The organism is Variovorax sp. GW823-FHT04F07, from assembly GCF_058795995.1.
Map to the genome: position 1 here is coordinate 946965 of NZ_JBXAIG010000002.1, position 221150 is coordinate 1168114.

Consider the following 221150-nt stretch of genomic DNA (forward strand, 5'->3'; position numbering starts at 1 on the left):
GAATGCAAACACCACCACCGCCGTCAACACCGTCACCCCGGCCAACACGCACAACAGCGTCCCGAACGCGGCGCCATACGCGTGCAGCAGCGCGGCGCGGTCCATGCCCGGCAGCAAGGCCAGCGCCTGCGCCAGGTCGCCCGTCGCCACGCGCTGCGCCGCCTGCGACACCGCCACGGACGAAGGCGACGACGACGCCTTCAGCTGCAGCGCGACGAGTGCCGTGAGCCCCGCCCCCACCAGCGCCAGCGCAATGCCCTCCCCCGCGACGCGCACGGTGTTGAAGATGCCCGACGCCATGCCCGCCCGCTCGCGCGGCACCACGCTCACGGCCAGGCCGTCCATCAGCCCCCACGGCAAGCCGATGCCCGCACCGATCAGCAGCAGCGGGCCCACGAGGCCGTGCAAGGGCGTGCCCGGCGCGCAGCGGGCGAGCCACACGAGCCCCGCCGCGCACACCAGCAGACCCACCGCCGAGATCATGCCCGCCGAGAAGCGGTGCGCGAGCCATGCCGCCAGCGTCGGCACGATGAGGATCGGCCCCGACAGCGCGAACATGAAGCCGCCCGCCTCCAGCGCGCTGCGACCTTCGAGCCCGATGAAGCGGATCGGCAGCAGCACCAGCAGCACGACAAAGCCGTAGGCCGGCGCCGCAGCCAGCAGCTGCACGCCGACGAAGCGCGGAAAGCGGAACAGCGACAGGTCGAGCATCGGATGCGCCACGCGTCGCTCGATGGCGATGAAGGCCGTGCCCATGGCCAGCGCGCCGGCCAGCGCCGCCAGCACCCACGGGCTGGCCCAGCCGCTGTCGGGCGCCTGCAGCACGCCCAGCGTGAGCAGGCTCAGCGCGGCCGTGAAGCTGAGCGTGCCCGGCACGTCCAGCCCCATCGCCTGCGGGTTGCGCGACTCGCGCATGCGCGGCGCGGCCAGGCACAGCGCGACGAGGCTCACGGCGCCGGGGCTGAGCATCACGGCGTGCCAGCCGACGGTGTCGGCCAGCCAGCCCGAGAGGATCGATCCGCACGACAGCCCCACGCCGAACGAGGTGCCGATGAGGCTGAACGCCCGCAGCCGCGCCGGCCCGTCGAACACCTGCGCCAGCGCCGCCGTGCCCGCCGCGAAGGCCGCCGCCGAACCCAGCCCCTGCACGGCGCGCGCGAGGTCGAAGGCGACGATGCCCGGCGCCAGCGTCAGCAGCGCGCTGCTCAGCGCCACCACCGCCAGCCCCAGCAGGAAGACGCGCTTGCGCCCGTACGCATCGGCCAGCGCGCCGGCCGCCATCAGCGTGGCGCCGAAGCTCAGCATGAAGGCGTTGGTGACCCAGTTGAGCTGCACCGGCGTGCCGCCCAGCGCGTCGCGGATCGCGGGCAGCACCACGGCCGGGCCGGTGAAGCTCAGCGGCATGCCGAGCGCGGCCAGGCAGACGGCGGCGAGCAGCCAGGCCTTGTTGGAATCGGAGGAGGACATCGGGAGGGCTTTCACGCGGGAGAAGGAAAAGGGAAATGCGTGAAGCGAAGATAAAAAGGATTCAATGAAACGAAAATGGGCCCTCAGCTCCTCACACTGCCAACCCCAGGTTGCCAATCAAGCCCATGGACAGCTTCAGCGGACTCGAATCCTTCGTGCGGGCGGCCGACCTGCAGAGCTTCGCGCGGGCGGGCCGCGACCTGGGCATCTCGGCCTCGGCCGTGGGCAAGAACGTCGCGCGGCTCGAGGCGCAGATGGGCGTGCGGCTGTTCCACCGCACCACGCGGCAGGTGCGGCTCACGGCCGAGGGCGCGATGTTCCATGAGCGCTGCCGCCGCATCCTCGACGAGCTCGGCGATGCGCGCGCCATGCTGCAGGACGCCGTCGCCACGCCGCGTGGCCGCCTGCGCGTGAGCCTGCCGACCATCGGCTACCGCTTTCTGCTGCCGATCCTGCCGGCGTTCAAGGCGCGCTTTCCCGAGATCGAGCTCGACCTCGACTTCAACGACCGGCTGGTCGACGTGGTGGCCGAGGGTGTCGACGTGGCCATCCGCAGCGGCGAGCTGGTCGATTCGCAGCTCGTGGCGCGCCGCCTCGGCCCGTTCAGCTTCGTGCTCGCGGCCTCGCCGGCCTACCTGGCACGGCACGGCGTGCCGCAGGTGCCGGCCGACCTCGCCCACCACAGCTGCCTGCGCTACAAGTTCGTGACCGGCGGAAAGATCGAGGACTGGGACCTGCCCGGCCTGCCGCCCCAGCTGCCGCCGGGCCTGGTCTGCAACAACATGGAAGCCATGCTGGGCGCCGCCGTCGCGGGCCTGGGCATTGCGTACATGCCCGACTTCCTGGCGCGCGACGCGCTGCGCCGCGGCGAGCTGCAGCGCGTGCTCGCCGCGCACCTCGTGCGGCAGGGGCAGTTCTCGGCGCTGTGGCCGTCGAGCCGGCAGCTGTCGCCGAAGGTGCGGGCGTTCGTCGATTTTGCGGGTGAGCACATGTTCAGGGACGATGGCTCAGACGCACACACGAGCTAGAACCGATTCGGACCACAATCCGTCTGATCCACGGCACCGACGGGACGCGCAATGAGTTCTTCCATGCAGGTCAAATCCACCGATGATCCCGAGAGTCATGCCGCAGAGGTCGTGCAGCCGCTTTCAGCCCGCTCCTGCGAAGAACACGAAGAAACACCCGCGCTCTTGAAAGCCTTGGAGCACGGCAGTTCCGAAATCGAACAGAACCAGTTCCGGCCTTCGGATGAGGTGTTCGCTGAACTGGACCAGGAAGACAGGCGCAGTACTTCAGCATGAAGCGCTCGACGGACCGGCGCGACATCATGTTCGCGCCCATCCTCTCGCTTCACGATGTCAGCACGATGGGGCAGGAATTCCCGCAAGGCACCGCGCGCTGACGCGGGTGCCGGGCCGGATCAAGCAGCAGCTTCAGCGACGACGCGTGGCTCGGCGGGCAACGCCTCGGCCTGCGGGGCACTCTCCTTGGGCGGCGTCTTCACAGGCTCGCGCTCCATCCGGCTCAGCGCCAGCGCCACCTGCAACGGATACAGCGTGCGCACATCGCCCTCGGCCTTGTTGCTCACCGTCGTGCCGGCGGCCTCGCTCATGCGGGCCGTGCGCACCGCGTCGAGCCGGTGGGTCGGTACCATGAACGGCGAGTGCGTCGTGTAGAGGATCTGGTTGGCGAAGTCGTGCTCCAGATGCGCCAGCAGATCGGCCTGCGAATGCGCGTGCAGGTGCAGGCCGGGCTCGTCCAGCAGCAGGATCGCATCGGCCGCGCCCTTCGTGTCCGCGAAGAACGCGACGTAGAACGAGAAGAACCACTGGAAGCCGCGGCTGCGTTCGTCGAGGTTCACTTCCACCTCGTAGGCGGCGTTGGGGTCGGACACCAGCGTCTCCAGGTGCTGCCCGTCGAGGTTGAAGCGGACCTTGAGTTCGCGGTCTTTCCACACGCGGCGGATTTCCGACGTGACGACCGAGCCCGCCCGGTTCACCAACTGATTGCGCGTCGCCAGGTCGTTCTTCGCCAGCAGGTCCTGCAGCTGCTGCGGGTCGAGCCCCGCCACCTGGCACAGCTTCTCGAAATTGCGCTCGCCCGCCGTGCGCTCGCCCCAGCCCTTGCGCGTGAGGTATTCGGCGATGTTCTGGCGGCCGGGCAGCGAGGCGTAGTCCTCGACGTAGATGAAGCGCGGCAGTTTCTCCAGCACCCAGGCGCGGGCGCGGGCCAGCGCGGGCTGGTCGTTGTCGATCGTGCGCGCCAGCTCCTCGAGCTCGGTCAGCATCTGCGCCTGCTTGTCGGCGATCTCGGCGCCGGCCGTGGCCAGTGCCTGGCGCAGCGCCTGCAGCGCCAGCAGCGCGCCGGCCGACCACTTGACGAAGTCGGGGCTCGGGATCATGGCGGCGTCGAAGGCGTCGGCCTCCTGTTCGAGCGCGGCCTTCAACTCGTCGGCGACCTTCTCGGCCGCGGCCTTCACGGCGGGCACGATCTTGCGCACCTTGGCCTTGATGTCGCTCACGTCGATCGACAGCGGGCCCAGGCCCTCGAAGCCGGTCGTGCGCGTGGCGCCGTAGCCGCGGCCGGCCGTGACCTGGCGCACGCCCGCTGCGCGCGGCAGGATGGCAGCGAGCGCCAGCTGTTCGGAAGAGTCGAGGTCCCAGCGCGTGTGCACGACGGGGGTGTCGTCGGTGCATTCGTCCAGGCGGCGGTGCCGGGGGAAGTCCTTGATGGGGCTGAGTGCCGTGAGCCCGTCGGTCGGGTTCAGGCTGTGCAACGCGCGCAGCAGGTTCGACTTGCCGCTGTCATTTCGGCCGAGGATCGCTGTGATCTGGGAGGAATCGATGGAGCCGCTGTCGTGGATCGAGCGATAGTTGGTGATCTGGAATGACGCCAAGCGCATGCAGGAATTTCTCTTCTGAATTGAATACGGGGCCGGGGAATGTATTGCATCCCCGGCCCCGTCCTGCCGATCGCGGAAGAAAAAAACTGTACGGGCCTGCGCGGCCCTACTCGGCCGCGCGGCGCAGCGTGTCGACCACCGGCCGGCGCAGCACATCGCGCAGGCCCCACCACCCCGCCGCCAGCGCGAGCACCGCACCGGCCAGCGCGCCGGCCACCGGCACGAGCGGCGACGCGGTCCAGGTGAACTCGAACACGTAGCGCGCCAGCCCCCAGCCGATCACCGAAGCCACGATGCTCGCCAGGAAGCCCGCGAGCAGGCCGACGCCCACGAGCTCGGCGCGCTGCACCTGCCGCAGCAGGCTGGCGCGCGCGCCCACGGCGCGCATCACGGCGAACTCGCGCGCACGTTCCTCGCGCGTGGCGGTGACGGCGGCGAACAGCACCACCAGCCCGGCCGCCAGCGTGAAGCCGAACAAAAACTCGACCGCGCGCACCACCTGGTCGAGCACGCGCTGCACCTGGTTGATGGTGGCGCTCATGTCGACGTTGGTCACGTTGGGAAAGCTGCGCACCAGCGCGTTGTCGAAGCCGCGCGTCTCGGGCGCGCGGAAGGCGCCCATGTAGGTCACGGGCACGTCGGCCAGCGAGGCCACGGTGTACATCACGAAGAAGTTGGCGTGCAGCGAGCCCCAGTCGACCTTGCGCAGCGAGGTGATGCGCGCGTCGTTCTGCATGCCGCCGATGTCGAAGCGCAAGGTGTCGCCCAGCTTCAGGCCCAGCGTCTCGGCCAGGCCTTCTTCCACGCTCACCTCGTTCTTCGCCTCGGGCGTCCAGGCGCCGGCGGTGACGCTGTTGTGCGCGGGCGCCTCAGTGCTGTTGCTCAGGTTGAACTCGCGGTCCACCAGGCGCTTGGCGCGGTCCTCGGTGTAGTCGTCGGGCGTCACGGGCTTGTCGTTGATCGCCACCAGCCGGCCGCGGATCATCGGGTACCAGTCGAACTTGCCAACGCCCGCGTCGCGCAGCGACTTCTGGAACGCCTCGCTCTGCTCGGGCATCACGTTGATGACGAAGCGGTTGGGCGCATCGGGCGGCGTGGCCTTGCGCCAGCTCGCCACGAGGTCGGTGCGCAGCAGCACGAGCAGCACCAGCGCCAGCAGGCCCACGGCCAGCGCGCTGACCTGCACCACGGCGTAGGCCGGGCGCGCCGAGATCTGCCGCGTGGCCAGCACCAGCCAGCGCGGCGCGGTGGTCTCGCTGACACTGCGGCGCAGCACCTTCACGGCGAGCCAGCTCAGCAGCGCGAATACGGCCACGGCGCCGGCAAAGCCGCCGACCGCAATGAGGCCCAGCTTGAGGTCGCTGCTGGCCGCCATCAGCAGCGCCGCGAAGCCCGCCACGCCGATACCGAGCACGGCGAGCGATGCAGGCTTGAGCCCGCCCACGTCGCGACGGATCACACGCAGCGGCGGCACGCGCGCCAGCTGCAGCACCGGCGGCAGGCCGAAGGCGAACAGCAGCGTGAGCCCCATGCCCAGGCCGAAGGCCACGGGCCACAGCGTGGCGGCGGGCAAGGCGGTCTCGACCAGCCCGGCCAGCAGCAGCACGAACACGTAGTGCACGGCGAAACCGATGGCCACGCCGATCGCGCTGGCCACGGTGCCGATCACGGCGAACTCGAAGGCGTAGGCCGCGGCGATGGTGCGCTGGCTCTGGCCCAGCACGCGCAGCATGGCGCAGTCGTCCAGGTGGCTGGCCGCGAAGCCGCGCGCGGCCAGCGCCACGGCCACGGCCGACAGCAGCGCCGCAAGCAGCGCGACCAGGCTCAGGAATTTCTCGGCGCGGTCCAGCGTCTGGCGCATCTCGGGTCGGCCGCCCTCGAAGGAGTCGAGCCGCACGCCGCGCAGCTCGCCCTTCTTGATGGTGGCGTCGGCCCATTCGGTGAAGCGCTTCACGGCGGCGTCGTCGCCCGCCACGGCGTAGCGGTAGCCCACGCGGCTGGCCGGCTGCACGAGACCGGTGCGCGCCACGTCGGCCTGGTTGAGCATCACGCGCGGCGAAAAACTCATGAAGCCCGCGCCCCGATCCGGCTCGAGCGTGATCACGCGGCCCACGCGCAGGCCGGTGTCGCCCAGCAGCAGCGTGTCGCCGACCTTCAGGCCCAACGAGTCGAGCAGCGAGGCATCGACCCAGACCTCGCCCGACGCCGGCACGTCGCGCGTCACCGTGCCTGCGCCCTCGGCCGTGGTGGCCGTCTGCAGGTTGCCGCGCAGCGGGTAGCCCGGCGTCACGGCCTTCAGGGCCACGAGCTTGCTGGCGCCGCCCTGGGCGTCCTCGGCCCGCGCCATGGTGGGAAAGCCGAAGGTGCCGGTGCCCGCAAGGCCCAGCGACTTCGCCTGTGCAATGAAAGTTTCGGGCGTCGGGTTGTCGCTCACGACCACCGCGTCGCCGCCCAGCAGCTGGCGCGCATCGCGCTGCAGCCCGCCCTGCAATCGGTCGGCGAAGAAGCCGACCGCCGTGAGCGCGGCCACGGCCAGCACCACGGCCACGATCAAGAGGCGCAGCTCGCCGGCGCGCAGGTCGCGCCAGAGCGTGCGCCAGCCAAGGCGAAGGGAAGCGTTCATGGCGCGAACGATAGCCGACGCCTACCGGCACCGGCGGACTCAAGGGTTATTGGAAAGGGCCGCCAGGTGTTGCCCGCTGCGCGGACCTGTCGCACGATGCGAAAAAAACGAAGGAGCGCGTGTCGATGACGACCCCACCCGCCCGGCGAGGCCCCGGCTCAGGGCAGCACGACGAGGCCCGGCGCGCCAGCTTCCACGCGGCCGATGACCGCCGCCTGCCTGAAGCCTTCGTTGCGGAAGATCTCCAGCACCGCCTCGACCGCCTCGGGCGCGCAGCTCACGAGCAGGCCGCCCGAGGTCTGCGGGTCGGTCAGGAGCGCCTGCGCGGTGGCCGGCAGGCCCTCGTGCAGTTGTACGTCGGCGCCGTAGCCCGCCCAGTTGCGGCCCGACGCGCCGGTGACCAGCCCGCCGCCGGCCATGGCGATCACGTTGTCGAGCAGCGGCACGCGCGACCATTCGACCACCGCCGCGAGCCCCGCGCCGCGCGCGAGTTCGAGCGCGTGGCCGGCCAGGCCGAAGCCGGTGACGTCGGTCAGCGCATGCACGCCGTCGAGCGCCGACAGCGCGATGCCGGGCGTGTTGAGCTTGGTCGTGTTCTCGATCAGCTGGCGGTAGCCGGCCTCGGACAGCTGCTGCTTCTTGAGCGCCGCCGACAGCACGCCCACGCCCAGCGGCTTGCCCAGCACCAGCACGTCGCCCGCCTGCGCATCGGCGTTGCGCCGCACGCGCTTGGGGTGCACCAGCCCCATCGCGACCAGCCCGTAGATCGGCTCGACCGAATCGATGGTGTGGCCGCCCGCAATGGGAATGCCGGCCGCGCGGCACACGTCCTGCCCGCCGCGCACGATCTCGGCGATGACTTCCACCGGCAGCTGGTTGATCGGCATGGCGACCAGCGCCAGCGCCATGATCGGTCGCCCGCCCATCGCGTAGACGTCGCTGATCGCGTTGGTCGCGGCGATGCGGCCGAACTCGTAGGGGTCGTCCACGATGGGCATGAAGAAATCGGTGGTGGCGATCAGCGCCTGCTCGTCGTTGAGCCGGTAGACTGCCGCGTCGTCGGCGGTCTCGATGCCGACCATGAGCTCGGGCGGAATCAGCCCGCCCGCATGGTTCTTGAGGATCTGCGACAGCACGCCCGGCGCGATCTTGCAGCCGCAGCCGCCCCCATGCGAGAAGCTGGTGAGCCGCAGCGGCGCCAACGGATTCAGGAGCTTGGAAGGTGCGGCTTCGATCATGGCAGCGGGTCGGTCGAATGGAACAAGCCGCGATTATCGAAGCCCGCACCGCCGTCTGCCCGAGTGCCCCGACACACCCTTTTCTTTTTCCACTGAACGCGTCATCACACCATGCAAACGAAACAAACCGTGTCCCGGCTCGCCCTCGCGCTGGCCCTGTCCCTCACCGCCGTGGGCGCCTTCGCCCAGGGCGTGCTGCGCGTGTCGGCCATTCCCGACGAGGCGCCCACCGAGCTGCAGCGCAAGTTCACGCCGCTGGGCGATTACCTGAAGAAGGAAACCGGCATGGACGTGCAGTTCACGCCCGTGACCGACTACGCCGCCGTGGTCGAAGGCCTGGCGACGAACAAGATCGACCTGGCCTGGCTGGGCGGCTTCACCTTCGTGCAGGCGCGCATCCGCACCAACGGCGGCGCGGTGCCGATCGTGCAGCGCGCGGAAGACGAGGTGTTCACCAGCAAGTTCATCGTGCCGATCGACAGCCCCGCCAAGACCCTGGCCGACCTGAAGGGCAAGACCTTTGCCTTCGGCGCGCCCTCGTCCACCTCGGGCAGCCTGATGCCGCGCTACTTCCTGCTGCAGGCCGGCATCAACCCCGAGAAAGACTTCAAGACCGTCGCGTTCTCGGGCGCGCACGACGCCACCGTGGCCTTCGTGGCCGCCTCGCGCGCCGAAGCCGGCGTGCTCAACGCCTCGGTGTGGGACAAGCTGGTCGAGGCCAAGAACCCCAACGCCGCCAAGGTGCGCGTGCTGGCCACCACGCCGACCTACTACGACTACAACTGGACCGTGCGCCCGGGCCTGGACGCCGCCGTGACGAAGAAGCTGACCGACGCCTTCCTGAAGCTGGACCCGGCCAACCCGGCGCACAAGGAGATCATGGCGCTGCAGCGCGCGAGCAAGTTCATTCCCACCAAGTCGTCGAACTACGACGGCATCGAGACGGCGGGCAAGTCGGCCGGCCTCATCAAGTGAGCGGAATGCGCGGATGAGTTTTTCGCTCGACAGCGCGGGCGTGGTGCACCCCAATGGCCAGCGCGCGCTGGCCGGCGTGACGCTGGCCGCGCGCGACGGCGAGCGCATCGCCGTCATCGGGCCTTCGGGCGCGGGCAAGACCACGCTGCTGCGCGTGCTCGGCGCGGCGCTGCGGCCCGGCGAAGGCCAGGTGCAGGCGCTGGGCCAGCACCCGTGGCGGCTGCCGGCGCGTGCGCTCAAGCAACTGCGCGCGCGCATCGGCACCGTGCACCAGGCACCGCCGATCGCGCCGCGCCTGCGCGTGGTCACGGCCGTGCTCGCGGGCCGGCTCGGCCAGTGGTCGACGGCGCGCGCGCTGGGTTCGCTCTTCTACCCGTCCGATATCGCGGGCGCGCACGCGGCGCTGGCCCGGCTCGCGCTCGAAGACCGGCTGTTCGACCGCTGCGACCGCCTCTCGGGCGGCCAGCTGCAGCGCGTGGGCATCGCGCGCGTGCTGTACCAGCGCCCCGCGCTGCTGCTGGCGGACGAGCCGGTGTCGGCACTCGACCCCACGCTCGCGCACGCGGCCGTGGGCCAGCTGGTGGCGCAGAGCGAATCGACCGGTGCCACGCTGGTGGCGTCGCTGCACGCGGTCGACCTGGCGCTGCGCTGGTTTCCGCGCATCGTGGGCATGCGCGACGGGCAGGTCGCCTTCGACCTGCCGGCCGCGCAGGTGACGCCGGCGCTGCTCGAGGCGCTCTACGCGAGCGAAGGCGGCGTGGCGACGCAAGGACCGCTGCCGGTCGCGCCGGTGGCCGGCACGGCCGAGCCGGCCTTCCATCGGCCGGACTGCCCGTGACGGCGACACTCGCCCGCCCCGCCCTGCGCGATCCGCACGCGGGCCGTCGCCTGGCCGGCTGGCTCGCGGCACTGGCCGTCGCCTGGCCGGTGCTCGCGCTCTCCGAATTCAAGCCCTGGGCGCTGTTCGGCAGCGGCAACCTCGCGGTCATCGGCGGCTTTCTTGCGGGCTTTTTTCCGCCCGACAGCTCGCCGGCTTTTCTCGCCTTGCTCGTCAAGGCCACGCTCGAGACCCTGGCCATGGCCACGGCCGGCACGGCCATGGCGCTGCTGATCGGCGCGCCGCTGGGCTTCGTGACCACGCGCGCGCTGTCCATCTCGCGCATCGGACCCGGCCCCGGCCGCGTGCAGGCCGGCATCGTCCGGCAAGCGGCGCGCTGGCTGCTGATGGTGCTGCGCGCCATTCCCGAGATCGTGTGGGCGCTGCTGTTCGTGCGCGCGCTCGGGCTCGGCCCCGCGGCCGGCGTGCTGGCGCTGGCCATCACCTACGGCGGCATGCTGGGCAAGGTCTACGCCGAGATCCTCGAATCGACCGACACGCGCCCCGCGCGCGCCCTGCTCGAAAGCGGCAGCGGCCGGCTCGCGGCGCTGTGCTACGGCCTGCTGCCGCACACGGCGCAGGAGCTGGCCTCGTACACCGTGTACCGCTGGGAATGCGCGGTGCGCGCCTCGGTGGTGATGGGCTTCGTGGGCGCGGGCGGCCTCGGGCAGCTGATGGACCAGTCGATGAAGATGCTCAACGGCGGCGAGGCCAGCAGCATCCTGCTGGTGTTTCTCGCGCTCGTGCTGCTGGCCGACATGCTGAGCAACGCGCTGCGAAAGCTCCTGGCATGACGACGCTGCCGCCACGCCCTCCCCTGTGCCTGCGCTGCTGGCTCGCCGTCGCGCTGATCGCCGCGGCGGTGGTCGCGAGCTTCGTCTACCTGGGCATCGACTACGGCGCGCTGGGCTCGGCCGAATCGCTCAGGCTCATGGGCAAGTTCATCGCCGAGTTCTTCCCGCCCGACGTGTCGCCCGAGTTCCTGGCCAAGGTCGGCCACGGCGCGCTGCAGACACTGGCCGTGTCGGCGCTGGGCACCGTGCTGGCCGCCGTGGCGGGCGCCGTGCTTGCGCTGCCGGCCTCGGGACGCATCGGCGGGCCGCTGCGCCATGGCGCGCGCTTCGTGCTCAACTTCTTGCGCAGCGTGCCCGAGCTGGTGTGGGCCGCGCTGATGGTGCTGGCCGCCGGCATCGGGCCGTTCGCGGGCGCGCTGGCGCTGTCGCTGCACACGACCGGCGTGCTCGGCCGGCTGTTCGCCGAAGCACTGGAGAACGCGCCGCGCGAGCCCGAGCAGGCACTGGCGCTCTCGGGCGCCGGCCCGGTCGCCGCCTTCAGCTACGCCAGCCTGCCGATCGTGCTGCCGCAGTGGGTGGCCTACACGCTCTACCGCTGGGAAATGAACATCCGCATGGCGGCCGTGCTGGGCTTCGTGGGCGGCGGCGGGCTGGGCCAGCTGCTGTACTTCCACCTGTCGATCTTCCAGCAGCAGCAGGCGATGACGGTGCTGATCGCGATGTTCGTGCTGGTCACCTTTGTCGACTTGGCGAGTGCTCGCTTGCGAAAAGGCCTAGGTCCCGCCTACGCCTGAGTGGCCGACAATGGCGGCATGAGGTCCCTTCAGCCATGAGTCATCGCCAGCCCGTCCGGGTAGCCGACCGCCACGCCTTCGATTCGATCATCGACGCCCGCTCGCCCGCCGAGTTCGCGCTCGACCACATCCCCGGCGCCATCAACTGCCCCGTGCTCAACGACGAGGAGCGCCACATCGTCGGCACGGTCTACGTGCAGACCGGCGCCTTCGAGGCGCGCCGCATCGGCGGTGCGATGGTGGCGGCCAACATCGCGACGCACCTGCGCGACACGCTGGCCGACCGGCCCGAAAAGTGGAAGCCGCTGGTCTACTGCTGGCGCGGCGGCATGCGCAGCGGCTCGATGGTCACGTGGCTGCGGCTCGTGGGCTGGGACGCGCAGCAGCTCGCGGGCGGCTACAAGAGTTTTCGCCGGCACGTGATCTCGCAGCTCGACGCGCTGACGCCGCAGCTCGACCTGCGAGTGGTCTGCGGCGCCACCGGCAGCGCCAAGACGCGCGTGCTGCACGCGCTGGCCGAACGCGGCGCGCAGGTGCTCGACCTCGAAGCCTTCGCCAACCACAAGGGCTCGCTGCTCGGCGCGCTGCCGGGCGTGCCGCAGCCGTCGCAAAAGCACTTCGAGACGCGCATCGCGACCGTGCTCGAAGCCATCGACCTCTCGCGCCCGTTGTATGTCGAGGGCGAGAGCGTGCGCATCGGGCGGCTGTCGCTGCCGCTGTCGCTCGTGGCGCAGATGCGCGCCGCGCCGTGCATCGAGGTGGAGGCCACGCCCGAGGCGCGGCTGGCCTACCTGCTGCGCGACTACGCCTACCTGGGCGACGACCGCGCGGCGCTCGCCGAGAAGATGGGCGTGCTCAAGGAACTGCAGGGCAAGGAAACAGTGACGCGCTGGCAGCAGTGGGCCCACGAGGCCGACCTGCCGCACCTGTTCGCCGAGCTGATGTCGTTGCACTACGACCCGCACTACCAGAAGTCGCAAGAGACCCACTTTCGCGCGTGGGCCAGGCGCCAGCGTGTGGCGGCGTCCGACCTGTCGGATCAGGGCATCGAGGCCGTGGCCGACGCGGTGCTGGCGCTCAGCGACCCAAGCCCGTCGGCGTAAAGCACGCCGCGCGGCGCGCGGCACAGCCCCCAGAAACGCAGGCCGCTGAGCTCGGCCATGCGCACGCCCATCGCGGTCGGTGCCGAGATGGTCGCCATCGCCGCGATGCCCAGGCGCGCGCACTTGCGCACCAGCTCGTGGCTGCCGCGGCTGGACATCAGCACGAAGCCGGGCTCCTGCAGCCGATTCGCACGCGCCAGCGCGCCGAGCAGCTTGTCGAGCGCGTTGTGGCGGCCCACGTCTTCCATCAGGTCGGTGAGTTCGCCGTCCACCGTGGCCCAGGCCGCTGCGTGGATCGCACCGGCTTCGGCGTTGAGCACCTGGCGCGGCGGCATGGCGGCGAAGGCGCGCAGCACGGTGGCCAGGTCGATGCGTTCGATCCAGTCGCGCGGCGGCACGCGCTGCGGCGACAGGTCGAGCCCCGCGAAGCTTTCGACGCCGCACACGCCGCAGCCGGTGCGGCCCGCGAGGCTGCGGCGCCGGTCCTTCAGGCGTTCGAAGCTGCGCGTGGACACTTCGAGCTGCACCTCGATGCCGGGCATGCCTTCGGGCAGGCCCGCATCGAGGGCCCCGACCGTTCGCACGTCGATGCCGCGGCAATCGGCGGCGCTGTCGAGGATGCCCTCGCTCAGCGCAAAGCCCAGCGCGAAGGCCTCGAGGTCCTGCGGCGTGGCCATCATCACGGCGTGCGAGACGCCGTTGAACACCAGCGCCACCGGCACCTCGGCAGCCAGCGTGTCGTCGCGCACCACGCCCTCGGGCGCGAGGCCGCGCTCGCCGAAGACGTGCACGGCGTGCCGCGCGAGGGGCGGCAGGGCGTCGGGTTCGGGGGTGTCTGTCATGGCCGCGGCCATTGTCCGCTCAGCCGCGGTTTTCGTCAGCCGGCAGGCTGTCGACCACCGCGCGCCCGGCGTCGGTGAGGTGCGCGACCCAGCGATCGTCCAGCTGCACCACGCGCACCCAGCCCGGTCCGCGCACGCCGCCCAGCGCGGCATCGCCCATCAATGTGAGCTGGCGCATGACCACGCTCGCGCCCTGCCCCAGCCGCTTGCCCAGGCGCGGCAGCGACATGCCGCCCTCGCCGGGCGCTTCAGCGAGCGCGCGCAGGATCGCGATGGAAAAGGCGTCGGCGTCGAACCCGGAATCGCTCATGCCGCCACGGCGTCGGCCTCCGCCGCGACCGGCGCCACATGCAGCGACAGCACCACGGGGATCGACTTGGACGTCGGCGTGCCCGCGTTCTCGGCCACCGACGACAGCGGCACCAGCGGGTTCGTCTCGGGGTAGTAGGCCGCGAGGTTGCCGCGCGGGATGTCGTAGGCCACCAGCTTGAAGCGGTCGGCGCGACGCTCCTGCCCGTCGCTCCACACGGTCTGGATGTCGACCCAGTCGCCGTCCTTCATGCCGAGCTGGCGGATGTCGTCTTTGTGGATGAACACCACGCGGCGCTGGCCGAACACGCCGCGGTAGCGGTCGTCCATGCCGTAGATGGTGGTGTTGTACTGGTCGTGCGAGCGCGTGGTGAGCAGCGTGAACACCAGCGTGTCGCGCTGCGACGCGAAGCGCGCGCGGGCCCGGTGCGCATGCGTGTCCAGCGGCACGGCGTGCGTGAAGAACACGGCCTTCTTCGACGCGGTGGCCCACACGCGCTCGCTCGCCGTGTTGCGCAGGCGGAAGCCGCCGGGGTGCGCCACGCGCGCGTTGAAGTCCTTGAAGTCGTCGAACACGGCTTCGATCTTGTCGCGGATGCGGGCGTAGTCTTCGACCAGCCAGAGCCACGGCGTCTTGCTGCGCGCGCCGATGGTGGCTGCAGCAAGGCGCGCGACGATGGCGGGCTCGGACAACAAGAGTTCCGACGCGGGCGGGTTGATGCCCACCGAGATGTGCACCATGCTCATCGAGTCTTCGACCGTCACGCCCTGCGGACCGTTAGCCTGCATGTCGATCTCGGTGCGCCCCAGGCACGGCAGGATGAGCGCCTCGCGCCCGTGGATGATGTGGCTGCGGTTGAGCTTGGTCGTCACGTGCACCGTGAGGTCGCACTGCTGCAGCGCCTTCCAGGTCTGGTAGGTGTCGGGCGTGGCGGCCGCGAAGTTGCCGCCCAGCGCGAAGAACACCTTGCCCTTGCCGTCGAGCATGAGCTGGATCGCCTCGACCGTGTCCACGCCATTTTTGCGCGGCGGCTCGAAGCCGAACACCTGCTGCAGCCGGTCGAGCAGCGCGGCCGGCGGCTTTTCCCAGATGCCCATGGTGCGGTCGCCCTGCACGTTGCTGTGCCCGCGCACCGGGCAGGCGCCCGCGCCTTCGCGGCCCATGTGGCCGCACAGCATGAGCCAGTTGCCGATCATCTGGATCGTGGCCACCGAATGCTGGTGCTGCGTGATGCCCATGCCCCAGCAGGCGATGACGCGCTTGGCGCCCAGGTACACGTCGGCCGCCGCGCGCATCTGCGCTTCGCTCAGGCCCGACTCCTGCACCAGCAGCGGCCACGATTCGGCGCGCAGGTCGTCGGCCAGCGCTTCGAAACCCAGGGTGTGCTCGGCGATGAATGCGTGGTCGAGCACCGAAGGCTCGCCGCGCGCCACCGCCGCGTCTTCGCGCTCGATGACGTGCTTCATCATCCCCTTCACGGCCGCGAAGTCGCCGCCCACGCGCAGCTGGAAGTAATGCGTGCTGATCGGCGTGGAGCCCAGCGTGGCCATCTCCAGCTTGTCCTGCGGGTCGGCAAAGCGCTCCAGCCCGCGCTCGCGCAGCGGGTTGAAGCTCACGATGCGCGCGCCGCGCTTGGAGGCCGCGCGCAGCTCGCCGAGCATGCGTGGGTGGTTGGTGCCCGGGTTCTGGCCGAAGATGAAGATCGCGTCGGCCTTCTCGAAGTCTTCCAGCGTGACCGTGCCCTTGCCCACACCCAGCTGCGGGCGCATGCCGCTGCCGCTGGGCTCGTGGCACATGTTCGAGCAGTCGGGAAAGTTGTTGGTGCCGTACTCGCGCACGAACAGCTGGTACAGGAAGGCCGCCTCGTTGCTCGCGCGGCCCGAGGTGTAGAAGATGGCCTGATTCGGGTCGGGCAGCGCGTTCAGGTGCTGCGCGATGCGCGCGAAGGCGTCGTCCCAGTCGATGGGCACGTACCTGTCGCTGGCCGCGTCGTAGGCCATGGGGTGCGTGAGGCGGCCCTGGTCTTCGAGCCAGAAATCGCTCTGCTGAGCCAGCTCGGCCACGGTGTGCTTCGCGAACAGCTCCGGGCCCGCGCGGCGCGCGGTGGCCTCGGCGGCCACGGCTTTCACGCCGTTCTCGCAGAACTCGAAGGTCGAGGCATGGTTGCGGTCGGGCCAGGCGCAGCCGGGGCAGTCGAAGCCGTCGGGCTGGTTGGCCGAGAGCAGCGTCTTCGCGCCCTTGACCGGAATGTCCTGCCGCAGCAGCGCATTCGTCACGCTGCGCAACGCACCCCAGCCACCGGCGGGGCCCTTGTAAAACTCGATCTTCTGCTCGCTCATGGCGGCAGTGTTGGCCTGTGGGGGCGTGGCGTCAAATTGAATCGCGACATGCGGCGATTCAAAATGGAAATGACGAAGGAAGAAAACGGCGCTCAGGCCTCGCGCGCACCGCCCATCAGCAAACCCCGCAGCTTGCTGCGCAGCGGCGTCTCCTCCACCTCCTGCACCCCGGCAATCTCCCGCAGCGCAAAGTCACGGCTGTCGGCGTTGTGCAGGTCGATCTCGCGCACCACCTGCCCGTCCTTGTAGACAAAGGCCACGTCGGCCAGGGCGAGCACGTCCTCGATGTCGTGCGTGATCATCAGGACCGGGATGCCCCATTGCTTGCGCACCTGCGCGAGCTCGTTGCGCAGTTCGGCGCGCAGCATGGGGTTGAGCGCGGCAAAGGGTTCGTCGAGCAGCAGCACCTGCGGCTCGCAGGCCAGCGCGCGCGCCAGGGCCACGCGCTGCTGCTGGCCGCCCGAGAGTTTCTGCGGCCGGCTGTCGGCCAGCGCGGCGAGGCCGAAGCTGGCCAGCAGCGCCTGCACGCGCTCGGCGTCGCGGGCCGGCAGCGTGCGGCGGTGCCACGCGGTGAGCCCGAAGGCCACGTTCTCGCGCACCGTGAGGTGCGGGAACAACGCGTAGTTCTGGAACAGGTAGCCGATGCGGCGCGCCGGCGCGGGCACGTCGATGCGCTGCGCGGCGTCGTACAGCGTGCGGCCGTCCAGCCGCACATGGCCCGCCGAGGGATGCAGCAGGCCGGCGATGGCCTGCAGGGTGAGCGACTTGCCGGCCCCCGAGGGGCCGTAGAGCGCGGCGAAGGGAACGTCGGTCTGGAAGCGCACGGCGAGGTCGAAGCGCCGGGCCCCGTCCTTCACCGTGAGCTGCAGATCGACATCGATCATGGCTTGCCGAAGCCGTAGCGCGCGAGCACTTCCTGGGCCGCAGGCGTCGACAGGAAGGCGATGAAGTCGCCGGCCAGCGCCTTCTGCTTGCTCTCGGCCACGACGGCGATGGGGTAGGTCACGGGCGTGTGGCCGGTGGGCGTGAAGGCGACCTTGACCTTGTCGCCGGCCACGGCCGCGTCGGTGCGGTAGACAAAGCCGGCCTCGACCTCGCCACGGCTCACGTAGTCGAGCACCTGGCGCACGCTGTCGGCCTGCACGAACTTGGGTTCGAGCGCGGTCCAGAGCTTGGCGTTGTCCAGCACCTGCTTGGTGTAGCGGCCGACCGGCACGGTGGCGGTCTTGCCGACGGCGATCTTCTTCACGTTCGCACCGCTCAGGTCCTGCAGCGACTTCAGGCCGACGGCGCCCTGCGCGGGTTCGACCAGCACGAGGCTGTTGGTGACGAAGTCCTTGCGGGTGGCGGTGTCGATGAGCTTCTGGTCGTTGCCGCGGTTCATGGTTTCCTGGTCGGCGCTGGCGAACACGTCGACCGGCGCGCCCTGCCCGATCTGCTGCAGCAGCACGCCCGAAGCGGCGAAGTTGAAGCGCACGGTGCTGCCCGCCTTGGCGGCTTCGAACTTGGGACCGATTTCCTTGAACGCGTCGGTCAGGCTCGCGGCGGCGGACACGGTGATCTGCTGCGCAGCGGCCGCAAGCGGCAGGGCCAGGGCGAGCACGACGGACAAAAGACGCAACGGACGCATGGGCACAGTCTCCTGGAAAAAGGGGGAATCAACGAAGCGAAAAGAAACGGTTCGACACGACCAGCACGGCAATCGACAGCACCGACGTGACGACCACCAGCAGCAGCGCCAGGTCGTCGTGGCCGGCCTGCACGGCGTCGTAGATGGCCATCGACAGGGTCTGGGTCTGCTTGGGAATGGAGCCGGCCACCATCAGCGAGGCGCCGAACTCGCCCATGGCGCGCGCGAACGCGAGCAGCGTGCCGGCCAGGATGCCGGGCCAGGCCAGCGGCAGCGTGACGCGCAGGAACACCGAGAACGGCGACTGGCGCAAGGTGCTGGCGGCGGCTTCGAGCGAGCGGTCGACGTTAGAAAAAGCCGCGCTGGCCGACTTGAGCACCAGCGGCAGCGCCACCACGGCCGACGCCACCACGGCGCCGTGCCAGCTGAAGATGATGGTGTAGTCGAAGTGCTCGCGCAGCCAGGCGCCGAGCGGGCTGCGGCGCCCCGCCGCCACCAGGATGGCGTAGCCGATCACCGTGGGCGGCAGCACCAGCGGCAGCATGAACACGGCCTCGAGCACGCCCGAGCCGACGAACTGCTTGCGCGCGAACACCCAGCCCAGCGCCACGCCCGCGACCAGCGCCAGCAAGGTCGCGACCGCCGCGACCTGCAGCGACAGGACCAGCGGCGACCAGTCGGTGGTGGCGATGAGCGAAGAGGTGGTCGTCGTGTTCATTGAGATACGGCGTAATTGTTACATGAGCAGCCTTCTGGTTCCCACGGGGATGCACGGATGCGCCGGTCTTCATATACTGGCGAATACAGCGTTGGAGACTTTGTCCATCCGCCCCATGCGCCTTTCCCCTCATGACACCGTTGTCCGCTCGACCTCCGGCAGGCCCGAGCTTCGCCATGTGACGCAGGTGCACGAATGGCGCATCGAGCGCACGCTGGACGCCGGCGGCTTCGTGCTGTCGATCATCGCGCCGGGCGGCGAGAGCCAGTCGTTCCTGGTGGCGCCGGGCGACGCGCAGGACATCGGCGAGGTGCTGCGCCGCAGCGCCGCATGGACCGACCGGCGCGAGCAATGACGGCGATGTGGCGCCACATGACGGGTGCGGAACGCATCCTCGAAGTCCTGCTGACGCGGCGATCGGTCTCGCCGCGGCGGCTGCAATCGCCCGGCCCCAACCCCGACGAACTCGACGCCATCATTCAGGCCGGCCTGCGCGCGCCCGACCACGGCGGGCTGCATCCGTGGCGCGTGATCGAGTTCCGCCCGCAGAACCGCGAGGCGCTGGCCTGGTGCTTCGAACAGGAAAAGCTGCGCCGCGACCCGCTCGCCAGCCCCACCGACCTGCGGCGCGCCCGCGAGCACGCCACGCGCCCGCCGCTGTTGCTGGGCTTCGTGGTGTCGCCGCGCGAGCGCAGCAAGATCCCCGCGCGCGAACAGTGGCTGGGCGCTGGCGCGGCGCTGGGCAACCTGCTGGCCGCCGCGCACCAGCTGGGCTACGGCGCCATCGTGCTCAGCGGCGAGCGCTGCTTCGACGAGACGCTGGTGCGCCAGGTCGGCGTGCAGCCGGGCGAGTACCTGGCGGGTTTCATCAGCATGGGCACGATCCGCGAGGCGCCGCCGCAGGCGCGCGAGACGCTGTCGCAGGACGTGTGGTCGTGCTGGCAGGGCGACCTGCTGCCGGGCGCGGCCGGCGAGGCGTCAGGCGACGGCGATCAGTCCATCCGGCCGTCAGAGCGCGTGCGCGGCAGCTGATCGAGCCGCGCGCCGAACCAGCCCACGCGCTCGGTCTCGCGCACGTCGAAGCGCGGCACGTAGGGCTTGATGTCGAGCACGGGCGTGCCGTCGATCATGTCGTTGCCGCTGAAATGCAGCGTCGTGCCCTCCACCGCCGTGAGCCGCACGATCGACAGGCCCAGCCGGTTGGGCCGCGCGGGCGCGCGCGTGGCGAACACGCCGTGCGTGGCGTCGTCCAGGAAGGGCACCACCTCGAGCCGCTCGTGCGCGCAGCGGTGCAGGTGCGTCACGAGGATCAGGTAGTCGAAGCCTTCGATGTCGCGCAGCCCCGGCGCGAACTCGGCGAACACCTCCAGGCGCCCCACTTCGTCGGGCGCGCCGGCCGTCTGGATGGGCATGCCCGAGGTCTCGGTGAAGCGGCTGCGCACGATGCCGACCGGGCGGCAGACGACAGGGTCGATGTCGGCGGCGTTCATGGCGCCAGCAGGCGCGTGAGCGCGCGAACGTCTGCCGCCGTCGCCAGGCGCGCGGCGTTCTCGATGGCGCGGTAGCGCTTCACGATGTCCTCGCCCACGGGCGTGAGCGCCGTGCCGCCGCCGCGCGAGCCGCCGGCGGCAGTGTTGACGGCGGGCGAGGCCAGCGTCTGGTTCATCTCGTCGATCAGCATCCACGCGCGGCGGTACGACATGCCGAGCAGGCGGGCCGCCGCCGAGATCGAGCCGGTCTCGGCCACGGCTTCGAGCACGGCGATCTTGCCGGGGCCGATGGCGATGGTGTCGTCCCGGTAGATGCGCAGGCGGAACTGGGCTTTGGATTTCATGATGGCGCGAAGGGTAAACCATCCAGGTGCCGTCGGCACCCGTGGGCCGAGGCTACGCGGCGTCGAGCGCGCCGCTGTGCTGGCGCGCCTGCGCCTGCCATTCGGGCGTCTGCAAGAAAGCCAGCGCCGCATCGAGCGCCCGCGCGGGCCGCACACCCTCCTGCGTCATGAAGCCGATGGGCGTGCGCACCTCGGGCGCCACCAGCGGCAGCGCCTCCAGTTCGCGGTGGCTGCGCACGGCCGCCACCATGGCGCCGGGCAGCACGCTGCTGACGGTGCCCGCGCTCACGGCCAGCGCGAGCGTGAGCACCGAGTTGGTCTCGATGGCGGGCGCCACCGCGGCCACGCCGGCCTCGCGCAGGGCCTGGTCGATGATGGCGCGGTTGTGCATGTCGGGCGTGAGCAGGCACAGCGGCAGCTTGCCGGCCTCGGCCCAGGCGATGGGGCGGCCGATGCGCAGCCGGTCGGCCGAGGGCTTCTTCGCGCGACGCAGCAGGAAGTAGTGTTCGATGCTCTGCGGCCAGGCCTTGAGCTTGACGCCCGGCAGGTGCATGCGCTCGGTGTAGCCCAGCGCGAGGTCGACCGAGAGGTTTTCGAGGCCCGTTTCCAGCTCCTGCGAGCTCATGGAAAGCACGGCCGGCACGATGCCCGGATGGCGCTGCTGCAGCATCGCGGCAAAGCGCGACAGCATCGGGATCGCGGTGGGCACGGCGGCCATGCGCAGGCGCCCGCGCGGGTCGCCGGCCTCGCTGCGCAGCTCCTGCAGCAGCACCTCGTTGTCGCGCAGCATGCGCTGCGCCGTGGCCAGCACGCGCTCGCCTTCGTGCGTGAGGCCCACGTACACGCGGGAGCGCTTGACGATGACGACGCCGAACTCGCCTTCCAGCGCGCGCAGCGCATTGGAAAGGGCCGGCTGCGTGATGTGGCAGGCCTGCGCGGCGCGACCGAAATGCTTGTGCTCGCTGAGTGCGACGAGGTAGCGCATCGAGGCGAGCAGGTTCATTGCGTGCGTCCTTTTTCTTCTTGCGGGCTCGCGTCCGGGGCGCCTGCGCAGGCCCTCGCCCTGCCCCGCCTGTGCCTCAGGTGTTCTTGCTGATCGAGATCGTCGGGAACTTCGCGGAAAAGTCCTTCGCCTTCTCCGCAATCCCCACCGCCACGCTGCGCGCCACGGCCTTGTAGAGCCCGGCCACCTCGCCGTCGGGGTCGGACACCACCGTGGGCGCCCCGCTGTCCGCCTGCAGCCGGATGTTGATGTCCAGCGGCAGCGCGCCCAGGTAGGCCATCTGGTACTCGGCCGCCATCTTCTTGCCGCCGTCGGCGCCGAAGATGTGCTCCGTGTGACCGCAGTTCGAGCAGATGTGCACCGCCATGTTCTCCACGATGCCCAGGATCGGCACGCCGACCTTCTCGAACATCTGGATGCCCTTGCGCGCGTCGAGCAGCGCAATGTCCTGCGGCGTGGTGACGATCACCGCGCCCGTCATCGGCACGCGCTGGCTCAGCGTGAGCTGGATGTCGCCGGTGCCCGGCGGCATGTCGACGATCAGGTAGTCGAGGTCTTTCCAGTTGGTCTGGCGCAGCAGCTGCTCGAGCGCCTGCGTGGCCATGGGGCCGCGCCAGATCATGGCCTGGTCGGCGTCGACCAGGAAGCCGATCGACATCACCTGCACGCCGTGGCGCTCCTTGGGCTCCATGTTCTTGCCGTCGATGCTCTCGGGGCGACCGTCCAGGCCCATCATCATGGGCTGGCTCGGGCCGTAGATGTCGGCGTCGAGCAAGCCCACGCTGGCGCCCTCGGCGGCCAGCGCCAGCGCCAGGTTGGCGGCCGTGGTGCTCTTGCCCACGCCGCCCTTGCCCGAGGCCACGGCCACGATGTTGCGCACGTTGGGCATCAGCTGCACGCCGCGCTGCACCGCATGGCTGATGACCTTGGTGACGATGTTGACCGACACGTTCTCCACGCCCGGCACGGCCTTGGCCGCGGCCACCAGCGACTTGCGGATGGCCGCGTGCTGGCTCTTGGCGGGGTAGCCCAGTTCGAGGTCGAACGAGACATCGCCCTCGGCGATCTGCAGGTTTTTGAGCGAGCGGGTCGCTGCGAATTCTTTGCCGGTGTTAGGGTCCGTGACGCTCTTGAGTGCGTCCATGAGCCCGTCGGGGGTGAGTGCCATTGATCAAACTCCTGAATGGCGGGTAGTCTATTCCGCCCGCCAAGCCCGTACCGGGACGCGCTCATTTCCCGTCCGAAAAACGCCGAAGAAGAAAAGACACCGACGCAATGCCCGAGACAAGCCCCGCCACCGGCCTGCTACTGACAGGCGGCGGCGCCCGCGCCGCCTACCAGGTCGGCGTGCTCGAAGCCATCGCCGAGATCCGGCGCGACGCCGTGGCGGCGGGTGCGGCCATCGGCGGCGACAACCCGTTCCAGATCATCACCGGCACCTCGGCCGGCGCCATCAACGCCGCGGCGCTGGCCTGTGGCGCCGACGACTTCGACCGGGTGGTCGCGCACATCGCGCAGGTCTGGGGCGAGTTCCGCGCCGAGCAGATCTACCGCGCCGACTCGCTCTCGGTGCTCGGCAGCGGCGCGCGCTGGCGCATGCTGCTCGGCCTGGGGCGCTTTGCGGCCAACTGGATGCGCATCAAGCCGAAGTCGCTGCTCGACAACTCCCCGCTGGCCGGCCTGCTGCAACGCCTGGTGCCGCTGGACCGCCTGCCGCAACTCATGCAGCAGGGCCACGTGCAGGCGCTGGCCGTTACGGCCTCGAGCTACAGCTCGGGCGAGCACGTCACCTTCTTCGAGGCGGCCGTGCCGATGGAGCCCTGGGTGCGCTCGCAGCGCCTGTCGGTGCGCGACCGCATCACGCACGCGCACCTGATGGCCTCGTCGGCCATTCCCTTCGTGTTCCCGGCCACGGCACTGCCGATGCCGCCGGGCCACACCGAGTACTTCGGCGACGGCTCGATGCGCCAGTCGGCGCCCATCGCGGCGGCGATCCACCTGGGTGCGCAGCGCATCGTGGTGATCGGCGCGGGCCGCATGCACGAGCCGCGCGACGAGGACGCACCCAACACCCACAGCGGCTACCCGACCATGGCGCAGATCGCGGGCCATGCGCTGTCGAGCATCTTTCTGGATGCGCTGGCGGTCGACATCGAGCGCCTGCGCCGCATCAACCACACGCTGGGCCTCATTCCCGAAGAAGCGCGCGCGGCGAGCGCGCTGCGCCCGCTCGACCTGCTGGTGATCTCACCGTCGGAGCGCATCGACATGATCGCGGCACGCCACGTCGACGCGCTGCCGGGCGCCGTGCGGCACCTGCTGGGCGGCTCGAAGGTCGCGGCCGACGTGAAGGGCGGCGCGCTCGCCAGCTACCTGTTGTTCGAGTCGGCCTACACGCGCGAACTCATGGCGCTCGGGCGCGCGGACGCGATGCGCCAGCGCGACGAGGTGCTGCGGTTCTTCGGGTGGGTGCCGAAATAAAGGCGCAGGCGGCCGGCTGAGCTCCCGCCACTCAGTCCGCTTCGTCCAGCAGCCCCAGCACCACGTCCAGCAGCACGTTCGCGCCCTGCACCAGGTCGGCGCTCGCCGTGTGCTCCTTCGGGTTGTGGCTGATGCCGCGCACGCTCGGCACGAAGACCATGGCGGCGGGCGCGATGCGCGCCATCATCTGCGCGTCGTGGCCCGCGCCCGAGGTCATGCGGCGGTGGCTCAGGCCGCGGGCGTGCGCGCTGGCCTCGACGAGGCGCACCAGCCGTTCATCGAACTGCACCGGCTCGAAGCGCGCCAGCGTGCGGGCTTCGATGGTCACGCCTTCGGTTGTTTCGAGCTGCCGCAGGTAGTCCGCCAACTCGCCTTCGGCGTCCTTCAGCGTCGCCTCGTCGGTGTTGCGCAGGTCGACCGTGAGCGTGGCGCGCGCCGCGATCACGTTGATGAGGTTGGGGTGCAGGTCGATCGCGCCGACGGTCGCGACCTGGCTGTCGCCGTAGCGGCACGCCAGCTCGCGCACGAACACCGCGATGGCGGCGGCGCAGTAGCCGGCGTCGTGGCGCAGGTGCATGGGCGTGGTGCCCGCGTGGTTCGACTGGCCGGTGACGACGATCTCCTGCCACGAGATGCCCTGCAGGTCGGCCACCGCGCCGATGGTGACGCCTTCGGCCTCCAGCACCGGGCCCTGCTCGATGTGCAGTTCGACGAACGCATGCGGCACCAGCGCGCCGCAGGCCATGTCGCCCGCGTAGCCGATGCGCGCGAGTTCGTCGCCCAGCCGCGCGCCGTCGGTGGCGACGGTGTCGAGCGCCGCCTCGAGCGCCAGCCCGCCCGCATGCACCAGCGAGCCCATCATGTCGGGCATGAAGCGCACGCCCTCCTCGTTGGTGAAAGCCGCGACCACGAAGGGGCGCAGCGTCTGGCGCTGGCGTTCGTTGAGCCAGCGCACCACCTCCAGGCCGGCCAGCACGCCGTAGTTGCCGTCGTAGCGCCCGCCCGTGGCGACGGTGTCGATGTGGGAGCCGGTCATCACGGGCTTCGCATCGGGCAGCTGGCCGGGGCGGATGCCGAAGATGTTGCCGATGCGGTCGATGCGCACGGTGAGGCCCAGGTCGCGCATCCATTGCACGAGCCGGTCGCGGCCCGCGCGGTCGGCGTCGGTGAGCGCGATGCGGCAGACGCCGCCTTGCGCCGTCGCGCCGATGGCGGCGTGCGCGTCGATGCGCGTCATCAGCGCGGCTTCGGCGATGCCTTCGCGTTGCAGCCATTGCGCCTGCGCCGCCACGACTTCTTCGCCTGTGCGGCCGGTCAGCGCGCGGTACACGCCGGGCGCGGTCGCGCCTTCGGTGCTGAACAGCAGCACGCGCGAGCTGGCGTCGAGGCCGGCGGCGCGCGCCAGTTCGGGATCGGCCGCGAGCACCTGCAGCGCCGCGAGGCCGGCCGCGCCGGATTCGCCGACCAGCACGGGCACGTCGCCCGCCTCGCCGGTGGCGAAGGTGCGCATGGCGTGTTCGGCGTCGGCATCGGTGACGGTCATGAAGAGATCGACCGAGGGTTGGAGGAAGCGCCACGCGAGCGGCGAGGTCTCGCCACAGGCCAGTCCCGCCATCACCGAATCGACGCTGCCGGTGGCGCGGTCGGGCCGGCCGCTGCGCGCGCTCTGCAGCAGGCAGTCGGCCTGCTCGGGCTCGACGACGATCAGCGTCGGCCGCGCGGCGCCGTAGCGTTCCCAGAAATGGCTCGCCACGCCGGCCGCGAGCCCGCCGACGCCGCCCTGCACGATGACGTGGGTGAAGGGGCACGGCGCGCCGGGCGCGGTGTTCTCGAGCAGCTCGTCGACGAGGATGCCGTAGCCCTGCATCACGTCGCGCGGAATCTCTTCGTAGCCTTCGTAGGAGGTGTCGGAGACGACCTCCCAGCCGTTCGCCTGGGCCAGGCGCGCGGCCTCTTCGACCGAAGCATCGTAGTTGCCCGCGATGCGCACGATCTCGGCGCCGAGCGCGGCGATGGGCGCCTCGCGCTCTTCGCTGACCTGCGCGTGCAGCACGATCACGCAGCGGCAGCCCATGCTCTGCGCGGCTGCAGCCAATGCGCGGCCATGGTTGCCATCGGTCGCGCTGATGACGACGAAGTCGCGCAGCGCCTCGGCATGCCGGCCCGCGAACAGGTCGGCGGGCGTCCAGCCCCGCTCGGGCCAACGGCGCAGCACCAGGCGCAGCAAGGCCACGGGCGCGCCCAGCACCTTGAAGCTGCCGAGCGCGGAGCGGCGCGATTCGTCCTTCACGACCACCTGCGCAACGCCCAGTTGTGCGGCGAGCCGGGGCAGCGGCCACGCCGGCGTCGGCTGCGGCGAGAGGCGGTCCCAGGTGGACAGCCACTGGCGACTCTCGCGGCCGCGTGCGATGTTCATGACGGCCTGCAGGGCCGCGTCGTAGCCGCGCCGTTGCGCGTGAGGGTTGGCGAAGAGCATGGGAAGAAAACCGGAAAGGAAGAATGGATCAGGAGGCGGCGCGCACGGGAAGCCGCTGGCGCACGATCTGCGCGAAGTAGCGCGCGCCCGTGGTCAGCACCGCGTCGTTGAAGTCGTAGCGGCCGTTGTGCAGCGGCGTGCCGCCGGGCTCGCCCTCGGCGCCGTTGCCCAGGAAGACGAAGGCGCCCGGCACGGCGCGCAGGAAGGCTCCGAAGTCTTCCGAGATCATCATCGGCGCGACGTTCGCATCGACCTTCCCGGCGCCCACCACGGCCGTGGCGGCGGCCACCGCGGTCGGCACGCATTCGGCCCAGTTCACGGTGGGCGCGAACTCGTGCGTGTAGCTGAAGGTGCACTCCGCGCCGTGCATGCGGCAGATGCCTTCGCTGATCTCGCGCATGCGCGTCTCCAGCATGCGCTGCACCGCAGGGTCGTAGCTGCGCGTGTCGCCCTTGATGACCACGTTCGACGGAATCGCGTTGCGGATGCCGTCGGTGATGAACTCGGTGCACGACACCACGGCCTGCGCGCCGGGGTCGAGCGTGCGCGAGACGATGGTCTGCAACGCCAGCACGATCTGCGCGCCGATCACGATCGGGTCGATGCCCATGTGCGGCCGCGCTGCGTGCGTGCCCCGGCCGTGGATGTGGATGACGAAGTTGTCCTCGCTCGCCATCAGGCCGCCCGCGCGCGTGGCGAAGGTGCCGGCGGGCAGGCCGGGCATGTTGTGCAGGCCGTAGATCTCGTCGACCGGAAAGCGTTCGAACAGGCCGTCGTCCATCATGGCCCGGGCGCCGCGGCCGTGTTCTTCGGCGGGCTGGAAGATGAAGCGCACGGTGCCGTCGAAATCGCGCCGCTCGCGCAGCAGCTGCGCGGCGCCGAGCACCATCGCCATGTGGCCGTCGTGGCCGCAGGCGTGCATGCGCCCGGGCGTGGCGGAGGCGTAGGGCCGCTCGGTCGCCAGTTCGGTGATGGCCAGTGCGTCCATCTCGGCGCGCAGGCCGATCACGCCCGTCCCGCTGCCGACCGTGAGGCTGGCGACCAGCCCGGTGCCGCCGATGCCGGTGTGCACTTCGAGCCCCAGCGCCCGCAGCGCGTTGGCAATGAAGGCCGAGGTCTTCGCCTCCTCGAAGCCGGTTTCGGGCATCGCGTGCAGCTGGTGCCGCCAGCCGGCCAGCTGGTCGCGCAGGGGTGCGTCTGGAAACTTCATGGCGAGATGCTATTGACAACGCAGCGGGACAGGTGCGCAAAATGAGCCGCTGCTACGCAACGTTTTTGCGTGAAGCCAGCCCTTTCTCATGACACCCCTCGACGCCCTCGACCTGCACCTGCTCGAACTGATCCAGGCCGACAGCCGCCTCTCGCAGGGCGAGCTGGGCGAGCGCATCCACCTGTCGACGGCGGCCGTGAACCGCCGGCTCAAGCGCCTGCGCGACGAGGGCGTGATCCAGCGCCACGGCGCCGTGCTGTCGCCGGCCGCGCTCGGGCACCCGCTCACCATCGTGGTCGAGGTCGAGGCCGAGAGCGAGCAGATCGAACGGCTCGACGCCATGAAGCAAAGCTTTCGCGACTGCCCGCAGGTGCAGCAGTGCTACTACGTGACGGGCGAGTGGGACTTCATCCTTGTGTGCGTGGTGCGCGACATGGCGCAGTACACCGCGCTCACCCGCCAGCTGTTTTTCCAGAGCAACAACGTCAAGCGCTTTCGCACGCTGGTGACGATGGACCCGGTGAAGGTGAGCCTGGATGTGCCCGTGTCGGCAGGGGCCTGAGCGCGCGAGCGTTCGGTGTCACGAGCCCAGGCCGAACAGCGCCAGCAGGCCCAGGACGAGCCAGCCGGCCTTCTTGGCGCTTTCGGCGCTTTCCTTCGAGATCGGCCACAGCTTGGCGCGGCGCCAGGCGCGAAAGTTGTTCGCCACCGCGAGGCCCACGCCAAGCAAGAGCAGCGGCGCCATGTCCCATGCGGCTGCTGCGATGCCCGACAGCACGACGATCAGCAGGCCCGCCACCCCGATCCCGCTCGAGGTGCTGGCCAGCACATGCGAGAGCTTGCCGCAAAGTCCGCACGCCGCGGGCGTTTCGCGGCTGGACCAGCGCTTGGCAACGGCGGCGATGCCCGGCTGGCGGCAATGGGGACAGGCGTAGGTCATGCGGCTCCCGCGAACGACGTGGAAGCCGACGATAGCCGATGCGCTCAGCGCGCCGACAACATCGACCGCAGCATCAGCAGCACCGCGCCGACGATCGGCGCCAGCGCCAGCAGCCGGCCGGGTTCGAAGGCCAGCCCTGCGACAGCGCCGACAAGGCAGCCAGCCTTGACCCACATCGGCACCGCGCCCCAGCCACGCCCATGGGTCACGGCGAGCGCAACCAGGGCGACCCAGCCGAGCGCACCGCCAAGGACCGACAGCGTCCAGCTCAGCAGGTAGAGCGCCGAGTCCGCGTCGCGGAACGCGAGGGCCGTGCCCAGGCCGCGCCAGGTGTGCCACCAGCCGTCGAACAGCAGGAAGCCGGTGGCCGAGGCGGCCCACCAGAAGAAGGCGTAGAGGCTGGCCACGCCGGCCAGGGCCGCCAGCCCGCCCAGCAGGCGGCGGGTGATGTCGTCGAAGGGCGCGGGGTCGCGCCAGGTGGCCGTTGGTCCGTGATCCATGCTCGGAGCTCCATTGGTTCGCAATGGGTCCGACGGTAGGCAGCGAATGTGCGAGCTGGATGAAGCCTGTGTGAAGCGCGGTATCAGGCTGTCGGCGCGTCGGGCGCAATGCCCAGTTCCGCGCACACGCGCCCCAGCAGCGCCTTCAGCGACGCCACCTCGGCCTCCAGCCGCGCCACGTTGGCCTTGAGCGCCGCGACCTCGCCGAGCGAATCGCCGTTCGTGGCGAAGGCGCCGTCGCCCGATGCGCCCGGCCTCGCCACCTCTTCCGCCGGTGGCCCGCTCAGCAGGTGCGCCCAGCGACTCTCGCGCGCGCCGGGCAGGCGCGCCAGCTTCACCACCAGCGCGCCGGCCGGCCGTTCGGCGAGTTCGTTGAGAAAGCCCTCGACCGACGAGATGTCGGCGAAGTTGTGCATGCGGTCGCAGGCGATGCGCAGCTCGCCGGCCGTTTGCGGGCCGCGCAGCATCAGCACGGTGAGCAGGATCACCGACTGCGACGGAATGCGCAGCACGCGGTCGATGTTGTGCTCGTAACGGAAGGCGCGCCCGCCGCTGGTCTCGGCCACGAGGCTGTAGCCCTTCAGGCTGTCGATGGCGGCCTGCACCTGCGACTCGCTGAGTTCGAGCACCGGGTTGCGGCTGGTCTTCTGGTTGCAGCCCGACACCAGCGAGTTGAGCGTGAGCGGGTAGCTGTCGGGCACGGTGCGCTGCTTTTCGGCCAGCACGCCGAGGACGCGGGTTTCGAGGAGGGACAGGACGGGCAGCGGTGTGGACATGGCGCAGGAAGAAGAGACAGGGACAGAAGTGAAAAGGCAGCCGGGCCTCAGGGCGCCACCACGGCCAGCATCGGCCCGAGGTCGCGCACGAAGTCGTTGCGCTGCAGTGTCTTCGAATAGATCGCCGACACGGTGCCGTCGAGGTACAACGCGTCGCGGCAATGCAGCACATCGCGCAAGTACAGCGCGAAGTCGTAGAAATTCACCGGCGTCTCGGCGAGGACGAAGACCGCGGTGGTGCCCGACACGCACACGCCGTTGCGGGTCTTGCGCGAATCCGAATTCGGAATGAGCGCCGGGTGCACTGCGCCGTGGCGCAGCAGCAGCGGGCCCGACTGGGTCGCCAGCTGCACGCCGCCCTTCGCGGCAATCGCCGGGTATTCCGATGCCTCGACGATGCGCGGCCCCTGGGCCGTCACCAGGAACACGCCGTTGGGCTTGCGAAAGAAATTGCCGACGCCGTCGGCCAGATTCAAAGGGGCCTCCTCGCGGCCTTCGCGCACCAGCAGGCCGACCGGTGCGAAGTCGGCGTGGTACATGCCGGCGTTCGCCGCGAACAGCAGCTGCTTGTGGCGCGCCTTCAGCCAGGCCTCGAGCCGGTCGAAGCGCTTGAAGGCGGCGCCGGTGTCGTCGTTCAGGAACAGCGTGAGCTTGTCGGTGCGCAGGTCGACCTTGACGACGGTGTAGCGCGGCGGAGCGTCCACGGCCCCGGCGGCGGACCACGCCAGGCCGGCGAGCAGGAAGACCAGCGCAGGCAGCAGCAGTTTTTTCATGCGACCTGCACTGTCTGCTTTTCTCAGCCGCCGTTGATGCGCGCGACCAGCGCCTTGGTGAAGGCCGCCGTGCCGGCGCTGCCGCCGAGGTCGCCGGTGCGCACGTTGTCCAGGTTGAGCGTCTGGTCGATGGCGGTGCGCAGGCGCGTGGCCAGTTCGGGCCGTTTGACGTGGTCGAGCATGAGCGCGGCCGCCAGCAGCAGCGCGGTCGGGTTGGCGATGCCCTTGCCGGCGATGTCGGGGGCCGAGCCGTGCACGGCCTCGAAGATCGCGGCGTTGGTGCCGATGTTGGCGCCGGGCGCCATGCCCAGGCCGCCGACCAGCCCGGCCACGAGGTCCGAGAGGATGTCGCCGAACAGGTTGGTGGTCACCAGCATGTCGAACTGCCAGGGGTTGAGCACCAGCTTCATCGCACAGGCGTCGATGATCACGGTGTCGAGCTCGAACTGGCCCTTGTACTTCTCTTCGTACAGGTCCAGGCCAGTCTCCAGGAAGATGCCGGTGAGCGCCTTCATGATGTTGGCCTTGTGCACCAGCGTGACCTTCTTGCGGCCGGTGGCCACGGCCGTGTCGAACGCGTATTCGAGGATGCGGCGGCTGCCCTTGCGGGTGTTGACGCCGGTGGCCATGGCCACGGCGTGCGGGTCGCCGTCGATGGGCACGTAGTGCTCGTGGCCGATGTACAGGCCCTCGAGGTTCTCGCGCACCACGGTCAGGTCGATGTTGTCGTAGCGCCCGCCCGGGATGATGGTGCGCGCGGGCCGCAGGTTGGCGTACAGCTGGAACTCCTCGCGCAAGCGCACGTTCGACGAGCGGTAGCCGCCGCCCGAGGGGGTTTCGAGCGGGCCCTTGAGCGCCAGGCGGGTGCTGCGGATGCTGTCCAGCGTGGCCTTGGGCAGCGGGTCGCCCGAGGCCTTGACGCCGCCCAGGCCGGCGATCTGGGTGTCCCACACGAAAGGCGCCTTCAGTGCGTCGAGCGCCGCCAGGGTCGCGTCGACGATCTCGGGGCCGATGCCGTCGCCGGGGATGAGGGTTGCGGGGATCGAGGTGGTCATCGGCGGCGGCTCACTTTCAGTAAAGAGGCTGCGAGCATACGTCGCACGGGCGACACCCCCGCGGCCTTCGGGGTCACTCCGGGTACCCCGCCGGCGGGGTGAGCAGCCCCATGGCGGCGGCCCCGGGACGGGCCGCCTAAAATGCCCGGTTCCCGGACGCGGCCCCTGGCCGCCTCCACGGGCCCCGCGCCCCTTCCGTTCGTCACTCCCGAAAGCGCCCTCCCCGATGTCCGCCCCGCGCAAGCTCTTCGTCACCACCGCCCTGCCGTATGCCAACGGCAAGTTCCACATCGGCCACATGATGGAATACATCCAGGCCGACATCTGGGTGCGGAACCAGCGAATGAATGGCGCCGACGTCAACTTCGTGTGCGCCGACGACGCGCACGGCGCGGCCATCACCATCGCGGCCGACAAGGCCGGCGTGACGCCGCAGGCCTTCGTGGCCGAGATCGCCGCGGGCCGCAAGCCCTACCTCGACGGCTACCACATCGCCTTCGACAACTGGCACTCGACCGACGCGCCCGAGAACCACCAGCTGGCGCAGGACATCTACCGCGACCTGCGCGCCAACGGCCTCATCGAGACCAAGAGCGTCGAGCAGTTCTACGACCCGGCCAAGGGCATGTTCCTGGCCGACCGCTTCATCAAGGGCGAGTGCCCCAACTGCCACTCGAAGGACCAGTACGGCGACAACTGCGAGGTGTGCGGCGCCGTGTACGCGCCCACCGAGCTGATCAACCCCTACTCGGCGCTGTCGGGCGCCAAGCCCGAGCTGCGCAGCTCGGAGCACTTCTTCTTCAAGCTGTCGGACCCGCGCTGCGAGGCCTACCTGAAGGAATGGACCGCCGCCCCCGGCCATGTGCAGCCCGAGGTGCAGAACAAGATCCGCGAGTGGCTCTACAAGGACGACGAAGGCAAGGGCGGCCTGGGCGACTGGGACATCAGCCGCGACGCGCCCTACTTCGGCATCGAGATTCCCGATGCGCCGGGCAAGTACTTCTACGTGTGGCTCGACGCGCCCGTGGGCTACCTGGCCTCGCTGAAGAACCTGCTGGACAAGCGCTGCATCGAGCTGGGCGGCGACGGCATCTCGTACACCGAGTACATGGCCGACCCCGAGCTGGAGCAGGTGCACTTCATCGGCAAGGACATCATCACCTTCCACACGCTGTTCTGGCCCGCGATGCTGCATTTCAGCGGCCGCAAGGCGCCCAACGCCGTGTACGTGCACGGCCACCTGACGGTGAGCGGCGAGAAGATGAGCAAGAGCCGCGGCACCGGCATCGACCCGCTCAAGTACCTGTCGATCGGGCTCGACCCCGAATGGCTGCGCTACTACATCGCCGCCAAGCTCAACGGCCGCAACGAGGACATTGACTTCAACCCCGACGACTTCGTGGCGCGCGTCAACAGCGACCTCGTGGGCAAGTACATCAACATCGCCAGCCGCGCGGCCGGCTTCATCGGCAAGCGCTTCGGCGGCCAGCTGGGCGCGGTGTCGGCCGACGGCGAAACGCTGCTGTCCACGCTGCGTGCCGCCGCCACGCAGGTGCAGTCGCTGTACGACGGTCGCGACTACGCCCGCGCGCTGCGCGAGGTGATGGCGCTGGCCGACAAGGTGAACGAGTACGTTGACCAGAACAAGCCCTGGGAACTGGCCAAGAAGGAAGGCGCCGAGGCGCGCCTGCACGACGTGTGCACGGTGTGCATCGAGGCCTTCCGCCTGCTCACGCTGTACCTGAAGCCGGTGCTGCCGGCGCTGGCCGTGAACGTCGAGGCCTTCCTGAAGATCGCGCCGCTGACCTGGGCCGACGCCGCGCAGGCCCTGCCGGCCGGCCACGCCATCGGCGACTACAAGCACCTGATGCAGCGCGCCGACCCCAAGCAGGTCGACAAGCTGTTCGACGTGCCCGAAGCCGCGGCTGCCGCACCCGTCGCCACCGAAGCGCAGGAGCTGCCCGGCGGCGAAGCCATCGCGCCGACCATCACCATCGACGACTTCGCGAAGATCGACCTGCGCATCGCGAAGATCGTGGCCTGCGAGAAGGTCGAGGGCTCGACCAAGCTGCTGCGCCTGACGCTCGATGCGGGCGAAGGCAAGACGCGCAACGTGTTCAGCGGCATCGCCTCGGCCTACCAGCCGGAGCAGCTCGTGGGTAAGCTCACCGTGCTGGTCGCCAACCTCGCGCCGCGCAAGATGAAGTTCGGCGTCAGCGAAGGCATGGTGCTGGCTGCGAGCCACGGCGACGAAAAGGCCCACCCGGGCATCCACGTGCTCGAGCCCTGGGCCGGCGCGACGCCGGGCATGCGCGTGCGCTGACCCGAAAACGAAAAGAAGAACTAGCCGAACTTGTTGTTCAACACGAGGTCGGCGAACACCTTGCCGCCCACCGAGATGTGGTCGCGCATCGCCTCCGCGGCGTTGTCCGCGTGGCCTTTCAGAATCCACTCGACCACCCGTTCGTGCTCCCGCTGTGAAGCGGCGAGCCGGCCGGGCTTCTCGAACATCCGCCCACGGTAGGCCGAGATGCGCAGCCGCACGGTCTGCGCCTGCTCCACGATGAAGGGGTTGCCGCTGGCGCGGTAGATCACGTCGTGCAGCGCGGCGTTGGCCTGCTGGTAGGCCTCGGCGTCGTCCGCCTGCGCCTGCGCGGCGGTGCCGGCCAGGGCGCGCAGCAGCTCCTCGCGCAGCGCCGGGCCGATGCGCAGCGCGGCCAGCCGCGCCAGCACGCCTTCGAGCTCGCCGAGCGCTTCCATCATCGCCACCAGTTCGTTCGCCCGCAGCTGGCGCACGTAGATGCCGGTGCGCGGAACGATGTCGACCAGCCCGCGCGCGCTGAGCAGCAGCAGCGCCTCGCGCACCGGCGTGCGCGAGGTGTTGAAGCTCAGGGCCAGGGCCTTTTCGTCGATGGCCATGCCGGGCGACAGCACGCCGCCCAGGATGTCTTGTTCGAGCCGGGCGCGGATGCGGTCCTGCAGGCTGTGGGTGTCGAGGGTTTTCGCGGGTTGCATGGCGATCTGGATATTAGCTAACCTTACAGATATATCAATTCATATGTTTGGTACATCAATGTCTCCCACCCTCGCGATCGACGGCCACGTGGCCTACCTGACGCTGCACCGTCCCCAGGCCGCCAACAAGCTCACGCCGGAAGATCTTCCCGTGCTGATCCAGCATGTGGACACAGTGAACCGCACGCCCGAGGTGCTGGTGCTGGTCCTGCGCGCCGAGGGCAAGTACTTCTGCAGCGGATTTGATATATCAGAGGTGGCCGCCCAGAGCCAGACCGAGGGCCGCAGCTTCGGCGAGATGGTCGATGTGTTCGAAAACTGCCGCGCCGTCACCATCGCGGCGGTGCACGGCGGCGTCTACGGCGGCGCGACCGACCTCGTGCTGGCCTGCGATTTCCGCGTGGGCGCCCGCAGCGCCGAGATGTTCATGCCGGCCGCCCGGCTCGGCCTGCACTACTACCAGAGCGGCATGGAGCGCTACGTGTCGCGGCTGGGGCTGGACACGGCCAAGCGCCTCTTTCTCACCGCCGAGAAGCTCGACGGCGCCGCCATGCGCGACTGCGGCTTTCTCACGCAGCTGGTCGACGACGCCGCCGCGCTCGACGCCGAGGTGCAGCGCCTGCGCACCGTGCTCGCCGGCATGGCGCCGCTGGCGCTGCTGGGCATGAAGAAGCACCTGAACCAGATCGCGCGCGGCACCGCCGACGCGGCCGCGATCTCGCGCGAGGTGCAGCGCACCGTCGCCTCCGAAGACCTCGCCGAGGGCGGCCGGGCCTGGCGCGAGAAGCGCACGCCGGTGTTCCAGGGCCGCTGAGCGCGCCCGCCCCTTCCCCACACAAGACCCAGGAGACAAACCCATGAAGCAAGAACTGCGAGCCCTCTCGTTCGCCGCCGCCGCGCTGCTGGCCTCGGCCGGCGCACTGGCCGACACCTACCCCTCGCGCCCGATCACGCTGCTGGTGGGCTTCCCCGCCGGCGGCGGCGCCGACACGGTGGCGCGCATCGTCGGCGACAAGCTGGGCAAGCTGCTCGGCCAGCCGATCGTCATCGACAACAAGCCGGGCGCGGGCACCACCATCGCGTCCGACCAGGTCGCGCGCGCCGCGCCCGACGGCTACACGCTGCTGCTGGGCAGCGCCAACCTCTACGGCAGCGACAAGCTGCTCTACAAGAGCGTGAAGTACGACGGTGCCAGGAGCTTCGTGCCGATCTCGCGCTGGAGCTCCGCGCCGATGCTGCTCGCCGTGAACAAGGACGTGAGCGCCAAGACCGTGCAGGCGCTGATCGCCGAGGCACGGCAGAACCCCGGCAAGCTGGCGTACTCGTCGTCGGGCGCCGGCGTGGTGACGCACCTGGCGGGCCTGTCGTTCGAGAAGGCGGCCGGCGTGCAGATGCTGCACGTGCCGTACAAGGGCGGCGCGCCGTCGATCCAGGCCGTGGCCGCGGGCGACGTGCAGCTCACCTTCGGCACGCCGCCCTCGGTGCTGCCGATGGCGCAGGGGCAGAAGCTGCGCGTGCTGGCCGTCACCTCGGGCCAGCGCTCGCCGCTCTTTCCCGACGTGCCCAGCGTGGCCGAGGCCGGCGTGAAGGGCTACGACTACACCTTCTGGTTCGGCCTCTTCGGCCCGGCCGGCCTGCCGCCGGAGGTGGCGCAGAAGCTGTTCGACGCCAGCGTGGCGGCGCTGAACGACCCCGAGGTCAAGGCGCGGATGGAAAAGTCGGGCAACGAGTCGGCGCCGTCGAAGTCGCTGGCCGAATTCCGTGCCTGGGCTTTGGCCGAAGGCGCGAAGTCGAAGGAACTCACCGAGCGCTCGGGCGCGAGCGTCGAATGAGCACGCACGCACCCAAGGCAGGCCCGCTGCAGGGCTTCACCGTCATCGACCTCACGCGCGTGCTCGCGGGCCCGTACTGCACGCTGCTGCTCGCCGACCTGGGCGCGCGCGTCATCAAGGTGGAACAACCCGGCCTGGGCGACGACGCGCGGCAGATCGGTCCCTTCGTCGAGGGCGACTCGGCCTACTTCATGTCGGTCAACCGCAACAAGGAGTCGATCGCGCTCGACCTGAAGGCGCCGGCCGACCGCGCGGTCTTCGAGCAGCTGCTGGCCACGGCCGACGTGCTGGTCGAGAACTTCCGGCCCGGCACGATGGAAAAGCTGGGCTACGACTGGCCGACGCTGCACGCGCGCTTTCCGAAACTGGTGTTCACCTCGGTCTCGGGCTTCGGCCAGACCGGGCCGTACAGCAAGCGCCCCGCCTACGACATGGTGGTGCAGGCGATGGGCGGCATCATGAGCCTCACCGGCCACCCGGGCGCGCCGCCGACGCGCGTGGGCGTGTCGATCGGCGACCTGGGCGCCGGGCTGTACGCGGCCATCGGCACGCAGGCCGCGCTGCTGCAGCGCGGGCGCACGGGCGTGGGCGACCGGGTCGACGTCGCCATGCTCGACTGCCAGGTCGCGCTGCTCGAGAACGCGATCTCGCGCATGGAGGCCGAGGGCCGCGCGCCAGGGCCGATCGGTTCGCGGCATCCGTCGATCACGCCCTTCGACGTGTTCCGCGCGGCCGACGGCTGGTTCGTGATCGCGGCGGGCAACGACGCGCTGTTCCAGCGCCTGTGCACTGCGCTCGAGCTGCCCGCGCTCGCCGGGGACGCGCGCTTTGCCACCAACCCGGCGCGCTGCCAGCACCACGAGGCGCTGAAGCAGTTGCTCGAAGAGCGCCTGTCGACCGCGCCCTGCGCGCACTGGCAGGCGTTGCTGATGCAGCACAACATCCCCACCGGCGACTACAACGACGTGGCGGCGGTGGTGAACGACCCGCAGGTGCAGGCGCGCGAGATGCTGGTGCAGGTGCGCACGCAGGGCGGTCAGCCGCTCACGGTGGCGGGCAACCCGGTGCACGTCGGCGGACTGCGCACGCAGGTGCGGCGGCAACCGCCACGGCTGGACCAGGACCGCGAGGCGATCCTGGCGTCGCTCGCCCGATCCAGCGCTGCGGGTGCAGAATCCGCCCATGCAACGCAGTGACCGCCTCCGCCCCTTCGTCCTTTCCGCGCTCGGCCTCGCGGGTGCGCTGCTGCTGAGCGGCTGCGCGGTGGTCAGCGTCGCGAGCACCGCCGTGAGCGTTGGCGCCGGCGCGGTCGGCCTCGCGGCCGATGCAGCCATCGGCACCGCGCGCATCACCGGCAAGGCCGTGGGCGCGGCGGCCGACGCGGTGATTCCCGACAGCAAGGACTGACGGGCGTTCAGCGCGGCAAGCCGAGCGCCGCGAGGTGCGCAGGCGTGTGCTGCGCTTTTTCCTTGCGCACGAAGGCCGAGCGCAGCGTCGCGTGCGGCTCGGCCGGATCGAAGAAATTGCGCCGCATGTGCGCCAACTCCTCGTCGCGGTACGCCTGCAGCGGCTTGACCGCTTCGTCGCGCACACGCGCCGCCTGCTTGTCCGCCAAGCGCGCGGCCAGGTCGGGCGATGCCGCCAGTTGCGCGGCCAGCCGGCCGACCTCGTCACCCAGTTCTTCCGGCGCGGCCTGCAGCACGCGCTGCGCCAGGCCCAGCGCCACCGCGCGCTTCGCGCTCACGGGGAGCGCCGACTGCGTGAGCCGCGCGGTCTCGTCGGCGCCCACGCGGCGCGGCAGGCTGTAGGTCCAGTACTCCGAGCCGTGCAGGCCCATGAGCTTGTAGTGCGGGTTGAGCACCACGCCATCGCGGCACCACACCTCGTCGGCCGCGAGCGCGAGCATCACGCCGCCCGCCGCGGCATTGCCGCCCAGCGCGGCCACCGTGAGGCGGTCGGTGGTCGTGAGCACGGCCTCGACCAGGTCGTTCATGGCGTGGATGTTGGCCCACGACTCCTCGGCCGGATCGGCCGCCGCCTCGATCACGTTCAGGTGGATGCCGTTGGAGAAGAAGTCGCGCAGCCCGCCCAGCACCAGCACCGAGGTCGGGCGGGTGCAGGCGAAACGGTAGGCAGTGAGCAGACGCCGGCATTGCGCGGTGCTCATGGCCCCGCCCGCGAAAGAGAAGTTCAGCACGCCGACGGGGCCGTGCTCGCGGTAGCGGATGTCGGTCCAGGTGCGGCGGCCAGCGGGCAACTCGAGCGGCGCGGCCACCTCGGGCAGGCCGGCAGGCAATCGCGCGCCCAGCACCTCGACGGCCGGCAGCTTGTAGCTCGGCAGCCCGGAACCCGGCTCGCGCCAGGGCCGCAGCTGGGTGAGCCAGACCGCGCCGTCGACGGTGGCGCGGCAGACGGCGCCGGCGCGGGTGGCGATCAGTTCGCCGGGCGTGCCGCGCAGCTCGTCCTCGACATGGCCGCCGTGCAGGTACCACGGCGCGCCCAGCAGATCGTCGAGCACGCCGGGCTGCGAATCGGCCGCGCGCAGCTGTCGCAGCACCGATTCGGTGGTCTGCGTGGCCCAGTCGATGCGGCGCTCGGCCTGCTTCATGAAGGGCCGCCAGCCGGCGGCGAGGTCGGCCGCCTTCTGCCGCTTCGGCTTGTACGTGCCCGAGGCGAAGCGCTCGACGGCCAGCAGCACGGCGTCGACGGCGGCATCGGCCACCTCGCCGCGGTACAGGTCGCTCTTGCCGGCCTGCGGCGGCACCTTCAGCGGCGACCAGGCCCAGACGTCGCCCGCGTCCATCTCGGCCACGGCCTCGAGCACGGTGACGCCCCAGCTGTCGACGCCGCCCTGCAGCGTCCGGTCGAGCGAGGACGGGCCGCGGTCGCCGGGCGGGCCCGGGTGCACGATGAGGCAGGTGTGGGCGCGCCAGACGTCCTCGGGGATCGCCGTGGTCAGCATCGGCGCGATGACGAGCGCCGGCGCGTGCTGGCGCACCGCTTCACGCAGCGCCTCGTCATCGCCGAGCGCCAGCACGATGCCTGCTGTGTGGCCCCGGTCCTGGAGCTCGGCCAGCACGCGCTGCGTGAGACTGTTGAACGCGCTCGCGACGAGCAGGATGTGCATGGCGACCTCATTGACGTTTGTTTCTAAACGTCAAAAATGTATCTTTCAGCCTCGCCGCCGATAAGCTGACTGAAAGTACTCACCGCCGGGAAATCGCCGGGCCGCCGCGACGGCCGGGCCACAATGACCGCACATGTCGTCGCCGCTGAACCTCACCCGCTTTCGCCCCCGCCTGCTGGACACGATGGCCGGCTACGACCGGGGGCGGTTCCTGGGAGACCTCGGCGCGGGCGCCACTGTGGGCATCGTGGCGCTGCCGCTGGCCATGGCCTTTGCCATCGCCTCGGGGCTCAAGCCCGAGGCCGGCATCTGGACGGCGATCATCGCGGGCTTCCTGATCTCGCTGCTGGGCGGCTCGGCCGTGCAGATCGGCGGCCCGGCGGGCGCGTTCATCGTGATCGTCTACGGCATCGTCGAGCGCTACGGCGTGGCCAACCTGCTGATCGCCACCGCCTGCGCGGGCGTGCTGCTGTTCATGGCGGGGCTGTTCGGGCTCGGGCGGCTGGTGCGCTTCGTGCCGCTGTCGATCGTGGTGGGCTTCACCAACGGCATCGCGGTGCTGATCCTGCTGTCGCAGCTGAAAGACCTCCTGGGCCTCACGGTGGAGCGCATGCCGGCCGACGTGTTCTCGCAGCTGCACGCGATGGCGCTGCGGCTGGACACCTTCAACCCGCACGCCTTCGCGCTCGGGCTGGCCTGCGTGCTCGGGCTGTTGGCGTGGTCGCGGCTGTTTCGCGGCGACTCGGCGCTGGCGCGCGCGGTGCAGCGCGTGGGCGGACGCTGGGTGCAGACGCGCCCGGTGCAGATCGTCGGGCGCATCCCGGGGCCGATCGTCGCGCTGGTGTCGCTCACGCTGGTGTCGTGGGGCTTCGCGCTGCCGGTGGAGACCATCGGCACGCGCTTCGGCGGCATTCCCGAGGGCGTGCCGGCCTTCGCGCTGCCCGATTTCTCGTGGGAGACCGTCAAGCAGCTGGTGACGCCGACGCTGACCATCGCGCTGCTCGGCGCCATCGAGTCGCTGCTGTGCGCGCGCGTGGCCGACCAGGTCAGCGGCCAGCCGCGCCACGACCCCAACCAGGAGCTGATGGCGCAGGGCATCGCCAACCTGGTCACGCCCTTCTTCGGCGGCATGCCGGCCACGGGCACCATCGCACGCACCGTGACCAACATCCGCTCCGGTGGCAGCTCGCCCATCGCGGGCATCGTGCATGCGGTCACGCTGCTGGTCGTGGTGCTACTGGCGGCGCCGCTGGCACGCCACGTGCCGCTCGCGGTGCTGGCGGGCATCCTGGTGTTCGTGGGGCTGAACATGGGCGAATGGCGCGAGTTCACGCCCGGCCAGCTGCGCCACTTCAGCCGCCACTACCGCCTGCTGATGCTCGGCACCTTCTTCCTCACGGTGGTGTTCGACCTCACGGTGGCGGTGCAGGTGGGCATCGTGCTGGCGTGCGCGCTCTTCATCCGGCGCATGAGCGGGCTGTTCAGCGTCGAGCTGGTGACGCTGCAGCCGCCGGTGCTCACCTACCGGCTGTACGGCGCCATGTTCTTCGGCGCGGCGGCCAAGCTCGACGAAGCAGTGAACGCCGCGGAGCGCGCACCGCGCGGCATGACGCTGGTGCTCGACGCCACGCACCTGATCTACATCGATGCCACCGGCGTCGATGCGCTGCGGCAGTTGCACCGGGCGGTGCTGGCGCGCGACGGATTGCTGCGCATCGAGTCGCTGCAGCCGCAGCCGCTCGAGGTGCTGGAGCGTTCAGGCTTTGCCGAGGAATTGACGACGGGCCAGCCCGGCGCGTCGCACGGCGCGTAGCTATTACGGCGCTTCGGTGCCCCGGTCGGGCGACGACCCGCTGCGCACCACGCGCTGGTCGTCGTTCAGCGTGGCGGTGAAGACCATCGACGAATTCGGCGGCTGCACCCAGCGCCATTCCCATTCGGTCTCGCGCTTGAGCGCGTAGGGCGTGACCTTCGCCGGCTTGCCCAGCAGCTTGCGCAGGTCTTCCATCATCATGCCGGGCTGCACCTTGGCGAAGTTCTCGGGCGTGAGCACCTGGCGCAGCGCACTCATCTTGCCGTCGGCGCCGATGGTGATCATGTAGTTCTTCTGGCCCTGCGGCTGGCGGTTGAACTCCAGCACGCGGCCGTTGGGCACGTCCCAGACGTTCTCGGGTTCGCCGAAACGCGCACGCACGTCGGCCTCGGTCGAGACGCCCTCTTCGAGCTCGCTGATGCGCTGCGGATCGCAGCCCGCGAGCCCGATCAGCGCCGCCAGCAGTCCTGCCACGAGGCCGATCCGGCCCTTCTGAAATCGTTGCATGCCGTCCCCGGTAAAATTCGAGCGATAAAGGTCCAGTCTATGTCCATCTTCCGCCGCCCCCACTACACCTCCGAGATCACGAACTTCATCGAGGAGATGAAGCAAAAGAAGCCGACGCTCGAGGCCGAACAGCGCGCCGGCCGCGCCCTGCTGTGGGACAAGCACCTCGACCGCAGCCTGCTCGAGGAGTACAGCGAAGCGCGCGTGCCGATGCAGCCGTACGTCTACCAGACCCAACCCAAGTGAATGGTGCCCACCCGGCATCCCGCCGCCCAGCCTGCGCGCACAGCTATTAAGTTGATAGCAACTTCCTCATGAGCGCAGACGAGGACAACGGCACGATCGTGGCCAGCATGCCCGAGGTCGTCGACCAGGTCGCCCTGGCCCGGCTCTACGGCGAGCCGCTGTTCGCGATGCCGAAGGACCTGTACATCCCGCCCGAGGCGCTGCAGGTTTTCCTGGAGGCCTTCGAGGGCCCGCTGGACCTGTTGCTGTACCTGATCCGCAAGCAGAACTTCAACATCCTCGACATCCCGATGGCGGGCCTGACGCGGCAGTACCTGAGCTACGTCGACGAGATCCGCCAGACCAACCTCGAGCTCGCGGCCGAGTACCTGCTGATGGCCGCGATGCTGATCGAGATCAAGTCGCGCATGCTGCTGCCGCCCAAGAAGGTGGCCGACGGCGAAGAGGCCGAAGACCCGCGCGCCGAGCTGGTTCGCCGGCTCATGGAGTACGAGCAGACCAAGCTGCAGGCCGCCGCCATCAGCGCGCTGCCGACCTACGGGCGCGACTTCTGGAAGGCCCAGGTCTACATCGAGCAGTCGATCAAGCCGCGCTTTCCCGACGTCGACGTGGTCGAGCTGCGCGACGCCTGGGCCGACATCATGAAGCGCGCCAAGCTCGTGCAACACCACAAGATCTCGCGCGAAGAGCTCAACGTGCGCGAGCACATGAGCATCGTGCTGCGCCACCTGCAGGGCCAGCGCTTCGTCGAGTTCGAGAAGCTCTTCGACGTCTCGCGCGGCGTGCCGGTGCTGATCGTCACCTTCATCGCGATGCTCGAGCTCGCGAAGGAGACGCTGATCGACATCACGCAGGCCGAGGCCTTCGCCCCTATTTACGTCCGACTGGCCTACTCGCCGGCCTGACCCAACCGGTTCCCACCCCTGTGACTTCCGCCGTTCGCGACTTCGATGTCCTCATTGTCGGCAGCGGCCTCGCAGGCCTCTCCGCCGCGCTGCACCTGGCCCCCACGCACCGCGTGGCCGTGCTCACCAAGCGCGCGCTGAACGACGGCTCCAGCGCCTGGGCCCAGGGCGGCATCGCGGCCGTGCTGGCGGCGGGCGACAGCTTCGACGCCCACGTGGAAGACACGCTGGTGGCCGGCGCCGGCCTGTGCGACCCCGAGGCCACGCGCTTCGTGGTCGAAGGCGCGCCGCAGGCCATCGGCTGGCTGCGCGAACTGGGCGTGCCCTTCTCGGAAGAAGGCGGCGACCTGCACCTGACGCGCGAAGGCGGCCACAGCCAGCGCCGCATCGTGCACGTGACCGACGCCACCGGCGCGGCCGTGCAGCAGGTGCTGATCGAGCGCGTGCGCCGCACGCCGAACATCACGCTGTTCGAGCACCACACCTTGGTCGACCTGGTCACCGGCACCAAGCTCGGGCTGGCCGACCCGTCCTGCCAGGGCCTGTACGCGCTGGACGACGAGACCGACGAGGTGCTGGCCTTCCGCGCGCCGCACACCATCCTGGCCACGGGCGGCGCGGGCAAGGTGTACCTGTACACCACCAACCCCGACACCGCCACCGGCGACGGCATTGCCGCCGCCTGGCGCGCGGGCTGCCGGGTGTCGAACCTGGAGTTCATCCAGTTCCACCCGACCTGCCTGTACCACCCGCATGCCAAGTCGTTCCTGATCAGCGAAGCGGTGCGCGGCGAAGGCGGCTTGCTCAAATTGCCCGACGGCACGCGCTTCATGCCGAAGCACGACGAGCGCGCCGAACTGGCGCCGCGCGACGTGGTGGCCCGCGCCATCGACTTCGAGATGAAGAAGCACGGCCTGGACTGCGTGTACCTCGACATCTCGCACCAGCCGCCCGCGTTCCTGAAGGAACACTTCCCCAACATCCTGGCACGCTGCCTGGAGCTGGGCATCGACATCACGCGCGAGCCGATTCCCGTGGTGCCCGCCGCGCACTACACCTGCGGCGGCGTGCTCAGCGACCTGGCCGGACGCACCGACATCCCGGGCCTGTACGCCATCGGCGAAACCGCCTGCACCGGCCTGCACGGCGCCAACCGGCTGGCCAGCAACTCGCTGGTCGAGTGCATGGTGTTCGCGCGCGCCGCGGCCGACGCCATCGCGCAGGCGCCGTCGCGCGAGCGCGCCGCGCTGCCCGCCTGGGACGAAAGCCGCGTCACCGACGCCGACGAAGCCGTGGTCATCTCCCACAACTGGGACGAGCTGCGCCGCTTCATGTGGGATTACGTCGGCATCGTGCGCACCAACAAGCGCCTGGAGCGTGCGAGCCACCGCATCGCGCTGCTGCAGGCCGAGATCCAGGAGTTCTACGCGAACTTCCACGTCACGCGCGACCTGCTCGAACTGCGCAACCTGGTGCAGGTGGCCGAGCTGATCGTGCGTTCCGCGCAGGCCCGCCACGAGAGCCGTGGCCTGCATTTCAGTCGCGATTACCCTTCGCTGGCCGAGCCCACCGCACCCACCGTGCTGGTGCCGCCGGTCGACTGAGCCCACCCTTCGTCACCTTTCGATCACCCTCAGGATGCCCGGCCACCGACGCCCGCAGGGAGAAAGCCAACCATGTCGAACACCCCTACCTCACCCACCCCACCGTCCGAAGCCCCGCCCGCCTCGCCCTACGGCACGCTGCCGCCCGCCTCGCCCCTGGCGCAGCGCAAGCCCGTGAGCCTGCCGCGGCTGGCCGACATGCATGCGCGCGGCGAGAAGATCGCCATGCTCACCGCCTACGACGCCACCTTCGCGGCCATGGCCGACGCGGCCGGCATCGACTGCCTGCTGGTCGGCGACTCGCTGGGCATGGTCTGCCAGGGCCTGAACAGCACCGTGGGCGTGAGCCTGGAAGCGATGCGCTATCACACCGACAGCGTCTCGCGCGGCCTGCGCCGCGTGCAGGGCACGACCTGGCTCATCGCCGACCTGCCCTTCGGCAGCTACCAGGAGTCGCGCGAACAGGCTCTGGCCAGCGCCACCGTGCTGATGCAGGCCGGTGCGCACATGGTCAAGCTCGAAGGCGGCGGCTGGACCACCGAAACGGTGCGCTTCCTGGTCGAGCGCGGCATTCCCGTGTGCGCCCACCTGGGCCTGACGCCGCAGACCGTGCATGCGCTCGGCGGCTACCGCGTGCAGGGCAAGGGCGACACCGCTGGCGCGCTGCTCAAGCAGCAGGCCCACGCGCTGCAGGACGCGGGCGCCGCCATGCTGGTGCTCGAGATGGTGCCGGCCGCGCTGGCCGCCGAACTCACCACGGAGCTGAAACACTGCGCCACCATCGGCATCGGCGCCGGCAAGGGCACCGCGGGCCAGGTGCTCGTGCTGCACGACATGCTGGGCATCAACCTCGGGAAGATGCCGAAGTTCGTGCGCAACTTCATGGCCGACGCGCCGGGCGTGCTGCCCGCGCTGCAGGCCTACGTGCAGGCCGTGAAGAACGGCAGCTTCCCCGACGACCGCCTCCACGCCTGGTAAGCACAGAAGGACACCGACCATGTACATCGCCAAGACCATCGACGAACTGCGCCAGCACCTATCTTCCAGCCAGCGTCCCGCCTTCGTGCCCACCATGGGCAACCTGCACGAGGGCCACCTCGCGCTCGTGCGCCAGGCCAAGCCGCTGGGCGACGCCACCGTGGCCAGCATCTTCGTGAACCGCCTGCAGTTCCTGCCGCACGAAGACTTCGACACCTACCCGCGCACCTGGGACAGCGACTGCGAGAAGCTGCGCGCCGCCGGCTGCGACGTGCTGTTCGCGCCCGACGAGAAGGCACTCTACCCCGAGCCCCAGACCTGCAAGGTGCATCCCGACCCGGCGCTGGCCGACCTGCTCGAAGGGCACTTTCGCCCCGGCTTCTTCATCGGCGTGTGCACGGTGGTGATGAAGCTGTTCCAGTGCGTGCAGCCGCGCGTGGCCGTGTTCGGCAAGAAGGACTACCAACAGCTCATGATGATCCGCCACATGGTGCGGCAGTTCGCGCTGCCCATCGAGATCGTGGGCGGCGAGACCTTCCGCGCCGACGACGGCCTGGCGCTCTCGTCGCGCAACGGCTACCTGAGCGCCACCGAGCGCGCCGAGGCCGTGCAGCTGTCGAAGGCGCTGCGAGACATGGCAGAAGCCGTGCGCGCCGGCGAGCGCGACGTGGTCGCCCTCGAGGCGCGCGCCATGCAGTCGCTCGCGCAGCGCGGCTGGCAGCCCGACTACGTGGTGCTGCGCCGCCGCGCCGACCTGCAGGCGCCACAACCCGGCGATGCGCTCGTGGCCCTGGCCGCCGCGCGGCTGGGCAGCACGCGGCTCATCGACAACCTCGAAATCGACACCCCGCTCGCGACATGACTTACAGCGTCAAGGAAATCTTCTACACGCTGCAGGGCGAAGGCGGCCAGGCCGGCATGCCGGCCGTGTTCTGCCGCTTCGCCGGCTGCAACCTCTGGACCGGCCGCGAGGAAGACCGCGACACGGCTGTCTGCCGTTTCTGCGACACCGACTTCGTCGGCACCGACGGCACGCTGGGCGGCAAGTTCAAGAACGCCGACCTGCTCGCCGACACCATCGCCGCGCAATGGCCCGCCGGCGACACCGCGCACCGGCTGGTCGTGCTCACCGGCGGCGAGCCGCTGCTGCAGGTCGATGCGGCGCTGGTCGACGCGCTGCACGCGCGGCACTTCCGCATCGCGGTCGAGAGCAACGGCACGGTCACCGCGCCCGCGGGCATCGACTGGCTGTGCATCAGCCCCAAGGCCGGCGCGCCCTGGGTGCAGCAGCGCGGCCAGGAGCTGAAGCTGGTGTGGCCGCAGGCCGGCATCGACCTCGATGCGATGGCACGCACGGGCGAATTCACGCACCGCTTCCTGCAGCCGATGGACGGGCCCGACCGGCTCGCCAACACCGAGCTGTGCATCGCCGAATGCATGAAGCAGCCGGTGTGGCGCCTGAGCGTGCAGACCCACAAGATCACGGGCATCCGCTGACGCGCGGCCCCTTTATTTCCGAGTTTCTTTTTTTGACGATGCGCTTCACCATCAGCCAACGCTTCTTCTTCGACGCCGCCCACACGCTCAAACGCGAGATCGAGGTCGAAGGCAGCCGCCGCATTCACGGCCACACCTACCACGCGGAGGTGTGGCTGGCAGGCGAGCGCGACCCGGTGACGGGCATGGTGATCGACCTGGGCCTGCTGCGCCGCCGGCTCGAAGACGTGCGCGAGCAGCTCGACCACCACCTGCTGGACGACGTGCCGGGGCTGCATCCGCCGACCCTGGAGAACCTGTGCGTGTTCATCGCCGACGCACTGCCCGACCTGCGGCCGTCGCTGGCGCGCGTGCGCGTGTGGCGCGAGGCGCTCGGCGACAGCTGTACGGTGGAGTTCTAGCCGCCGGTCAGGCGGCGCCGATGCCGGCCACCAGGCTGCCCGGCGCCTGGCCGTTCTTCAGCCCGGCGGTGAACGCCAGCATGCGGTCGATCGGCACGCGCGCGCGCACGCCCAGTGCCGGGTCGACGTGGATCTCGCCCGCGCCGGTCTCCAGCGCGTTCGCCAGTTCCACGAGCCCGTTCATCGCCATCCACGGGCAGTGCGCGCAGCTCTTGCAGGTGCCGCCGTTGCCCGCCGTGGGCGCTTCGATGAAGGTCTTGCCGGGGTTCAGCGTGCGCAGCTTGTGCAGCATGCCGGTGTCGGTTGCGACGATGAACTCGGTCGCGTCGAAGCGCTGCGCCGCGTTCAGGATGGCCGAGGTGGAGCCCACCGCGTGCGCGAGCGCGATCACGTCCGAGGGCGACTCGGGGTGCACCAGCACCTTGGCCTTCGGGTGCTCCTTCATGAGCAGCTCGAGTTCGAGCGCCTTGAATTCGTCGTGCACGATGCAGGCGCCGTTCCAGCTGACCATGTCGGCGCCGGTCTGGCGGCGGATGTAGTCGCCCAGGTGGCGGTCGGGGCCCCAGAGGATCTTCTGGCCGGCCGCGTGCAGCGCGTTCACCACGTCAAGCGCGCAGCTGGAGGTGACGAGCCAGTCGGCGCGCGCCTTCACGGCCGCGCTGGTGTTGGCGTAGACCACCACGGTGCGGTCGGGATGCTGGTCGCAGAAGGCGCTGAATTCGTCGACCGGGCAGCCCAGGTCGAGCGAGCAGTTGGCGTCCAGGTCGGGCATCAGCACGCGCTTTTCGGGCGAAAGGATCTTCGAGGTCTCGCCCATGAAGCGCACGCCCGACACCACCAGCGTGGTGGCGGCATGGTCGCGGCCGAAGCGCGCCATCTCGAGCGAATCGCTCACGATGCCGCCGGTTTCCTCGGCCAAATCTTGCAGGTCGGGGTGCACGTAGAAGTGCGACACCATCACCGCGTTGCGCTCGCGCAGCAGGCGGCGGATGCGCTCCTTCAGCGCGACGCGCTCGTCGGGCGAAGGCTCGGGGGGCACGCGGGCCCAGGCGTGGCGCGTGTCGCAGACCGCGCCTTGCGCGGGCTGTTCGTAGTCGACATCGATGACGGAAGCGGTCGTCATGGCGGTTCAGTGGGTCAGGAAGCGCATCGAGTAGTCGATGGCCTTCACGTCCTTGGTCAACGCGCCGATCGAGATCCGGTCGACACCGGTCTCGGCCAGGGCGCGCAGGCCGTCGAGCGTGACGCCGCCCGAAATCTCGAGCACGGCCTTGCGATCGTCGCCCACGGCGTCGTTCAGGCGCACGGCCTCGCGCAGCGTGGGCAGGTCCATGTTGTCGAGCAGCACCATGCGGGCGCCGGCGTCCAGCGCTTCCTGCAGCTGGGCCAGGGTCTCGACCTCGACCTCGACAAAAGCGGCCTGCGCGGCCACGGGCGCCACCGCACGCAAGGCGGCGGCCACGCCACCGGCCGCGGCGATGTGGTTTTCCTTGATGAGCACCGCGTCGTACAGGCCGATGCGGTGGTTCAGCCCGCCGCCGGTGCGCACCGCGTACTTCTGCGCCAGGCGCAGGCCCGGCAGGGTCTTGCGGGTGTCGACGATGCGGGCACGGGTGCCCTTCACGGCGTCTGCGTACAGCGCGGTCTTGGTGGCGACGGCGCTCAGCAGCTGCAGGAAGTTGAGCGCGGTGCGCTCGGCCGTCAGCAGCGCGCGGGCGCCGCCTTCGATTTCGAGCACGGGCTGGTCGGCGGCGCAGCGCTGGCCCTCGCCGCACAGCCAGGTGATGCGCGCCTGTGGATCGAGCCGCCGCACAGTGGCCTCGACCCAGGGCGCGCCGCACACCACGGAGGTTTCGCGCGCGAGCACGCGGGCATGGGCGGTGCGGGAGGCGTCGACCAGCGAGGCGGTCAGGTCGCCGTCGGCGACGTCTTCCTGCAGGGCGCGGGCGACGTCGGACTCGGCCAGCGCGGCGACGGCCGACGCCGAGAAATCAAAGCGAGGGCTCATGTCTCTGGAATCTCTAATCTTCTTCAGGAGGAATGGCGCGAGGCCGGGCCGGCGGGCGGCTGCACCGACTCGGGCACCGGGTCGCGCCCGGTCAGCGCCGCGACGGCGTCGCGCGGGCTCACCTGGCCATCGAGCAGCGCGACCACGCCTTCGGCGATGGGCATCTCGATGCCCAGGCCGCGCGCGCGCTGCACCACGGTGCGGGCGCAGTACACGCCCTCGGCCACGTGGCCCAGCGAATCGACGGCCTGCGCGAGCGTGCGGCCCTGGGCCAGCAGCAGCCCGACCTTGCGGTTGCGCGACAGGTCGCCGGTGGCGGTCAGCACGAGGTCGCCCAGGCCCGACAGGCCCATGAAGGTGTCGGCGCGGGCGCCGAGCGCCAGGCCGAAACGGGTCATTTCGGCCAGGCCGCGGGTGATCAGCGCCGCGCGGGCGTTGAGCCCGAGCGCGAGGCCGTCGCACAGCCCGGTGGCGATGGCGAGCACGTTCTTGACGGCACCGCCGACTTCGACGCCGACGATGTCGTCGTTGGCGTATACGCGCAGGGCCGGGCCGTGGAAGGCGTCGACCAGCGCATCGCGCACGCCGGCGTGCGGGCTGGCGGCCACCAGCGCGGTCGGACGCCCTTCGGCGACCTCCTGCGCAAAGCTGGGGCCGCTGAGCACGCCCGCCTTCAGTTCGGGGGCGACCTGGGCCCAGATCTCGTGGGCGAGCAGGCCGTAGGTGGTGGGAGAGGCATCGAGCGCGGGCTCGACGCCCTTGCACAGCCACGCCACCTGGGCGGTGGTGCCGCGCAGGGCGATCAGCTGCTCGCGCAGGGCGGCCATGGGCGTGGCCACGATGACGAGGTCGGCCCCGGCCTGCGCCTGGGCGATGTCGCCCGCGCGCACGGTCAGCGAGGCCGGCAGGGCCAGCCCGGGAAGGTAGCGGGTGTTTTCACGCGCGGCCGACATGGCGTCGGCCTGGGCGGCGTCGCGCGCCCACAGCGTGACCTCGTGGCGGGCCGCCGCGTTGACTGCGACGGCCGTGCCCCAGGCACCGGCGCCATGAACGCAGATCTTCATCGTGCGCTGGCGGCGTCGTGCGGCCGGTTTACTGGGCCAGGGTGGGGGCAGCCTGGCCGGCGGCCTGGGCTTGCTGCTGCTCGTACATGGCCTGGAAGTTGATTTCGGCCAGGTGCACGGGCGGGAAGCCGCCGCGCTGGATCACGTCGGCCACGTTGCCGCGCAGGTACGGGTAGACGATCTGCGGGCAGGCGATGCCCAGGATCGGGCCCATCTGGTCTTCCGGCAGGTTGCGGATCTCGAAGATGCCGGCTTGCTTGGCTTCGACCAGGAACACGGTGCGGTCTTCGATCTTGGTCTGCACGGTGGCCGACACGGTGATCTCGAAGATGCCGTCGGCCACGGGCTGGGCGTCCACGCCGAGCTGGATGTCGACGGTGGGCTGCGTCTGCTCCAGCAGGATCGCGGGCGAGTTGGGTTGTTCGAGCGACAGGTCCTTGAGGTAGACGCGCTGGATCTGGAACACGGGATCTTGGGCTTGCTGGTCGGCCATGGCTGAACTTTCGAGGATCAAAACAATGCCCGCCGGGGAGAGGGTCCCGCAGCGGGCTGCAGATGAGGGAACAAACGATTATCGCCCGACGGCCCGCGCACTTTCGTGACGCCCGGCCGCGCGGAGCTTCAGGCGCCTTGCAGCAGCGGGACCAGGCCGCCGCGGCTGTCCAGGGCCATGAGGTCGTCGCAGCCGCCCACGTGGGTATCGCCGATGAAGATCTGCGGCACCGTGCGGCGCTGGGTGATCTCCATCATGGTGGTGCGGGCTTGCGGGTCGGTGTCGATGCGGATCTCTTCGATCTGCTCGACGCCTTTGGCCTTGAGGATCTGCTTTGCACGCGTGCAGTACGGGCAGACGGCGGTGGTGTACATCTTGACGGCTTGCATGCGCTCTACCTTGGGAAGAATCAGGCTTTTTCAACCGGCAGGTTGGCCTCTTTCCAGGCCTTGAGCCCGCCAGCGACGGCTTGGGCCTGCTCGTAGCCGAGCTTCTTGGCCGTGGCCACGGCGCGCTGGGCACGGGCGCCGGTGGCGCACACCAGCAGCAGCGGCACGTTCTTGTTCTTGACCGTGCTGGCCAGCTTTTCGTCCAGCAGGTTCAGGGGCACGTTCTTGGCGCCGATCATGTGGCCGGTCGCGAACTCTTCGGGTTCGCGCACGTCGACCAGCACCGCGCGTTCGCGGTTGATGAGCTGCACGGCGCCCTGGGCCGTGAGCGTGCCGCCGCCCGCACCCCGGAGCATCGGCCAGGCCAGCATGCCGCCCGAGGTGAGCGCCATCAGGATCAGCATCCAGTTCGCGGTGACGAATTCGATCAATTTCACGGGGGTTCCTTGGATGGCAAACCCGGGATTTTAGAATGCTGGTTTTCCCACGCGCTGCCAAAGGCCTCCGACATGCACAAACTGGTACTGATCCGCCACGGCGAATCGACCTGGAACCTCGAAAACCGCTTCACCGGCTGGACCGACGTCGACCTGACCGAAACCGGCGTCGAGCAGGCCAAGCAGGCCGGCCGGCTGCTCAAGGCCGAGGGCTACGACTTCGACGTGGCCTACACCAGCGTGCTCAAGCGCGCCACCCGCACCCTCTGGCACACGCTCGACGAACTCGACCGCACCTGGCTGCCCGTGGTGCACTCCTGGCGCCTGAACGAACGCCACTACGGCGGCCTGCAGGGCCTGAACAAGGCCGAAACGGCCAAGAAGTATGGCGACGAGCAGGTGCTGGTCTGGCGCCGCAGCTACAGCACCCCGCCGCCGCCGCTGGAAGCCGACGACCCGCGCAGCGAGCGCTCCGACGTGCGCTACGCCAAGCTGTCGCCCGAGCAGATCCCGCTGACCGAATGCCTGAAGGACACGGTGGCGCGCGTGCTGCCGTTCTGGAACGAGTCGATGGCCCCGGCCATCCGCACCGGCCGCCGCCTGGTCGTGGCCGCGCACGGCAATTCGATCCGCGCGCTGGTGAAGTACCTGGACGGCATCTCGGACGACGCCATCGTCGGCCTGAACATCCCGAACGGCATCCCGCTCGTGTACGAGCTGGACGACGACCTCAAGCCCCTGCGCCACTACTACCTGGGCGATGCCGCGGCCGCCGAAAAGGCCGCCGCCGCGGTGGCGTCGCAGGGCAAGGGCTGAAGACGTAAGCAAAAGAAGAAAACCCCGCCTGCCGGTTCCTCCGTGGAACCCCGGCAGGCAATTTGCTTCCAAGCTGTGTATATTGGTTCGACAGCCGTCGACATACAGGACATTTCACTCATGATGGGCCAGAAACTGAAGATCACCGGCTGGGTCGCCGCCGGCGCCGTTGCTGGCGTCCTGACCACCGTCTCGCTGCAGACGGTCGCGCGGGGTTCGCTCGCGCCGCTCCCGCTCGAGGAGTTGCAGCAGCTCGCGGCCGTCTTCGGGATGGTCAAGAGCGACTATGTCGAGGCGGTCGACGAGAAGAAACTCATCTCGGACGCCATCTCGGGCATGGTCGCCGGGCTCGATCCGCATTCGCAGTACTTCGACAAGAAGTCCTTCAAGGAATTTCGCGAGGGCACCACGGGCCGCTTCGTCGGCGTGGGCATCGAGATCTCGCAGGAAGACGGCCTCATCAAGGTCGTCTCCCCCATCGAGGGCTCGCCGGCCTTCCGCGCCGGCTTGAAGCCGAACGACCTGATCACCAAGATCGACGACACGGCCGTGCGCGGCCTGTCGCTGAACGAAGCCGTCAAGCGCATGCGCGGCGAGGCCAACACCAAGGTGCTGCTGACCATCTTCCGCAAGGACGAGAGCCGCACCTTCCCGGTCACGATCACGCGCGAGGAAATCCGTACCCAGTCGGTGCGCGGCAAGATGATCGAGCCGGGCTACGGCTGGATCCGCCTGTCGCAGTTCCAGGAGCGCACGGTCGACGACTTCGTCAAGAAGATCGAGGAGCTCTACAAGGAAGACCCGAACCTCAAGGGCCTGGTGCTCGACCTGCGCAACGACCCGGGCGGCCTGCTCGACGCGGCCGTGGCGGTGTCGGCGGCCTTCCTGCCCGAGAACGTCACGGTGGTCACCACCGACGGCCAGCTGGCCGAAAGCAAGTCGATCTACAAGGCGGCGCCCGAGTACTACCAGCGCCGTTCGGGCAGCGACCCGCTGCGCAACCTGCCGGCAGCGCTCAAGAACGTGCCGCTGGTGGTGCTGGTGAACGAAGGCTCGGCCTCGGCCAGCGAGATCGTGGCCGGCGCGCTGCAAGACCACAAGCGCGCCACCATCATGGGCAGCCAGACCTTCGGCAAGGGCTCGGTGCAGACCGTGCGCCCGCTCGGCCCGGACACCGGCCTGAAGATCACCACCGCGCGCTACTACACCCCCAGCGGCACCTCGATCCAGGCCAAGGGCATCGTGCCCAACGTGCTGGTCGACGAAAGCGCCGAGGGCAGCCCCTTCGCCGCCCTGCGCATGCGCGAGGCCGACCTCGAGAAGCACCTGGCCAGCGGCCAGGGCCCCGAGGTCAAAGACCCCGAGCGTGAAAAGGCCCGCGACGAAGCCCGCAAGCGCCTCGAGGAAGAAGCCAAGAAGCCGCCGCAGGACCGCAAGGTGCCCGAGTTCGGCACCGACAAGGACTTCCCGCTGGTGCAGGCGCTCAACCGCCTGAAGGGCCAGCCGGTGCTCGTCAGCAAGACGCAGGTCATCGTCGACAACAAGGACGAGAAGAAGGAAAACTGATCCCGGCGAGCGGGCCGCACGCACCGTGCGGTTCGCGCCTCCGGCGTCCCCCCCCCCCCCGCACAGGCCCAGGCAGGCGCGCATGGACGATCACGACCTGCTGCGCTATTCGCGGCACATCCTCCTCGAAGAATTCGGCATCGACGGCCAGGCGCGCGTCAGTGCCGGGCGGGTGCTCGTCATCGGCGCCGGCGGGCTGGGCTCGCCGGTGGCCCTGTACCTCGCGGCAGCGGGGGTCGGCCACATCGTGCTGGTCGACGACGACGAGGTCGATCTCACCAACCTCCAGCGGCAGGTCGCCCACACGCATGCGCGGGTGGGCCAGTCCAAGGTCGCATCCGCCGCGCAGGCCATGCGCGACATCAACCCCGGCATCGCCATCGAAACCCACGCCGTGCGCGCCGACGAGGCGCTGCTGTCGCGGCTCGTGGCTGAGGCCGACGTGGTGGTCGACTGCTGCGACAACTTCGCCACCCGGCAGGCCGTGAACCGCGCCTGCGTGGCGCACGCCAGGCCGCTGGTGGCGGGCGCGGCGATCCGTTTCGACGGCCAGCTGAGCGTGTACGACACGCGCGACGCCACCTGCCCCTGCTACGCCTGCCTGTTCCCGCCCGAGGCCAGCTTCGAGGAAACGCGCTGCGCGGTGCTCGGCGTGTTCGGCCCGGTGGTCGGCACCATCGGCACGCTGCAGGCCAGCGAGACGCTCAAGCTGCTGGCCGGCATCGGGCCGTCGCTGGCGGGCAAGCTGCTGATGTTCGATGGGCGCAGCACCAGCTTCGACACGCTGCGCGTCTCGCGCGACCCGCACTGCAGCGTCTGCGCGCAGCGGCCCCAGGCCGGCGCCTGAGCGCCTGCCAGCCCTCTTCTTTCCCTCATTAAGGCTGGCGTGCGCCCTTGGCCCGCGCGGCGCCGCGTGACGCCGCCCCGGCCGTGGGCCGGTTCGCCACCGCCAGCACGCCCGTGCAGTCGGCGTTCTCGCCGGGGCCGGTCTCGATGGTCGCGGCCAGCGCCAGCAGCGGGTTGATGGCGCCCAGCGCCAGCGCCGCCAGGCCACGGCCGGCCAGCGGCCCGATCTCGACGCCGCCCTTGGGCGCACCGAAGGTGCCGCTCACGACCAATGGCGTACGCAGCGACAGGAAGCTGGCGCTCTTGGGCTCGGGGCGGATCACGAAGTCCAGCGACTCGGTCGCGAGGTTGGCCTGGCCGGTGGCGGTAAAGACGGCGTTGGTGGTGTCCAGCACCAGCGTGCGCCCGTTCATCACGCCCTTGTTCACGTCGAAGGCCAGCGCCGCGCAGCGCAGCTCGACGTCGCGGTCGCCGCGCAGCAGGAACTTCAGGATGTCGCCGCCCACCAGCGTCGCGAACACGGGCATCAGGTTGCCGAACTGGCCGCGCCCCGACAGCACCGCCATGTCGCCCGACGCGCCGCCGAGCCAGCTGGCTACCGAATTGCCGGCGCCCGACAGGTTGATGCGCCCGTCGAGCCGGCCGACGCTGTTGCCCGAGTTCTCGAGCTTGGGAATGAGCCGGGCCAGCCGCAGGCCGCGCACGTCGAGCGAGGCGCGGATGTCGGCCGGCGTCTTCGTGGCGTCGATGCGGATCGCGCCCACGAGCTTGCCGTTGGCCACGCCCAGGTCCAGCGGGTCGAGCGACAGCACGCCGTCGGTCAGCCGGATCTTGACGCTGCCGCGGTCCAGCGGCACTTCGCGCACGTTGCGGATGCGCTCGGCCGTGTAGGCCACATCGGCGTTCATGGCGTGCAGCCGACCGAAGTCGAAGGGCGTGGTGGGCAGCACCTTGCCGCCGGGCGGTCGCTTGGGCTGGGCCGAGGCGACCGGCGCCACGCCCTCCACCGCGTTGGCGGAACGCGCCGTGGGCGGCAGGCCGATCAGCGGGCCGAGGTCGTCCATGTCCATGACGCGCGATCGCAGCGTACCCGACAGGCGCGGCACCTTGCCGGCCTGGTCGAAGGCCATGTCGCCGCCGATGTCCGACAGGCCCAGCCGGCCGTTGAGCCCCGCCGCCTCCCAGAGCTTGCCGCGCTTGCGCAGCCCGCCGCTCAGCGCATAAGGCGGGGTCTGCGGCAGCACGATGCCCAGCAGCGGGTACAGCGCGCTCAGCGTCTGGCCCTTGATCTGGAACGTGGCGTCGATGCCGTCGAAGCCCGCGAGCTGGGCCACCGTGCCATTGGCCTTGAGCCGGGTCTGGCCGGCGGCGGCGTTGATCTCCAGCGGGAACGGCGGCGCACCCGCGGCGTTGATCTGCAGCACGTTGCCGGTGCGCCCGTCGGCCGTGAGCGGCTGGCCCTTGTAGCGGCCCTTGATCCGGTAGTGCAGCGGCAGCTCGCCGCGGTTGCTGTCGTAGTCCAGATCGGCGTGCACGTCGACGCCCAGGTGCTGGGCCAGAAAGTCGACGGCGCCCTTGTCGACCTGGATCAGGCCGATGGTGGGCACGGTGCCGGTGTCGGAGGTGTCCTTGCCGAAGGCCCAGGTGCGGCGCCCATCGGATTCCATCTGCAAGCCGACGGTGGGCGCGGTCAGCGCCAGGCTCGGAATGACCACCCGCTTGTCGATCAGCGGCCACAGGCGGATCTCGAAGCTCGCGCGCTCGGCCTTCACCAGGTAGGGATCGCGCGCCCAGTCGGGGTTGGCGAATTCAATGCCATCGAAGTGGATGGTGGCGGCCTTCCAGCCCAGGTCCACGTCGAGCCGGCGGGTGATCTCGAACTTGCGCCCGGTCTTCTCGCTCACGAAGCGGTTGAGCGGCTCGCGCAGCGTGTCCCACGGGAAGAAGGCCACGAGGAGCGCGAAGGCGGTCAGCAGGACGGCGACCAGCAGCACGAAGGCCGCCAGCAGCTTCTGCCAGCGCGGCCGGGTGCGAAGGGATTGGGTTGCCATGGTCGATTCTTACCCGGATGCGCGCCCGAACCGGGTCGGCGGCGGGCCGCAGACCCCGTGCGGCTTGGCCTACGGGCGGGCGCGAGGCGGCGTGGAGACAGCCGCCTGCACATGCGTCAGAACCCGCCTACAACGCGCGGCCCTTGAACCCTGCATGATCCGCTGCGGGAAAGCCTCAATGTCCATGGGCAGGCTCTCTCCTCCGCAGGGCGCTTGGACACGAGCACCTGCCCACCTCAGAGGAAGCGCGGTTCGGCATGGATTCCAGATTGCAGACCTACGTTGTCGAAGACAACCCCACGATCCGTGAAAACCTCATCGGCACTCTGGAAGAGCTCACCTGCACCACGGTCGTGGGCTTTGCGGAAACCGAGCAGCACGCGCGCGACTGGCTGCACGACCATGCCGACGAGTGGCACCTGGCCATCGTCGATCTCTTTCTCAAGCAGGGGAGTGGCCTGGGCATCCTTCAGGCCTGCCAGTCGCGCAAGCCCGGCCAGAAGGTGGTGGTGCTCAGCAACTATGCGACGCCCGACATCCGGCGCCGCTGCGCCGAGTTCGGGGTCGACGCGGTGTTCGACAAGTCGAACGAGATCGACGCACTGGTCGACTTCTGCATCCGCCAGGCCGCCGCGCTGCGGTCCGCACCCGGCGATGCCTAGACGCAGCTCAATCGATGAGCTTGTTCTTCAGCGCGTAGTAGGTCAGGTCGCTGTTGGAGGACAGGTTCATCTTCTCCATCAGCCGCGTGCGGTAGGTGCTCACCGTCTTCACCGACAGCGACAGCGTCTTGGCGATGTCGCCGGCGGTCTCGCCCTTGGCCAGCTTCAGGAAGACCTGGAACTCGCGCTCCGAGAGCTGCTCGTGCGGCGCGGCGTCGTCCTTGCGGTCGAGCTGGCGGGCCAGCAGTTCGGCCACAGCGGGCGTGATGTAGCGCCGGCCCAGCGAGATGGTGCGAATGGCGTTCACGATCTCGATCGGATCGCACTCCTTGTTGAGGTAGCCGCTGGCGCCCTGACGGATCAGGTTCATCGCGTAGTGCTCCTCGGGGTAGCCGCTGAGGATCAGGATGCCCACGTCCGGCGCCTTGGCGCGGATCATGGCGAGTGCATCGATACCACTTTGTCCCGGCATGGAGAGATCCATCACCAGCACGTCCAGTTCGGTGGTGCGTACCAGCTCGATGGCTTCACGGCCGCTCGCTGCCTCGCCCGCCACGCGCAGGTCCACGTGCTCGGAGAAGAACTGCCGGAGGCCCGATCGCACGATGGCGTGGTCGTCCACAATTCCAATTTTGATCATCTGTTACTTTCGTCGTTGTGCCGCAGCTTTGGAAGCCGCAGCATGCCGGTCCCTGATTGTTATCAATTATTCACGAAGTTGCATTGAATGCGACCCTAAGGGTGTCATGCACTGGTTAGCCCCCCAAAAAATGGCCGTGAGCCTGTTGCTCGCGGCGCTGGCCGCACTGGCCCTCGTGGGCATCAACGAGGCAGGATACCGGCAATCGAGCCGCGCCCTGGCGGACATCGACGAGGCGCAGCAGATCCGCGGCACGCTCAACCAGATCCTGCAGAACATGCTGGACGCCGAAACCGGCCAGCGCGGCTTCCTGCTCACGGGCGAAGCCGCCTACCGCCAGCCCTACGACATCGCGGTCAAGCAGGTGGACGGCAACCTGGCCACGCTGCGCCAGCTGTACGCCGAACGCCCGGCCGAGCGCACCCAGCTGTCCGAGCTGTCCAAGCACGTGCTGCGCAAGATCGCCGAGATGGACATGAGCGTGCGGCTGCGCCACGAGGGCAACGAGGACGCCTGGAAGTTCGTCATGACCACCGACGTCGGCCGCGAGGAGATGGAAGCCATCCGCGCCACGGCCAACGAGCTGGTGAAGACCAGCAACGCGACGCTGCAGGCCGGCCAGCTGCAGGTGATGAAGTCGCTGCAGCTGGCGCGCGTCGGCACCGGCATCGTGGCGCTCGCGGCGCTGATCGCCTTCTTCCTGTACCTGCGCCAGACGCACGCGCTGCGCTCCGTGGGCGAGCGCCAGCAGGAAGCGCTGCAACGCGAACGCAACGCGCTCGAGGACGAGGTGCGCGAGCGCACCGCCTCGCTGGCCGAGCTCGCCACCCACCTGCAGGACGTGCGCGAGACCGAGCGCGGCTACCTGGCGCGCGAACTGCACGACGAACTGGGCTCGCTGCTCACGGCCGCCAAGCTCGACGTGGCGCGGCTGAAGTCGCGCCTGGCCGACTCGCCCGACGCGATCCAGCGGCTGCAGCATCTGACCGAGCTGCTCAACAGCGGCATCGCGCTGAAGCGCCGCATCATCGAGGACCTGCGGCCTTCGTCGCTCTCCAACCTCGGGCTGGTCGCCTCGCTGGAAATCCTGGGGCGCGAGTTCGGAGAGCGCTCGGGGCTGGAGATCGAGATGGCGCTGGAACCGGTGACCATGGACGAGTCGCGCCAGCTCACGATCTACCGCATGGTGCAGGAGAGCCTGACCAACATCGGCAAGTACGCCGAGGCCAGCGAAGCCACCATCGTGCTGAAGAACTACGCCAACCACGTGATCGTGGAGGTGGCCGACAACGGCAAGGGCTTCGACGCGCAGCGCATGCGTCCGTCGACGCACGGCCTGGCGGGCATGCGCCACCGGGTCGAGGCGGCGCGCGGCAAGCTCACCATCACCTCGGCGCCCGGCCAGGGCACGCGGCTCACCGCGATGCTGCCGGTGGTGAAGCCGGCGCCGCAGGCCGGCACGACGGCGAGCCCCGACACCCCCGCGTCGCGCGGTGCCTGACGCAGGCGCTGGCATTTCTTCACGCCCCGGGCCTGCGGCGACTCGGTCGCCTCCTACGCACCCCCGCCCCGGTCGCTGACAGGGCCGATGCGGCCCTGCCCTTAAGGTGGGTCCTGTGTCATCCGGCACCGGGCCGCGTCTTCAGCGATGCGCCCGGATGCATGGTTTCAAACCACAAAGAGGGAAGCCTCGAAGGAGTTCCGCATGCTGCACTACGCCGTGGTATTTCTGGTCATCGCACTCATCGCTGCCGTGTTCGGCTTCGGTGGCATTGCCGCCAGCGCGGTGGGGATCGCCAAGGTCCTTTTCATCATCTTTGCCGTGCTCGCCATCGCCAGCTTCCTGGCCGGCTTGCTACGACGCAAGTAGCGTAGTTACGATCCACAGGCTCCCGCATTTCATCTTCCCGGAAAGGACTCTCCCATGAACACGACCAAGACCCCTTCGCAACTCGCCGACGACGTGCGCCAGACCGCCCAGGAAGCGGCCGAAACCACCCGCGCCTACGCTCAGAACGCGGTGAATGCGGCGGGCGAAAAGGTCCGCGAACTGCGCCGCGACGCCGAACCGGGTGTCGAGCAGTTGGCCGCACGCGTGCAGCAAGCCGTGCAGCGCGGCCTCGACGCCGCCTCGACCACCAGCGCCCGCGCGCACCGCCGCATCGAACAGGCCGCCGACGTGACCGGCCGCTACATCTCCGACCAGCCCGTGCGCTCGGTGCTGCTGGCCGCCGCTGCCGGCGCCGCCATCACGGCGCTGATCGTGCTGGCCAGCCGCCGCAACCGCGACGACTACTGATCCGTTGCATCGCCACTGACCGACCGACCCGCCCGACCCCCTCGCACATGCTTCATCCGATCTTCTCGACGGTGCTCGGGCACCCGGAGCTCATTGCCGATCACATCGCCAACTACGCGGCCCTTGCCCGGCAGGAGAGTGCCGTGGCGGGACGCGGCCTGGTTGCCCGACTGGTCGCGGGCGTCCTGGCCGTGGCCACCGCCGTGCTTGCCCTCGGGCTGATCGGCGTGGCCGTGCTGCTCGGCGTGCTGCACGGCAGCTTCCACTGGGTGCTGGTGGCCGTGCCTGCCGTGGCGGTGGTCATCGCGGCGATCTGCACCTGGATCGCCACCCGCCCGAGTCCGAACTACGGCTTCGACGATCTGCGCGCCCAGCTGGCCGCGGACCTCGACGCGCTGCATGCCGCCGGAGCCCGCCATGAGCAGCCCTGATCCCCGCCGCCCTGGCGCACCGCAACTCACGCCGCAACAGCGGCTGGCCCTGTCGCGCCGCGCACTCGTGCGGCAACTGAACGGCGGCGAGCCGGACGCACCGGCGCCCCATCGCGTCTTGGCTGCCGGTGACACCGACGACGATCTCGAATACGCACACACCGACGCGGGTGATGCGCCGCCCGCCTCGCCCGGGCGCCGCCACAACGTCTGGAGCGCGATGGCCCGCGGCGTGGTGCAGCGCTGGTGGCGTCGCCATCCCGCGCACGCGGCCGGCCAGCTGGCCCGCCCCCTGCTCGAACACTACGCTCGCACCGAGCCCGTCAAGCTCATGGCCGCCGCGGCCGCCACGGGCTCGCTGCTGGTGCTCGTGCGGCCCTGGCGGCTGCTCTCGGCCACGGCCGTGATCGCGGCGGTGCTCAAGACCTCTGACGTGGCCGACCTGGTCAACACGCTGCTGCAGAAGCCTGCGCGGCCGCCACGGCAAGACCCGCCCTGACGTCGCGCCAACGCGTGCCGCACGCAGACAAGAAAAAGCCCGGTCGAACCGGGCTTTTTGCTGGGCGCGGCGGAAGGGCCGCTCAGCCCTTCACTTCGAGCTGGTTGTTCACCGACTTCACGCCTTGCACGGCCTTGGCGATCTCCTCGGCGCGCGACTTGGCGGCGGCCGTCGGTGCCGGGCCCTTGAGGCTCACGGCGCCGCCCTTGGTGTCGACATCGATCTTGATCGCGCTCAGGTCCGGGTCCTTGGCCAGGCCGGCCGAGACCGAGGCGGTGATCGCGGCATCGTCGACCGTGGCGGTGACGGCGGCAGTGGCGTCCTTGGCGGCTTCCTTCACATCGGCGGTGGCGCCGGCCATGCCGGTCTTGGCGTCGGCCGCGGCCTGTTCGGTCTTGGCCTTGGCATCGGAGGCCGCTTGCTCGGTCTTGGCGACGGCGCTGTCGAGCTTTTCACCGGCGGTCTGGTTGCCCGGCTTGTCGCAGGCGGCCAGGGTCAGCGCGGCGCCGGCTGCGAGCACGGCGAGCCAGGTGCGCGAGGTGGCAAAGGGAGCGAGGGAACGGTTCGACGTTGTCATGGAAAATCCTCCTGCGGTCGGAAATGGGTGCATGGACCGGCTTGGTCCACGCCAGTCAATCTAGTCCCCGCCACCCGCGCCCGGGTGTCGCCGCAGGCCCGAAGCGCTGTAGGACAAGCAAGCGACGGCAGGCGGCTCAGGCGCTGACGATCCAGCCTTCGAGCGGGTCCATGGACCCCGGCAATCCGTAGCCCGGACCGGCGCTGCCGGCGCGCTGGCGGGCCCAGGCGGCCTGCAGCAGGCACAGCACCGCGTCGAGTTCGTCGCCCTTGGCGTCGGCGCGCAGCCCGTCGCGCTGCGCGACCGTGAGTTGGAGGCGCAGGCTGAGCCGCGTGCGCCCGGCTTCCAGCGCGGCCAGCAGGTCGGTGCGCGCGACCTCGCGTTCGGGCGACTGGCGCGCGAGGTCGTCGCTCTTGTAGCTGCGCCGGCCGATCAGCTCGCGGGCCAGCAGGCCGGGATAGGCCTCCAGCGCGATGCGCTCCTTGTGCGTGCCCGCGTGCAGGCCCGGCAAGGTGGCGCCGGCGGCGAGCAGGCGCGGCACGCCAGCGTGCAGCATGTAGGCGACGGGCGGGTTCACCCACTTCATCGACGGGCTCGATCCGGCCGGCGCATCGGTCGCACGGTGCGCGAACTTGCCGCCGACCGGACGCGCCGCGCAAAAGGCGGCGAAGGTGTCGCGGATCTCGGCGCGGCTCAGGCCGGCGTAGTGGGCGATCAGCGCGTCCCACGCGGTCGGCCACTGCAGGTGCTCGATCAATTCGCGCGGCAGGCCGAAGGGAAAGTCGAAGCCGCCGACCCAGGCGGGCGTGCTGCTGTCGAGCCACCGGCCCCAGGCGTCGAGCGTGGCGAAGCGGTGCAGGCCGGTCAGCGCGACGACGTCCGGGCCGGCCAGTTCACCGACGGCCACGACGATGGGTTTGCGGGCGGTCGGTGCGCTAGAGAAATCGCAGCCGAAGAGCATCACCCGCCTTCGGTCAACCCAGTGCGAGCGCAATCACGCCGGCCGCGATGAACAGCGCGCCCAGCAGCCGCAGCATGCGATCGCCTTCGCGCAGCAGGTGCCCGCCGATCAGCGCGGCGAACAGCATCGACACCTCGCGCGCCGGCGCGACGTGCGAGATGGGCGCCTGCTGCACCGCGTACAGCACGAGCACGTACGAGACGGGGCTGATCGCCGCCACCAACAGCGCGTACTTCCACTGCTCACGCCACATGCGTACGGTGGTCGCGCGGTCCTGCAACGCGGCGGGCAGCAGCAGCACAAGGCGCACGAAGTTGCTCATGTAGTCGAGCAGGATCGGCGACATCGCGAGGAACTTGACGGCGTAGCTGTCGGTGACCGTGTAGGCCGCGATGAAGGCGCCGGTCAGCACGCCGTAGCGCATGCCCTTTTGCACGCGCTCGCGCTGCACCGGGTCATGCTTCTTGTGAAAAAGGCGCGGGCCGCCGGCCACCAGGAACACGCCGAGCACCACGCCGAAGATGCCGGCCACGCCGACGAGGCTGATCTTCTCGCCCAGGAACAGGATCGCGACCAGCGACGACAGCAGCGGCCCCGAGCCGCGCGCCAGCGGATAGACCACCGTGAGATCGGACTTGCGGTAGCCGCGCAGCAGCACGACGTAATAGAAGACGTGCAGCACGCCGCTCAGCACGATGAAAGCCCACTCCTTCGTGCCCCAGGTCGGCACGACGCTCCAGCCTAGCGTGATGCCCACGGGCGCCCACACCACGGCCATGAACACGCCGCTCTGGAACGCGAAGCGCGAGTCACCGTTCGCCTTCTTGGCGGCGATGTTCCAGCTGGCGTGGATGACTCCAGCCAGCAGGATCAGTGCGAAAGCGGAAAGGGGCACCCCGGTCGAACCGGGATCAGTGGCGGCCGACGATGGCCGCGGTGGCCATCAGTTCTTCGAGCAGCGCGAGCGAGACCTTGCCCGAGACCTTGTACGGGTCGAGCTCGGGCTTCTCGGAGTACTTCAGCAGCGTCGAGGCGTTGAGCTTGGAGAGGTTGACCTGCCCCATCGTCCAGCCACCGAAGCGGCGCTCGGAGATTTCCTCGTAGTGCAGCAGCACCACGTCCTTGTGGCGCGGATCGCGCTGGATGTGGCCGTAGAGATCGCTGATGGCGTCGCGCCCGCCCTCGATGGCCTGCAGGAAGGTGCCGGCGCCGTAGCAGAGGATGCCCGTGATGCCGCAGGCCGGGTTGTGCGTGCGCGATTTCGCGAGGATCGCCTCGATGGCCTCGGGGCTGGTATCGACGGCGCGACTGGCGTAGAGAAGTCGGACCAGCATGGCTCAGCTCTTTCGTGGCAGGAGGGAGAGGAATTCGCGACGCAGGCTCGGGTCTTTCAGGAACACGCCGCGCATGACGGAATTGATCATCTTGCTGTCCATTTCCTTCACGCCGCGCCAGGCCATGCAGAAGTGCTCGGCCTCCATGACCAGCGCCAGGCCGTCGGGCTGCGTCTTTTCCTGGATCAGGTCGGCCAGCTGCACCACGGCTTCTTCCTGGATCTGCGGGCGGCCCATGACCCATTCGGCCAGGCGCGCGTACTTGGACAGGCCGATCACGTTGGTGTGCTCGTTGGGCATCACGCCGATCCACAGCTTGCCGATGATCGGGCAGAAGTGGTGCGAGCAGGCGCTGCGCACGGTGATCGGGCCGACGATCATCAGCTCGTTCAGGTGCTCGGCGTTGGGAAACTCGGTGAGCGGAGGTGCCGGCACGTAGCGGCCGCGGAACACCTCGTTGAGGTACATCTTGGCCACGCGGCGCGCGGTGTTGTCGGTGTTGTGATCGTTCTCGACGTCGATGACCAGGCTCTCGAGCACGCCCTTCATCTTGACCTCGACCTCGTCGAGCAGCGACTCCAGTTCGCCCGGCTGGATGAACTCGGCGATGTTGTCGTTGGCGTTGAAACGCTTGCGCGCTGCATTCAGTCGCTCGCGGATCTTGACGGAGACGGGGGTGCCCTCGTCATCGTCTTTTCGATCGGGAAGCGGTTCGACGTCGGTTTTCCTCAGCATGGCGGGGATCGTACCAGTGAATGGCCCCAGGGGATTCGGGCTGCAACGCCCGCCCCTTCTCGGAGCAATGCTATCAATTAGGTAGCGCGAAGTCGGCTACCAGCGGAAGGTGGTCGGACATGCGGGCCCAGATCGGGCCGCGCGGCACGTTGCAGGCCAATGGCTCGAGCTGGCGACCGTAGACGAAATCGAGCTGCGTCACGGGCAGCCGCGACGGGTACGTGAGCGTGCGCGGGCCGCGCAGGTCGCTGGTGTCGCGCAGGCCCATGGCGTTCATGGCGTAGCGCATGCGCGCGCCCCAGTCGTTGAAATCGCCGGCCACCACCACGGCCTCGTCGGCCGGCACCTCGCGCTCGATGAACTCGCGCAGCCGGGCCACCTGCCGCACGCGGCTGCCCTTGATGAGCCCCAGGTGCACCACGATGGCGTGCACCCGGCGCCCTTCGACGTCGATCACGGCATGCAGCAGGCCGCGCTGCTCGAAGCGGTGGTCGGAGATGTCCTGGTGGCTGGTGCGGATCACCGGCCAGCGCGTGAGCAGCGCGTTGCCGTGCTCGCCGTGGCGCGTGACGGCGTTGGTCTCGTAGACGGCCGTGTAGCCCTCGGGCGCCAGAAAGTCGGCCTGCGGCAGCTCGGGCCAGCGCGGAAAGCGGGCGGCGGCCTGCCGGTTCATCTTGCGCACTTCCTGCAGGCAGACGATGTCGGCATCAAGCTGCTCGATGGCGTGGCCCAGGTTGTGGATCTCGAGCCGACGCGCCGGCCCGATCCCCTGCACACCCTTGTGGATGTTGTAGGTCGCGACCCGGAGGTTCTGCGTTGCTGCTGCTGCGGCGGCCGGTGGGTTCATCGCGCAAATTCTGGCAGCAACAGAATGGCTTCGGCGTTCGACGGGGAAAAGCAGGCGTCCGCCGCCTCGTGGTACGGCAGCCATTGCCAGTCGGTGTGCTCGCGCGGGTCGAGCACGGGCGTCAGGCGTTCGGGCACGCACAGGCCGAACAGGTGCTCGGTGTTGTGGGTGACGCCGGGTTCGTAGCGCGCGCGCCAGCCGGGGTAGATCTCGTAGACGTTGCGCAGTTGCCAGTCGACCAGCTGCGACGCCAGCGGCGTGCCCTCGCCGCACTGGATGCCGGTTTCCTCAGCCACCTCGCGTGCGGCGGTGAGCGCGAGCGGCTCGTCGACTGCGTCCTTGCTTCCAGTGACCGACTGCCAGAAGTCGGACTCGGCATCCGCACGCCGGATGAGCAGCACATCGAGTGCCGGCGTGTGGATCACGACCAGCACCGACTCCGGGATCTTCCAGGGCCGGGTGCCGGTCGTCATGGCTGCATCAGGCCGCCTGCGGCGTGTTGCGCAGCTTGATGTGCAGTTCGCGCAGCTGCTTCTCGTCGACCGGGCTCGGCGCCTGCGTCAGCAGGTCTTGCGCGCGCTGGGTCTTGGGGAAGGCGATCACGTCGCGGATCGACTCGGCGCCGGTCATGAGCATGACCAGGCGGTCCAGGCCGATGGCGATGCCGCCGTGCGGCGGGGCGCCGTACTGCAGCGCGTCCAGCAGGAAGCCGAACTTGAGCTGCGCGTCCTCGGCGCTGATCTTGAGCGCGCGGAACACCTTGCTCTGCACTTCCTCGCGGTGGATACGCACCGAACCGCCGCCCATCTCGATGCCGTTGAGCACCATGTCGTAGGCCTTGGCGATGCACTTCTCGGGCGCGGTGTCCATGAGGTCTTCATGGCCGTCCTTCGGTGCGGTGAACGGGTGGTGCACGGCGCTCCAGCGCTGGCCTTCCTCGTCGAACTCGAACATCGGGAAGTCGACCACCCACAGCGGTGCCCAACGGTCGTCGAACAGGCCCGCCTTCTTGCCGAAGGCGCTGTGGCCGATCTTCACGCGCAGCGCGCCGATGGCGTCGTTGACGACCTTTTCCTTGTCGGCGCCGAAGAACAGGATGTCGCCGTTGCGCGCGCCCGTGCGAGCGATGATCTCGGCCAGCGTGGCGTCGTCCAGGTTCTTGACGATCGGGCTTTGCAGGCCGTCGCGGCCGGCAGCAGCGTCGTTGACCTTGATGTAGGCCAGGCCCTTGGCGCCGTAGATCTTCACGAACTCCTGGTACGCGTCGATCTCGCCGCGCGACAGGCCGCCTTCGGCACCGCCGCCGGGCACGCGCAGCGCGACGACGCGACCGCCGGTCATGGTGGCGGCGTTCGAGAACACCTTGAACTCGACGCGCTTCATCAGCTCGGTAAGTTCAGTGAATTCGAGCTTCACGCGCAGGTCGGGCTTGTCCGAGCCGTACTTGAACATCGCGTCGGCGTAGCTCATGGTCGGGAACACCGGCAGGTCGATGTCCGCGGCGTTGCGGAACACGTTGCGGATCATGCCTTCGAACATCTCGCGGATTTCCTCTTCGGCGAGGAACGAGGTCTCGATGTCGATCTGCGTGAATTCAGGCTGGCGGTCGGCGCGCAGGTCTTCGTCGCGGAAGCACTTCACGATCTGGTAGTAGCGGTCGTAGCCGGCCACCATCAGCAGCTGCTTGAACAGCTGGGGCGACTGCGGCAGCGCGAAGAAGCTGCCGTCGTGCACGCGGCTGGGCACGAGGTAGTCGCGCGCGCCTTCGGGCGTGGACTTGCCCAGCATCGGGGTCTCGATGTCGATGAAGCCGTTGGCATCGAGGAACTTGCGCGTTTCCATCGTCACCTTGTAGCGCAGCATCATGTTGCGCTGCATGGCCGGGCGGCGCAGGTCGAGCACGCGGTGCGTGAGGCGGGTGGTTTCCGAGAGGTTGTCGTCGTCCAGCAGGAACGGCGGCGTGACCGACGGGTTGAGCACCTTGAGTTCGTGGCACAGCACTTCGATCTTGCCGCTCTTGAGCTGGTCGTTCACGGTGCCTTCGGGGCGCGCGCGCACCAGGCCGGTGATCTGCACGCAGAACTCGTTGCGCAGGTTCTCGGCCACGGCGAAGGTCGAGGCGCGGTCGGGGTCGCACACCACCTGCACGTAGCCTTCGCGGTCGCGCACGTCGATGAAGATCACGCCGCCGTGGTCGCGGCGACGGTTGACCCACCCGCACAGGGTGACGGTCTGGCCCAACAGGGCTTCGGTCACAAGACCGCAATAGTGAGTACGCATGGCCATAGAGATGACTTCCGGCGCCGTCGTGGCGCGTTCGTTTTTATGAGTTGGATGGCTTGATCGCCACCGAGGAGGGGCCGCCTGGAACGACCACGCCCATCGAGACGATGTACTTGAGCGCTTCGTCCACGCTCATCTTCAGTTCGACGCAGTCACTGCGCTTGAGCATGACGAAGTAGCCGCCCGTGGGGTTGGGCGTGGTCGGCACGTAGACGCTGAGGAATTCCTCGCTGCCCAGGTACTCGGCCACCTCGTTGCCCGGCGCGCCGGTCACGAAGGCAATGGTCCACACGCTCTCGCGCGGCCACTGGATCAGCACTGCCGTGCGGAATGCGTTGCCGTTCTCGGAGAACAGCGTGTCCGACACCTGCTTGACGCTCGAGTAGATCGAGCGCACGACCGGAATGCGGCGCACCACGGCGTCGCCCCAGCCGAGCAGGCGCTTGCCGACGAAGTTGCTCGCAATGGCACCGACCACCAGCAGGATGGCCAGCGTGAGCAGCACACCGAGCCCGCGGATGTTGTTGTCGTAGAGCCAGCGCTGCCATGCGCCCGGTAGCACCCACAGCGTCTGGTCGAGCGTGTCGATGATCCACTTCAGCACCGCCAGGGTGATGAACAGCGGAACGATCACCAGCAAGCCGGAGAACAACCATTTGCGCAGGGCGGACATGGGAGAGGGTTCCGTCAGTCGCCGCTCTTGGCGGCAGCCGTTGCAGCGGGGGCCGGCGCGGGAGCGGGCGCCGGTGCGGGGCTGGAGGCGGGGGACGAAGAAGCAGCGTCGGCCGACTTGGCACCGTCGCCGGACGCAGCGGCGGCCTCGGACTTCTTGCCGCCGCCCTCGCGGAAGTCGGTCACGTACCAGCCCGAGCCCTTGAGCTGGAAGCCGGCGGCCGTGACCTGCTTTTCAAATGCGCTCGCACCGCATTCCGGGCACACCGAGAGCGGCGTGTCCGACATCTTCTGCAGAACGTCCTTGGCAAAGCCGCAGGAACTGCACTTGTAGGCGTAAATGGGCATGGGAAATCGGGGTGGGAATGAGCGACGCAGCTGCCGCTCGCAAAGCCCTCGATTATAGGGGCGCCCCCGCCCGCAGGGGTCGTGGGGGCGCGACCCGGCCCGCCGTCAGGCCGGCTCGGTCGCCAGGAGGCGGTGCGGCGTGTGAGTGTTCGCTATCCATTGCGGCAGCAGCGAGCCGATGACCATGCCCGCGAACGAGGACAGCACGCCCGCCAGCTGGGCCGGGAAGGCGGTACCCCAGGGCATGGCCATGAACAGCAGCCAGACGCCGATGCCCCCCACGATCGAGGCGATGGCCCCCTGGGTGGTGGCGCGGCGCCAGTACAGGCCGCACACCAGCGGCACGAAGGCCCCGACCAGCGGCACCTGGTAAGCGCCCGACACCAGTTCGTAGATCGGCGTGCCCTGCATGCGGATCGCGTAGGCCAGCACGGCGGCGCTGAACAGCAGCACCGTGATGCGCATGGTCATCAGGTTCTCGCGGTCGGTGCCGGCCGGACGGAACTGGCGCCAGATGTTCTCGGTGAAGGTGACGCTGGGCGCCAGCAGGGTCGCCGAGGCGGTCGACTTGATGGCCGACAGCAGCGCGCCGAAGAACAGCACCTGCATCACGAAGGGCATCTTCTGCAGCACCAGCGTGGGCAGCACCTTCTGCGGATCTTCCTTCAGCAGCACGGCCACCTCCTCCGGCATGATCAGCAGCGCGCTGGCCACCAGGAACATCGGCACGAAGGCGAACAGGATGTAGGCCACGCCGCCGATCACCGGGCCGCGCGTGGCGGCCTTGACGCTGTTGGCCGACATCACGCGCTGGAACACGTCCTGCTGCGGAATGGAGCCCAGCATCATCGTGATGGCCGCGGCAAAGAAGAACACCATGTCGTGCCAGTTGGGCTCGGGCCAGAACTTGAAGAGGTCCTTGCTGACCGCGAAGGCCACCACCTTGTCGGCGCCGCCGGCCATGTCGCCCGCGAACATCGCGATGACCGCGAGGCCGACGACCAGGATGATCATCTGGATGAAGTCGGTCACGGCCACCGACCACATGCCGCCGAACAGCGTGTAGGCCAGGATCGAGACCACGCCGATCACCATGCCCAGCGGGATGCTGATGGCGCCAGCCGACAGCACGTTGAACACCAGCCCCAGCGCCGTGACCTGCGCCGACACCCAGCCCAGGTAGCTCAGCATGATGATCAGCGAACAGGCCACTTCCACGCTGCGGCCGTAGCGCTCGCGGTAGTAGTCGCTGATGGTCAAGAGCGTCATGCGGTACAGCTTGCCCGCGAAGAACAGGCCCACCAGGATCAGGCAGGTGCCCGCGCCGAAGGGGTCTTCGACCACGCCGCTCAGGCCGCCCTCGATGAACTTGGCCGGGATGCCGAGCACCGTCTCGGACCCGAACCAGGTCGCGAAGGTGGTCGTGATGATCATGAACAGCGGCAGGTGCCGCCCCGCGATCGCGAAGTCGGTGGTGTTCTTCACCCGTTTGGCCGCATACAGGCCGATGGCGATGGTGACCAGCAGATAGACGATGACCAGCGTCAACAACACGGCGAAACTCCTCCAGCCTCTAGAACAAACGCACGCGCACCAGCACTTGCATGGCGAGCAACCCCAGGACAAATCCGATGCCGCCATAGAGGATGGCCTGCAGCAGCCGGTTGGTGCGCTTCTGCGCGGCCAGCAGCTCCTGCAACTCGCGGCGGTGATCGGGCGGCCGATTTTCCAGGAAATCGTGCAGCAAGCGCGGCAATTGCGGCAGCAATTTCGCGTAGCGCGGCGCCTCGGCCCGCAGCTGCTGGAACAGCTTCTTCGGTCCGATCTGGTCGATCATCCACTTCTCGAGGAAGGGCTTCGCCGTGGCCCAGAGGTCGAGCTCGGGGTCGATGCTGCGGCCCAGGCCCTCGATGTTCAGCAGGGTCTTCTGCAGCAGCACCAGCTGCGGCTGGATCTCGACGTGGAAGCGGCGCGAGGTCTGGAACAGGCGCATCAGCACCATGCCCAGCGAAATCTCCTTCAGCGGCCGGTCGAAGTACGGCTCGCACACCGTGCGGATCGCGGCCTCGAGCTCGTCGATGCGCGTGCCCTGCGGCACCCAGCCGCTCTCCAGGTGCAGCTCGGCCACGCGCTTGTAGTCGCGCCGGAAGAAGGCCGCGAAGTTCTGCGCGAGGTACTCCTTGTCGGACTCGGTGAGCGTGCCGATGATGCCGAAGTCGAGCGAGATGTAGCGCCCGAAGGTCTCGGGCGCCAGGCTCACCTGGATGTTGCCCGGGTGCATGTCGGCGTGGAAGAAACCGTCGCGGAACACCTGCGTGAAGAAGATCGTCACGCCGTCGCGCGCGAGCTTGGGAATGTCGACGCCGGCAGCGCGCAGCTTGTCGATCTGGGCAATGGGCACGCCGTTCATGCGCTCCATCACGATGACTTCGGGGTGGCAGAAGTCCCAGAACATCTCGGGAATCAGCACCAGGTCGAGCGAGGCCATGTTGCGGCGCAGCTGCGCGGCGTTGGCGGCCTCGCGCACGAGGTCGAGCTCGTCGTGCAGGTACTTGTCGAACTCGCCGACCACCTCGCGCGGCTTCAGGCGCTTGCCGTCGGGCGAGAGCTTCTCGATCCAGCCGGCCATCATGGCCATGAGGGCCAGGTCCTTCTCGATCACGCCGCGCATGTTGGGGCGCAGCACCTTCACCGCCACGTCGCGGATCTCGCCCTGGTTGGTGCGGATGGTCGCGAAGTGCACCTGCGCGATCGAGGCGCTGGCGATGGGCGTTTCGTCGAACTGCACGAACACGTCGCTCACCGGACGGCGGAAGGCGCGCTCGATGGTCGCGACCGCCACCGCCGAGGGGAACGGCGGCACGCGGTCCTGCAGGAAGGCGAGCTCGTCGGCGATGTCGGGCGGCAGCAGGTCGCGCCGCGTGGACAGCACCTGGCCGAACTTCACGAAGATGGGGCCCAGCCGCTCCAGCGCCTCGCGCAGGCGCTGGCCGCGCGGCGCGTCGAGGTTGCGTCCAACGGAGACGATGCGTGCCACCACGCGCAGCCAGGGCTTCTGGAAGCTCGTGAGCACGAGCTCGTCCAGGCCATAGCGCAGTGCGACCCAGACGATGAACAGGCCGCGATAGAAGCGACTCATTCGGCGTGGCCCGCCGCACCGCCGGCACGGGCCGAGCGGTCGCCGACGAACTGGCGCAGCGCGCCCACCACGCGGCGCACGCCGTTGCCCAGCGTGTGCGCAGGCACGTCACCGATCACGCGGGCCAGATCGTCCTCGACGTCCCAGCGCACGTGGTCGACCAGCCAGTTGACCTCGGCTGCGAGTTGCACGTCGCCGACGATCTGCACGGAAGGCTTGTCGCCGCGCAGCGTGGCGCGGGCGATGTCGAAGGGAGAGTCATCGATCACGGTGAGCGTGAGTTCGGGCGTAGAGCCGGCAGGTGCCAGGTCGAGCAGGCCGGCCGGCGTGGCCACCAGTTCCATCGTCACGAAGCGCCACTGGAAGCGCACCACCCTGCCCTGTTGGCGCAGCAGCCGCTGCTGCGCTTCGGGCTCCTGCTGCAGCACGTGGTTCAGGAACAGGACCGCGCGGTGCTGGATCTCGTGGACGGCCCAGGCCGGCGGTTGCAGGCGTTCGCCGATGCGGTTGAACAGGTCGCCGAGCAAAGAAAAAGGGGACGATGGTGTAGCCATGGTCCCCATTATCCCGTCAGTGCTACGGCCGGGTGACGGCCGTGGCTCAGGTTTTTGTCACTGCAACGCTTGCACGCCTGCGACGAGCCAGCCGGCGCTGCCGGTCTTGGTCATGTTCCAGACTTCGCGGAACGGGGCCGGGCCCGCCGAGGCGTCTTCGCGGATCATGCCGGAGAACTCCACGCTCGCCATGTAGGCGTCGGGCAGCTCTTCGATGCCCAGCAGCTTGGCGTCGAGCATCACGACTTCGGTCTTGTTGAGCGCACCGCCCGTGTGGCTGGCGCGATCGGCCAGTTGCGTGCGGATCTCTTCGACCATGCTGTCGGTCATCATGGAACGCAGCATCGACACGTCGGCGCGGTCCCAGGCGTCTTGCAGGGTCACGAAGTTGCGCTTGGCGGCGGTGAGGAACCCGTCGGCGTCGAAGCCCGCGGGGATGCCCCAGGACTGCGAACCGGCCAGTGCCGAACCGATCATGCTGCCGCCGGCTGCGGCACCCGCGGCCGAGAGGCTGCTGCCGTGCGATGCCGGCGCGGCATCGAACGCCGTGGCGTTGCGCTCCCACGGCCGTGCCGAGGCGTCGTTGCCGACGTTGGCCGGGCTGTACTGTGCCGGTGCGCGTGCATCGGCGGGGCTGCCGGCGCCCTGGAAGGCGAAAGCGCCCTGGCGGTTGGCGTTGCCCGACGACGCGGCCGAGCGCGCCTTGAAGATGCGCCACACCGCGAGCGCGGCGAAAGCCAGCAGCGCGATCAGCAGGATGTTGGCGAAGCCGGCACCCAGGCCGAGCGAATTTGCGAGCCATGCCAGGCCCAGGCCGGCGGCCAGGCCGCCGAGCATCGCGCCCCACGGACGCTTCGGTGCAGCGGCGGCGGGCGTTGCGGGCTTGGGCGCCGCATTGGTCGCGTTCTGCTGCGCGGGGGCCGCGGGCTGCGTGGCCTGGCGCTGCGTCACGTTGGACGACTGGCGACCGACGGACTTGCCGCCACCCATGCGAGCAGCTTCCGCCTGAACGCTCACCAGCACCAGTGCTGCTGCCAAGAACAAAGAACCCAAACTCTTCATGCCGTCTCCTCTTGAGCGAAAAATTCGCGTCGTCATCGTGATCAACACTTGATTCCAACATGGAGGGCAGCAATTCCCCCCGTCATGTTGTGATAGTCCACATGTCCGAAACCGCCCTCTTTCATGAGGGTCTTGAGCTCCTCTTGCGAGGGATGCATCCGGATCGATTCGGCCAGGTAGCGGTAGCTCGCATCGTCGCCGGCCACGAGCTTGCCCAGGCGCGGCAGCACGTTGAACGAATACCAGTCGTAGGCCTTCGTGAGCGGCTTGGCGACCTTCGAGAACTCGAGCACCAGCAGCTTGCCGCGCGGCTTGAGCACGCGGTTCATCTCCTTGAGTGCGATGTCCTTGTGCGTCATGTTGCGCAGGCCGAAGGCCACGGTGACCACGTCGAAGTGGTCGTCGGGAAAGGGCAGCTTCTCGGCGTCGCAGACCGTGGTGGGCAGCACCACGCCGGCGTCGAGCAGGCGGTTGCGGCCGGTGCGCAGCATGGCTTCGTTGATGTCGGTGTGGACCACCTGGCCCGTGGCGCCGACCTTCTTCGAGAAGGCGAGCGCGAGGTCGCCGGTGCCGCCCGCGATGTCGAGCACGCGCGAGCCTTCGCCCACGTTCGCGACCATCACGGTGTAGGCCTTCCAGGCCCGGTGCAGTCCGGCCGACATCAGGTCGTTCATGATGTCGTAGCGCGAGGCCACCGAGTCGAAGACGCCGCGAACGCGTTGCGCCTTCTCGCTTTCGTCGACTTTCTCGAAGCCGAAGTGGGTTGTACTCATGCGCTGGATGTTAGGCCGGAAGGCATTCCTTCAAGGCGACGACCCCGCGGGCACGGCGGACATTTGTTGCTTTTTCCTCCAACGGAGGGCCGCCGCAACGCGCGTCTTTGCTGTGTGTAAGGCTATCTTTTCAATAGCAACAGGGTATGTTTACCCTCGATTCCGGCGATGCTCAGTGGCTGCTGCAGGCGTGGCCACCCTTGTCGGCCATCGGAGCGTCGCGGTCCACGCCGGCCGCGGCCAGGCGCCGCTCGTAATCGGCCCACAGCTCGGCCTGCCGCGCGCCCAGGTCGTACAGCAGGCTCCAGGTGTAGATGCCGGAGTTGTGGCCGTCGCTGAAGGCCGGCTGCACGGCGTAGTTGCCGACCGGCTCGAGCCCGACCAGGTCGACGTCGCGCTTGCCGGTCTGCAGCACCTCCTGCCCCGGGCCGTGGCCCTGCACCTCGGCCGACGGCGAATAGATGCGCATCAGCTCGAAGGGGATGCGGAAGGTGGCGCCGTCCGAGAAGCCGACCTCGAGCACGCGCGATTGGCCATGCACGGTGATCGATTGGGGTGTCGGCGCGCCGGCTTGCAAACCTGCCATGGGGAATCCGTTCGGAAGAAGAGAAAAGAGAAAAGGGAGAGGACTCGCGCAGTATGCCGCGCGCTGCGCGCCAGCGTGCCGGCCGCCTGCGCTTAGCATCGCTGCATGCCGTCACGCACACGCCCTCCCCTCCTCCTGTCGCGTCCGAACCGGGCCGCCCTCGTCCTCTGCGCCGCGCTCGCGGGCACCGCCCTCGCCCCACCGGCCCATGCCTTCTGGGGCCTGATCGGCAAAGCGGCAGGCAAGGCCGCGACCGCCGGCAAGGCGGCCGGTGTGGCGGGCAAGGGCGCAGCAGTCGGCGCCGGTGCGGTGGCAGCCGAAGGTGCCACCGGCGTGGCCGCCAAGGGCGCGATGGCACTGGGCGACGACGCCGCGCATGCCGCCCAGGCCGGCTCGCGCGGCTTCGGCGGCGCGCATGAACTGAGCACCGTGAACGCCGCGCTGCCACCCGAGGTCGCGGCCTACCTTGCCAAGCCGGCGAAGGAGCTCACGCCCAAGGACACGTCGTTCATGATGGACAGCTACCGGCAGATGGTCGAGCGCGCTGGCAAGAGCGGCGACTTCACCGCCGTCGAGCGCATGCCGACCTCGGCGGGCACCGCACGCACGCTGCCCGCGGAGCCGGTCAAGGCTGCTGCAACACCGCAGCCGACGAGCACTGCAGCAACCTCGTCGTCCGGCAGCTCGGGCGCGCTGCCCTTCCACGCGGTGCGCCTGCTGGCCCATGCCGCGCATGCGGGCAACAAGAGCGCGCAGGCCGAGCTCGATCGCGTGTGCAGGGATGGCAGCGTGGCCTCGAAGCGCTTCTCGAAGGAAACGCGCGCCACGCCGGAATTCAAACAGGCCTGCGCGGACCGCAAGGCAGGCAGCGCGACGCGCACCGCCGCGGCCAACTAAGAAAAAGCGAAGGCCTCAGGCCAGCGTCGCCAGCCGGCGGACCATGTCGGCCTCCGCCTGCGGCAGCAGCGCCTGAACGGCGGCCAGCCGCTCGGCCGGCGCGGTGCGCTGCACGGCAGCCCAGACCGAACCGGGGAAATGGCTGTCCCAGTCGAAACGCGCGATCACGTGCCAGTGCAGGTGCGCCACCATGTTGCCGAGCGCGGCGATGTTGAGCTTGGTGGGCGCCAGCGCGTCGCGCAGGCACTGCTCCACGCGCACCACGGCCTCCATGCACAGCGCGCGGTCGGCCGCGTCGAGATCGGAGAACTCCGCCGCATGGTCTTGCCACACCACGCGATAGAAGGCCGGAAAGCCTTCTTCCTGTGCATGGATGACACGCAGCTTCGCGCCTTCGAACACGATGCGCCCGCCGGGCGCGTCGCACAGTGGGCAACCGGCCACCGCCGTCATACGAGCACCCGCTCGATGCCGCCCTGGTTGGCAGCGGCCACGTAGTTCGGCATCCAGTCGTCGCCGAGCAGCTTGTTCGCCATCTCGACCACGATGTAGTCGGCTTCGAGCAGGCCGTTGTTCAAGTCGTTGCCGTAGCGCGAGAGGCCTTGCAGGCAACTCGGGCAGCTGGTGAGGATCTTCACGTTGTCGGTCGCGCCGACCTTGCCGGCGTCGCGCAGCGCGGCCTCGCCCTTCTTCAGCTCTTCTTCCTTGCGGAAGCGGATCTGCGTCGAGATGTCGGGCCGCGACACGCCCAGCGTGCCCGACTCCCCGCAGCAGCGGTCGTTCTTGAGCACGTTGTCGCCGACCAGCGCCTTCACGGTCTTCATCGGGTCCTGCTGCTTCATCGGCGAATGGCAGGGGTCGTGGTACAGGTAGCCGCCACCGCCCGCATCGGCCAGGGTGATGCCCTTTTCGAGCAGGTACTCGTGGATGTCGATGATCCGGCAGCCCGGGAAGATCTTGTCGAACTGGTAGCCCTGCAGCTGGTCGTAGCAGGTGCCGCAGCTCACCACCACCGTCTTGATGTCCAGGTAGTTGAGCGTGTTGGCGACGCGGTGGAAGAGCACACGGTTGTCCGTGATCATCTTCTCGGCCTTGTCGAACTGGCCGCTGCCGCGCTGCGGATAGCCACAGCACAGGTAGCCCGGCGGCAGCACGGTCTGCACGCCCGCGTGCCAGAGCATCGCCTGCGTGGCCAGGCCCACCTGCGAGAACAGCCGCTCCGATCCGCAGCCCGGGAAGTAGAAGACCGCCTCGGTTTCCGAGCTGGTCGTCTTCGGGTTGCGGATGATCGGCACGTAGTCGGCATCCTCGATGTCGAGCAGCGCGCGCGCCGTCTTCTTCGGCAGGTTGCCCGGCATCTTCTTGTTGATGAAGTGGATCACCTGCTCCTTGATGGGTGCGGGCCCCAGCGTGGCCGGCGGCGCGCCGGTCTGCTTCTTCGCGAGACGACTCAGCAGGTCGTTGGCCAGGCGCTGCGCCTTGAAGCCGATGCCCACCATGCCCGCGCGCACCGCCTTGATGGTCTGCGGGTTGGTCGCGTTCAGGAAGAACATCGCGGCCGCGTTGCCGGGGCGGAAGCTCTTCTGGCCCATCTTGCGCAGCAGGTTGCGCATGTTCATCGACACGTCGCCGAAGTCGATCTTCACGGGGCACGGCGTGAGGCACTTGTGGCACACGGTGCAGTGGTCGGCCACGTCCTCGAACTCTTCCCAGTGCTTGATGCTGATGCCGCGCCGGGTCTGCTCCTCGTAGAGGAAGGCCTCCACCAACAGCGAGGTCGCGAGGATCTTGTTGCGCGGGCTGTACAGCAGGTTGGCGCGCGGCACGTGGGTGGCGCACACCGGCTTGCACTTGCCGCAGCGCAGGCAGTCCTTGACGCTGTCGGCGATGGCGCCGATGTCGCTCTGCTGCATGATCAGCGACTCGTGCCCCATGAGGCCGAAGCTCGGCGTGTAGGCATTGGTCAGGTCGGCGTGCAGCGTCTGCGCCTGCCCGGCGGGCGCGCGCAGCAGCTTGCCCTTGTTGAAGCGGCCCTCGGGGTCGACCCGGGCCTTGTATTCGGTGAAGGGGCGCAGCTCTTCATCGGTGAGGAACTCGAGCTTGGTGATGCCGATGCCGTGCTCGCCCGAGATCACGCCGTCCAGGCTGCGTGCCAGCGCCATGATGCGCACCACCGCGGCATGCGCGGCCTGCAGCATCTCGTAGTTGTCGCTGTTGACGGGGATGTTGGTGTGCACGTTGCCGTCGCCCGCGTGCATGTGCAGCGCGACCCACACGCGGCCCTTGAGCACCTGCTTGTGGATGGCGGTGCACTCGGCCAGGATCGGCCCGAACTCGGCGCCCGAAAAAATCTCCTGCAGCGGCTGGCGCAGCTGGGTCTTCCAGCTCGCGCGCAAGGTGTGGTCCTGCAGTTGCGGGAACAGCGAGTCGACGTTCTGCAGCCAGCCGGCCCACAGCGCGCGCACCTCGTGCACCAGCGCCACGGCCTGCGCCACGCGGTCTTCCAGCAGCTCGGCCGCCGGAATCTCGTGCGCGTCGTCGGTCTTGCCCAGCGGCAGGTTGCCGCGCGTGAGAAAGGCTTCGAGCGCGTCGGTGAGCGCGAGCTTGTTCTGCAGCGACAGCTCGATGTTGATGCGCTCGATGCCGTCGCTGTACTCGGCCATGCGCGGCAGCGGAATCACCACGTCTTCGTTGATCTTGAAGGCGTTGGTGTGCTTGCTGATGGCGGCCGTGCGCTTGCGGTCGAGCCAGAATTTCTTGCGCGCCTCGGGGCTGATGGCGATGAAGCCTTCGCCGCTGCGCGAGTTGGCGATGCGCACCACTTCCGAGGTGACGCGGGCCACCGAATCGGCGTCGTCGCCCGCGATGTCGCCGAACAGCACCATCTTGGGCAGGCCGCCGTGCTTCTTCGACTTGGTGGCGTAGCCCACGGCCTTCAGGTAGCGGTCGTCCAGGTGCTCCAGGCCGGCCAGCAGCACGCCCGAGCGCTTCTGCTCGGCGAACATGAAGTCCTTGATCTCGACGATGCTGGGCACGGCGTCCTTGGCGTTGCCGAAGAACTCGAGGCACACGGTGCGCGTGTGCGCCGGCATCTTGTGCACCACCCAGCGGCAGCTGGTGATGAGGCCGTCGCAGCCCTCTTTCTGGATGCCCGGCAGGCCGGAGAGGAACTTGTCGGTCACGTCCTTGCCCAGGCCTTCCTTGCGGAAGGTCTTGCCGGGAATGTCCAAGCGCTCCGTGCGCAGCTTCGTCTTGCCGTCGGCGGCGAAGTACTGCAACTCGAAGAGGGCGCTCTCGGCGTCGTGGATCTTGCCCAAGTTGTGGCCGATGCGAGTCACTTCGAGCCATTCGGCCTGCGGCGTGACCATGCGCCACGAGGCGAGGTTGTCCAGCGCCGTGCCCCAGAGCACGGCCTTCTTGCCGCCGGCGTTCATGGCGACGTTGCCGCCGACGCACGAGGCCTCGGCGGAGGTGGGGTCGACCGCGAACACGAAGCCCGCGCGCTCGGCCGCGTCGGCCACACGCTGCGTGACCACGCCGGCCTCGGTCCAGATGGTGGGCACGGGCGCGGCCAAGCCGGGCAGCGCGACGTGCTCGACCTCGGTCATGGCTTCGAGCTTCTCGGTGTTGATGACCACGCTCTTCCAGGTCAGCGGAATGGCGCCGCCGGTGTAGCCGGTGCCGCCCCCGCGCGGGATGATGGTCAGGCCCAGCTCGATGCAGCCTTTGACCAAGAGGGCCATCTCGGCCTCGGTGTCGGGGCACAGCACGACGAAGGGGTACTCGACGCGCCAGTCGGTGGCGTCGGTCACGTGCGACACGCGCGAGAGGCCGTCGAACTTGATGTTGTCCTTGGCCGTGAGCCGGCCCAGCACGCGGGTGGCCTTGCGGCGCAGCGCGGCGACGTCGCGGAAGGTGTCGTCGAAGGCGGCGACGGCCTGGCTGACCAGGCCAGTGAGCTCGCCCACCAGCTGGTCGCGCGGCAGGTCGCTGTCGGGGGTGCGGCGCTTCTGCACCTCGCCCAGGCGGTGGCGCAGGGCGTCGACCAGCTGGCCGCGGCGGCGCGGGTTGTCGAGCAGGTCGTCGACGAGGTAGGGGTTGCGCTGCACCACCCAGATGTCGCCCAGCACCTCGTAGAGCATGCGCGCCGATCGGCCGGTGCGGCGCTCGGCGCGCAGGGTCTGCAGCAGGTCCCAGCCGCGTTCGCCCAGGAGGCGAATCACGATCTCCCGGTCGGAGAAGCTGGTGTAGTTGTAGGGGATCTCGCGCAGTCGTACAGGCTCTGCGGCCTGTGACAACAGCGTATTCAACGCGGTCGGAGCATTCATCGGGTGGGGCCCTTGGCCAGGCGCTGCGCGCCCATGTAGCCGGGGAGTCGATTTTAGGGCAGGCCCCGGGGGCTTTGCCGTGCCCCTGCCGCTATTCCCTATCGCGGGGCCCGCACGGGCCCCGGCGGGCTCAGAACAGCACGCGGCTGCGGATCGTCCCGCCCACCTTCGCCAGCTTTTCCAGCGCCAGGTCGGACGAGGCGGCGTCGATGTCCATCACGACGTAGCCGATCTTCTCGTTGGTCTGCAGGAACTGGGACGAGATGTTGATGTTGTTGTCCGAGAAGATCTTGTTGATCTCGGACAGCACTCCCGGCACGTTGCGGTGGATGTGCAGCAGGCGGTGCTTGCCCGGGTGCGCCGGCAGCGCCACCTCGGGGAAGTTGACCGACGAGGTCGAGGTGCCGTTGTCGCTGTACTTGACCAGCTTCTCGGCCACTTCGAGCCCGATGTTGGCCTGCGCCTCCATGGTCGAGCCGCCGATGTGCGGCGTGAGGATCACGTTGTCCAGCCCGCGCAGCGGCGACTGGAACTCGTCCTTGTTGGTGCGCGGCTCGACCGGGAACACGTCGATGGCGGCGCCCAGCAGCTTCTTGCTCTTGAGGGCCTCGGCCAGTGGCTCGATCTCGACCACGGTGCCGCGCGAGGCGTTCAGCAGGATGGCGCCCGGCTTCATGGCGGCGATCTCGGCCGCGCCGATCATCCATTGCGTGGCCTGGGTCTCGGGCACGTGCAGGGTCACGATGTCGCTCTGGCCCAGCAGCTGGTGCAGCTCGCGCACCTGGCGGGCGTTGCCCAGCGGCAGCTTGGTGACCACGTCGTAGAAGGCCACGTGCATGCCCAGCGCCTCGGCCAGCACCGACAGCTGCGCGCCGATGGAGCCGTAGCCCACGATGCCCAGCGTCTTGCCGCGGATCTCGAAGGCGTTCTCGGCCGACTTGAGCCAGCCGCCGCGGTGCGCCACGGCGCTCTTCTCGGGCACGCCGCGCAGCAGCAGGATGGCTTCGGCCAGCACCAGCTCGGCCACCGAGCGGGTGTTGGAATACGGGGCGTTGAACACGGCCACGCCGTGTTCGCGGGCGGCCTCGAGGTCGACCTGGTTGGTGCCGATGCAGAAGCACCCGGCCGCCACCAGCTTGTGCGCAGCAGCGAACACCTCGGCCGTCAGCTGGGTGCGCGAGCGGATGCCCACGAAGTGCACGTCGGCGATCTTGGCCTTGAGTTCGGCGTCGGGCAGCGCACCCGGCAGCGACTCGATGTTGGTGTAGCCGGCGGCGCGCAGCACCTCCACGGCCGAGGGGTGGATGCCTTCGAGCAAAAGGAACTTGATCCTGCTTTTGTCGAGGGAGGTTTTGCTGCTCATGACGTACTCAAGGAAGCCCCGGCCATGGCGACAAGCTAGGCCAAAAAAGGGAGGGCGATGCTAGCATGGTGCAGCGCAGCATGAGGCCCGCAACCCGCGCCGGGCTTGACGCCAAAGGGGTTTCCCCGATTGGAGGAACCCTTCGGTCCGTGCCCCAATGTGACGCGGCTGTGTCACGCACATGCCCTAGCATTCGCGCTTTCCATTTTTTCCCTTCAGGAGTCTTCATGCGATTCAAGACGCTCGCGTTGGCATCGGCGCTGGCCGCCACGCTGTTCAATGCAGCCCAGGCCCAGACCGAGATCCAGTGGTGGCATTCCATGACCGCCGTCAACAACGAGTGGGTCAACGACCTGGCCAAGCAGTTCAACGAGAGCCAGAAGGAATACAAGATCGTCCCGACCTTCAAGGGCACGTACGACGAATCGATGACGGCCTCCATCGCGGCCTTCCGCTCGGGCAACGCGCCGCACATCCTGCAGGTGTTCGAAGTGGGCACCGCCACCATGATGGCCAGCAAGGGCGCCGTCATTCCGGTCGGCCAGGTCATGAAGGACGCGGGCGAGAAGTTCGACCCGGCCGCCTACATCCCCGCCGTGGCCGGTTACTACACCGCCCCCAACGGCCAGATGCTGAGCTTCCCGTTCAACAGCTCGACCACCATCTTCTATTTCAACAAGGACGCCTTCAAGGCGGCCGGCCTGCCCACCGACAAGGCACCCGCCACCTGGCCCGAAGTGGTCGCGGCAGCCGCCAAACTCAAGGCCAGCGGCCACAAGTGCCCGTTCACCACGGCCTGGCAGAACTGGACGCAGGTCGAGAGCTTCTCGGCCTGGCACAACGTGGAATTTGCGAGCAAGGCCAACGGCCTGCAGGGCCTGGACGCGCGCCTGAAGGTGAATTCGCCGCTGCACCAGCGCCACATCGAGAACCTGGCCAGCATGTCCAAGCAGGGCCTGTTCATCTACAAGGGCCGCGGCAACGTGCCTGAAGCCTCGTTCGTGTCGGGCGAGTGCGCCATGATCAACACGTCGTCGGGCTTCTACGGCAACGTGGCCAAGAACGCCAAGTTCGCCTACGGCCTGGCACCCCTGCCCTACTACCCGGACGTGCCGGGCGCACCGCAGAACACCGTGATCGGCGGCGCCAGCCTGTGGGTCATGTCGGGCAAGAAGGCCGCCGAGTACAAGGGCGTGGCCAAGTTCTTCAGCTTCATCTCGACGCCTGAAGTGCAGTCCGCCAGCCACAAGCGCACCGGCTACCTGCCGGTGACCACCGCCTCGTACAAGCTCACCGAAGAATCGGGCTTCTACAAGCAGAACCCCGGCACCGACGTGGCCGTGACGCAGATGATCCGCAAGGTCACCGACAAGAGCCGCGGCATCCGCCTGGGCAACTACGTGCAGATCCGCGCCATCGAGGACGAAGAGCTCGAACAGGTCTGGGGCGGCAAGAAGACCGCCAAGGAAGCCCTCGATTCGATCGTGACCCGCGGCAACGAACAGCTCGAACGCTTCCAAAAGGCGAACAAAAGCTAACGATTGAAGATCCGGGCTCCGTGTCCGGCTAATATCGCCCGCCCCCGCACGCCCTTCTTCCAGGGTGCGCCGGGCGGGATTTTTTATGTAGGGGCTTCATGGAAAAACGCGTTTTCTTTCGCTCGGGCTGGTTGCCCTGGCTGCTGCTGACACCGCAGATGGCGGTGATCCTCGTGTTTTTCTTCTGGCCGGCCGGCCAGGCGCTGTTGCAGTCGCTGCAGCAGCAGGACGCGTTCGGCACGTCGGTCGAGTTCGTCGGGTTCGACAACTTCCGCCACCTGTTCGACGACCCGGCCTATGCCGAGTCGTTCAAGACCACCGCCCTGTTCTCGGTGCTGGTGGCCGGCATCGGCATCAGCCTGTCGCTGATGCTGGCCGTGTTCGCCGACCGCATCGTGCGCGGCGGCATGTTCTACAAGACCATGCTGATCCTGCCGTACGCCGTGGCGCCCGCCGTGGCGGCCGTGCTGTGGGTCTTCATGTTCTCGCCCTCGCTGGGCGTGGTGGCCTATGCCCTGGGCAAGATCGGCATCAACTGGAACCACCTGCTCGACTCGGGCCACGCCATGACGCTGATCGTGATGGCCTCGGTGTGGAAGCAGATCTCGTACAACTTCCTGTTCTTCCTGGCCGGCCTGCAGTCGATTCCGAAGTCGCTGATCGAGGCCGCGGCCATCGACGGCGCGCGCCCGTGGCGCCGCTTCTGGACCGTGCAGTTCCCGCTGCTGTCGCCCACCACCTTCTTCCTGCTGGTGATCAACGTGGTCTACGCCTTCTTCGACACCTTCGCGATCGTCGATGCGGCCACGCAGGGCGGCCCGGGCAAGGACACGACCATCCTGGTCTACAAGGTCTACCACGACGGCTTCAAGGGCCTGGACCTGGGCGGTTCGGCCGCGCAGTCGGTGGTGCTGATGGTGATCGTGGTGGCGCTGACGGTCATCCAGTTCCGCTACGTCGAGAAGAAAGTGCAGTACTGATGAAGCAACAAGAACAAATCGAATTCGGCGGAGCGCAGCATGGTTGAGAAACGCGGCACGCAGGGCATCCTGGCCCACGTCATCATGATCCTGGGCGTGTTCATCGTCGCCTTCCCGCTCTACCTGGCGTTCGTGGCCTCCACGCACACGGCCCAGGAGATCGTGCAGGCGCCGATGCCCCTGACCCCCGGCTCGAACATCGTCGACAGCTACAAGGGCGCGCTGTTCGGGCGCGAGAGCAGCGCGGGCTCCAACGCCCCGGTGGCGCACATGATGTGGGTGAGCTTCGTGACGGCCATGGTCATCGCCATCGGCAAGATCACCATCTCGCTGCTGTCGGCCTTCGCCATCGTGTACTTCCGCTTCCCGTTCAAGAAGATCTGCTTCTGGGCCATCTTCGTGACGCTGATGCTGCCGGTGGAGGTGCGCATCCTGCCCACCTACAAGGTGCTGTCCGACCTGAACATGCTGAACACCTACGCGGGCCTGACGGTGCCGCTGATCGCGTCGGCCACGGCCACCTTCCTGTTCCGCCAGTTCTTCCTCACGGTGCCCGACGAGCTCACCGAAGCGTCGCGCATGGATGGTGCGAGCCCCATGCGCTTTTTCTTCGACGTGCTGCTCCCGCTGTCCAAGACCTCGATCGCGGCGCTGTTCGTGATCCAGTTCATCTACGGCTGGAACCAGTACCTGTGGCCGCTGCTGGCGACCACGAGCGAAGACATGTACCCCGTGGTGGTCGGCATCAAGCGGATGATTGCCGGCGGCGACGGGCAGAACGAATGGAACGTCGTGATGGCCACCGCCATCCTGGCGATGCTGCCGCCCGCGCTGGTGGTGATCCTGATGCAAAAGTGGTTCGTCAAGGGCCTTGTAGATACCGAGAAATAAAAAATGGCAGCTCTTTCCCTACGCAACGTCATCAAGCGCTACGGCCACGGGCCGAAAGCCAACCAGGTCATCCACGGCGTGAGCGCCGAGATCGCCGACCACGAATTCATCGTCATCGTCGGCCCTTCGGGCTGCGGCAAGTCGACGCTGCTGCGCATGGTCGCGGGCCTGGAGGAAATCTCGGCCGGCGAAATCTGCATCGGCGGCAAGGTCGTGAACCAGCTCGAGCCCTCCGAGCGCGACATCGCCATGGTGTTCCAGAACTACGCGCTGTACCCGCACATGAGCGTGTTCGCGAACATGGCCTACGGCCTGAAGATCGCCAAGGTACCGACGGCCGAGATCAAGGTGCGCGTCGACAAGGCGGCCAAGATCCTCGAGCTGGGCCACCTGCTCGAGCGCAAGCCGCGCGAACTCTCGGGCGGCCAGCGCCAGCGCGTGGCCATGGGCCGCGCCATCGTGCGCCAGCCGCAGGTGTTCCTGTTCGACGAACCCCTGTCGAACCTGGACGCCAAGCTGCGCGCCCAGACCCGCCTCGAGATCCAGAAGCTGCACCGCGAGCTCGGCATCACCTCGCTGTTCGTCACGCACGACCAGGTCGAGGCCATGACGCTGGCGCAGCGCATCATCGTGATGAACGGCGGCGTGATGGACCAGTTCGCGACGCCCGAAGAGGTGTACTCCAGGCCCGCCACCACCTTCGTGGCGAGCTTCATCGGCTCGCCGCCGATGAACCTGCTCAAGCACGCACCGGGCGTGCGCCCGGGCCAGATCCTGGGCATCCGCCCCGAGCACATGAAGCTCGACGAAAGCGGCTGGACGGTGCAGGTCGAGCAGGTCGAACTGCTGGGCGCCGAGCGCCTGGTGTATGGCCGCATCGGCGAAGAACAGATCATCATGCGCACCGACGAAGGCGACCACCCGCCGGTGGCTGGCGACACGGTGAAGATCGCCGCGCGCGAAGACAAGCTGCACTGGTTCGACGCCGGCTCCGGCAAGCGCGCCGACTGAGCGATGGCCGAACGCAGCCCCTGGCCCTACCCCCGTTGGGTCGCGCACCGCGGCGCCGGCAAGCTGGCGCCCGAGAACACGCTCGCGGCCTTCCGCTTCGGCGCCTCGCACGGCTACCGCATGTTCGAGTGCGACGCCAAGCTCAGCGCCGACGGCGTGGTCTTCCTGATGCACGACGCCACGCTCGACCGCACCACCAACGGCCACGGCATCGGCGGCCAGCAGACGTGGAGCGCGCTGTCGCAGCTCGACGCGGGCGGCTGGCATTCGCGCGCCTTCGCGGGCGAGCCGCTGCCCACGCTGGAGAACCTGGCGCGCTTCTGCCGGGCCAACGACCTGCTGCTGAACATCGAGATCAAGCCCACGCCCAGCACCGAGCGCGAGACCGGCGAGGTGGTGGCGCGCGAAGCCGCGCGCCTGTGGCAGGGTGCGGCCGTGCCGCCGCTGCTCACCTCGTTCCAGGTCGATGCGCTGAAGGGCGCGCAGGCCGTGGCGCCCGAACTGCCGCGCGGCCTGCTGCTCGACACGCTCTGGAACGGCTGGCTCGACACCGCGCTGGGCCTGGGTTGCCAGGCCATCGTCTGCAACCACGCGCTGTGGGACGCCACCACCGTGGCGCAGGTGCATGGCGCGGGCCTGCGCTCGCTGAGCTACACGGTGAACGACGATTGGGCCGCGCAGCGCCTCATCGACCTGGGCACCGACGGCATCATCACCGACCGGGTGGACCTGTTCAGCCCCGCGGGCTGACGCTGCATTTCTTACCCGTTCTTACGTCATGGCGGCTTCTATGATGCGGCCATGAATCGGACCTCTCGCCTGGCGGGCCTGTGCCTTCCCGCCCTCCTGGCTCTGTGGGCCCTGCTGACGTGCGGCGGCGCCTTCGCGCAGCCGGACGCCAGCATGAACGCAGGCAACGGCAACCCCAACAACAGCGCCAACACCGCGGCGGCGGCCGCCCCGCCCCCCACCATCGCCGAACTGCGCGCGCAGTTCGCCCGCATCGCGCCTTCGGGCAAAGGCAACGCCAGTGTCGTTCCGGGCGCCGAAGACGACGCACGCAAGCAGCTCGCGCAGATCAACGAGATCGGCGTGCAGGCCGACAAGTTCGTCGCCGCCCGCGCCAGCGAGCTGGCCGACCTGAACGCGCGCCTCGGCGAACTCGGCAACCCGCCCGCCGCCGGCGCCACCGAAGACCCCAACATCACGCGCCAGCGCGCGCAGCTGACCAAGGAACGCAACGCGCTCGATGCGGACATCCGCCTGGCCAAGCTGCTGGCGATCGACGTGCGCCAGCGCGGCACCGACGTGGTGTCGCAGCGGCGCCAGCAGTTCGAGGCCGAGCTCACCAGCCGCGCCGCCTCGCCGCTCAGCGGCGAGTTCTGGGACGACCTGCGCGAGGCCTGGCCCGACGACTTCGCGCGGCTGCAGGCGATCGGGGCGGCGCTCGGCGACGGCTTCGACCAGGCGCTGCAGCCCGAAAGCCGCACGCCGGTGATCGCCTCGTTCATCGGCGCGCTGCTGCTCGCCTGGCTCGGCGTCTGGGCCGCCGAGCGCGGGCTGGCGCGCCTGGCCACGCGCGTGCTGCCGGCCGGGCGGCTGCGCCGCTCGCTGCTGGTGATCGCCATCGTCGCCACGCACGTGCTGCTGGTCGCCGTGGCCGCGCACGGCGTCGTCGAAGTGCTCAAGGCCTACGCGATGTGGGACGCGCAGGCGCGCAAGGCGCTGCAATCGGCGGCGCAGACGCTGACCTTCATGGCGTTCATCATCGGCCTGGGACGCGGGCTGCTGGCCACGGGGCGGCCGTCGTGGCGCCTGCCGGCCATTCCCGACCTCACGGCGCAGCGCCTGTCGGCGCTGCCGTGGCTGGTGGCGCTGGTGGCCGCGCTGGCGTGGACGCCGGCCGAGATCAACGCGCTCATCGACGCCAGCTTTGCCGCCGTGGTCACGACGCACGTGGCGACGGCGCTGCTGCTCACCGCGCTGGTGGGCACCGTCGTGTACCGCCTGAAGGCGCTGCGCGCCGACGCGCCCGACGCCGGCCTGCCGGAACGGCCGATGTGGGTCGGGGTGCTGGTGGCGCTGATCGTGGTACTGGTGATCGCGATCTGGGTGCTGGTGGCCTTCGGCTACGTGGCGCTGGCGAGCTTCCTGGCCTCGCAGCTCACCTGGAGCGGCATCGTCGCGGCGGCCTTTTACGTGCTGTTCAAGTTCGCCGACGACCTGTTCATGGCCGTGGTGTCCTCGCGCAGCGCCTCCGGCCAGCGGCTGCAGAAGAGCTTCGGCCTCGCGCCGCAGACGCTCGACCAGGCGGCCACGGTGCTCTCGGGCCTGAGCCGCGTGGCGCTGTTCTTCTACATGCTGGTGGCGCTGGCCGCGCCGCTGGGCACGGGCCCGGGCGAGGTGTTCCAGCGCGGCGGCAAGCTCGGCACCGGCGTGAAGGTGGGCGAATTCCAGCTGGTGCCCGGCGCGATCCTCAGCGCCGTGGCGGTGGCCGTGATCGGCTTCATCGTGCTGCGGGTGTTCAAGCGCTGGCTCTCGCGCAGCTACCTGCCGAGCACGCAGTTCGAACCGGGCATGCAGAGCTCGATCACCACGCTGCTGGGCTACGTGGGCGGCATCCTGGTGGTGGCGTTCTCGCTGTCGGCGTTGGGCATCGGCATCGAGCGCATCGCGTGGGTGGCGAGCGCGCTGTCGGTGGGCATCGGCTTCGGCCTGCAGGCCATCGTGCAGAACTTCATCTCGGGGCTGATCCTGCTGGCCGAGCAGCCGGTGAAAGTGGGCGACTGGGTGGTACTGGGCACCACCGAGGGCGACGTGCGGCGCATCAACGTGCGCGCCACCGAGATCCAGCTGGGCGACCGCTCGACGCTGATCGTGCCGAACTCGGAGTTCATCACCAAGACCGTGCGCAACATGACGCTGGCCAACGCCGAAGGCCGCGTGCTGATCCGCCTGCCGATGCCGCTGACCACCGACGCGCAGCGCGTGCGCGAGCTGATCCTCGAGGCCTGCCGCGCGCACGAGGGCGTGCTGGAAACGCCGGCGCCCTCGCTCACGCTCGAAGGCATCGAGAACGGGCTGCTGATCTTCCAGGCCATCGCCTACGTGCCGAGCCCCCGGCTGGCGGGCGGCGTGCGCAGCGACCTGCTGTTCACGATCCTTGACGCGCTCAAGCAGGCCGACCTGCCGCTGGCCACGCCCACGACGCTGGTGATGGCGGCGCCCGCGCCGGTGCTGCCCGCCGAGCCGTCGCCGGCGCCCGCCACACCGGCGTCTCCGCTGCCGGGCACCACCAGCACCTGACGCCGCTGCCGCCCTATTCGAGCGGCAGCGCCCCGGTGCACTTGATCTCGTTCAGGCACACGCTGGAGCGCACCGCCGACACGCCCGGCATGTGCATCAGCGTGTGCATCAGGAACTGCGACAGCGCCTCCAGGTCGCGCGCGACCACCTTGAGCACGTAGTCGAAGTCGCCCGTCACCGAGTAGCACTCCAGGATCTGGCGCATGTCGGCGATCAGGTCCTGGAACTTGGGCAGCTCGTCGACGTGGCCGCGCGCCATCGTGACGTGGATGAAGGCGATCACGCCCAGCCCGATGTGCCGTGCGTTGAGCCGCGCGGCGTAGCCGCTGATCAGCCCCAGTTCCTCGAGCCGCCGGTGGCGCCGCAGGCACTGCGCGGGCGACAGCTGGGCCACCTCGGCCAGGTCCAGGTTGGACGCGCGGCCGTGCGCCTGGAGGTGGTCCAGAATCCGCCGATCGGTCCGGTCGAGTTCGATGATCTGCAATTTCATATCCCAATGCGCATCAATGATGCAATTATGTTTCCTAAAGCGGGGAAAGCCCGAGGCATTCATGCACCTTAATTGTGCAAAGTACGATCTAGACTTCGACGCGCCCGGACGGCGTTGCGCCACGCCGGGCCGCTGAATTGCGCGCCCTGGTGCTTTGCCGGTGCCTTGCCGGCGGCTTCGAACGCACCCACACCCCTTTCCCCACCCGGAGACCCTTACGTGAAAAACGCTTTGCTTCGCACCCCCTTCAGCGCCGTGGCCCTGGCCCTCGGCGTGCTCGCCGCCGCACCGGCGCTGGCCGCCGACAAGTCGGTCGCCGTGACCGCCATCGTCGAGCACCCGGCGCTGGACGCCGTGCGCGACGGCGTGAAGGAAGAGCTGAAGGCCGCCGGCTACGAAGCGGGCAAGAACCTCAAGTTCACCTACCAGAGCGCCCAGGGCAACGTGGGCACCGCCGCCCAGATCGCCCGCAAGTACGTGGGCGATGCGCCCGACGTGATCGTCGCCATCGCCACGCCGTCGGCGCAGGCGACCGTGGCCGCCACCAAGACCATTCCCGTCGTGTACTCGGCCATCACCGACCCGGTGGCCGCCAAGCTGGTGAAGAACTGGGAGCCCTCGGGCACCAACGTGACCGGCGTGTCCGACCTGTCGCCGCTGGAGAAGCACATCGACCTGATCAAGAAGGTCGTGCCCACGGCCAAGCGCGTCGGCGTGATCTACAGCCCCGGCGAAGCCAACTCGGTGGCCATCGTCGAGTCGCTCAAGAAGGCCGCCTCGGCCGCCGGCATGACGGTGGTCGAAGCCGCCGCCGCGCGCACGGTCGACGTGCCCACCGCCGCCCAGAGCCTGGTCGGCAAGGCCGACGTGATCTACACGCCCACCGACAACAACGTGGTTTCGGCCTTCGAAGGCATCGTGAAGGTGGCCCAGCAGGCCAAGCTGCCCGTGGTGGCCGCCGACACCGCCACCGTCGAGCGCGGCGCCGTGGCCGCGCTGGGCCTGAACTACACCGACATCGGCCGCCAGACCGGCAAGATCGTGGTGCGCATCCTCAAGGGCGAGAAGCCCGGCACCATCGCCTCGCAGACCAGCACCAACTTCGAGCTGGTGGTGAACCCCGGCGCGGCCAAGCTGCAGGGCGTGACCCTGTCGGACGCGCTGCTGAAGTCGGCGAAGGTCGTCAGCACCAAGTAAACGCCGCCCCGGCGGGCCTTCCGCTCCCGGCGCAGGCCGGGCGCCGGGGCCCGCCGACTGCGCTCCCGCCGGAAGCCCCCATGTCCCTCATTGCTTCGCTGGGCGCCATCGAGATCGGTCTGATTTTCGGACTGGTCGCGCTGGGCGTCTTCATGTCGTTTCGCATCATCAACTTTCCCGACCTCACGGTGGACGGCAGCTTTCCGCTGGGCGCCGCCGTGGCCGCGACGCTCATCGTCGCGGGCTGGAACCCCGCCGCCGCCACGGCCGTGGCCTGCGTGGCCGGTGCCGCCTCGGGCTGGCTCACGGCCTGGCTCAACGTCAAGCTGAAGATCATGCAGCTGCTCGCGAGCATCCTGGTGATGATCGCGCTGTACTCCATCAACCTGCGCGTGATGGGCAAGCCCAACGTGGCGCTCATCACCGAACCCACCGTGTTCAGCATGGTCAGCTTCGGCGGCATGCCCGAGCAGTGGGCCAAGCCGCTGCTGCTGCTGATCATCGTGATCGCCGCGAAGATCGTCGTCGACCTGTTCTTTGCCTCCGAAGCGGGCCTGGCGATGCGCGCCACCGGCGGCAACGCGCGCATGGCGCGGGCCCAGGGCATCTCGACCGACTTCCAGACCATGGCGGGCCTGGCGCTCTCCAATGCGCTGGTGGCGCTGGCCGGCGCGCTGTTCGCGCAGAGCCAGGGCACGGCCGACATCTCGATGGGCGTGGGCACGATCGTGATCGGCCTGGCCGCCGTGATCATCGGCGAGACCCTGCTGCCCGCGCGCAGCATGGTCATCACCACGCTGGCCTGCGTGCTGGGTGCGCTGCTGTACCGCTTCTTCATCGCGATGGCGCTGAACACCGACTTCATGGGCCTGCAGGCGCAGGACCTGAACCTGGTCACCGCCGTGCTCGTGGCGTTCGCGCTGCTGGTGCCCGCCTACAAGCGCAAGCTGGGCGGACTCTTCAAGGGGAAGAACTGATGCTGCGCGCCCAACAACTCGAAATCACCTTCAACCCGGGCACGCCGATCGAGAACCGCGTGCTGCGCGGCCTGAGCCTGGACATTCCGACCGGCCAGTTCGTCACCGTGATCGGCTCGAACGGCGCGGGCAAGTCGACCTTCCTCAATGCGATCAGCGGCGACCTGATGGTCGACAAGGGTCGCCTGGAGATCGACGGCAAGGACGTGACCCGCCTGAACGCCTGGCAGCGCTCGGGCATGGTGGCGCGCGTGTTCCAGGACCCGATGGCCGGCACCTGCGAGGCGCTGACCATTGAGGAGAACATGGCGCTGGCGTGGAAGCGCGGCGAGCGGCGCGGCTTCGGCTTTTCGCTCAACCGCAACCTGCGCGAGCTGTTCCGCGAGAAGCTGTCGATCCTGAAGCTGGGCCTGGAAAACCGTCTGGCCGACCGCATCGGCCTGCTCTCGGGCGGCCAGCGCCAGGCCGTGAGCCTGCTGATGGCCTCGCTGCGGCCCTCGCGCATCCTGCTGCTCGATGAGCACACGGCCGCGCTCGACCCGAAGACCGCCGCCTTCGTGCTGGAGCTCACCGCCAAGATCGTCGAAGGCAGCCAGCTCACCGCGATGATGGTCACGCACAGCATGCGCCAAGCGCTGGACTACGGCACGCGCACCGTGATGCTGCACGAGGGCCAGGTGATCCTCGACGTGGCCGGCGACCAGCGCGCGGGCCTGGACGTGCCCGACCTGCTGCGCATGTTCGAGCAGACGCGCGGCGAGAAGCTGGACGACGACAAGCTGCTGCTGGCCTGATGGACGCGGCGACTCCTCTTCTGCTCGTGCGCGACATGCGCGCGGACGACCTCGACGCGGTGCTGGCGATCCAGCTCGCCTGCTACGGCGCGGGGTTCGTGGAGGACGGCGTGCTCATCGCGCGGCGGCTGGCGGCCTCGCCGCACACCGGCTGGGTGGCCGAGCACGGCGGCGCCGTGCGGGCCTACCTGGCGGCGTATCCCTCGCAGCGCGGCAAGCTCACGCCGTTGCACGGCGATTTCGAGATGGCGCCCAACGCCGACGCGCTGTACCTGCACGACCTGGCCGTGCACCCCGAGGCCTCGGGGCTGGGCCTGGGGCCGCGCCTCGTGCGCCATGCCTGGGCCCACGCGCTGCGCGCCGGCTGGCGGCATTCGACGCTGGTGTCGGTGCAGGCTTCGATCGGGTTCTGGGAACGCCAGGGCTATGCGGCCACGGTGCCGGCCGATGACCTGCAGCAGGCCCGGCTGGCGACCTACCCCGGGGACTCGGTCTACATGGCCCGCCGGCTGGACTGAGCCCGGCTCAGCGGCCCCAGCCGCGCATCGCGATCCACTGCACCGTGCCGCAGACCACCGCCAGCGCGGCATAGGTGGCCATCGAGCCGTCGCGTCCCGTGAGGATCAGCCCGGCCAGCGAGGTCAGCAGGCCGGCCCCGAAGGTGATCGCCCATTGCTTCCACCAGTGCGGAATGCCGGTGCGCGGGCCGCCGAGGAAGCGCCCGACAGCCACGAGCACCAAGGCGATGAAGGCCGCCGGTGCCGCAAAATTAAGCAGGTGGTTGAAGAGATCCAGCAGGTCCATGAGGGGCTGTGAGTGAGCGCAAGGCCATGTGGCGGCGCATATGGCTGTCATAGGGAAAGCCATTTGCCCCTCGGCAAACCTCGCCCGGCTGCTGATTTTATAATCATGGACATGTCAGTCTGGGCTCTCGGCTTGAACCACACGACCGCGCCGCTCGATCTGCGCGGTCGTTTCGCGTTCGCGCTCGACCAGATCGCCCCGACGCTGCACAGCCTGCGCAGTTCTTTTGGCAGCAGCAGCCACCCGCAGGTCGAAGCCGCGATCATCTCGACCTGCAACCGCACCGAGATTTATTGCGCCTCCGAGCACATCGCGCTCGACCACACCTTCGGCTGGCTGGCCCAGAGCGGCGGCGTGGCCCCCGCCCTGCTGCGCTCGCACGCCTACACCCTGCACGACGACGAAGCCGCGCGCCACGCCTTCCGCGTGGCCAGCGGGCTCGATTCCATGGTGCTCGGCGAGGCCCAGATCCTCGGCCAGATGAAAGACGCCGTGCGCGCGGCCGAAACCGCCGGCGCGCTCGGCAGCACGCTCAACCAGCTGTTCCAGCGCTCGTTCGCAGTCGCGAAGGAAGTGCGCACCGCCACTGAGATCGGCGCCCACTCGATCAGCATGGCCGCGGCCGCCGTGCGCCTGGCCGGCCAGCTATTCGAAGACCTGCGCAAGACGCGCGTGCTGTTCGTCGGCGCAGGCGAAATGATCGACCTCGCGGCCACGCACTTCGCAGCCAAGGAACCCAAGGCCATCGCCATCGCCAACCGCACGCTGGAACGCGGCGAAAAGCTCGCCTCGCGCTTCGGCGGCGAAGCCATGCGGCTGGCCGACCTGCCGGCGCGGCTGGCCGAGTTCGACATCGTCATCAGCTGCACCGCGAGCACGCTGCCGATCATCGGCCTGGGCGCCGTGGAGCGCGCGCTCAAGGCACGCAAGCACCGCCCGATGTTCATGGTCGACCTGGCCGTGCCGCGCGACATCGAGCCCGAAGTGAAGGCCCTCGAAGACATCTACCTGTACACCGTGGACGACCTCGCCCAGGTCGTGCAGCAGGGCCAGGCCAACCGCCAGGCCGCCGTGGCGCAGGCCGAGGTCATCATCGACGCCGGCGTGCAGAGCTTCATGCACTGGCTGGGCCAGCGCGGCACCGTGCCGCTGATCCAGCAGCTCAACGCGCAGGCCGACGAATGGCGCGCCACCGAGATGGCCCGCGCGCGCAAGCTGCTGGCCAAGGGCGAATCGATCGATGCGGTGCTCGAAGCCATGTCGCGCGGGCTCACGCAGAAGATGATGCACGGCGCCATGGCCGAGCTGCACGCGGGCGATGCCGCCTCGCGCGAACAGACGGCGCAGACGCTGTCGCGCCTGTTCCTGCGCAAAGAGCGTTAGCGACGACGCGCGTCGATGGCCCCGCTCGCCGCGCGGGCCGCGGTTTCCATGCGCCCTGCCGCTGCACTGCGGCGTTCCCCTCCCCCTTTTTCGAGCCCCTTCCGTCGTGAAATCCTTTCTGCGCCACCAACTCGAACGCTACGCCCAACGCCTGGGCGAGCTCGACTTCCTGCTCTCGCGCGAAGACATCATGAGCGACATGGCGCAGTACCGCACCATCTCGCGCGAGCACGCCGAGGTCACGCAGATCGCCGGCCGCTACGAGCGCTTCAAGCAGCGCGAGGCCGACATCGCGGGCGCGAAAGAAATGCTCGACGACCCCGACATGGCCGAGATGGCCAGGGAAGAAATCGCCGGCGCCGAGGCCGAGCTGGTGCAGCTCGAAGACGAGCTGCAGCGCCTCCTGCTGCCCAAGGACCCCGACGACGCGCGCAACGCCTTCATGGAAATCCGCGCCGGCACGGGCGGCGACGAATCGGCCCTCTTCGCGGGCGACCTGCTGCGCATGTACACGCGCTACTGCGAGCGCGCCGGCTGGCGCTGCGAAGTGGTGAGCGAAAGCGAGAGCGAACTCGGCGGCTACAAGGAAGTGGTGATCCGCATCGTGGGCGACGACGTCTTCGGCCACCTGCGCTTCGAGTCGGGCGGCCACCGCGTGCAGCGCGTGCCCGCCACCGAGACGCAGGGCCGCATCCACACCAGCGCCTGCACGGTCGCCGTGCTGGCCGAGCCCGACGAGACCGTGGCGGTGCAGATCAACCCGGCCGACCTGCGCATCGACACCTACCGCGCCAGCGGCGCCGGCGGCCAGCACATCAACAAGACCGACTCGGCCGTGCGCATCACGCACATCCCGACCGGCATCGTGGCCGAGTGCCAGGACGACCGCAGCCAGCACCGCAACAAGGCCAAGGCGCTGCAGGTGCTGTCGGCGCGCATCCAGGAGAAGGAACGCAGCGAGCGCGCCGCCAAGGACGCCGCCATGCGCAAGGGCCTGATCGGCAGCGGCGACCGCTCGGACCGCATCCGCACCTACAACTTCCCGCAGGGCCGGCTCACCGACCACCGCATCAACCTCACGCTCTACAAGCTGCTGGCCATCATGGAAGGCGACCTGGGCGACGTGCTCGAGGCGCTGCGCGCCGCGCGCGAGGCCGAGCAGCTGGCCGAGCTGGAATCGAGCCTGCCCGCGTGATGACCGACGCCGCCGCACCGTCCACCGTGGCGCAGGCGCTGGCCGCGGCCATGGCCCTGGGCATCGACCGCCTCGACGCCCAGCTGCTGCTGCTGCACGCGCTGGGCCGCCCCGTGAACGACCGCGCCTGGCTGCTCGCGCACGACACCGACCCGTTCCCCGGCGAGGCCTGGCCCGCGTTCGCGCGCCAGCTGTCGCGCCGCACGGCGGGCGAGCCGGTCGCCTACCTGCTGGGCGAGAAGGAATTCCACGGCCTGCAGCTGCAGGTCGACGCCCGCGTGCTGGTGCCGCGCCCCGACACCGAGACGCTGGTCGAGTGGGCCCTCGCCTGTCTCGATGGCCGCCCGGCCCCGCGCGTGCTCGACCTCGGCACGGGCAGCGGCGCGATCGCGCTGGCGCTGCAGCACGCGCGCCCCGACGCGCAGGTCGACGCGGTCGATGCCAGCGCCGACGCGCTCGCGGTGGCCCGGGCCAACGCGCAGCGCCTGGGCCTGCCCGTGCGCTTCACCGAATCGAGCTGGCTCGACGGCGCCGCCGACGGCTACGCGGTCATCGCCAGCAACCCGCCGTACATCGCCGCCGGCGATCCGCACCTGCCCGCGTTGCGCCACGAGCCCACCCGCGCGCTGGTCGCGGGCGCCGACGGCCTGGACGACATCCGCCAGATCGTGCGCGACGCGCCCGCCCACCTGGCCGAAGGCGGCTGGCTGCTGCTAGAGCACGGCCACGACCAGGCCGAGGCCGTGCGCCAGTTGCTGGCCACCCGCGGCTTTGCCGAGGTGCAAAGCCGTGACGACCTCGCCGGCATCGCGCGCTGCTCCGGCGGCATCTGGCGCACGGTGAAATAATCCCCCCAGCCCACTTTTCTTCAGGAGTCCCCATGTCCGACGCTCAACAACGCATCGACGACCTCGTCAAATCCAACGAACTCGTGCTCTTCATGAAGGGCAACGCCAGCTTCCCGATGTGCGGTTTCTCGGGCCGCGCCATCCAGATCCTCAAGGCCGTGGGCGTCGACACCAAGACGCTCAAGACCGTCAACGTGCTCGAAGACGACGGCATCCGCCAGGGCATCAAGGAATACAGCAACTGGCCCACCATCCCCCAGCTCTACGTGAAGGGCGAATTCGTGGGCGGCTCGGACATCATGATGGAGATGTACGAGTCGGGCGAGCTGCAGCAGGTGATCGGCGGCGGCGCGTCCGCCTGAGCCTTCCGCTCCCTGTTTGACGGGCGCCGCGCCCCGCGTGCGCCCGGACCCGGTGCCAGTCATGGCACCATGGCGGTCTACGACGTGCCGCCATGACTCTCACCCAAAGCCTGCTCATCATCGCGCTGCTGATCGCGATGAGCGCCTTCTTCTCCCTCGCCGAAATCTGCCTGGCCGCCTCGCGCCGCCTGCGTCTGCGCCAGATGGCCGACGAGGGCGACCCGCGCGCGGAAAAAGTGCTGCGCGTGCAGGAGCAGCCGGGCCACTACTTCACCGTGGTGCAGATCGGCCTGAACGCCGTGGCGATCCTCGGCGGCGTGGTGGGCGAAGGCTCGCTGAGCCCGTATTTCGCCCGCTTCTTCGAGAACTGGCTCAGCGTCGAGGTGGCGTCCAACATCGCCTTCCTGTGCTCGTTCGTGATCGTGATCGCGGTGTTCCTGGTGTTCGCCGACCTGTTCCCCAAGCGCCTGGGCATGAGCGCGCCCGAGCGGCTTGCCGTGCGCATCGTCGGGCCGATGCTGCTGCTGATCACCGCCTTCAAGCCGCTGGTGTGGTTCTTCACGCGCGCGACCGACCTCTTGTTCAAGGTACTGGGCATGCCGATGGCGCGCGACGACAAGATCACCTCGGCCGACATCCTCGCCATGACCGAGGCGGGTGCGCAGGCCGGCGTGCTGGCGGCGCGCGAGCAGCAGGTGATCGCCAACGTGTTCGAGCTGGACACGCGCCTCGTCAGCAGCGTGATGACCGCGCGCGAAAGCATCGCCTGGTTCCTGCACGATGACCCCGAGTCGGTGCTGCGCGCGCGCATCGTGGCCGAGCCCTATTCCGCCTACCCCGTGTGCGACGGCGACATCGACCACGTGCTGGGCTACGTGGATGCCAAGGACATGTTCCAGCGCGTGCTCAGCGGCCAGCCGCTGGCCTTCGACCAGGGCCTGACGCTGCACAAGGCGCTGGTGATTCCCGACCGCCTCTCGCTCACCGAGGTGCTCGAGCAGTTCCAGCAGGCGCACGAAGACTTCGCGATCATCGTCAACGAGTACAGCTTGGTGGTCGGCGTGATCACGCTCAACGACGTGATGAGCACGGTGATGGGCGACCTGGTGTCGACCTCGACACCCGAAGAAGAGCAGATCGTGAAGCGCGACGAGAACTCGTGGCTGATCGACGGCATCACGCCCATCCAGGACGTTCAGCGCGCGCTGCACATCGACGAGTTGCCGCATGCCGAGGAGTACGAAACGCTGGCCGGCTTCCTGATGGTGATGCTGCGCCGCGTGCCCAAGCGCACGGACAGCGTGACCTGGGGCGGCTACACCTTCGAGGTGATGGACGTCGACAGCTACCGCATCGACCAGGTGATGGTCACCAAGGGCTCGGCGACCGCCAAGGCGGTGGTCGCCGACTGAGCGACGACCTTCAGGCCGCCGAGCGGTCCCTGTCGACGTAAGCCCAGAGCCGCTGGTTCGCGAACACCGCGTTCGGGTACGGCGCGCGGCCCCGGCTGCCGTTGTAGCGACCCAGCGTCATGAACAGGTCGCCCTTCTCGCGGTCGAGGTAGTGACGCAGGATCACGCAGCCGAAGCGCAGGTTGGTCTGCATGTGGAACAGCTTGGCCGAGTCGCTGTCGCCGATCACGCGGGTCCAGAACGGCATCACCTGCATGTAGCCGCGCGCGCCCGCACTGGAAACCGCGAACTTGCGGAAGTTGCTCTCGACCTGGATCAGGCCCAGCACCAGGCTCACGTCGAGCCCCGAGCGCTTGGCCTCGTACCAGACGGTCTGCAGGAACTCGATGCGCGTGGCCGGGTCGGCGACCTTCTTGCGCAGGCGCTCGCTCATCTCGCCGAGCCACCGCAGGTACGCGAGGCGGGCCTCGGTGTCGGCGAACTGCGGCACCGGCGGCGCCTTGTTGTGGATGGCCGAGCTCAGCGCGGTGCGCACCGAGTCGATCAGCGGCTCTTCGATCTGCGCGCCGGCCCAGGCCACCTGGGGCAGTGCCAGTGTCGTCAGGGCGCCTGCCGCAACGCTGCCCAGCAGGCAGCTGCGTCGCGAAAGGCCCCCCGCCACGCTCATGCCGCGAGCTTGCCGGCGATGAAGTCGGCAATGCCGGCCACGGGCACCTTGGTGGCGGCGGTGTCGCGCCGGCCCTGGTACTCGAGCTGGCCTTCCTTGAGGCCGCGGTCGGAGATGACCACGCGGTGCGGCACGCCGATCAGTTCCCAGTCGGCGAACATCGCGCCCGGGCGCTCGCCGCGGTCGTCGAGCAGCACGTCGACGCCCTTGGCCAACAGTTCTTCGTAGAGCGCTTCGGCCGCGACCTTGACCTCGGGGCTGCGGTCCATGCCGATCGGGCAGACCACGACCGTGAACGGTGCCAGCGCGTCGGGCCAGATGATGCCGCGCTCGTCGTGGTTCTGTTCGATGGCGGCGGCCGGCAGGCGCGTGATGCCGATGCCGTAGCAACCCATCTCGAGGAACTGCGGCTTGCCGCCTTCGTCGAGGTAGGTGGCGTTCATGTCCTTGCTGTACTTGGTTCCCAGCACGAAGACGTGGCCCACTTCGATGCCGCGCTCGATGGCCAGCACGCCCTTGCCGTCGGGCGAGGCGTCGCCGGCGACCACGTTGCGCAGGTCGGCGACCAGGTCGGGCTCGGGCAGGTCGCGGCCCCAGTTGACGCCGGTCATGTGGAAGTCGATCTCGTTGGCGCCGGTGATCCAGTCGGCCAGCACGGCGGCCTCGCGGTCGGCCACGAGCTTGACGGGCTTCTTGAGGTTCAGCGGGCCGAGGTAGCCCGGCTTGCAGCCGAAGTGCTCGTCGATCTCGGCGGTGGTGGCAAAGCGGAAGCCCTTGTCCAGGCCGGGCAGCTTGCTGACCTTGATCTCGTTCATGTCGTGGTCGCCGCGCAGCAGCAGCAGCCAGACCTGCGCGCCCTGGATGTTGCCGGCGTCGTCGAGGATGTCGGTGGCCAGCACCAGCGACTTGACCGTGGTGGCCAGCGGCACGCCGAGCAGCTCGGCCACGTCGGCGCAGGTGCTCTTGCCGGGCGTGGGCGTCTTCTCGAGCGCGTTGGCGGCGGCCGGGCGCGGGCCGGCCGGGGCCAGCGCCTCGGCCTTTTCCATGTTGGCGGCGTAGGTGCTGTCGGGGCAGTAGACGATGGCGTCTTCGCCGGTGGCGGCGATCACCTGGAACTCTTCGCTCAGGTCGCCGCCGATGGCGCCGCTGTCGGCCGCCACGGCGCGGTAGCGCAGGCCGAAGCGGTCGAAGATGTTGCGGTAGGCCTGGGCCATCACCTGGTAGCTGGCCTTGGCCGCGTCGAGGTCGCGGTCGAAGCTGTAGGCGTCCTTCATGATGAACTCGCGCCCGCGCATCAGGCCGAAGCGCGGACGGCGCTCGTCGCGGAACTTGGTCTGGATCTGGTAGAAATTCTTCGGCAGCTGCTTGTAACTGCGGATTTCCTGGCGCGCGATGTCGGTCACCACCTCTTCGCTGGTGGGCTGGATCACGAAGTCGCGGTCGTGGCGGTCCTTGATGCGCAGCAGCTCGGGGCCCATCTTCTCGAATCGGCCGGTCTCCTGCCAGAACTCGGCCGGCTGCACCACGGGCATCGTGAGCTCGACGGCGCCGGCGCGGTTCATTTCCTCGCGCACGATGGCCTCGACCTTGCGGATCACGCGCAGGCCCATGGGCATGTACGTGTAGATGCCCGTGCCGAGCTTCTTGATCATGCCGGCCCGCATCATGAGGCGGTGGCTCGCGACCTCGGCGTCAGCGGGCGCTTCCTTCAGGGTGGAGACAAAGAATCGGGAAGCTTTCATCGGGATCGCGCAGGTGGGTTCGAAGTGAGGAGGGAGACAGGCACCCCGGAGAGACCCTGAGAGCCCGGAACCGGTCGCTTGCCGAGTGCAACCCGGCATGCATAATCGACTCAGTTCAAAAATTGGGGTTTGATTATGCTCGACCGGGACGGCTTCAGGCCCAACGTCGGCATCATCCTGCTCAACCAGAGAAACCAGGTTTTCTGGGGCAAGCGCATACGCACGCATTCCTGGCAGTTTCCGCAAGGCGGCATCGACCGTGGCGAAAGTCCCGAGCAAGCCATGTTCCGGGAACTGCACGAGGAAGTCGGGCTCCACCCGGAGCATGTGCGCATCGTGGCCCGTACCCGCGACTGGTTGCGCTACGAGGTGCCGGATCGGTTCATCCGCCGTGACGCACGGGGCCACTACAAAGGCCAGAAGCAGATCTGGTATCTGCTGCAACTTGTCGGCCACGACTGGGATCTCAACCTGCGTGCCACCGACCATCCCGAATTCGACGCCTGGCGCTGGCATGACTACTGGGTCCCGCTCGACGTGGTCGTCGAGTTCAAGCGCGGCGTCTACGAGATGGCGCTTACCGAGCTTGCTCGCTACCTGCCCCGGCAGGATTTCCGCAACCGCTTCCTGCGCAGCAACGTGCGCGCCCGAGAATTCGAGCGCCACACGCTGGACCATGGAGCACCTGCGGGCCTCGACCTGCCGCCCGGCGGCAGCTTCGATCCGCATCCCGACCTTCCTTCTGCGAGCGATGAACCTCCTCCCAAGAACAGCGCGCCTTCTTCTTTCCCGACGCCACGCTGAGCGTGCGCTCGTCATCGCCTGCGTCAGCCTGCTGGCCGCCTGCGCCTCCCGCGGCTACGACACCGACAACCCCGACTGGGCCCAGGCCGGCATGCCACCCGCGCCCAAGAGCACGGAGCAGGACAAGGAGTGGGAAGAAACTGCGGTGCCGCCGCCGCCGACCTTCAGCGAAAGCCGTCTGCTGCCGATCGCGATGCCGCCCTACATGACGCTGAAGTTCGGCGTCGACCCGAACACGATCGCCATCACGAAGGACGGCATCGTGCGCTACGTGGTGGTGGCGCAGAACCGGGCCGGTGGCGCCGTCAATGCGTTCTACGAAGGCGTGCGCTGCTCGACGGCGGAGATGAAGAGCTATGCCCGCTTCAACAACGGTGCCTGGCAGGAAATGAAGACGCCCGAGTGGAAGCGCGTAAGGGACATGAACTCCAGCTACGTGCCGGCGCTGGCGTCGCAGGGCCTGTGCCGCGGCAACGCACCGCGCAGCTCGGTCAACGAGATGGTGCAGAACATCCGCAACCCGCTGCGCGAACTGCCCTGAAGCAGCGGCGGGGCACGGCGCCCCGCCCTGGCGGCGATCAACCGGGCATCAGCACCATGTTGTCGCGGTGCACCATCTCCGGCTCGGCCGCGTAGCCCAGCAGCCGCTCGAACTCGGCCGAAGGCTTGCGGCACAGCAGCCGGGCCTCCACGCTCGAATAGTTGGCCAGCCCGCGGGCCAGTTCGACGCCGTCGACGTCGCGCACCGCGATCACGTCGCCGCGCGAAAACTCACCCGACACGCCCGTCATGCCGATCGGCAACAGGCTCTTGCCTTCGCCGCGCACCTTGGCAGCCGCACCGGCATCGACGATGACGGCACCACGCAGCTGCAGGTGATCGGCCATCCAGCGCTTGCGCGCCTGGTGCTTGGCGGTCTGCGCCACCAGCAGCGTGCCGATGGATTCGCCGCGCGTGAGCCGCAGCAGCGCGTCGGCTTCGCGGCCCCAGGCGATGACCGTGGAAGCGCCGGAGCCTGCCGCGCGCTTGGCCGCGAGGATCTTGGTGATCATGCCGCCCCGCCCGATGCTCGAGCCGGCGCCGCCGGCCATGGCTTCGAGCGCCGGATCGCCTGCGGCGGCCTCGTGCACGAATTTCGCGTCGAGGTCCTTGCGCGGGTCGGCCGTGTACAGGCCCTTCTGGTCGGTCAGGATGATCAGGGCATCGGCCTCGACCAGGTTGGCGACCAGCGCGCCGAGCGTGTCGTTGTCGCCGAACTTGATCTCGTCGTTGACGACGGTGTCGTTCTCGTTGATCACCGGCACCACACCCAGGCGCAGCAGCGTGACCAGGGTCGAGCGTGCGTTGAGATAGCGCTCGCGGTCCGCGAGGTCGGCGTGCGTAAGAAGTACCTGCGCGCTGCCGATCTGGTTCTCGCGCAACTTGGTCTCGTACATCTGGGCCAGGCCCATCTGCCCGACGGCTGCCGCGGCCTGGAGCTCGTGCACTTCGTGCGGACGGGTCTTCCAGCCCAGGCGCTTCATGCCTTCGGCGATCGCGCCGCTCGACACCATGACCACTTCGCGCCCGTCGCGCACCAGTTCGGCCAGTTGCCGGCACCACTCGCCGATGGCACCTTCGTCGAGGCCGCGCCCCTCGTTGGTCACGAGGCTGGAGCCCACCTTGACGACGATACGGCGGGCATCCCGCAAGGCAGTGGAACCGGAATTCGAGGTCATGAAGAAAGAAGGCGTGTTTCAGGAATGCAGCCTGCGCTGCTTGCTATCCATTTTGCAGCACCGAAGGTGCCGCGACGCCCTCAGTTTCCTTCGGGCGGCAGCGGAACGAAGCGCGGATCGACCACGACGGTTTCGTGCTCGGCCACCTGCTGCGCCTTGACCTGCTGGTACACGGCCTTGATCAGGTGCTCGCAGCCTTCGCGCGTGAGCGCCGAGATCTCGAAGACGGGGCCCTTGAAGCGCAGGCGCTTGACGAAGTCCTTGACGCACGCGGCGCGCTCGTCGTCCGGCACCATGTCCAGCTTGTTCAGTACCAGCCAGCGCGGCTTCTCGTGCAGCGCCGCGTCGTACTTCTTGAGCTCGGCCACGAGCGCCTTGGCCTGGGCGACCGGATCGACGCTGTCGTCGAACGGCGCCATGTCGACCACGTGCAACAGCAGGCGGGTGCGCTGCAGGTGACGCAGGAACAGGTGACCGAGGCCGGCGCCTTCCGAGGCACCTTCGATCAGACCGGGCAGGTCGGCCACCACGAAGCTCTGCTCGGGGCCGACGCGCACGACACCGAGGTTCGGGTGCAGCGTGGTGAAGGGGTAGTCGGCAATGCGCGGACGGGCGTTCGAAACGGCGCTGATCAGCGTCGATTTACCGGCATTCGGCATACCCAGCAGGCCCACGTCAGCCAGCACCTTGAGTTCGAGCTTGAGGCTCTTCTTCTCGCCGGGCCAGCCGGGCGTCTTCTGGCGCGGCGCGCGGTTGATCGCGCTCTTGAAGCGCATGTTGCCGAAGCCGCCGTCGCCGCCCTTGGCGATGGTGATGACCTCGCCGTCCTTGAGCAGCTCGTACAACACCTCACCCGTCTCAGCGTCGGTGATGATCGTGCCGACAGGCATCTTGAGGACGATGTCGTCGCCGGCGGCGCCGAACATGTCGGAGCCCATGCCGTGCTCGCCGCGCTTGGCTTCGTGCCGGCGCGAGTAGCGGAAATCGACCAGGGTGTTGAGGTTCGAGTCGGCCACCGCGAACACGTGGCCGCCACGGCCGCCGTCGCCGCCGTTGGGGCCGCCGAACTCCTTGTACTTCTCATGACGGAACGACACGCAGCCGTTGCCGCCATCGCCCGCGGCGATGTCGATGAAGGCTTCGTCGACGAACTTCATGGGATGTCCAGTTTACAAATGAAGAAGCCCCGGCAATGCGGGGCCTCGGAAAGATCGAAGTGACTGCGGGGCTTAGGCCGCGGGCGTCACGTTGACCATGTGCTTGTTCAGCGCACCCTTGTGACCGAACGACACGTGGCCGTCGACCAGGGCGAAGAGCGTGTGGTCCTTGCCCACGCCGACGTTCACGCCGGGATGGAACTGGGTGCCGCGCTGGCGCACGATGATCGAGCCTGCGCTGATCAGTTCGCCGCCGAAGGCCTTCACGCCGAGCATCTTGGGCTTGGAATCGCGCCCGTTTCGCGTGGAGCCGCCGCCTTTTTTCTGTGCCATGGAATGTGCTCCTTAGCCGGCGATCGCGCCGATTTGCAGTTCGGTGAACTGCTGGCGATGGCCTTGACGTTTTTGATAGTGCTTGCGACGGCGCATCTTGAAGATGCGAACCTTGTCGTGCAGGCCGTGCGACAGCACCGTGACTGTCACCGTTGCGCCGGACACCAGGGGCGTGCCAACCTTGATTTCAGCGCCGTTTCCGACAGCCAGAACCTGGTCGATCACGATTTCCTGGCCTACGTCCGCAGCAATCTGTTCTACTTTAATTTTCTCGCCGGAAGCAACGCGATACTGCTTGCCGCCGGTTTTTATGACCGCGTACATGTAAACCTCTTAGAAATGAGTCTCCGCAGCGAATTCCGCAGAGCCCAAGATTATAGCGCGGTTTGCGAACACTCACCACCCCGACGCCGAGACGCTCCAGGGAATCGTGCACGGCTCCCTATAATTCGCGCGTTCCGGCCTCCAGGGCCGCCCTCATCCTCGCAGCGCCCCGCGCCTTCGCTTTGCCAGTTCCCGCCGCCGACACCTCCCCCACCGCCACCGTGCTGGACCTGATTGCCGGCGACATGGTCGAAGTCGACCGTGTGATCGCCCAACGCCTCAATACTGGCGTTCCGCTGGTCAGCCAAGTTTCGCAATACATCATCTCGGCCGGTGGCAAGCGGCTGCGGCCGGCGCTGCTGCTGCTCATGGCAGGCGCGCTCGGCTACACGGGCGAACAGCGCTTCAACTTGGCGGCCGTGGTGGAGTTCATCCACACCGCGACCCTGCTGCACGACGACGTGGTCGACGAATCGACCCTGCGCCGCGGCCGTGCCACCGCCAACGAATCCTTCGGCAACCCAGCCAGCGTGCTGGTGGGCGACTTCCTGTACTCGCGCGCCTTCCAGATGATGTTGGATGCAAACAACATGCGCATCATGCAGATCCTGGCCGAAGCGACCAACGTGATCGCGGAAGGCGAAGTGCTGCAGCTGATGAACATGCACGACGCCTCGCTGGACGAAGCAGCGTACCTGCGCGTGATTCGCTCCAAGACCGCCAAGCTCTTCGAGGCAAGCACCCGGTTGGCGGCCGTGCTGGCCGGCAGCACATCCGAAGTCGAAGAGGCCTGCGCCACTTACGGGCAAGCACTGGGCACCGCCTTCCAGGTGATCGACGACGTACTCGACTACGCGGGCGACGCCCAGGAAACCGGAAAGAACGTCGGCGACGACCTGCGCGAAGGCAAGACCACTCTGCCGCTGATCTTCGCCATGCAGCGCGGCACACCCGAACAGAGCACGCTGGTGCGCGCCGCCATCGAGGCCGGAGATACCGCCCAGCTGGGGAAAATCGTCGAGATCGTTCGCGAAACCGGCGCGCTGGAAGCCTCGCGCGCGGCTGCCGCGGCAGAGGCCGAACGCGCAATTCATGCATTGCGCGACCTTCCGTCGAATTTGCACGCTTCAGGTTTGCTACAATTAGCGGCTCAGTTGCTTGAGCGACGTGCCTGAAACACCTCCACAGAGTTGGCATCTAGGACGAGTTCTTTTTCTTGCAACCAATCGGGGTGTAGCTTAGCCTGGTAGAGCGCTACGTTCGGGACGTAGAGGCCGGAGGTTCGAATCCTCTCACCCCGACCAGTTTTTCTCGGCTGGTCCAGTTAATGTCAGCCCCTGTTGCTGTGTAACGATTTACAGCACAGGCGTGTTCAGCGATGATCGTGAAGCACTTTTTCACATCTTTTGCATTCGCTGAATGGCCGCTGCCGAAATTCCCGTTAAAGAAACTACGCAGATCGCCCTTCCCGGCCTGGCGCGCGCCCTCGTGTCGGCTGGCAAGCTCGCGGCGAAGACAGCCGAAGACATCTATCAGAAGTCACTGAGCGGCCGCACCAGCTTCATCGCCGAACTGACCGGCACCGGCGCCGTCTCGGCCGCAGACCTCGCCCACACCCTGTCAAGCGCCTTCGGCGCCCCGCTGCTCGACCTCGATGCCATCGATCACCAGCGCCTGCCCAAGGACCTGCTCGATCCGAAGCTCTGCCTTGCGTACCGCATCGTCGTTCTCAGCAAGCGCAACAACCGCCTGATCGTCGCGACGGCTGATCCGTCGGACCAGCAGGCCGCGGAAAAAATCAAGTTCGCGTCGCAGATGGGCGTGGACTGGGTCATCGCCGAGTACGACAAGCTCTCGCGCATGATCGAAGCCGCTGCAGCGAGCGCGGCTGAAACCATCAACAGCATCGTCGGCACCGAGTTCGAATTCGACGATGTCACGGCCGACACCTCGGGCGATGCCAACGAGCAGGCCATCGCCGAAGTCGAGGACGCACCCGTGGTGCGCTTCCTGCACAAGATGCTGCTCGACGCCGTCAGCATGCGGGCCTCGGACATCCACTTCGAGCCCTACGAACACCACTACCGGGTGCGCTTCCGGGTCGATGGCGAGCTGCGCGAAATCGCCAGTCCGCCCACGGTCATCAAGGACAAGCTGGCCTCGCGCATCAAGGTCATTTCGCGGCTCGACATCTCGGAAAAACGCGTGCCGCAAGACGGCCGCATGAAGCTCAAGATCGGCCCCGACCGCGTGATCGACTTCCGCGTGAGCACGCTGCCCACGCTGTTCGGCGAGAAGATCGTCGTGCGTATCCTGGACCCGAGCAGCGCGCGCATGGGCATCGACGCCCTGGGCTATGACGCCGACGAGAAAGAACGACTCCTCCACGCCATCGGCCGCCCCTATGGCATGGTGCTGGTGACCGGCCCCACGGGTTCGGGCAAGACCGTGTCGCTCTACACCTGCCTGAACCTGCTCAACCAGCCGGGCGTCAACATCGCGACGGCGGAAGACCCGTCGGAAATCAACCTGCCCGGCGTCAACCAGGTCAACGTCAACGAGAAGGCCGGTCTCACCTTCGCAGCGGCGCTGCGTGCCTTCCTGCGACAGGATCCCGACATCATCATGGTCGGCGAAATCCGCGACCTCGAAACCGCCGACATCTCGATCAAGGCCGCGCAAACCGGTCACCTGGTGCTGTCGACGCTGCACACCAACGACGCCCCGACCACGCTCACGCGCATGCGCAACATGGGCATCGCACCGTTCAACATCGCGTCAAGCGTGATCCTGATCACCGCGCAACGCCTCGCGCGCCGGCTGTGCATGCTGTGCCGCGCGCCGCTCGACATCCCACGCGAAGCCCTGCTCGATGCCGGCTTCAAAGAGGAAGACATCAACGGCACCTGGAAGCCCTACCGCCCGGTTGGCTGCGCCGCCTGCAGCGGCGGCTACAAGGGCCGGGTCGGCATCTACCAGGTGATGCCGATTTCTGAAGCCATCCAGGAAATCATCCTGCGCGACGGCAGCGCGCTGGACATCGCGAACCAATCCGAAGCCGAAGGCGTGCGCTCGCTGCGCCAGTCCGGCCTTCGCAAAGTCATGCAGGGCCTCACTTCGCTCGAAGAAGTCGTCGCCTGCACCAACCTATAACGAACACACTGAACCGGAGATCGAATGGCAACAGTGGCATCCTCCCGCTCCCAGGTCACGCACAAGGAATTCGTCTTCGAATGGGAAGGCAAGGACCGCAACGGCAAGCTGGTGCGCGGCGAACTTCGCGCCGCCGGGGAGAACCAGGTGCAGGCGGCCTTGCGTCGCCAGGGCGTGCTGGCCTCCAAGATCAAGAAGCGCCGCATGCGCTCGGGCAAGGCGATCAAGCCCAAGGACATCGCAATCTTCACGCGCCAACTCGCGACCATGATGAAGGCCGGCGTGCCGCTGCTGCAGTCCTTCGACATCGTGGGTCGCGGCAACGCGAACGCGAGTGTCGCGAAGCTGCTGAACGACATCCGCAGCGACGTTGAGACCGGCACCTCGCTGTCGGCTGCTTTTCGCAAGTTTCCGAAGTACTTCGACAACCTGTACTGCAACCTGGTGGAGGCCGGTGAGGCTGCCGGTATCCTGGAAGAGTTGCTGGACCGTCTCGCGACCTACATGGAGAAGACCGAGGCGATCAAGTCGAAGATCAAGTCGGCATTGATGTACCCGACCTCGGTGGTCGTCGTGGCCTTCGTGGTGGTGGCCGTCATCATGATCTTCGTGATCCCCGCGTTCAAGGAGGTGTTCACCTCATTCGGCGCCGATTTGCCTGCGCCGACGTTGTTTGTCATGGCGATCAGCGAGTTTTTTGTTTCCTATTGGTGGCTGATCTTCAGCGTGCTCGGCGGCGGCATTTATTTCTTCCTTCAAGCTTGGAAACGCAACGAACGCGTCCAGAAGGTCATGGATCGCCTGCTGCTGCGCCTCCCGGTTTTCGGCACTCTGATCGAGAAATCCTGCATCGCCCGCTGGACCCGCACGCTCGCGACCATGTTCGCAGCCGGCGTACCGCTGGTGGAGGCGCTCGACTCCGTGGGCGGCGCGTCGGGCAACTCGGTGTACGGTGACGCCACCGCCAAGATCCAGCAGGAGGTCTCGACCGGTACCAGCCTCACGGCCGCCATGACCAACGTCAACCTGTTCCCTTCGATGGTGATCCAAATGACGGCCATCGGCGAGGAGTCGGGCTCGATCGATCACATGCTCAGCAAGGCCGCCGACTTCTACGAATCCGAAGTCGACGACATGGTGGCCGGCCTCTCCAGCCTGATGGAACCCATCATCATCGTGTTCCTGGGCGTCATCATCGGCGGCATCGTGGTGTCGATGTACCTGCCCATCTTCAAGCTCGGCCAGGTCGTCTGATGCTGGCGTCGCAAGGGTTCGACACCGCGTTGGCCGGTGTGCTGGGGCTATTGATCGGCAGTTTCCTCAACGTGGTGATCTACCGCACCCCGGTCATGATGTACCGCGGCTGGCTGGGCGATGCGGTCGCCAACCTCATGTCGTCGAAGGACATGCCTTCGCTCTGGTCGCTGGTCTTCGGCCCGAAGGCCGTGCCGCCCGCAGGGCTCGAGGCGGCCGCCGACAAGGCCGCCGAAGCGCTCGAGAAGCTCCCGCCCTTCGATCTCACGCGCCCCGCCTCGCGCTGCGGCGCGTGCGGCCACAAGATCCGCTGGTACCAGAACATCCCGGTGCTCAGCTACCTCGTGCTGCGTGGCCGGTGCGCCAGCTGCAAGACCTCGATCAGCCCCCGCTACCCGCTCGTCGAGCTGATCACGGGCGCGCTGTTCGCCCTGTGTGCACACCGCTTCGGCATCACCCCCACGGGCACGCTCTGGGCGGCCTTTGGCGCCGTGCTGATCTGCCAGTTCCTCATCGACTTCGACACCCAGTTCCTGCCCGACGCCCTGAACTACCCGCTGCTCTGGCTCGGCCTGGTCGGTGCCGCCATGGGCTGGACCGGCGTCAGCCTGAACACCGCGGTCTGGGGCGCCGTGTTCGGCTACCTGAGCCTGTGGCTTGTGTACCATGCCTACCGCCTGGCCACAGGCAAGGAAGGCATGGGACATGGGGACTTCAAACTGCTCGCCGCTCTGGGCGCCTGGCTCGGCGCCGACTACCTCATTGCGATCATCCTCGTCTCGTCGGTGGTGGGCGCCGTGATCGGCCTCACGCTGCGCTTCGCCGGCAAGCTGGCCCACAAGGACATTCCCATCGCCTTCGGCCCCTTCCTGGCCGGCGCCGGCCTGATCTGCCTCGTGGCCGGTCCCGCCGTCGTCAAGCAGTGGATTCCCTTCGCCTTCCCTTTCGGGGCCCTGGCCCTTTGAGAACGACAGCGGCATGGCGGTGAAGCGCATCGGCCTGACCGGCGGCATCGGCAGCGGCAAGAGCACGGTCGCGTCGCTGTTGGTGGCCGAAGGGGCGGTGCTGGTCGACACCGACGCCATCGCACGCAGCATCGCGCAGGCCGGCGGCATCGCGATGCCCGCCATCGAAGCCGCGTTCGGCCCCTCCGTCATCGCACCCGATGGCAGCCTCGACCGGGCCGCCATGCGCCAGATCGTGTTCGCCGACGCGGGTGCCAAGGCCCGCCTCGAAGCGATCCTGCATCCGCTGATCGGCGCCGAGACCCAGCGCCAGGCCGCTGCGGCCGGCGACGATGCCGTCGTCGTGTTCGACGTCCCGCTGCTGGTCGAATCCGGCCGCTGGCGGGCCCTCGTGGACCGCGTGCTGGTGGTCGATGCCCGCGAAGACACGCAGCTGCAGCGTGTGGTCGCACGCTCGGGATGGGAGCCCGAAGCCGTGCGTGCCGTGATCGCCCAGCAGGCGCCGCGCAAGGCGCGCCGGGCCGCCGCCGACGCCGTGATTTACAACGAGTCGTTGACGCTCGCGGAACTGGGCACCGAGGTGCGGGGTCTCTGGAAGCTGTGGGCTGTGGCCACCACGCGATAATCCGAGACCAGCCGCCCCGGCGGCTCTATAACGATTACGACAAAAAGGCGCTCGCCACTGCAGTGCCCTCCCCGAGATGCTTTTCAACTCGTATCCCTTCATTTTTGTCTATTTCCCGCTGGTCCTGATCGGGTTCTTCCTGATCGGCAAACGCAACGCCCGCGCCGCCGCCGGCTTCCTCGGACTGGCCTCGCTGTTCTTCTACGGTTGGTGGAGCGTGCAGGCCCTGCCGCTGCTGCTGGGTTCCATCTGCGTCAACTACTGGTTCGGCCTGCAGCTGACGCCCGCGCCGGGGCGCGACGACCGCAAGCGCAAGACGCTGCTGATCGCCTCGCTGGTGATCAACCTGGGCGTGCTGGCCGTCTTCAAGTACGCCAACTTCTTCCTGGAGAACGTCGACGCCGGGCTGGTCGCCGCGGGTCTCACGCCGATCGATCTGGTGCACATCGTGCTACCGATCGGCATCTCGTTTTATACCTTCACGCAGATCGCCTTCCTGGTCGACTGCTGGCAGGGCAAGGTGCACGAGCGCAGCTTCATTCACTACATGCTGTTCGTCACCTACTTCCCGCACCTGATCGCGGGCCCGGTGCTGCACCACGCGCAGATGATGCCGCAGTTCAACAGCCCGGCGACCTACAGGTTCAACGCCAGCAACGTGGCGCTCGGGCTGGGCATCTTCGTCTTCGGCCTGGCCAAGAAGATGCTGATCGCTGACCCGCTCGGGCAGTACGCCGACATGATGTTCAAGGGCGTACACGAGGGCGTGCTGCCCTCCCTGTACACCGCGTGGTTCGGTGTGCTGGCCTACACACTGCAGATCTATTTCGACTTCTCGGGCTACTCCGACATGGCGGTCGGCCTGTCACTGTGCCTGGGCGTGCAACTGCCACTCAATTTCCGCTCGCCCTACAAGTCGACCAACATGATCGAGTTCTGGCGTCGCTGGCACATCTCGCTGTCGACCTTCCTGCGCGACTACCTCTACGTGCCACTCGGCGGCAATCGCAAGGGGCCGGCGCGCCGCTACATCAACCTTTTCCTGACCATGCTGCTCGGCGGCCTGTGGCACGGTGCCGCTTGGACCTTCGTGATCTGGGGCGCGCTGCACGGCGCCTACCTGATGGTCAATCACTTCTGGAACGCCAAGGTGCGCCGCGGCAACACCAAGACCACCTGGTACGGTCGCATGGCCGGCTGGTTCATCACCTTCCTGTGCGTGATGATCGCCTGGGTCGTGTTCCGCGCCGACAGCATGACAGCCGCCATCGAGATCTACAAGGGGATGCTCGGCCTGCACGGCGCCCCCGTGTCGGCCTTCGGCGAGTTCCGCGTCCCGTTCCGCAAGCCCGAATTTTTCCAGACCATCCTCGTGGGCCTCGTGATCTGCCTGGCGCTGCCGCCGACGATCACCCTCGACCGCTGGATTCCGAACGTCGCCGGCCTGGCCGGACGACCCCGCCTGCAGCGCCTGGCCACGTGGGTCACCGGACTGGGCTGCGTCTATCTTTTCGGTCTGTGCGTGTCGAAGTTCGGCAGCTACAGCCCGTTCCTCTATTTCCAGTTCTGACATGGAAGACACGAAATCGGCCAAGGTCTGGCTCCGCATCTTCGCCGCCGGCTACCTGGCGTGCTGCACCCTGCTGGTCGTCAGCCTCTTCACGCCCATTCCGTACGGCGACCTGACCCGCATCGGCCGCATCTCGGAGCAAGAGTTCGGCTGGCACGCACCGCCCCCCCCGATCCCTGACGCCAACGTCAAGACGTGGCCGATCCGGGAGTCCGACATCCTGGTGATCGGCGACAGCTTCTCGGTGCGCTACGTCTGGCAATCGGTGCTCGTGGGCGCCGGCTACAAGCTCACCACCACGCACTGGGACAACACCGGCCCGCTGTGCGAGGACTTCGCGAGCTGGCTCGAAAAGTCCGGCTTCAAGGGCAAGGTCGTCATCGTCGAAAGCATCGAGCGCCTGCTCGAAGACCGCATCGAGAAGTCCGCGGCCTGCAAGACCATGAAGCACGCCTTCAAGTCAACCCCGCCACCCGGTGAGAATCCATCCAAACCGCCCCCCGGCTTCCAGCTCAACTGGGACGCCCAATTGCTCAGCGGCTGGTTCACTTATCACAACACCCGCGCCATCCTGCGCTCCGACAGCTGGACCAACACCCCTGAGCACTGGGGCCCGCTGATCGACGCGCGCAAGGTGCCCGACGGCTGCAAGCAGTTCAGCCACCGCGCGTGCGACAAGCTGCTGGTGACCGCCGAAGACCGTGTCAACGCCCCGTTATCGGTCGAGTCGGCACGCTTCATGAAGCGCTTCGAGAGCAGCGCCGCCCCCTACAAGGTGGTGTGGATGGTCGTGCCCAACAAGAGCACCGTCTATTTGCAACAAAACCATGCCGACGCGTTCAGGGCCGAATTCAACCCGCAAAATATCGGGCCGGACCTGTTCGATCTTGCGGAGAAAAACCGCTTCAAGATGACGGATCTCTTCCCCGCGAACGAGACACACGTCTCGACCCAGGGTTACATTCTTTTCGGCCAGCGTATGCTGGAGGCTGTGCGTGAGGTGCTGCCGGCACCAATTGCAAAATCGCAATGAGCTCGAACCTGATCTGAAAAGCCGATACGCGTGATCCTCTACGAGTACCCCTTCAACGAGCGCACCCGCACCTACCTGCGGCTGGAGCACCTCTTCCGCCGGCTCGGTGAACTGGTGCCCTCCGAGTCGCCGTTGTCCCATCACTACGCCCTGGTCACGATCTTCGAGATCATGGACGTGGCCGCACGGGCCGACCTCAAGGCCGACGTCCTGCGCGACCTTGACAAGCACAAGAACGTGTTCAACGGCTACCGGGGCAATCCGGCCATCGCCGAAGCCGTGCTCGACCAGGTCGTCGGCCAGCTCGAGCGCAACTTCACCACGTTGAACGGCGTGGCGGGCAAGGCCGGCCAGGCGCTGACGGAAAACGAGTGGCTCATGAGCATCCGCAGCCGCGCCGGCATTCCGGGCGGCACCTGCGAGTTCGACCTGCCCGCCTATTTCGCCTGGCAACACCGCCCGGCCGCCAGCCGCCGCGCCGACCTCGAACGCTGGTCCAACACCCTGTCTCCGCTGGCTTCGTCGATCTACCTGCTGCTCAAGCTGCTGCGCGACGCCGACGTGCCTTACAAGGTAATCGCCACCCAGGGCCAGTTCCAGCAGAACCTGCCGCAGGGCCGCAGCTTCCAGCTGCTGCGCCTGCGCATCGACCCGAAGCTGGGCCTCATCCCCGAAATCAGCGGCAACCGTCTCATGGTGTCCGTGCGCCTCATGCAGCACGACAAGGACGACCGCCTGCATCAAAGCTCGGACGACGCGCCTTTCGAGCTGACCCTCTGCGCATGACCGAGGTGAACGACAAGGGCGAGCGGATCGTCCGTTGCCCCACGTGCGGCGGCGACAGCATCTGCGCGCCGAGCAACGCCTACCGGCCGTTTTGCAGCGCGCGCTGCAAGGGCATCGACCTGGGGGCCTGGGCCAGCGAAGAGTTCCGGATGCCGGCCGAGGCTCCCCCCGACGACGATCCTTTCGGAGACCCGAAGGTCCAATAAACGGCCTGCGCGGGGCTACTTGCCGCTCGCGCTCTCGTCCAGCAGCGCCGGGTCCATGTAGGTCGCAAAGCTGCGCGCATAGCGCGGACGAAGGTGACCGATGTCCTTGTACGCCGGCGAACCGTCGTCCGGCATGCTGCGGATGCACTGGCCCTCGGCACACAGGCTGGCGAACGGCTCAATCACCTGCGCGCCATTGGCTTCGGCCACCTGCTTCAGCCGCGCATTGAACTGTGCCTGGTCTTCGGGCAACGGGGCCTTGCCTTGGTCGCTGACGTGCATCCTGCCCAACCGGCTGCCCTCGATCTGCTTGAGCGGATCGAAATCCATACCGACCGGATTGCCGAGCACCAGGTAGACGTTCTTGTCCGCCGATGACAGACGCTTCAACACCTCGCCCAGTGACTGGAGCGCCAGATCGACGCCGTCGCCGTTCAGGAACGGATGCACGACCTTCTTGTCATCGACGAAATAGTTCACCGCAGGTCCGACGCCGGTGAAGTAGCAGCTCCAGCAGGCCCCGAGCACCACCGAATCGATGTCCGGCTTGAGCGCCAGGTCGAGCACGGCCGCGCGCCGTTCGTCGCAGGCCGTGTCGGCACCGCTGAACAGGCCCGGTACCGGCGGGCACGAACCCTTGGTCGCAAAGTACACCGTGCGGGCCTTGTCGGGCTGCGTGCGCACCAATTCGAGTGCGCGCGGCGCATATTGCTCGACGTGGCTGTCGCCGATCAGCAGCACGTTGTGCTTGCCGTTGCCGGTGCGGTAGACGAACTGGCCATCAAGCGCAGACTCCTCGAAGCCCCCGTAGTAGTTGTCTTCGCGCGTCGCGTCGGCCACGGCCTGCAGCGCCTGGCTGTCGTGGCGCGGTTGCGGCGTACCCAGGAACACCACCACGCCGACCAGCGCCAGCGCCGCACCGCCGGCGGCCAACCCGCGCAGCATGCCCTGCGAGAGGTGCAGCTTGACAAAGCGCTCCACAAAACGGTACGTGACCCAGGCTAGGACGACCGAAGCCACCACCATCGCGATGCGCACCTGCAGCGAAGGCTCGCCGCCCGTGACGATGCGCGCATACGAAAGCAGCGGCCAGTGCCACAGGTACAACGGGTAGCTGATCAGGCCGATCCACACCATCACACGGTTCGACAGCAGGTGCTTGTTCAGCAGGCCGTTCGGACCCGCGGCGATGCAGCTCACCGCGCCGAGCACCGGCAACAGCGCCCACCAGCCGGGAAATGCCTTGGTGCTGCGCGTCATGAAAAGGCCCAGCACGATCAGGCCCAGGCCGACCACCGACTGCACGTGCTTCAGCATCGGCCGCGCATCCGCCGATGTCGACGTCGGCTGGAGGCGCATGACCGCCAGCAGGCCGCCGGCCATCAGCTCCCACGCGCGCGACAGCGGCGAATAGAACGCCGCGGCGCGGTACGGCTGTACCGTGAGCACGTTGACCAGGAAGGAAATGATGGCCACCGCCAGCGTCACCCGCAGGATCGGCCAGCGCTTGCGCCAGGCCAGCCCCAGCAGCAGCGGCCAGAAAATGTAGAACTGCTCCTCGATCCCCAGCGACCACAGGTGCAACAGCGGCTTGGTCTCCGCCGTGGCATCGAAGTACCCCGCTTCGCCGAGGAACACCAGGTTGGCGAAGAAAGCAGCCCCGCCGGTGGTCTGCTTGCCCAGTTGAGAGAACTCCCCGGGCAGCAGCACGTACCAGCCGAACGCCAGCGTAGCGAGCAGCACCAGCAGCAGCGCGGGAAAGATGCGCCGGATGCGCCGCGCGTAGAAGTCGCTGTAGGTGAAGTCGGCGGCAGCGAGACTCTGGAGAAGGATGGTCGTGATCAGGAAGCCCGAAATCACGAAGAAGACGTCGACCCCGATGAAGCCGCCGGGCAGCAGGCTCGGAAAGGCGTGATACGCCAGCACCGAGCCCACTGCGATGGCGCGCAGGCCGTCAATGTCCGGGCGGTACTTGGGATGCATCGTCGGTACGGCGGGCTCGCTCAGCGCGCCGGCTGCTGCGCGGCGACCGGTGCGCTGCGCACCGTGCGGTCAAAATAGCTCGCCTCTTCCCGGGTATAGCGCGGACGCAGGTGGTCAGCGTCCTTGTACGCGGGTGCGCCGTCGGGCAGCGTGCGCAGGCACTGGTCGTTCTTGCACAGCACCGCCATGGCATCGATCGGTTCCGCCCCGCTCGCCTGCGCGATGGCGCGCAGCCGGTCGTTGAGCTGCTTCTGGTCGGCCGGCAGCTGCGTGGTCGGGGTCGAGGACATGGCCTCCATGTGCGTCAAGCGACTGCCTTCGATCAGCCGCTTGGGCGTGAACTCCGGGCCGCCGGGGTTGTCGAGCAGCAGGTAGACCTTCTTTTGCCGCGCGAGTTCGCGCAACGTGAACTCCATCGAAGCCAGGGAACGCTCGATGCCGTCACCGTTCTGGAACGGATGGCGCTTGTTGTCGACGTCGCGGAAGTAGTAGTCCAACGCGCCTTGACCGATGAAATAGCAGTTCCAGCAACCGCCGATCACCACCGAGTCGACCTCGGGGCCCATGGCGTAGGCCAGCATGGCATCGCGCCGTTCGGCGCAGCCGATGTTCTTGTCTGCATGCACGCCTGGCACGGCCGGGCAAGCGCCCTGGGTCACGAACCAGGCCGACTTGTCCGGCATCGACGACGTGCGGGCCAGTTCCATCACGCGCGGTGCGTACTGCTGCACGTGGCTGTCACCCAGGAACAGCACGCGCTTCGGGCCACCGCCGACCTTGTAGACCAGCTGCTCGCCGATCTGATCGAGCTTGAAGCCCTCGTAGTAGTCGGCGTCCAGCGTGGCGTTGGCCACGACTTGCAACCGGGCGCTGTTGTTTCGCGGCTCCGGCACACCGAGAAAGATCGCGAAACCCGCGGCGGCCACCAACACCATGCCTGCGCCCAGCGCCTTGAGCGTTCCCGCGCCGGGCCGGTTGCGTGCGAAGCGCTCGACGAAGCGGTAGGTCGCCCATGCCAGCAGCACGCTCGCCACCATCGCGACAGCGCGATAGACCGGCGACGGGTGCAGCGGATCGGCTTCCACGATGCGCACGAAGGCCAGCAGCGGCCAGTGCCACAGGTACAACGGGTAGCTGATCAGGCCGATCCACACCATCACACGGTTCGACAGCAGGTACTTGTTCAGCACGCCGTTCGGACCCGCGGCGATGCAGCTCACCGCGCCCAGCGTCGGCAGCAGCGCCCACCACCCCGGGAACGCCTTGTTGCTGCGGATCATCACCAGTCCGAGCACGATCAAGCCCACGCCCAGCACCGACTGCACGTGGCTGCGCCACACATTCGGTGTCGGCGGCCTCAGCCGCATGCAAGCCAGGATGCCGCCGACCATCAGCTCCCAGAAACGGGAGGCCGGCGAATAGAACGACGCTGCGGGCAGCGGATGCACAGTCGTCACGTTGATCAGGAACGAAACCGCCGCCACCGCCAGCACCACGCGCACCATCGGCCAGCCCTTGCGCCAGGCCAACCCCAACAGCAGCGGCCAGAAGATGTAGAACTGCTCCTCGATGCCCAGCGACCACAGGTGCAACAGCGGCTTGGTTTCGGCCGCTGTGTCGAAGTAGCCCGACTCGCTCCAGAACACCAGGTTGGCGACAAAGGCCGAGCCCCCCACGGTCTGCTTGCCGAGCTCCGCGAACTCGTCGGACAGCAGCAGGTACCAGCCCGCGCACAGGGTCGCCAGCAGCACCACGATCAAGGCTGGAAAGATCCGGCGGATGCGCCGTGCGTAAAAGTCGCGGTAGGTGAAGTCGCCCGCCGCGAGGCTTTGCAGGATGATGGTCGTGATCAGGAAGCCCGAGATCACGAAGAAGATGTCGACCCCGATGAAGCCGCCCATCAGCGCAGTCGGGAACGCGTGGTACACCAGCACGGCACCCACCGCAATGGCACGCAGGCCGTCGATATCCGGACGGTACTTGGGATGCATCAATCGGTCAGTGGCCCGGCGCAACGACCGGCGGCGGCACGAACGGCAGACCGCGCTCGTCCGACAACCACTGCAGCACGGGGAATGCGCCCGGCAGCACCGGCGCCACGTCGAGCGGCAGTTGCTGCCAGGCCATGGCCTGGCTTTCGCGCATTTCGAACTCGCCGGTCCAGTCCGTCACCTTGCACCAGTGCAGGCGCACCAGCGCGTGCGGGTAGTCGTGCTCCGTGACCTTCCAGACCTCGGCGCCGCCGATGGTGATGCCCAGTTCTTCCTGCAGCTCGCGGCGCAGGGCTTCCTCGACCGTTTCGCCGGCCTCGATCTTGCCGCCCGGGAACTCCCAGTAGCCCGCATAGGCCTTGCCTTCGGGCCGCGTGGTGAGCAGCAGCGCCTCGTCGGCCAGCCGGATCAGCACGCCGACGGCCACTTCGGTGTGCTTGCGCGCCGATGTCACAGCCTCGCTCACGCGCCGGCCCGCCCTGCGTAGTCGCGCGCGAACTGGTAGGCCACGCGGCCGCTGCGCGAGCCGCGCTCCAGCGCCCACACGAGCGCCTCGGGCCGCGCCGCCGTGATGGCCGCGTCGTCGACGCCGAACGACGAGAGCCACTGGCCCACGATCGTCAGGTATTCGTTCTGGCTGAAGGGATAGAAGCTCACCCAGAGGCCGAAGCGCTCCGACAGCGAAATCTTCTCTTCGATCACCTCGCCCGGATGCACTTCGCCGTCGTCCGTGTGCTTGTACGTGAGGTTGTCCTTCATGTACTCGGGCAGCAGGTGGCGCCGGTTGCTGGTGGCGTAGATGAGCACGTTGGGCGTCGAGGCGGCAATCGATCCGTCGAGGATCGACTTGAGCGCCTTGTAGCCCGGCTCGCCTTCGTCGAAGCTCAGGTCGTCGCTGAAGACGATGAACTTCTCGGGACGCTGCGACACCACCTCGACGATGTCGGGCAGGTCGGTGAGCTCGGCCTTGTCGACCTCGATCAGGCGCAGGCCCTGCGGCGCGTAGGCCTGCAGGCAGGCGCGGATCAGCGACGACTTGCCCGTGCCGCGCGCGCCGGTCAGCAGCACGTTGTTGGCCGGCTTGCCTTCGACGAACTGGCGCGTGTTGCGCTCGATCTTTTCCTTCTGGACGTCGATTTCCCTCAGCGAATCGAGCGCCATCGTGGCCACGTGCTTCACGGGCTCCAGCACGCCATGGCCGGAGCTGCGGCGGCGGTAGCGCCACGCGATGGAGGCGCTCCAGTCGGTCGGCGCGGCCAGCGGCTGCGGCAGGATCGATTCGATGCGGCCGATGAGTTGCTCGGCGCGCTCGATGAGCTTCTGGAACTGCTCGTTCATGACCGGTAATCGGCGTTGATCGTGACGTATTCGTGGCTGAAATCGCAGGTCCACACGGTGTCGCTGGCGGCGCCGCGGCCCAGGCCGATGCGCACGGTGATTTCGCTCAGCTTCATCACGCGCTGGCCGTCTTCCTCGCGGTACGACGGATTGCGTCCGCCCTTCACCGCCACGTGCACGTCATCGAGGAACAGGTCGATGCCGGTCTGGTCGAGGTCGGCAATGCCGGCGTAACCGACGGCCGCCAGGATGCGGCCCAGGTTCGGGTCGCTGGCGAAGAAGGCGGTCTTGACCAGCGGCGAATGCGCCACGGCGTAGGCCACCTGGCGGCACTCGGCCCCGTCCTTGCCGCCGTCGACCTGGATGGTGATGAACTTGGTCGCGCCTTCGCCGTCGCGCACGATGGCCTGCGCCAGCAGGCGGGCCACGTCGCGCATCGCGGCCACGAGCGCCTGGCCGTCGGCCGAGTCGAGCGAGGTGATGGTCGTGTGCGCTGCCTTCTGCGTGGCGATGACCACGAACGAGTCATTGGTCGAGGTGTCGCCGTCGATGGTCACGCGGTTGAACGAGGCGTCGGCCAGCTGCGTGGCCAGCGGCTGGATCAGCGCCGGGTCGATCTTCGCGTCGGTCGCCATGAAGCCGAGCATGGTCGCCATGTTCGGGCGGATCATGCCGGCGCCCTTGCTGATGCCGGTGATGGTGACCGTGGCACCGCCGATCTGCACCTGGCGGCTGAACGCCTTGGGGATCGTGTCGGTGGTCATGATGCCTTCGGCGGCACGGGCCCAGTTGTTTTCCGACGCGTCGGCCAGCGCGGCCGGCAGGCCGGCCTCGATGCGGTCCACGGGCAGCGGCTCCATGATCACGCCGGTCGAGAACGGCAGGATCTGCTCGGGCGCCAGCTCCAGGTGGCGCGCCAGCGCGATGCAGGTGGAGCGCGTGCGCATCAGGCCGTCTTCGCCGGTGCCGGCGTTGGCGTTGCCGGTGTTGATCACCATCGCGCGAATGCCGTAGTTGGCCTTCAGGTGGTCGCGGCAGACCTGCACCGGGGCGGCGCAGAAGCGGTTCTGCGTGAACACGCCGCCGACCGCCGAGCCTTCGTCGATCAGCACGACGGTCAGGTCCTTGCGGTTGGCCTTGCGCACACCGGCTTCGGCCACGCCGATGCGGACGCCGGGCACCGCGAACAGCGCGGCGGGATCGGGAGCGGACAGGTTCACGGGCATGGGATTTCTCTCAATGAAAGGTGCGGGGACTTCAGCTCAGCTCAGCTTGCCGTGGCACTGCTTGTACTTCTTGCCGCTGCCGCAGGGGCAGGGGTCGTTGCGGCCGACGCGCGCAAACGCCGCGGCTTCGGCGCTCAGCGCGCCGGTGCCGACAGCCGCGAGGCGGCGCTGGTTCTCTTCGTCGACGCGCACCTCGACCTCGCCGGTCTCGGTGGGCGCGGTGTAGGTGATGTTCGAGACGTTCTCGCCGCGGCTTTCCATTTCTTCGGCCGCCTGCTCGAGCTGTTCGCCCGACTGCACGCGCACCGTCATGAGCTGGCGCGTGACTTCGTTCTTGACCGAATCGAGCAGCTGGCCGAAGAGCTCGAAGGCCTCGCGCTTGTATTCCTGCTTGGGCTGCTTCTGCGCATAGCCGCGCAGGTGGATGCCCTGGCGCAGGTAGTCGAGCGAGGCCAGGTGTTCGCGCCAGTGGGTGTCGATGCTCTGCAGCAGCACCATGCGCTCGAACTGGGTGAAGTTCTCCTGACCGATCAGCGTGACCTTGGCGTCGAAGCTCTCGTTGGCGTAGGCCACGATCTTCTCGACCACTTCCTCGTCGGAGATGGCATCGGCGGCCTCGACCTGCTGCTTGAGCGGCATGTCGATGCCCCACTCGCTGAACAGGCTCTTCTCGAGGGCGTCGAGGTCCCACTGCTCTTCGACCGATTCGCGCGGCACGTACTGACGCGCGAGGTCGGTGAAGCAGCCTTCGCGCAGCGCGGCGATCTGCGCCGTGAGGTCGGCCGCGTCGAGGATGTCGTTGCGCTGCTGATAGATCACCTTGCGCTGGTCGTTCGACACATCGTCGTACTCGAGCAGCTGCTTGCGGATGTCGAAGTTGCGCGCCTCGACCTTGCGCTGCGCGCTCTCGATGCTGCGCGTGACGATGCCGGCCTCGATGGCTTCGCCGTCGGGCATCTTCAGGCGGTCCATGATCGCCTTCACGCGGTCGCCCGCGAAGATGCGCATCAGCGGATCGTCCAGGCTCAGGTAGAAGCGCGAGGAGCCCGGGTCGCCCTGGCGGCCCGAACGGCCGCGCAGCTGGTTGTCGATGCGGCGCGACTCGTGGCGTTCGGTGGCGATGATGCGCAGGCCGCCCAGCGACTTCACGAACTCGTGGTCCTTGGTCCACTCGGCGCGCACGTGGGCGATGTCGGCCTGCTTGGTGGCTTCGTCGCGGCCTTCGTCGGCCTCGATCGCCTCGATCATCTTCTCGATGTTGCCGCCCAGCACGATGTCGGTACCGCGGCCGGCCATGTTGGTCGCGATGGTGATCATCTTCGTGCGGCCGGCCTGCGCCACGATGTCGGCTTCGCGGGCGTGCTGCTTGGCGTTGAGCACCTGGTGCGGCAGGCCTGCCTTCTCGAGCAGGGCGTCGATGATTTCGGAGTTCTCGATCGACGAGGTGCCCACCAGCACCGGCTGGCCGCGCTCGTAGCACTCACGGATGTCCTGGATCGCCGCCTCGTACTTCTCGCGCGTGGTCTTGTAGACGCGGTCGAGCTGGTCGTCGCGCTTGCTGATGCGGTTCGGCGGAATGATCGTGGTTTCCAGGCCGTAGATTTCCTGGAACTCGTAGGCCTCGGTGTCGGCCGTGCCGGTCATGCCGGCCAGCTTGCCGTACAGGCGGAAGTAGTTCTGGAAGGTGATCGAGGCCAGGGTCTGGTTCTCGGCCTGGATCTCGACGCCTTCCTTGGCTTCCACGGCCTGGTGCAGGCCGTCGCTCCAGCGGCGACCGCTCATGAGGCGGCCGGTGAATTCGTCGACGATGACCACTTCGCCCTGCTGCACCACGTAGTGCTGGTCGCGGTGGTACAGATGGCGGGCACGCAGCGCGGCATTCAGGTGATGCATCAGCGTGATGTTGGCCGGGTCGTACAGCGACGCGCCTTCGGGAATCAGCTTCAGTTCACCCAGGATGCGCTCGGCGTTCTCGTGGCCGTCTTCGGTCAGGAACACCTGGTGGGTCTTTTCGTCGACCGTGAAGTCGCCGGGCACCGTGACGCCTTCGCCCGTGCGCGGATCGGCTTCGCCTTCCTGCTTCTTGAGCAGCGGCACCACCTTGTTGATCGCCAGGTACAGGTCGGTGTGGTCTTCGGCCTGGCCGCTGATGATCAGCGGCGTGCGGGCCTCGTCGATCAGGATGGAGTCCACCTCGTCGACGATCGCGAAGTTCAGGCCGCGCTGCACCCGGTCGCCGGGCTCGTAGACCATGTTGTCGCGCAGGTAGTCGAAGCCGTACTCGTTGTTCGTGCCGTACGTGATGTCGCTGCCGTAGGCGGCCTGCTTCTCTTCGCGTGGCATCTGCGGCAGGTTGATGCCCACCGACAGGCCCAGGAAGTTGTACAGGCGGCCCATCCAGGTCGCGTCGCGGTTGGCCAGGTAGTCGTTCACCGTGACCACGTGCACGCCCTTGCCGGACAGCGCGTTCAGGTACACGGGCAGCGTGGCGGTCAGCGTCTTGCCTTCGCCGGTGCGCATTTCGGAAATCTTGCCGTTGTGCAGCGCCATGCCGCCGAGCAGCTGGACGTCGAAGTGGCGCATCTTCATGACGCGCTTGGAGCCTTCGCGCACGGTGGCGAAGGCTTCGGGCAACAGGTCGTCGAGCGACTCGCCCTTGGCGATGCGGTCCTTGAATTCCTGCGTCTTGGCGCGCAGCGCGTCGTCGCTGAGCTTTTCGAATTCGGGTTCGAGCGCATTGATGCGCGTCACCGTCTTGCGATACTGCTTGAGGAGCCGGTCGTTGCGACTGCCGAAGATCTGGGTCAGGAAGTTGGTTGCCATGGGCGTGGAGAGGGGCGGGCACCTGACACGACAGGCACTGCGACCGGATTCCCTAAGATATGGTGAAAGCAGTTGGGCGCACCTTCTTCGAATGCAAGCTTCGCAAGTCTCGAAGTCGGATGGCCCCGTTCCGGAACAAACGCCGACGCACGCGTCGGCAAACCGGGCATTTTAGCTGTCTTGTTTCTAACCCCTGGATTACCCATGTATCGCCGACTGCCCCCCGCCATTTCACTGCACGATGCTGCGGCAGGCGCCCCCACCCTGGGGAGCCTGATGGCGCGCGCGCGGGACACGGCCGAGCGGCTGAAGGCCATCGAAGGGTTGATTCCGCCCGCCATGCGCGCGGCCATCCAGCCGGGGCCGGCCGAGGGCGACGTGTGGTGCCTGCTGGTCAAGGGCAGCGCCGCGGCCGCCAAGCTGCGCCAGCTGTCGCCGATGCTGGTCACGCGCCTGAAGAACCGGGGCTGGGACGTCGCGACGATCCGCATCAAGGTGCACACGGGGCGCTGAGCCCCGGGATGGCACACCGCCTCAGGCGGTCACGGCGCGGTCGGGCCAGCTCGGGTCGCCCGACGCGTCGGAGGTCAGCACCATCACGACATGCGCATCGGCCGCGATGGTCTCGGCCTCGCGCAGTTGCCGCACGGCCCCCAGGCCCGCCGCTGCCGCGAGTTCGGCGCTCACGCCGGCCGCAGTAAGCAGCCGCCGCGCCGCGCGGGCCTCGTCGTCGCCCACCACCACGGCACCGCCGCCGCTGGCCGTGGCGGCCTGCCATTGCAGATAAGTGACCGTCGCGCCCGCGCTCGACAGCTGCGCCGTGCGACCGGGATAGCTGCCGTTGAGCGCGCCGCCGCCGAGCACGCGCGACAGCCGCGGGAAAGGCTCGACCAGCCACATCCGCGGCAGCCGCGCGATGCGCCCCGCCGCCAGCAGCTCGCGAAAACCGGCGTAGATGCCCCAGGCCATGTCGCCGCGCCCGGTCGGCACCACGACGTGGTCGGGCAGGCCGCCGTCCTTCAGGCACTCTTCGGCGATGGCCTTGTAGCCCTCCACGCCCAAGGGCGCGCTGCCCAGTGCCGGCAGGCGGTAGTTGGAGAGCGCGAAATAGCCCGGGTACTGCGAGCGCTCGCGCACGAAGCCCCAGCGGCCGGTGTTGTCGGCGAACACATAGCGCCGCGCGCCCAGCGCGTCGAGCTGGCGGGCGTAGGTGGCGGGCATCGCCTCGTACGTGGCCACCTCGCAACCGAGCCCCGCGGCCCAGGCGTAGTGCGCCGCCGATACCGCCGTGTTGCCCGACGAGGCAAGCACCAGCGTGTGGGCGCCGGCGTCCAGCGCCTGCGCCACGCCCATCGCGGTCAGCCGGTCTTTCGGCGAGCCGGTCGGGTTGCGCGATTCGTCCTTGATGCTCAGGCGCGCGATGTCGAACTGCCGCGCGAGCTCGGGCATGTCGTGCAGCGGCGTGTTTCCTTCGCCGAGCGAAAAGCCCTGCACGTACGGCATCGGCACCACGTCCGGGCCGCCGGGCCGGTAGCTGGCGCGCAGCCCGACGTGAAAGCCCGCCTGCCGGCAGGCCGGGCAGCCGTCGTTGGCGAGCGTGACCGGATACAGCGCATCGCAGCGCAGGCACTGCAGCCCCTGCAGGCGCGGATTGCGCTGCGGCGTGAACGAGCGGCCGAGCACCCCGGCCGGCCGCCCCGGCAGGAAGGTCTGCGCGGGGCTCTCCGGCGGCGCGGTGAACTTGAAGTCCAGAACGGGCGATGGGGTCACGGATCGTTGACTCGTTAATAAATGTGACGGAATCTTATTCAAAATCAACGAAATCCACGATACGGGAGTTCATCCCATTGCAGCGGATTTCAGTTTTCCTTCACTTATTTCATTTCCAGGTGAATTCGTGGTTCAGCCCGATCACCACGCCGCGCACGCCCTGCGGCCCGGTGCGCGAGGTGCTGATGTCGACGCTGATCAGCGGCGTCAAGCTGAAACGGCCGCCCACGCGCGAGGTCCACAGGCCCCCGGCCCGGTGGCGCTCGGCGATCAGCGACACCGCGTCGTTCAGCGCCCACTCCACGGCCAGGCCGCCGCGCGGCGTGCGCACGCCGGTGCCCAGCGCCCAGTCGGCGCCCAGGTTGGCGTGGATCTGCAGGCTCCCGGTGGGCCGCCAGGTGAGCGGCACGACCAGTTGGCCACCCCAGCGACCGCCGCGCCGCAGATCGGCCACCGCGCCCATCGACACGGCGGCGCTGAAAGGCGCGTCGGCGGCCGTGCCGGCAAAGGTCCACTTGAGCTGCGGGCCGCCCGTGACCGAATGCACGCCCTGCGCCGAGAGCCGGTCGAAGTTCAGCCCCAACTCGACCGGCCCGACCCGGCAGGCCGGCCCGACATGGAACCCAGTCGTGACGGGCTCGGCGCCGCTGCGGCCCCACCAGGTTTCGTACTGGCACTGGCCGGGATCGAGCGTGCCGGCATCGTCGACATCGAAGTGGCCGGCGGCCTGCGCACCCAAGCCCGACAACGCCGCGAAGGCGGCAAGGAGCAGGCGTGCGGTGCGCGTGTTGTTGTTCTTCATCTCGTGCTTCCCTCGGAGAGCCCTGCCTCATTCTAGGAAGCCGGAAAGTCCGCGCCATGACGCGGCAACGCCATCCCCCACCCTTCAGAGTTCGAACTGCGGCTGCAGCTCGCGGATGCGCTTGATCGCCACGCCGGCTGCTGCCGTGCGCGTCTCCACGCCCAGCTTCACGTACACGCGCTCCAGGTGCTTCTTGGCGGTGGCGGGGCTGCTGCCGAGGATCTCGCCGATGTCCTTGTTGGTCTTGCCCTTGACCACCCAGTACAGCACCTCGGCCTCGCGTGCCGTGAGCTTCAGGCTCAGGCTCATGGCCTCGATCACGGCGGTGTCGGACACCTCGCGCATGACGATCATCCATTCGTCGCCGGCGTCGTCCTCGCCGGTCTGGCGGTGCAGCCGCAGGCTCAGGCTGCGCGCCCCCTGCGCGATGACCAGGGCCGGCGGCTCGATGCCGCGTGCGCGGGCGTCGGGCGCGTGCTGGCGCAGCCAGCCGAGCACGGCCGGCGGCGTCTCGGGCGCCTGCGTTTCGCAGTAGCGCGCCAGCAGGTCGCGCGCCAGCGCCGTCTGCCAGATCAGCCGCCCTTCGGGCAGCCGCACCGTGATGCTCGCGTAGCCGAAGGCGTCGAGCGCATTGCGCGCCTGCCCGGCCTGGTGCGCCTCCTGCCGCGCGCGGCGGGCGCCCTGCAGGTGCACGTTCATGCGCGCTAGCACTTCCTTGGGCTTGATCGGCTTGGTGACGTAGTCGACCCCGCCCGCCTCCAGCGCGGCCACGAGGTGCTCGGTTTCGGTCAGGCCCGTCATGAACACGATGGGGATGTGCGCGGTGGCCGCATCGGCCTTGAGCCGGCGCGCCACCTCGAAGCCGTCGATGCCCGGCATCATCGCGTCGAGCAGCACGATGTCGGGGCGCGCCTGCGCGGCGCGCTGCAGCGCCTGCTCGCCGTTCGTGGCGATGAGCACGGTGTAGCCCGATTCGTCGAGCGCGTCGTGCAACACGGCGAGGTTGTCGGGCACGTCGTCGACGATCAGCACCAGGTCGCCGTGGGCGCCCTGCTGCTCGCGCAGCGTGCGGGCGAGCGGTGAAGTGAGCATGGTCGGTGGAGACAGGAGAGTCATGCGGCGCCCTCGGCGGCTTCGGCCAGCGCGCGGCCCATGGCTTCGAACTGGAACTGGCGGGCCAGCGCGCGCTGGGCCTCGGTCCACGCGGCGCACTCGGGCTGCGCGGCGTCGATGTCGTCGAGCTGGTTCATGATGCCCCGGAAGTAGCCCAGGCCCACGGCCTCGTCGAGCGCACGCAGGCGCGCCAGCGACGGCGGCTGCATCGCGCGCGGCGCGGCCACGGCGGGCGCGGGCCGCGCGGCGGTGTCGGTCCACTGCAGGGCCAGCCGGCGCTCCAGCCAGTCGAGCAGTTCGGTGTGGCGCACGGGCTTGACGAAAAAATCTTCGGGCGCAATGCCCACGTCGTTGTCCAGGCCCTTGTCGAAGGCGTTGGCCGAGACGATGGCCACCGACGCGTCGGCCAGCCCCAGCTTGCGCGCGCGGCGGATGGTCTCCCAGCCGTCGATGCCGGGCATCGCGAGGTCGACGAACATGGCGTCGGGCCGGTAGCCCGCGGCGATGAGGTCCAGCGCGTCGTGCCCACTGGCCGCGCTGCGCAGCTCGAAGCCCAGCGGCGCGAGCACATGGCCCAGCAGCTCGCGGTCGGCCTCCTCGTTGTCGACCACCAGCAGGCGCCGGCGCGCGCCCTCGTAGCCGCGCCGCGCGCGCGGCACCGGCGCGATGCGCGCGACACCCGCCACCGCCTCGTGCACCCGCGGCAGGAACAGCCGCACGCAGAACAACGAGCCCTCGCCCGGCGTGCTGCGCACCTTCATCTCGCCGCCCATCAGGTCGGTCAGCATCTTCGCGATGGTCAGGCCCAGGCCCGCGCCCGGCGCCGACGACACCGCCGCGTGGCCGCGCGCAAAGGGCTCGAAGATGCGCTCGATGTCGGTGTCCGTCATGCCCGGCCCGGTGTCCTCGATCTCGATGGCGGCGAACTCGCGCGCGTAGGAAATGCGCAAGGTCACCTGCCCCGCCGCCGTGAACTTGATCGCGTTGCCCAGCAGGTTGATGAGGATCTGGCTCACGCGCTTCTCGTCGGCGCGCACCACGTCGGGCAGCGTGCCGGCCGCCTCGAAGCGAAAGCGCAGGCCCTTCTCGGCCGCCTGCAGCTCGAACATGTCGGCCAGCTCGCGCATCGCATCGGCAAAGCGCATCGGCCGCGCATCGAGCGTGAGCTTGCCGGCCTCGATGTGGGCGATGGCCAGCGTGCCCTCGATGAGCGACAGCAGGTGCTCGCCGCCGCGCTTGATGACGGCCACCGCCTGCTGGCGGTGCGGCGGCACCGAGTGGTCTTCGCCCATGAGTTGCGCGTAGCCCAGGATGCTGTTGAGCGGCGTGCGCAGCTCGTGGCTGATGGCGCTGATGTAGCGGCTCTTGGCCTGGTTCGCGAGGTCCGCCGCGCGCCGCGCCTGGTCGGCCGCGAGCTTGGCGTGCTCGGCGATCTCGCGGGCTTCCTCGGCGCTCTGCTTGGCGTCCTGCAGTGCGCGGTCGGTCTCGCGGTGCAGGGCAATCTCACGCACCAGCAGGTGGGTCTGGCGGTTCGATTCTTCCTGCGCCACCTTGCGGCTCTGGTGCGCCAGCACCAGCCACCACGCGACGATGCCCGCGATGACCAGCAGCGCCATGTAGGCCTTGAGAAAACCCGAGCGCAGCGACGCCTGCTGCACCGCGACCAGCGCCCCGCCCACGTCGACCTGCGCCGCCAGCGCGAGCGCGCCTTCGCTCAGCGCCCGCAGCTCCTGCTGGTAGAGCACGCCGAACACCACGGCCAGCAGCGGCACGATGACCAGCATCAGCAGCAGGAAGTGCCCGAGCCCCGTGTCCAGGTAGCGCCAGCTGCGGCGCGGCAGCAGCCAGCGCAGCACAGCGGACCACTGCGCCGACAGGCTCGCGTGCGGCTTGCACAGGTCGCCGCAGCGCGCGTCGAGCGTGCAGCACAGCGAGCAGATCGCGCCCTGGTAGGCCGGGCAGTGCGCCATGTCGGGGCCTTCGTATTCGCGTTCGCAGATCACGCAGTGCTGCACCTTCAGGCGCTGGTAGCTGCCGCCGTCGTCCGGCGAGGGCTCGACCCGCGCCCAGCGCACCTTGCGCCCGCCCGCGGCCGGCGCGAACAGCACCGAGCCGCCGGCGTCGGAGGTGCGCGCGAGGTAGTACTTGCCGCCCGTGGCCCACGCCAGCAGCGGCGACGCGACCAGCGCCGTGCCCAGCGCGATCAGCGCCGAAAACGCCTGCGCCAGTGGCCCGAACACACCGAGGTGCGCCGTGATCGACAGCACCGACGCCAGCGCCATCGCGCCCACGCCCACCGGGTTGATGTCCCACAGGTGCGCGCGCTTGAATTCGATGCCCGGCGGCGACAGCCCCAGCGGCTTGTTGACGACCAGGTCGGCCACCACGGCCATCATCCAGGCGATCGCGATGTTGGCGAACAGCCCGAGCACGTCGCCCAGCGCCTCGAACACGTTCATCTCCATCAGCATGAAGGCGATGAGCGCGTTGAACACCACCCACACCACGCGCCCCGGGTGGCTGTGCGCCACGCGCGAGAAGAAATTGCTCCAGGCCAGCGAGCCCGCGTAGGCGTTCGTCACGTTGATCTTCAGCTGCGAGACCACCACGAACAGCGCCGTCGCCGCCACCGCCCAGCCGTAGTTCGGAAACACGTACTCGTAGGCCGCCAGGTACATCTGGTTCGGATCGACCGCACGCTCGACCGGCACCATGTGCGTGATCGCCAGGTAGGCCAGCGCCGCGCCGCCCAGCATCTTGACCACGCCCAGCACCACCCAGCCCGGCCCCCCCGCCAGCACGCCGGCCCACCAGCGGCGCGCCGTGCCCGCGGTGCGCGCCGGCATGAAGCGCAGGTAGTCGGCCTGCTCGCCCATCTGCGTGATGAGCGCGATGCCGACCGTCAGTGCGGCACCGAACAGGTGCAGGTTGAATCCTTGCGCGCCCGACTTCGCCCCGCCGTAGTGCGTGATGCCCGCGAACGCACCAGGATCGCGCACGAGCACGAAGACAAAGGGCACCACCAGCATCAGCAGCCACAGCGGCTGCGTCCACAGCTGCAGCCGGCTGATCACCGACACCCCGTGCGTGACCAGCGGAATCACCACCAGCGCGCACACCAGGTAGCCCCACACCGGCGGAATGCCCAGCGCCAGCTCGAGCGCATAGGCCATCACGGCCGCCTCGAGCGCAAAGAAGATGAAGGTGAAGCTCGCGTAGATCAGCGAGGTGAGCGTGGAGCCGATGTAGCCGAAGCCCGCGCCGCGCGTGAGCAGGTCCATGTCGACGCCGTAGCGCGCCGCGTACACGCTGATCGGCAGCCCTGCCAGGAAGATGATGAGCCCCGTGACCAGGATCGCCCAGAAGGCGTTGGCGAAGCCGTACTGCACCAGCAGCGTGGCGCCGACCGCCTCCAGCACCAGGAACGAGGCCGCCCCGAAGGCCGTGTTGGCCACCCGCCATTCGGACCATTTGCGAAAGCGCTGCGGCGTGTAGCGCAGCGCGTAGTCCTCCAGCGTTTCGCTCGCGACCCAGCTGTTGTAGTCGCGCCGCACCTTGACGATGCGCTGGGGGGCGTCGTCAGTCAGGAGAGGTGGGTCGGCGGAATTCACACCGTTTCGGTGCAGCTTCCGTGCCACCGGGTACGGCATTTGGCGAACAGGGCACGACTGTTGCAAAGAGACAGCCTTGCCCATAATCACCGACCGCCACCCGACCCCACCCCCGCCATGGAACTGACCCCGCGCGAAAAAGACAAGCTGCTGATCTTCACGGCGGCGCTGCTGGCCGAGCGCCGCAAGGCGCGGGGGCTCAAGCTCAACTACCCCGAAGCCGTCGCGCTGATCACCGCCGCCGTGATGGAAGGCGCCCGCGACGGCAAGAGCGTCGCCGAGCTGATGAGCGAGGGCCGCAGCGTGCTCACCCGCGCCGACGTGATGGACGGCATCGCCGAGATGATTCCCGACATCCAGGTCGAGGCCAGTTTTCCCGACGGCACCAAGCTCGTGACCGTCCACCAGCCGATCGTCTGAACCTCCGCCACAGGAAGAAAGAAAGACCTTTTCATGCGCTTCGCCAAGACCCTCTCCCTGCTTTCCGCCCTCCTGCTGCCGCTGGCCGCCGGCGCCCACACCGGCGTCGACGGCGGCGTGCACCACGGCTTCACCGCCGGCTTCATGCACCCGCTGACCGGCGCCGATCACCTCGCGGCGATGGTCGCTGTCGGCCTGTGGAGCGCGCTGGTCGCGCGCCGCGCCTGGCCCGACCTGCTGTGGGCGCCGCTGGCCTTCGCGGGCATGCTGCTCGCGGGCGCGCTGGCCGGCCTGGCCGGCGTGCAGCTGCCGGCGGTGGAACCGATGATCGCCGCCTCGCTGCTGGTGCTGGGCCTGCTGGTCGCCACGCGCGTGCACCTGCCGGCCGGCGTCGCCATGGCCGTCGTGGGCCTGTTCGCCGTCTTCCACGGCGTGGCGCACGGCCACGAACTCGCGGGCGAGCACGGCGCGGCCCTCACACTGGCCGGCATGGTCAGCGCCACGCTGCTGCTGCACACGGCCGGCATCGCGTTGGGCTGGGCGCTGCGCCACGCCAACGCGTGGCTGCCACGCGTGGCCGGCGCCGCCGTCGTCGCCCTCGGCGCCACGCTGCTGGCCCAGGCGATCTGAGGCGGCCATGACGCCCGGCGAACTCTTCACCGACGACGGCGAGCACACGCTCAACCCCGGCCGCCGCGCCCTCACGCTGGTGGTGCGCAACACGGCCGACCGGCCGATCCAGGTCGGCTCGCACTACCACTTCGCCGAGACCAACGGCGCCCTCGACTTCGACCGTGCCGCCGCGCGCGGCATGCGGCTGAACATCGCCTCGGGCGCCGCGGTGCGCTTCGAGCCGGGCCAGCAGCGCACGGTCGAACTGGTCGACTTCTCGGGCGATCGCATCGTCTACGGCTTTCGCGGCCTGGTTCAAGGAAAGCTCTAAAACATGGCCACCATCGGGCGACGCGCCTACGCAGAAATCTTCGGCCCCACCGTGGGCGACCGGGTCCGCCTTGCGGACACCGACCTGCTGATCGAAGTCGAAGCCGACTACACGCTGCGCGCCGGCGGCTACGGCGAAGAAGTGAAGTTCGGCGGCGGCAAGACGATCCGCGACGGCATGGCGCAGTCGCAGCGCACGCGCGCCCAAGGCGCCGTCGACACGGTGATGACCAACGCGTTGATCCTCGACCACTGGGGCATCGTGAAAGCCGACATCGGCCTGAAGGACGGCCGCATCGCCGCCATCGGCAAGGCCGGCAACCCCGACGTGCAACCGGGCGTGGACATCGTCATCGGCCCGGGCACCGAGATCATCAGCTGCGAGGGCACCATCGTCACCGCGGGCGGCATCGACAGCCACATCCACTTCATCTGCCCGCAGCAGATCGAGGAGGCGCTGGCCTCGGGCGTGACGACCATGCTCGGCGGCGGCACCGGCCCGGCCACCGGCACCTTCGCGACCACCGCGACGCCGGGCCCGTGGCACATCGAGCGCATGCTGCAGGCGGCCGATGCGTTCCCGATGAACCTGGGCTTTCTCGGCAAGGGCAACGCCAGCCTGCCCGACGCGCTGCACGAGCAGATCGAGGCCGGCGTCATGGGCCTGAAGCTGCACGAAGACTGGGGCACCACGCCGTCGGCCATCAGCAACTGCCTGGACGTGGCCGACGCCACCGACACGCAGGTGGCGATCCACAGCGACACGCTGAACGAATCGGGCTTCGTCGAGAACACGATTGCCGCCGTGGGCGGGCGCGCCATCTGCGCCTTCCACACCGAGGGCGCGGGCGGCGGCCATGCACCCGACATCCTGCGCGTGGTGGGCGAGTCGAACTTCCTGCCCTCGTCGACCAACCCGACGATGCCCTACACCGTGAACACGCTCGACGAGCACGTCGACATGCTCATGGTGTGCCACCACCTGGACGCGGGCATCGCCGAGGACCTGGCCTTTGCCGAGTCGCGCATCCGCAAGGAAACCATCGCCGCCGAGGACGTGCTGCACGACCTGGGTGCGATCAGCATGTTCAGCTCCGACAGCCAGGCCATGGGCCGCGTCGGCGAGGTGGTCATCCGCACCTGGCAGACCGCGCACAAGATGAAGCAGCAGCGCGGCACGCTGCCCGAGGACAGCGAGCGCAACGACAACTTCCGCGCGCGGCGCTACGTGGCCAAGTACACGATCAACCCGGCCCTCGCGCACGGCATCGCGCACGAGGTGGGCTCCATCGAAGTCGGCAAGTGGGCCGACCTCGTGGTCTGGAAGCCGGCCTTCTTCGGCGTGAAGCCTTTCACCATCATCAAGGGCGGCACCATCGCGATGGCCGCGATGGGCGACCCCAGCGCGTCGATTCCCACGCCGCAGCCGGTGCACTTCCGGCCGATGTTCGGCGCCTACGGCGGCTCGCTCGCGAAGAGCTCGCTGACCTTCGTCTCGCAGGCCGGGCTGGCCGCGGGCATCAAGGAGCGCTACGGCCTGAGCAAGCACCTGAGCGCAGTGAAGAACATCCGCAACGTGCGCAAGCAGGACCTGATCCACAACGGCTACACGCCGAAGATGGAGATCGACGCGCAGACCTATGCCGTGCGCGCCGACGGCCAGCTGCTGACCTGCGAGCCGGCCAAGGTGCTGCCGATGGCGCAGCGTTACTTCCTGTTCTGAAGGAGGCCGCGACGCGGCCGTCTGACGGGTTCGCAATCAAGGTGAGCGCAAGGCGCGAAGCCGCAGACAGTGCTGACGCACGGCAAGGCGACGCAACGCGGCGATCGCCTTGATTGCGAAGCCGTCTCAGACCGCCGGGTGCCGGCGGTGCCAGTCGGTCGCGCGCTGGAACGCCCAGCCCGCGCGCACCAGCAGGTCTTCGCCGAAGTGCGGCGCCACGAACTGGAAGGCCACCGGCACGCCCGCCTCGGTGGCGCCGCCCGGCAAGGTGAGCGTGGGGCTGCCCGTGAGGTCGAAGGGGCAGGTGTAGCGCAGCATGCCCGCCAGCAGCTCCGGGTCCACGCCGAGCTGGCCGGCACGCTCGAGCGTCGGCGCCGCGAAGGGAATGGCAGGGATCAGCAGCAGGTCGACCTGTTCGAAGAACGTGCGCACGCGGCCGGTGAAATCGGCGCGGCGCAGCAGCAGCTTCTGGTAGTCGGTGGCGCTTTGCGACAGGCCCAGGTCGATCAGCCCCGAGAGGCCCGGGCCGTACTCCGCACGCCGCGCCGGGTATGTCGCCTCGTGCGCCACGGCGGTCTCGACCGCGCACAGCGGCGACCAGTCGAGCACCGCCTGCGCCGTGTCGGGAAACACCACCTCGCGCACCGAGGCGCCCAGCGATTCGACCGTGCGGATCGCAGCCGCCAGCGTGGCGCGCGTGGGGGCGTCCACGCGGTCCAGCGTCCACGCAGGGTCGATGCCCACGCGCAGGCCGGCCAGGCCGCGCGTCATCGTCGCCAGGTAATCGGGCACCGGCAGCGTGCTGGCCGTCGGGTCGCGCGGGTCGGCGCCGGCGATGGCCGCCAGCATCGCGCCCGCGTCGGCCGCGCTGCGCGTCATCGGGCCGATGTGGTCGAGCGAAGCGGCCAGCTCGAAGGCGCCGTGGCGGCTCACCCGCCCCCACGTGGGCTTCAGGCCCGTGATGCCGTTGGCCGCCGACGGAAAGCGGATCGATCCGCCCGTGTCGGTGCCCAGCGCGCCGAAGCACAGCCCCGCCGCCGTGGCCACGCCCGAGCCGCTGGACGACACGCCGGGCCACAGCGTGGCGTCCCACGGGTTGACCGGCGACGCGATCTGCGGATGGTGGTCGGCAAAGGCGCCTTCGGTCTGCTGCAGCTTGCCCAGGATCACCGCGCCGGCTTCGCGCAGGCGGTGCACCACGGTCGCGTCTTCCGTCGGGCGGAACGCTTGGTGGATCGTCATGCCGTGCGCGCTCGGCACGCCCTCGGTCCACAGCAAATCTTTCACGGCCAGCGGCACGCCGTGCAGCGGTCCGCGCGCGCGGCCGGCGGCGATCTCGGTGTCGGCGCGGCGCGCCTCGTCGAGCGCCTGCGCGTCCATGCGCGTCGCATAGCTGCGCAAGCGGCCGTCGACGGCCTCGATGCGCGCGAGCATGGCGCGCGTGACTTCTTCCGACGAGCGCTCGCGCGACTGGATCTGCCGGCCGACCTCCAGCAGTTCGAGATGATGCAATTCCTTGTCCGCCATGACTGACTCCCGCGTGTGTAGGGTTGAGAAAGAAGGTCCGAATCCAAGTGGCGAAGCTGCCACCCCGGGCGAACCTTATCGGCGCGCGGCGGCCCGCGCTGGTCTCTTTCGGACATGCACTTGTGCTGGGGCGGACACCCCGCGCGCGGCGCTCAGCGCGGCTTCAGCAGCGTGTGAGGCGCGCAGCCGTAGGCCTTGCGGAAGACCCGGCTGAAATGCGACAGGTCGGAAAACCCGTGCTGGAACGCGACGTCGGTCACGCTGTGCGCGCGCCCGCCCACCAGCGCCTCGCGGCTGGCCGCCAGGCGCGCCTGCCAGACCGCGCCCATCGCCGTGGCGCCCTGGCGCGCGAACGCCCGCGCCACGGTGCGCGCCGAGACATGGTGCGCCTGCGCCAACGCCTCGAGCGACAGCGCCGGGTCGTCCAAATGGCGCTCGATGTAGGCCGTCATGCGCGCATGCAGACCGCGCTCGGCGCCGGCGTCGCCAGCCATGTCCTGCTGCAACTCGAGCGTCACGGCCAGCAGGTCGATGAGCGCGCCGCCGAAGCGTTCGGCGGCGGCGGAATGCGGCTGCGCAAACGCCGGGTTCGCCGTCTCCCGCAGCATCGCGTGCAGCGGCGCCGCGCCGGGGCGGTCCGCGGCGATGGTGCGGGCGGTGAAGTCCTCGGCCTTCGCGAAGCGCCGCAGCAGCAGCCGGCGCGGCATGCGCGCCAGGTAGACCGAGCGCGCGTCCAGCGTGCATTCGAACGGCCGGCCGGCGTCGTAGAGCAGCATGTCGCCGCTGCGCAGCCGCCCCTGCCGCCCGCCTTGCACCAAGGTGCCCTCGCCCTCCTGCACGAACGCCAGCCACAGGTCGTCCAGTGGGTGCCGGCGCAGGTGGGGCGCGTCGCGCGACCAGTGATGCATCGGCGCCGACATGCGGTTGACGCTGACCGCGCCCACCTCGCGCACGTCGAGCCGCCCTTCGAACGGCTCGGCCGTCATCGCACGGCTGGCCGCGGGAATGCAGTGGCGGCACACGACGTCGTGCCAGTAGTCGAAACGCAGCGGGGTCGCCACGTCGGTCGTCAGGTAGGCCAGGCTGTTCATGACGCGGATGCTGGGGCGGATGGGGCGCGCAGGCAAGCCCTGCGCGGGGCCCGGTCCTTGCTACGGAAGGAAGAACCCTTGTTGCACCATGCCCATGCCTGCGTTTTCACTCACCCGCGCCGCGCGCGCCACTTCAGTCGTTGCGTGGCGCCAGGTGCTCGCGAATCCACTGGGCGAGCGCGTCTTCGTCCAACCCGCCTTCGGCGAGCTTCAGCGTGATGAGCACGCAGTCGTGGTCGGACGCCACCAACTCGAAGCCGTTGAGGTCGAGGAACACTTCCATCGCCACGAAAGCGGTTCGCTTGTTGCCGTCCGTGAAGGGGTGGTTGCGCGCAATGCCGAAGGCGTAGGCGGCGGCCAACGTGGCCGCATCGGGCGATTCGTACAGCGCGCGGTTCTGCGGCCGGCCCATGGCCGAGGCCAGCAAGCCCTCGTCGCGCACGCCGGCTGGCCCGCCATGCTCGGCCAGCTGCTCTTCATGCACCGCATGGATCAACTGCAGGCTGAGCCAGACCCAGGCCTGGTTGGCCGCGCTCACTTCGCCAGCTCGCGCAGCACGTTGCGCCGCTTCTTCATGACGCGCCGAGCCGCCTCCATCTGGCGTTCGAAAGCGTCGTCGTACGGCGTGAGCGTGAAGCCGCCACCCGCGGCCTGCGTGAGGTAGACCGTGTCGCCCTTGCCGACCTTCATGCTGGCCAGCACCTCCTTGGGCAGGATGACGCCGACCGAGTTGCCGATCTGGGTCAGTTTGAGTGCGGACATGGCGGACTCCCACGAGCAAAAGTTATAACAAGCGTTATATTATTCCGCCTCATCTGGAGTCGCAACCCGCCATGCTCACCGCCAACAAACTCATGCCCCAGGGCCGCGGTCTCGCGCCCGTGCTGCTCAAGCGTGCCGCCACCATCGAACTCGACTGGGACGTGCGCCAGAAAAGCCGTTTCGACGCCACCGACTCGCAGGGCCGGCAGATCGGCATCTTCCTGCCGCGCGGCACCGCGGTGCGCGGGGGCGACGTGCTGGTCGCGGAAGACGGCTCGCTGGTGCGCGTGATCGCGGCGCCGCAGCCGGTGCTGCGCATCACGCACTGCACCGCCCACGGCACGCCCTTCGACCTGACGCGCGCGGCCTACCACCTGGGCAACCGGCATGTGCCGATCGAGCTCAAGCCCGACCACCTGAAGATCGAACCCGACCACGTGCTGGCCGACATGCTGCGCTCGATGCACCTGATCGTCGTCGCCGTCGAAGAAGCCTTCGAGCCCGAAGGCGGCGCGTACGGCGCGCAAGGGCATTCGCATGGCGGCCACAGCCATGACCATGACCACAGTCACGACCACGGGCACTCGCACAGCAGCGGCCCGAAGCCCCTCGTGCTCGCCCCCGAACTGCTCGACGACGATCACGGCCACGGCCACGGCCACTCGCATTGAAATGACCCACCGCTCTTCTCGTGCGCAGGGCACTGGGTGCTTCCCGCAGCGAAATCAAGGAGGAGGGCGAAGCCCGGGGGACATTCGCGGAGGGAAGTACCCGGTGGCCTGCGCACGCGCCCTGAACAGCGGCGCGCGCCAATAAACAGATGCCAACCCCGCACAGCCTCCTCCAGCTCATCTGGCTAGCCTCCCCCGCCCTGCCGGTCGGCGGCTTCTCGTACTCCGAAGGCGTCGAGGCCGCAGTCGAATGGGCCGGCATCAACTCCGAAGCCAGCGCCACCGAGTGGCTCTCCGACCAGCTGCACCTGAGCTTCGCGCGCGGCGACCTCGCCCTGGCCGCCCAGGCGATCACCGCCTGGCGCGCGAACGACGCGCAGCGCATCCGCACCCTCAACGACTGGGTGCTGCACACCCGCGAATCCGCCGAGTTCTTCCTGCAGACCGAGCAGATGGGTCGCTCCTTCGTCGAGTGGCTCAAGCTGCACCATGCCGACACGGCCGAGGTCTTCGCCGGCCTGCCCGCGACCTACCCCGTGGCCTTCGCTTTCGCCGCCAGCCGCACCGAAGCTTCGGTGCAAGACGGCTGCCTGGCCTTCGCCTTCGGCTGGGCCGAGAACATGGTGGCCGCAGCCGTCAAGGCCGTGCCGCTGGGCCAGAGCGCAGGCCAGCGCATCCTCGCGCGGCTGGCCAACGAAATCCCTGCCGCCGTCGAGCGAGCGATGGCCCTGGGCGACGACGAGCGCCAGGCCTTCGCGCCCCTGCTGGCGGTGTTGTCGGCCCGCCATGAAACACAATATTCCCGCCTCTTCCGAAGCTGACCGAACCGGACCTTTTCGCCCATGACCTCCGCCCTGCACCACATCCCGAACCGCACCAAGAAGCTCCCGCCGCTGCGCGTGGGCATCGGCGGCCCCGTCGGCTCGGGCAAGACCACCCTGCTCGAAATGCTCTGCAAGGCGATGCGCGACAAGTACGACCTGGTCGCCATCACCAACGACATCTACACCAAGGAAGACCAGCGCCTACTCACCGTGGCCGGCGCGCTGCCGGCCGAGCGCATCATGGGCGTGGAAACCGGCGGCTGCCCGCACACCGCGATCCGCGAAGACGCGTCGATCAACCTCGAGGCCATCGACCGCATGCTCGAAGACTTTCCCGACGCCGACATCGTGTTCGTCGAATCGGGCGGCGACAACCTCGCGGCCACTTTCAGCCCCGAGCTCTCGGACCTCACCATCTACGTGATCGACGTGGCGGCCGGCGAAAAGATCCCGCGCAAGGGCGGCCCCGGCATCACCAAGAGCGACCTGTTCGTCATCAACAAGACCGACCTCGCGCCCTACGTGGGCGCGAACCTCGACGTGATGGAACAGGACACCCAGCGCATGCGCCGCCAGCGCCCCTACGTGATGACCAACCTCAAGACGCTCACGGGCGTCGCCGAGGTGGTGGCCTTCATCGAAACGCGCGGCATGCTCACCGCCGCCTGATTCTTCCACCAGGGCGGCGGTGGGCGCTCAGTGCGCCACGGCCTCCGGCATCTGCCCGAACTTCCCGCTGCCGAAGTCCTTCATCGCCTGCACGATCTCGTCGCGCGTGTTCATCACGAACGGGCCGTGGCCGACGATGGGTTCGTCGATCGGCTCGCCGCTGAGCAGCAGCACCACCGCGTCGTTGTTGGCGTCCAGCGTGAGCGCGTCGCCCGCGCGGTCGAGCAGCACCATCTGCGCGTCGCGCACGACCGTCTCGCCGTTCACCTGCACCGTGCCGCGCAGCACCACCACCGCAGCCGTGTGGCCTTCGGGCACCGGCAGCGTCACCTGCGCACCCTGGTTCAGGCGCAGGTCCCACACGTCGATGGGCGTGAAAGTGTGCGCCGGCCCCTTGTGGCCGAGGTAGTCGCCCGCGATCACGCGCACGCTGCCCGCGCCTTCAGGCAGCGGCACCGACGGAATCTGCGCATCGACGATGGCCTGGTAGCCGGGCGTGGCCATCTTGTCCTTGGCGGGCAGGTTGACCCACAGCTGCACCATCTCGAGCTCGCCACCGTCGCGCGTGAACGCTTCGGAATGGAACTCCTCGTGCAGGATGCCCGCGCCCGCGGTCATCCATTGCACGTCGCCGGGGCCGATGGTGCCGCCCTGCCCGGTCGAGTCGCGGTGCGACACCTCGCCCTTGTAGACGATGGTCACGGTCTCGAAGCCGCGGTGCGGGTGCTGGCCCACGCCGCGCGGCTGCGCGGTCGGGGTGAACCGGGCCGGGCCGGCGTAGTCGAGCAGCAAAAAAGGGCTGGCGTGGCGCCCCAGCGTGTCGTAGCTGAACAGCGAGCGCACGGGAAAACCGTCGCCCACCCAGTGCGGGCGCGGTGCGCTGTAGGTGCCGAGGATCTTCTTCATGGTCTGTGTTCCTTTCCATCTGGCGGCTCGCCCGGAACGGGAAAGCCATGGATCAAGGATGGGGCCGCAACGATGCTTTGAGTAGATGCCAGAATTCGCCCTCATCGTTCCATCTGGCGAACGATCAACGGCACGGAGGGCCCCCAGCCATGCGCGACCTGAACGATCTCTACTACTACGCCCAGGTGGTCGACCACGGCGGTTTTGCCCCGGCCGGCCGCGCGCTCAGCGTGCCCAAGTCGAGCCTGAGCCGGCGCATCGCGCTGCTCGAAGAGCGGCTGGGCGTGCGCCTGATCCAGCGCTCCACGCGCCGCTTCAGCGTCACCGACATCGGCCGCCAGTACTACGAGCACTGCGTGGCCATGCTGGTCGAGGCCGATGCCGCGCAGGAGGCCATCGACCGCCTGCAGGCCCAGCCGCAGGGGCTGGTGCGGCTGTCGTGCCCGCCGGCGCTGGTGTACTACCAGGTGGCCGAGATGCTCGCCCGCTTCATGACCGAGTGCCCGCGCGTGACCGTGCAGCTCGAGAGCACCAACCGCCGCGTCGACGTGATCCGCGAAGGCTTCGACCTCGCGCTGCGCGTGCGCTTTCCGCCGCTCGAGGACACCGACCTCGTGATGAAGGTGCTGGGCCACAGCACGCAGCGGCTGGTGGCCCACCCGCGCCTGCTCGAAGGCCTGACGGCGCCGGCCAGCCCGGCCGACATCGGCCTGCTGCCCAGCCTGGACCTCGGCCCGGCCCAGCCGCACCACACCTGGTCGCTCGAAGGCCCCGATGGCGCCAGCGCCGAGGTGCGCCACCAGCCTCGGCTGGTGACCGACGACATGGCCGCGCTGCGGCATGCCGCCCTGCAGGGCGTGGGCGTGGCCAAGATGCCGACGATGATGGTGCGCGACGATCTGCAGGCCGGCCGCCTGGTCGACGCGCTGCCGCAATGGGCGCCGCGCAGCGGCATCGTGCACGCGGTGTTCCCCTCGCGCCGCGGCCTGCTGCCGTCGGTGCGCAAGCTGGTGGACTTCCTGGCGGTGGAGTACGAGGCGCTCGAAGCCCTCGAGCTTTCGGGCGTATCGGCCGCGTCGGCGCCGACGCGCACTTCAGTCGACTGATCCGGCGGTCACTGGCGCGTACAGCGGCAGGCGCAGCGTCAGCCCGAGCACGCCGCCGTCGTCCGGCGCCGAATAGATGCGCCCGCCGTGGCGCCCCGCGATGCGCTCGCAGATGCGCGCGCTGGCCAGCGAGGCGGCGTCGAGCGCGTCGAAGAAGCGCGCCAGCGGCGGGCGTTCGCTGTCGGCGTCGAGGTCGCGCCAGTGAACGACGGCCTGCGTGCCTTCGATGCGCGTGCGCACCTGCAGCGTCGCGCCCGCCGCCATCACGCGCGCGGCATGCGCGGCCACCTTGGCCAGCAGCTCGCGCAGCTCCGATGGAATGCCGAAGACCGGCACCGCTTCCGCGGGCAGGTCCACATCGAGGTGCAGCGATGTTGCATCGCCAGATTCAGTGCCGAGCAATGGCCGCAGATCCTGCACGCGGCTGTCCGCCAGGTGCTGGTGCAGCTCAGTGCGGGCCTGCTGCGCGAGGCCACGGGCGTGCACGGCCGCGCGGGCGTTGGCGACGAACAGCGCGCCCATCAGCGCGAGCACGCCAGCCAGCCCAAGGCCGATGAGCGTGGCAATGACCAGGCCGAGTGAACTGCCGTACACGGTCGACAGTCCTCAGCGCGTTTCAGGAAAGGCCGGCCGCGCGCAGCCGCTCGGGGCCTCGCAGCGTGGCGGGGGCCCTTCGCGAAACCCCGGCGGTGGCCCGGGCGGGAAAAGAGGGGGCGGCAGCACGATGCAGCCCGACAGGCCGAGTGCCGCCAGCACGCCCGCGAGGTGATGAGTTCGGATCATGTGAATCGATGCATGACTGGTTCGACGGCATGGCCCGTTCGCGTGCGCCGGCAACGCCGCCGCACGCGAACGGAAGCCAATCAGAACGCGTGGCGAATGCCGAAGTCGTAGCCCGTCGACGAACGCGGCAGGCCCGTGTAGCCCACGCCCGTGCTGCCATAGCCCGTGGTGCTCGCGGCCGTGAGGCTGCCCGTGTAGCTCGCGTCGTTGCGGTTGCTCACGCGCGCCACGGTGGCGTACAGCGCAGTGCGCTTGGACAGGTTGTGCACGTAGCCGATCGCGAGCTTGTTCGCGCGCGGATCGTCGCCCGTGACGCCGACCGCGCCTTCGTTGTACCGCACGGTCGAGTACGACGCGCGGATCAGGCCCGCGCCCACCGGCATGCTCGCGCCGATCAGGTAGCCGTTGTAGCTGTCGTGGCGGTTGCCCAGCGCCGCGAGGTCGAACTTGTTTTTCACGTTCGACAACTCGCCGAACAGCTTGACCGGACCGAAGTCGTACGACGCGCCGAGGTTGATGGTCTGCACCTTGCGCGTGAGCGTGGTGGTGTCGACCGCCACGTTCTGGCCCACCGCCAGTGCGATGTCCAGCGGCCCGTTCGCGTAGCCGAAACGCCCGCCCACATAGCGCCCGGCACTGCTGCTGGTGGCGGCCGTGGTGTCGGTCGCGCTGGTCTTCGTGTTCTCGTTCAGGCTGTACTGCAGCTGGCCGTAGAAGCCGCCGAGGTTGGGCGGCAGGAAGTAGCCGACCATGTTGCTGGCGCGCACGTAGTTCGTGTTGCCCAGCGCGGTGCTGCCACTCACCGTGTTGATCACGCTCGAGCCCGAGCCGTTGGTGCCGAACGGGTCGAACACCGTGTCGTTCCAGAACGTGGCCGTGTAGTCGCGGCCCAGCCGCACTTCGCCGAAGCCGCCCGACAGGCTGACGGTGGAGCGGCGGTTGAAGTTGGCGATGCCGGTGGCGCCGTCGTCGTTGCTGATCGGCGCCTCGAGCCAGAAGCTGGCGGCGAGCCCCCCGCCCAGGTCTTCCGTGCCGCGAAAGCCGATGCGGCTGGAGTTGTAGCCCGAGTTGGCCAGGCTCCATTGGCTCTGCTTGCTGGTGGTGCCCGTGACGGGGTTGCGCGAGGTGGCGCTCTGGTAGCTCACGCCGGCATCGACGACGCCGAACAGGGTGACCGACGATTGGGCAGAGGCCAGGCCGGTGACGGCCAGCGCGGCGAGTGCCGTGAGGGATTTCTTCATTCAGGTTTCTCCGGGGTTTTCAGCTGCTCTTCATCGAGCCGCTGACCGGATGGTCCTGTTCAAAATTGGAGGAATCTGGTGGACGCCAGCCCTCCCCTCGCGGGTGTTGTTTTGCGTTCACGCGCCGGCCGGTGCGTGAACGCGCTGGGCCGCGCAGATTACTCGGCCGTGCGAAGCGCAGGCGCCGGGGCTGGCGCCGCGCGCCGCGCGTAGCGCTGCGCCAGCACCGCGCACACCATCAACTGCATCTGGTGGAACAGCATCAGCGGCAGCACGATCGCGCCGACGGCGTGCGAGGCGAACAGCACCTTGGCCATCGGAATCCCGCTCGCCAGGCTCTTCTTGGAGCCGCAGAAGACGATGGTGATCTCGTCCTCGATGTTGAAGCCGAAGCGCCGCGCCATGAAGGTCGTCAGGCCCAGCGCCAGCGCCAGCAGCACGCCGCACACCAACAGCAGCCCCAGCAGCGCGCTCACGGGAATCTGCTTCCAGAGCCCTTCGATCACGGCCGCGCTGAACGCCGTGTAGACCACCAGCAGGATCGAGCCCTGGTCCACGAACTTCAGCACCGCGGCGCGCTTCTGGATCCACTTGCCGATCAACGGGCGCGACAGGTGGCCGATGACGAACGGCACCAGCAGCTGCAGCAGGATGCGCCCGATCGCGTCGAGCGACGAAGACGACGCCACCGCCCCGCCTTCAGGCAGGACCACCAGGCTCACCAGCACCGGCGTGATGAACACGCCCAGCAGCGTCGAAGCCGAAGCACTGCAGATGGCGGCCGGCATGTTCCCCCGCGCCATCGCAGTGAAAGCAATCGCCGACTGCACCGTGGCGGGCAGCACGCACAGGAACAGCACGCCCGTGTACAGCTGCGGCGTCACCAGCGGCCCCAGCACAGGCCGCAGCGCGAGCCCCAGCACCGGAAACAGGATGAAGGTGCAGGCGAACACCAGCAGGTGCAGCCGCCAATGCGTGATGCCCGCGAGGATCGCCTCGCGCGACAGCTTGGCGCCGTGCAGGAAGAACAGCAGCCCGATCGCGACCGTGGTCAGGCCCTCGAAGAAATGGGCCACGCGGCCGCTGGCGGGCAGCAGGCTGGCCAGGGTGACGACCGCGACGAGCGTGAGCGTGAAGTTGTCGGGGAGGAAGCGTGAACGTGCCATGCCCTGCATTGGACCTTCCGGCCATTCAAAAGAGAAATGGATTTATCGGATGGATATATGATTTGAGCGCATGAACGTCACGCTGCGACAACTCCGCGTCTTCCGCTCGGTGGCCGAGGGCCGCAACTTCAGCCGTGCCGGCGACCAGGTGGGCCTGAGCCAGCCGGCGGTGAGCCGGTCGATCTCGGAGCTCGAAGCGCAGCTCGGCCTCAAGCTGCTGGACCGCACCACGCGCGAGGTGGTGCTGACCGAAGCCGGCCACTCGTTCGCGGCCCGGCTCGACCGCGTGCTCGACGAACTCGACCAGACCCTGCAGGACGTGGCCGGCCTGGCCAGCGCGCGCGGCGGCAAGGTGCGCGTGGCCAGCAGCCCCACGCTCTCGGCCAACCTCATGCCCGACTGCATCGCGGCCTGCGCGGTGCAGGCGCCGGGCATCCAGTTTTTGCTGCTCGACCGCATCCAGCAGGACGTGCTGGACAGCGTGCGCAGCGGCGAAGTCGACTTCGGCGTGGTGATCGAACCCTCCGAGGCCGACGACCTGCACTGCGAGTCGATCCTCAACGACCCCTTCATGGTGGTCACGCTGCCCGGCCACCGGCTGACGGAAAAGAAGGCCTCGGTGAACTGGTCGGCGCTCGACGGCCAGCCGCTGGTGCTGCTCGATCACGCCTCGGGCAGCCGGCGCCTCATCGACCAGGCGCTGGAGCGGCACGGCGCGCGCTGCGACGTGAAGCAGCAGCTGGGCCATGCGACCACCGTGTTCCGCATGGTCGAAGCCGGCATCGGCATCAGCGTGATGCCGGGCCTGTCGCTGCCGCCCGAAGGGCTGGCGCGGCTGGTGGTGCGCCCGCTGGTGCCGAACGTGCAGCGCGCGATCATGCTGATCCGGCGCCGCAACCGCGAGCTGTCGCCGCTGGCGCAGCGGGTCTGGCGCATGGTGCGCGAGACGGCGGCGCTCAGTGAGGCGCCCGCGGCCCCGCCGACGAAGGCGCGCTGAAGAAGCGCTCCTGCCGCTGGCGCACGCAGAAGTCGATCAGCTCCTCGACCTCGGTGGCCTTGTCGAACACCGCATCGGCGCCGAGCTGCGCGCACTTGCGGCGCGTCTCGGGCGTGGCGTGGTTGCTGAGCACCACCATCTTCTGCTTCGGGTCACGGTTGCGGCAGGCCTCGAGCACGCTGAAGCCGGTGCCGTCGCCCAGGAACAGGTCGACGATCGCCAGGTCCCACAGCGCCGGGTTGCGCGTGAGCCAGCGCGTGCCCTCGGCCTCCGATTCGGCCTGGCCGACCGGATCGATGCGCGCCATCTCGCGCAGCGTGCCCGCCAGGCTGGCGCGCTGCGCGGGGTTGTCTTCGACGATGAAAGCGCGGACGGTGGTCATGGCGGCGTGTGGGCAGGAACGGATTCAGGCTACAAATTGCGCCCGCCACAAGTCGAAGGTGTGACACCCCACCGCGCGTAGGACATCACCCGCCGACTACCCGCCCGGGCTCAGAGCGTGAGGATCGTGCAGCCCGTGGTCTTGCGCGCCTCGAGGTCGCGGTGCGCCTGCTGCACGTCGGCCAGGGCGTAGCGCTGGTCGATCGGGATCTTCACCGCGCCGCTTTGCACCACCGCGAACAGGTCGTCGGCCATGGCCTGCGTGCGCTCGCGCGTGGCGATGTGCGTGAACAGCGTCGGGCGCGTCACGTAGAGCGAACCCTTCGATGCCAGCAGGCCGAGGTTGACCGGCGGTACCGGGCCCGAGCCGTTGCCGAAGATCGCCAGCAGGCCGAAGGGGCGCAGGCTGTCGATGGAGCCTTCGAAGGTGTCCTTGCCCACCGAGTCGTACACCACCTTCACGCCCTGGCCGCCGGTGATCTCCTTCACGCGCGCCGCGAAGTTCTCGGTGCTGTAGTTGATGGCGTGCGCCGCGCCGTGCGCCAGCGCGAGCTGGCACTTGGCGTCGCTGCCGGCCGTGCCGATGAGCTGCAGGCCGAGCGCCTTGGCCCACTGGCAGGCGATGAGGCCGACGCCACCGGCCGCCGCATGGAACAGCACGAAGTCGCCGGGCTGCAGGCCTTCGGCCGGCAGCGTCTTCTTCAGCAGGTACTGGGCCGTGAGGCCCTTGAGCATCATGGCCGCGCCGGTCTCGAAGGAAATGTCGTCGGGCAGCTTGCACACGCACTTGGCGGGCATCACGCGCAGCTCGCAATACGCGCCGGGCGGCTGGCTCGCGTAGGCAGCGCGGTCACCCACCTTCAGGTGCGTCACGCCCTCGCCCACCGCCTCGACGATGCCCGAGGCTTCCATGCCCAGCTGCAGCGGCATCTGGAACGGGTACAGGCCGGTGCGCTGGTAGGTGTCGATGAAGTTCAGGCCCACGGCCTTGTGGCGGATGCGGATCTCGCCGGGGCCGGGCTCGCCCACCTCGACCTCGACGATCTTCAGTTCCTCGGGACCGCCGTGGCGGTCGATACGGACGGCTTTGCTCAACATCGTTGCTGTCTCCACGCAGGGAAAAAAGAATGGGACGGGCATCGTGCCACGTTTGACCATTTCTCGACGGGCCACGGACACTGCGCGGGCCCGGTAGAGTCGGCGGCCATGTCATCCGCATCGCACCACCGCCTCACGCCGCTCACCGCCCTGCTCCTCACCGTGCCGCCCCTGCTGTGGGCCGGCAATGCGGTGGTCGGCCGGCTGGTGCGCGCGCTGGTGTCGCCGCTGACGCTGAACTTCGTGCGCTGGGTGATCGCGTTCGTGCTGCTGCTGCCGCTGGCGGCCTGGGTGCTGCGCCGCGACAGCCCGCTGTGGGCGTACTGGAAGCGCTACGCATTGCTGGGCCTGCTGGGCATCGGCCTGTACAACGCCTTCCAGTACCTGGCGCTGCAGACCTCCACGCCGATCAACGTCACGCTGGTGGGTTCCAGCCTGCCGCTGTGGATGCTGGCCGTGGGCACGCTGTGCTTCGGCGCGCGCGTCAGCCGGCGCGCGCTGGGCGGCGCGCTGCTGTCGATGCTGGGCGTGCTGCTGGTCCTGAGCCGCGGCGAGTGGCAGCAGCTGCTGGCGCTGCGGCTGGTGCCGGGCGACCTGTACATGATCGCGGGCACCATCGCCTGGGCCTTCTACAGCTGGCTGCTGGCGCGCACGCACGAGCCTGCCAACGTGCGCGGCGACTGGGCCGCCTTCCTCATGGCACAACTGGTGTTCGGTGTCGCATGGTCGGGCGCGCTGGCCGCCGGCGAGTGGACGTTCACGCCCGCCCACCTCGACCTGGGCTGGCCGCTCATTGCGGCGATGCTGTTCATCGGCATCGGCCCCGCCGTGCTGGCCTACCGCTGCTGGGGCACCGGCGTGCAACGCGCGGGGCCGCAGGCGGCGAGCATCTTCATGAACCTCACGCCGCTGTTCGCGGCCGTGCTGTCGGCGGCCTTCCTGGGCGAGGCGCCGTACTGGTACCACGGCGCCGCCTTCGTGCTGATCGTGGGCGGGATCGTGGTGTCGTCGCGGCGCTGATCAGTAGGTGCCGGGGTACGCGCCGCCGTCGGCCAATACGTTCTGCCCCGTCATGTAGCCGGCCTGCATGCTGCACAGGAACGCGCAGATCGCGCCGAACTCCGCCGGGTTGCCGAAGCGCTTGGCCGGAATGTTCTTCTTGCGCGCTTCCCACACGGTGTCGAAGTCCTGGCCCGACTTCTGCGCCGCGCCGGCCATCGTGCCCTTGAGGCGGTCGGTCTCGAAGGAGCCCGGCAGCAGGTTGTTGATGGTCACGCCCTGCGCCGCCACCGACGTGCGCGCCACGCCGGCCACGAAGCCCGTGAGGCCGCTGCGCGCGCCGTTCGACAGGCCCAGGATGTCGATCGGCGACTTCACCGAGCTCGACGTGATGTTGACGATGCGACCGAAGCCGCGCTTGGCCATGCCGTCCACCGTGGCCTTGATGAGCTCGATGGGCGTGAGCATGTTGGCGTCGACCGCCTTGATCCACGCCTCGCGGTCCCAGTTGCGGAAGTCGCCGGGCGGCGGGCCGCCGGCGTTGGTGACAACGATGTCGAAGTCGTGGCCCAGCGCGAACACGGCCGCGCGGCCGGCTTCGGTGGTGATGTCGGCCGCCACCTGCTTGACGAACGGACCCGACGGGCCGGCCGCTGCCACCAGCTGCTTGGCCGCGGCGTCGAGCGCCTCGGCGCCGCGCGCCACGATCACCACGTTGACGCCCTCGCGCACCAGCGCCTCGGCGCAGCCGTAGCCCAACCCCTTGCTCGCGCCGCACACGAGTGCGGTCCTGCCTGCAATGCCCAGATCCATGTGTTTGCTCCAGTCGATCGATCGATCGATGCTGCAGGGACTAACGCCCCTTGCGTGTGAAAACGAAGATGCCCGCGATGACGAGCACCGTGCCGGCCGCGATCCACGCGGTGAACGGCTCACCCAGTATGACCACCCCCATGAGGATGGTCGACAGGGGCCCGATCATGCCGGTTTGTGCCGCAATGGCGGGGCCGATGCGCTCGATGGCCATCATCACCATGAGGACAGGCACCGCCGTGCACAGCGTGGCGTTGAGCACCGACAGCCAGATCACCTCGGGCGCCACCGCCATCGCCGCGCTCATCGGCCGCGTGAGCACGAACTGAAGAATGCACAGCACGCAGGCCACGGTGGTCGCCAGCCCCACGAGCCGCAGCGACCCGAGCCGCTTGACGAACTCGCCGCTGTACACGAGGTAGCCCGCATAGCTCACCGCGCTCAGGAACACGAGGAACGCACCCCACGCGGCCGCGCCGCCGCCCTTGCCGTCGCCGCCGGTCCACAGCTCGTGGCCGAACACCAGCAGCACGCCGGCGTAGCTCACGACCATGCCGAACACCTGCGGGCGCGTCGGGCGGCGCCGGTACAGCAGCCAGCCGAAGAACAGCACCAGCGTGGGGTTGAGGTAAAGAATCAGCCGCTCGAAGCTGGCCGAGATGTAGGCCAACCCGGCAAAGTCGAGAAAGCTCGCGAGGTAGTAGCCCGAGAAGCCGAGCCCGAGGATGCCGAGCCAGTCGCGCGTGGTGAGCGCGGGCTTGCCGCGCCCGGCCCACCACGCCATCAGCGCGAACAGCGGCAGCGCAAAGAGCATGCGCAGCATGATGAGCGTGATGGCGTCGACGCCGTAGCGGTACGCCAGCTTGACGATGATGGCCTTGCCGCTGAACGCGATGGCGCCCAGCGTGGCCAGGACGAGGCCGGTGGCGTAGCCCTTGCGGGCGGCCTCGTGTCCGTGCGGGGGAATGCCGACCGATGCGGCTGTCTTGCTCATCCCCCGATCATCCCTTGATCCTCAGTAGCCTGCAGCGAGGCCGTCGCGGCGCGGGTCGCTCGCGGCCACGTAGCCTTCGACCGAAGGCTCGCCCGCGCGCCAGATGAACTGGCCGGCGCCGAAGTCCTGGTAGGAGTCGTTGATCACCTCGAGGTGGTGGCCCAGGTCGCGCAGGCCTTGCAGCGTGTTGGCATTCATCGCGGCCTCGACGTTGATCTCGAGCCCCGCGTTGAAGCGCCAGCGCGGTGCATCGCACGCGGCCTGCGGGTTCTGGCCGTAGTCGAGCATGCGCACCAGCGTCTGCATGTGGCCCTGCGGCTGCATGTTGCCGCCCATCACGCCGAAGCTCATCACCGGCTGGCCGTCCTTGGTGAGGAAGGCCGGGATGATGGTGTGGAACGGGCGCTTGCCCGGTGCCACCACGTTCGGGCTCTCGGCCTTGAGGCTGAAGCCGTGGCCGCGGTTCTGCAGGCTGATGCCGAATTCCGGCTCGACGCAGCCCGAGCCGAAGCCCATGTAGTTGCTCTGGATGAAGCTCACCATCATGCCGCTCTCGTCCGCCGCGGTGAGGTAGATGGTGCCGCCCTTGACGGGGTTGCCGGCCTTGAAGTCCTGCGCCTTGTTCACGTCGATGAGTCTCGCACGCGAAGCCAGGTAGGCGTCATCGAGCATTTGCGCGGGGGTCACCGTCATCGACGATGGCTCCGACACGTAGCGGTACACGTCGGCGAAGGCCAGCTTCATGGCCTCGATCTGCAGGTGCTGCGACTGCACCGAGTCGACCGGCAGCGAAGCGATGTCGAATTTCTCGAGGATGCCCAGCGCGATCAGCGCCGCGATGCCCTGGCCGTTCGGCGGGATCTCGTGCAGCGTGTGGCCGCGGTAGTCGCGCGAGATGGGCTTGACCCACTCGGGCTGGTAGGCCGCCATGTCGGCCACGGTGAGCGCGCCGCCCTGCTCCTTCGAGAACTTGGCGATGGCCTCGGCGATCTCGCCGTTGTAGTAGGCCTCGCCCTTGGTGCGGGCGATGGCCTTGAGCGCGCGGGCCGCCGCGGTGAAGCGGAACAGCTCGCCGACCTCGGGCGCGCGGCCCCAGGGCAGGAAGGCCTGCGCGAAGCCGGGCTGCGACTGCAGGATCGGCGTGGCCGCCGCCCACTTGCCCTGCACCACCGGCGGCACGAGGTAGCCGCGCTCGGCGATGTCGATGGCGGGCGCCATCAGGTCGGCGAACGGCAGCTTGCCGAAACGCTCGCTCATCGCGACCCAGCCGCGCACCGCGCCCGGCACCGTGACCGAGTCGATGCCGCGCATCGGCGGCGTGGCGGCGTCGGCGCCGTACTTGGCCTTGAAGTACTCCGGCGTCCAGGCCTTCGGCGCGGGGCCCGAGGCGTTGAGGCCGTGCAGTTCCTTGCCGTCCCACAGGATGCAGAAGGCGTCGCTGCCCAGGCCGTTGCTCACCGGCTCGACCAGCGTCATCACGGCGGCCGTGGCAATGGCTGCATCGACCGCGTTGCCGCCCCGCTGCAGGATGCGCAGGCCGGCCTGCGCGGCCAGCGGGTGCGAGGTCGCGACCACGTTGCGCGCGAAGACCGGGAGGCGGGTCGAGAGGTAGGGATTGTTGAAGTCGAAGTTCATGTCGGCGTGCTCTCGTTAGTCGTTGGTGATCTTGCGATCGACGACGATCTTTTTCCACTTGGCGGCGTCGGTTGCCACCATCTTTGCGAACTGCTCGGGCGTGCCCGCGTTCGCCGGCTCGATGCCCAGGCGGGCGAGCTTGTCCTTCAGCTCCGGATCGGCCAGCGCCTCGTTGGCGGCCTTGTTCACGCGCGCCACGATGTCGGCCGGCAGGCCCTTCGGACCGTAGAAGCCGAACCAGGTGGTCGACTCGAAGCCGGGCAGCGTGTCGGCGATGGGCGGCAGCTCGGGCGCGAGCGGGCTGCGCTTGAGCGAGGTCACGCCCAGCGCGCGCAGGCGGCCGTCGCGCACGTGCGGCATGCCGGTGGGCAGCGAGTCGAACAGCACGTCGACCTTGCCGCTGATGAGGTCGGGCACCGCCAGCGCCGTGCCGCGGTAGGGAATGTGCGTGACGAACACGCCGGCCTGCGCCTTGAACAGCTCCGCCGTGAGCTGCACGATGGTGCCGTTGCCGCTCGATGCGTAGTTGAGCTTGCCGGGGTTCTTCTTCGCGTTGTCGATCCATTCGCGCACCGTCCTGGCGGGCGTGTTGACCGGCACCAGCATGATGCTCGGCGCATCGCCCACGTGGGCGATGGGCGTGAAGTCGCGCACCGTGTCGTAGGGCAGCTTCGGCGTGATGGCCGGACCGATGGCGTGCGTGCTCGTGGTCGCGAGCAGCAGCGTGTAGCCGTCGGGCGGCGCCTTGGCCGCGAGGTCGGAACCAATCGCACCGCCGGCGCCGGGCTTGTTGTCGACCACCAGCGTGGCGCCGAGCTTCTCGCCCATCTTCTGGCCCAGCGTGCGGGCAAAGAGGTCGGTGGCGCCGGCCGCCGGGAACGGCACGATCAGGCGGATGGGCCGGTTCGGGTAGTTCTGGGCCAGTGCGGGCACCGCGGCCAGCACCAGCGCAGCCGCGGCAAGCGCGGCGCGGGTGGTTCGTTTCATGGAATTCATTGTGTCCGAGGTGGTGTGTCGGGAGCGCGCCTTGTCCGACGTGGCCGCAGGATTGGACACGCGGGGCATTGAAAAGGGAAATGGATTTATCGGATAGATATATGAATCCTGCGCATCAATGTTGCCACGGCCATCACGCGGCGCGCGGCCTTGCGCCCGACCATCAGAAATAGCGATGGGGTCGCATCAGCAAACGGTATTTCCTCCCGGGCGCCCTGCCGTCCGATAGTCGCGCCAGTCCACTCGACACAGAAGTGGCGCACAGGAGACCTCCCCCTTGAACTTTCCCTCCCTCGAGGGCGCCGATGCCGGCGCCCTCTGCTTCAGTTCGCGCGTTCTTCGCATGAAGCGGCACCCGCTCGGCCTGGCCCTGCTGGCGCTGGCCGGCGCGGCCTCGGCGCAGTCCTCGGTGACGCTGTTCGGCGTCATGGATGCGGGCGTCAGCCATTTCGAGACCGTCAGCGAGTACCGCCCGGCGTTCGATCCACGGCGCCCTGCCGCCGCCGTGCTCGCCGCGGCCGTGCCGCGGGTGACGCAAAGCCAGACCACGCTGTCGCGCGGCGGCTACCGCGGCAGCAGCCTGGGTTTTCGGGGCACGGAAGACCTGGGCGGCGGCCTGGCGGCGAGCTTCTGGCTGGAGTCGAACATCAGCAACGACGACGGCAAGACAGGCCTGGCCTCGTTCGCCAAGCGTTCGACGCTGAGCCTGTCGGGCGGCTTCGGCGAGCTGCGGCTGGGCCGCGACTACACGCCGATCTTTCGCAACGACTCGCTGGCCGACCCCTTCGCCGTGCAGGGCGCGGGCCTGTCGGTGATCGCGCGCGTCAACAGCGCCTCGTCCACGCTCCTGGGCGGCGCACCGGCCGGCGTGGCGGCCGGCGTGGCGGCCGGCGACAACTACGCGCGCGCCAGCAACAGCATCGGCTACTTCCTGCCGCCGGACCTCGGCGGCTTCCACGGGCAGCTCCAGTACGCCTTGCCCGAGAACACCCGCTACAGCCCGGACGTGACGCCGACGAACGCGCGCGGGCGCTACCTGGGCGGGCGCTTCGGCTATGCCAAGGGACCGCTCAACGTGGCGCTGGCGTTCGGTGAAGACAACAAGGACCGCCTGCCCTCGGGCGCCGCGGCCCGGCCGCCCGTCGACGCCGGCGGCGAGGACCGGCTGAAGACCCTCAGCCTGAGCGCCACCTACGACTTCGGCCCCGTCAAGCTGCTGGGCGAACTGTCGCAACTGCGGCACCGGCGCGCGCAGGCACAGCCCTGGATGCAGGATCGCACCGACAAATACAACGGCTACCTGGTGGGTGCCACGGTGCCCGTGGGCCCGGGACTCGTCCGCGCGTCGTTCGGTCGCGTCAGCTACAAGCCCGGCGCCACCGGCCTGCCGGGAGACACCGCACAGGGCGCCAGCGCCAGCCAATGGGCGCTGGGCTACGTGCACCACCTGTCCCGCCGCACGGCGCTGTACGCCACGTTCGCGCGCGTTCGCATCCGGGACGGCCAGAACGACAAGGCGATCGGCGCCGTGACGAGCGCCAGCGACGCGCCCTATCCGGGCTACCTGGCCGCCAGTGGCTGGCGCCCGCGCAGCGCCACGGGCTACGACTTCGGCATCCGCCACATCTTCTGATCTTCATCTTCATGCGCCCCTGCCTTCATTCCATGTTGATCCACACCCCCACCTTTGCCCTTCGTTCCCTGGCCGTGGCCGCCCTCCTCGCCTTCGGCGCGGGCGCGCAGGCCCAGCCCGCCGCGTCACCACAGGCGTCGGCGATCCCGCCGCTCGTCGATGCGATGTACCCCCGGCTCGACGCCCTCTACAAGGATTTGCACGCCCACCCCGAGCTCGCGTTCAAGGAAACGCGCACCGCCGCCCTGCTCGCCGCCGAGATGCGCGCCATCGGCTTCGAGGTGACCGAGAAGGTCGGCGGCACCGGCGTCGTGGCGCTGTACCGCAACGGCCCCGGGCCGGTCGTGATGGTGCGCACCGACATGGACGGCCTGCCGATGGAAGAAAAGACCGGCCTGCCCTACGCCAGCCAGGCCCGCACCGAGTGGGGCGGTCGCGACAGCTTCGTGGCCCACAGCTGCGGCCACGACATCCACATGGCCAGCTGGCTCGGCACCGCGCGCACGCTGGTCGCGCTCAAGGACCAATGGAAAGGCACGCTGATGTTCATCGGCCAGCCCGCCGAAGAAACCGTTTCGGGCGCCAAGGCGATGCTCGCGGACGGCCTGTTCACGCGCTTTCCCAAGCCCGACGCCGCGTTCGCGCTGCACACGGCGCCCACGCCGCATGGCGCCATCGGCTACGGCATCGGCATCAGCAGTTCCAACTCCGACGCGCTGGAAATCGTCTTCAAGGGACGCGGCGGCCACGGCTCGCGGCCGCACACCACCATCGACCCGATCGTGATCGCCGCGCGCTTCGTCACCGACGTGCAGGCCGTGGTGAGCCGCGAGAAAGACCCGGCCGAATTCGGTGTCGTGACGATCGGCGCCATCCAGGGCGGCACCGCCGGCAACATCATTCCCGACACGGTCACGCTGCGCGGCACCATCCGCTCGTACAAGCCGCAGGTGCGCGAGCAGCTGCTGGCCGGCGTGCGCCGCATGGCCATGGCGGCAGCGGCAACGAGCGGCGCGCCCGACCCCGTGGTCAAGCTGGTGCCGGGCGGAGAAGCGCTGGTCAACGACGAAGCGGTCGTGACCCGCGCGGCCGCCGCGCTCCAGCAGGCGCTGGGCCCGGCGCAGGTCGTTCAATCCACGGTGCCATCGACGGGCAGCGAAGACTTCTCGGCCTTCATCAACGCCGGCGTGCCGTCGATGTACTTCACGATCGGCGTGCTCGATGCGCGGGACATCGCGGCCTCCGCCCAACCCGGCGGCAAGCCGCTGGCCCGCAACCATTCGCCCTTCTTCGCGCCGGTGCCCGAGCCGTCGATCAAGACCGGCGTGCACGCGATGACCGTGGCGGTGCTCAGCGCGCTGGGCAGATAGGGACAACGGCATCCCCCAACGAAAAACGGCGCCCGAGGGCGCCGTTTGTGCGTTCAGAGAAAGCCCGTCGATCAGTCTTCGACGAAGGCCTCTTCGCGCTTCGATTTCACGGCCGGCAGCAGCACGATGATGAGCAGCAGGGCCGCGGCCGCCAGCAGGCTGGCCGAGATCGGACGCGTGACGAACACGCTCCAGTCGCCGCGCGACAGCAGCAGCGAACGGCGCAGGTTCTCTTCCATCATCGGGCCCAGGATGAAGCCCAGCAGCAGCGGCGCAGGCTCGCAACCCAGCTTGAAGAAGGTGTAGCCCACCAGACCGAAGATGCCCACCATCCAGATGTCGAAGGTGTTGTTGTTGGTCGAGTACACGCCGATCGCGCAGAACAGCACGATCGCCGGGAACAGGAACTTGTAGGGCACCGACAGCAGCTTGATCCACATGCCGATCAGCGGCAGGTTCAGCACGATCAGCATCGCATTGCCCAGCCACATCGAGGCGATCAGGCCCCAGAACAGCTCGGGGTTGCTGGTCATCACCTGCGGGCCGGGCTGGATGTTGTGGATGGTCATCGCGCCCACCATCAGCGCCATCACGGCGTTGGGCGGAATGCCCAGCGTCAGCAGCGGAATGAAGGAGGTCTGCGCGCCGGCGTTGTTGGCCGACTCGGGAGCCGCCACGCCGCGGATGTTGCCCTTGCCGAAGGGCACTTCGCCCGGCTTCAGCTTGGTCTTCTTCTCGATCGTGTAGGCCGCGAAAGCCGCCAGCAGTGCACCGCCGCCGGGCAGGATGCCCAGGGCCGAGCCCAGCGCCGTGCCGCGCAGCACGGCAGGCACCATGCGCTTGAAGTCTTCCTTGGTCGGGAACAGGCCCGAGACCTTGGCGGTGAACACTTCACGCTCGTCGTCCGGACGCGAGAGGTTGGCAATGATTTCGCCGTAGCCGAACACGCCCATGGCGATGGCCACGAAGCCGATGCCGTCGGTGAGTTCAGGGATGTCGAAGCTGTAGCGTGCGACACCCGAGTTCACGTCGGTACCGACCAGGCCCATCAGCAGGCCCAGCACGATCATCGCGATCGCCTTGAGCAGCGAACCCGATGCCAGCACCACGGCGCCGATCAGGCCCAGGATCATCAGCGAGAAGTACTCGGCGGGGCCGAACTTGAAGGCCAGCTCGGTCAGCGGCGGCGCGAAGGCGGCAAGAATGAGCGTGCCGACGCAACCTGCGAAGAACGAGCCCAGACCGGCCGCAGCGAGCGCCGGACCTGCACGGCCCTTGCGCGCCATCTGGTAGCCGTCGATCACGGTCACCACCGACGACGATTCGCCCGGCAGGTTCACCAGAATCGCGGTGGTCGAACCGCCGTACTGTGCGCCGTAGTAGATGCCGGCCAGCATGATCAGCGCCGACACGGGCGGCAGCGCGTACGTGGCGGGCAGCAGCATCGCAATCGTCGCGACCGGGCCGATGCCCGGGAGCACGCCGATCAGCGTGCCCAGAATGCAGCCGACCAGGCAGTACAGCAGGTTCGTGAAGGTAAAGGCAACGCCAAAACCCATTGAGAGGTGTTCAAACAGTTCCATGTGAGCAGCTTTCTTCTCTCAACCGATGAAGGTCGGCCAGACCTGGATCTGCAGCTTCAGCGCCCAGATGAATGCAACGTAGCTGCCGATGGCCAGAACGGTGGCCAGGATCAGCACGGTGGGCAGCTTGAACTCGTGGCCCGCGAGGCTGGCGATGATCACGAGCGCGTAGATCGCGATGATCATGCCCATGGCCGGCACGCCGATGCTCGGCAGGCCGCCGAGCAGCACGCCGAAGGCGAGGTTGGCGCCCAGGATGAACACCACTTGCTTCCAGGCCCACTTGCCGATTTTTTCGCCATCGGTCGTTTCAACGGTGAGCCCGCTGAACATGATGCCCAGGCCGATCAGCGCCATCAGGATGCCCAGCATGAGCGGGAAGTAACCCGGACCCATGCGGGCGCCGCTGCCCACGCTGTAGGTGGTGGCGCCCCATGCGAACGCCACGCCCACGACGGTGAACATCAGTCCCGAGAAAAAGTCTTTCTGACTTTTGATTTTCACGAACAGTCTCCTCGAACAATTTCGATGCGGGATTGTCGAGTCAGCCTCCGGTCAGGCCGATGTGGATTCCACTAACCGAAGGACTAGGGATAACCCGAAATGACTCATGGGATCCCTTCAAGAAACACCGCGGAACCGGCTTTGCCGGGCCGCTGGTGTTGCCCCCGGCGAGGGGGTTGGCGTAGCGACACGAAGTGCGCGAAGCCTGGGGGAGGACCTATTCCAGAGGAGGCGTTGCGCTGAGCACTTCCTCGATGGTCGTCACGCCCTCGGCCACGCGCAGCGCGCCGGCCAGGCGCAGCGGCCGCATGCCGTCGATCACGGCCTGGCGTCGCAGGCCCGTGAGGTTGGGCTCCTTGGTGACCTGGTCCTTGAACGGCTCGGTCACGCTCAGCAGCTCGTACAGGCCCATGCGGCCCATGTAGCCGGTCATGCGGCAATCGACGCAGCCCACCGGCTTGTAGGCGCGCACGGGGCCGGTGATCTGCCACGGCTTGACGATGGCCTCGAGGCTCTCGCGCGTGACCGCGTCGTCGGGCTGCTTGCAATGCGGGCACAGCGTGCGCACGAGGCGCTGCGCGAGCACGCCCAGCATCACGGCTGTGATGAGGTACGAGGGCACGCCCAGTTCCATCATCCGCGTGATGGCGCTGGGCGCGTCGTTGGTGTGCAGCGTGCTGAACACGAGGTGGCCGGTGAGCGCGGCCTGCACCGCCATCTCGGCGGTGGCGAGGTCGCGGATTTCGCCGACCATGATGATGTCCGGGTCCTGCCGCATGAGCGCGCGCAGGCCCTCGGTGAAACCGAAGTCGAGCTGCGGCTGCACCTGCGTCTGGTTGAACGAAGGCTCGATCATTTCGATCGGGTCTTCCACCGTGCTCACGTTGACCTCTTCGGTCGCCACGCGCTTGAGCGTGGAATACAGCGTGGTGGTCTTGCCAGAGCCCGTGGGCCCGGTCACCAGGATGATGCCGTTGGGCCGCGTGACCAGCTGCTCCCAGCGCTGCGCGTCGTGCTGCGCGAAGCCCAGCGCGTCGAGGTCTTTCACCGCTGTGTCGGGGTCGAAGATGCGCATCACCATCTTCTCGCCGAAGGCGGTCGGCAAGGTCGACAAACGCATTTCGATTTCGTCGCCGCGCATGTTGCGGGTCTTGATGCGGCCGTCGAGCGGGCGGCGCTTTTCGACCACGTCCATGCGGCCCAGCAGCTTGATGCGCGCGACCATCGCGTTCATCACGCCCATGGGCATCTGGTAGGCCGGGTGCAGGATGCCGTCGATGCGAAAGCGGATCACGCCCTGCTCGCGGCGCGGCTCCAGGTGGATGTCGCTGGCGCGCTGGTCGAAGGCGTACTGCCACAGCCAGTCGACCACCTGCACCACGCTCTGGTCATTCGCGTCGAGCTGCTTGGTGCTCTTGCCCAGTTCGACCAGCTGCTCGAAGCTCGCGCCGCCGGTGTTGCCGCCGGCCTTCTGCGCGGCGCGCACCGACTTGGCCAACGCGAAGAATTCGGCCGTGTAGCGCTGGATGTCCGACGGGTTGGCCACCACGCGGCGCACGGTGCGCTTGGACTGGCGCTCGACCTCGGCGATCCAGTCGATGAGGAACGGTTCGGCCGTGGCCACCACCACCTCGTTCGGCAGCACCTGCACCGGCAGCACCTTGTGGCGCTCGGCGTAGCCGGCGCTCATGGTGTCGGCCACCTTGCCCACATCGACCTTGAGCGGATCGATGCGCAGGTAGGCCAGGCCGGCGCGGCCGGCAAGCCACTGCGTGAGGGCTTCGAGGTCGAGCGGCTTGCCGTCGGCCTCGCGCGTCATGGCGACATTGGCCAGACGCACCAGCGGCGCCTGCCGGCTCTCGGCCTGGGCGCAGCGCGCGATGGTTCGCTTGGCCTCCATCGGCGAGATCACGCCGTCGGTGGCGAGCCATTCGATCAGGCGACGCAGGTCGAGCGGACCTTCGTGGCGGGCAGCAGCGGAAGCGGCGGCGGGTACAGCGCTCATGAACCGGGAATCAGGTGGTGAGGGAAAGCGTCATCGGCTTGAACACCCGCAGCCATTTCGGCGCGGGCAGGCCCCAGCGAGTCTGGATGGTTTGGGCGCGCTCGGCAAGCACCTCGCGCTTCGGGCGCGACGCCGTGCGCTGGGCCAGCACCACCGTGTTGCCTTCGCGCGTCGGCTTGAAGGCCCAGACGGCGTCGGCGCCGAAAGCGGCGGCGATTTTCTCGAGGCTGCGCTCGTAGCTCGACGAGCGGCCGAACAGGTTGACCGTCATGCAGCCGTCTTCGGTGAGCAGCGCGCGGCAGTCGGCATAGAAGGCTTCGCTGTCGAGCACCGGCGCGGCGGCCTCGTGGTCGTAGAGGTCGACCTGCAGCGCGTCGACCCTGCCCTGCCATTCGGGCTTGCGGATTTCCTCGGCCGCGTCGGCGATCACCACGCGCAGCTTCAGGTCGTCGGCCGGCAGCTTGAACCAGCCACGGCAGGCCGACACCACCTGCGGGTTCAGCTCGACCGCGGTGGTGCGCATGCGCAGCGTCTTGCGGCTGAACTTGGTGAGCGTGGCCGCACCCAGGCCCAGCTGCATCGCGTGGCGGTTGCCCACGCCCTTGCTGTCGACGAACAGCAGCCAGGCCATCATGCGCTGCACGTACTCGAGCTCGATCTCGAACGGCGCGTCGAGCTTCATCGAGCCCTGGACCCATTCGGTGCCCAGGTGCAGGTAGCGGATGTCGCCCCAGTCGGAAAAATTGACTTCGGGCAGGACGAGCGTTTTCTTGGAAGAAGCGGAAGAAGCCATCAGAGAAGGTGGTGGGCAACGAAGACCTCGCGCCAGGCCGCGAGCTTGCGCTCGAAGGACCATGACGCATTGGCGGGGCTGGTGGATGGCAGCGAATACACCGGCACCCCGAGGGTGCGCGTGTGGCGTGCGTGCTTGAAGCTCTCGCCGCCGTTGTGGGCGATGGCGGCGAGCTTCGGCAGTTGCAGGCCGGCGATGTCGTTCACGACCGGCGAGCGGATCGCCGTGTCGAGGCTGCCCTCGCGCTCGCAGGCGCCGTACACGTCCCACACGCCGAGGCCGCGATCGAGCAGCCAGTCGCAGCGCGCGCGGTAGCTGTCTGCGCCCGTCGGAAGCAGGGGGTCGGGCCAGAGGGCTTGCAAGATCTTCCAGAACTGATTTTGGGGATGCGCATAGTACTGCTGCCGCTCGAGCGACTTGACGCCCGGAAAGCTGCCGAGGATGAGCACACGTGTGTTCGGCGAGACGATGGGCGCAAGGCCGGTCAGCACCGCGCCGGCGCTGTCGGCAACGGTCGGGGACGGGACGGCGGTCGATTTCATGGGCGGTATCTTGGCATTGCCGCACGGCGTGCCTGAACGCCCATGAAAAAACCCGCCGAAGCGGGTTCTTTCGTCAAGCACGGACCGAAGCCCGGCGCATGGAAGTTACGGCTTCTTGGCCGCTTCGTTCTCGGCCGTGCCCGGCACCTTCTCGCCGATCGCCTTGCCGGCGCTGCGCATGCCGTCGGCCGTCTTGTGGCCGGCCGTTTCCACGGCGTCGCCGGTCTTCACGGCGGCCTTCTTGGTGGCGGTGGTGGCCTTCTTTGTGGTGTTCTTGGTCGCGTTCCAGGCCTTCTTGGTGCCGCGCTCAGTGGCGTTGGCTGCCTTCTTGGTGCCGCTCTTGGTGGCATCCCAGGCCTTCTCGGCGCCGCTTTCGGTGGCGTTCACGGCCTTCTTGGTCGTGCTCTTGGTGGCGTCCCAGGCCTTTTCGGTGCCGCGTGCGGTCGCATCGACAGCGTCCTTGCCGGCTTCCTTCACCTTCTCGGTGGTCGTGGGCTCGGCCGCGGTGGTCTGCGCGATGGCCGACACACCGATGGAGGCCAGCGCCAGTGCGAGCGCGACGGGCAGGGTACGAACAAAAGATGTGGTCATGAAAGACTCCTTTTTTGAGTGAAGTGCGGAGTGACGACAGTGCCACTGGACAACCAACGTCACTTCGAACTTCAAGGATGACAGCAAAAAGGGCCCAACGACCTGCGCTGGCGCAACTCGGGAACTTGGCCTACGCGCTGGGCGGACGCCCCTCCGACACGTTCAGCAGACTTTGGAGCTTCGGCAGGGCTGCCACCGCATTGCGCGTGGTGTTTTCGGCCAGCGACGCGATGTCGATGCCCCGCAGCTGCGCGACCACTTCGGCGATGCGCGGCAGCTCGCCGGGCTCGTTGCGGCCCTGCGCCTGGCCCGCGTCGCGTTGCGCCTGCGTGCGGTACAGCCAGTGCGGCTGGATGTCGGGCGCGTCGGTTTCCATCACCAATGCGTCCATCGGCAGGGTGGCCGCGAGGCGGCGCAGTTGCAGCGCACGCTCGAAGGTCACGGCGCCGCCGAAGCCCAGCTTCAGGCCGATCTCGATGCAGGCCTGCGCCTGCTGCTCGCTGCCGTTGAACGCGTGGGCGATGCCCTGCCAGGGCCGTCCGCCCGCGGTCTGGCGCAGATGCTTGAGCACCTTGTCGACCGAGCGCCGCACATGGATGAGCACGGGCAGCCCGTGCTTGCGCGCCAGTTGCAACTGAGTGTGAAAGAAGCGTTCCTGTCTATCGGCGTCCAGGCCTTCGACGAAGTAGTCGAGCCCGATCTCGCCGACCGCCACCAGGCGCGGGTCGTCGCGCCGCGCGTGCAGCTCGTCGTCGAGCGTCTGCAGGTCCGCATCGCTCGCCTGCCCCGTGCACAGCGGGTGGATGCCCAGCGCGTAGGCGTCGCCCTGCGCGTGCGCCAGCGCGCGCACGGTGGCGAAGTTGAAGGCCGCCACGGCCGGAATGACGCACAGCACCACGCCCTGCGCCGCCGCGCGGGCGCGGATGACGGGCATCTCGGCACCGAATTCGGGCGCATCGAGGTGACAGTGGGTATCGACAAACGCAGCCATCGCGCGATGATGCCCGAAGGGATGCACAGGCGCGGAAAGCGTGCTACTGTGAACTCCTTCACGCGTCCTTTTTTGCCGGAGGTGCTCCGATGCGCAGGCCCGCTTTCTACAGCCGCTCGCCCCGCACGCTGCCGCCGGCCGCAGCACCGGCGGCCGGGTCGCTGGCGGATGCCGCGGCTGTGGCCGAGGCCGACGCCGTGCAAGCCCCACCCCCTCGCGCACGCTGGCAGCCCGGGCGCCGCGCCTTCGCCCTGCTCACCGTCAGCTGCATCGCCATCGCCGCCGGCGGCGCCTTCTGGGCACCGCGCCCAGGCGCCAAGGCGCTCACGCAGAAAGACATCGACGCCGCGGTGCTGCGCACGCTGCAGACCGCCACCCTGCCCTCGCCCGCGGCCAAGGCCGCCGACATCGTGCGGCCCTCCGTCGTGCGCGTGGTCGGCTACGGCCCCGAGAAGGCCACGCCCGAAGCCAAGACCCAGAAGCGCGGGCGCAACATGGCCAAGGGCAAGCCGCCCGAGGCACCCGCCGACGGCGGCACGCCGGGCGAGGTCGAACGCGGCGTGGGCACGGGCGTGGTGATCGTCGACAAGGGCGTGATCCTCACCAACCTGCACGTGGTCGCCGGCGCCGAGAAGATCAAGGTCACTTTCGCCGACGGGCTCGAAGCGGTGGCCGTCATCACCGGCGTGCAGCCCGAGAACGACCTGGCCGTGCTCCAGGCCCAGAAGATTCCCGACGACCTGATCCCCGCCGTGATGCGCTCCACCGCCGACCTGCGCTCCGGCGACCAGGTGGCGGCCGTGGGCTTTCCGTTCGGCATCGGGCCCTCGGTGTCGGCCGGCGTGGTGTCGGGACTGAAGCGCTCCTTCCGTTCGCCCGAGGGCAAGCAGGAGCTGGGTAACCTGATCCAGTTCGACGCCGCCGCCAACCCCGGCAATTCGGGCGGCCCGCTCATCAACATGGACGGCGAGGTGCTGGGCATCGTCACCGCCATCCTCAACCCGACGCAGCAGCGCACCTTCATCGGCATCGGCTTCGCGGTGCCGATCGAGAACGCCGCTTCGGCGGCCGGCTCGCCGCCTTTCTGATTTCTTCGAAAGCCCTTCGCATGAGCACAGAAAACCCGACCTCGTCGACCTTTGCAACAGCCCCCGCCACCGCCGAGCTGATGGAGCAGATCCTCTACGAGGTGAAGCGCGTGGTCGTGGGCCAGGACCGCTTTCTCGAGCGCGTGATGGTCGCGATGCTCGCAGGCGGCCACCTGCTGGTCGAAGGCGTGCCGGGGCTGGCCAAGACGCTCACCATCAAGACGCTGGCCGACACCGTGCGCGGCCAGTTCAAGCGCATCCAGTTCACGCCCGACCTGGTGCCGGCCGATCTCGTGGGCACGCGCATCTACAACCAGAAGACGGGCGAGTTCAGCACCTCGCTGGGCCCGGTGTTCGCCAACCTGCTCCTGGCCGACGAAATCAACCGTGCGCCGGCCAAGGTGCAAAGCGCGCTGCTCGAGGTGATGCAGGAGCGCCAGGTCACCATCGCCGGCGAAACGCACAAGGTGCCGCGCCCCTTTCTCGTGATGGCCACGCAGAACCCCATCGAGACCGAGGGCACCTACCCGCTGCCCGAGGCGCAGGTCGACCGCTTCATGATGAAGGTGATGGTCGACTACCCGAGCGACGAGGAAGAGTTCGTGATCGTGCAACGCGTGATCGGCCCGCCCGTCTCGGCCACGCCGGTCGCCACCACCGAACAGCTGGCCGAGCTGCAGGCCGAGGCGCGGCGCGTGTACGTCGACCCCTCGCTGATCCAGTACGCCGTCAAACTCGTGTCGGCCACGCGCACGCCCGAGAAGCACGGCCTGAAGGACCTGCGCCGCTTCATCACCTTCGGCGCCAGCCCGCGCGCCAGCATCAGCCTGACCGAAGGCGCGCGCGCCCTGGCGCTGCTGCGCGGTCGCAGCTACGCGCTGCCCGAAGACATGAGCGCGCTGGTGCCCGACGTGCTGCGCCACCGCGTGACGCTGTCCTACGAAGGCCTGTCCGAAGGGCTCACGCCCGACGGGCTGATCGAGAAGATCATGAAGGCCGTTCCCGCTCCCCCCAAACCTCTGGAACATGAAAAGCTGGTGGCGTAAGGCCCCCGAGGCCGCGAACGACGACCGGCTCGCGATCGAAGCCGGCGGGGCCGAACGCGCGCTGCGCCGGCTCGAATGGACCGTGATCCGCCGCCTCGACGGCCTGCTGCAGGGCGACTACCGCACGCTGATGCGCGGCACCGGCCTGGACCTGGCCGACCTGCGCGAGTACCAGCACCACGACGACGTGCGCCACATCGACTGGAACGTCACCGCGCGGCTGCAGACGCCGCACGTGCGCGTGTTCACCGAAGACCGCGAGATGGCCGCGTGGTTCGTGCTCGACCTGAGCCGCTCGGTCGATTTCGGCTCGGGCCTGAAGGCCAAGCGCGAGATCTCGGCCGGCTTCGTCGGCGTGCTCGCGCGGCTGCTCACGCGGCACGGCAACCGCGTCGGCGCGCTGGTCTACGGCCGCGACCTCGAGGCCGTGATCCCGCCGCGCACCGGCCGCCGCCATGTGCTGCACCTGCTGCACGCGATGGAAAAGCGCGCGAACCAGGCCGAGGCCGCGCCCGCGCAGAAGGGCATGACGCGCCTGGCCGACCTGCTGACCTCCGCCGCTTCGCTGATGCCGCGCCGCTCCACCGTGTTCGTGGTGTCCGACTTTCTCAGCGAGCCCGGCTGGGAGCGCCCGCTGGGCCAGCTGGTGCAGCGGCACGAAGTGATTGCCGTGCGCCTATTCGATCCGCTCGAGCTCGAGCTGCCCGACCTCGGCCTGGTGCCGCTGCGCGACGCCGAGACCGGCGAGCAGCTGTGGGTCGACACCCATGACGCGGGGTTCCGCAAACGCTTCGCGCGGCTGGCCGCCGAGCGCGAGACCACCCTGCGCGAGTCGCTGGCCCGGGCCGGCGTCGACGCCCTCGAACTCTCGACCAACGACGATCTGGTCGAAGCCATCGTGCGATTCGCGGACCTGCGCAAGCGCCGGGTCCGCGGCGTCGCAGCGGGTGGCGGGAAGGCGGTGGTGGCGGCATGACATTCCTCTGGCCTCAATTCCTCTGGCTGCTGGCGGCCTTGCCGCTGCTGGTGCTCCTGTATGTCTGGCTGATCCGCCGCAAGAAGAAGATGGCGGTGCGCTACGCCAGCCTGTCGATCGTGCGCGAGGCCATGGGCCCGGGCCAGAGCCTGCGGCGCCACATCCCGCCGCTGCTGTTCCTGGTGGCCATCACCGCGATGCTCGTGGCGGCGGCGCGGCCGATGGCGGTGGTGGTGCTGCCGTCGAACCAGCAGACCATCATCCTGGCGATGGACGTGTCGGGCAGCATGCGCGCGGCCGACGTGCAGCCCAACCGGCTGGTGGCGGCGCAGGAGGCGGCCAAGAGCTTCATCAAGGACCTGCCGCGCCACGTGAAGGTGGGCATCGTCGCCTTCGCGGGCAGCGCGCAGGTGGCGCAGCTGCCCACCACCAACCACGACGACCTCGTGACGGCCATCGACAGCTTCCAGCTGCAGCGCGCCACGGCCACGGGCAACGCCATCGTGGTGTCGCTGGCCACGCTGTTCCCCGACGCGGGCATCGACATCTCGCAGTTCAGCGCGCCCAGCCGCCAGCGCGGCATCCCGATCGACCAGAACGAGAAGCAGCTCAAGGAGTTCACGCCCGTGGCGCCCGGCTCGTTCACCTCGGCCGCGATCATCATGCTGACCGACGGCCAGCGCACCACGGGCGTCGACCCGCTCGACGCCGCCAAGGCCGCGGCCGACCGCGGCGTGCGCATCTACACGGTGGGCGTGGGCACGGTCGACGGCGAGACCATCGGCTTCGAAGGCTGGTCGATGCGCGTGCGGCTGGACGAGGAAACGCTCAAGGCCATCGCCAACAAGACCAGCGCCGAGTACTTCTACGCCGGCACCGCGAGCGACCTGAAGAAGGTCTACGAGACGCTGAGCTCCAAGCTCACCGTCGAGAAGAAGGAAACCGAGATCTCGGCGCTGTTCGCGCTGGGCGCCGCGGTGCTCACGCTGCTGTCGGCGGGGCTGTCGCTGCTCTGGTTCAACCGGATTCTTTAGCGGCGTTTTCTTCCTGTGCCACGGCGGGCGGCATCTTCACCGCCCCCACCCCGCCCAGGAACAGGTCGGCCACGATCGGTGCGATGGCCGCGTGGTCGAGCCGGCCGCCGGGCTTCATCCAGGTGAACATCCAGTTGATCATGCCGAACAGCAGCATGGTCAGCGGCTTGGCGAGTTCGTCGCTCGGCGCGCCGGGGCGCAGCGCCGACACGGCACGCGCAAAGCCCGCGACCACGGCGCGCTCCTGGTCGAGCACGCGCTCGCGGTCTTCGTCCTCGAGAAAGCGCACGTCGTCGGTCAGCACACGGTGCGCGTCCTGCGCGCCGGCGTATTCCTCGACGATGCGGTAGATGAAGCGGCGCAGGCGCTCCTCGTCGGTGGACGGCTGGGCCTCTTCCTCGGCCACCAGCGCCGCCAGCTTCGAGACGTGCGTCTCGGCGATGCTGATGAGCAGGCTGCTCTTGTCCTTGTAGTAGTGATAGAGCGTGGCCTTCGAGAGGTTGCAGGCCTCGGCGACCTGGTTCATCGAGGTCGCGGGATAGCCGCGGCGGGCGAACAGCTGGGCGGCCTGCGCGAGGATCAGTTCGCGCTGGTCGTCGTAGGTGGCGGATCTTCCACGCGGCATCGGGTCTTCTTCCTGGGTTGTCTGTCGGTTGCTGGCGTGCAGCAGGCTCGATCTTGCATGAAGCCGCAGGGCTAGCCGCGGCGGGTGGCGATCAGGGATTTCACGTCGGTGGCGGGCAGGCGGGGCCGGTCTTTTTCCACCTCGGCGAGCGGCGCCACCTCGTGCAGGCTGGCCAGGCTGCGCACCGTCAGCGCCTGGTAGGTCTGCGTGCCTTCGAGCTTCCAGGCGATCTCTTCGTCGCTGAGCTCGCGCCGCACCTTGGCCGGGATGCCCGCCGCGAGCGACCGCGCGGGCACCTTCATGCCGGCGGGCACGAAGGCGCAGGCCGCGACGATGGCTTTCTCGCCCACCTCGGCCTCGTCCATCACCACCGCGTTCATGCCCACCAGCGCGTCGCGCCGCACGATGCAGCTGTGCAGGATCGCGCCATGGCCGATGTGGCCGTTGACCTCCACCACCGTGTCGTTGTCGGGAAAGCCGTGGATGCAGCAGTGGTCCTGCACGTTGGAGCCCTCTTGCAGCACGATGCGGCCGAAGTCGCCGCGCAGGCTGGCGCAGGGGCCCACATAACAGTGCGGGCCGACGATCACGTCGCCGATCAGCACGGCCGTGGGATGCACGTAGGCGCTCGGGTCGACGACAGGAATCACGCCGTCGATGGAATAGCTGGGCATTCGGTCTCCTTGTTTTTTCGCGGGTTGGGGAAGGTGTGAACGAACCCGGCATGCCCGCTCATCCCACCCAGGCGCGCCCCCTCTGCGTTGCAAATGCTCGCCATAGCCCGAGCTATGGCTGCGCTTTGCGCCTTGAGGGGACGTGCCTGGGCGGGCTGCTCGGCCACGCCGGATTCATTCACACCTTCCTAGGGTTTGCCCTGAATGCACCCCGCTTGTGCCGGAATCGAGGTCGATCCTAAAATCAACCGAACGGTCGGTCAATAGTGTTTACGCACCGAGCCGTCCCCACAAAGGATGAAAGAGACACGCATGACTGAGCCTTTGGTACTCATCAGCAACGCCGGCGCCGTCCGCACGCTGAGCCTGAACCGCCCCGCGGCGCTCAACAGCTTCACGACCGGGTTGCACGCCGAGCTGTTGGCCGCGCTCGAAGCCGCGGCCGCCGACAGCAGCGTGCGCTGCGTGGTGCTCACCGGCGCCGGCCGCGCCTTCTGCGCGGGGCAGGACCTGGCCGACCCGTCGGTCGCGCCCGACCCCACGCCGGGCGCCGCGCCCAAGGACCTGGGCCACGTCATCTCTGCTTATTACGGCCCGCTGGTCGCACGCCTGCGCTCGATGCCGGTGCCGGTGGTTGCCGCCGTCAACGGCGTGGCGGCCGGCGCGGGCGCCAACCTCGCGCTGTGCTGCGACCTCGTCGTGGCCGGCCGCTCGGCCAGCTTCATCCAGGCCTTCACCAAGATCGGCCTCGTGCCCGACACCGGCGGCACCTGGCTGCTGCCGCGCCTCGTGGGCCCGGCGCGCGCGCTGGGCATCGCGATGCTGGGCGACAAGCTGCCCGCCGAAGAAGCCGCACGCATCGGCCTCATCTGGCAGTGCGTGGACGACGCGGCCCTGGCCGACACCGCCGCCGCGCTGGCGGCGCGCCTGGCCGGCATGCCCACGCGCGCACTCGTGGCCACCCGCGAAGCGATGGCCGCCGCGCAGAACCTCGACCTCGGCGCGGCACTTGCCGAAGAAGCGCGCATCCAACGCGAGATGGGCAACGCCGACGACTACCGCGAAGGTGTCGAGGCTTTCCGCGCCAAGCGCGCCCCGGTGTTCAAGGACCGCTGAGATGACCGACGCTTCCCGCACCCCGCAACAGACCGCCGAGTACGTGCGCGACGGCATGTTCGCGAACGACAACGCCAGCAAGGGCCTGGGCATGCGCATCGTGGAGGTCGGCCCCGGCCAGGCCACGCTCGAGATGCGCGTGCGCCCCGACATGCTCAACGGCCACGCCATCTGCCACGGCGGCTTCATGGCCACGCTGGCCGATTCCACCTTCGCCTTCGCCTGCAACTCGTACAACGAGCTGACCGTGGCCTCGGGCTTCGCCATCGACTTCCTCGCGCCGGCGCGCGAGGGCGACGTGCTCACCGCGCGCTGCTTCGAAGTCTCCAAGGCCGGCCGCACCGGCGTGTACGACACCGAAATCACCAACCAGCGCGGCGAGCGCATCGCGATGTTCCGCGGTCGCTCGTACACCGCCAAGGGCCGGCCGGCCGTCCCGGCCGCTTGAGGAGACACCCCACCATGACCGTGAAACGCCCCGCCCCCGGCGACCTCGAGCCGATCGAAACCGCCAGCCGCGACGAGATCGCCGCCCTGCAGCTCACGCGCCTGCGCGCCACGCTGCGCAACGCTTATGACAACGTGCCGCACTACCGCCAGGCCTTCGATGCCAAGGGCGTGCACCCCGACGACCTGAAGTCGCTGGCCGACCTGTCGAAATTCCCGTTCACGGTGAAGACCGACCTGCGCGACAACTACCCCTTCGGCATGTTCGCCGTGCCGCGCACGCAGGTCGCGCGCATCCACGCGTCGTCGGGCACCACCGGCAAGCCGACCGTGGTGGGCTACACCAAGAACGACATCGACACCTGGGCCGACCTGGTCGCGCGCTCCATCCGCGCAGCGGGCGGACGGCCCGGCGACATGATCCACGTGGCCTACGGCTACGGCCTCTTCACGGGCGGCCTGGGCGCGCACTACGGCGCCGAGCGCGCGGGCTGCACCGTCATCCCGATGTCGGGAGGCCAGACCGAGAAGCAGGTCCAGCTGATCCAGGACTTCAAGCCCGACATCATCATGGTCACGCCCAGCTACATGCAGGTGATCATCGAGCAGTTCGAGCGCCAGGGCCTCGATGCCAAGGACAGCTCGCTCAAGGTCGGCATCTTCGGCGCCGAGCCGTGGACCGAAGCCATGCGCCGCGACATCGAGACGCGCGCCGGCATCGACGCCGTCGACATCTACGGCCTGAGTGAAGTGATGGGCCCGGGCGTGGCCAGCGAATGCGTCGAGAGCAAGGACGGCCCGGTGATCTGGGAAGACCACTTCTACCCCGAGATCATCGACCCTGAGACCGGCGAGCTGAAGGCCGACGGCGAAGAAGGCGAACTGGTCTTCACTTCGCTGAGCAAGGAGGCCATGCCCATCGTGCGCTACCGCACGCGCGACCTCACGCGCCTGTTGCCGCCCACCTCGCGATCGTTCCGCCGCATGGGCAAGATCGTCGGGCGCAGCGACGACATGATGATCATCCGCGGCGTGAACGTCTTCCCCACGCAGGTGGAAGAGATCGTGCTCGCGCACAGCGCCCTCACCGGCCTGTACCAGGTGCGCGTGAGCCGCGAAGGCCTGCTCGACCAGGTCGAGGTGCACTGCGAACTCACGCCGCACGAAGCCGCCGCGGCCGACCGCAACGCCATCTCCGAATGGGTGCAGCACCGCGTGAAGACGCTCATCGGCATCTCCACCCGCGTGGTCGTGCACGGCCCCGACGAAATGGAACGCACGCAGACCGGCAAGGCCCGGCGCGTCGTCGACACGCGCCCGCGCTGAGCGCCCGCGCGCCCCCCACACCGCACCGAAAGGACACGCACATGTACACCCAGGCCATGGACACGATGGGCAAGGACGCAGGCGACGGCAAGCAGAAGGCCGTGCGCTCCGCCGACGAGCTGCGTCTCGAGGAACGCTTCGACGCGCGCATCGACGCCGGCGACTTCATCGAGGCGAAAGACTGGATGCCCGAGCACTACCGCAAGACGCTGGTGCGCCAGATCAGCCAGCACGCGCACTCCGAAATCGTCGGCATGCTGCCCGAGGGCAACTGGATCAGCCGCGCGCCCACGCTCAAGCGCAAGGCCATCCTGCTGGCCAAGGTGCAGGACGAAGGCGGCCACGGCCTGTACCTGTACGCCGCCGCCGAAACGCTGGGCACCTCGCGCGACCAGATGTTCGACGCGCTGCACACGGGCAAGGCCAAGTACAGCTCGATCTTCAACTACCCCACGCTCAGCTGGGCCGACATGGGCACCATCGGCTGGCTGGTCGACGGCGCGGCCATCATGAACCAGGTGCCGATCTGCCGCTGCTCGTACGCACCGTATGCGCGCGCCATGATCCGCATCTGCCGCGAAGAGAGCTTTCACCAGCGCCAGGGCTACGAGTCGCTGCTGACCATGATGACCCACGGCACCGACGCGCAAAAGGCCATGGTGCAGGACGCGGTCAACCGCTGGTGGTGGCCCTCGATCATGATGTTCGGCCCGCCCGACGACCAGTCGCCCAACTCGGCGCAGTCGATGCGCTGGGGCATCAAGCGCTTCAGCAACGACGAGCTGCGCCAGAAGTTCATCGACGCCACCGTCGAACAGGCCGCGATCCTCGGCGTGACGCTGCCCGACCCCGATCTCAAGTGGAACGAAGAACGCCAGTCGCACGACTTCGGCGTCATCGACTGGAGCGAATTCTGGCGCGTGATCGCCGGCGACGGCCCCTGCAACCGCGAACGCCTGCAGGCCCGCGTCGATGCCTGGGACGACGGCGCCTGGGTGCGCGAAGCCGCGATGGCCCACGCCAACAAACAACCTTTGAAGGAAGCAGCATGAGCACCGAAATGAAGCAAGAGTGGCCCCTGTGGGAAGTGTTCGTGCGCAGCAAGGCCGGCCTCGATCACAAGCACTGCGGCAGCCTGCACGCGGCCGACCCCAAGATGGCGATCCAGATGGCGCGCGACGTCTACACGCGCCGCCAGGAAGGCAGCAGCATCTGGGTGGTGCGCTCCGACCAGATCGTGGCCAGCGACCCGGGCGACAAGGACATGTTCTTCGACCCGGCCGAAGACAAGGTGTACCGCCACCCCACCTTCTACGCGCTGCCCAAGTCCGTGGACCACATGTGAGCCAGGAACGGCACGCCATGCAAGCCTCGATCGAACTGAACCGCACGCCCGCCGTGCACTACCTGCTGCGCATCGGTGACACCTGCCTGGTGCTCGCGCAGCGCCTGGGCGAATGGTGCGGCCACGCACCGGTGCTCGAAGAAGACATCGCGATGGCCAACATCGCGCTCGACCTCGTCGGCCAGGCCCGCGCCGTGCTCACGCACGCCGGCCAGCTCGAAGGCGCCGGCCGCGCGCACGACGAAGACCAGCTCGCCTACCTGCGCGACGAGCGCGACTACTTCAACCTCACGCTGGTCGAACTGCCGCGCGGCGACTTCGCCTTTGCCGTGCTGCGCAACACCATGGTCGCCACGCTGCTCAAGTTGCTGTGGCAACGCCTGGCCGCGTCGAGCGACGCCGAGGTGGCCGCCATCGCCGGCAAGGCACTGAAGGAAGCGCGCTACCACCAGCAGCACTCGGCCGACTGGGTCGTGCGCCTGGGCGACGGCACCGACGAATCGCGCCGCCGCACCGAGAAGGCGCTCAAGCAGCTGTGGCTCTACGTGCCCGAGCTGTTCGACAGCGACGACGTCGACGCACAGGCCAGCGCCAGCGGCCTCGGCCCGGCCTGGAGCGAACTGCGCGAGCCGTGGCTGGCCGAAATGCAGCAGGTGCTCGACGCCGCCGGTCTCGCCATGCCGAAGGAAGCCGCGTTCCGCAGCACCGGCAAGCACGGCGTGCACAGCGAGCACATGGGCTACATCCTGGCCGAGATGCAGCACCTGCAGCGCAGCTTCCCCGGAGGCGTGTGGTGATGAACGCCGTGGCGTCGCGCATTGATGCGGCGTGGGCCGTGCTCCATTCGGTGCCCGACCCCGAGGTGCCGGCCGTGTCGGTCTGCGACCTGGGCATCGTGCGCGAGGTGATCGAACACGACGACGGCCTGGAGATCGTGCTCACGCCGACCTACTCCGGCTGCCCCGCGACCGAAGCCATCGAGCACGACGTGCTGGCCGCCATCGAGAACGCCGGCCTCGGCCGTGCGCGCGCCACGCTGCGCCGCGCCCCCGCCTGGACCAGCGACTGGATCAGCGACGCAGGCCGCGACAAGCTCAAGGCCTACGGCATCGCGCCGCCCGCGCACCTCACGCCCGAGCAGGCCTCCAACACCGCCATGCCGATCAAGCTCTTCGGCCGCATGGCCGGCGAGCGCATCGCCTGCCCGCGCTGCGCCAGCGAGCGCACCGAGCGCCTGTCGGCCTTCGGCTCCACCGCCTGCAAGGCCCTGTACCGCTGCATGGCCTGCCGCGAACCCTTCGAACATTTCAAGCCTATCTGAGGCACGCCCACGATGAGCACCCTCTTCCACCCCCTGCGCGTGAAGGCCATCGAGCCCGACACGCACGAGGCCGTCATCGTCTCGTTCGAGGTGCCGCCCGCGCTGCGCGAAGTCTTCGGCTTCACGCAGGGCCAGTACCTCACGCTGCGCCATGACATCGACGGCCAGGACCTGCGCCGTTCCTATTCGATCTGCGCCGGCCTCGACGACGGCGAACTGCGCGTCGGCGTGCGCAAGGTGCGCGGCGGCGTGTTCTCCAACTGGATCAACGCCCACCTGCAACCCGGCGACAGCCTGCAGGTGATGGCGCCGCAAGGCCGCTTCTTCGTGCCCATCGAGCCCGAGGCCGCGCGCCACCACGTCGGCATCGCCGGCGGCAGCGGCATCACGCCGATCCTGTCGATCATGAAGACCGTGCTGGCGCGCGAGCCCAAGAGCCGCTTCACGCTGATCTACGGCAACCGCCAGCTGCAGTCCACGATGTTCAAGGAAGAGATCGAGGACCTGAAGAACCGCTACATGACGCGGCTCGTGCTGCAGCACGTGTTCTCCGACGAGCACACCGATTCGCCGCTGGGCTTCGGCGTGATGAACCGCGAGAAGATCGGCGAGTTCCTGGCCTCGGTGGTGCCCGCCGCGCAGATCGACCACGTGTACGTGTGCGGCCCGTTCCAGATGAACGACGAGGCCGAGGCCGCGCTGCTCGCCGCGGGCGTGCCCGAGGACCGCATCCACATCGAGCGCTTCGGCGTCGCGCTGCCTTCGGCCACTTCGGCCAACCAGGTCGGCGCGGTGGTGCACGAGGCGCAGCCGGGCGATGCCAAGCAGGCGCGCGTGACCATCGTGCGCGACGGCCTGCAGCGCGAGATCACCTACACCGAGGGCCAGCCCAGCATCCTCGATGCGGCGTCGGCGGCCGGGCTCGAGGTGCCGTTCTCGTGCACCTCGGGCGTGTGCGGCACCTGCCGCGCGAAGTGCGTGGACGGGGAAGTCCGCATGGAAAGAAACTTCGCGCTCGACAAGAATGAGGTGGCCGCGGGATTCGTGCTGACCTGCCAGGCCCACCCCCTGACCGAACGCGTCACGCTGTCCTTCGACGAGCGTTGAACGCACGGCTTTTTCCTCGGCCTTTCCCCTTTCAACCCGGAGACAAACCAACCATGAAATTCTTCAAGCCCCTGCTGATCGCCGCCCTGTGCGCCACGGCCCTCTCGGCCTGGGCCGACGTCAACGTCGGCGTGACCATCTCGGCCACCGGGCCGGCGGCGTCGCTCGGCATCCCCGAGAAGAACACCATCGCGCTGATGCCCAAGACGATCGGCGGGCAGAAGATCAACTACATCGTGCTGGACGATGCCTCCGACACCACGGCCGCCGTGAACAACACGCGCAAGCTGATCGCCGAGAACAAGGTCGACGTGATCCTGGGCTCGACCACCACGCCGGCCTCGCTCGCGATGATCGACGTGGCCAGCGAGGCGCAGACGCCGATGATCTCGGTGGCCGCCTCGGCCCGCATCATCGAGCCGATGGACGCCAAGAAGAAGTGGGTCTTCAAGACGCCGCAGAACGACATCATGATGTCGCTGGCCATCGCCGAGCACATGGCCGCCAACGGCGTGAAGACCGTCGGATTCATCGGTTTCTCCGACGCGTACGGCGAAGGCTGGTCGCAGGAATTCGCGAAGGCCGCCGACCTGAAGAAGATCAAGATCGTGGCCAACGAACGCTATGCGCGCTCCGACACCTCGGTCACCGGCCAGGCACTGAAGCTCATGTCGGCCAAGCCCGACGCGGTGCTGGTCGCCGGCTCCGGCACGCCGGCCGCGCTGCCGCAGAAGACGCTCAAGGAGCGCGGCTACACCGGCAAGATGTACCAGACGCACGGCGTGGCCAACGCCGACTTCCTGCGCGTGGGCGGCAAGGACGTGGACGGCACCTTCCTGCCGGCCGGCCCGGTGCTCGTGGCCGACCAGCTGCCCGCCAGCAACCCGGTGAAGAAGTCTGCGCTCGCCTACGTCGCCGCCTATGAAGCCGCCTACGGCAAGGGCACGGTCTCGACCTTCGGCGCGCACGCCTGGGACGCGGGCCTCCTGATGAGCTCGGCCGTGCCGGTCGCGCTGAAGAAGGCCCAGCCGGGCACGCCCGAGTTCCGCGCCGCCCTGCGCGATGCGCTCGAGCAGACCAAGGACGTGTCGGGCGCGCACGGCGTGTTCAACATGACCGCGGCCGACCACCTGGGCCTGGACCAGCGCGCGCGCGTGATGGTCAAGATCGAAAACGGCGCCTGGAAATTCCAGCCCTGAAGCACTGAACTCGCCCCCAGGCTTCGCGCACTTCGTGTCGCTTCTCCAACCCCCTACCGGGGGCAACACCTGAGGCCCGGCAAAGCCGGTTCCTCGGTGTTCCTGATCTGAATCACGGGCGACGCCCGAAGGTTGTTTTATGGACTTGCAGATTGCCCTGTTGCTGGGGCAGGACGGCATCGTGAACGGCGCGGTCTACGGACTGATGGCGCTCGCGCTGGTGCTGGTGTTTTCGGTCACGCGCGTGATCTTCATTCCGCAGGGCGAGTTCGTCGCCTTCGGTGCGCTCTCCATGGCAGCGCTGCAGGGCGGGCGCACGCCGGCCACGCTGTGGCTGCTGGTGGCGCTGGGCGTCATGGCGCTGGCCGTGGAGGTGTGGCGCTGGAAGCGCGGCGCGACCATCGACTGGCGCTCGGCCTTCACCTGGTGCGTGGCCTTCCCGGCGATCGCCGCGGTGCTGGTGCTGGGCCTCAAGCCCACGTCGATGACCATGCAGGCGGTGACCACGCTGGTGCTGATCGCGCCGCTGGGCCCGCTGCTCTATCGCCTGGCCTATCGCCCGCTGGCCGATGCCACGGTGCTGATGCTGCTGATCGTCTCGGTCGCGCTGCACGGCGTGCTGGTCGGCCTGGGCCTGTTCTTCTTCGGTGCCGAAGGCTCGCGCACCACGCCGTTCTCGGACGTGCGCTTCGACATCGGCGGCATCCCCGTGAGCGGCCAGTCGCTCGTGGTGGTGGGCGTCACGCTGCTCTTGGTGATCGCCATGTTCTGGTTCTTCGGACGCTCCATGGTCGGCAAGGCGCTGCGCGCCACCGCCATCAACCGCGTGGGCGCGCGGCTCTCGGGCATTCCCACCGAGCTGTCGGGCGACCTGAGCTTTGCGCTCGCGGCACTCATCGGTGCGGTGTCGGGCCTGCTGATCGCACCGATCACCACGGTCTACTACGACACCGGTTTTCTCATCGGCCTGAAGGGCTTCGTGGCCGCCATCGTCGGCGGGCTCGCGAGCTACCCGCTGGCGCTCGCGGGCGCGCTGCTGGTCGGCCTGCTGGAGGCCTTCTCTTCGTTCTGGGCCAGTGCCTACAAGGAAGTGCTGGTGTTCACTTTGATCATTCCGGTGCTGTGGTGGCGTTCGCTGCGCAGCCACCACGTGGAGGACGAGGAATGAGCGCGCCGTCGACTTCATCTTCGCCCGCCACCGCCGCGCACGCGGGCCGTCCGCTGGTCACGCCGCGCACGCTCACGCTGGCGTGCATCGTGGCGCTCGCGCTGGCCTGGGGCTGGCTGCCCGACTTCACCGTCGCGGTGCTCAGCAACATCGGCCTGTATGCGCTGGTGGCCGCCGGGCTGGTCATGCTGACCGGCGTGGGCGGCATGACCTCCTTCGGCCAGGCCGCGTTCGTCGGCATGGGCGCGTATGCCACCGCGTGGATCTGCACCTCGCCCACGGCCGCGGGCTGGCTGGGCGGCATCGCCGGTTCGGCGCTGGTGCCGTGGCTCGGCCTGTTGCTCGGGCTGGTGCTGACCTTCGCGCTGGCCTGGGCGCTCGGCGCGGTCACGCTCAAGCTGTCGGGCCACTACCTGCCGCTGTGCACCATCGCCTGGGGCCTGAGCCTGTACTTCCTGCTCGGCAACATGGAGTTCCTGGGCGGCCAGACCGGCATCACGGGCGTGCCGCCGCTCGTGGTCGCAGGCATCTCGCTGGCCTCGCCGCGCGCGCTTGGCGTGGTGATCTGGGCCGTGCTGCTGCTGGCGCTGTGGGCGCTGCACAACCTGCTCGACTCGCGCGAAGGCCGCGCCATCCGCGCGCTCAAGGGCGGCCGGCTCATGGCCGAGTCGATGGGCGTGGACACGGCACGCCACCGCATCAAGCTGTTCGTGCTGGCCGCGCTGCTGGCGGCCGTGTCGGGCTGGCTCTACGCGCACATGCAGCGCTTCGTGAACCCGACGCCGTTCAACCTGAACATCGGCATCGAGATGCTGTTCATGGCGGTGGTCGGCGGCGCGGGCCACCTGTGGGGCGCGGTGCTCGGCGCCACGCTGATCACGCTGCTGAAAGAGAAGCTGCAGGACATCCTGCCCGCGTTGCTGGGCACCAGCGGCAACTTCGAAGTGGTGGTGTTCGGCCTGCTGATGCTGTTCGTGCTGCAGCGCTTTGCCGACGGCCTGTGGCCCACGCTGGCGCGGCTCGTGAGCCGCTGGGTGCGGCCGGTGGCCAAGGCGCCCGCCGCCAACGCAGCCGTACCGGCGGCGCAGCTCGCGCAGCGCGTGCTGCCGGCGGCAGGCACGATGCTGTTGCAGGCCGACGCGGTCAGCAAACGCTTCGGCGGCCTCATCGCCAACAACGACATCTCGATGACGCTGAAGGCCGGCGAGATCCACGCGCTGATCGGACCGAACGGCGCGGGCAAGAGCACCTTCTTCAACATGATCTCGGGCGTGGACGACCCCAGCTCGGGCCAAGTGCGGCTCGAAGGCGATGCCATGTCGGGCCGCCCCTCGCGCGCCTTCGCGGCGCGCGGCCTGGGCCGTACCTTCCAGCACGTGCGCCTGCTGGGCCAGCGCAGCGTGGTCGAGAACGTGGCGCTCGGCGCGCACCTGCGCGCGAAACGCGGCTGGCTCGCGGCGATGCTGCGGCTGGACCGCGCCGAAGAGGCCGCGTTGATGGCCGAGGCGCGCAAACAGATCGAGCGCTGCGGCCTGGGCGCGCACGCCGACACGCCGGCCGCCTCGCTCTCGCTGGGGCAGCAGCGCGTGGTCGAGATCGCACGCGCGCTCGCCGGCCAGCCCTCGGTGCTGCTGCTGGACGAACCCGCCGCCGGCCTGCGCCATCTTGAAAAGCGCGCGCTATCGGAGCTGCTGGGCCAACTGCGTGCCGAAGGCCTGGGCATCCTCGTGGTGGAGCACGACATGGAGTTCGTGATGAACCTCGCCGACCGCATCACCGTGCTCGAGTTCGGCACCGTGATCGCCACCGGCACGCCGGCCGAAGTGCAGGCCAACCCGCGCGTGCTCGAGGCCTACCTGGGCGGCGCCGACGACGAACTGCTGGAAGACGCCCGATGAGCCACCCGATCCTTCAACTGGAAGACTTCTGCGTCGCCTACCGCACCGTCGAGGCGGTGCACAGCGTGCGCCTGCACGTGAACGAGGGCGAGATCGTCACCGTGATCGGCCCCAACGGCGCCGGCAAGACCACACTGCTGTGCGCGGCCATGGGCCTGCTGCAGTCGACCGGCAAGCTGTCGCTGGACGGCGAGCGCATCGCGCGCCCCGGCGTCGAGACCATGGTGGCGCGCGGCGTGGCGCTGGTGCCCGAGCGACGCGAGCTGTTCGGCGAGATGTCGGTCGAAGACAACCTGCTGCTCGGCGGCTTCTACCAGTGGCGCAAGGGCCAGCGTGACCAGCGTGCGCGCATGGACGAGATCTTCGAGATCTTTCCGCGCCTGAAGGAGCGCCGTCCGCAGATGGCCTCCACGCTCTCCGGCGGCGAGCGCCAGATGCTGGCCATCGGCCGCGCGCTCATGGCGCGCCCGCGCCTGCTGATGCTCGACGAACCCTCGTTGGGCCTGGCTCCGCTGGTGGTGCGCGAGGTGCTGCGCGTGGTGTCGCAGCTGCGCAAGCACGGCGTCTCGGTGCTGCTGGTGGAACAGAACGCCCGCGCCGCGCTGCAGGTGGCCGACCGCGCCTACGTGCTCGAGATGGGCGCCGTGGCGCTCGAAGGCAATGCCGGCGATCTGCTGCACGACCAGCGAATCATCGATACCTACCTGGGCATCGGCAACAAGAAATGACCCCCGCGCAGCGCGCGCACCGCGCCGCTGCGCCTTCCCTCTTCAAAGGACACGCGCCATGACCACCCTTCAAAGCTACATCGCCGGCCGCTGGATCGGCCAGGAAGCCGCCCAATCGCTGCGCAGCGCCGTCAACGGCCAGGCCGTGGCGAGCACGCACGCCGAGGCCATCGACTTCGCCGAGGCGCTGGCGCACGCGCGCCGCGTCGGCATCCCCGCGCTCATGAAGCTCGACTTCCAGCAGCGCGCCGAGCGCCTGAAGGCGCTGGCCAAGTACCTGGCCGCGAACAAGGAAGCGCTGTATGCCGTGTCGGCCCACACCGGTGCCACGCGCGCCGACGGCTGGATCGACATCGAGGGCGGCGCCGGCACGCTGAGCGCCTACGCCAGCATCGGCACCAACGAGCTGCCTTCGGGCAACCTCGTGCACGAAGGCCCGGCCTTCCCGCTCGGCAAGAAGGGCGGCTTCGCAGGCACGCACATCCTGGTGCCGCGCGGCGGCGTGGCGGTGCACATCAACGCCTTCAACTTCCCGGTGTGGGGCCTGCTCGAGAAATTCGCGCCCAGCTTCCTGGCGGGCATGCCCTGCATCGGCAAGCCGGCCACGGCCACCAGCTACCTCACCGAGGCGCTGATGAAGCTCATCGTGCAGTCGGGCATCCTGCCCGAGGGCAGCCTGCAACTCGTGATCGGCGGCACGGACGACCTGCTCGACCGCCTCGAAGGGCCCGACGTCGTCACCTTCACCGGCTCGGCCGACACGGCCGCGAAGCTGCGCGTGAACGCGAACCTGGTGCGCCAGTCGATCCCGTTCAACGCCGAGGCCGACTCGCTCAACTGCGCGATCCTCGCGCCCGACGTGACGCCCGACGACGAGGAGTTCGATCTCTTCGTGAAGGAAGTGGCGCGCGAGATGACCACCAAGGCCGGCCAGAAGTGCACCGCCATCCGCCGCGCGATCGTGCCGCGCCAGCACCTCGATGCGGTGGCCGAGAAGCTGCGCGCGCGCCTGGCCAAGACCGTCATCGGCGATCCGTCGCGCGAAGACGTGCGCATGGGCGCCCTCGCCTCGCGCGACCAGCAGGCCGACGTGGCCGAGCGCGTCGCCACGCTGCTGCAGGGCGCGGAGCTGGTGTACGGCGAACGCGACGGCTTCTCGCCCGTGGGCGACGGCGTGAGTGAAGGCGCGTTCTTCGCGCCCACGCTGCTCCTGAGCCGCAAGCCGCTCGAACACGATGCCGCGCACGACGTCGAGGCCTTCGGCCCCGTCAGCACGCTCATGCCCTACGACGGCATCGACGAAGCGCTGGCGCTGGCCGCGCGCGGCAAGGGCAGCCTCGTGGGCACGCTCGTCACGCGCGACCCGGCCATTGCGGCCAAGGCCATTCCGGTCGCTGCCGCCTGGCACGGCCGCCTGCTGGTGCTCGACCGCGAGGCCGCCGCCGAATCGACCGGCCACGGCTCGCCGCTGCCGGTGCTGAAGCACGGCGGCCCGGGCCGCGCGGGCGGTGGCGAAGAGCTCGGCGGCCTGCGCGCCGTGAAGCACTACCTGCAGCGCGCCGCGCTGCAGGGCTCGCCCACCATGCTGGCCGCCGTGACCGGCGAGCACGTGCGCGGCGCCGCGCTGCGCGAGAGCGAGGTGCATCCCTTCCGCCGTTACTTCGAGGAACTGCGCATCGGCGACTCGCTGCTCACGCACCGCCGCACGGTGGGCGAGGCCGACATCGTCGCCTTCGGCGGCATCTCGGGCGACTACTTCTACATGCACTTCGACGAAGAGGCGGCCAAGGCCTCGCCCTTCGGCAAGCGCATCGCGCACGGCTACTTCGTGCTGTCGGCGGCCGCGGGCCTGTTCGTGTCGCCCTCGCCCGGCCCGGTGCTGGCCAACTACGGCCTGGACACGCTGCGCTTCGTCAAGCCCGTGGGCATCGGCGACACCATCCAGGCGCGCCTGACCTGCAAGCGCAAGATCGACCGCAACAAGAAGGACGCGAGCGGCCAGGGCCAGGGCGTGGTGGCCTGGGACGTGGAGGTGACCAACCAGCTGGGCGAACTGGTCGCGAGCTACGATATCCTGACGCTCGTCTCCAAGAAACCCACCACCACCTAAGCTCCACCTGATGTTCGATCTCACGGGAAAAGTCGCGCTCGTCACCGGCGGCAACGGCGGCATCGGTCTCGGCATGGCACAGGGCCTCGCCAAGGCCGGCGCCCGCGTCATCGTCGCGGCGCGCAATGCGCAGAAGTCGGCCGCCGCGGTCGAATCGCTGAAGGCCCTGGGCAGCGACAGCTTCGCGCTCGCACTCGACGTGACCGACGAAGCCTCGGTGCAGCAGGCCTTCGACGAGGTCGCCGCGCGCTGCGGCCGGCTCGACATCCTCGTGAACAACGCCGGCACCACGGTGCGCAAGCCCGTCGACCAGCTCGCGCTGGCCGAGTGGCACCAGGTGATGGACACCAACCTCACCAGCGCCTTCCTGTGCAGCCGTGCCGCGCACCCGCACCTGAAGGCCGCGGGCGGCGGCAAGATCATCAACATCGGTTCGATGATGTCGATCTTCGGCGCGCCCTACGCGCCGGCCTATGCCGCGAGCAAGGCCGGCATCGTGCAGCTCACCAAGTCGACCGCGCTCTCGTGGGCGGCCGACCAGATCCAGGTCAACGCCATCCTTCCGGGCTGGTTCGAGACCGAGCTGACCGACGGTGCGCGCACCCAGATCCCGGGCCTGTACGAGCGCGTGAAGGCGCGCGCCGCCGCCGGCCGCTGGGGCCAGCCTTCGGACATCGCGGGCACGGCCGTGTTCCTGGCCAGCGCCGCCTCCGACTACGTGACCGGCACCGCCATCCCGGTCGACGGCGGGTTTTCGATCTCCGGCTGAGTCTTGCGGGCCGTGTAAATTCGGCCGCCATGCTCCTCTGGTTCCAGCTCTTTCTTTTCGTCGCCGGCACGGCCGCGCTGCTGTACGTGTCGCGCGGGCCGCTGAGCCAGCCCGGCTCGCACGGCTTCTACCGCTTCTTCGCGTGGGAATGCATGCTGGTGCTGATCGTGCTGAACCTGCCGGTGTGGCATGTCGATCCGCTCTCGTTCACGCAGCTGCTTTCGTGCGTGTTGCTGGCGCTGTCGATCTGGCTGCCGATCCACGCGGTGCGGCTGCTCAAGGCGCAGGGCAGGCCGAGCGAGGCGCGCAACGACGACCCGGCCCTGTACGGTTTTGAAAAGACCTCGGCGCTGGTGACCACTGGCGCCTTCCGCTACATCCGCCACCCGATGTACACGGCGCTGATGCTGCTGGCCTGGGGCGCCTTCCTCAAGCAGTTCACCTGGCTCACGCTGGCGCTGGTGCTGATGGCCACGCTGTTCCTCTTCTTGACGGCGCTGCGCGACGAAAAGGAATGCCTCGCGCATTTCGGCGACGACTACCGCGCGTACATGCGCGGCACGCGGCGCTTCATTCCTTTCGTGCTGTAGCGCCGGGCGCTTCGGGCGCGCCCTCTTCTTTCCTCGCGCCCCACCAGGCCGCGAGCACCAGCCCGCCCTTGCGCACCAGCAGCACCGCCATGACCACGAGCACGGCCCGCGAGGCCACGTAGCCCGCAACACCGAGCACCGTGGACGGCAGCGGCTTGGACGCCCAGAAGATGACCCAGGTCGCCAGGCCGGCCATCGCCAGCCCGCCGACGATCAGCATCACGCCGCCCACCATCCACGTGAGGATCGCGAGCCGCGCGGCCAGGCCGGTCAGGCGGTCGGCGCCGGGCCAGTCGCGCCAGGTCCACAGCGCGGCCAGGCCCAACGACCCCATCATGGCCGCCAGCAGGCCCATGAGGCTGTAGCCGACCACGGTGATGATCTGGTTCAGGTCCGGCATGCAGGCTACGGTGTCAGGCGCGGCAGCGCCTTCGCATCGACCGCCTCGCCGTCGACGATGAAGTGCCCGCCCGCCACGTGGTGCAGCGTGCGCAGCTCGTCATGCCCCTCGAAATGCCAGCGCCCTTCGGAGAACACGCGCGCATCGGCCTGCGCCGCGATCACCTCGCCCAGGAACAGGTCGTAGCGCTGCTGGATCGGCGGCTCGGGCAGCAGCCGGCATTCGAGCCAGGCCGCGCAGCCTTCGAGCAGCGGCGTGCCGGTGACCTCGCCCGCGAAGGTCGAGAGGCCGTAGGCGGCGAACTTGTCGCTGCCGTCGCGCTCGGCGATCTCGCGGCCCGAGCTGTTGCCCAGCGCCTCGGTCAGGTCGAGCTGCGCGCGCGTGGGCACCTGCAGCGCGAAGCTGCCCGCGCCCTCGAGCAGCACGCGCGTCCAGGTGCTCTTGTCGAGCACCACCGCCACCTTGGGCGGATCGAAGTCCAGCGGCATGGCCCAGGCCGCGGCCATGATGTTGCGCCGGCCGTCGTGTGCGGCGCTCACGAGGACGGTGGGTCCGTGGTTCAGGAGACGGTAGGCCTTGTTCAACGGAACCGGCCGGCGGTGAGAGGCGTTCATGCGCGGGAGGCCCGCGAAAGCGAGCCCGGAGGATGGCGGCCCGCCAGCCTACCAGCAGGCGCCGGGCTGCTCAAACGCGCGGTTGTTGCCCGTCACGCCGCATAGGCGTCGCACAGCGCGAGGTACTCGTCGCCCGAAATCTCCAGCGCGGTCGCGCGGCGCAGCACGCGGGCCTTCGGCTTGGGCAGGTCGGTCTTGATCTGGATCTGCTTGCCGATGGGAATGCCCATGTAGTCCTGGTTGACCCAGGTGTTCTCGACGATGTTGTGCCACGGCAGCAGCAAGCCGTTCTCGAAGGTCAGGCCCTGGCGGCCGATGACGAAAGCGGGCGTGCCGATGTTGGCCAGCGTGCGGATGCACTTGACCGCCAGCCACGCGGCCAGCAGGCCGAAGCCCGCCGCAATGAGGATGCCGATGTTCTTGTCCTGCGCGCGGATGCACAGCACGGCCAGCACGACCGCCACCACCACCCAGAGCGTGGCACCGGCGATCAGCCGTGTGCGGGAGTAGAAGACGGGGCGGTCCTGGCGGGTTTTTTCCTGCTGGCTGGCGGAGCTGTAGATTTCCATTTTGGAGTCGCTGTACTTTGGAGATTGAAGAAAGAAAGAGAAGGGCTCAGGCTGACGGCAAGCGCTGCATGAGGCACACCATCAGCACCGGCTCGTTGTCGATCTTCGAGCGATCGATCTTGCGGGTCTTGCCATTGGCGACGATGAGCAGGTGCTCGTCGACGTCCATCGCTTCGGCGTCCGACTGCGTACGGATCGTGTCGATGCTCGACCACGCGATGAGCTGGCCCTTGTGCACCAGCCCTTCGGCATTGAGGGCCAGTGCGCCGAAGGGCACGGTGTCGCCCGCATGCAGGCGGCGCTCCACGTCGTGGCGCAGCACTTCGCCCACGGCCTCTTCCACTTCGGCGACGAGCGCGTACGGGTCGTCCCACAGGTCGAGGCGCAGGCGCAGCGTGCGGCCGTCGCGGGTGGTGAGCAGCAGGTGATTGCGGTTGTGGCGATGGCGCAGCCGCGTCACGTCGGCGAAGGCAACGGTCTGCGTGCCCAGCTGCAGGCCATGCGCGGTCAGCGTCAGCACCTGCGGGGTACGCAGCCACGCGAAGAAGTCGCTGCCCTTCCAGCAGATCAGGTAGATCGCGGCCGGGATCGCCAGCACCAGCACGAAGAAGGCGCCCTTGTAGCGCACGAAGTCCGGCGTGATGAGGTACGGAAGGATGTAGATCTTGGCCGGCACCAACACCATGGCGCAGAAGACATAGATCGCGGCCAGGCCGGCCAGCACACAGTAGAACGCGTAGCGCGGAAAGATGCGGTCGTGACGAAGGGGCATGTGAAGCAAGTACCCAATGCGTCGACAACGGGCGTGGTGGCGTGGAGCTGAATTGCGCGCACGACCATACCAGCGGGAAGCGCCGCTCCCGAGGCTGCGCACGCGTTAATGCATCTTTTTTTTGATCTGAAAACGCCCGTCGCGAAGTCAGTTAACCGAGAAGATTTAAGTTTGATGCCCGCTTCGACACAAGCGCTGCTTAAGCATTCATGGCAACTCTGCAAGCAGCGCGCGGTGTGCGACGCGCACCCGCACGATCAACGCGGCACCATCGCCTGCCGCCTGAACTCGCTCGGGCTGCCGCCCGTGTGCGCGCGGAACACGCGGCTGAAGTGCGAGAGGTTGCCGAAGCCCGCGCCCAGTGCGATGTCGGTGATGGAGCGTGCGGCGTTCGCGGGGTCGATCAGGTCGCGGATGCTGGCCGCCAGCCGCTGGTGCTGGATGTAGCCGGTGAGCGTGTCGTCGTCGCCCGCGAAGGCCTGGTGCAGCAGGCGCTTGCTGCAACGCAGGGCCAGCGCCATGCCGTCGATCGACAGCGCGGGGTCTCGCAGGTTCTGCGCCACGTGGCGGTGGATGCGGTCTTTCAGTGCCTCGCGCTGGGTCTGGGCGGTGCTGCGGCCCGCCAGCTCCATGAGCGACAGGCGCACCAACTGGATCAGCAGCTCGCCCGCGCCGCGCGCGGCGGCCTCGCTCATGTGGGGCAGCTCCAGGTAGGTGTTGCGCATGGTCTCCAGCGCCACGCGCGAGATGCCGCTGTCGCCACCGATGCGCCGCGCCACGAGGTCGCCCAGCGGCAGCGCGGGCGAGGCGATCTGGTCTTTTGGCAGCATCACGATGAGGTGGTCGCTGCGCTCGGGATTGGCCACGGTGTAGTCGAGCGTGGTGTCGTACAGCGTCCAGCCGCCCGCGCGCACGGCCGCCGCACGCCCGCGCTGCGTGACCTCGGCCGAGCCCTGCCAGGGCGCGACGATCTTCAGGTAGGGCGCATCGCTCAGGCGCGCCATCTGCGGGGTTCGCAAGACGCGATGCCGGTTAGCTTCGAGCCGCGTGAGGATCACGTCGCCCGCGTGCGAGGACGCCAGGTGGCCGTCGAAATCGCTGTCACCGTACAGGTCGGAGCCGAGGCCGCCGAAGTGGCGCCACACCCACTCGCACCACAGCGGCCCGCGTTCCTTCGGCGGGATGGCGTCGGTGGACAGGAGCAGGGACGCGGTCATGGGGCGAAAGCAGTGAAGACGAAAGATTGCAACACGGCGGCGGGATGCCGCGCATTGTGGAGTGCCCGCAAAGCCCTCGCCTTTGCGGGTTAACCACTAGGCGCCTGCACGCTGCGTCAAGTGCTTTGTGCGCGGCAGGCACAGCGGCAAAGGGCGTGCGTTTCTACGATCCCGGTCAGCGGGCGCATACCGACGCCCGGAAGGAGACCCTCATGCTTCACCCGACTCGCCGCCACTGGATTCAGGGCACGGCTACTGCGCTGGGCGCGGCCGCCGTCGCGCCGCAGCTGTTCGCGCAAGGCGCGCCCGTTCGCATCGGCTACGCCATCGCCCGCACCGGCCCCTGGGCCGCGGGCGCGCAGGTGAGCCAGGAACCCAACTACCTGCTGTGGGCCGAGCAGGTCAACGCCGCGGGCGGCCTCTCGGTGAAGGGTGCCAAGCGCCCCATCGAGCTCATCGGTTACGACGACCGCAGCGAGACCGAGACCTGCGTGCGCACCTTCGAGAAGCTCATGGGCAGCGACAAGGTCGACCTCGTGCTGCCGCCCTGGGGATCGGGCGCCAACTTCGCGGTCGCGCCGCTGGCCAACCGCTTCGGCTACCCGCTGCTGGCGCCCACTGCGCTGTCGCGCAAGCTGATCGACATGCGCCTGCCCTTCTTCTTCTCGCTGCTGCAGCAGCCCGACAAGATGATGGGCGCGCTGGTCGACATGCTGGTGGCGCAGAACGTGAAGACCATCACCATCGTCTACATGGACGACCTGTTCGGGCTGGAGAACTTCGCGGCGCTGAACAACGCGCTGAAGAAAACGCAGATCCAGGTGCTCGACCGCAAGAGCTACCCGCTGGGCGTGAAAGACCTTGCGCCGGTTCTGCGCACCATGAAGGACCTGAACCCCGACGCCTTCATCGGCATCACCTACCCGCCGGACACCATCCTGGCGAGCCGGCAGGCGCGCGAGGTGGGCTTCAACCCGAAGTACTTCTACGCCTCGGTGGGCACGGCCTTCCAGCTCTACAAGAACGTGATGGCCGCCAACACCGAGGGCGTGATCGGCATGGGCTCGTGGAACGGCAAGACCAGCCCCGAGGCCAAGGCCTACTTCGATGCGCACACGAAGAAGTTCGGCAAGGAGCCCGACCGCTGGGCCAGCGGCCACGCGTGGGCGGGCCTGCAGATCCTGCAGCAGGCGGTGGAGAAAGTGGGCCTCGATCGCAAGGCGCTGCGCGAGCAGATCGCGAAGAACGAGTTCAAGACCATCCTCGGGCCGATCCGCTTCGAAGGCAGCGAGAACGCGTCGATCCCCGGCACCGTGTCGCAGTGGCAGGGCGGCGACTTCGAAGTGGTGTGGCCCAAGGACCGCGCCACCGCGCAACTGATGCCCAAGCCGGCCTGGAAATAACAGCGTGTCGTTCTCTGGATGGGCCGAGCTCCTGGCCGGCGGATTGATCACGGGCGGCATCTACGCGCTGGTGGCCATCGGACTGAACCTGCAGTACGGGCTGATGCGCATCATGAACATCTCGCACGGCGAGTTCCTGATGCTCGGCGCCTTTCTCACGTGGTGGGCGCACACGGCGCTGGGCGTCTCGCCGCTGCTGTTCATGCCGGTGGCCTTCGTGCTGCTGATGGCGCTGGGCATGGCGGTGCACTGGCTGTGCTTCCGGCAGGTGGCGGCGCGCGCGCCGAACGTCGACGTGTTCGAGGCGCGCAGCCTGATGGTCGGCTTCGGCCTGATGTTCTTCGTGCAGAACACCGCCTTGCTCGTGTGGGGCGGCGACCTGCGCGGCTACGACTACCTGGCCGAGCCGGTGCAGCTGGGCGAGATGCGCTTCACCGCCAACAAGCTGGTGCTGTTCGGCGTGGCGCTGGCGCTGAGTCTCGTGCTCATCGCGCTGCTCAAGCTCACGCTGCTGGGCAAGGCGGTGCGCGCGCTGATGCAGTCGCCCACCGGCGCGCAGCTCGTGGGCATCAACACCAGGCGGCTGCACCCGCTGATGTTCGGCATCGGCCTGGGCCTGTCGGGCGTGGCCGGCGCGCTGCTGTCGATGACCTACGAGATCTCGCCCTCGATGGGCGAGCCCTACACCGTGACGGCACTGATCGTCATCACCCTCGGCGGCTTCGGCAGCATCGCGGGCAGCCTCGTCGGCGGCCTGCTGCTGGGCGTGGTGGAAGCGCTGGGCATGTACTACACGAGCCCCTCGCTCAAGATGCTGCTGTCGTATGCCGTGTTCATCGGCGTGCTGATCTGGCGGCCCAACGGACTGTTCTCCAGAAGATGATTTCCCTCTTTCAAAACAAACCGTGGTGGGTGCTTGGCATCGGCCTCGTGCTGGCGGCCGCCGTGCCGTGGGTCGCGAGCGAGTTCATCGCCTCGGTCGCGCTCGGCTGCCTGATGTACATCGCGCTGGCCACGAGCTGGTCGCTGTTCTGCGGTGCCACGCGCTACCTGTCGCTGGCCATTTCGGCCTTCTTCGGCCTGGGCGCGTATGCGAGCGCCACGCTGCTCGAGGTGCTGCCCTGGCCTCTGGTGATCCTGAGCGGCGCGGCCATCGCGAGCGCGGTGGCGGTGCTGATGGGCGCGGCCGTGCTGCACCTGCGCGGCACCTACTTCGCCGTGCTGACCTTCGGCATGACCGAGCTGATCCGCCATGCCGTCACCTTCGTCGAGAAGCAGGTCTCGGGCACCGTGGGCCGCGTGCTCACGGTGGTGCCGTCGAACGAGACGGTGTACCTCACGGTGCTGGCGATTGCGGGCGCGGCCATTGCCACCGCGCTGCTCGTGAAGCGCAGCCGCTTCGGCCTGGCGCTGGCCGGCATCGGCGCCGACGAGCAGCGCGCGCAGACGCTGGGCGTGGACACGCGCCGCGTGAAGATCGCCGGCTTTGCGCTCACCGCCGCCTTCGCCGGTGCAGTGGGCGCTGCGATGGCCGTGCGCTGGACCTACATCGAACCGGCCGCCGTGTTCAGCCCCTTCATCGGCTTCCAGACCGTGCTGATCGCGATGATCGGCGGGGCCGCCAGCATCGGCGGGCCGGTGGCCGCGGCCATCGTGTTCAGCCTGCTGTCGGAGACGCTACGGCTCCAACTGCCCTACGGCTACATGATGGTGCTGGGACTGCTGCTGATCCTGTGCGTGATGTACCTGCCCAACGGCCTCGCGTCGCTGTGGCAGCGCAAGGCAGCGGCATTGCGGAGGCACGCGCCATGAAAGCCACGCCGCTTCTCGAAGCCCGCGACCTCACGGTGCGCTTCGGCGGACTCACCGCCGTCGATGCCGTGAGCGCCACGCTGCATGCGGGCGAGCTGGTCGGCATCATCGGCCCCAACGGCGCGGGCAAGACGACCTTCTTCAACGCGATCTCGGGCGTGGTCATGCCCACGTCGGGCCGGCTGCTGGTGGAAGGCGACGTCGACCTCACGCGGCGCGGCCCGCACCTGTACGCCGCCCACGGCATCGCACGCACCTTCCAGACACCGCGCGTGATGGCCGACATGACGCTCGAGGACAACGTGCGCTTCGGCATGCAGTTCGCGGGGCGCCGCCGCGCGCCCATCGCGGGCCTGGGCAGCACCGGCGAGATCCTCGACATGCTGGGCCTGGGCGGCCTCGCGACGCAGATCGCGGCCGACGTCACGCCCTCTCAGCAGCGGCTGCTCGAGATCGGCATGGCGCTCGGCACGCGGCCGCGCGTGCTGCTGCTCGACGAAGTGGCGGCCGGCCTCACCGAGGCGGAGGTCGATGCCATGGCGCGGCGCATCCGCCGCCTGCGCGACGACCACGGCCTCGCCGTCGTGTGGATCGAGCATGCCGTGACCACGCTGCTGAAGTACGTCGAGCGCGTGCTGGTGCTGCACCAGGGCCGCAAGATCGCCGACGGCACGCCGGCCGAGGTCGTGCGCAATGCCGAGGTGGTCGAGGCCTACCTGGGCGATGAGATGGAGGCCACGGCATGAGCGGCACACAACTCACCGTGCGCGGCCTGTCCGCGGGCTACCACGGCTTCCAGGTCATCCAGGGCCTGGACCTCGACGTGACGCCCGGCGTCACCGTCGTGCTCGGGCCCAACGGCGCGGGAAAGACCACGCTCCTCAAGGCGCTCGCAGGGCTGCTGCCGCGCACGGGCGATGCGGTGCTCGACGGTGCGGCGCTGCCGTCCGCCGATGCCACCGCCTGCGTGCGGCGCGGCCTGGCGCTGGTGGCCGAGGGCCGCCAGCTGTTCCCGCAGATGACCGTCACCGAGAACCTCGAGCTCGGCGGCTGGCTCATTCCCGCGCGGCTGCGCGCCGAGCGCCTCGCGCGTGCCTTCGACGACTTTCCGCGATTGAAAGAACGCGCCACGCAGCTCGCCGGCACCATGAGCGGCGGCGAGCAGCAGATGGTCGCCGTGGCGCGCGCCTTGATGAGCGGGCCGCGCCTGCTGATGCTCGACGAGCCCTCGCTCGGCCTGGCGCCGCGCATGGTCGACGAGCTGCTCGCCATCGTGCGCCGCATCGCCGACCAGGGCGTGACCGTGCTCATGGTCGAACAGAACGTGCGCAAGGCCTTGCAGGCCGCCGACCGCGGCTACGTGCTCGAACGCGGGCGCGTCGTCGCCTCGGGCGAAGCGCAGGCGCTGCTGCATTCCGACGCCGTGCGCCAGGCCTACCTGGGCGTGGCCTGAACACCCTCTTCCTCTTTCTTGCAAAGGACATCCATGACCGACATCTCCATGCTCATCGACGGCGAACGCCGCGCGGCCACCGGCGGCGCCACCTTCGAGCGCCGCAACCCGCTGGACGGCGGCATCGCCACGCGCGCCCCCGCCGCCACGCCCGCCGACGCGGTCGCTGCCGTCGACGCCGCGCAGCGCGCCTTCGCCACCTGGTCGCAGACCGGCCCCAACGAACGCCGCGCCCTGCTGCTCAAGGCCGCGCACGCGCTCGAAGCGCGCGCCGACGCCTTCGTGCAGGCCATGGCCCGCGAGACCGGTGCCTCGGCGCTGTGGGCGGGCTTCAACGTGCACCTGGCGGCCGGCATCCTCACCGAGGCCGCGTCGCTCACCACGCAGATCGCGGGCGAGGTCATTCCGTCCGACGTGCCCGGCAGCCTCGCCATGGGCGTGCGGCAGGCGGCAGGGGTGGTGCTGGGCATCGCGCCCTGGAATGCCCCCGTGATCCTGGCCACGCGCGCCATCGCCACGCCGCTGGCCTGCGGCAACACCGTCGTGCTCAAGGGCTCCGAGCTGTGCCCCGAGACGCATGCGCTCATCATCGAAGCACTGGCCGAGGCCGGCCTGCCCCAGGGCACCGTCAACTTCGTGACCAACGCGCCGGCCGACGCGGGCGCCGTGGTCGAGGCCATGATCGCGCACCCGGCGGTGCGGCGCGTCAACTTCACCGGCTCCACGCGCGTGGGCCGCCTCATCGCGCAGACCTGCGCCACGTACCTGAAACCTGCCGTGCTCGAACTCGGCGGCAAGGCGCCCTTCGTGGTGCTCGACGACGCAGACGTCGACGCGGCGGTGAACGCTGCCATCTTCGGCTCGTTCGCCAACTCGGGGCAGATCTGCATGTCAACCGAACGCATCGTGGTCGACAACGCGGTGGCCGACGAGTTCGTCTCTAAGTTCGCGGCGCGCGCGCGGGCGTTGCCTCTGGGCGATCCGCGTGAAGGCCCGGTGGTGCTCGGCTCGGTGGTCGACATGAGCACGGTGAAGCGCTGCAACGCGCTCATCGATGATGCGCTGGCCAAGGGCGCGACGCTGGTGTGCGGAGGCAAAGCCGAGAACACGCTGATGCCGGCGACCGTGCTCGACCATGTGACGCCGGCGATGGAGATCTACCGCGAGGAATCCTTCGGTCCAGTGAAGGCCGTGGTGCGCGTCAACGGCGTGGAGGAAGCCGTGACCATCGCCAACGACAACGAGTTCGGCCTGTCGTCAGCGGTGTTCGGCCGCGACGTGGCGCGTGCATGGAACGTGGCGCAGCGCATCGAGGCGGGGATCTGCCACGTCAACGGGCCGACGGTGCACGACGAGGCGCAGATGCCGTTTGGCGGTGTCAAGTCGTCAGGGTACGGGCGGTTCGGTGGGCGGGCCGGCGTCGAAGCGTTCACGGAGCTGCGGTGGATCACGGTGCAGACGACGCCTCGGCACTATCCGTTCTGAACAAGGGAGCGGCAGGGCGCCGCCCCGCCTTTCCGATCAAGCCGTCATCGGCTCCCGCGATTCCCTTTCGGCGGGCCGACGGTTCTGAGTCAGCCGTGTCTCGTCCGCGCCCGCATACACACGGCGATAGCGCAGGTAGCCGGCCCCCCATGCATACCATTCGCGCCCTTCCGTGAATTCGGGCGCGTACTCGCCCTTGGTCAGGTACAGGTTCACCCATTGCTCCTGCCGGCGCGTCAGCCCGGCGGGCGCCCCGCCCCTGGGTGGATCGATCTGCCCGCGCGCCTCGTCCGCCCTTTTCTTCCGGGCCACCAGTTTTTCGAGCTGCTCCTTGAACTCGGCCGCTTCGGGCCCGGTGAGCTTGAACCATGCATGCGAGTCGTGCACGCGGTCTTCGAACAGCTTGCTGGTGAGCACGGGCTCATTCCAGTACGGCTCGATGCGCCCCCACTCGCCGACCCGCTCCGAATCGATGCCGGGCACGTTGTCGACTTCGTGCGGCGTGCCGTCGGGGCTGTTGCGGCCGCTGATCCGCTTCTTTTTCTTGAGCCAGGCTTCGAAGTCCTTCACTTCCTTGACGAACTGCTCGTCAGCCGACACCAAGTCCGCCCGGTCTTCGGCCGAAGCACGCTGGACGAAAGTCATCTCGGCCGCGCGACCAGCCCAGGATTTGCGCCACAGGATGAACAGCTTGCGCTGCTCCGCCATGATGTCGCGCAGCACGCCTTCCTTGACCTGGCATACGGCAAGGTAAGCGTTGAAGTCCCGGATCAGGTCCTTGGCGACCATGAATTGCTTCTGGATGACTGGGCGTGCCAGTTCCAGTTTCAGGGGCACGCCCAAGATTCGTGCTTCGCGGTACATCAGGGCCAAAGGAATGCGCGAAAGCATGTCCTCGCCCGCCTCATCGATCCCCTTGCCCTGCTCCTTCGGCATGTAGCCTCCGCCGACGTCCGAGTGCATGCCGGGGCACACCCACTCCCGAGAATTCGCGGGCAGCGTATTGCTGACATGAACGGAATCCGACGGAAAGCTGCGACGGAACTCATGCGCGGCCACGATGTGCAGGCAGGGCACGTCGGCCGGGATGCGCATCGACGTGTCAGCGTCAGCCCAGCCGCCATGGCCGTCGGCGAAAAGGGACGAGGCCGCCACACCGACCGACGCGACGGTATCGAACAGTCCCAAAAAGTCGAAGGTCACCGGAAACGAGGCCAGTGTCGGCCCGGTCTGCCCGCGGAGCTGAGCATCGATCTCGCACATCGCAAGGAACCAGTTGACGAAAACCCGTGCCTCCGCCGCACCTCGCGAAAAGCCGAATGCGCTGACGAAGATGCGCTGCACGCGCCCAGGATCAACCTTGCTGCACTGGCCCGTTGCGGGATCGATCATGTGCGGCTTGACTGACTCGTGCAGCTTGTTGAGCATCGCTTCGAGCGTCCGGCGATTCTTGTTCTCGCGTTGGCGCTTGTCGGCGGACCCTTTGCCCGCTTCCAGCAGTTCCTCCCGCCCGAGGTCGAAAGCCTTGCAAAACTTCAGCACTTCTTCGGTTGAGAACAGCCCTGGTCCGTTGCCGCTTCGGGTGAGGTAGCGGTAGACGCAGTTGAGCGCTTGCGCCAGCGCCCACAGGATGCGGCGCTCGCCGTAGAGCGCCGTGGCGTTGCCCAGCAGCGCGTCCTTGCCGGTGCCGCTGTCGTCCACCTGCGTGAACGGCGTCCCCACGCCCGGCACATACACCTTGAAGAACTGCTGGTAGTTGTCGGGGTTCGTGGTCCACTGCGCATCGGGGTCGGCTGGCACCCCGGGCACATGCTGGCCTGGATAGGCACCGTACAGGCGCGCGACGTTGGAATGCGTGTGATCCTTTTCTCTGGTGCTGCGGTCGTAGTTGTTGCGCGTGCCGTCGAAGAAGAAGCCCATGAAGAGGTTCACGTCACAGGACTTGCCGGGCTGACCGATGGGGCGCAACTCCCGACCTATCTCGTAATTTCTTCTGATGCGTTCACTTTGATCCCCTCCGAAAAATCGCTCTCGGTTCAAAAGATCTGAAAAAGCAAGCTCATCAAGTGAGGAAATGAGCTGCGCAGTCATGGCTTCACCTTCATGAGGTGCTCGACCTTTTCGCGTGAGTACTGCAGTGATTTTTCCTTCCACTGGCGTTCGTGGATGAGGAATTCCGGGTCGGCTGGGCCAGTAAACATCTGGAGTTCTTTGGGAGGTCGTTTTTGCTTTCGCTCTTCCAAGTAGAAGTCCCAAGTCTTCTTGAGAGACGCCAATGGGTCCTGATTGAATTCATCCATGGACTTCTTGCTTGCGTTGAGACTCTCCTGCGCCAACCGCATGTCTCGCTCCCACAACTCACGTTGAAAGGCCAATGAAGGCTTGGGCCACCCCTTGATCTTCCCGGGCCACTCGTCGCCATTGGGACGGTACGCGGTTGAAACCACCCCCACCGTTCCATCGGGATAGTTGATGAACCACACATCCCCTGCCTTGCCGCTCTTGTCGTAAGGCGGCAGATCGACGATGAAGGTCTGGCGCGGCCGGTAATCGCCCGCCTTGTTGTCGTAGCTCTGCAGGATCACACCGACCTGGATGCCGGGCGCCCACATCTTCGGCACGTTGTAGCAACAGATCACGCCCCCTGCGGCGAATGGGCCGATCTCTTCGGAGGCGACCACGGTCTGCTTCGGGTCCTTGGGATCGAACAGCCGGTAACGGATGTCCTGGTCGGTGTAGTTGACGCCGCTGACCGAGGCCGGAACCGTGTCAGCACGACCGGTGGCACATCCTGCCGTAGCCAGGGATGCAAGAAACGCGAGGGGAAGGAGCCAGTTTTTGAGAATCATCTGTTGTTCCTGCTGCAATGCGCTAGACCATCAAGGCGCGCAGCGCTTCATGGTCCGGGCCAGTGCCGTGGCTGAGTTCGGGATGCTGCCAAAAAACTTCACACAGCCTCATCCTTTGCGCCACCGTGTCGAACTGCATGGCATCGGCTGCGGCGAGCCCGCATACAGCCAGTGCGTGCAGCACCGAGGGCCGGTGCTGCGCTTCGTAGGCTGGCGAAAGTTGAAGCAGGTTCGCGATCACTTCATCCGCTTCGCTGCCGGCAATGAGCAGCGCGCATTGATCACCATCGAGTACCAGTGCGCATGGAACCAGCGACGTGGATGCCATTTTCCCCGGTGCAAGGAAACTGCTCCAGCTGGCGTCGCGCCGACGGAAATTCCATGTGGCTCCGGGACCGCAGAACGCCATCTGCTGCAACGGAGACAGCGCAGCCAGCACATCCGGCAGGCGGCGCGTGTCGGGAAAGCGCAGCACGAAATACTGTCCGTCCGCATTCACGATGCACCAGGGGCTCAGGCGTTCGAACAGCGATTCGAGCGGTTCGTTCGAGCGGATGAAGCTGAGCATCGGCAAGCCATTCGTCAGCAGCAGCACACGATCGAGCAAGGGCCTCTCGACGGCATCGACGTTCAGCAGCACGGGTGAATGCTGGATCGCTTCATCCGAAGCGCCGGGCATGTTCTCGTAGAGCGACCGCCAAGAGCCGAAGCCCAAGTGGCTCTCGAGCAGCTGATGGCATTGCGGAGCGAAGGCGCAATCGATCAAGGCGTAGCGAAATCCCTCAGCGCCGGAGGCAAGAGGGCCGCCGTCCGCAAACAAGGCGTCGATCCACCCGGGCGCGTGCTTGTCGATCAGGTTCATCGTGCGTTACTCCACCTGGGTGAAGGCTGGCGCCGACTTGAGCGACTTCAGGAGGCACGCCACGCAGATGCTCTTGGGAAATGCCGGCAGCGGGTAGCTCTTCTGCACCGGCCCCGCCAACTTCCGCTGCACCGAGTGATACGTGATCTTCCCCGGACACTCGAACGTGATGTCCCCACCCTGCAGCGTGATCGACGCGCCCTGCGCGGTCGCGATGCGGATCTTCTTCTTGGCCGCGAATTCCACCGTCTGGTCGGTGCTGGCAATCTTCAGGGCCTCCTTGGCCTGCACGCGCAGTTCGTCGTGCTGCGCCTGGAAGTCCAGGTCGTCGTTGCCCGCGATGATTGACAGGCCCGTGTCCGCATCGGCCTTCTGCGCCCCGGCCAGCACGCCGATGGCCTGTCCGCTGTGCACGCGCAGCACGTCGGCCAGCGCCAGGTTGATGTCGCCGCCGCTGGCCAGCGTGGCGGTCTCGCCGCTGACGACCTGCAGCTGCTGGCCTGCCACCATCGCCAGCCCGCCGCGTGCGGCCAGCGCGATCACGGCGTCGCTGGTGTGGGGCACCTTGCCTTCGCCGGTGGCGATGGCCTTGTCTGCGGCGTCCGCGTAGGCGGCATCGAGCGCATCGGCCGTCACCATGCCGCTGGCGGTGCGCTCCATCGCGGCGTACGGGGCGCGCTCCTTGTCCAACAGGGATTCGTTGGCCTTGGTCGCTCCGATGTGCCCTGCCAGTTGCACGGTCTCGTGGGTCCTGGCGGCATCGCTCAGCGCCTGGCCCAGCTGCTGGACCTGCTTGAGCAGCGCCATGCCGGCGGCGAAGTCGCCCACGGGCTCCAGCTTCTGGCCGCCTGCGCCGTGGTAGGTGCTCAGCAAGACGCCCTTGCCGCCGCGCAGGGCGGCGTAGCCATCGGTGCGCAGCTCCAGGCCCTGGCCTCGAAAGCTGCCTCGGAAGTTGTCGGCCTGGTGGATGAGGTGGCCCAGGTTCAGTTGGCTGTGGGCGGTGCTGGCGTGCAGCTGCACGCGCAGCTGCTGGTTCGAATCGTCGAACACCAGCTGGCTGAAGCCCTCGCCGCCGAACTCCTTGGTCTTGAAGCCGCTCAGAGCCGCGGCGTTGCGGTGGCCCTTGTCGTCGGCGCTGGCGCCGTGCCAGGGCGGGGCATGGCCCGCTGCCAGGTTGGCCTGGGCGCTGGGCGAGGCGTTGTTCGCTTGGGCGAAAACGTCGTTGCTGTCGGTGCCTTGTTCGCTGTTCTCACCGGTGCGCGACGCGCCGCCGGGCGTGGGGGCGATGCCACCGTCGCCGCGGCCGTTGTACAGCGCGCCGACGATGACGGGCTGGTCCACATCCAGGTCGACGAACTTGATCAGCACTTCCTGCCCGATGCGCGGCAGCCACTGCCAGCCCATGCCGGGGCCGGCCTGGCGCTGGGCCACGCGAATCCAGCGGGTGCTGCGGTTGTCCTGGGCGTTGTCACCGTTGCTGTTGTCGCTGGCGTTGTTCTGCCAGTGGAAGCGCACGCGCACGTCGCCGCGGTCGTTGCAGTACAGCTCGTCGGCGCCGTTGGGCGTGGTCTCGCCCGAGGGCCCGACCACGATCGCGCTGTGCACGCCGCTGGCCGTGGGCCTGGCGTGCAGGCGGGCACCGTCGGCCGCCGCCAAGGCGGGGCGCCAGGGGCGCGGGGCGTGCACGCCCGAGAAGCTGTTGGCATAGCCCTGGGCCTGGGCGGTGGCCAGGCTCTGGGGCTGCGGGTAGATGGTGTTGTAGTCGTTGCTCGTGCCCGTTGCTGCAGACACCAGCCCGAACACATCGGCCTCGGCCGTCACGGGAGTGCAGGGTTGGTCGAACACCAGGTGTTCCGTCAGCGCACCCAGCTGCGCCGCAATCGACGCCGCCGTGTCCTTGGGCAGGTTGTTGATGCCCACGTGCTCGATGGTGTCCAGCAGCAGCGCAGGCCTGGCCTGCAAGCCCAATGCAGGCGCGTCATCGATCTCAAGGCGCGTGCCCGCGCGCAAGGTGCGCACGGTGCTGTGGCCCAGCATCAGGTCGGCGCGGCATTCGGCCGCTTCCATCATCAGGGCGGCGTAGCGCTCGACGGTGCGGTTGGTGTCCCAGCCGCGGCTGCGGTCGTTCAGGCCGAGCACGTCGTCGTACTCCAGGCGTGGAGCGTTCTTGCCGCCGACCGGAAAGCGCGCCGGGGCGCTGCCTGTGAGCTGGCGCTTGCCGTCGACGTTCCAGGCGCTCAAATGCACCTGGGCCACCGACTGGCGCATGCGCCGCACCAGCGCTTGCACGGCGTCGCTGCGTTCCTGCGAACTCTTGCGGTGAAAGCGAACGGGCGAGCCCGCATCGGCGGGCTGGGTGTCGTTGGACGAGAAGATGACGAGCTTGTGGCCGGTCGGGGCCTGGGCGTCTTCCTCGATGCGCCAGGCCAGGCCTTCTTCGGCCAGCAGGCGCGAGAAGAAGTCGTAGTCGCTCTCGCGGTACTGGGTGCAGTAGGTGCGAACGGGGGCGTCGGCGAGGAAACCGTTCACTTCGGATGAGAAGGCCCAGCTGCCCGCCTCGGCGTACGGGGCGAGCACGCGTTCGATGATGTCTGCCACGCTGCGCTGCTGGAAGACCTGGCTGCGCCCCTGCTGGGTGGCCAGCCAGAGCCAGGGCACGAGCGTGAGGCGGTAGCGCGCCAGGCCGCCGTCGGAGCCGAGTGACTCGACGGCGCGAATCAATCCGGTGCGCTTTGCGAGCGAGCCATTGGCCAGCACCGTGACCAACGTCAGCGGCTGGTCGATCAGCGAAGACAGCGCCAAGTCCGCGCGCAGGCTCAAACACACGATGCGCAGCTCGAACAGCTGTGACACCGCCTCGCGCTGCACCCAGCCCTCCACGCGCAAGGCGTCGATGCTCTCTCGCGCGGCGGACGAAGACGATGAAGCAGCACTGGGCGCTTCAAGGCGATACAGCCGCGCCGTCTGGCTCAGCTCGGCCCACAGGGCGCTGCGGTCAGCGGAAGGTGACGACGAACGCGTGCGCACAGGCACGCTGCCGTGGTTGGACATGAAACTCCCCGAACTTATTTTTCTTCCCCGCGTTGCGCGGGGTGGCATGCGTCCGATTGTCGGAGTCCCGGTGGCCCGAGCGTAAGTACCTGAAAGTAGCACCCGGCGATGCAGGACGGCGCCTCAAGCCGGCGAATGCACGCCGCCGCCCTGGCGCCCTTCTTCCTCTGCCGCGACCAGCCGCAGCCCGGCGCGCACGCGCGCCAGCGTCTCGTTCTCGCGCTGCGGCGCATACACGGCGTGCGCCGAATGCGAGAACTCCGGCGCGCCCTCCACCAGCCGCAGCCGGCCGTCGGCCAGGAAGGGCCGCGCGACGCCGATGCGGAAGTAGCCCGCGCCGCCCACGGCAAGCAGGTAGGTGAGCGCCAGCGGCCCGAGCGAGATCGACACCGGCGCGTGGGCCAGCTCCGGAAACGCGGCCTCGTGGTTGGCCGCGAAGGCCGGGCCCCAGTCGACCGACACGTAGCGCGTTCGGTCGAGCCGGCCTTCGGGGTCGGTGGTGACCATCACCAGCCGCTCCTCGGCCAGCAGCTCGGCCACGAGGCCCGGGCGCTGCGGCGGGTTGTAGAGCACGGCCAGGTCGAGCGCGCCGCCCTGCACGCCGTCGAGCAGGCGCTGCGCGCTGTCGACCTCGGCGCGCAGCGCGATCTCGGGGCAGACGCGGTGCATCCAGATCAGCCAGTCGGCCAGCAGCGGATGCCACAGGCTGGGCTCGCTGCCCACGCTCACGCCTTCTTCGATCCCCGGCGGCAGCGCGACATGCTGGCGTGCGCGCTCCCACACCTGCACCAGCGTGGTCGCGTGGGCCACGAAGCGCTCGCCCGAGGCGGTGAGCCGCGCGCCGGCCTTGTTGCGCACGAACAGGCGCCGTCCGAGCTGGTCTTCGAGCAGGCGGATGCGCGCGCTGACGGCGGTCTGCGTCAGGTGCAGCCGCTCGGCCGCGGCCACGAAGCTGCCGGTGGCCGCGACTTCGAGAAAGGTCCGGGCGAGGCCGATGTCCATCGGATTCATATTAGTTTTTTTGCACTCATTTGCAATGAACATTCATTGGCTTGGGGAGAAGCATCGGTTCACCATGGGCAGGCACACGTTTCCAGGAGCCTTGTCCCATGCGTCCCCTGCCGCCCATGCCCCACGCCGCCCCGCCCGACGATGCCGCTGCGCCCTTCGCCGACACGCCCGCCGCGCTGCGCGCGCAGGGGCTGCGTTTTCCCGAGCGCGTGGAGGTGTCCTCCCCGGTCTGCTATGCCGATGAGCTCGACACGGCCTACCGCGAAGCGGGCGACCGCGACGACCTGCTGGCCGCGCTGAACGAACTGCTCGAAGCCGAGCGCGCCGGCGCGCGCATCACGCTGCGCAGCGCCGCCGAGACCGACGACCCCGCGCTGCAGCGCCTGGTGACCGACATCCACCGCGACGAGGTGCGCTGGTGCGGCATGCTGATCGACGCGATCCAGTCGCTGGCCGCCACGCCCAGCACGCGCACCGGCGCCTTCTACGAGCGCGCGATGGCCGTGCCGGCACTGGGTGCGCGCCTGGCGCTGCTCAACCGCGGCCAGGGCTGGGTGGTGCGCAAGCTGCAGGCGCTGCTGCCGCGCATCGTCGACGCGCACATCCACGGCGAGCTGACGGCCATGCTGGTGTCGCACCAGCAGAACATCGCACGCGTGAGCGCGCAACAGGCCCCGCAGGGGCCGCAAGAAGGCGCCTGAGAAAGTTGCAACACGGCGCGGGAATGCGCCATCCAATGGGCAGAAGGAACTCACCGCATGCCGCCCACCGCCCTGCCCCTGACTGCCGAGGCCGACGCGAGCGCGTCCGACGCCGAACTGGCCGCACGCGCCGCGCAGGGCGACACGCAGGCCTTCGCGCGCATCATGCGGCGCCACAACCAGCTGCTGTTTCGCACCGCGCGCAGCATCCTGCACAGCGACGCCGACACCGAAGACGCGCTGCAGGACGCCTACCTGCGCGCCTGGCGCGCCATCGGCGGCTTCCGTGACGAAGCAAAGCTCTCGACCTGGCTGGTGCGCATCGTCATCAACGAGGCGCTGGGCCGCCTGCGCCGCCGCGGCGCGCAGGTGATTCCGCTCGACGGCGGCGCGACTGCGGGGGACGACGACGATGCCCCCGACACGCAGCTCGCCGACGATCCCGACCGCCAACCGGAGCGCCTCGCCATGCGGGAAGACCTTCGCCGACTCATGGAGCGCCGCATCGACCGGCTGCCCGACGCCTACCGCACCGTGTTCGTGCTGCGCGCGGTGCAGGAACTCAGCGTCGGCGAAACCGCCGAGGCGCTGCAGCTGCCCGAGGCCACGGTGCGGCTGCGCTTCTTCCGCGCCCGCAGCCTGCTGCGCGACAGCCTGTCGCGCGACATCGACCTGGCGACGGGCGACGCCTTCGCGTTCGACGGCGCGCGCTGCGACCGCATCGTGGCGCGCGTGCTGGCGGCGCTGCCCTGATGCTTTCCCACAACCACCCCCCCGAGGAGACCTCACCATGTCCTTTTTCCTGATGCCCACCCCGATCGCCGCGCGGCGCGCCTTTCTCGGCCGCTCCGGCCTGATGCTGTCGGGCGCCGCCGTCGCGCTGCTGGCGGGGCGCGACGCGCTCGCCGCGAGGAGCGGCGGGGCCACCGGCAACGACGTGCAGATCCTCAACACCGCGCTCGGCGCCGAACTCGAAGCCATCGCGGCCTACCAGCTCGGCGCGGAAAGCAAGCTGCTCGAGAAGCCCGTGCTCGACCTCGCCGTGACCTTCCAGGGTCACCACAAGGAACATGCGGACGTGCTGGCCAAGACCATCGCGAAGCTCGGCGGCAAGGCCGTCGCGGCCAAGGCGCGCTACGACTTCCCGGTGGAGCAACTGAAGTCGCAGGCCGACGTGCTGCGCTTCGCGGCAAAGCTTGAACAAGGCGCCGTGAGCGCCTACCTGGGCGCGGTGCCGCTGTTCGGCAACCGCGAGCTGTCGAAGGCCGCGGCCAGCATCCTCGGCGACGAGGCAATGCACTGGGCCGTGCTGCGCCAGGCGCTCGGCGAGGCGCCGGTGCCTTCGGCGTTCGTGTCGTGAGCCGTGCGGCGCGCGGGCTCGCTGCGAGCCTGCTGGCCGCATGGGCCTGTGCGAATGCCGCAACGCCCGACGCAGTGCGCGGCGAGCAGGTCTACGCGCGCTGCCAGGCCTGCCACGCGCTGGCCACCGACCGGGTCGGGCCGCGCCACTGCGGCCTGTTCGGCCGGCTCGCCGGCAGCGTGCCGGGCTTCGCGTATTCGGAGGCGATGAAGAAGTCGCGCATCGTGTGGAACGACAAGACGCTCGACCGCTTCCTCAGCGCCCCGCTCGCGATGGTGCCGGGCAGCAGCATGACCTACGACGGCGTGCCCGACCCGCGGGACCGCGCCGACCTGCTCGCCTACCTGCGACAGGCGAACGACACGCCGGCCTGCGCGGCGCTGGCGCGCCCTACGCTGCGCTGACTGCAGGCGTGAAAGCGTCGGCGATCTCGCGCGTCACGCGCAGGAAGGCTTCCATCTCGCCCACCGTGTGGCAGTGCAGCGGCGACACGCGCACGGTGCCTTCGAGCCCGAAGGATTCAAGCATCCGCTTCGAGTAGATGCTGCTGGCCACGCGCTCGTACACCGTCACGCCGCGCTGGCCGTACTCGACCACGGCCTGCGTGCAGTCGAGCCCGTCGAAGCCGATGCCCAAAATCAGGTCGCGCTGCGTCAAGTCTTCGTGATCGAGGAACACCTGCACGCCGTCGAGCGCGCGCAGGCCCGGCGTCTGCGCGGTGCCGTCGAGCAGCGTCGCCAGCAGCGCGCGCTCGTGCAGTTCGATGCGCTCGATGCCCGCCACGAAGCGCGCCCGGCGGTCGGTCGCATCGGTGAAGTGGCCGCCGAGCCAGCCCACGTAGTCGACGATTTCGGTGAGCACCGCGAACTGCCACGGCGCCGAGCTGCCCAGCTCCCAGTGGCCGGGCTTCTTGCCGGCCAGCTTGTGGTGCGGCAATGCAGCCGCGCGCTCCGACATCCACGAGAAGCCCGAGCCGCGGCAGCCGAAGAACTTGTAGGGCGCGAGGTTGATGCCGTCCACCGGCGTCTGCTGCAGGTCGATGACGCCGTGCGGCGCGTGCTGCACGGCATCGACGAGGATGTACAGGTCGGGCTTGATCGCGCGCGCGCGCCGCACGATGGCCGCCATGTCGAGCTTGGCGCCCGAGATGTTCGACGCATGGATCACGTTGAGCACACAGGTGTTCTCGTCGACCAGCCCCACGATGGCGTCCACGTCGACACCGCCGGTGACGGGGTTGCTCTTGGCCACGCGCAGCTCGCGCCCCAGGCGCTCCGCATACAGGCGCATGGCGTCGAAGGCCGAGGGGTGCTCCAGCGCGGTCGTGACCATGTTCGTGCCCGGCACGTTCTCGGCCACCGCGCGCACCATGTCGAACATCGCGCCCGAGGCGGTGAGCGAGGGGTACACGCTGCCGCCGGTGGCGTTGAGGATGGTGCGCAGGTCGTCGGCGCCGCGCGCCTGCATCGCCTGCAGCTCGACGGCAGTGGCGTGGATGCGCTCGGCGTTGTCGGGAATGGCGTCGACCTGCGCGAAGCGCTCGACCGCCGCCTTGAGCCGGAACGAACCGCCGGCGTTGTCGAAGTACAGGCGCTCGCGGCCGTGGTGGTCGCGTTCGATGCCCAGGAAGCGCTCGCGCACCTGGCGCATCAGCGCATCGGAAAGGAGCTCGCCTTTCGGCAGGTCCGCGCGTGTGGTTGCCATGGTGTCAGACGCCCTTGTTGTTGGGGTTCTTGTAGATCTCGCGCACCGCGTCCGTCATCGGGAAGTTGAGGTTCGCGTTGCGCGGCGGGATCGGCGAGAGGAACCACTTGGTGTACAGCTGCTCGATGGCGCCCGACTTCATGAGGCCGTTGACGGTCTCGTCGACCAGCGCCTTGAACTCGGGGTCGTCCTTGCGCAGCATGATCCCGTAGGGCTCCTGGCGCAGCGACTCCTTGAGGATCTTGTAGTCGCCCGGGTTGGTGGCGCTGGCGATCATGCCGGCCAGCTGCACGTCGTCGAGCACGTAGGCATCGGCGCGGCCGGTGGACAGCAGCAGGAAGCCGTCGGAGGTGTCCTTGCCCGCGATCTCGTTCACCTCGATGGTGCCGCTCTTGCGCGCGCCGCGCAGCAGCTGGATCGAGGTGCTGCCCGAGACGGTGGCCACGTTCTTGCCGTTGAGGTCGGGCAGCGCGTTGATGCCCGAGCTCTTCTTCACGGCGGCCGTGATGTTGGTGACGAAGTGGCTGGGCGCGAAGTCGACCTGTGCCTGGCGCTGCGTGGTGTTGGTGGTGGTCGCGCAGTCCAGGTCCACGGTGCCGTTCTGCAGCAGCGGGATGCGGTTGGTCGAGTTGAGCATGGTGTAGCGCACCTCGATCTTCGGCAGGCCCAGCTTGGCCTTTACCGCATCGACGATCTTCAGGCAGATGTCGTTGGTGAAGCCGATGGGCGCGCTGTCGGCGCTGAGCTTGTACGAGAACGGGATCTGGCTGTCGCGCGCGCCGATCTGGATCGTGCCGCTGTCCTTGATCTTGCGCAGCGTGCCGGTGTCCTGCGCGCTGGCGGCGCCGCAGGCGAAGACGAGGGCCAATGCGAAAGGTGCGAGAGGCAGTTTGAAGTCCATGGTGTGTTCCTTGGGTTGCAATGACGGTGGCCTGGCGCGCATCTTCTGCGTCCCGATGAATTTCTAAAAGCGATTTTTTGTGATCGAATCGCATGAAGAAAAGCGTTCTTTCTTTCAGGAGCCGCCCGCCGTGATGACCTTCAAGCAACTCGAAGCCCTGTACTGGATCGCCCGGCTGGGCGGCTTCGCGCAGGCGGCCAACCAGCTGCACACCTCGCAGTCGGCCATCTCCAAGCGCGTGCACGAACTGGAGCAGCTGTTCGACACCGAACTCTTCGACCGCAGCCAGCGCACCGCACGCCTCACCGAGAAGGGCGAGGAGATGTTCGTGCTCGCCAGGAAGCTGCTCGACCAGCGTGACGCCGCCGTCGAGCAGTTCGGCAAGCCCGGCGTGGTGGAGCGGCGCATCCGCCTGGGCGTGACCGAACTCACCGCCATGACGTGGCTGCCGCGCCTGGTCGGCCTGATCCAGCAGCACTACCCCAAGGTGATCCTCGAGCCCGACGTGGACGACAGCCTGCAGCTGCGCGACAAGCTCCTGGCCGACGAGCTCGACGTGGTCATCGTGCCCCACACCTTCGCCGACTCGCGCATGCAGAGCAAGGTCATCGGCCGGGTGAAGAGCGCGTGGATGTGCAAGCCCGGCGTGATTCCCTCGACCGCGGCCACCGGCACCGTGCGCCTGCACGACCTGGCGCGCCACCGCATGCTGGTGCAGGGCAACAACTCGGGCACCGGCCGCGCCTACGACGCATGGATGAAGGACCAGGGCGTGCAGCCCGCCAACGCGATCGTGGTGAGCAACCTCGTCGCACTCACGGGCCTCACCGTGTCGGGCCTGGGCGTGAGCTACCTGCCGCGCGAATGCCTTGCCCCGCTGGTCGATGCCGGCATGCTCGAGGTGCTCGACGTGACGCCCGCGCTGCCCGTGGTGCGCTACGTGGCCATGCACAAGGGCGAGCACCGCAGCGCGCTCACCTCGTCGATCGTGATGCTGGCGCAGGCGTGCTGCGACTTCACGCGGATGTTCCAGGCGCAGCCGGAAGACGAAGCCGCGGCAAGCGCGCGCTGAGATCGCAGGCGCTATCTGCGCGCCCTTGCAGCGCACCGAACGCGGTGTTCGTGACGCGAAACCCACATGCTTTCGAGGGGGTGCGTCGCGCTCGAAATTGACGGCAAGATGAGCGCCATCGCGCAGCATTCAGCACGACCCGCTGGAGATAAGACATAACGCTTCCATTTCCGGCCGGCCTTGCAAATGAATACCCGCGCGTAAGACACGCCCCAGGTTTCGCATCCTTCTTTCGTCTTACCGCCGTCGCACGGCGTCCTTCAGAAAGTGCCCATGACCATCACCGTGACACGCCAGGATCCGCGCTACAACACCCTGAAGAAAGGCTTCAACCTGCGATGGCCTTCCGCGGATTCGGACGCGGCGTCGCGCATCGAGCTGGTGGAGAACGCGGACGATGCAGCCGCCGCGCTGCAGCGCATCGTCGATGCGGGCCGGCGGCCCACGGTGCGCAGCGGCGGGCACTGCTATGAAGACTTCGTCTCCAACAACCCCGGCGGCGCGATCCTCGACCTGAGCCTTCTCACGCAGGCCAGTGCCGAGCGCAAGGGCGACGGCCGCTACCGCGTCGCGCCCGGCACGCAGAACTGGAACGGCTACCTCGAGCTGTACAAGCAGCACAACGTCACGCTGCCCGGCGGCTCCTGCTATTCGGTGGGCGCGGGCGGGCACATCTGCGGCGGCGGCTACGGCCTGTTGTCACGCCTGCAAGGCCTCACGGTCGACTGGCTTTCGGCGGTGGACATCCTCACGGTCGATGCACGCGGCAAGGTCGTGCCGCGCACCGTGGACGCGACGCGCGAGCCCGACCTGTTCCGGGCCTGCCGCGGCGCGGGCGGCGGCAACTTCGGCGCGATCACCAGCTATGTGTTCGACGCCCTGCCGACCGCGCCGCGCGAGGTGGCGCTCGCGGTGGTCGCGTTCGACTGGGCCAGCATGACGCCCGCGCGCTTCGCCCAGCTGCTCGCCATCTACGGCGATTACTGGGCCACGCGCGGCACCTCGCCCGACACCTGGGGCATGTTCTCGCTGCTCAAGCTCACGCACCGCTCGTCGGGCCAGATCGTGATGCTCACGCAGTTCTGCAACCCCGACGGCACCTGCAACGACCTCACGGTGCTTCACGACTTTCTCGAGCGCTTTCGCGCCTGCACGCCCGTGCCGCTGAAAGGCCGCGCGCCCGGCGTGGGCCCGTCGCCGCGGCAAGACACGGGGCAGCTGCTGTGTTCCAAGCCGCACACCGTGACGCGCTACGACTGGCTCACGGCCACGCAGTACCTCAACGGCTCGGGCGAGAACCAGCGCGGCAAGTACAAGTCGGCCTACATGAAGCGCAGCTTTACCGCCCGCGAGGCGCAGCGCATCTACACGCACCTCACGCGCACGATGCCCGGCATCGACCTGAGCCAGTCGCTGGTGCAGGTCGACTCCTACGGCGGCGCGATCAACAAGCCCGAGCGCATCGGCGACACCGCCGTGCCGCAGCGCGCATCGATCATGAAGCTGCAGTACCAGACCTACTGGCGCAGCGCGGCGGACGATGCGGGCCACCTGCGCTGGATCGGCGATTTCTACCGCGACGTGTACGGCACGCCCGACGTGCCCGAGCGCTTTGCCGGTACGCCCTACCCCAGCGAGCGCTACGAGGGCTGCTACATCAACTACCCGGACAACGACATGCTGGCGCACCCGTTCTGGCCGCAGCTCTACTACGGGGACCAGGGCCTCTACGCCTTCCTTCGGAAAGTGAAGCGGCGCTACGACCCGAACAACATCTTTCACCACGCCATGTCGGTGCGGCCCTGAACGAGAGGAAGGATTTCCATGCCACACAGCCCCAACCGCTTCGGCCAGGACCGCCGCGCCGTCATGCAGTGGATCGGCGGCGCCTCCGCGCTCGGCGCGCTGACGCCGATGGTCCCCGCCGGCGCACAGACGCCCGACACCAGCGCGGCCGCGACCACCGCCAGCACCGCGCCCGCGCCCCGCTTCGCCTACGTCGGCACCTACACCAGCGACGCACCGGGCGGCACCGCCGGTGGCCCGGCATCGAAGGGCATCTACGTGCTCGCGATCCGGGACGGCAGCTGGACGCCGGTGCAGACCGTCGCGAGCGCGAACCCCTCGTTCCTCGCGGTGCACCCGAGCCGACGCTTCCTCTATGCGATCAACGAGATCGACACCTACCAGGGCCTGCCCACCGGCACGGCCGAGGCCTACGCGATCGATGCGAACGACGGGCGCCTGACGCTGCTCAACCGCCAGCCGCTCTCGCTCTCGGGCGTGGTTCCCGCGCACCTGGCCGTGTCGCCCGACGGCCGCGCGCTCGCCGTGGCGCTGTACGGCGGCGGTGCTTACAACGTGCTGCCCATCGAGGCGGACGGCAGGCTGGGCAAGGTCTCGGGCATCGAGAAGGAAACCGGCACCGGCCCCGATGCGCAGCGGCAGGAATCGCCGCATCCGCACATGGTGCTGTTCGACGGCACGGGCCAGCGCCTGCTCGCCACCGACCTGGGCACCGACCGCATCAACGCGTTCACGCTCGCCGACGGCCAGCTGGCTCTGCTCGGCCGCACGGCCGTCGCGCCCGGCAGCGGACCGCGCCACCTCGCGCTGCATCCGTCGCAACGCTTCCTGTACGTGGTGAACGAACTCGACGCCACGGTCGCGGGCTTCGGCTACGACGCGGCGAGCGGCAAGGTCGGGGAACAGCGCCAGCGCGTCTCGACCGTGCCCGAGGGATACACCGGCCAGAAGAATGCGGCGGCGCTGGTGATGCATCCCTCGGGGCAATTTCTCTACGCGAGCAACCGCCGCTTGAAGTCGGACCATCCGATGGCCGACAGCATCGCCGCATTCCGCATCGACGCGAGCAACGGCGCGCTGGCGCCGCTGCAGCACTGGGGCGAAGGTCTGCGGTCTCCGCGTGCGCTGGCGATGGCGCCGGGCGGCAGCCACCTCTACGCGCTCAGCCAGAAGGGCGACACCCTCTTGCGCCTGCGCATCGATCCGGCCAGCGGCACGCTGGACCAGCCGGTGCAGGTGGCGCAGGTGCCCGCGCCCGTCTGCCTGATATTTGCTTGATTGACGCCTAGCGTCCGCGCGTGAGCATCCGCCCCGCGCGCGCCAGCACCTTCGCTTCGCCTTCGCCACCGCGGTAGGCCAGCACGCCATTCACGAACACGCGCTCGACGCCGAGGCTCACGCCATGCGGCTTGTCGTAGGTGGCGGTGTCGGTGATGGTCTCGGGGTCGAACACCACCACGTCGGCCATCGTGCCGACGCGCAGCAGGCCACGATCCGCGATGCGCAGGTTGCGCGCCGTCATGCCCGTCATCTTGTGCACCGCCTGCTCCAGCGTGAAGAGCTTGCGCTGGCGCCAGTAGCGCGCGAACACGCGCGGGAACGCGCCCCACAGGCGCGGGTGCGGATGGCGGTCGTGCGGCAGGCCGTCGCTGCCGATCATCGTGAGCGGGTGCGCGATGACGCGCTCCACGTCTTCTTCCTGCATCTGGAAATAGCAGGCGCCGCCGGGCTTCAGCCGCAGGCAGGCTTCCTGCTCGGTGGTGCCCCACTCGCGCGCGATGTCGGAGATCAGGCGGCCGGTCATCTCGGGGTGCGGGTCGGACCAGGTCAGCAGCACGTCGATCACACCGTCGACCAGGTCTTCGCGCAGCACGGTGGAGCCGGCCACGTACGGGTAGACGTCCATCGCGATCTCCTGGCGCTGCGACAGCGCCTCGATCAGCGGCAGCGTCTCTTTCGTGCGGCCCCAGTTCGCGGGACCGGCGCACTTGTGGTGCGAGATGACCAGCGGCACGCCCGCGCTGAAGGCCGTGTCGCCGGCCTCGTGCAGCGCCTCGATGATCTGCTGCATCTCGCTGCGCAGGTGCGTGGCGTACACGCCGCCGTGGCGTGCCACGACGCGCGCGAGCGCGGTGACCTCTTCGGCCGGTGCCGCAAAGGCTTCTTCGTAGAACAGGCCCGACGACATGCCGTGCGCGCCTGCGGCCATGCAGTCGTCGAGCAGCGTTTCCATGCGCGCCAGCTCGTCGCCATCGGCGGGCCGGTCGAGCGCCTGCATCGCCGCGAAGCGCAGCGTGGTGTGGCCCACGAGGGCTGCCACGTTGAGTGCTGGCTGCACCGCATCGACCGCCGCACGGTATTCGGCCATGGTCGCGTGCTTGAACGAGTCGGCGCCCAGCAGCGTGAGCGGCGGCTTCGACTGCGGCGTGCGGTAGGGCGCCAGCGAGATGCCGCAGTTGCCCGTGACCACGGTGGTGATGCCCTGCGACACCTTGGGCAGGCACAGCGGGTCGCGCAGCACGATGGCGTCGTCGTGCGTGTGGGCGTCGATGAAGCCGGGCGCGATCACCTTGCCGCGGCAGTCGACCACGTCGATGTCGGCGATGTCCAGCCCTGCAGGCAGCCGCGTGCGCAGGCCGTCGCCCAGCGCCAGGATGCGGTCGCCCTGCAACAGCACGTCGCCGGGCCACGAAGGGCCGCCCGAGCCGTCGACCACAAGGCCGGCTTCGAGCAGCACAGCGGGTGCGGTGCTCATGATTCGCCATCTCCCTTTTTTGCGTTGATGCCGCCACCGTCCCAGCTCTGCAGCGGGTGCGTGGTGGCGTCGATGCCGTGGCGCTGGAAGGCCTCGCGCGCGCGCTGCAGGCGCTGCACGGCGGGCTCGCCGCGGTGCTGCGCCACCAGCACGGTGAGGATCTCGATGACGGTGAGGTGCGTGAGGTAGGCGTCGATGCCCACGTGCATCACGGCATCGTCGGGCACCGACAGGCCGATGAGGAAGTCGGCCTTGGCCGCGAGCGCCGTGCCCGGCCGCGTGAGCGCGACCACCTTCGCGCCCTGCCCGCGCGCGATGTCGACCGCGTCGAGCAGCGAGGGCATGCCGCCCACGTGCGAGATGGCGATGACCACGCCACCCGGACGCTGCGCCGCGCCGGCCACCTGCTGGAGGTGGTAGTCGGCCCAGGCGTTGGCCGAGAGGCCGAGCCGGAACAGCCGCGCCTGCAGGTCGTTCGCCATGAACCACGAGGTGGCGCCCGCGCCGTACAGGTCGACGTGCGGCGCCGCCGCGATGGCGCGCACGGCGCCGTCGAGCACCTGCATGTCGAGCTGGCCGCGCACACCCGAGACCGAAGCCGCGGCGCTGCGCGCGATCTTGCTGACCACTTCGTCAGCGGCGTCTTCGATGTTGACGCGGCGGTGCAGCGGCGAACCGCCTAGCGCCAGCTCCTGCGCGAGCGCGAGCTTGAACTCGCGCAGCCCGGCAAAGCCGAGGTCGCGGCAGGTGCGCATGATGGTGGGCACCGAGCTGCGCGAGCGCTCGGCCAGCTGCTCGAAGCTCTCTTCGAGCGCGCGGTCGGGGTCTTCGAGGATCAGGTCGAGAATCGCGCGCCGCGTGGCCGGCGCATCGCCACGCGCCTCGGCGATTCTCTGGAGCAAGGAGGGCGTCATCGGTGCGTTTTCAGAAGTGCATGGCGACAGCGTCGCTCACGCGGTAGTCGTTCTCGACCACGGGCATCCAGTGCCATTTGTCGAAGGTCGTGCAGGGGTGCGAGATGCCCAGGCCCACGCGGTCGCCGACGACCGGTGCTTGCGCCTCTTCGCTCTCGTCCCAGCGCAGGTAGGCGTGCTGGTCGTTCAGCGCGGTGATCTTCCAGCCGGCGGGCACGCCCTGGGGTTGCAACGCGCCGCGCGCCGCGCGCGCGATCGGCACGGGCATCGACAGGTCGAAGGAGATGTCGCGCTTGCCGACCGACAGGATCGCCAGCCCCGGTTCCGGCCGCGACTGCACGTTGGCCCAGACTTCCATCGCCGGCGTCAGGCCTTCGCCGCAGTCGCAACCCAGGCGTTCGTCGACCACGCTCACCATGCGCTTGTAGAAGCCGTGGTCGTGCGTGACATAGCAGCCCGAACGCAGCAGGCCGCGCACGGGCGCACCCAGCGCGGGCTTCAGGCGCCCGGCCACGAGGTCGAAGATCGCCGAGCCACCGGCCGAGACCAGCACCTCGTCGGTCTCGAACAGCTGGTGCGTGTCGCAGTGACGCGCCACGGCTTCGACGCGGTCCATCAGCGTGGTGGCGTAGGCCGTGTCGGGCCCGCTTTCGCCGGTGGCGCCCTGCCCTTCGTAGGTCTCGATGCCCACGAGCTTGGCCGCGTCGCTGGCGCGCACCCGCGTGGCGAGCGCAATGGCTTCGTCGTGCGTGCGGCAGCCGGTGCGCGCGCCCTGCACGCCAATCTCGAGCATGACCTCGAAAGGCACGCTGGCGGGATGGCGCTTCGACCAGTCTTCGATCAGCGCCAGCTGCGCGATCGAATCGACCAGGAACACGACACGCAGGTCCGCATGGTCGGCCAGCAGCAGCTGGATGCCCGCGAGGTCTTCGTCGCTCACGACCTGGTTGGCGATCAGCGTGCGGCGCGCGCCTGCCGCCACGCCCACGGCCAGCTGCGTGACGGTGGCAAAGGTCAGGCCCCAGGCGCCGGCGTCGAGCTGTCGCTGGAACAGCTGCGGCGACATGGTGGTCTTGCCGTGCGGTGCGAGGTCGATGCCCCATTCGCGCACGCGCGATTGCATCCATTGGAGGTTGTGTTCGAGCGCCTCGCGCTTGAGCACGGCCAGCGGCAGCGGCAGATCGCCGGCCAGCACGTTCCAGCCGGCGGCGCCGACTTCACTGCGCAGGCGCGGCGGCTGGGTGCGCGGGTAGCCCTTGAAACGGTCGCTGAGCAGCGGGTCGATGAAGTCTTGGGTAGCAGAAACGGTGTCGGTCATGGTCGTGCAACGGCGATGTGGGGGAGCAGTTCTTTGCGGATGCAGGCGCTGTAGTGTGCGGGGGAAACCTCATCCAGGCTGGGCACCGTCTGCGCACAGGCCTCGATGGCATGCGGGCAGCGCGTGCGGAACACGCAGCCCGAGGGCGGCGAGATCGGGCTGGGAATGTCGCCCTTGAGCGCAATGCGCTCGGTGGCCATCTCGGGGTCGGGCTTCGGGCTCGCGGCCAGCAGCGCCTGGGTGTAGGGGTGCGAGGGGTTCGCGAACAGCTCCTCGGTGGTGGCCACTTCCATCACCTTGCCCAGGTAGAGCACCACCACGCGGTCGCACAGGTACTCGACCACATCCAGGTCGTGCGAGATGAAGAGCATCGTCAGGCCCAGGCGCTCGCGCAGGTCCGCCAGCAGGTTGATGACCTGCGACTGGATCGACACGTCGAGGGCAGACAGCGGCTCGTCGGCCACGATGAACTCGGGCTCCACCGCCAGCGCCCGCGCCACGCCGATGCGCTGTCGCTGGCCGCCCGAGAACTCGTGCGGAAAGCGGCTGGCGTGCTCGGGGCGCAGGCCCACGGTCTCCAGCAGCTCGGCGATGCGCTTGTCGCGCGCCGCCGCGCCCTTGTGCAGGCCGTGCGTGGACAGTGCCTCGCCCAAGATGGCGCTGATGCGCATCTTCGGGTTCAGGCTGGCGTACGGGTCCTGGAAGATGATCTGCAGCTTGCTGCGCAGCTTGCGCATGCGCTCGCCCGAAAGGCCGCCGATGTCGTCGCCGCGGTACAGCACCTGGCCCTCGGTGCGCTCGACCAGGCGCAGCACGGTGCGCCCGATGGTGCTCTTGCCCGAGCCCGACTCGCCGACCAGGCCCAGCGTCTCGCCGGGCTGGATCGCGAAGGACACGTCGTCCACCGCGCGCACGGGGCGCTCGCTGCTGCCGAAGTATTTTTTAAGCCCACGGACTTCGATGAGGGGCGAGGAAGAAACAGCGGTGGTCATCATGCAGCCCTCGCGAGCGGTTGGTCGGGCTGCACGCGCACACAGCGCGCCTGGCGGTCCTGCCGGATGTCGATGAGCGGCGGCATGGCGCTGCGGCATTCGGGCAGTGCCTGGTCGCAGCGCGGCTCGAAGGCACAGCCGGGCGGCGGCGCCAGCGGGCTCGACACCTGCCCGCGAATGGCGAACAGCCGCTTGGGCTTGGGCTGGCCCGGCTGGCGCGCCTTGCCCGGCAGACAGGCCAACAAGCCCTGTGTGTACGGATGCTCGGGCTGCGCGAACAGAGGCCGCACCGGCGCACGCTCGACCACGCGGCCCGAGTACATGACCACCACGTCGTCGGCATGGTGCGCCACCACGCCCAGGTTGTGCGTGATGAACAGGATGCTCATGCCCGTCTCGGCCTGCAGCCGGCGCATCAGCTCCAGGATCTGCGCCTGGATGGTCACGTCCAGCGCGGTGGTGGGCTCGTCGGCGATCAAGAGCGTCGGGTCGCAGGCCATGGCCAGCGCGATCATCACGCGCTGGCGCATGCCGCCCGAGAGCTGGTGCGGGTACTCGTGGATGCGTTGGGCGGCAGCCGGAATCTCCACCAGCTCCAGCATGCGCAGCGCGTGGGCCAAGGCCGCCTTGCGGTCCAGGCCCTTGTGCAGGCGCACGCTCTCGGCAATCTGCTCGCCGATGGTGAACACCGGGTTCAGGCTGGTCATGGGCTCCTGGAAGATCATCGACAGCTGGTTGCCGCGCAGCGAGCGCATCTCACGCTCGCCGATCTGCAGCAGGTCGAGTGTCTTGCCTTCGCGCGTGACGAACGAGGCGCTGCCGCTGACCTGTGCGTTGGCGGTCTTGGGCAAGAGGCGCATCAGCGTGAGGCTGGTGACCGACTTGCCCGAGCCCGATTCGCCCACCAGCGCGGTGGTCTTGCCGGGTTGGATCGAGAAACTTACATCGGCCACCGAGCGGATCAATCCGTCCTCAGTAGGGAAGCTCGTGCTCAGGTTGGTGACCGTGAGGCGTGGGGTGTTGTTCGCGGTGTTCATCACGAGGTCTTCTTCAGCTTCGGATCGAGCAGGTCGCGCACGCCATCGCCCAGCAGCTGCAGCGACAGCGCCGTGAAGATGATCGCCAGGCCCGGGAACAGCACGACCCAGAAGGCCTGGTGCGCGTACTGCTGGCTGCCTGCAACCATGGTGCCCCAGGTGGGTATCTCGGGCGGCACGCCGACACCGAGGAACGACAGGCCGGCTTCGGCCAGGATCGCGTAGGCGAAGATGAACGACACCTGCACCAGGATCGGCGACATCAGGTTCGGTAGGATGTGGCGCCACAGGATGCGCGAGGTGCGCACGCCCAGCGCGCGCACGGCTTCGACGAAGAGAAGTTCGCGCACGACCAGCGTCGAGGCTCGCACCACCCGCGCCACGCGCGGCGTGTAGACCAGCACCAGCGCGAGCACGGTGTTCATCAGCGACGGTCCGAGGATCGCCACCAGCGCGATGGCCAGCAGGATGTCGGGGAAGGACATCATGGCGTCGACCACGCGCATCAGCGGCGCATCGAGCCGGCGGAAGAACCCGGCCATCAAACCCAGCACGGTGCCGGCGATGACCGCGCCCAGGGCGGTGAGCGCCGCGATGGCCAGCGAGTAACGGGCGCCGTGCACGATGCGCGAATACATGTCGCGCCCGAGTTCGTCGGTGCCCAGCAGGTGTTCGGCGCTGGGCGCCTTCAGGCGCTGCAGCACGGCGGTGTCGTTGGGGTCGGCGGACGCGAACAGCGGCGCACCGACAGCGAGCACGGCAATCACCAGCAGCACCAGGGCGGAGACCATCACGATGCGGCGGTGCATCAGCTGGCGGAGCATTCGAGGCATGCGCATCGTTCAGACCTTCACGCGCGGATCGACGACGGCATACAGCAGGTCGATCGAGAAATTGATGAGCACATAGATCGCGGCAATCACGAGCAGCGCACCTTGAATGACGGGGTAGTCGCGCCGCAACACGGCGTTGACCACGAGGTTGCCCACGCCGGGCAGGCCGAACACGGTCTCGGTGATGACGGCGCCGCCGATCATGAGTGCGACCGTGAGGCCGATCACGGTGACGATGGGCACCAGCGCATTGCGCAGCGCGTGCTTGAGCACGACGACCTTCTCGCTCAGGCCCTTGGAACGCGCGGTGCGCACGTAGTCCTCGCCCAGCACGTCGAGCATGGAGGCGCGCGTGAAGCGGATGATGAGCGCGGAGTTCAGCAGGCCCAGCACGGTGGCCGGCAGCACCAGCGCGTGCAATCTCTCGGCAAAGGGTGCATCGGGCGCGCCGTACCCCGACACCGGGAACCACCCGAAGGACACCGCGAAGATCTGGATCAGCACGATGCCCAGCCAGAAGCTGGGAATGCTCGCGCCCAGCATCGCGATGCCGGTGAAGAACTGGTCGACCACGCGCCCGCGAAACACCGCAGAGACGATGCCGCAGGGCACGCCGATGAGCGCCGCGATGGCCACCGCCATCAGTGCGAGCAAGGTGGTCGGCTCGGCGCGCTCCCACAGCGCCTGCGTGACCGGCCGCTGCAGGAAGATCGAGGTGCCCAGATTGCCCTGCAGCACTTCGCGCAGCCAGTAGCCGAACTGCACGGGCAGCGGTTTGTCGAGCCCGTAGTCCTTCTGTACGCGGGCGATGTCGGCGGCGGTGGCCTGGTCGCCCAGCAGCACGGAGATGGGGTCGCCCGAGGCGGCGCGCGTGAGCACGAAGACCAGCACGGCCACCAACGCCAGCACGATGAGCATGCCGCCCGCGCGCGAGGCGATGTAGCGAAGCGATGCGCTCTTGATCATGACGAGAACTCGATGGCGGCGGCGCTGCCGACGGCCACGTACTGGCCGGTGAACTGCACGTCGCCGTTCTTCTTCACGCGGAAGATGGTCACGTTGTCGCCCTGCTTGTTGTGGCACACGTAGAGAAAGCGCCCGCTCGGATCGAGCGTACAGCTGCGCGGGTAGTTGCCGCGCGTCCACTCCTCGCGCACCAGCGTGGGCGCGCCGGTGCGCGCATCGACCTTGAAGATCGAGATCGAATCGTGCAGCCGGTTGAGCGACACGAAGTGCGTGCCGCCCGGCAGCATGCGGATGCCCGAGGCGTAGCTGGTGCCCTTGAAGCCGGCGGGCAGCGCCGAGGTTTCGCTCACCAGCGTGAGCACGCCGGTGGCGCCGTCGTAGCGCAGGAAGGCGATGGTCGAGGCCTCTTCGTTCACGAGGTAGACCAACTTGCCGTTCGGATGGAAGGCGAAGTGGCGCGCGCCCGAGCTCTCGGACACGGCCACCGTGCTCGGCTGGCTCAGCACGCCGGTGGCGCGGTCGAAGCGGTACGAGATGACGCGGTCGAGCCCCAGGTCGGCCACGAGCACGAAGTTGCCGGCCGGGTCGGCCTGCACCATGTGGGCGTGCGGGCCGTCGTGGTCGCTGGTGGCAAAGCCTTCGTGCGAGCGCGCGGCCAGCGGCACCACGTCGGCGCCGGGTTTGCAGGGCGTGGCGGCGCCGCAGGCCGCGACGTCCTTGTAGACGACGGCGGCGCGGTCGGTGTCGAAGCTTCCGTCGGTGCGCAGCGCGATCACGCTGACGTCGCCGCTGGCGTAGTTGGCGGTGAACACGAAGCGGCCGTCGGGGTGCACGCTCAGGTGCGCCGGGTCCTTGCCGCCGCAGGGCATCTCGGCCACGAACGACAGCGCGCCGTTCGCGCCGATGCGAAAGGCCGAGACGGAGCCGGCTTCGAATTCGTTGGCGGCGTACAGCATCGGCAGCGTCGGGTGGCGCGCGAGCGAGGCGGGGTTGCGTAGCTTGGCATCGCTGCCCGCGCTGGCCACGGCCGGTGGTGCACCGGGGATGGGCTTGAGCGCACCGGTCGCGCCGTCCACCATGAACTGGTGCACGCCCAGGCCGCGTCCGCCGCGCCACGGCTTGCCGCCGTCGCTGTAGGTGCCGACGTAGGCGTACGCGGGGCCCGAAGTGGTGGCTTGAGCGGGAGTGGCCATGGATGGTTTGAGTCCGAGGGCGCCCAGGCCGGAGGCCAGTGCGCTGACTTGCAGAAGTTGACGACGCGACGGCATGGCGGTGCTTGCGGCCTTACTTGATCTTCGCGTTCCAGAAGAACGGCCAGGTCGCGGGCTGGTAGTTGTCCAGCGCTGGGCTCTTGGCCGAGAGGCCGTTGAACTTGCCGACGTTGATGTACGGCACCTCGTCGTACACCACCTGCTGCACCTTGCCCCACAGCGCGCCGCGCTTGGCCGGGTCGCTCTCGGTGTTGAAGGCGCTGAGTGCCGCCTTCTTGGCGGGCGAATCCCACCAGCCGGGCGCGCCGTCGCCCAGTTGCGGCGGCGAGAGCATGGGCTCGGGGAACTGGCCCGAGTGGGTCACGTAGATGTCCCACAGCTTCGGGTCGTTGCGGCGTTGCACCAGCGTGGCCCAGTCGACCACGTTGAGGTCGACCTTGAAGCCGGCGCGCTTGAGCTGCTCGGCCATCAGCAGCGACATGTTGTAGTGGAAGTCGTACTGGCGGCTGGTGAGCACGCGGATCGGCTCGCCCTTGTAGCCGGCCTTGGCCGCGGCGTCCTTCGCCTTGGTGGCGTTGCGCTGGTTGTAGTGGTCGGCGCCGGCCGCCGAGTAGAACGGCGAGCCCTTGGGGAAGTGGTTGGCCTCGGCCACGAAGAAGCGCGTGTCGCCGAAACCGGCCGCGAGCATCTCGCCCTGGCCCAGCGCGGTCTGCACGGCCTGGCGCACCGCCGGGTTGGCGGCCACGCCTTCCTTGGTGTTGAGCACGAGGTAGGGGAAGCCGAACGACGGCGTCATGATCGGCAGCGTCTTGCCGCCGGCCTTCTCCAGGCGCGGCAGCGCTTCCACCGGCAGCAGGTCGGCAAAGTCGTACTGGCCGGCCAGCGCGCCCTCGACGCGGGTGCTGGCGTTGGGCACGGGCACGAAGCGCAGTTCTTCGATGGCCGCTTCGCGCTTGCCGCCGTAGCCGCTCGCGGGCTCCTTGCGCGCGGCGTACTTGTCGAAGCGCGTGAGCAGCACGAACTGGTCGGGGCGACGCTCCTTGAACTTGTAGGGGCCGGTGCCGACGAAGTCCTTCAGCGGCGAAGCGATCGAGTCCTTGGCCATGATGGCCGCCATGCCGCTGGGCAGCGCCAGCTGCGACAGCAGCGGTGCATACGGCGCCTTCAGCACGATCTCCACGCCCAGCGGGCCCTTGGCCTTGAGGCTTTCGATTTCCTTGCCCACGGCCTTGCCGCGCGGCGACTGGTCCATCCAGCGCTGCAGGCTGGCGACCACGTCGTCGGCCGTGAGATCGCGCCCGTTGTGCAGCGCCACGCCCTTGCGCAGCG

The 221150-nt window shown here is 68.6% G+C and carries 218 protein-coding genes, 1 tRNA gene and 1 pseudogene (2 of these 220 cut by a window edge); 106 read left to right on the forward strand and 114 right to left on the reverse strand.

Going from position 1 to position 221150, the window contains the following annotated elements:
• Window positions 1-1467 carry the 5' portion of an MFS transporter gene (locus AC1RAA_RS13565; protein ID WP_492728757.1) on the reverse strand. 60 nt of this gene lie to the left of the window's left edge, so 1467 of the gene's 1527 nt are visible here — the first part of the coding sequence; the start codon lies at window positions 1465-1467; the stop codon falls past the left edge of the window.
• Window positions 1468-1592: 125 nt separating this feature from the next.
• Here AC1RAA_RS13565 and AC1RAA_RS13570 point away from each other — a divergent pair, with 125 nt between their 5' ends.
• Both AC1RAA_RS13570 and AC1RAA_RS13575 read left to right on the forward strand, forming a co-directional pair.
• Window positions 1593-2495 (forward strand): LysR family transcriptional regulator, encoded by a 903-nt coding sequence (locus AC1RAA_RS13570; RefSeq protein ID WP_492728755.1) that lies wholly within the window; start codon window positions 1593-1595, stop codon window positions 2493-2495.
• Between the two features lie 63 nt (window positions 2496-2558).
• Complete coding sequence (locus tag AC1RAA_RS13575) at window positions 2559-2771, forward strand: prevent-host-death protein (protein ID WP_492728753.1); 213 nt, start codon at window positions 2559-2561, stop codon at window positions 2769-2771.
• Window positions 2772-2890: 119 nt separating this feature from the next.
• Here AC1RAA_RS13575 and AC1RAA_RS13580 read toward each other — a convergent pair whose 3' ends face one another.
• From AC1RAA_RS13580 to selD, 3 genes are all read right to left on the reverse strand, one after another.
• Complete coding sequence (locus AC1RAA_RS13580) at window positions 2891-4372, reverse strand: AAA family ATPase (RefSeq protein ID WP_492728751.1); 1482 nt, start codon at window positions 4370-4372, stop codon at window positions 2891-2893.
• Window positions 4373-4478: 106 nt separating this feature from the next.
• Window positions 4479-6995, reverse strand: a complete 2517-nt coding sequence (locus AC1RAA_RS13585; RefSeq protein ID WP_492728749.1) for an ABC transporter permease — start codon at window positions 6993-6995, stop codon at window positions 4479-4481.
• Between the two features lie 158 nt (window positions 6996-7153).
• Window positions 7154-8233, reverse strand: a complete 1080-nt coding sequence (gene selD, locus AC1RAA_RS13590) for a selenide, water dikinase SelD (RefSeq protein ID WP_492728747.1) — start codon at window positions 8231-8233, stop codon at window positions 7154-7156.
• Window positions 8234-8344: 111 nt separating this feature from the next.
• Here selD and AC1RAA_RS13595 point away from each other — a divergent pair, with 111 nt between their 5' ends.
• Genes AC1RAA_RS13595 through mnmH form a run of 5 tightly spaced genes read left to right on the forward strand, consistent with a single transcriptional unit; the run spans window position 8345 to window position 12776 of the window.
• Entirely contained in the window at window positions 8345-9208 is an 864-nt protein-coding gene (locus AC1RAA_RS13595; protein WP_062469048.1) for a putative selenate ABC transporter substrate-binding protein, read from the forward strand.
• Window positions 9209-9221: 13 nt separating this feature from the next.
• On the forward strand, window positions 9222-10046 hold the full coding sequence (locus AC1RAA_RS13600; protein ID WP_492728745.1) for a phosphonate ABC transporter ATP-binding protein: 825 nt from the start codon (window positions 9222-9224) through the stop codon (window positions 10044-10046).
• On the forward strand, window positions 10043-10879 hold the full coding sequence (locus AC1RAA_RS13605) for a PhnE/PtxC family ABC transporter permease (RefSeq protein ID WP_492728743.1): 837 nt from the start codon (window positions 10043-10045) through the stop codon (window positions 10877-10879). The genes AC1RAA_RS13600 and AC1RAA_RS13605 overlap by 4 nt, the downstream gene beginning before the upstream one ends.
• The gene (phnE, locus tag AC1RAA_RS13610) at window positions 10876-11673 is read left to right on the forward strand and encodes a phosphonate ABC transporter, permease protein PhnE (protein ID WP_369631717.1); all 798 of its coding nucleotides are present in this window, start codon (window positions 10876-10878) and stop codon (window positions 11671-11673) included. Before AC1RAA_RS13605 ends, phnE begins: the two co-directional genes overlap by 4 nt.
• Before the next feature lie 35 nt (window positions 11674-11708).
• Window positions 11709-12776, forward strand: a complete 1068-nt coding sequence (gene mnmH / locus AC1RAA_RS13615; protein ID WP_492728741.1) for a tRNA 2-selenouridine(34) synthase MnmH — start codon at window positions 11709-11711, stop codon at window positions 12774-12776.
• Here the strand turns inward: mnmH and fdhD are convergent.
• The 6 genes from fdhD to modB all read right to left on the reverse strand — a co-directional run bounded on the left by fdhD (window position 12713) and on the right by modB (window position 18615).
• Window positions 12713-13618, reverse strand: a complete 906-nt coding sequence (fdhD, locus tag AC1RAA_RS13620) for a formate dehydrogenase accessory sulfurtransferase FdhD (RefSeq protein ID WP_492728739.1) — start codon at window positions 13616-13618, stop codon at window positions 12713-12715. The two genes, mnmH and fdhD, sit on opposite strands and share 64 nt — an antisense overlap.
• A 19-nt stretch (window positions 13619-13637) precedes the next feature.
• Window positions 13638-13928, reverse strand: a complete 291-nt coding sequence (locus tag AC1RAA_RS13625) for a hypothetical protein (protein ID WP_139700239.1) — start codon at window positions 13926-13928, stop codon at window positions 13638-13640.
• Complete coding sequence (locus AC1RAA_RS13630; protein ID WP_492728737.1) at window positions 13925-16267, reverse strand: FdhF/YdeP family oxidoreductase; 2343 nt, start codon at window positions 16265-16267, stop codon at window positions 13925-13927. The genes AC1RAA_RS13625 and AC1RAA_RS13630 overlap by 4 nt, the downstream gene beginning before the upstream one ends.
• 92 nt (window positions 16268-16359) lie before the next feature.
• The gene (locus tag AC1RAA_RS13635) at window positions 16360-17151 is read right to left on the reverse strand and encodes an ABC transporter ATP-binding protein (RefSeq protein ID WP_095949325.1); all 792 of its coding nucleotides are present in this window, start codon (window positions 17149-17151) and stop codon (window positions 16360-16362) included.
• Window positions 17148-17897: a molybdate ABC transporter substrate-binding protein gene (gene modA / locus AC1RAA_RS13640; RefSeq protein WP_369644451.1), complete on the reverse strand. Its 750-nt coding sequence runs from the start codon at window positions 17895-17897 to the stop codon at window positions 17148-17150. Before modA ends, AC1RAA_RS13635 begins: the two co-directional genes overlap by 4 nt.
• A 28-nt stretch (window positions 17898-17925) precedes the next feature.
• A complete protein-coding gene (gene modB / locus AC1RAA_RS13645) occupies window positions 17926-18615 on the reverse strand; it encodes a molybdate ABC transporter permease subunit (protein WP_062479002.1) in 690 nt (229 codons plus the stop codon).
• Between the two features lie 115 nt (window positions 18616-18730).
• On the opposite strand from modB, the gene AC1RAA_RS13650 reads away from it, so the two are divergent.
• Together AC1RAA_RS13650 and AC1RAA_RS13655 are read left to right on the forward strand one after the other, a co-directional pair.
• Window positions 18731-18970: a hypothetical protein gene (locus AC1RAA_RS13650; protein ID WP_070061480.1), complete on the forward strand. Its 240-nt coding sequence runs from the start codon at window positions 18731-18733 to the stop codon at window positions 18968-18970.
• Window positions 18967-19647: a nitroreductase family protein gene (locus tag AC1RAA_RS13655; RefSeq protein WP_062478995.1), complete on the forward strand. Its 681-nt coding sequence runs from the start codon at window positions 18967-18969 to the stop codon at window positions 19645-19647. The genes AC1RAA_RS13650 and AC1RAA_RS13655 overlap by 4 nt, the downstream gene beginning before the upstream one ends.
• Here AC1RAA_RS13655 and tsaA read toward each other — a convergent pair.
• The 4 genes from tsaA to apbC form a co-directional block, all read right to left on the reverse strand.
• Window positions 19608-20105, reverse strand: a complete 498-nt coding sequence (tsaA, locus tag AC1RAA_RS13660) for a tRNA (N6-threonylcarbamoyladenosine(37)-N6)-methyltransferase TrmO (protein ID WP_159274924.1) — start codon at window positions 20103-20105, stop codon at window positions 19608-19610. The genes AC1RAA_RS13655 and tsaA overlap by 40 nt on opposite strands.
• Window positions 20102-20449, reverse strand: a complete 348-nt coding sequence (locus tag AC1RAA_RS13665) for a winged helix-turn-helix domain-containing protein (protein ID WP_062478989.1) — start codon at window positions 20447-20449, stop codon at window positions 20102-20104. Before AC1RAA_RS13665 ends, tsaA begins: the two co-directional genes overlap by 4 nt.
• 52 nt (window positions 20450-20501) lie before the next feature.
• The gene (locus tag AC1RAA_RS13670) at window positions 20502-21452 is read right to left on the reverse strand and encodes a LysR family transcriptional regulator (RefSeq protein ID WP_139700229.1); all 951 of its coding nucleotides are present in this window, start codon (window positions 21450-21452) and stop codon (window positions 20502-20504) included.
• 76 nt (window positions 21453-21528) lie between these two features.
• Window positions 21529-22620 carry an iron-sulfur cluster carrier protein ApbC gene (gene apbC / locus AC1RAA_RS13675; RefSeq protein WP_492728733.1) on the reverse strand — a complete coding sequence of 364 codons (1092 nt, stop codon included), beginning with the start codon at window positions 22618-22620 and terminating at the stop codon, window positions 21529-21531.
• A gap of 107 nt (window positions 22621-22727) precedes the next feature.
• Here apbC and AC1RAA_RS13680 point away from each other — a divergent pair, with 107 nt between their 5' ends.
• The gene (locus AC1RAA_RS13680) at window positions 22728-23933 is read left to right on the forward strand and encodes a patatin-like phospholipase family protein (RefSeq protein ID WP_492728731.1); all 1206 of its coding nucleotides are present in this window, start codon (window positions 22728-22730) and stop codon (window positions 23931-23933) included.
• A gap of 31 nt (window positions 23934-23964) precedes the next feature.
• Here the strand turns inward: AC1RAA_RS13680 and AC1RAA_RS13685 are convergent, their stop codons facing one another.
• From AC1RAA_RS13685 to AC1RAA_RS13695, 3 genes and pseudogenes are all read right to left on the reverse strand, one after another.
• Entirely contained in the window at window positions 23965-25170 is a 1206-nt protein-coding gene (locus tag AC1RAA_RS13685) for a M20 family metallo-hydrolase (protein WP_492729822.1), read from the reverse strand.
• A 66-nt stretch (window positions 25171-25236) separates the two neighbouring features.
• Window positions 25237-26409 (reverse strand): annotated as a pseudogene (locus AC1RAA_RS13690) (diaminopropionate ammonia-lyase); the annotation flags it as partial.
• A gap of 28 nt (window positions 26410-26437) precedes the next feature.
• Window positions 26438-27619: a M20 aminoacylase family protein gene (locus AC1RAA_RS13695; protein WP_492728729.1), complete on the reverse strand. Its 1182-nt coding sequence runs from the start codon at window positions 27617-27619 to the stop codon at window positions 26438-26440.
• An 88-nt stretch (window positions 27620-27707) separates the two neighbouring features.
• On the opposite strand from AC1RAA_RS13695, the gene AC1RAA_RS13700 reads away from it, so the two are divergent.
• Complete coding sequence (locus AC1RAA_RS13700; RefSeq protein WP_095743953.1) at window positions 27708-28181, forward strand: Lrp/AsnC family transcriptional regulator; 474 nt, start codon at window positions 27708-27710, stop codon at window positions 28179-28181.
• An 18-nt stretch (window positions 28182-28199) separates the two neighbouring features.
• Here the strand turns inward: AC1RAA_RS13700 and AC1RAA_RS13705 are convergent, their stop codons facing one another.
• The 5 genes from AC1RAA_RS13705 to AC1RAA_RS13725 all read right to left on the reverse strand — a co-directional run bounded on the left by AC1RAA_RS13705 (window position 28200) and on the right by AC1RAA_RS13725 (window position 31663).
• A complete protein-coding gene (locus AC1RAA_RS13705) occupies window positions 28200-28559 on the reverse strand; it encodes a hypothetical protein (RefSeq protein WP_492728727.1) in 360 nt (119 codons plus the stop codon).
• 44 nt (window positions 28560-28603) lie between these two features.
• Window positions 28604-29059: a hypothetical protein gene (locus AC1RAA_RS13710; protein WP_492728725.1), complete on the reverse strand. Its 456-nt coding sequence runs from the start codon at window positions 29057-29059 to the stop codon at window positions 28604-28606.
• A gap of 83 nt (window positions 29060-29142) precedes the next feature.
• Entirely contained in the window at window positions 29143-29835 is a 693-nt protein-coding gene (locus AC1RAA_RS13715) for a YceH family protein (RefSeq protein WP_492728723.1), read from the reverse strand.
• Between the two features lie 47 nt (window positions 29836-29882).
• Window positions 29883-30608 carry a phosphodiester glycosidase family protein gene (locus AC1RAA_RS13720; RefSeq protein WP_492728721.1) on the reverse strand — a complete coding sequence of 242 codons (726 nt, stop codon included), beginning with the start codon at window positions 30606-30608 and terminating at the stop codon, window positions 29883-29885.
• Between the two features lie 23 nt (window positions 30609-30631).
• A complete protein-coding gene (locus AC1RAA_RS13725) occupies window positions 30632-31663 on the reverse strand; it encodes an isocitrate/isopropylmalate dehydrogenase family protein (RefSeq protein ID WP_062478955.1) in 1032 nt (343 codons plus the stop codon).
• 226 nt (window positions 31664-31889) lie between these two features.
• Between AC1RAA_RS13725 and metG the strand changes: the two genes are divergently transcribed.
• Entirely contained in the window at window positions 31890-33986 is a 2097-nt protein-coding gene (gene metG, locus AC1RAA_RS13730) for a methionine--tRNA ligase (RefSeq protein WP_354343040.1), read from the forward strand.
• Window positions 33987-34006: 20 nt separating this feature from the next.
• On the opposite strand, the gene AC1RAA_RS13735 is transcribed toward metG, so the two are convergent.
• Entirely contained in the window at window positions 34007-34678 is a 672-nt protein-coding gene (locus tag AC1RAA_RS13735) for a GntR family transcriptional regulator (RefSeq protein ID WP_062478945.1), read from the reverse strand.
• Between the two features lie 58 nt (window positions 34679-34736).
• On the opposite strand from AC1RAA_RS13735, the gene AC1RAA_RS13740 reads away from it, so the two are divergent.
• Genes AC1RAA_RS13740 through AC1RAA_RS13755 form a run of 4 tightly spaced genes read left to right on the forward strand, consistent with a single transcriptional unit; the run spans window position 34737 to window position 37917 of the window.
• The gene (locus tag AC1RAA_RS13740; protein WP_492728719.1) at window positions 34737-35492 is read left to right on the forward strand and encodes an enoyl-CoA hydratase/isomerase family protein; all 756 of its coding nucleotides are present in this window, start codon (window positions 34737-34739) and stop codon (window positions 35490-35492) included.
• A 43-nt stretch (window positions 35493-35535) separates the two neighbouring features.
• Window positions 35536-36510 (forward strand): Bug family tripartite tricarboxylate transporter substrate binding protein, encoded by a 975-nt coding sequence (locus AC1RAA_RS13745; protein WP_369631702.1) that lies wholly within the window; start codon window positions 35536-35538, stop codon window positions 36508-36510.
• On the forward strand, window positions 36507-37706 hold the full coding sequence (locus AC1RAA_RS13750) for a CaiB/BaiF CoA transferase family protein (RefSeq protein ID WP_492728716.1): 1200 nt from the start codon (window positions 36507-36509) through the stop codon (window positions 37704-37706). Before AC1RAA_RS13745 ends, AC1RAA_RS13750 begins: the two co-directional genes overlap by 4 nt.
• Complete coding sequence (locus AC1RAA_RS13755) at window positions 37693-37917, forward strand: hypothetical protein (protein ID WP_390346101.1); 225 nt, start codon at window positions 37693-37695, stop codon at window positions 37915-37917. Before AC1RAA_RS13750 ends, AC1RAA_RS13755 begins: the two co-directional genes overlap by 14 nt.
• A gap of 7 nt (window positions 37918-37924) precedes the next feature.
• Here AC1RAA_RS13755 and AC1RAA_RS13760 read toward each other — a convergent pair whose 3' ends face one another.
• Window positions 37925-39637, reverse strand: a complete 1713-nt coding sequence (locus AC1RAA_RS13760) for a hydrogenase maturation protein (protein ID WP_492728714.1) — start codon at window positions 39635-39637, stop codon at window positions 37925-37927.
• 133 nt (window positions 39638-39770) lie between these two features.
• On the opposite strand from AC1RAA_RS13760, the gene AC1RAA_RS13765 reads away from it, so the two are divergent.
• Window positions 39771-41450, forward strand: coding sequence for a SulP family inorganic anion transporter (locus AC1RAA_RS13765; RefSeq protein ID WP_062477119.1), 1680 nt, complete (start codon window positions 39771-39773; stop codon window positions 41448-41450).
• A 3-nt stretch (window positions 41451-41453) separates the two neighbouring features.
• Here the strand turns inward: AC1RAA_RS13765 and AC1RAA_RS13770 are convergent, their stop codons facing one another.
• On the reverse strand, window positions 41454-41957 hold the full coding sequence (locus AC1RAA_RS13770) for a hypothetical protein (protein WP_062477116.1): 504 nt from the start codon (window positions 41955-41957) through the stop codon (window positions 41454-41456).
• 39 nt (window positions 41958-41996) lie between these two features.
• Here AC1RAA_RS13770 and AC1RAA_RS13775 point away from each other — a divergent pair, with 39 nt between their 5' ends.
• From AC1RAA_RS13775 to AC1RAA_RS13805, 7 genes are all read left to right on the forward strand, one after another.
• Window positions 41997-42203 carry a DUF3460 family protein gene (locus AC1RAA_RS13775; protein WP_062477114.1) on the forward strand — a complete coding sequence of 69 codons (207 nt, stop codon included), beginning with the start codon at window positions 41997-41999 and terminating at the stop codon, window positions 42201-42203.
• A 68-nt stretch (window positions 42204-42271) separates the two neighbouring features.
• Entirely contained in the window at window positions 42272-43108 is an 837-nt protein-coding gene (locus AC1RAA_RS13780; protein ID WP_056578351.1) for a segregation and condensation protein A, read from the forward strand.
• Window positions 43109-43128: 20 nt separating this feature from the next.
• The gene (gene nadB / locus AC1RAA_RS13785; protein WP_062477111.1) at window positions 43129-44712 is read left to right on the forward strand and encodes an L-aspartate oxidase; all 1584 of its coding nucleotides are present in this window, start codon (window positions 43129-43131) and stop codon (window positions 44710-44712) included.
• A gap of 72 nt (window positions 44713-44784) precedes the next feature.
• The gene (gene panB, locus AC1RAA_RS13790; protein ID WP_492728711.1) at window positions 44785-45690 is read left to right on the forward strand and encodes a 3-methyl-2-oxobutanoate hydroxymethyltransferase; all 906 of its coding nucleotides are present in this window, start codon (window positions 44785-44787) and stop codon (window positions 45688-45690) included.
• A gap of 19 nt (window positions 45691-45709) precedes the next feature.
• Window positions 45710-46552, forward strand: a complete 843-nt coding sequence (panC, locus tag AC1RAA_RS13795; RefSeq protein ID WP_492728709.1) for a pantoate--beta-alanine ligase — start codon at window positions 45710-45712, stop codon at window positions 46550-46552.
• Window positions 46549-47187: a 7-carboxy-7-deazaguanine synthase gene (queE, locus tag AC1RAA_RS13800; protein WP_492728706.1), complete on the forward strand. Its 639-nt coding sequence runs from the start codon at window positions 46549-46551 to the stop codon at window positions 47185-47187. The genes panC and queE overlap by 4 nt, the downstream gene beginning before the upstream one ends.
• Window positions 47188-47225: 38 nt before the next feature.
• Window positions 47226-47588, forward strand: a complete 363-nt coding sequence (locus AC1RAA_RS13805; protein ID WP_062477101.1) for a 6-carboxytetrahydropterin synthase — start codon at window positions 47226-47228, stop codon at window positions 47586-47588.
• A 7-nt stretch (window positions 47589-47595) separates the two neighbouring features.
• Here the strand turns inward: AC1RAA_RS13805 and nadA are convergent, their stop codons facing one another.
• The 6 genes from nadA to AC1RAA_RS13835 all read right to left on the reverse strand — a co-directional run bounded on the left by nadA (window position 47596) and on the right by AC1RAA_RS13835 (window position 51946).
• Window positions 47596-48711 carry a quinolinate synthase NadA gene (nadA, locus tag AC1RAA_RS13810; RefSeq protein WP_492728704.1) on the reverse strand — a complete coding sequence of 372 codons (1116 nt, stop codon included), beginning with the start codon at window positions 48709-48711 and terminating at the stop codon, window positions 47596-47598.
• 6 nt (window positions 48712-48717) lie between these two features.
• On the reverse strand, window positions 48718-49596 hold the full coding sequence (gene nadC / locus AC1RAA_RS13815; RefSeq protein WP_492728702.1) for a carboxylating nicotinate-nucleotide diphosphorylase: 879 nt from the start codon (window positions 49594-49596) through the stop codon (window positions 48718-48720).
• Window positions 49597-49619: 23 nt separating this feature from the next.
• Entirely contained in the window at window positions 49620-50660 is a 1041-nt protein-coding gene (locus AC1RAA_RS13820) for an NAD(P)H-dependent glycerol-3-phosphate dehydrogenase (protein WP_492728700.1), read from the reverse strand.
• 28 nt (window positions 50661-50688) lie between these two features.
• Window positions 50689-51153 (reverse strand): protein-export chaperone SecB, encoded by a 465-nt coding sequence (gene secB, locus AC1RAA_RS13825; RefSeq protein WP_056578332.1) that lies wholly within the window; start codon window positions 51151-51153, stop codon window positions 50689-50691.
• Window positions 51154-51281: 128 nt separating this feature from the next.
• Window positions 51282-51542 (reverse strand): glutaredoxin 3, encoded by a 261-nt coding sequence (gene grxC, locus AC1RAA_RS13830; protein WP_062477087.1) that lies wholly within the window; start codon window positions 51540-51542, stop codon window positions 51282-51284.
• A 20-nt stretch (window positions 51543-51562) separates the two neighbouring features.
• Window positions 51563-51946 (reverse strand): rhodanese-like domain-containing protein, encoded by a 384-nt coding sequence (locus tag AC1RAA_RS13835; protein WP_370681259.1) that lies wholly within the window; start codon window positions 51944-51946, stop codon window positions 51563-51565.
• 105 nt (window positions 51947-52051) lie between these two features.
• Here AC1RAA_RS13835 and gpmA point away from each other — a divergent pair, with 105 nt between their 5' ends.
• The 3 genes from gpmA (at window position 52052) to AC1RAA_RS13850 (ending at window position 55208) form a co-directional block, all read left to right on the forward strand.
• Complete coding sequence (gpmA, locus tag AC1RAA_RS13840) at window positions 52052-52795, forward strand: 2,3-diphosphoglycerate-dependent phosphoglycerate mutase (protein WP_013543140.1); 744 nt, start codon at window positions 52052-52054, stop codon at window positions 52793-52795.
• A gap of 123 nt (window positions 52796-52918) precedes the next feature.
• A complete protein-coding gene (locus AC1RAA_RS13845; RefSeq protein WP_062477129.1) occupies window positions 52919-54361 on the forward strand; it encodes a S41 family peptidase in 1443 nt (480 codons plus the stop codon).
• 82 nt (window positions 54362-54443) lie between these two features.
• A complete protein-coding gene (locus AC1RAA_RS13850) occupies window positions 54444-55208 on the forward strand; it encodes a HesA/MoeB/ThiF family protein (RefSeq protein ID WP_492728698.1) in 765 nt (254 codons plus the stop codon).
• Between the two features lie 28 nt (window positions 55209-55236).
• Here the strand turns inward: AC1RAA_RS13850 and AC1RAA_RS13855 are convergent, their stop codons facing one another.
• Window positions 55237-57258 (reverse strand): AsmA family protein, encoded by a 2022-nt coding sequence (locus AC1RAA_RS13855; RefSeq protein ID WP_492728696.1) that lies wholly within the window; start codon window positions 57256-57258, stop codon window positions 55237-55239.
• A 257-nt stretch (window positions 57259-57515) separates the two neighbouring features.
• On the opposite strand from AC1RAA_RS13855, the gene AC1RAA_RS13860 reads away from it, so the two are divergent.
• Window positions 57516-57920 (forward strand): response regulator, encoded by a 405-nt coding sequence (locus AC1RAA_RS13860; protein ID WP_062477080.1) that lies wholly within the window; start codon window positions 57516-57518, stop codon window positions 57918-57920.
• A 7-nt stretch (window positions 57921-57927) separates the two neighbouring features.
• Here AC1RAA_RS13860 and AC1RAA_RS13865 read toward each other — a convergent pair whose 3' ends face one another.
• The gene (locus AC1RAA_RS13865) at window positions 57928-58560 is read right to left on the reverse strand and encodes a response regulator (protein ID WP_007837167.1); all 633 of its coding nucleotides are present in this window, start codon (window positions 58558-58560) and stop codon (window positions 57928-57930) included.
• A gap of 130 nt (window positions 58561-58690) precedes the next feature.
• Here AC1RAA_RS13865 and AC1RAA_RS13870 point away from each other — a divergent pair, with 130 nt between their 5' ends.
• From AC1RAA_RS13870 to AC1RAA_RS13890, 5 genes are all read left to right on the forward strand, one after another.
• Window positions 58691-60061, forward strand: a complete 1371-nt coding sequence (locus AC1RAA_RS13870) for a CHASE3 domain-containing protein (RefSeq protein WP_492728693.1) — start codon at window positions 58691-58693, stop codon at window positions 60059-60061.
• 204 nt (window positions 60062-60265) lie between these two features.
• Entirely contained in the window at window positions 60266-60430 is a 165-nt protein-coding gene (locus tag AC1RAA_RS13875) for a DUF1328 domain-containing protein (RefSeq protein ID WP_070063586.1), read from the forward strand.
• A gap of 54 nt (window positions 60431-60484) precedes the next feature.
• A complete protein-coding gene (locus AC1RAA_RS13880) occupies window positions 60485-60859 on the forward strand; it encodes a hypothetical protein (protein ID WP_062477074.1) in 375 nt (124 codons plus the stop codon).
• A gap of 47 nt (window positions 60860-60906) precedes the next feature.
• Window positions 60907-61290 carry a hypothetical protein gene (locus AC1RAA_RS13885; RefSeq protein ID WP_492728690.1) on the forward strand — a complete coding sequence of 128 codons (384 nt, stop codon included), beginning with the start codon at window positions 60907-60909 and terminating at the stop codon, window positions 61288-61290.
• Window positions 61277-61789 carry a hypothetical protein gene (locus AC1RAA_RS13890; protein WP_492728688.1) on the forward strand — a complete coding sequence of 171 codons (513 nt, stop codon included), beginning with the start codon at window positions 61277-61279 and terminating at the stop codon, window positions 61787-61789. The genes AC1RAA_RS13885 and AC1RAA_RS13890 overlap by 14 nt, the downstream gene beginning before the upstream one ends.
• Before the next feature lie 82 nt (window positions 61790-61871).
• Here the strand turns inward: AC1RAA_RS13890 and AC1RAA_RS13895 are convergent, their stop codons facing one another.
• The 16 genes from AC1RAA_RS13895 to AC1RAA_RS13970 all read right to left on the reverse strand — a co-directional run bounded on the left by AC1RAA_RS13895 (window position 61872) and on the right by AC1RAA_RS13970 (window position 75660).
• A complete protein-coding gene (locus tag AC1RAA_RS13895; RefSeq protein ID WP_062477068.1) occupies window positions 61872-62366 on the reverse strand; it encodes a BON domain-containing protein in 495 nt (164 codons plus the stop codon).
• Window positions 62367-62502: 136 nt separating this feature from the next.
• On the reverse strand, window positions 62503-63327 hold the full coding sequence (locus tag AC1RAA_RS13900; protein WP_492728686.1) for a DUF429 domain-containing protein: 825 nt from the start codon (window positions 63325-63327) through the stop codon (window positions 62503-62505).
• A 13-nt stretch (window positions 63328-63340) separates the two neighbouring features.
• Window positions 63341-64222, reverse strand: a complete 882-nt coding sequence (locus AC1RAA_RS13905) for a DMT family transporter (protein ID WP_095743930.1) — start codon at window positions 64220-64222, stop codon at window positions 63341-63343.
• Between the two features lie 16 nt (window positions 64223-64238).
• Window positions 64239-64661, reverse strand: coding sequence for a BLUF domain-containing protein (locus AC1RAA_RS13910; RefSeq protein WP_062477059.1), 423 nt, complete (start codon window positions 64659-64661; stop codon window positions 64239-64241).
• A gap of 3 nt (window positions 64662-64664) precedes the next feature.
• A complete protein-coding gene (gene folE / locus AC1RAA_RS13915; RefSeq protein ID WP_062477056.1) occupies window positions 64665-65396 on the reverse strand; it encodes a GTP cyclohydrolase I in 732 nt (243 codons plus the stop codon).
• 73 nt (window positions 65397-65469) lie between these two features.
• Window positions 65470-66243, reverse strand: a complete 774-nt coding sequence (locus AC1RAA_RS13920) for an endonuclease/exonuclease/phosphatase family protein (RefSeq protein ID WP_095949358.1) — start codon at window positions 66241-66243, stop codon at window positions 65470-65472.
• Window positions 66240-66716 (reverse strand): dihydroneopterin triphosphate diphosphatase, encoded by a 477-nt coding sequence (gene nudB / locus AC1RAA_RS13925; RefSeq protein WP_492728684.1) that lies wholly within the window; start codon window positions 66714-66716, stop codon window positions 66240-66242. Before nudB ends, AC1RAA_RS13920 begins: the two co-directional genes overlap by 4 nt.
• A gap of 7 nt (window positions 66717-66723) precedes the next feature.
• Window positions 66724-68529 carry an aspartate--tRNA ligase gene (aspS, locus tag AC1RAA_RS13930; protein ID WP_492728682.1) on the reverse strand — a complete coding sequence of 602 codons (1806 nt, stop codon included), beginning with the start codon at window positions 68527-68529 and terminating at the stop codon, window positions 66724-66726.
• A gap of 37 nt (window positions 68530-68566) precedes the next feature.
• Window positions 68567-69199, reverse strand: coding sequence for a DUF502 domain-containing protein (locus tag AC1RAA_RS13935; RefSeq protein ID WP_062477045.1), 633 nt, complete (start codon window positions 69197-69199; stop codon window positions 68567-68569).
• Window positions 69200-69213: 14 nt separating this feature from the next.
• Window positions 69214-69546, reverse strand: a complete 333-nt coding sequence (locus AC1RAA_RS13940; protein WP_492728680.1) for an FmdB family zinc ribbon protein — start codon at window positions 69544-69546, stop codon at window positions 69214-69216.
• A gap of 105 nt (window positions 69547-69651) precedes the next feature.
• The gene (locus tag AC1RAA_RS13945; RefSeq protein ID WP_062477039.1) at window positions 69652-71100 is read right to left on the reverse strand and encodes a high affinity choline transporter 1; all 1449 of its coding nucleotides are present in this window, start codon (window positions 71098-71100) and stop codon (window positions 69652-69654) included.
• Window positions 71101-71119: 19 nt separating this feature from the next.
• Window positions 71120-72685 (reverse strand): ubiquinone biosynthesis regulatory protein kinase UbiB, encoded by a 1566-nt coding sequence (ubiB, locus tag AC1RAA_RS13950; protein WP_139700161.1) that lies wholly within the window; start codon window positions 72683-72685, stop codon window positions 71120-71122.
• On the reverse strand, window positions 72682-73239 hold the full coding sequence (locus AC1RAA_RS13955) for a ubiquinone biosynthesis accessory factor UbiJ (RefSeq protein ID WP_062477123.1): 558 nt from the start codon (window positions 73237-73239) through the stop codon (window positions 72682-72684). Before AC1RAA_RS13955 ends, ubiB begins: the two co-directional genes overlap by 4 nt.
• Before the next feature lie 57 nt (window positions 73240-73296).
• Window positions 73297-74301, reverse strand: a complete 1005-nt coding sequence (locus tag AC1RAA_RS13960) for a Tim44 domain-containing protein (RefSeq protein ID WP_139700159.1) — start codon at window positions 74299-74301, stop codon at window positions 73297-73299.
• Window positions 74302-74342: 41 nt separating this feature from the next.
• Window positions 74343-75074, reverse strand: coding sequence for a bifunctional demethylmenaquinone methyltransferase/2-methoxy-6-polyprenyl-1,4-benzoquinol methylase UbiE (gene ubiE / locus AC1RAA_RS13965; protein WP_062477029.1), 732 nt, complete (start codon window positions 75072-75074; stop codon window positions 74343-74345).
• Between the two features lie 172 nt (window positions 75075-75246).
• Window positions 75247-75660, reverse strand: coding sequence for a gamma-butyrobetaine hydroxylase family protein (locus AC1RAA_RS13970; protein WP_062477026.1), 414 nt, complete (start codon window positions 75658-75660; stop codon window positions 75247-75249).
• A 105-nt stretch (window positions 75661-75765) separates the two neighbouring features.
• On the opposite strand from AC1RAA_RS13970, the gene AC1RAA_RS13975 reads away from it, so the two are divergent.
• Entirely contained in the window at window positions 75766-76557 is a 792-nt protein-coding gene (locus AC1RAA_RS13975; RefSeq protein WP_492728677.1) for a hypothetical protein, read from the forward strand.
• 15 nt (window positions 76558-76572) lie between these two features.
• Here AC1RAA_RS13975 and AC1RAA_RS13980 read toward each other — a convergent pair whose 3' ends face one another.
• From AC1RAA_RS13980 to serA, 3 genes are all read right to left on the reverse strand, one after another.
• On the reverse strand, window positions 76573-77010 hold the full coding sequence (locus AC1RAA_RS13980; protein WP_492728675.1) for an HIT family protein: 438 nt from the start codon (window positions 77008-77010) through the stop codon (window positions 76573-76575).
• Entirely contained in the window at window positions 77007-80885 is a 3879-nt protein-coding gene (locus tag AC1RAA_RS13985) for a DUF3683 domain-containing protein (RefSeq protein WP_492728674.1), read from the reverse strand. The genes AC1RAA_RS13980 and AC1RAA_RS13985 overlap by 4 nt, the downstream gene beginning before the upstream one ends.
• A gap of 130 nt (window positions 80886-81015) precedes the next feature.
• Window positions 81016-82248: a phosphoglycerate dehydrogenase gene (gene serA, locus AC1RAA_RS13990; RefSeq protein ID WP_070063599.1), complete on the reverse strand. Its 1233-nt coding sequence runs from the start codon at window positions 82246-82248 to the stop codon at window positions 81016-81018.
• Window positions 82249-82475: 227 nt separating this feature from the next.
• Between serA and ugpB the strand changes: the two genes are divergently transcribed.
• The 6 genes from ugpB (at window position 82476) to AC1RAA_RS14020 (ending at window position 89974) form a co-directional block, all read left to right on the forward strand.
• Window positions 82476-83786: a sn-glycerol-3-phosphate ABC transporter substrate-binding protein UgpB gene (ugpB, locus tag AC1RAA_RS13995; protein WP_070063600.1), complete on the forward strand. Its 1311-nt coding sequence runs from the start codon at window positions 82476-82478 to the stop codon at window positions 83784-83786.
• A 98-nt stretch (window positions 83787-83884) separates the two neighbouring features.
• Complete coding sequence (gene ugpA, locus AC1RAA_RS14000) at window positions 83885-84766, forward strand: sn-glycerol-3-phosphate ABC transporter permease UgpA (protein ID WP_062474481.1); 882 nt, start codon at window positions 83885-83887, stop codon at window positions 84764-84766.
• A 39-nt stretch (window positions 84767-84805) separates the two neighbouring features.
• The gene (gene ugpE / locus AC1RAA_RS14005) at window positions 84806-85657 is read left to right on the forward strand and encodes a sn-glycerol-3-phosphate ABC transporter permease UgpE (RefSeq protein ID WP_062474482.1); all 852 of its coding nucleotides are present in this window, start codon (window positions 84806-84808) and stop codon (window positions 85655-85657) included.
• 3 nt (window positions 85658-85660) lie between these two features.
• Window positions 85661-86668 (forward strand): sn-glycerol-3-phosphate ABC transporter ATP-binding protein UgpC, encoded by a 1008-nt coding sequence (gene ugpC / locus AC1RAA_RS14010; protein WP_062474484.1) that lies wholly within the window; start codon window positions 85661-85663, stop codon window positions 86666-86668.
• A 3-nt stretch (window positions 86669-86671) separates the two neighbouring features.
• Window positions 86672-87418, forward strand: a complete 747-nt coding sequence (gene ugpQ, locus AC1RAA_RS14015; RefSeq protein ID WP_492728672.1) for a glycerophosphodiester phosphodiesterase — start codon at window positions 86672-86674, stop codon at window positions 87416-87418.
• 51 nt (window positions 87419-87469) lie between these two features.
• On the forward strand, window positions 87470-89974 hold the full coding sequence (locus AC1RAA_RS14020; protein WP_492728670.1) for a DUF3772 domain-containing protein: 2505 nt from the start codon (window positions 87470-87472) through the stop codon (window positions 89972-89974).
• 13 nt (window positions 89975-89987) lie between these two features.
• On the opposite strand, the gene AC1RAA_RS14025 is transcribed toward AC1RAA_RS14020, so the two are convergent.
• On the reverse strand, window positions 89988-90464 hold the full coding sequence (locus AC1RAA_RS14025) for an Lrp/AsnC family transcriptional regulator (protein WP_492728668.1): 477 nt from the start codon (window positions 90462-90464) through the stop codon (window positions 89988-89990).
• A 219-nt stretch (window positions 90465-90683) separates the two neighbouring features.
• Between AC1RAA_RS14025 and AC1RAA_RS14030 the strand changes: the two genes are divergently transcribed.
• The 4 genes from AC1RAA_RS14030 (at window position 90684) to AC1RAA_RS14045 (ending at window position 93950) form a co-directional block, all read left to right on the forward strand.
• Window positions 90684-91661, forward strand: a complete 978-nt coding sequence (locus AC1RAA_RS14030) for an ABC transporter substrate-binding protein (protein ID WP_172438392.1) — start codon at window positions 90684-90686, stop codon at window positions 91659-91661.
• Window positions 91662-91741: 80 nt separating this feature from the next.
• The gene (locus tag AC1RAA_RS14035) at window positions 91742-92638 is read left to right on the forward strand and encodes an ABC transporter permease (RefSeq protein WP_062474491.1); all 897 of its coding nucleotides are present in this window, start codon (window positions 91742-91744) and stop codon (window positions 92636-92638) included.
• The gene (locus AC1RAA_RS14040; protein ID WP_159274960.1) at window positions 92638-93432 is read left to right on the forward strand and encodes an ABC transporter ATP-binding protein; all 795 of its coding nucleotides are present in this window, start codon (window positions 92638-92640) and stop codon (window positions 93430-93432) included. The genes AC1RAA_RS14035 and AC1RAA_RS14040 overlap by 1 nt, the downstream gene beginning before the upstream one ends.
• Window positions 93432-93950, forward strand: a complete 519-nt coding sequence (locus AC1RAA_RS14045) for a GNAT family N-acetyltransferase (RefSeq protein ID WP_492728666.1) — start codon at window positions 93432-93434, stop codon at window positions 93948-93950. Before AC1RAA_RS14040 ends, AC1RAA_RS14045 begins: the two co-directional genes overlap by 1 nt.
• Before the next feature lie 7 nt (window positions 93951-93957).
• Here the strand turns inward: AC1RAA_RS14045 and AC1RAA_RS14050 are convergent, their stop codons facing one another.
• The gene (locus tag AC1RAA_RS14050; RefSeq protein ID WP_159278175.1) at window positions 93958-94236 is read right to left on the reverse strand and encodes a hypothetical protein; all 279 of its coding nucleotides are present in this window, start codon (window positions 94234-94236) and stop codon (window positions 93958-93960) included.
• A 111-nt stretch (window positions 94237-94347) separates the two neighbouring features.
• Between AC1RAA_RS14050 and hemA the strand changes: the two genes are divergently transcribed.
• The 5 genes from hemA to paeA all read left to right on the forward strand — a co-directional run bounded on the left by hemA (window position 94348) and on the right by paeA (window position 99436).
• Window positions 94348-95619 (forward strand): glutamyl-tRNA reductase, encoded by a 1272-nt coding sequence (gene hemA / locus AC1RAA_RS14055; RefSeq protein ID WP_139700143.1) that lies wholly within the window; start codon window positions 94348-94350, stop codon window positions 95617-95619.
• 106 nt (window positions 95620-95725) lie between these two features.
• Window positions 95726-96814, forward strand: a complete 1089-nt coding sequence (prfA, locus tag AC1RAA_RS14060; protein WP_492728664.1) for a peptide chain release factor 1 — start codon at window positions 95726-95728, stop codon at window positions 96812-96814.
• The gene (gene prmC, locus AC1RAA_RS14065; protein WP_492728662.1) at window positions 96814-97662 is read left to right on the forward strand and encodes a peptide chain release factor N(5)-glutamine methyltransferase; all 849 of its coding nucleotides are present in this window, start codon (window positions 96814-96816) and stop codon (window positions 97660-97662) included. Before prfA ends, prmC begins: the two co-directional genes overlap by 1 nt.
• A gap of 32 nt (window positions 97663-97694) precedes the next feature.
• Window positions 97695-98024, forward strand: a complete 330-nt coding sequence (gene grxD, locus AC1RAA_RS14070) for a Grx4 family monothiol glutaredoxin (protein WP_062474501.1) — start codon at window positions 97695-97697, stop codon at window positions 98022-98024.
• A gap of 92 nt (window positions 98025-98116) precedes the next feature.
• Window positions 98117-99436, forward strand: coding sequence for a polyamine export protein PaeA (gene paeA / locus AC1RAA_RS14075; RefSeq protein ID WP_492728660.1), 1320 nt, complete (start codon window positions 98117-98119; stop codon window positions 99434-99436).
• A 10-nt stretch (window positions 99437-99446) separates the two neighbouring features.
• Here the strand turns inward: paeA and AC1RAA_RS14080 are convergent, their stop codons facing one another.
• Together AC1RAA_RS14080 and AC1RAA_RS14085 are read right to left on the reverse strand one after the other, a co-directional pair.
• Window positions 99447-100103, reverse strand: coding sequence for a lytic transglycosylase domain-containing protein (locus AC1RAA_RS14080; RefSeq protein ID WP_062474504.1), 657 nt, complete (start codon window positions 100101-100103; stop codon window positions 99447-99449).
• Window positions 100100-101845, reverse strand: coding sequence for a proline--tRNA ligase (locus AC1RAA_RS14085; protein ID WP_492728658.1), 1746 nt, complete (start codon window positions 101843-101845; stop codon window positions 100100-100102). The genes AC1RAA_RS14080 and AC1RAA_RS14085 overlap by 4 nt, the downstream gene beginning before the upstream one ends.
• A gap of 135 nt (window positions 101846-101980) precedes the next feature.
• Here AC1RAA_RS14085 and AC1RAA_RS14090 point away from each other — a divergent pair, with 135 nt between their 5' ends.
• Window positions 101981-102649, forward strand: a complete 669-nt coding sequence (locus tag AC1RAA_RS14090; protein ID WP_099792345.1) for an RNA pyrophosphohydrolase — start codon at window positions 101981-101983, stop codon at window positions 102647-102649.
• Window positions 102597-103190, forward strand: a complete 594-nt coding sequence (locus AC1RAA_RS14095; RefSeq protein WP_159274967.1) for a CNP1-like family protein — start codon at window positions 102597-102599, stop codon at window positions 103188-103190. Before AC1RAA_RS14090 ends, AC1RAA_RS14095 begins: the two co-directional genes overlap by 53 nt.
• Before the next feature lie 37 nt (window positions 103191-103227).
• On the opposite strand, the gene proB is transcribed toward AC1RAA_RS14095, so the two are convergent.
• The 4 genes from proB to rplU all read right to left on the reverse strand — a co-directional run bounded on the left by proB (window position 103228) and on the right by rplU (window position 106181).
• Complete coding sequence (gene proB / locus AC1RAA_RS14100) at window positions 103228-104367, reverse strand: glutamate 5-kinase (protein ID WP_354342974.1); 1140 nt, start codon at window positions 104365-104367, stop codon at window positions 103228-103230.
• A gap of 80 nt (window positions 104368-104447) precedes the next feature.
• Window positions 104448-105524, reverse strand: a complete 1077-nt coding sequence (gene cgtA / locus AC1RAA_RS14105; protein WP_492728655.1) for an Obg family GTPase CgtA — start codon at window positions 105522-105524, stop codon at window positions 104448-104450.
• A 72-nt stretch (window positions 105525-105596) separates the two neighbouring features.
• The gene (rpmA, locus tag AC1RAA_RS14110; protein WP_013543198.1) at window positions 105597-105857 is read right to left on the reverse strand and encodes a 50S ribosomal protein L27; all 261 of its coding nucleotides are present in this window, start codon (window positions 105855-105857) and stop codon (window positions 105597-105599) included.
• 12 nt (window positions 105858-105869) lie between these two features.
• Window positions 105870-106181, reverse strand: a complete 312-nt coding sequence (gene rplU / locus AC1RAA_RS14115; RefSeq protein WP_062474515.1) for a 50S ribosomal protein L21 — start codon at window positions 106179-106181, stop codon at window positions 105870-105872.
• A 182-nt stretch (window positions 106182-106363) separates the two neighbouring features.
• Between rplU and AC1RAA_RS14120 the strand changes: the two genes are divergently transcribed.
• From AC1RAA_RS14120 to AC1RAA_RS14165, 10 genes are all read left to right on the forward strand, one after another.
• Complete coding sequence (locus AC1RAA_RS14120; protein WP_159278182.1) at window positions 106364-107356, forward strand: polyprenyl synthetase family protein; 993 nt, start codon at window positions 106364-106366, stop codon at window positions 107354-107356.
• Window positions 107357-107408: 52 nt separating this feature from the next.
• A tRNA-Pro gene (locus AC1RAA_RS14125) sits at window positions 107409-107485 on the forward strand.
• A gap of 115 nt (window positions 107486-107600) precedes the next feature.
• On the forward strand, window positions 107601-109334 hold the full coding sequence (gene pilB, locus AC1RAA_RS14130) for a type IV-A pilus assembly ATPase PilB (protein ID WP_492728653.1): 1734 nt from the start codon (window positions 107601-107603) through the stop codon (window positions 109332-109334).
• Between the two features lie 24 nt (window positions 109335-109358).
• A complete protein-coding gene (locus AC1RAA_RS14135; protein WP_159274968.1) occupies window positions 109359-110588 on the forward strand; it encodes a type II secretion system F family protein in 1230 nt (409 codons plus the stop codon).
• Window positions 110588-111553, forward strand: coding sequence for a prepilin peptidase (locus AC1RAA_RS14140; RefSeq protein ID WP_492728650.1), 966 nt, complete (start codon window positions 110588-110590; stop codon window positions 111551-111553). The genes AC1RAA_RS14135 and AC1RAA_RS14140 overlap by 1 nt, the downstream gene beginning before the upstream one ends.
• A 13-nt stretch (window positions 111554-111566) precedes the next feature.
• Complete coding sequence (coaE, locus tag AC1RAA_RS14145) at window positions 111567-112178, forward strand: dephospho-CoA kinase (protein WP_492728648.1); 612 nt, start codon at window positions 111567-111569, stop codon at window positions 112176-112178.
• Window positions 112179-112254: 76 nt separating this feature from the next.
• Window positions 112255-113748 carry an MBOAT family O-acyltransferase gene (locus AC1RAA_RS14150; RefSeq protein WP_492728646.1) on the forward strand — a complete coding sequence of 498 codons (1494 nt, stop codon included), beginning with the start codon at window positions 112255-112257 and terminating at the stop codon, window positions 113746-113748.
• A gap of 1 nt (window position 113749) precedes the next feature.
• Window positions 113750-114781: a hypothetical protein gene (locus AC1RAA_RS14155; RefSeq protein WP_492728644.1), complete on the forward strand. Its 1032-nt coding sequence runs from the start codon at window positions 113750-113752 to the stop codon at window positions 114779-114781.
• 30 nt (window positions 114782-114811) lie between these two features.
• A complete protein-coding gene (zapD, locus tag AC1RAA_RS14160) occupies window positions 114812-115567 on the forward strand; it encodes a cell division protein ZapD (protein WP_492728642.1) in 756 nt (251 codons plus the stop codon).
• Window positions 115564-115773, forward strand: coding sequence for a DNA gyrase inhibitor YacG (locus tag AC1RAA_RS14165; protein ID WP_492728640.1), 210 nt, complete (start codon window positions 115564-115566; stop codon window positions 115771-115773). Before zapD ends, AC1RAA_RS14165 begins: the two co-directional genes overlap by 4 nt.
• A gap of 15 nt (window positions 115774-115788) precedes the next feature.
• Here AC1RAA_RS14165 and AC1RAA_RS14170 read toward each other — a convergent pair whose 3' ends face one another.
• The 6 genes from AC1RAA_RS14170 to secA are packed head-to-tail and all read right to left on the reverse strand — an operon-like array spanning window position 115789 to window position 125134.
• Complete coding sequence (locus AC1RAA_RS14170; RefSeq protein ID WP_492728638.1) at window positions 115789-117756, reverse strand: acyltransferase family protein; 1968 nt, start codon at window positions 117754-117756, stop codon at window positions 115789-115791.
• Between the two features lie 20 nt (window positions 117757-117776).
• A complete protein-coding gene (locus AC1RAA_RS14175; protein ID WP_492728636.1) occupies window positions 117777-119747 on the reverse strand; it encodes an acyltransferase family protein in 1971 nt (656 codons plus the stop codon).
• A gap of 7 nt (window positions 119748-119754) precedes the next feature.
• On the reverse strand, window positions 119755-120213 hold the full coding sequence (locus tag AC1RAA_RS14180) for an NUDIX domain-containing protein (protein ID WP_492728634.1): 459 nt from the start codon (window positions 120211-120213) through the stop codon (window positions 119755-119757).
• Window positions 120210-121085, reverse strand: coding sequence for an ATP-binding protein (locus AC1RAA_RS14185; protein WP_492728631.1), 876 nt, complete (start codon window positions 121083-121085; stop codon window positions 120210-120212). The genes AC1RAA_RS14180 and AC1RAA_RS14185 overlap by 4 nt, the downstream gene beginning before the upstream one ends.
• Complete coding sequence (argJ, locus tag AC1RAA_RS14190; protein ID WP_492728629.1) at window positions 121082-122311, reverse strand: bifunctional glutamate N-acetyltransferase/amino-acid acetyltransferase ArgJ; 1230 nt, start codon at window positions 122309-122311, stop codon at window positions 121082-121084. Before argJ ends, AC1RAA_RS14185 begins: the two co-directional genes overlap by 4 nt.
• Window positions 122312-122347: 36 nt before the next feature.
• Window positions 122348-125134, reverse strand: a complete 2787-nt coding sequence (secA, locus tag AC1RAA_RS14195; RefSeq protein WP_492728626.1) for a preprotein translocase subunit SecA — start codon at window positions 125132-125134, stop codon at window positions 122348-122350.
• Between the two features lie 204 nt (window positions 125135-125338).
• Between secA and AC1RAA_RS14200 the strand changes: the two genes are divergently transcribed.
• Window positions 125339-125647: a DciA family protein gene (locus AC1RAA_RS14200; protein ID WP_062474543.1), complete on the forward strand. Its 309-nt coding sequence runs from the start codon at window positions 125339-125341 to the stop codon at window positions 125645-125647.
• A gap of 21 nt (window positions 125648-125668) precedes the next feature.
• Here AC1RAA_RS14200 and AC1RAA_RS14205 read toward each other — a convergent pair whose 3' ends face one another.
• The 4 genes from AC1RAA_RS14205 to AC1RAA_RS14220 form a co-directional block, all read right to left on the reverse strand.
• Complete coding sequence (locus tag AC1RAA_RS14205; RefSeq protein WP_492728623.1) at window positions 125669-126904, reverse strand: pyridoxal-phosphate dependent enzyme; 1236 nt, start codon at window positions 126902-126904, stop codon at window positions 125669-125671.
• Between the two features lie 109 nt (window positions 126905-127013).
• On the reverse strand, window positions 127014-127706 hold the full coding sequence (locus AC1RAA_RS14210; RefSeq protein WP_492728621.1) for a PA4824 family protein: 693 nt from the start codon (window positions 127704-127706) through the stop codon (window positions 127014-127016).
• An 84-nt stretch (window positions 127707-127790) separates the two neighbouring features.
• Window positions 127791-128798: a response regulator gene (locus AC1RAA_RS14215; RefSeq protein WP_492729820.1), complete on the reverse strand. Its 1008-nt coding sequence runs from the start codon at window positions 128796-128798 to the stop codon at window positions 127791-127793.
• Between the two features lie 20 nt (window positions 128799-128818).
• On the reverse strand, window positions 128819-132469 hold the full coding sequence (locus AC1RAA_RS14220) for a hybrid sensor histidine kinase/response regulator (RefSeq protein WP_492728619.1): 3651 nt from the start codon (window positions 132467-132469) through the stop codon (window positions 128819-128821).
• Window positions 132470-132547: 78 nt separating this feature from the next.
• On the opposite strand from AC1RAA_RS14220, the gene AC1RAA_RS14225 reads away from it, so the two are divergent.
• The 4 genes from AC1RAA_RS14225 to ureC are packed head-to-tail and all read left to right on the forward strand — an operon-like array spanning window position 132548 to window position 135515.
• Complete coding sequence (locus tag AC1RAA_RS14225) at window positions 132548-132850, forward strand: urease subunit gamma (protein ID WP_062474548.1); 303 nt, start codon at window positions 132548-132550, stop codon at window positions 132848-132850.
• Between the two features lie 33 nt (window positions 132851-132883).
• Window positions 132884-133480 (forward strand): HupE/UreJ family protein, encoded by a 597-nt coding sequence (locus AC1RAA_RS14230; RefSeq protein WP_492728617.1) that lies wholly within the window; start codon window positions 132884-132886, stop codon window positions 133478-133480.
• Window positions 133481-133487: 7 nt separating this feature from the next.
• Window positions 133488-133793 carry an urease subunit beta gene (locus tag AC1RAA_RS14235; protein WP_099792392.1) on the forward strand — a complete coding sequence of 102 codons (306 nt, stop codon included), beginning with the start codon at window positions 133488-133490 and terminating at the stop codon, window positions 133791-133793.
• Between the two features lie 3 nt (window positions 133794-133796).
• Window positions 133797-135515: an urease subunit alpha gene (ureC, locus tag AC1RAA_RS14240; RefSeq protein ID WP_095949383.1), complete on the forward strand. Its 1719-nt coding sequence runs from the start codon at window positions 133797-133799 to the stop codon at window positions 135513-135515.
• Window positions 135516-135641: 126 nt separating this feature from the next.
• Here ureC and AC1RAA_RS14245 read toward each other — a convergent pair whose 3' ends face one another.
• The 4 genes from AC1RAA_RS14245 to AC1RAA_RS14260 all read right to left on the reverse strand — a co-directional run bounded on the left by AC1RAA_RS14245 (window position 135642) and on the right by AC1RAA_RS14260 (window position 138895).
• Window positions 135642-137042, reverse strand: coding sequence for an amidase (locus tag AC1RAA_RS14245; protein WP_070063626.1), 1401 nt, complete (start codon window positions 137040-137042; stop codon window positions 135642-135644).
• Window positions 137043-137194: 152 nt separating this feature from the next.
• Window positions 137195-138133, reverse strand: coding sequence for an AraC-like ligand-binding domain-containing protein (locus AC1RAA_RS14250; RefSeq protein ID WP_492728615.1), 939 nt, complete (start codon window positions 138131-138133; stop codon window positions 137195-137197).
• A gap of 133 nt (window positions 138134-138266) precedes the next feature.
• Window positions 138267-138671 (reverse strand): type II toxin-antitoxin system death-on-curing family toxin, encoded by a 405-nt coding sequence (locus tag AC1RAA_RS14255; RefSeq protein ID WP_095743902.1) that lies wholly within the window; start codon window positions 138669-138671, stop codon window positions 138267-138269.
• The gene (locus AC1RAA_RS14260) at window positions 138668-138895 is read right to left on the reverse strand and encodes an AbrB/MazE/SpoVT family DNA-binding domain-containing protein (protein ID WP_095743901.1); all 228 of its coding nucleotides are present in this window, start codon (window positions 138893-138895) and stop codon (window positions 138668-138670) included. The genes AC1RAA_RS14255 and AC1RAA_RS14260 overlap by 4 nt, the downstream gene beginning before the upstream one ends.
• Before the next feature lie 71 nt (window positions 138896-138966).
• On the opposite strand from AC1RAA_RS14260, the gene ureE reads away from it, so the two are divergent.
• From ureE to ureG, 3 genes are all read left to right on the forward strand, one after another.
• A complete protein-coding gene (gene ureE / locus AC1RAA_RS14265) occupies window positions 138967-139566 on the forward strand; it encodes an urease accessory protein UreE (protein ID WP_492728613.1) in 600 nt (199 codons plus the stop codon).
• Between the two features lie 149 nt (window positions 139567-139715).
• Window positions 139716-140387 (forward strand): urease accessory protein UreF, encoded by a 672-nt coding sequence (locus tag AC1RAA_RS14270; protein ID WP_095743899.1) that lies wholly within the window; start codon window positions 139716-139718, stop codon window positions 140385-140387.
• A gap of 21 nt (window positions 140388-140408) precedes the next feature.
• Window positions 140409-141059, forward strand: coding sequence for an urease accessory protein UreG (ureG, locus tag AC1RAA_RS14275; protein ID WP_095949388.1), 651 nt, complete (start codon window positions 140409-140411; stop codon window positions 141057-141059).
• Between the two features lie 27 nt (window positions 141060-141086).
• On the opposite strand, the gene AC1RAA_RS14280 is transcribed toward ureG, so the two are convergent.
• Window positions 141087-141965 (reverse strand): pirin family protein, encoded by an 879-nt coding sequence (locus AC1RAA_RS14280; protein WP_492728610.1) that lies wholly within the window; start codon window positions 141963-141965, stop codon window positions 141087-141089.
• A 149-nt stretch (window positions 141966-142114) separates the two neighbouring features.
• On the opposite strand from AC1RAA_RS14280, the gene AC1RAA_RS14285 reads away from it, so the two are divergent.
• Window positions 142115-143071: a LysR family transcriptional regulator gene (locus AC1RAA_RS14285; protein ID WP_139700107.1), complete on the forward strand. Its 957-nt coding sequence runs from the start codon at window positions 142115-142117 to the stop codon at window positions 143069-143071.
• Here AC1RAA_RS14285 and AC1RAA_RS14290 read toward each other — a convergent pair.
• The 3 genes from AC1RAA_RS14290 to AC1RAA_RS14300 all read right to left on the reverse strand — a co-directional run bounded on the left by AC1RAA_RS14290 (window position 143060) and on the right by AC1RAA_RS14300 (window position 146261).
• The gene (locus AC1RAA_RS14290; protein ID WP_492728608.1) at window positions 143060-143665 is read right to left on the reverse strand and encodes an ATP-binding protein; all 606 of its coding nucleotides are present in this window, start codon (window positions 143663-143665) and stop codon (window positions 143060-143062) included. The genes AC1RAA_RS14285 and AC1RAA_RS14290 overlap by 12 nt on opposite strands.
• A gap of 269 nt (window positions 143666-143934) precedes the next feature.
• Window positions 143935-145095 (reverse strand): porin, encoded by a 1161-nt coding sequence (locus AC1RAA_RS14295; RefSeq protein ID WP_492728606.1) that lies wholly within the window; start codon window positions 145093-145095, stop codon window positions 143935-143937.
• A gap of 158 nt (window positions 145096-145253) precedes the next feature.
• The gene (locus AC1RAA_RS14300; protein WP_095747468.1) at window positions 145254-146261 is read right to left on the reverse strand and encodes a bile acid:sodium symporter family protein; all 1008 of its coding nucleotides are present in this window, start codon (window positions 146259-146261) and stop codon (window positions 145254-145256) included.
• Between the two features lie 70 nt (window positions 146262-146331).
• Between AC1RAA_RS14300 and AC1RAA_RS14305 the strand changes: the two genes are divergently transcribed.
• Window positions 146332-147258: a LysR family transcriptional regulator gene (locus AC1RAA_RS14305; protein WP_062479435.1), complete on the forward strand. Its 927-nt coding sequence runs from the start codon at window positions 146332-146334 to the stop codon at window positions 147256-147258.
• Here the strand turns inward: AC1RAA_RS14305 and AC1RAA_RS14310 are convergent.
• Together AC1RAA_RS14310 and AC1RAA_RS14315 are read right to left on the reverse strand one after the other, a co-directional pair.
• A complete protein-coding gene (locus AC1RAA_RS14310; RefSeq protein ID WP_062479432.1) occupies window positions 147218-147640 on the reverse strand; it encodes a response regulator in 423 nt (140 codons plus the stop codon). The genes AC1RAA_RS14305 and AC1RAA_RS14310 overlap by 41 nt on opposite strands.
• A 110-nt stretch (window positions 147641-147750) precedes the next feature.
• On the reverse strand, window positions 147751-148737 hold the full coding sequence (locus AC1RAA_RS14315; RefSeq protein WP_082818233.1) for a quinone oxidoreductase family protein: 987 nt from the start codon (window positions 148735-148737) through the stop codon (window positions 147751-147753).
• A gap of 108 nt (window positions 148738-148845) precedes the next feature.
• Between AC1RAA_RS14315 and AC1RAA_RS14320 the strand changes: the two genes are divergently transcribed.
• Window positions 148846-149757, forward strand: coding sequence for a DMT family transporter (locus AC1RAA_RS14320; RefSeq protein WP_492728602.1), 912 nt, complete (start codon window positions 148846-148848; stop codon window positions 149755-149757).
• On the opposite strand, the gene AC1RAA_RS14325 is transcribed toward AC1RAA_RS14320, so the two are convergent.
• The 4 genes from AC1RAA_RS14325 to AC1RAA_RS14340 are packed head-to-tail and all read right to left on the reverse strand — an operon-like array spanning window position 149758 to window position 154165.
• The gene (locus tag AC1RAA_RS14325; protein WP_369631641.1) at window positions 149758-150549 is read right to left on the reverse strand and encodes an SDR family oxidoreductase; all 792 of its coding nucleotides are present in this window, start codon (window positions 150547-150549) and stop codon (window positions 149758-149760) included.
• A 40-nt stretch (window positions 150550-150589) separates the two neighbouring features.
• Window positions 150590-151543, reverse strand: a complete 954-nt coding sequence (locus AC1RAA_RS14330; protein WP_492728600.1) for a DMT family transporter — start codon at window positions 151541-151543, stop codon at window positions 150590-150592.
• A gap of 21 nt (window positions 151544-151564) precedes the next feature.
• Complete coding sequence (locus AC1RAA_RS14335; RefSeq protein ID WP_492728598.1) at window positions 151565-153178, reverse strand: gamma-glutamyltransferase family protein; 1614 nt, start codon at window positions 153176-153178, stop codon at window positions 151565-151567.
• A 15-nt stretch (window positions 153179-153193) separates the two neighbouring features.
• On the reverse strand, window positions 153194-154165 hold the full coding sequence (locus tag AC1RAA_RS14340; protein ID WP_492728596.1) for a tripartite tricarboxylate transporter substrate binding protein: 972 nt from the start codon (window positions 154163-154165) through the stop codon (window positions 153194-153196).
• 352 nt (window positions 154166-154517) lie between these two features.
• Here AC1RAA_RS14340 and AC1RAA_RS14345 point away from each other — a divergent pair, with 352 nt between their 5' ends.
• Window positions 154518-155807 (forward strand): porin, encoded by a 1290-nt coding sequence (locus AC1RAA_RS14345; RefSeq protein ID WP_492729818.1) that lies wholly within the window; start codon window positions 154518-154520, stop codon window positions 155805-155807.
• A gap of 32 nt (window positions 155808-155839) precedes the next feature.
• The gene (locus tag AC1RAA_RS14350) at window positions 155840-157177 is read left to right on the forward strand and encodes an amidohydrolase (protein ID WP_492728594.1); all 1338 of its coding nucleotides are present in this window, start codon (window positions 155840-155842) and stop codon (window positions 157175-157177) included.
• A gap of 71 nt (window positions 157178-157248) precedes the next feature.
• On the opposite strand, the gene AC1RAA_RS14355 is transcribed toward AC1RAA_RS14350, so the two are convergent.
• From AC1RAA_RS14355 to AC1RAA_RS14385, 7 genes are all read right to left on the reverse strand, one after another.
• Complete coding sequence (locus AC1RAA_RS14355; protein ID WP_062479412.1) at window positions 157249-158760, reverse strand: tripartite tricarboxylate transporter permease; 1512 nt, start codon at window positions 158758-158760, stop codon at window positions 157249-157251.
• 18 nt (window positions 158761-158778) lie between these two features.
• Window positions 158779-159264: a tripartite tricarboxylate transporter TctB family protein gene (locus AC1RAA_RS14360; RefSeq protein ID WP_062479410.1), complete on the reverse strand. Its 486-nt coding sequence runs from the start codon at window positions 159262-159264 to the stop codon at window positions 158779-158781.
• 217 nt (window positions 159265-159481) lie between these two features.
• Window positions 159482-161269, reverse strand: a complete 1788-nt coding sequence (tfpB, locus tag AC1RAA_RS14365) for a type IV pilus assembly ATPase TfpB (RefSeq protein WP_307584154.1) — start codon at window positions 161267-161269, stop codon at window positions 159482-159484.
• A gap of 10 nt (window positions 161270-161279) precedes the next feature.
• Window positions 161280-162062 carry a class I SAM-dependent methyltransferase gene (locus tag AC1RAA_RS14370; protein ID WP_492728591.1) on the reverse strand — a complete coding sequence of 261 codons (783 nt, stop codon included), beginning with the start codon at window positions 162060-162062 and terminating at the stop codon, window positions 161280-161282.
• Window positions 162062-162604 (reverse strand): DNA-deoxyinosine glycosylase, encoded by a 543-nt coding sequence (locus AC1RAA_RS14375; RefSeq protein ID WP_492728589.1) that lies wholly within the window; start codon window positions 162602-162604, stop codon window positions 162062-162064. Before AC1RAA_RS14375 ends, AC1RAA_RS14370 begins: the two co-directional genes overlap by 1 nt.
• Window positions 162605-162709: 105 nt before the next feature.
• Complete coding sequence (locus AC1RAA_RS14380; RefSeq protein WP_062479399.1) at window positions 162710-163195, reverse strand: hypothetical protein; 486 nt, start codon at window positions 163193-163195, stop codon at window positions 162710-162712.
• Between the two features lie 130 nt (window positions 163196-163325).
• The gene (locus AC1RAA_RS14385; RefSeq protein ID WP_492728587.1) at window positions 163326-164186 is read right to left on the reverse strand and encodes a TatD family hydrolase; all 861 of its coding nucleotides are present in this window, start codon (window positions 164184-164186) and stop codon (window positions 163326-163328) included.
• An 89-nt stretch (window positions 164187-164275) separates the two neighbouring features.
• Between AC1RAA_RS14385 and AC1RAA_RS14390 the strand changes: the two genes are divergently transcribed.
• From AC1RAA_RS14390 to AC1RAA_RS14405, 4 genes are read left to right on the forward strand one after another with little or no spacing between them, the layout of a single operon-like run.
• Window positions 164276-165274, forward strand: a complete 999-nt coding sequence (locus AC1RAA_RS14390; protein ID WP_492728585.1) for a S1C family serine protease — start codon at window positions 164276-164278, stop codon at window positions 165272-165274.
• 20 nt (window positions 165275-165294) lie between these two features.
• Window positions 165295-166320 carry an AAA family ATPase gene (locus AC1RAA_RS14395; RefSeq protein ID WP_070063644.1) on the forward strand — a complete coding sequence of 342 codons (1026 nt, stop codon included), beginning with the start codon at window positions 165295-165297 and terminating at the stop codon, window positions 166318-166320.
• Entirely contained in the window at window positions 166301-167296 is a 996-nt protein-coding gene (locus AC1RAA_RS14400; RefSeq protein WP_070063645.1) for a DUF58 domain-containing protein, read from the forward strand. The genes AC1RAA_RS14395 and AC1RAA_RS14400 overlap by 20 nt, the downstream gene beginning before the upstream one ends.
• A complete protein-coding gene (locus AC1RAA_RS14405; protein WP_062478619.1) occupies window positions 167293-168330 on the forward strand; it encodes a VWA domain-containing protein in 1038 nt (345 codons plus the stop codon). Before AC1RAA_RS14400 ends, AC1RAA_RS14405 begins: the two co-directional genes overlap by 4 nt.
• Here AC1RAA_RS14405 and AC1RAA_RS14410 read toward each other — a convergent pair.
• Together AC1RAA_RS14410 and AC1RAA_RS14415 are read right to left on the reverse strand one after the other, a co-directional pair.
• A complete protein-coding gene (locus AC1RAA_RS14410; protein ID WP_307584160.1) occupies window positions 168314-168955 on the reverse strand; it encodes a TetR/AcrR family transcriptional regulator in 642 nt (213 codons plus the stop codon). The two genes, AC1RAA_RS14405 and AC1RAA_RS14410, sit on opposite strands and share 17 nt — an antisense overlap.
• 71 nt (window positions 168956-169026) lie before the next feature.
• Window positions 169027-169629, reverse strand: coding sequence for a phenylacetic acid degradation protein PaaY (locus AC1RAA_RS14415; RefSeq protein WP_159278218.1), 603 nt, complete (start codon window positions 169627-169629; stop codon window positions 169027-169029).
• 312 nt (window positions 169630-169941) lie between these two features.
• On the opposite strand from AC1RAA_RS14415, the gene AC1RAA_RS14420 reads away from it, so the two are divergent.
• The 15 genes from AC1RAA_RS14420 to AC1RAA_RS14490 all read left to right on the forward strand — a co-directional run bounded on the left by AC1RAA_RS14420 (window position 169942) and on the right by AC1RAA_RS14490 (window position 184753).
• A complete protein-coding gene (locus AC1RAA_RS14420; protein WP_487847865.1) occupies window positions 169942-170745 on the forward strand; it encodes an enoyl-CoA hydratase-related protein in 804 nt (267 codons plus the stop codon).
• 1 nt (window position 170746) lies between these two features.
• Entirely contained in the window at window positions 170747-171193 is a 447-nt protein-coding gene (paaI, locus tag AC1RAA_RS14425) for a hydroxyphenylacetyl-CoA thioesterase PaaI (protein ID WP_062478628.1), read from the forward strand.
• A gap of 14 nt (window positions 171194-171207) precedes the next feature.
• Window positions 171208-172518, forward strand: a complete 1311-nt coding sequence (paaK, locus tag AC1RAA_RS14430) for a phenylacetate--CoA ligase PaaK (RefSeq protein ID WP_307696314.1) — start codon at window positions 171208-171210, stop codon at window positions 172516-172518.
• A 41-nt stretch (window positions 172519-172559) separates the two neighbouring features.
• Complete coding sequence (gene paaA, locus AC1RAA_RS14435; protein WP_492728581.1) at window positions 172560-173570, forward strand: 1,2-phenylacetyl-CoA epoxidase subunit PaaA; 1011 nt, start codon at window positions 172560-172562, stop codon at window positions 173568-173570.
• Window positions 173567-173863 carry a 1,2-phenylacetyl-CoA epoxidase subunit PaaB gene (paaB, locus tag AC1RAA_RS14440; protein WP_159275003.1) on the forward strand — a complete coding sequence of 99 codons (297 nt, stop codon included), beginning with the start codon at window positions 173567-173569 and terminating at the stop codon, window positions 173861-173863. The genes paaA and paaB overlap by 4 nt, the downstream gene beginning before the upstream one ends.
• Window positions 173864-173880: 17 nt before the next feature.
• Window positions 173881-174660, forward strand: a complete 780-nt coding sequence (paaC, locus tag AC1RAA_RS14445; protein ID WP_095949436.1) for a 1,2-phenylacetyl-CoA epoxidase subunit PaaC — start codon at window positions 173881-173883, stop codon at window positions 174658-174660.
• Window positions 174660-175184: a 1,2-phenylacetyl-CoA epoxidase subunit PaaD gene (gene paaD, locus AC1RAA_RS14450; RefSeq protein WP_492685729.1), complete on the forward strand. Its 525-nt coding sequence runs from the start codon at window positions 174660-174662 to the stop codon at window positions 175182-175184. The genes paaC and paaD overlap by 1 nt, the downstream gene beginning before the upstream one ends.
• A 12-nt stretch (window positions 175185-175196) precedes the next feature.
• Window positions 175197-176291, forward strand: coding sequence for a 1,2-phenylacetyl-CoA epoxidase subunit PaaE (paaE, locus tag AC1RAA_RS14455; protein ID WP_492728579.1), 1095 nt, complete (start codon window positions 175197-175199; stop codon window positions 176289-176291).
• A 53-nt stretch (window positions 176292-176344) separates the two neighbouring features.
• On the forward strand, window positions 176345-177490 hold the full coding sequence (locus AC1RAA_RS14460; protein ID WP_070063655.1) for an ABC transporter substrate-binding protein: 1146 nt from the start codon (window positions 176345-176347) through the stop codon (window positions 177488-177490).
• A 139-nt stretch (window positions 177491-177629) separates the two neighbouring features.
• Window positions 177630-178658, forward strand: coding sequence for a branched-chain amino acid ABC transporter permease (locus tag AC1RAA_RS14465; RefSeq protein ID WP_062478648.1), 1029 nt, complete (start codon window positions 177630-177632; stop codon window positions 178656-178658).
• Window positions 178655-180556, forward strand: coding sequence for a branched-chain amino acid ABC transporter ATP-binding protein/permease (locus tag AC1RAA_RS14470; RefSeq protein ID WP_492728577.1), 1902 nt, complete (start codon window positions 178655-178657; stop codon window positions 180554-180556). The genes AC1RAA_RS14465 and AC1RAA_RS14470 overlap by 4 nt, the downstream gene beginning before the upstream one ends.
• Window positions 180553-181284, forward strand: coding sequence for an ABC transporter ATP-binding protein (locus AC1RAA_RS14475; RefSeq protein ID WP_062478652.1), 732 nt, complete (start codon window positions 180553-180555; stop codon window positions 181282-181284). Before AC1RAA_RS14470 ends, AC1RAA_RS14475 begins: the two co-directional genes overlap by 4 nt.
• Before the next feature lie 58 nt (window positions 181285-181342).
• Entirely contained in the window at window positions 181343-183394 is a 2052-nt protein-coding gene (paaZ, locus tag AC1RAA_RS14480; RefSeq protein WP_492728573.1) for a phenylacetic acid degradation bifunctional protein PaaZ, read from the forward strand.
• Between the two features lie 10 nt (window positions 183395-183404).
• Window positions 183405-184163, forward strand: coding sequence for an SDR family NAD(P)-dependent oxidoreductase (locus tag AC1RAA_RS14485; protein WP_492728571.1), 759 nt, complete (start codon window positions 183405-183407; stop codon window positions 184161-184163).
• 29 nt (window positions 184164-184192) lie between these two features.
• Window positions 184193-184753: a methyltransferase family protein gene (locus tag AC1RAA_RS14490; protein WP_492728568.1), complete on the forward strand. Its 561-nt coding sequence runs from the start codon at window positions 184193-184195 to the stop codon at window positions 184751-184753.
• On the opposite strand, the gene AC1RAA_RS14495 is transcribed toward AC1RAA_RS14490, so the two are convergent.
• The 5 genes from AC1RAA_RS14495 to AC1RAA_RS14515 form a co-directional block, all read right to left on the reverse strand.
• Window positions 184734-185153 (reverse strand): hypothetical protein, encoded by a 420-nt coding sequence (locus AC1RAA_RS14495; RefSeq protein WP_492728566.1) that lies wholly within the window; start codon window positions 185151-185153, stop codon window positions 184734-184736. The genes AC1RAA_RS14490 and AC1RAA_RS14495 overlap by 20 nt on opposite strands.
• 5 nt (window positions 185154-185158) lie before the next feature.
• Entirely contained in the window at window positions 185159-185767 is a 609-nt protein-coding gene (locus AC1RAA_RS14500) for a flavin reductase family protein (RefSeq protein ID WP_492728564.1), read from the reverse strand.
• 92 nt (window positions 185768-185859) lie between these two features.
• The gene (locus AC1RAA_RS14505; RefSeq protein WP_492728562.1) at window positions 185860-186336 is read right to left on the reverse strand and encodes a hypothetical protein; all 477 of its coding nucleotides are present in this window, start codon (window positions 186334-186336) and stop codon (window positions 185860-185862) included.
• 46 nt (window positions 186337-186382) lie between these two features.
• Window positions 186383-187108 carry a hypothetical protein gene (locus tag AC1RAA_RS14510; RefSeq protein WP_369631616.1) on the reverse strand — a complete coding sequence of 242 codons (726 nt, stop codon included), beginning with the start codon at window positions 187106-187108 and terminating at the stop codon, window positions 186383-186385.
• Window positions 187109-187365: 257 nt separating this feature from the next.
• Entirely contained in the window at window positions 187366-188325 is a 960-nt protein-coding gene (locus AC1RAA_RS14515; protein WP_062478676.1) for an AraC-like ligand-binding domain-containing protein, read from the reverse strand.
• A 212-nt stretch (window positions 188326-188537) separates the two neighbouring features.
• Here AC1RAA_RS14515 and AC1RAA_RS14520 point away from each other — a divergent pair, with 212 nt between their 5' ends.
• Genes AC1RAA_RS14520 through AC1RAA_RS14545 form a run of 6 tightly spaced genes read left to right on the forward strand, consistent with a single transcriptional unit; the run spans window position 188538 to window position 194478 of the window.
• Window positions 188538-189728 (forward strand): amino acid ABC transporter substrate-binding protein, encoded by a 1191-nt coding sequence (locus AC1RAA_RS14520; protein ID WP_492728560.1) that lies wholly within the window; start codon window positions 188538-188540, stop codon window positions 189726-189728.
• A 4-nt stretch (window positions 189729-189732) separates the two neighbouring features.
• Complete coding sequence (locus tag AC1RAA_RS14525) at window positions 189733-190611, forward strand: branched-chain amino acid ABC transporter permease (protein ID WP_492728559.1); 879 nt, start codon at window positions 189733-189735, stop codon at window positions 190609-190611.
• Entirely contained in the window at window positions 190608-191540 is a 933-nt protein-coding gene (locus AC1RAA_RS14530; protein WP_492728557.1) for a branched-chain amino acid ABC transporter permease, read from the forward strand. Before AC1RAA_RS14525 ends, AC1RAA_RS14530 begins: the two co-directional genes overlap by 4 nt.
• Window positions 191537-192286 (forward strand): ABC transporter ATP-binding protein, encoded by a 750-nt coding sequence (locus AC1RAA_RS14535; protein WP_095747464.1) that lies wholly within the window; start codon window positions 191537-191539, stop codon window positions 192284-192286. Before AC1RAA_RS14530 ends, AC1RAA_RS14535 begins: the two co-directional genes overlap by 4 nt.
• Window positions 192283-192993 (forward strand): ABC transporter ATP-binding protein, encoded by a 711-nt coding sequence (locus AC1RAA_RS14540; RefSeq protein ID WP_492728555.1) that lies wholly within the window; start codon window positions 192283-192285, stop codon window positions 192991-192993. The genes AC1RAA_RS14535 and AC1RAA_RS14540 overlap by 4 nt, the downstream gene beginning before the upstream one ends.
• A gap of 33 nt (window positions 192994-193026) precedes the next feature.
• Complete coding sequence (locus tag AC1RAA_RS14545) at window positions 193027-194478, forward strand: aldehyde dehydrogenase (RefSeq protein ID WP_492728553.1); 1452 nt, start codon at window positions 193027-193029, stop codon at window positions 194476-194478.
• 36 nt (window positions 194479-194514) lie between these two features.
• Here AC1RAA_RS14545 and AC1RAA_RS14550 read toward each other — a convergent pair whose 3' ends face one another.
• From AC1RAA_RS14550 to AC1RAA_RS14570, 5 genes are all read right to left on the reverse strand, one after another.
• Window positions 194515-196569, reverse strand: a complete 2055-nt coding sequence (locus AC1RAA_RS14550) for a T6SS phospholipase effector Tle1-like catalytic domain-containing protein (protein WP_492728551.1) — start codon at window positions 196567-196569, stop codon at window positions 194515-194517.
• Window positions 196566-197327 (reverse strand): DUF3304 domain-containing protein, encoded by a 762-nt coding sequence (locus tag AC1RAA_RS14555; protein WP_492728550.1) that lies wholly within the window; start codon window positions 197325-197327, stop codon window positions 196566-196568. Before AC1RAA_RS14555 ends, AC1RAA_RS14550 begins: the two co-directional genes overlap by 4 nt.
• 22 nt (window positions 197328-197349) lie before the next feature.
• Window positions 197350-198189: a DUF4123 domain-containing protein gene (locus tag AC1RAA_RS14560; protein WP_492728548.1), complete on the reverse strand. Its 840-nt coding sequence runs from the start codon at window positions 198187-198189 to the stop codon at window positions 197350-197352.
• 6 nt (window positions 198190-198195) lie between these two features.
• Complete coding sequence (locus AC1RAA_RS14565) at window positions 198196-201240, reverse strand: type VI secretion system Vgr family protein (RefSeq protein WP_492728546.1); 3045 nt, start codon at window positions 201238-201240, stop codon at window positions 198196-198198.
• Between the two features lie 123 nt (window positions 201241-201363).
• A complete protein-coding gene (locus AC1RAA_RS14570; RefSeq protein WP_492729816.1) occupies window positions 201364-202242 on the reverse strand; it encodes a LysR family transcriptional regulator in 879 nt (292 codons plus the stop codon).
• A gap of 125 nt (window positions 202243-202367) precedes the next feature.
• Between AC1RAA_RS14570 and AC1RAA_RS14575 the strand changes: the two genes are divergently transcribed.
• Genes AC1RAA_RS14575 through AC1RAA_RS14590 form a run of 4 tightly spaced genes read left to right on the forward strand, consistent with a single transcriptional unit; the run spans window position 202368 to window position 204716 of the window.
• The gene (locus AC1RAA_RS14575; RefSeq protein ID WP_492728544.1) at window positions 202368-202952 is read left to right on the forward strand and encodes a DUF6306 domain-containing protein; all 585 of its coding nucleotides are present in this window, start codon (window positions 202368-202370) and stop codon (window positions 202950-202952) included.
• A 57-nt stretch (window positions 202953-203009) separates the two neighbouring features.
• On the forward strand, window positions 203010-203705 hold the full coding sequence (locus tag AC1RAA_RS14580) for an RNA polymerase sigma factor (protein WP_492728542.1): 696 nt from the start codon (window positions 203010-203012) through the stop codon (window positions 203703-203705).
• A gap of 37 nt (window positions 203706-203742) precedes the next feature.
• Window positions 203743-204312: a ferritin-like domain-containing protein gene (locus AC1RAA_RS14585; protein WP_492728540.1), complete on the forward strand. Its 570-nt coding sequence runs from the start codon at window positions 203743-203745 to the stop codon at window positions 204310-204312.
• Window positions 204309-204716, forward strand: coding sequence for a c-type cytochrome (locus AC1RAA_RS14590; RefSeq protein WP_492728538.1), 408 nt, complete (start codon window positions 204309-204311; stop codon window positions 204714-204716). The genes AC1RAA_RS14585 and AC1RAA_RS14590 overlap by 4 nt, the downstream gene beginning before the upstream one ends.
• Here AC1RAA_RS14590 and AC1RAA_RS14595 read toward each other — a convergent pair.
• Together AC1RAA_RS14595 and AC1RAA_RS14600 are read right to left on the reverse strand one after the other, a co-directional pair.
• Entirely contained in the window at window positions 204703-206016 is a 1314-nt protein-coding gene (locus tag AC1RAA_RS14595; RefSeq protein ID WP_492728536.1) for an aminotransferase class V-fold PLP-dependent enzyme, read from the reverse strand. The genes AC1RAA_RS14590 and AC1RAA_RS14595 overlap by 14 nt on opposite strands.
• A gap of 4 nt (window positions 206017-206020) precedes the next feature.
• Window positions 206021-206917 (reverse strand): amino acid ABC transporter substrate-binding protein, encoded by an 897-nt coding sequence (locus tag AC1RAA_RS14600; RefSeq protein ID WP_492728534.1) that lies wholly within the window; start codon window positions 206915-206917, stop codon window positions 206021-206023.
• Between the two features lie 133 nt (window positions 206918-207050).
• On the opposite strand from AC1RAA_RS14600, the gene AC1RAA_RS14605 reads away from it, so the two are divergent.
• The 3 genes from AC1RAA_RS14605 (at window position 207051) to AC1RAA_RS14615 (ending at window position 211073) form a co-directional block, all read left to right on the forward strand.
• Window positions 207051-207989: a LysR family transcriptional regulator gene (locus tag AC1RAA_RS14605; RefSeq protein ID WP_492728532.1), complete on the forward strand. Its 939-nt coding sequence runs from the start codon at window positions 207051-207053 to the stop codon at window positions 207987-207989.
• 273 nt (window positions 207990-208262) lie between these two features.
• The gene (locus AC1RAA_RS14610; protein ID WP_492728530.1) at window positions 208263-209795 is read left to right on the forward strand and encodes an FAD-binding oxidoreductase; all 1533 of its coding nucleotides are present in this window, start codon (window positions 208263-208265) and stop codon (window positions 209793-209795) included.
• Window positions 209796-209813: 18 nt separating this feature from the next.
• A complete protein-coding gene (locus AC1RAA_RS14615; protein WP_492728528.1) occupies window positions 209814-211073 on the forward strand; it encodes a lactonase family protein in 1260 nt (419 codons plus the stop codon).
• Window positions 211074-211080: 7 nt separating this feature from the next.
• Here the strand turns inward: AC1RAA_RS14615 and AC1RAA_RS14620 are convergent, their stop codons facing one another.
• The 9 genes from AC1RAA_RS14620 to AC1RAA_RS14660 all read right to left on the reverse strand — a co-directional run.
• Window positions 211081-212550: an N-acyl-D-amino-acid deacylase family protein gene (locus AC1RAA_RS14620; RefSeq protein WP_492728526.1), complete on the reverse strand. Its 1470-nt coding sequence runs from the start codon at window positions 212548-212550 to the stop codon at window positions 211081-211083.
• Complete coding sequence (locus AC1RAA_RS14625; RefSeq protein WP_070064119.1) at window positions 212547-213464, reverse strand: MurR/RpiR family transcriptional regulator; 918 nt, start codon at window positions 213462-213464, stop codon at window positions 212547-212549. The genes AC1RAA_RS14620 and AC1RAA_RS14625 overlap by 4 nt, the downstream gene beginning before the upstream one ends.
• A gap of 10 nt (window positions 213465-213474) precedes the next feature.
• Window positions 213475-214782: an amino acid deaminase gene (locus tag AC1RAA_RS14630; RefSeq protein WP_492728524.1), complete on the reverse strand. Its 1308-nt coding sequence runs from the start codon at window positions 214780-214782 to the stop codon at window positions 213475-213477.
• Window positions 214779-215774, reverse strand: a complete 996-nt coding sequence (locus AC1RAA_RS14635; protein WP_492729814.1) for an ABC transporter ATP-binding protein — start codon at window positions 215772-215774, stop codon at window positions 214779-214781. The genes AC1RAA_RS14630 and AC1RAA_RS14635 overlap by 4 nt, the downstream gene beginning before the upstream one ends.
• Complete coding sequence (locus AC1RAA_RS14640) at window positions 215774-216811, reverse strand: ABC transporter ATP-binding protein (protein ID WP_492728522.1); 1038 nt, start codon at window positions 216809-216811, stop codon at window positions 215774-215776. The genes AC1RAA_RS14635 and AC1RAA_RS14640 overlap by 1 nt, the downstream gene beginning before the upstream one ends.
• Window positions 216811-217650, reverse strand: coding sequence for an ABC transporter permease (locus tag AC1RAA_RS14645; protein ID WP_095951032.1), 840 nt, complete (start codon window positions 217648-217650; stop codon window positions 216811-216813). The genes AC1RAA_RS14640 and AC1RAA_RS14645 overlap by 1 nt, the downstream gene beginning before the upstream one ends.
• A 3-nt stretch (window positions 217651-217653) precedes the next feature.
• Window positions 217654-218610: an ABC transporter permease gene (locus AC1RAA_RS14650; protein ID WP_492728521.1), complete on the reverse strand. Its 957-nt coding sequence runs from the start codon at window positions 218608-218610 to the stop codon at window positions 217654-217656.
• Window positions 218607-219803, reverse strand: a complete 1197-nt coding sequence (locus AC1RAA_RS14655) for a lactonase family protein (RefSeq protein ID WP_492728519.1) — start codon at window positions 219801-219803, stop codon at window positions 218607-218609. The genes AC1RAA_RS14650 and AC1RAA_RS14655 overlap by 4 nt, the downstream gene beginning before the upstream one ends.
• A gap of 91 nt (window positions 219804-219894) precedes the next feature.
• Window positions 219895-221150, reverse strand: the 3' portion of a protein-coding gene (locus AC1RAA_RS14660; RefSeq protein ID WP_492728517.1) for an ABC transporter substrate-binding protein. The gene runs 322 nt beyond the window's last position; 1256 of the gene's 1578 nt are visible here — the last part of the coding sequence; its start codon lies beyond the right edge, outside the window — the gene reads right to left on this strand; the stop codon is at window positions 219895-219897.

Coding starts and splice junctions, on each gene's coding strand:
- AC1RAA_RS13570 (WP_492728755.1), top strand. CDS start 1,593: ATGGACAGCTTCAGCGGACTCGAATCCTTCGTGCGGGCGGCCGACCTG.
- AC1RAA_RS13575 (WP_492728753.1), top strand. CDS start 2,559: ATGCAGGTCAAATCCACCGATGATCCCGAGAGTCATGCCGCAGAGGTC.
- AC1RAA_RS13580 (WP_492728751.1), bottom strand. CDS start 4,372: ATGCGCTTGGCGTCATTCCAGATCACCAACTATCGCTCGATCCACGAC.
- AC1RAA_RS13585 (WP_492728749.1), bottom strand. CDS start 6,995: ATGAACGCTTCCCTTCGCCTTGGCTGGCGCACGCTCTGGCGCGACCTG.
- selD (WP_492728747.1), bottom strand. CDS start 8,233: ATGATCGAAGCCGCACCTTCCAAGCTCCTGAATCCGTTGGCGCCGCTG.
- AC1RAA_RS13595 (WP_062469048.1), top strand. CDS start 8,345: ATGCAAACGAAACAAACCGTGTCCCGGCTCGCCCTCGCGCTGGCCCTG.
- AC1RAA_RS13600 (WP_492728745.1), top strand. CDS start 9,222: ATGAGTTTTTCGCTCGACAGCGCGGGCGTGGTGCACCCCAATGGCCAG.
- phnE (WP_369631717.1), top strand. CDS start 10,876: ATGACGACGCTGCCGCCACGCCCTCCCCTGTGCCTGCGCTGCTGGCTC.
- mnmH (WP_492728741.1), top strand. CDS start 11,709: ATGAGTCATCGCCAGCCCGTCCGGGTAGCCGACCGCCACGCCTTCGAT.
- fdhD (WP_492728739.1), bottom strand. CDS start 13,618: ATGACAGACACCCCCGAACCCGACGCCCTGCCGCCCCTCGCGCGGCAC.
- AC1RAA_RS13625 (WP_139700239.1), bottom strand. CDS start 13,928: ATGAGCGATTCCGGGTTCGACGCCGACGCCTTTTCCATCGCGATCCTG.
- AC1RAA_RS13630 (WP_492728737.1), bottom strand. CDS start 16,267: ATGAGCGAGCAGAAGATCGAGTTTTACAAGGGCCCCGCCGGTGGCTGG.
- AC1RAA_RS13635 (WP_095949325.1), bottom strand. CDS start 17,151: ATGATCGATGTCGATCTGCAGCTCACGGTGAAGGACGGGGCCCGGCGC.
- modA (WP_369644451.1), bottom strand. CDS start 17,897: ATGCGTCCGTTGCGTCTTTTGTCCGTCGTGCTCGCCCTGGCCCTGCCG.
- modB (WP_062479002.1), bottom strand. CDS start 18,615: ATGAACACGACGACCACCTCTTCGCTCATCGCCACCACCGACTGGTCG.
- AC1RAA_RS13650 (WP_070061480.1), top strand. CDS start 18,731: ATGCGCCTTTCCCCTCATGACACCGTTGTCCGCTCGACCTCCGGCAGG.
- AC1RAA_RS13655 (WP_062478995.1), top strand. CDS start 18,967: ATGACGGCGATGTGGCGCCACATGACGGGTGCGGAACGCATCCTCGAA.
- tsaA (WP_159274924.1), bottom strand. CDS start 20,105: ATGAACGCCGCCGACATCGACCCTGTCGTCTGCCGCCCGGTCGGCATC.
- AC1RAA_RS13665 (WP_062478989.1), bottom strand. CDS start 20,449: ATGAAATCCAAAGCCCAGTTCCGCCTGCGCATCTACCGGGACGACACC.
- AC1RAA_RS13670 (WP_139700229.1), bottom strand. CDS start 21,452: ATGAACCTGCTCGCCTCGATGCGCTACCTCGTCGCACTCAGCGAGCAC.
- apbC (WP_492728733.1), bottom strand. CDS start 22,620: ATGGCACTCACCCCCGACGGGCTCATGGACGCACTCAAGAGCGTCACG.
- AC1RAA_RS13680 (WP_492728731.1), top strand. CDS start 22,728: ATGCCCGAGACAAGCCCCGCCACCGGCCTGCTACTGACAGGCGGCGGC.
- AC1RAA_RS13685 (WP_492729822.1), bottom strand. CDS start 25,170: ATGACGCGCATCGACGCGCACGCCGCCATCGGCGCGACGGCGCAAGGC.
- AC1RAA_RS13695 (WP_492728729.1), bottom strand. CDS start 27,619: ATGAAGTTTCCAGACGCACCCCTGCGCGACCAGCTGGCCGGCTGGCGG.
- AC1RAA_RS13700 (WP_095743953.1), top strand. CDS start 27,708: ATGACACCCCTCGACGCCCTCGACCTGCACCTGCTCGAACTGATCCAG.
- AC1RAA_RS13705 (WP_492728727.1), bottom strand. CDS start 28,559: ATGACCTACGCCTGTCCCCATTGCCGCCAGCCGGGCATCGCCGCCGTT.
- AC1RAA_RS13710 (WP_492728725.1), bottom strand. CDS start 29,059: ATGGATCACGGACCAACGGCCACCTGGCGCGACCCCGCGCCCTTCGAC.
- AC1RAA_RS13715 (WP_492728723.1), bottom strand. CDS start 29,835: ATGTCCACACCGCTGCCCGTCCTGTCCCTCCTCGAAACCCGCGTCCTC.
- AC1RAA_RS13720 (WP_492728721.1), bottom strand. CDS start 30,608: ATGAAAAAACTGCTGCTGCCTGCGCTGGTCTTCCTGCTCGCCGGCCTG.
- AC1RAA_RS13725 (WP_062478955.1), bottom strand. CDS start 31,663: ATGACCACCTCGATCCCCGCAACCCTCATCCCCGGCGACGGCATCGGC.
- metG (WP_354343040.1), top strand. CDS start 31,890: ATGTCCGCCCCGCGCAAGCTCTTCGTCACCACCGCCCTGCCGTATGCC.
- AC1RAA_RS13735 (WP_062478945.1), bottom strand. CDS start 34,678: ATGCAACCCGCGAAAACCCTCGACACCCACAGCCTGCAGGACCGCATC.
- AC1RAA_RS13740 (WP_492728719.1), top strand. CDS start 34,737: ATGTCTCCCACCCTCGCGATCGACGGCCACGTGGCCTACCTGACGCTG.
- AC1RAA_RS13745 (WP_369631702.1), top strand. CDS start 35,536: ATGAAGCAAGAACTGCGAGCCCTCTCGTTCGCCGCCGCCGCGCTGCTG.
- AC1RAA_RS13750 (WP_492728716.1), top strand. CDS start 36,507: ATGAGCACGCACGCACCCAAGGCAGGCCCGCTGCAGGGCTTCACCGTC.
- AC1RAA_RS13755 (WP_390346101.1), top strand. CDS start 37,693: ATGCAACGCAGTGACCGCCTCCGCCCCTTCGTCCTTTCCGCGCTCGGC.
- AC1RAA_RS13760 (WP_492728714.1), bottom strand. CDS start 39,637: ATGCACATCCTGCTCGTCGCGAGCGCGTTCAACAGTCTCACGCAGCGC.
- AC1RAA_RS13765 (WP_062477119.1), top strand. CDS start 39,771: ATGTCGTCGCCGCTGAACCTCACCCGCTTTCGCCCCCGCCTGCTGGAC.
- AC1RAA_RS13770 (WP_062477116.1), bottom strand. CDS start 41,957: ATGCAACGATTTCAGAAGGGCCGGATCGGCCTCGTGGCAGGACTGCTG.
- AC1RAA_RS13775 (WP_062477114.1), top strand. CDS start 41,997: ATGTCCATCTTCCGCCGCCCCCACTACACCTCCGAGATCACGAACTTC.
- AC1RAA_RS13780 (WP_056578351.1), top strand. CDS start 42,272: ATGAGCGCAGACGAGGACAACGGCACGATCGTGGCCAGCATGCCCGAG.
- panB (WP_492728711.1), top strand. CDS start 44,785: ATGTCGAACACCCCTACCTCACCCACCCCACCGTCCGAAGCCCCGCCC.
- panC (WP_492728709.1), top strand. CDS start 45,710: ATGTACATCGCCAAGACCATCGACGAACTGCGCCAGCACCTATCTTCC.
- queE (WP_492728706.1), top strand. CDS start 46,549: ATGACTTACAGCGTCAAGGAAATCTTCTACACGCTGCAGGGCGAAGGC.
- AC1RAA_RS13805 (WP_062477101.1), top strand. CDS start 47,226: ATGCGCTTCACCATCAGCCAACGCTTCTTCTTCGACGCCGCCCACACG.
- nadA (WP_492728704.1), bottom strand. CDS start 48,711: ATGACGACCGCTTCCGTCATCGATGTCGACTACGAACAGCCCGCGCAA.
- nadC (WP_492728702.1), bottom strand. CDS start 49,596: ATGAGCCCTCGCTTTGATTTCTCGGCGTCGGCCGTCGCCGCGCTGGCC.
- AC1RAA_RS13820 (WP_492728700.1), bottom strand. CDS start 50,660: ATGAAGATCTGCGTTCATGGCGCCGGTGCCTGGGGCACGGCCGTCGCA.
- secB (WP_056578332.1), bottom strand. CDS start 51,153: ATGGCCGACCAGCAAGCCCAAGATCCCGTGTTCCAGATCCAGCGCGTC.
- grxC (WP_062477087.1), bottom strand. CDS start 51,542: ATGCAAGCCGTCAAGATGTACACCACCGCCGTCTGCCCGTACTGCACG.
- AC1RAA_RS13835 (WP_370681259.1), bottom strand. CDS start 51,946: ATGCTGATCCTGATGGCGCTCACCTCGGGCGGCATGCTGGCCTGGCCG.
- gpmA (WP_013543140.1), top strand. CDS start 52,052: ATGCACAAACTGGTACTGATCCGCCACGGCGAATCGACCTGGAACCTC.
- AC1RAA_RS13845 (WP_062477129.1), top strand. CDS start 52,919: ATGGGCCAGAAACTGAAGATCACCGGCTGGGTCGCCGCCGGCGCCGTT.
- AC1RAA_RS13850 (WP_492728698.1), top strand. CDS start 54,444: ATGGACGATCACGACCTGCTGCGCTATTCGCGGCACATCCTCCTCGAA.
- AC1RAA_RS13855 (WP_492728696.1), bottom strand. CDS start 57,258: ATGGCAACCCAATCCCTTCGCACCCGGCCGCGCTGGCAGAAGCTGCTG.
- AC1RAA_RS13860 (WP_062477080.1), top strand. CDS start 57,516: ATGGATTCCAGATTGCAGACCTACGTTGTCGAAGACAACCCCACGATC.
- AC1RAA_RS13865 (WP_007837167.1), bottom strand. CDS start 58,560: ATGATCAAAATTGGAATTGTGGACGACCACGCCATCGTGCGATCGGGC.
- AC1RAA_RS13870 (WP_492728693.1), top strand. CDS start 58,691: ATGGCCGTGAGCCTGTTGCTCGCGGCGCTGGCCGCACTGGCCCTCGTG.
- AC1RAA_RS13875 (WP_070063586.1), top strand. CDS start 60,266: ATGCTGCACTACGCCGTGGTATTTCTGGTCATCGCACTCATCGCTGCC.
- AC1RAA_RS13880 (WP_062477074.1), top strand. CDS start 60,485: ATGAACACGACCAAGACCCCTTCGCAACTCGCCGACGACGTGCGCCAG.
- AC1RAA_RS13885 (WP_492728690.1), top strand. CDS start 60,907: ATGCTTCATCCGATCTTCTCGACGGTGCTCGGGCACCCGGAGCTCATT.
- AC1RAA_RS13890 (WP_492728688.1), top strand. CDS start 61,277: ATGAGCAGCCCTGATCCCCGCCGCCCTGGCGCACCGCAACTCACGCCG.
- AC1RAA_RS13895 (WP_062477068.1), bottom strand. CDS start 62,366: ATGACAACGTCGAACCGTTCCCTCGCTCCCTTTGCCACCTCGCGCACC.
- AC1RAA_RS13900 (WP_492728686.1), bottom strand. CDS start 63,327: ATGCTCTTCGGCTGCGATTTCTCTAGCGCACCGACCGCCCGCAAACCC.
- AC1RAA_RS13910 (WP_062477059.1), bottom strand. CDS start 64,661: ATGCTGGTCCGACTTCTCTACGCCAGTCGCGCCGTCGATACCAGCCCC.
- folE (WP_062477056.1), bottom strand. CDS start 65,396: ATGCTGAGGAAAACCGACGTCGAACCGCTTCCCGATCGAAAAGACGAT.
- AC1RAA_RS13920 (WP_095949358.1), bottom strand. CDS start 66,243: ATGAACCCACCGGCCGCCGCAGCAGCAGCAACGCAGAACCTCCGGGTC.
- nudB (WP_492728684.1), bottom strand. CDS start 66,716: ATGACGACCGGCACCCGGCCCTGGAAGATCCCGGAGTCGGTGCTGGTC.
- aspS (WP_492728682.1), bottom strand. CDS start 68,529: ATGGCCATGCGTACTCACTATTGCGGTCTTGTGACCGAAGCCCTGTTG.
- AC1RAA_RS13935 (WP_062477045.1), bottom strand. CDS start 69,199: ATGTCCGCCCTGCGCAAATGGTTGTTCTCCGGCTTGCTGGTGATCGTT.
- AC1RAA_RS13940 (WP_492728680.1), bottom strand. CDS start 69,546: ATGCCCATTTACGCCTACAAGTGCAGTTCCTGCGGCTTTGCCAAGGAC.
- ubiB (WP_139700161.1), bottom strand. CDS start 72,685: ATGAGTCGCTTCTATCGCGGCCTGTTCATCGTCTGGGTCGCACTGCGC.
- AC1RAA_RS13955 (WP_062477123.1), bottom strand. CDS start 73,239: ATGGCTACACCATCGTCCCCTTTTTCTTTGCTCGGCGACCTGTTCAAC.
- AC1RAA_RS13960 (WP_139700159.1), bottom strand. CDS start 74,301: ATGAAGAGTTTGGGTTCTTTGTTCTTGGCAGCAGCACTGGTGCTGGTG.
- ubiE (WP_062477029.1), bottom strand. CDS start 75,074: ATGAGTACAACCCACTTCGGCTTCGAGAAAGTCGACGAAAGCGAGAAG.
- AC1RAA_RS13970 (WP_062477026.1), bottom strand. CDS start 75,660: ATGGCAGGTTTGCAAGCCGGCGCGCCGACACCCCAATCGATCACCGTG.
- AC1RAA_RS13975 (WP_492728677.1), top strand. CDS start 75,766: ATGCCGTCACGCACACGCCCTCCCCTCCTCCTGTCGCGTCCGAACCGG.
- AC1RAA_RS13980 (WP_492728675.1), bottom strand. CDS start 77,010: ATGACGGCGGTGGCCGGTTGCCCACTGTGCGACGCGCCCGGCGGGCGC.
- AC1RAA_RS13985 (WP_492728674.1), bottom strand. CDS start 80,885: ATGAATGCTCCGACCGCGTTGAATACGCTGTTGTCACAGGCCGCAGAG.
- serA (WP_070063599.1), bottom strand. CDS start 82,248: ATGAGCAGCAAAACCTCCCTCGACAAAAGCAGGATCAAGTTCCTTTTG.
- ugpB (WP_070063600.1), top strand. CDS start 82,476: ATGCGATTCAAGACGCTCGCGTTGGCATCGGCGCTGGCCGCCACGCTG.
- ugpA (WP_062474481.1), top strand. CDS start 83,885: ATGGAAAAACGCGTTTTCTTTCGCTCGGGCTGGTTGCCCTGGCTGCTG.
- ugpE (WP_062474482.1), top strand. CDS start 84,806: ATGGTTGAGAAACGCGGCACGCAGGGCATCCTGGCCCACGTCATCATG.
- ugpC (WP_062474484.1), top strand. CDS start 85,661: ATGGCAGCTCTTTCCCTACGCAACGTCATCAAGCGCTACGGCCACGGG.
- ugpQ (WP_492728672.1), top strand. CDS start 86,672: ATGGCCGAACGCAGCCCCTGGCCCTACCCCCGTTGGGTCGCGCACCGC.
- AC1RAA_RS14020 (WP_492728670.1), top strand. CDS start 87,470: ATGAATCGGACCTCTCGCCTGGCGGGCCTGTGCCTTCCCGCCCTCCTG.
- AC1RAA_RS14025 (WP_492728668.1), bottom strand. CDS start 90,464: ATGAAATTGCAGATCATCGAACTCGACCGGACCGATCGGCGGATTCTG.
- AC1RAA_RS14035 (WP_062474491.1), top strand. CDS start 91,742: ATGTCCCTCATTGCTTCGCTGGGCGCCATCGAGATCGGTCTGATTTTC.
- AC1RAA_RS14040 (WP_159274960.1), top strand. CDS start 92,638: ATGCTGCGCGCCCAACAACTCGAAATCACCTTCAACCCGGGCACGCCG.
- AC1RAA_RS14045 (WP_492728666.1), top strand. CDS start 93,432: ATGGACGCGGCGACTCCTCTTCTGCTCGTGCGCGACATGCGCGCGGAC.
- AC1RAA_RS14050 (WP_159278175.1), bottom strand. CDS start 94,236: ATGGACCTGCTGGATCTCTTCAACCACCTGCTTAATTTTGCGGCACCG.
- hemA (WP_139700143.1), top strand. CDS start 94,348: ATGTCAGTCTGGGCTCTCGGCTTGAACCACACGACCGCGCCGCTCGAT.
- prmC (WP_492728662.1), top strand. CDS start 96,814: ATGACCGACGCCGCCGCACCGTCCACCGTGGCGCAGGCGCTGGCCGCG.
- grxD (WP_062474501.1), top strand. CDS start 97,695: ATGTCCGACGCTCAACAACGCATCGACGACCTCGTCAAATCCAACGAA.
- paeA (WP_492728660.1), top strand. CDS start 98,117: ATGACTCTCACCCAAAGCCTGCTCATCATCGCGCTGCTGATCGCGATG.
- AC1RAA_RS14080 (WP_062474504.1), bottom strand. CDS start 100,103: ATGAGCGTGGCGGGGGGCCTTTCGCGACGCAGCTGCCTGCTGGGCAGC.
- AC1RAA_RS14085 (WP_492728658.1), bottom strand. CDS start 101,845: ATGAAAGCTTCCCGATTCTTTGTCTCCACCCTGAAGGAAGCGCCCGCT.
- AC1RAA_RS14090 (WP_099792345.1), top strand. CDS start 101,981: ATGCTCGACCGGGACGGCTTCAGGCCCAACGTCGGCATCATCCTGCTC.
- AC1RAA_RS14095 (WP_159274967.1), top strand. CDS start 102,597: ATGAACCTCCTCCCAAGAACAGCGCGCCTTCTTCTTTCCCGACGCCAC.
- proB (WP_354342974.1), bottom strand. CDS start 104,367: ATGACCTCGAATTCCGGTTCCACTGCCTTGCGGGATGCCCGCCGTATC.
- cgtA (WP_492728655.1), bottom strand. CDS start 105,524: ATGAAGTTCGTCGACGAAGCCTTCATCGACATCGCCGCGGGCGATGGC.
- rpmA (WP_013543198.1), bottom strand. CDS start 105,857: ATGGCACAGAAAAAAGGCGGCGGCTCCACGCGAAACGGGCGCGATTCC.
- rplU (WP_062474515.1), bottom strand. CDS start 106,181: ATGTACGCGGTCATAAAAACCGGCGGCAAGCAGTATCGCGTTGCTTCC.
- pilB (WP_492728653.1), top strand. CDS start 107,601: ATGGCCGCTGCCGAAATTCCCGTTAAAGAAACTACGCAGATCGCCCTT.
- AC1RAA_RS14135 (WP_159274968.1), top strand. CDS start 109,359: ATGGCAACAGTGGCATCCTCCCGCTCCCAGGTCACGCACAAGGAATTC.
- AC1RAA_RS14140 (WP_492728650.1), top strand. CDS start 110,588: ATGCTGGCGTCGCAAGGGTTCGACACCGCGTTGGCCGGTGTGCTGGGG.
- coaE (WP_492728648.1), top strand. CDS start 111,567: ATGGCGGTGAAGCGCATCGGCCTGACCGGCGGCATCGGCAGCGGCAAG.
- AC1RAA_RS14150 (WP_492728646.1), top strand. CDS start 112,255: ATGCTTTTCAACTCGTATCCCTTCATTTTTGTCTATTTCCCGCTGGTC.
- AC1RAA_RS14155 (WP_492728644.1), top strand. CDS start 113,750: ATGGAAGACACGAAATCGGCCAAGGTCTGGCTCCGCATCTTCGCCGCC.
- AC1RAA_RS14165 (WP_492728640.1), top strand. CDS start 115,564: ATGACCGAGGTGAACGACAAGGGCGAGCGGATCGTCCGTTGCCCCACG.
- AC1RAA_RS14170 (WP_492728638.1), bottom strand. CDS start 117,756: ATGCATCCCAAGTACCGCCCGGACATTGACGGCCTGCGCGCCATCGCA.
- AC1RAA_RS14175 (WP_492728636.1), bottom strand. CDS start 119,747: ATGCATCCCAAGTACCGTCCGGATATCGACGGCCTGCGTGCCATTGCG.
- AC1RAA_RS14185 (WP_492728631.1), bottom strand. CDS start 121,085: ATGAACGAGCAGTTCCAGAAGCTCATCGAGCGCGCCGAGCAACTCATC.
- argJ (WP_492728629.1), bottom strand. CDS start 122,311: ATGCCCGTGAACCTGTCCGCTCCCGATCCCGCCGCGCTGTTCGCGGTG.
- secA (WP_492728626.1), bottom strand. CDS start 125,134: ATGGCAACCAACTTCCTGACCCAGATCTTCGGCAGTCGCAACGACCGG.
- AC1RAA_RS14200 (WP_062474543.1), top strand. CDS start 125,339: ATGTATCGCCGACTGCCCCCCGCCATTTCACTGCACGATGCTGCGGCA.
- AC1RAA_RS14210 (WP_492728621.1), bottom strand. CDS start 127,706: ATGAAGAACAACAACACGCGCACCGCACGCCTGCTCCTTGCCGCCTTC.
- AC1RAA_RS14215 (WP_492729820.1), bottom strand. CDS start 128,798: ATGCTCACTTCACCGCTCGCCCGCACGCTGCGCGAGCAGCAGGGCGCC.
- AC1RAA_RS14220 (WP_492728619.1), bottom strand. CDS start 132,469: ATGCCGTACCCGGTGGCACGGAAGCTGCACCGAAACGGTGTGAATTCC.
- AC1RAA_RS14225 (WP_062474548.1), top strand. CDS start 132,548: ATGGAACTGACCCCGCGCGAAAAAGACAAGCTGCTGATCTTCACGGCG.
- AC1RAA_RS14230 (WP_492728617.1), top strand. CDS start 132,884: ATGCGCTTCGCCAAGACCCTCTCCCTGCTTTCCGCCCTCCTGCTGCCG.
- AC1RAA_RS14235 (WP_099792392.1), top strand. CDS start 133,488: ATGACGCCCGGCGAACTCTTCACCGACGACGGCGAGCACACGCTCAAC.
- ureC (WP_095949383.1), top strand. CDS start 133,797: ATGGCCACCATCGGGCGACGCGCCTACGCAGAAATCTTCGGCCCCACC.
- AC1RAA_RS14245 (WP_070063626.1), bottom strand. CDS start 137,042: ATGGCGGACAAGGAATTGCATCATCTCGAACTGCTGGAGGTCGGCCGG.
- AC1RAA_RS14250 (WP_492728615.1), bottom strand. CDS start 138,133: ATGAACAGCCTGGCCTACCTGACGACCGACGTGGCGACCCCGCTGCGT.
- AC1RAA_RS14260 (WP_095743901.1), bottom strand. CDS start 138,895: ATGTCCGCACTCAAACTGACCCAGATCGGCAACTCGGTCGGCGTCATC.
- ureE (WP_492728613.1), top strand. CDS start 138,967: ATGCTCACCGCCAACAAACTCATGCCCCAGGGCCGCGGTCTCGCGCCC.
- AC1RAA_RS14270 (WP_095743899.1), top strand. CDS start 139,716: ATGCCAACCCCGCACAGCCTCCTCCAGCTCATCTGGCTAGCCTCCCCC.
- ureG (WP_095949388.1), top strand. CDS start 140,409: ATGACCTCCGCCCTGCACCACATCCCGAACCGCACCAAGAAGCTCCCG.
- AC1RAA_RS14280 (WP_492728610.1), bottom strand. CDS start 141,965: ATGAAGAAGATCCTCGGCACCTACAGCGCACCGCGCCCGCACTGGGTG.
- AC1RAA_RS14285 (WP_139700107.1), top strand. CDS start 142,115: ATGCGCGACCTGAACGATCTCTACTACTACGCCCAGGTGGTCGACCAC.
- AC1RAA_RS14295 (WP_492728606.1), bottom strand. CDS start 145,095: ATGAAGAAATCCCTCACGGCACTCGCCGCGCTGGCCGTCACCGGCCTG.
- AC1RAA_RS14300 (WP_095747468.1), bottom strand. CDS start 146,261: ATGGCACGTTCACGCTTCCTCCCCGACAACTTCACGCTCACGCTCGTC.
- AC1RAA_RS14305 (WP_062479435.1), top strand. CDS start 146,332: ATGAACGTCACGCTGCGACAACTCCGCGTCTTCCGCTCGGTGGCCGAG.
- AC1RAA_RS14310 (WP_062479432.1), bottom strand. CDS start 147,640: ATGACCACCGTCCGCGCTTTCATCGTCGAAGACAACCCCGCGCAGCGC.
- AC1RAA_RS14315 (WP_082818233.1), bottom strand. CDS start 148,737: ATGTTGAGCAAAGCCGTCCGTATCGACCGCCACGGCGGTCCCGAGGAA.
- AC1RAA_RS14320 (WP_492728602.1), top strand. CDS start 148,846: ATGTCATCCGCATCGCACCACCGCCTCACGCCGCTCACCGCCCTGCTC.
- AC1RAA_RS14325 (WP_369631641.1), bottom strand. CDS start 150,549: ATGGATCTGGGCATTGCAGGCAGGACCGCACTCGTGTGCGGCGCGAGC.
- AC1RAA_RS14330 (WP_492728600.1), bottom strand. CDS start 151,543: ATGAGCAAGACAGCCGCATCGGTCGGCATTCCCCCGCACGGACACGAG.
- AC1RAA_RS14335 (WP_492728598.1), bottom strand. CDS start 153,178: ATGAACTTCGACTTCAACAATCCCTACCTCTCGACCCGCCTCCCGGTC.
- AC1RAA_RS14340 (WP_492728596.1), bottom strand. CDS start 154,165: ATGAAACGAACCACCCGCGCCGCGCTTGCCGCGGCTGCGCTGGTGCTG.
- AC1RAA_RS14345 (WP_492729818.1), top strand. CDS start 154,518: ATGAAGCGGCACCCGCTCGGCCTGGCCCTGCTGGCGCTGGCCGGCGCG.
- AC1RAA_RS14350 (WP_492728594.1), top strand. CDS start 155,840: ATGTTGATCCACACCCCCACCTTTGCCCTTCGTTCCCTGGCCGTGGCC.
- AC1RAA_RS14355 (WP_062479412.1), bottom strand. CDS start 158,760: ATGGAACTGTTTGAACACCTCTCAATGGGTTTTGGCGTTGCCTTTACC.
- tfpB (WP_307584154.1), bottom strand. CDS start 161,269: ATGAGCGCTGTACCCGCCGCCGCTTCCGCTGCTGCCCGCCACGAAGGT.
- AC1RAA_RS14370 (WP_492728591.1), bottom strand. CDS start 162,062: ATGGCTTCTTCCGCTTCTTCCAAGAAAACGCTCGTCCTGCCCGAAGTC.
- AC1RAA_RS14375 (WP_492728589.1), bottom strand. CDS start 162,604: ATGAAATCGACCGCCGTCCCGTCCCCGACCGTTGCCGACAGCGCCGGC.
- AC1RAA_RS14380 (WP_062479399.1), bottom strand. CDS start 163,195: ATGACCACATCTTTTGTTCGTACCCTGCCCGTCGCGCTCGCACTGGCG.
- AC1RAA_RS14385 (WP_492728587.1), bottom strand. CDS start 164,186: ATGGCTGCGTTTGTCGATACCCACTGTCACCTCGATGCGCCCGAATTC.
- AC1RAA_RS14390 (WP_492728585.1), top strand. CDS start 164,276: ATGCGCAGGCCCGCTTTCTACAGCCGCTCGCCCCGCACGCTGCCGCCG.
- AC1RAA_RS14395 (WP_070063644.1), top strand. CDS start 165,295: ATGAGCACAGAAAACCCGACCTCGTCGACCTTTGCAACAGCCCCCGCC.
- AC1RAA_RS14400 (WP_070063645.1), top strand. CDS start 166,301: ATGAAAAGCTGGTGGCGTAAGGCCCCCGAGGCCGCGAACGACGACCGG.
- AC1RAA_RS14405 (WP_062478619.1), top strand. CDS start 167,293: ATGACATTCCTCTGGCCTCAATTCCTCTGGCTGCTGGCGGCCTTGCCG.
- AC1RAA_RS14410 (WP_307584160.1), bottom strand. CDS start 168,955: ATGCCGCGTGGAAGATCCGCCACCTACGACGACCAGCGCGAACTGATC.
- AC1RAA_RS14415 (WP_159278218.1), bottom strand. CDS start 169,629: ATGCCCAGCTATTCCATCGACGGCGTGATTCCTGTCGTCGACCCGAGC.
- AC1RAA_RS14420 (WP_487847865.1), top strand. CDS start 169,942: ATGACTGAGCCTTTGGTACTCATCAGCAACGCCGGCGCCGTCCGCACG.
- paaI (WP_062478628.1), top strand. CDS start 170,747: ATGACCGACGCTTCCCGCACCCCGCAACAGACCGCCGAGTACGTGCGC.
- paaK (WP_307696314.1), top strand. CDS start 171,208: ATGACCGTGAAACGCCCCGCCCCCGGCGACCTCGAGCCGATCGAAACC.
- paaA (WP_492728581.1), top strand. CDS start 172,560: ATGTACACCCAGGCCATGGACACGATGGGCAAGGACGCAGGCGACGGC.
- paaB (WP_159275003.1), top strand. CDS start 173,567: ATGAGCACCGAAATGAAGCAAGAGTGGCCCCTGTGGGAAGTGTTCGTG.
- paaC (WP_095949436.1), top strand. CDS start 173,881: ATGCAAGCCTCGATCGAACTGAACCGCACGCCCGCCGTGCACTACCTG.
- paaD (WP_492685729.1), top strand. CDS start 174,660: ATGAACGCCGTGGCGTCGCGCATTGATGCGGCGTGGGCCGTGCTCCAT.
- paaE (WP_492728579.1), top strand. CDS start 175,197: ATGAGCACCCTCTTCCACCCCCTGCGCGTGAAGGCCATCGAGCCCGAC.
- AC1RAA_RS14460 (WP_070063655.1), top strand. CDS start 176,345: ATGAAATTCTTCAAGCCCCTGCTGATCGCCGCCCTGTGCGCCACGGCC.
- AC1RAA_RS14465 (WP_062478648.1), top strand. CDS start 177,630: ATGGACTTGCAGATTGCCCTGTTGCTGGGGCAGGACGGCATCGTGAAC.
- AC1RAA_RS14470 (WP_492728577.1), top strand. CDS start 178,655: ATGAGCGCGCCGTCGACTTCATCTTCGCCCGCCACCGCCGCGCACGCG.
- AC1RAA_RS14475 (WP_062478652.1), top strand. CDS start 180,553: ATGAGCCACCCGATCCTTCAACTGGAAGACTTCTGCGTCGCCTACCGC.
- paaZ (WP_492728573.1), top strand. CDS start 181,343: ATGACCACCCTTCAAAGCTACATCGCCGGCCGCTGGATCGGCCAGGAA.
- AC1RAA_RS14485 (WP_492728571.1), top strand. CDS start 183,405: ATGTTCGATCTCACGGGAAAAGTCGCGCTCGTCACCGGCGGCAACGGC.
- AC1RAA_RS14490 (WP_492728568.1), top strand. CDS start 184,193: ATGCTCCTCTGGTTCCAGCTCTTTCTTTTCGTCGCCGGCACGGCCGCG.
- AC1RAA_RS14495 (WP_492728566.1), bottom strand. CDS start 185,153: ATGCCGGACCTGAACCAGATCATCACCGTGGTCGGCTACAGCCTCATG.
- AC1RAA_RS14500 (WP_492728564.1), bottom strand. CDS start 185,767: ATGAACGCCTCTCACCGCCGGCCGGTTCCGTTGAACAAGGCCTACCGT.
- AC1RAA_RS14505 (WP_492728562.1), bottom strand. CDS start 186,336: ATGGAAATCTACAGCTCCGCCAGCCAGCAGGAAAAAACCCGCCAGGAC.
- AC1RAA_RS14510 (WP_369631616.1), bottom strand. CDS start 187,108: ATGCCCCTTCGTCACGACCGCATCTTTCCGCGCTACGCGTTCTACTGT.
- AC1RAA_RS14515 (WP_062478676.1), bottom strand. CDS start 188,325: ATGACCGCGTCCCTGCTCCTGTCCACCGACGCCATCCCGCCGAAGGAA.
- AC1RAA_RS14520 (WP_492728560.1), top strand. CDS start 188,538: ATGCTTCACCCGACTCGCCGCCACTGGATTCAGGGCACGGCTACTGCG.
- AC1RAA_RS14530 (WP_492728557.1), top strand. CDS start 190,608: ATGATTTCCCTCTTTCAAAACAAACCGTGGTGGGTGCTTGGCATCGGC.
- AC1RAA_RS14535 (WP_095747464.1), top strand. CDS start 191,537: ATGAAAGCCACGCCGCTTCTCGAAGCCCGCGACCTCACGGTGCGCTTC.
- AC1RAA_RS14540 (WP_492728555.1), top strand. CDS start 192,283: ATGAGCGGCACACAACTCACCGTGCGCGGCCTGTCCGCGGGCTACCAC.
- AC1RAA_RS14545 (WP_492728553.1), top strand. CDS start 193,027: ATGACCGACATCTCCATGCTCATCGACGGCGAACGCCGCGCGGCCACC.
- AC1RAA_RS14550 (WP_492728551.1), bottom strand. CDS start 196,569: ATGACTGCGCAGCTCATTTCCTCACTTGATGAGCTTGCTTTTTCAGAT.
- AC1RAA_RS14555 (WP_492728550.1), bottom strand. CDS start 197,327: ATGATTCTCAAAAACTGGCTCCTTCCCCTCGCGTTTCTTGCATCCCTG.
- AC1RAA_RS14560 (WP_492728548.1), bottom strand. CDS start 198,189: ATGAACCTGATCGACAAGCACGCGCCCGGGTGGATCGACGCCTTGTTT.
- AC1RAA_RS14565 (WP_492728546.1), bottom strand. CDS start 201,240: ATGTCCAACCACGGCAGCGTGCCTGTGCGCACGCGTTCGTCGTCACCT.
- AC1RAA_RS14570 (WP_492729816.1), bottom strand. CDS start 202,242: ATGGACATCGGCCTCGCCCGGACCTTTCTCGAAGTCGCGGCCACCGGC.
- AC1RAA_RS14575 (WP_492728544.1), top strand. CDS start 202,368: ATGCCCCACGCCGCCCCGCCCGACGATGCCGCTGCGCCCTTCGCCGAC.
- AC1RAA_RS14580 (WP_492728542.1), top strand. CDS start 203,010: ATGCCGCCCACCGCCCTGCCCCTGACTGCCGAGGCCGACGCGAGCGCG.
- AC1RAA_RS14585 (WP_492728540.1), top strand. CDS start 203,743: ATGTCCTTTTTCCTGATGCCCACCCCGATCGCCGCGCGGCGCGCCTTT.
- AC1RAA_RS14595 (WP_492728536.1), bottom strand. CDS start 206,016: ATGGCAACCACACGCGCGGACCTGCCGAAAGGCGAGCTCCTTTCCGAT.
- AC1RAA_RS14600 (WP_492728534.1), bottom strand. CDS start 206,917: ATGGACTTCAAACTGCCTCTCGCACCTTTCGCATTGGCCCTCGTCTTC.
- AC1RAA_RS14605 (WP_492728532.1), top strand. CDS start 207,051: ATGACCTTCAAGCAACTCGAAGCCCTGTACTGGATCGCCCGGCTGGGC.
- AC1RAA_RS14610 (WP_492728530.1), top strand. CDS start 208,263: ATGACCATCACCGTGACACGCCAGGATCCGCGCTACAACACCCTGAAG.
- AC1RAA_RS14615 (WP_492728528.1), top strand. CDS start 209,814: ATGCCACACAGCCCCAACCGCTTCGGCCAGGACCGCCGCGCCGTCATG.
- AC1RAA_RS14620 (WP_492728526.1), bottom strand. CDS start 212,550: ATGAGCACCGCACCCGCTGTGCTGCTCGAAGCCGGCCTTGTGGTCGAC.
- AC1RAA_RS14625 (WP_070064119.1), bottom strand. CDS start 213,464: ATGACGCCCTCCTTGCTCCAGAGAATCGCCGAGGCGCGTGGCGATGCG.
- AC1RAA_RS14630 (WP_492728524.1), bottom strand. CDS start 214,782: ATGACCGACACCGTTTCTGCTACCCAAGACTTCATCGACCCGCTGCTC.
- AC1RAA_RS14635 (WP_492729814.1), bottom strand. CDS start 215,774: ATGACCACCGCTGTTTCTTCCTCGCCCCTCATCGAAGTCCGTGGGCTT.
- AC1RAA_RS14640 (WP_492728522.1), bottom strand. CDS start 216,811: ATGAACACCGCGAACAACACCCCACGCCTCACGGTCACCAACCTGAGC.
- AC1RAA_RS14645 (WP_095951032.1), bottom strand. CDS start 217,650: ATGCGCATGCCTCGAATGCTCCGCCAGCTGATGCACCGCCGCATCGTG.
- AC1RAA_RS14650 (WP_492728521.1), bottom strand. CDS start 218,610: ATGATCAAGAGCGCATCGCTTCGCTACATCGCCTCGCGCGCGGGCGGC.
- AC1RAA_RS14655 (WP_492728519.1), bottom strand. CDS start 219,803: ATGGCCACTCCCGCTCAAGCCACCACTTCGGGCCCCGCGTACGCCTAC.